This window comes from Flavobacterium sp. FG19 (genome assembly GCF_057809475.1).
On the sequence record NZ_JBMDKA010000002.1, the window covers coordinates 1 to 230686 of the forward strand.

The 230686-nt window shown below is 35.5% G+C and carries 217 protein-coding genes, 1 tRNA gene and 2 pseudogenes (1 of these 220 cut by a window edge); 84 read left to right on the forward strand and 136 right to left on the reverse strand.

Annotated elements, in window-relative coordinates; all coding sequences use genetic code 11:
* Positions 1-116: 116 nt before the first annotated feature.
* Positions 117-1148 carry a hypothetical protein gene (locus tag ACODST_RS01900; RefSeq protein ID WP_488930423.1) on the forward strand — a complete coding sequence of 344 codons (1032 nt, stop codon included), beginning with the start codon at positions 117-119 and terminating at the stop codon, positions 1146-1148.
* A 2-nt stretch (positions 1149-1150) separates the two neighbouring features.
* Here the strand turns inward: ACODST_RS01900 and ACODST_RS01905 are convergent, their stop codons facing one another.
* The gene (locus tag ACODST_RS01905) at positions 1151-2410 is read right to left on the reverse strand and encodes a DUF4419 domain-containing protein (RefSeq protein ID WP_488930424.1); all 1260 of its coding nucleotides are present in this window, start codon (positions 2408-2410) and stop codon (positions 1151-1153) included.
* 314 nt (positions 2411-2724) lie between these two features.
* Here ACODST_RS01905 and ACODST_RS01910 point away from each other — a divergent pair, with 314 nt between their 5' ends.
* On the forward strand, positions 2725-3255 hold the full coding sequence (locus ACODST_RS01910; protein WP_488930425.1) for a hypothetical protein: 531 nt from the start codon (positions 2725-2727) through the stop codon (positions 3253-3255).
* A 108-nt stretch (positions 3256-3363) separates the two neighbouring features.
* Positions 3364-4185: a hypothetical protein gene (locus tag ACODST_RS01915; protein WP_488930426.1), complete on the forward strand. Its 822-nt coding sequence runs from the start codon at positions 3364-3366 to the stop codon at positions 4183-4185.
* Between the two features lie 10 nt (positions 4186-4195).
* Here ACODST_RS01915 and ACODST_RS01920 read toward each other — a convergent pair whose 3' ends face one another.
* From ACODST_RS01920 to ACODST_RS01935, 4 genes are read right to left on the reverse strand one after another with little or no spacing between them, the layout of a single operon-like run.
* Complete coding sequence (locus tag ACODST_RS01920) at positions 4196-4771, reverse strand: hypothetical protein (protein ID WP_488930427.1); 576 nt, start codon at positions 4769-4771, stop codon at positions 4196-4198.
* A gap of 29 nt (positions 4772-4800) precedes the next feature.
* Entirely contained in the window at positions 4801-5604 is an 804-nt protein-coding gene (locus tag ACODST_RS01925; protein ID WP_488930428.1) for a hypothetical protein, read from the reverse strand.
* Between the two features lie 10 nt (positions 5605-5614).
* Positions 5615-6187, reverse strand: coding sequence for a hypothetical protein (locus ACODST_RS01930; RefSeq protein ID WP_488930429.1), 573 nt, complete (start codon positions 6185-6187; stop codon positions 5615-5617).
* 14 nt (positions 6188-6201) lie between these two features.
* Positions 6202-6729: a hypothetical protein gene (locus tag ACODST_RS01935; protein ID WP_488930430.1), complete on the reverse strand. Its 528-nt coding sequence runs from the start codon at positions 6727-6729 to the stop codon at positions 6202-6204.
* Positions 6730-6869: 140 nt separating this feature from the next.
* Between ACODST_RS01935 and ACODST_RS01940 the strand changes: the two genes are divergently transcribed.
* Positions 6870-7265: a VOC family protein gene (locus ACODST_RS01940; RefSeq protein WP_488930431.1), complete on the forward strand. Its 396-nt coding sequence runs from the start codon at positions 6870-6872 to the stop codon at positions 7263-7265.
* A 48-nt stretch (positions 7266-7313) separates the two neighbouring features.
* Here the strand turns inward: ACODST_RS01940 and ACODST_RS01945 are convergent, their stop codons facing one another.
* From ACODST_RS01945 to ACODST_RS02015, 15 genes are all read right to left on the reverse strand, one after another.
* Entirely contained in the window at positions 7314-8231 is a 918-nt protein-coding gene (locus ACODST_RS01945) for an AraC family transcriptional regulator (RefSeq protein WP_488930432.1), read from the reverse strand.
* 18 nt (positions 8232-8249) lie between these two features.
* Positions 8250-8876: a hypothetical protein gene (locus tag ACODST_RS01950; protein ID WP_488930433.1), complete on the reverse strand. Its 627-nt coding sequence runs from the start codon at positions 8874-8876 to the stop codon at positions 8250-8252.
* 133 nt (positions 8877-9009) lie between these two features.
* The gene (locus ACODST_RS01955) at positions 9010-9546 is read right to left on the reverse strand and encodes a hypothetical protein (RefSeq protein ID WP_488930434.1); all 537 of its coding nucleotides are present in this window, start codon (positions 9544-9546) and stop codon (positions 9010-9012) included.
* Positions 9547-9906 (reverse strand): nuclear transport factor 2 family protein, encoded by a 360-nt coding sequence (locus ACODST_RS01960; RefSeq protein ID WP_488930435.1) that lies wholly within the window; start codon positions 9904-9906, stop codon positions 9547-9549. It abuts the gene before it with no gap.
* 10 nt (positions 9907-9916) lie between these two features.
* Positions 9917-10192 (reverse strand): hypothetical protein, encoded by a 276-nt coding sequence (locus ACODST_RS01965; RefSeq protein ID WP_488930436.1) that lies wholly within the window; start codon positions 10190-10192, stop codon positions 9917-9919.
* A gap of 110 nt (positions 10193-10302) precedes the next feature.
* Positions 10303-11241, reverse strand: coding sequence for a hypothetical protein (locus ACODST_RS01970; RefSeq protein WP_488930437.1), 939 nt, complete (start codon positions 11239-11241; stop codon positions 10303-10305).
* 87 nt (positions 11242-11328) lie between these two features.
* Positions 11329-11871, reverse strand: a complete 543-nt coding sequence (locus tag ACODST_RS01975) for a helix-turn-helix domain-containing protein (RefSeq protein ID WP_488930438.1) — start codon at positions 11869-11871, stop codon at positions 11329-11331.
* 55 nt (positions 11872-11926) lie between these two features.
* A complete protein-coding gene (locus tag ACODST_RS01980; protein WP_488930439.1) occupies positions 11927-12511 on the reverse strand; it encodes a hypothetical protein in 585 nt (194 codons plus the stop codon).
* Positions 12512-12533: 22 nt separating this feature from the next.
* Positions 12534-13472 carry a hypothetical protein gene (locus tag ACODST_RS01985; RefSeq protein ID WP_488930440.1) on the reverse strand — a complete coding sequence of 313 codons (939 nt, stop codon included), beginning with the start codon at positions 13470-13472 and terminating at the stop codon, positions 12534-12536.
* Between the two features lie 6 nt (positions 13473-13478).
* Entirely contained in the window at positions 13479-14285 is an 807-nt protein-coding gene (locus ACODST_RS01990) for an alpha-ketoglutarate-dependent dioxygenase AlkB (protein WP_488930441.1), read from the reverse strand.
* Positions 14286-14294: 9 nt separating this feature from the next.
* Positions 14295-15521, reverse strand: coding sequence for a hypothetical protein (locus ACODST_RS01995; protein ID WP_488930442.1), 1227 nt, complete (start codon positions 15519-15521; stop codon positions 14295-14297).
* Positions 15522-15571: 50 nt separating this feature from the next.
* Complete coding sequence (locus ACODST_RS02000; RefSeq protein WP_488930443.1) at positions 15572-15982, reverse strand: VOC family protein; 411 nt, start codon at positions 15980-15982, stop codon at positions 15572-15574.
* 73 nt (positions 15983-16055) lie between these two features.
* The gene (locus ACODST_RS02005) at positions 16056-17174 is read right to left on the reverse strand and encodes an FAD-dependent oxidoreductase (RefSeq protein ID WP_488930444.1); all 1119 of its coding nucleotides are present in this window, start codon (positions 17172-17174) and stop codon (positions 16056-16058) included.
* A 60-nt stretch (positions 17175-17234) separates the two neighbouring features.
* Positions 17235-17999 (reverse strand): DUF6597 domain-containing transcriptional factor, encoded by a 765-nt coding sequence (locus ACODST_RS02010; RefSeq protein WP_488930445.1) that lies wholly within the window; start codon positions 17997-17999, stop codon positions 17235-17237.
* Between the two features lie 28 nt (positions 18000-18027).
* Positions 18028-18987, reverse strand: a complete 960-nt coding sequence (locus ACODST_RS02015; protein ID WP_488930446.1) for a helix-turn-helix transcriptional regulator — start codon at positions 18985-18987, stop codon at positions 18028-18030.
* A 94-nt stretch (positions 18988-19081) separates the two neighbouring features.
* Between ACODST_RS02015 and ACODST_RS02020 the strand changes: the two genes are divergently transcribed.
* Positions 19082-20251 (forward strand): FAD-dependent oxidoreductase, encoded by a 1170-nt coding sequence (locus ACODST_RS02020; protein WP_488930447.1) that lies wholly within the window; start codon positions 19082-19084, stop codon positions 20249-20251.
* Positions 20252-20386: 135 nt separating this feature from the next.
* On the opposite strand, the gene ACODST_RS02025 is transcribed toward ACODST_RS02020, so the two are convergent.
* From ACODST_RS02025 to ACODST_RS02035, 3 genes are read right to left on the reverse strand one after another with little or no spacing between them, the layout of a single operon-like run.
* Positions 20387-20758, reverse strand: coding sequence for a DoxX family protein (locus ACODST_RS02025; protein WP_488930448.1), 372 nt, complete (start codon positions 20756-20758; stop codon positions 20387-20389).
* 7 nt (positions 20759-20765) lie between these two features.
* Positions 20766-21233, reverse strand: coding sequence for an SRPBCC domain-containing protein (locus ACODST_RS02030; RefSeq protein WP_488930449.1), 468 nt, complete (start codon positions 21231-21233; stop codon positions 20766-20768).
* Between the two features lie 3 nt (positions 21234-21236).
* Complete coding sequence (locus ACODST_RS02035; RefSeq protein ID WP_488930450.1) at positions 21237-21563, reverse strand: ArsR/SmtB family transcription factor; 327 nt, start codon at positions 21561-21563, stop codon at positions 21237-21239.
* Positions 21564-21712: 149 nt separating this feature from the next.
* Between ACODST_RS02035 and ACODST_RS02040 the strand changes: the two genes are divergently transcribed.
* Positions 21713-22063, forward strand: coding sequence for a DUF2200 domain-containing protein (locus tag ACODST_RS02040; protein ID WP_488930451.1), 351 nt, complete (start codon positions 21713-21715; stop codon positions 22061-22063).
* Positions 22064-22118: 55 nt separating this feature from the next.
* Here the strand turns inward: ACODST_RS02040 and ACODST_RS02045 are convergent, their stop codons facing one another.
* The gene (locus ACODST_RS02045) at positions 22119-23174 is read right to left on the reverse strand and encodes a linear amide C-N hydrolase (protein WP_488930452.1); all 1056 of its coding nucleotides are present in this window, start codon (positions 23172-23174) and stop codon (positions 22119-22121) included.
* A gap of 215 nt (positions 23175-23389) precedes the next feature.
* On the opposite strand from ACODST_RS02045, the gene ACODST_RS02050 reads away from it, so the two are divergent.
* The gene (locus tag ACODST_RS02050) at positions 23390-24376 is read left to right on the forward strand and encodes an alpha/beta fold hydrolase (protein ID WP_488930453.1); all 987 of its coding nucleotides are present in this window, start codon (positions 23390-23392) and stop codon (positions 24374-24376) included.
* Between the two features lie 46 nt (positions 24377-24422).
* On the opposite strand, the gene ACODST_RS02055 is transcribed toward ACODST_RS02050, so the two are convergent.
* The 8 genes from ACODST_RS02055 to ACODST_RS02090 all read right to left on the reverse strand — a co-directional run bounded on the left by ACODST_RS02055 (position 24423) and on the right by ACODST_RS02090 (position 30101).
* Positions 24423-24848 (reverse strand): hypothetical protein, encoded by a 426-nt coding sequence (locus ACODST_RS02055; RefSeq protein WP_488930454.1) that lies wholly within the window; start codon positions 24846-24848, stop codon positions 24423-24425.
* A 96-nt stretch (positions 24849-24944) separates the two neighbouring features.
* The gene (locus ACODST_RS02060; RefSeq protein ID WP_488930455.1) at positions 24945-25877 is read right to left on the reverse strand and encodes a transglutaminase-like domain-containing protein; all 933 of its coding nucleotides are present in this window, start codon (positions 25875-25877) and stop codon (positions 24945-24947) included.
* 18 nt (positions 25878-25895) lie between these two features.
* Positions 25896-26747 (reverse strand): substrate-binding domain-containing protein, encoded by an 852-nt coding sequence (locus ACODST_RS02065; RefSeq protein WP_488930456.1) that lies wholly within the window; start codon positions 26745-26747, stop codon positions 25896-25898.
* Positions 26748-26802: 55 nt separating this feature from the next.
* The gene (locus ACODST_RS02070) at positions 26803-27276 is read right to left on the reverse strand and encodes a DUF4265 domain-containing protein (RefSeq protein ID WP_488930457.1); all 474 of its coding nucleotides are present in this window, start codon (positions 27274-27276) and stop codon (positions 26803-26805) included.
* On the reverse strand, positions 27276-27668 hold the full coding sequence (locus ACODST_RS02075; protein WP_488930458.1) for a VOC family protein: 393 nt from the start codon (positions 27666-27668) through the stop codon (positions 27276-27278). The genes ACODST_RS02070 and ACODST_RS02075 overlap by 1 nt, the downstream gene beginning before the upstream one ends.
* A gap of 53 nt (positions 27669-27721) precedes the next feature.
* Positions 27722-28591 carry a nucleoside phosphorylase gene (locus ACODST_RS02080; RefSeq protein ID WP_488930459.1) on the reverse strand — a complete coding sequence of 290 codons (870 nt, stop codon included), beginning with the start codon at positions 28589-28591 and terminating at the stop codon, positions 27722-27724.
* A 96-nt stretch (positions 28592-28687) separates the two neighbouring features.
* The gene (locus ACODST_RS02085) at positions 28688-29020 is read right to left on the reverse strand and encodes a translation initiation factor (RefSeq protein WP_488930460.1); all 333 of its coding nucleotides are present in this window, start codon (positions 29018-29020) and stop codon (positions 28688-28690) included.
* Positions 29021-29150: 130 nt separating this feature from the next.
* Entirely contained in the window at positions 29151-30101 is a 951-nt protein-coding gene (locus ACODST_RS02090) for an isopenicillin N synthase family dioxygenase (RefSeq protein WP_488930461.1), read from the reverse strand.
* A 370-nt stretch (positions 30102-30471) separates the two neighbouring features.
* Between ACODST_RS02090 and ACODST_RS02095 the strand changes: the two genes are divergently transcribed.
* Both ACODST_RS02095 and ACODST_RS02100 read left to right on the forward strand, forming a co-directional pair.
* Entirely contained in the window at positions 30472-32448 is a 1977-nt protein-coding gene (locus tag ACODST_RS02095) for an alpha-ketoacid dehydrogenase subunit alpha/beta (RefSeq protein WP_488930462.1), read from the forward strand.
* Positions 32449-32450: 2 nt separating this feature from the next.
* Positions 32451-34193, forward strand: a complete 1743-nt coding sequence (locus ACODST_RS02100) for a DUF885 domain-containing protein (RefSeq protein WP_488930463.1) — start codon at positions 32451-32453, stop codon at positions 34191-34193.
* Positions 34194-34254: 61 nt separating this feature from the next.
* Here ACODST_RS02100 and ACODST_RS02105 read toward each other — a convergent pair whose 3' ends face one another.
* From ACODST_RS02105 to ACODST_RS02120, 4 genes are all read right to left on the reverse strand, one after another.
* Positions 34255-35229 carry a quinone oxidoreductase family protein gene (locus ACODST_RS02105; RefSeq protein WP_488930464.1) on the reverse strand — a complete coding sequence of 325 codons (975 nt, stop codon included), beginning with the start codon at positions 35227-35229 and terminating at the stop codon, positions 34255-34257.
* An 87-nt stretch (positions 35230-35316) separates the two neighbouring features.
* Positions 35317-35892, reverse strand: coding sequence for a Crp/Fnr family transcriptional regulator (locus ACODST_RS02110; RefSeq protein WP_488930465.1), 576 nt, complete (start codon positions 35890-35892; stop codon positions 35317-35319).
* Complete coding sequence (locus tag ACODST_RS02115; protein WP_488930466.1) at positions 35885-36016, reverse strand: hypothetical protein; 132 nt, start codon at positions 36014-36016, stop codon at positions 35885-35887. Before ACODST_RS02115 ends, ACODST_RS02110 begins: the two co-directional genes overlap by 8 nt.
* Positions 36017-36358: 342 nt before the next feature.
* A complete protein-coding gene (locus ACODST_RS02120) occupies positions 36359-36760 on the reverse strand; it encodes a glyoxalase (RefSeq protein WP_488930467.1) in 402 nt (133 codons plus the stop codon).
* 146 nt (positions 36761-36906) lie between these two features.
* On the opposite strand from ACODST_RS02120, the gene ACODST_RS02125 reads away from it, so the two are divergent.
* Positions 36907-37332, forward strand: coding sequence for a hypothetical protein (locus ACODST_RS02125; protein WP_488930468.1), 426 nt, complete (start codon positions 36907-36909; stop codon positions 37330-37332).
* A gap of 95 nt (positions 37333-37427) precedes the next feature.
* Here the strand turns inward: ACODST_RS02125 and ACODST_RS02130 are convergent, their stop codons facing one another.
* Entirely contained in the window at positions 37428-38687 is a 1260-nt protein-coding gene (locus ACODST_RS02130; RefSeq protein ID WP_488930469.1) for a mechanosensitive ion channel family protein, read from the reverse strand.
* On the reverse strand, positions 38680-38973 hold the full coding sequence (locus ACODST_RS02135; protein ID WP_488930470.1) for a DUF3817 domain-containing protein: 294 nt from the start codon (positions 38971-38973) through the stop codon (positions 38680-38682). The genes ACODST_RS02130 and ACODST_RS02135 overlap by 8 nt, the downstream gene beginning before the upstream one ends.
* A 103-nt stretch (positions 38974-39076) precedes the next feature.
* Between ACODST_RS02135 and ACODST_RS02140 the strand changes: the two genes are divergently transcribed.
* The 4 genes from ACODST_RS02140 (at position 39077) to ACODST_RS02155 (ending at position 44144) form a co-directional block, all read left to right on the forward strand.
* Positions 39077-39610 (forward strand): DUF6155 family protein, encoded by a 534-nt coding sequence (locus ACODST_RS02140; RefSeq protein WP_488930471.1) that lies wholly within the window; start codon positions 39077-39079, stop codon positions 39608-39610.
* A gap of 109 nt (positions 39611-39719) precedes the next feature.
* Positions 39720-41258, forward strand: coding sequence for a DEAD/DEAH box helicase (locus ACODST_RS02145; protein ID WP_488930472.1), 1539 nt, complete (start codon positions 39720-39722; stop codon positions 41256-41258).
* A gap of 209 nt (positions 41259-41467) precedes the next feature.
* Positions 41468-42802, forward strand: coding sequence for a DEAD/DEAH box helicase (locus ACODST_RS02150; protein WP_488930473.1), 1335 nt, complete (start codon positions 41468-41470; stop codon positions 42800-42802).
* An 82-nt stretch (positions 42803-42884) separates the two neighbouring features.
* Positions 42885-44144 (forward strand): NAD(P)/FAD-dependent oxidoreductase, encoded by a 1260-nt coding sequence (locus ACODST_RS02155; protein ID WP_488930474.1) that lies wholly within the window; start codon positions 42885-42887, stop codon positions 44142-44144.
* A gap of 128 nt (positions 44145-44272) precedes the next feature.
* Here the strand turns inward: ACODST_RS02155 and ACODST_RS02160 are convergent, their stop codons facing one another.
* Positions 44273-45499, reverse strand: a complete 1227-nt coding sequence (locus ACODST_RS02160) for a multidrug effflux MFS transporter (protein ID WP_488930475.1) — start codon at positions 45497-45499, stop codon at positions 44273-44275.
* Positions 45500-45615: 116 nt separating this feature from the next.
* Here ACODST_RS02160 and ACODST_RS02165 point away from each other — a divergent pair, with 116 nt between their 5' ends.
* The gene (locus ACODST_RS02165; protein ID WP_488930476.1) at positions 45616-46035 is read left to right on the forward strand and encodes a hypothetical protein; all 420 of its coding nucleotides are present in this window, start codon (positions 45616-45618) and stop codon (positions 46033-46035) included.
* 93 nt (positions 46036-46128) lie between these two features.
* A complete protein-coding gene (locus tag ACODST_RS02170) occupies positions 46129-46512 on the forward strand; it encodes a hypothetical protein (protein ID WP_488930477.1) in 384 nt (127 codons plus the stop codon).
* 4 nt (positions 46513-46516) lie between these two features.
* Here ACODST_RS02170 and ACODST_RS02175 read toward each other — a convergent pair whose 3' ends face one another.
* Positions 46517-46927, reverse strand: coding sequence for a helix-turn-helix domain-containing protein (locus tag ACODST_RS02175; RefSeq protein ID WP_488930478.1), 411 nt, complete (start codon positions 46925-46927; stop codon positions 46517-46519).
* 150 nt (positions 46928-47077) lie between these two features.
* Here ACODST_RS02175 and ACODST_RS02180 point away from each other — a divergent pair, with 150 nt between their 5' ends.
* The gene (locus tag ACODST_RS02180) at positions 47078-47296 is read left to right on the forward strand and encodes a SymE family type I addiction module toxin (RefSeq protein WP_488930479.1); all 219 of its coding nucleotides are present in this window, start codon (positions 47078-47080) and stop codon (positions 47294-47296) included.
* Positions 47297-47310: 14 nt separating this feature from the next.
* On the opposite strand, the gene ACODST_RS02185 is transcribed toward ACODST_RS02180, so the two are convergent.
* Positions 47311-47568 (reverse strand): hypothetical protein, encoded by a 258-nt coding sequence (locus tag ACODST_RS02185; RefSeq protein WP_488930480.1) that lies wholly within the window; start codon positions 47566-47568, stop codon positions 47311-47313.
* A 248-nt stretch (positions 47569-47816) separates the two neighbouring features.
* Here ACODST_RS02185 and ACODST_RS02190 point away from each other — a divergent pair, with 248 nt between their 5' ends.
* The 4 genes from ACODST_RS02190 to ACODST_RS02205 all read left to right on the forward strand — a co-directional run bounded on the left by ACODST_RS02190 (position 47817) and on the right by ACODST_RS02205 (position 51810).
* Positions 47817-48443, forward strand: coding sequence for a hypothetical protein (locus ACODST_RS02190; protein ID WP_488930481.1), 627 nt, complete (start codon positions 47817-47819; stop codon positions 48441-48443).
* A gap of 435 nt (positions 48444-48878) precedes the next feature.
* The gene (locus ACODST_RS02195) at positions 48879-50792 is read left to right on the forward strand and encodes a DUF294 nucleotidyltransferase-like domain-containing protein (RefSeq protein WP_488930482.1); all 1914 of its coding nucleotides are present in this window, start codon (positions 48879-48881) and stop codon (positions 50790-50792) included.
* Between the two features lie 3 nt (positions 50793-50795).
* Positions 50796-51392, forward strand: coding sequence for a 3'-5' exonuclease (locus ACODST_RS02200; protein WP_488930483.1), 597 nt, complete (start codon positions 50796-50798; stop codon positions 51390-51392).
* A gap of 28 nt (positions 51393-51420) precedes the next feature.
* Positions 51421-51810 carry a hypothetical protein gene (locus ACODST_RS02205; RefSeq protein WP_488930484.1) on the forward strand — a complete coding sequence of 130 codons (390 nt, stop codon included), beginning with the start codon at positions 51421-51423 and terminating at the stop codon, positions 51808-51810.
* Between the two features lie 83 nt (positions 51811-51893).
* Here the strand turns inward: ACODST_RS02205 and acs are convergent, their stop codons facing one another.
* From acs to ACODST_RS02240, 7 genes are all read right to left on the reverse strand, one after another.
* Positions 51894-53804, reverse strand: a complete 1911-nt coding sequence (acs, locus tag ACODST_RS02210; protein ID WP_488930485.1) for an acetate--CoA ligase — start codon at positions 53802-53804, stop codon at positions 51894-51896.
* Between the two features lie 503 nt (positions 53805-54307).
* Positions 54308-55777: a ketol-acid reductoisomerase gene (gene ilvC, locus ACODST_RS02215; RefSeq protein ID WP_488930486.1), complete on the reverse strand. Its 1470-nt coding sequence runs from the start codon at positions 55775-55777 to the stop codon at positions 54308-54310.
* 86 nt (positions 55778-55863) lie between these two features.
* On the reverse strand, positions 55864-56385 hold the full coding sequence (gene ilvN, locus ACODST_RS02220; protein WP_488930487.1) for an acetolactate synthase small subunit: 522 nt from the start codon (positions 56383-56385) through the stop codon (positions 55864-55866).
* Positions 56386-56475: 90 nt separating this feature from the next.
* On the reverse strand, positions 56476-58164 hold the full coding sequence (gene ilvB / locus ACODST_RS02225) for a biosynthetic-type acetolactate synthase large subunit (RefSeq protein WP_488930488.1): 1689 nt from the start codon (positions 58162-58164) through the stop codon (positions 56476-56478).
* 127 nt (positions 58165-58291) lie between these two features.
* Positions 58292-59965 (reverse strand): dihydroxy-acid dehydratase, encoded by a 1674-nt coding sequence (gene ilvD, locus ACODST_RS02230; protein WP_488930489.1) that lies wholly within the window; start codon positions 59963-59965, stop codon positions 58292-58294.
* A 271-nt stretch (positions 59966-60236) separates the two neighbouring features.
* Positions 60237-61355 (reverse strand): 3-isopropylmalate dehydrogenase, encoded by a 1119-nt coding sequence (gene leuB, locus ACODST_RS02235; RefSeq protein ID WP_488930490.1) that lies wholly within the window; start codon positions 61353-61355, stop codon positions 60237-60239.
* Between the two features lie 47 nt (positions 61356-61402).
* A complete protein-coding gene (locus tag ACODST_RS02240; protein WP_488930491.1) occupies positions 61403-62578 on the reverse strand; it encodes a 2-isopropylmalate synthase in 1176 nt (391 codons plus the stop codon).
* Between the two features lie 155 nt (positions 62579-62733).
* On the opposite strand from ACODST_RS02240, the gene ACODST_RS02245 reads away from it, so the two are divergent.
* Positions 62734-64278 carry a hypothetical protein gene (locus tag ACODST_RS02245; protein ID WP_488930492.1) on the forward strand — a complete coding sequence of 515 codons (1545 nt, stop codon included), beginning with the start codon at positions 62734-62736 and terminating at the stop codon, positions 64276-64278.
* Between the two features lie 225 nt (positions 64279-64503).
* Here the strand turns inward: ACODST_RS02245 and ACODST_RS02250 are convergent, their stop codons facing one another.
* Positions 64504-66159: a M1 family metallopeptidase gene (locus tag ACODST_RS02250; RefSeq protein ID WP_488930493.1), complete on the reverse strand. Its 1656-nt coding sequence runs from the start codon at positions 66157-66159 to the stop codon at positions 64504-64506.
* Positions 66160-66321: 162 nt separating this feature from the next.
* Between ACODST_RS02250 and ACODST_RS02255 the strand changes: the two genes are divergently transcribed.
* Entirely contained in the window at positions 66322-67020 is a 699-nt protein-coding gene (locus ACODST_RS02255; RefSeq protein ID WP_488930494.1) for a carbohydrate-binding family 9-like protein, read from the forward strand.
* 21 nt (positions 67021-67041) lie between these two features.
* On the opposite strand, the gene ACODST_RS02260 is transcribed toward ACODST_RS02255, so the two are convergent.
* The 11 genes from ACODST_RS02260 to ACODST_RS02310 all read right to left on the reverse strand — a co-directional run bounded on the left by ACODST_RS02260 (position 67042) and on the right by ACODST_RS02310 (position 77851).
* On the reverse strand, positions 67042-67650 hold the full coding sequence (locus ACODST_RS02260) for a hypothetical protein (RefSeq protein WP_488930495.1): 609 nt from the start codon (positions 67648-67650) through the stop codon (positions 67042-67044).
* A gap of 132 nt (positions 67651-67782) precedes the next feature.
* The gene (gene hisIE, locus ACODST_RS02265; protein ID WP_488930496.1) at positions 67783-68379 is read right to left on the reverse strand and encodes a bifunctional phosphoribosyl-AMP cyclohydrolase/phosphoribosyl-ATP diphosphatase HisIE; all 597 of its coding nucleotides are present in this window, start codon (positions 68377-68379) and stop codon (positions 67783-67785) included.
* Positions 68380-68423: 44 nt separating this feature from the next.
* Positions 68424-69179, reverse strand: a complete 756-nt coding sequence (gene hisF / locus ACODST_RS02270) for an imidazole glycerol phosphate synthase subunit HisF (RefSeq protein ID WP_488930497.1) — start codon at positions 69177-69179, stop codon at positions 68424-68426.
* Positions 69180-69263: 84 nt separating this feature from the next.
* A complete protein-coding gene (gene hisA, locus ACODST_RS02275; protein WP_488930498.1) occupies positions 69264-69989 on the reverse strand; it encodes a 1-(5-phosphoribosyl)-5-[(5-phosphoribosylamino)methylideneamino]imidazole-4-carboxamide isomerase in 726 nt (241 codons plus the stop codon).
* 75 nt (positions 69990-70064) lie between these two features.
* Entirely contained in the window at positions 70065-70652 is a 588-nt protein-coding gene (gene hisH, locus ACODST_RS02280; protein WP_488930499.1) for an imidazole glycerol phosphate synthase subunit HisH, read from the reverse strand.
* An 88-nt stretch (positions 70653-70740) separates the two neighbouring features.
* Positions 70741-71877, reverse strand: coding sequence for a bifunctional histidinol-phosphatase/imidazoleglycerol-phosphate dehydratase HisB (gene hisB, locus ACODST_RS02285; protein ID WP_488930500.1), 1137 nt, complete (start codon positions 71875-71877; stop codon positions 70741-70743).
* Between the two features lie 132 nt (positions 71878-72009).
* Positions 72010-73059, reverse strand: coding sequence for a histidinol-phosphate transaminase (gene hisC, locus ACODST_RS02290; protein ID WP_488930501.1), 1050 nt, complete (start codon positions 73057-73059; stop codon positions 72010-72012).
* 82 nt (positions 73060-73141) lie between these two features.
* A complete protein-coding gene (hisD, locus tag ACODST_RS02295) occupies positions 73142-74440 on the reverse strand; it encodes a histidinol dehydrogenase (RefSeq protein ID WP_488930502.1) in 1299 nt (432 codons plus the stop codon).
* A 172-nt stretch (positions 74441-74612) separates the two neighbouring features.
* Positions 74613-75470 (reverse strand): ATP phosphoribosyltransferase, encoded by an 858-nt coding sequence (gene hisG / locus ACODST_RS02300; RefSeq protein WP_488930503.1) that lies wholly within the window; start codon positions 75468-75470, stop codon positions 74613-74615.
* A 308-nt stretch (positions 75471-75778) separates the two neighbouring features.
* The gene (locus ACODST_RS02305; RefSeq protein WP_488930504.1) at positions 75779-77185 is read right to left on the reverse strand and encodes a sensor histidine kinase; all 1407 of its coding nucleotides are present in this window, start codon (positions 77183-77185) and stop codon (positions 75779-75781) included.
* Complete coding sequence (locus tag ACODST_RS02310; protein ID WP_488930505.1) at positions 77186-77851, reverse strand: response regulator transcription factor; 666 nt, start codon at positions 77849-77851, stop codon at positions 77186-77188.
* Positions 77852-78057: 206 nt separating this feature from the next.
* Between ACODST_RS02310 and ACODST_RS02315 the strand changes: the two are divergent.
* A pseudogene (locus tag ACODST_RS02315) lies at positions 78058-80200 on the forward strand (LTA synthase family protein).
* Between the two features lie 75 nt (positions 80201-80275).
* Here the strand turns inward: ACODST_RS02315 and ACODST_RS02320 are convergent.
* Positions 80276-81274 carry a zinc dependent phospholipase C family protein gene (locus ACODST_RS02320; RefSeq protein ID WP_488930506.1) on the reverse strand — a complete coding sequence of 333 codons (999 nt, stop codon included), beginning with the start codon at positions 81272-81274 and terminating at the stop codon, positions 80276-80278.
* 171 nt (positions 81275-81445) lie between these two features.
* Between ACODST_RS02320 and ACODST_RS02325 the strand changes: the two genes are divergently transcribed.
* Positions 81446-82396 carry a hypothetical protein gene (locus ACODST_RS02325; protein WP_488930507.1) on the forward strand — a complete coding sequence of 317 codons (951 nt, stop codon included), beginning with the start codon at positions 81446-81448 and terminating at the stop codon, positions 82394-82396.
* Here the strand turns inward: ACODST_RS02325 and ACODST_RS02330 are convergent.
* The 20 genes from ACODST_RS02330 to ACODST_RS02425 all read right to left on the reverse strand — a co-directional run bounded on the left by ACODST_RS02330 (position 82389) and on the right by ACODST_RS02425 (position 106678).
* On the reverse strand, positions 82389-83363 hold the full coding sequence (locus tag ACODST_RS02330) for a YeiH family protein (RefSeq protein WP_488930508.1): 975 nt from the start codon (positions 83361-83363) through the stop codon (positions 82389-82391). The genes ACODST_RS02325 and ACODST_RS02330 overlap by 8 nt on opposite strands.
* A 74-nt stretch (positions 83364-83437) precedes the next feature.
* Positions 83438-84334 carry a LysR family transcriptional regulator gene (locus tag ACODST_RS02335; RefSeq protein WP_488930509.1) on the reverse strand — a complete coding sequence of 299 codons (897 nt, stop codon included), beginning with the start codon at positions 84332-84334 and terminating at the stop codon, positions 83438-83440.
* A complete protein-coding gene (locus tag ACODST_RS02340) occupies positions 84335-84892 on the reverse strand; it encodes a hypothetical protein (RefSeq protein ID WP_488930510.1) in 558 nt (185 codons plus the stop codon).
* A gap of 27 nt (positions 84893-84919) precedes the next feature.
* Positions 84920-86947, reverse strand: coding sequence for a hypothetical protein (locus tag ACODST_RS02345; protein ID WP_488930511.1), 2028 nt, complete (start codon positions 86945-86947; stop codon positions 84920-84922).
* Positions 86948-87072: 125 nt separating this feature from the next.
* The gene (gene fabG, locus ACODST_RS02350; RefSeq protein WP_488930512.1) at positions 87073-87819 is read right to left on the reverse strand and encodes a 3-oxoacyl-[acyl-carrier-protein] reductase; all 747 of its coding nucleotides are present in this window, start codon (positions 87817-87819) and stop codon (positions 87073-87075) included.
* A 694-nt stretch (positions 87820-88513) separates the two neighbouring features.
* Positions 88514-89854: a DUF4302 domain-containing protein gene (locus tag ACODST_RS02355; RefSeq protein ID WP_488930513.1), complete on the reverse strand. Its 1341-nt coding sequence runs from the start codon at positions 89852-89854 to the stop codon at positions 88514-88516.
* 44 nt (positions 89855-89898) lie between these two features.
* Complete coding sequence (locus ACODST_RS02360) at positions 89899-90759, reverse strand: zinc-binding metallopeptidase (RefSeq protein WP_488930514.1); 861 nt, start codon at positions 90757-90759, stop codon at positions 89899-89901.
* 17 nt (positions 90760-90776) lie between these two features.
* Positions 90777-92261, reverse strand: a complete 1485-nt coding sequence (locus tag ACODST_RS02365; protein WP_488930515.1) for a RagB/SusD family nutrient uptake outer membrane protein — start codon at positions 92259-92261, stop codon at positions 90777-90779.
* A gap of 11 nt (positions 92262-92272) precedes the next feature.
* On the reverse strand, positions 92273-95989 hold the full coding sequence (locus ACODST_RS02370; RefSeq protein ID WP_488930516.1) for a SusC/RagA family TonB-linked outer membrane protein: 3717 nt from the start codon (positions 95987-95989) through the stop codon (positions 92273-92275).
* Between the two features lie 309 nt (positions 95990-96298).
* Complete coding sequence (locus ACODST_RS02375) at positions 96299-97414, reverse strand: FecR family protein (RefSeq protein WP_488930517.1); 1116 nt, start codon at positions 97412-97414, stop codon at positions 96299-96301.
* A gap of 89 nt (positions 97415-97503) precedes the next feature.
* Positions 97504-98115, reverse strand: coding sequence for an RNA polymerase sigma factor (locus ACODST_RS02380; RefSeq protein ID WP_488930518.1), 612 nt, complete (start codon positions 98113-98115; stop codon positions 97504-97506).
* Positions 98116-98486: 371 nt separating this feature from the next.
* Positions 98487-98915, reverse strand: coding sequence for a hypothetical protein (locus ACODST_RS02385; protein ID WP_488930519.1), 429 nt, complete (start codon positions 98913-98915; stop codon positions 98487-98489).
* Between the two features lie 154 nt (positions 98916-99069).
* The gene (sucD, locus tag ACODST_RS02390; RefSeq protein WP_008464045.1) at positions 99070-99942 is read right to left on the reverse strand and encodes a succinate--CoA ligase subunit alpha; all 873 of its coding nucleotides are present in this window, start codon (positions 99940-99942) and stop codon (positions 99070-99072) included.
* Between the two features lie 86 nt (positions 99943-100028).
* A complete protein-coding gene (locus tag ACODST_RS02395) occupies positions 100029-100391 on the reverse strand; it encodes a nuclear transport factor 2 family protein (protein WP_488930520.1) in 363 nt (120 codons plus the stop codon).
* A 1-nt stretch (position 100392) separates the two neighbouring features.
* Positions 100393-101322, reverse strand: coding sequence for a UDP-3-O-(3-hydroxymyristoyl)glucosamine N-acyltransferase (locus ACODST_RS02400; protein WP_488930521.1), 930 nt, complete (start codon positions 101320-101322; stop codon positions 100393-100395).
* 135 nt (positions 101323-101457) lie between these two features.
* Positions 101458-102024 carry an elongation factor P gene (efp, locus tag ACODST_RS02405; RefSeq protein WP_095929274.1) on the reverse strand — a complete coding sequence of 189 codons (567 nt, stop codon included), beginning with the start codon at positions 102022-102024 and terminating at the stop codon, positions 101458-101460.
* Positions 102025-102123: 99 nt separating this feature from the next.
* Positions 102124-102909 carry an acyl-ACP--UDP-N-acetylglucosamine O-acyltransferase gene (gene lpxA / locus ACODST_RS02410; RefSeq protein ID WP_071637918.1) on the reverse strand — a complete coding sequence of 262 codons (786 nt, stop codon included), beginning with the start codon at positions 102907-102909 and terminating at the stop codon, positions 102124-102126.
* Positions 102910-102984: 75 nt separating this feature from the next.
* Positions 102985-104373 (reverse strand): bifunctional UDP-3-O-[3-hydroxymyristoyl] N-acetylglucosamine deacetylase/3-hydroxyacyl-ACP dehydratase, encoded by a 1389-nt coding sequence (locus ACODST_RS02415; protein ID WP_488930522.1) that lies wholly within the window; start codon positions 104371-104373, stop codon positions 102985-102987.
* Positions 104366-105409, reverse strand: a complete 1044-nt coding sequence (gene lpxD, locus ACODST_RS02420) for a UDP-3-O-(3-hydroxymyristoyl)glucosamine N-acyltransferase (protein ID WP_488930523.1) — start codon at positions 105407-105409, stop codon at positions 104366-104368. Before lpxD ends, ACODST_RS02415 begins: the two co-directional genes overlap by 8 nt.
* A gap of 39 nt (positions 105410-105448) precedes the next feature.
* A complete protein-coding gene (locus tag ACODST_RS02425; protein ID WP_488930524.1) occupies positions 105449-106678 on the reverse strand; it encodes an HD domain-containing protein in 1230 nt (409 codons plus the stop codon).
* Between the two features lie 222 nt (positions 106679-106900).
* Here ACODST_RS02425 and porX point away from each other — a divergent pair, with 222 nt between their 5' ends.
* The 6 genes from porX (at position 106901) to ACODST_RS02455 (ending at position 111915) form a co-directional block, all read left to right on the forward strand.
* Entirely contained in the window at positions 106901-108454 is a 1554-nt protein-coding gene (porX, locus tag ACODST_RS02430; RefSeq protein WP_488930525.1) for a T9SS response regulator signal transducer PorX, read from the forward strand.
* A 69-nt stretch (positions 108455-108523) separates the two neighbouring features.
* Entirely contained in the window at positions 108524-108931 is a 408-nt protein-coding gene (tsaE, locus tag ACODST_RS02435; protein ID WP_488930526.1) for a tRNA (adenosine(37)-N6)-threonylcarbamoyltransferase complex ATPase subunit type 1 TsaE, read from the forward strand.
* A gap of 18 nt (positions 108932-108949) precedes the next feature.
* A complete protein-coding gene (locus ACODST_RS02440) occupies positions 108950-109378 on the forward strand; it encodes a hypothetical protein (RefSeq protein WP_488930527.1) in 429 nt (142 codons plus the stop codon).
* Positions 109379-109389: 11 nt separating this feature from the next.
* Positions 109390-110151 (forward strand): DUF4262 domain-containing protein, encoded by a 762-nt coding sequence (locus ACODST_RS02445; RefSeq protein ID WP_488930528.1) that lies wholly within the window; start codon positions 109390-109392, stop codon positions 110149-110151.
* Positions 110152-110301: 150 nt separating this feature from the next.
* On the forward strand, positions 110302-111501 hold the full coding sequence (locus tag ACODST_RS02450; protein ID WP_488930529.1) for an alanine dehydrogenase: 1200 nt from the start codon (positions 110302-110304) through the stop codon (positions 111499-111501).
* 36 nt (positions 111502-111537) lie between these two features.
* Positions 111538-111915, forward strand: a complete 378-nt coding sequence (locus ACODST_RS02455; RefSeq protein WP_488930530.1) for a DUF4258 domain-containing protein — start codon at positions 111538-111540, stop codon at positions 111913-111915.
* 155 nt (positions 111916-112070) lie between these two features.
* Here ACODST_RS02455 and ACODST_RS02460 read toward each other — a convergent pair whose 3' ends face one another.
* A complete protein-coding gene (locus ACODST_RS02460; protein ID WP_488930531.1) occupies positions 112071-112736 on the reverse strand; it encodes a uracil-DNA glycosylase in 666 nt (221 codons plus the stop codon).
* 137 nt (positions 112737-112873) lie between these two features.
* Between ACODST_RS02460 and ACODST_RS02465 the strand changes: the two genes are divergently transcribed.
* Together ACODST_RS02465 and ACODST_RS02470 are read left to right on the forward strand one after the other, a co-directional pair.
* A complete protein-coding gene (locus tag ACODST_RS02465; RefSeq protein WP_488930532.1) occupies positions 112874-115039 on the forward strand; it encodes an endonuclease MutS2 in 2166 nt (721 codons plus the stop codon).
* Positions 115040-115312: 273 nt separating this feature from the next.
* Positions 115313-115726 (forward strand): thiol-disulfide oxidoreductase DCC family protein, encoded by a 414-nt coding sequence (locus tag ACODST_RS02470; RefSeq protein WP_488930533.1) that lies wholly within the window; start codon positions 115313-115315, stop codon positions 115724-115726.
* 145 nt (positions 115727-115871) lie between these two features.
* Here ACODST_RS02470 and ettA read toward each other — a convergent pair whose 3' ends face one another.
* From ettA to holA, 3 genes are all read right to left on the reverse strand, one after another.
* Complete coding sequence (gene ettA / locus ACODST_RS02475) at positions 115872-117563, reverse strand: energy-dependent translational throttle protein EttA (protein ID WP_488930534.1); 1692 nt, start codon at positions 117561-117563, stop codon at positions 115872-115874.
* A 65-nt stretch (positions 117564-117628) separates the two neighbouring features.
* Positions 117629-117811, reverse strand: a complete 183-nt coding sequence (locus ACODST_RS02480; RefSeq protein ID WP_071637907.1) for a CAL67264 family membrane protein — start codon at positions 117809-117811, stop codon at positions 117629-117631.
* Positions 117812-117876: 65 nt separating this feature from the next.
* Positions 117877-118881 carry a DNA polymerase III subunit delta gene (holA, locus tag ACODST_RS02485; RefSeq protein WP_488930535.1) on the reverse strand — a complete coding sequence of 335 codons (1005 nt, stop codon included), beginning with the start codon at positions 118879-118881 and terminating at the stop codon, positions 117877-117879.
* 101 nt (positions 118882-118982) lie between these two features.
* On the opposite strand from holA, the gene ACODST_RS02490 reads away from it, so the two are divergent.
* Genes ACODST_RS02490 through ACODST_RS02500 form a run of 3 tightly spaced genes read left to right on the forward strand, consistent with a single transcriptional unit; the run spans position 118983 to position 121331 of the window.
* Positions 118983-119435, forward strand: coding sequence for a type I restriction enzyme HsdR N-terminal domain-containing protein (locus ACODST_RS02490; RefSeq protein ID WP_488930536.1), 453 nt, complete (start codon positions 118983-118985; stop codon positions 119433-119435).
* 8 nt (positions 119436-119443) lie between these two features.
* Positions 119444-120463, forward strand: a complete 1020-nt coding sequence (locus tag ACODST_RS02495; protein ID WP_488930537.1) for a glycosyltransferase family 2 protein — start codon at positions 119444-119446, stop codon at positions 120461-120463.
* Between the two features lie 34 nt (positions 120464-120497).
* A complete protein-coding gene (locus ACODST_RS02500; RefSeq protein ID WP_488930538.1) occupies positions 120498-121331 on the forward strand; it encodes an OmpA/MotB family protein in 834 nt (277 codons plus the stop codon).
* A gap of 190 nt (positions 121332-121521) precedes the next feature.
* Here ACODST_RS02500 and ACODST_RS02505 read toward each other — a convergent pair whose 3' ends face one another.
* Together ACODST_RS02505 and ACODST_RS02510 are read right to left on the reverse strand one after the other, a co-directional pair.
* On the reverse strand, positions 121522-122142 hold the full coding sequence (locus tag ACODST_RS02505) for an L-threonylcarbamoyladenylate synthase (RefSeq protein ID WP_488930539.1): 621 nt from the start codon (positions 122140-122142) through the stop codon (positions 121522-121524).
* Positions 122143-122212: 70 nt separating this feature from the next.
* A complete protein-coding gene (locus ACODST_RS02510) occupies positions 122213-124549 on the reverse strand; it encodes an ATP-dependent helicase (protein WP_488930540.1) in 2337 nt (778 codons plus the stop codon).
* Between the two features lie 215 nt (positions 124550-124764).
* Here ACODST_RS02510 and ACODST_RS02515 point away from each other — a divergent pair, with 215 nt between their 5' ends.
* Complete coding sequence (locus ACODST_RS02515) at positions 124765-125115, forward strand: type II toxin-antitoxin system RelE/ParE family toxin (protein WP_488930541.1); 351 nt, start codon at positions 124765-124767, stop codon at positions 125113-125115.
* Here the strand turns inward: ACODST_RS02515 and ACODST_RS02520 are convergent.
* Both ACODST_RS02520 and ACODST_RS02525 read right to left on the reverse strand, forming a co-directional pair.
* Positions 125092-125391 carry a hypothetical protein gene (locus ACODST_RS02520; protein WP_488930542.1) on the reverse strand — a complete coding sequence of 100 codons (300 nt, stop codon included), beginning with the start codon at positions 125389-125391 and terminating at the stop codon, positions 125092-125094. The two genes, ACODST_RS02515 and ACODST_RS02520, sit on opposite strands and share 24 nt — an antisense overlap.
* A gap of 104 nt (positions 125392-125495) precedes the next feature.
* Entirely contained in the window at positions 125496-126263 is a 768-nt protein-coding gene (locus ACODST_RS02525; protein ID WP_488930543.1) for a sulfite exporter TauE/SafE family protein, read from the reverse strand.
* Between the two features lie 124 nt (positions 126264-126387).
* Here ACODST_RS02525 and ACODST_RS02530 point away from each other — a divergent pair, with 124 nt between their 5' ends.
* A complete protein-coding gene (locus tag ACODST_RS02530; protein ID WP_488930544.1) occupies positions 126388-126909 on the forward strand; it encodes a DUF7935 family protein in 522 nt (173 codons plus the stop codon).
* Positions 126910-126993: 84 nt separating this feature from the next.
* Here the strand turns inward: ACODST_RS02530 and ACODST_RS02535 are convergent, their stop codons facing one another.
* The 3 genes from ACODST_RS02535 to ACODST_RS02545 form a co-directional block, all read right to left on the reverse strand.
* Positions 126994-127902 carry a patatin-like phospholipase family protein gene (locus ACODST_RS02535; RefSeq protein WP_488930545.1) on the reverse strand — a complete coding sequence of 303 codons (909 nt, stop codon included), beginning with the start codon at positions 127900-127902 and terminating at the stop codon, positions 126994-126996.
* 109 nt (positions 127903-128011) lie between these two features.
* Positions 128012-130072, reverse strand: coding sequence for a M1 family metallopeptidase (locus ACODST_RS02540; protein WP_488930546.1), 2061 nt, complete (start codon positions 130070-130072; stop codon positions 128012-128014).
* Between the two features lie 8 nt (positions 130073-130080).
* A complete protein-coding gene (locus tag ACODST_RS02545; protein WP_488930547.1) occupies positions 130081-131091 on the reverse strand; it encodes a transposase in 1011 nt (336 codons plus the stop codon).
* Positions 131092-131221: 130 nt separating this feature from the next.
* On the opposite strand from ACODST_RS02545, the gene ACODST_RS02550 reads away from it, so the two are divergent.
* From ACODST_RS02550 to ACODST_RS02560, 3 genes are all read left to right on the forward strand, one after another.
* On the forward strand, positions 131222-131965 hold the full coding sequence (locus ACODST_RS02550; RefSeq protein ID WP_488930548.1) for a Dph6-related ATP pyrophosphatase: 744 nt from the start codon (positions 131222-131224) through the stop codon (positions 131963-131965).
* A gap of 89 nt (positions 131966-132054) precedes the next feature.
* Complete coding sequence (locus ACODST_RS02555; RefSeq protein ID WP_488930549.1) at positions 132055-132339, forward strand: hypothetical protein; 285 nt, start codon at positions 132055-132057, stop codon at positions 132337-132339.
* Position 132340: 1 nt separating this feature from the next.
* Entirely contained in the window at positions 132341-132844 is a 504-nt protein-coding gene (locus tag ACODST_RS02560) for a hypothetical protein (protein ID WP_488930550.1), read from the forward strand.
* 1 nt (position 132845) lies between these two features.
* Here ACODST_RS02560 and ACODST_RS02565 read toward each other — a convergent pair whose 3' ends face one another.
* The 4 genes from ACODST_RS02565 to ACODST_RS02580 form a co-directional block, all read right to left on the reverse strand.
* Positions 132846-133247, reverse strand: a complete 402-nt coding sequence (locus ACODST_RS02565) for a DUF4348 domain-containing protein (protein ID WP_488930551.1) — start codon at positions 133245-133247, stop codon at positions 132846-132848.
* Positions 133247-133786 carry a DUF1697 domain-containing protein gene (locus ACODST_RS02570; protein ID WP_488930552.1) on the reverse strand — a complete coding sequence of 180 codons (540 nt, stop codon included), beginning with the start codon at positions 133784-133786 and terminating at the stop codon, positions 133247-133249. The genes ACODST_RS02565 and ACODST_RS02570 overlap by 1 nt, the downstream gene beginning before the upstream one ends.
* 42 nt (positions 133787-133828) lie before the next feature.
* Positions 133829-135586, reverse strand: coding sequence for a hypothetical protein (locus ACODST_RS02575; RefSeq protein ID WP_488930553.1), 1758 nt, complete (start codon positions 135584-135586; stop codon positions 133829-133831).
* Positions 135587-135745: 159 nt separating this feature from the next.
* Entirely contained in the window at positions 135746-136174 is a 429-nt protein-coding gene (locus tag ACODST_RS02580) for a hypothetical protein (RefSeq protein ID WP_488930554.1), read from the reverse strand.
* Positions 136175-136385: 211 nt separating this feature from the next.
* Here ACODST_RS02580 and recG point away from each other — a divergent pair, with 211 nt between their 5' ends.
* Positions 136386-138494 (forward strand): ATP-dependent DNA helicase RecG, encoded by a 2109-nt coding sequence (gene recG / locus ACODST_RS02585; protein ID WP_488930555.1) that lies wholly within the window; start codon positions 136386-136388, stop codon positions 138492-138494.
* 202 nt (positions 138495-138696) lie between these two features.
* On the opposite strand, the gene ACODST_RS02590 is transcribed toward recG, so the two are convergent.
* The 3 genes from ACODST_RS02590 to ACODST_RS02600 form a co-directional block, all read right to left on the reverse strand.
* The gene (locus tag ACODST_RS02590; protein WP_488930556.1) at positions 138697-139296 is read right to left on the reverse strand and encodes a PAS domain-containing protein; all 600 of its coding nucleotides are present in this window, start codon (positions 139294-139296) and stop codon (positions 138697-138699) included.
* An 82-nt stretch (positions 139297-139378) separates the two neighbouring features.
* The gene (locus ACODST_RS02595) at positions 139379-140233 is read right to left on the reverse strand and encodes a hypothetical protein (protein WP_488930557.1); all 855 of its coding nucleotides are present in this window, start codon (positions 140231-140233) and stop codon (positions 139379-139381) included.
* A 29-nt stretch (positions 140234-140262) separates the two neighbouring features.
* Entirely contained in the window at positions 140263-140862 is a 600-nt protein-coding gene (locus tag ACODST_RS02600) for a peroxiredoxin family protein (RefSeq protein ID WP_488930558.1), read from the reverse strand.
* Positions 140863-141435: 573 nt separating this feature from the next.
* Between ACODST_RS02600 and ACODST_RS02605 the strand changes: the two genes are divergently transcribed.
* The 5 genes from ACODST_RS02605 (at position 141436) to ACODST_RS02625 (ending at position 148962) form a co-directional block, all read left to right on the forward strand.
* Entirely contained in the window at positions 141436-142494 is a 1059-nt protein-coding gene (locus tag ACODST_RS02605; RefSeq protein ID WP_488930559.1) for an efflux RND transporter periplasmic adaptor subunit, read from the forward strand.
* Between the two features lie 108 nt (positions 142495-142602).
* Positions 142603-145698: an efflux RND transporter permease subunit gene (locus tag ACODST_RS02610; RefSeq protein ID WP_488930560.1), complete on the forward strand. Its 3096-nt coding sequence runs from the start codon at positions 142603-142605 to the stop codon at positions 145696-145698.
* A 65-nt stretch (positions 145699-145763) separates the two neighbouring features.
* The gene (locus ACODST_RS02615; protein ID WP_488930561.1) at positions 145764-147074 is read left to right on the forward strand and encodes a TolC family protein; all 1311 of its coding nucleotides are present in this window, start codon (positions 145764-145766) and stop codon (positions 147072-147074) included.
* 27 nt (positions 147075-147101) lie between these two features.
* Positions 147102-147965, forward strand: a complete 864-nt coding sequence (locus tag ACODST_RS02620) for a bestrophin family protein (protein ID WP_488930562.1) — start codon at positions 147102-147104, stop codon at positions 147963-147965.
* A gap of 73 nt (positions 147966-148038) precedes the next feature.
* On the forward strand, positions 148039-148962 hold the full coding sequence (locus tag ACODST_RS02625; RefSeq protein WP_488930563.1) for an AraC family transcriptional regulator: 924 nt from the start codon (positions 148039-148041) through the stop codon (positions 148960-148962).
* 56 nt (positions 148963-149018) lie between these two features.
* Here the strand turns inward: ACODST_RS02625 and ACODST_RS02630 are convergent, their stop codons facing one another.
* The 3 genes from ACODST_RS02630 to ACODST_RS02640 all read right to left on the reverse strand — a co-directional run bounded on the left by ACODST_RS02630 (position 149019) and on the right by ACODST_RS02640 (position 152077).
* On the reverse strand, positions 149019-149393 hold the full coding sequence (locus ACODST_RS02630) for a DUF779 domain-containing protein (protein ID WP_488930564.1): 375 nt from the start codon (positions 149391-149393) through the stop codon (positions 149019-149021).
* A gap of 66 nt (positions 149394-149459) precedes the next feature.
* The gene (gene adhP / locus ACODST_RS02635; RefSeq protein ID WP_488930565.1) at positions 149460-150494 is read right to left on the reverse strand and encodes an alcohol dehydrogenase AdhP; all 1035 of its coding nucleotides are present in this window, start codon (positions 150492-150494) and stop codon (positions 149460-149462) included.
* A 77-nt stretch (positions 150495-150571) separates the two neighbouring features.
* Positions 150572-152077 carry an aldehyde dehydrogenase family protein gene (locus ACODST_RS02640; RefSeq protein WP_488930566.1) on the reverse strand — a complete coding sequence of 502 codons (1506 nt, stop codon included), beginning with the start codon at positions 152075-152077 and terminating at the stop codon, positions 150572-150574.
* Positions 152078-152349: 272 nt separating this feature from the next.
* Here ACODST_RS02640 and pheT point away from each other — a divergent pair, with 272 nt between their 5' ends.
* Positions 152350-154770 carry a phenylalanine--tRNA ligase subunit beta gene (gene pheT, locus ACODST_RS02645; protein ID WP_488930567.1) on the forward strand — a complete coding sequence of 807 codons (2421 nt, stop codon included), beginning with the start codon at positions 152350-152352 and terminating at the stop codon, positions 154768-154770.
* 223 nt (positions 154771-154993) lie between these two features.
* Here pheT and ACODST_RS02650 read toward each other — a convergent pair whose 3' ends face one another.
* A complete protein-coding gene (locus tag ACODST_RS02650; protein ID WP_488930568.1) occupies positions 154994-155368 on the reverse strand; it encodes a hypothetical protein in 375 nt (124 codons plus the stop codon).
* Positions 155369-155791: 423 nt separating this feature from the next.
* On the opposite strand from ACODST_RS02650, the gene ACODST_RS02655 reads away from it, so the two are divergent.
* The 3 genes from ACODST_RS02655 (at position 155792) to ACODST_RS02665 (ending at position 158274) form a co-directional block, all read left to right on the forward strand.
* Positions 155792-156226, forward strand: a complete 435-nt coding sequence (locus ACODST_RS02655) for a hypothetical protein (protein ID WP_488930569.1) — start codon at positions 155792-155794, stop codon at positions 156224-156226.
* Positions 156227-156851: 625 nt separating this feature from the next.
* Positions 156852-157634 (forward strand): sensor histidine kinase, encoded by a 783-nt coding sequence (locus ACODST_RS02660; RefSeq protein WP_488930570.1) that lies wholly within the window; start codon positions 156852-156854, stop codon positions 157632-157634.
* Positions 157624-158274: a response regulator transcription factor gene (locus ACODST_RS02665; RefSeq protein WP_488930571.1), complete on the forward strand. Its 651-nt coding sequence runs from the start codon at positions 157624-157626 to the stop codon at positions 158272-158274. Before ACODST_RS02660 ends, ACODST_RS02665 begins: the two co-directional genes overlap by 11 nt.
* 1 nt (position 158275) lies before the next feature.
* Here the strand turns inward: ACODST_RS02665 and ACODST_RS02670 are convergent, their stop codons facing one another.
* The gene (locus tag ACODST_RS02670) at positions 158276-158788 is read right to left on the reverse strand and encodes an adenine phosphoribosyltransferase (RefSeq protein ID WP_488930572.1); all 513 of its coding nucleotides are present in this window, start codon (positions 158786-158788) and stop codon (positions 158276-158278) included.
* A gap of 115 nt (positions 158789-158903) precedes the next feature.
* Here ACODST_RS02670 and ACODST_RS02675 point away from each other — a divergent pair.
* Positions 158904-158977 (forward strand) — tRNA-Arg (locus tag ACODST_RS02675).
* A gap of 372 nt (positions 158978-159349) precedes the next feature.
* Here the strand turns inward: ACODST_RS02675 and ACODST_RS02680 are convergent.
* Positions 159350-159862: a response regulator gene (locus ACODST_RS02680; protein WP_488930573.1), complete on the reverse strand. Its 513-nt coding sequence runs from the start codon at positions 159860-159862 to the stop codon at positions 159350-159352.
* Positions 159863-160111: 249 nt separating this feature from the next.
* Here ACODST_RS02680 and ACODST_RS02685 point away from each other — a divergent pair, with 249 nt between their 5' ends.
* Positions 160112-161620: a PAS domain-containing sensor histidine kinase gene (locus tag ACODST_RS02685; RefSeq protein ID WP_488930574.1), complete on the forward strand. Its 1509-nt coding sequence runs from the start codon at positions 160112-160114 to the stop codon at positions 161618-161620.
* A 136-nt stretch (positions 161621-161756) separates the two neighbouring features.
* Here ACODST_RS02685 and ACODST_RS02690 read toward each other — a convergent pair whose 3' ends face one another.
* Complete coding sequence (locus tag ACODST_RS02690; RefSeq protein ID WP_488930575.1) at positions 161757-162116, reverse strand: PKD domain-containing protein; 360 nt, start codon at positions 162114-162116, stop codon at positions 161757-161759.
* 662 nt (positions 162117-162778) lie between these two features.
* On the opposite strand from ACODST_RS02690, the gene ACODST_RS02695 reads away from it, so the two are divergent.
* The 9 genes from ACODST_RS02695 (at position 162779) to ACODST_RS02735 (ending at position 172065) form a co-directional block, all read left to right on the forward strand.
* The gene (locus ACODST_RS02695) at positions 162779-164251 is read left to right on the forward strand and encodes a DUF1254 domain-containing protein (protein WP_488930576.1); all 1473 of its coding nucleotides are present in this window, start codon (positions 162779-162781) and stop codon (positions 164249-164251) included.
* A 78-nt stretch (positions 164252-164329) separates the two neighbouring features.
* Positions 164330-165811 (forward strand): DUF1254 domain-containing protein, encoded by a 1482-nt coding sequence (locus tag ACODST_RS02700; RefSeq protein ID WP_488930577.1) that lies wholly within the window; start codon positions 164330-164332, stop codon positions 165809-165811.
* 815 nt (positions 165812-166626) lie between these two features.
* A complete protein-coding gene (locus ACODST_RS02705) occupies positions 166627-166776 on the forward strand; it encodes a hypothetical protein (protein ID WP_488930578.1) in 150 nt (49 codons plus the stop codon).
* A 349-nt stretch (positions 166777-167125) separates the two neighbouring features.
* Positions 167126-168778, forward strand: a complete 1653-nt coding sequence (locus tag ACODST_RS02710) for a GAF domain-containing hybrid sensor histidine kinase/response regulator (RefSeq protein WP_488930579.1) — start codon at positions 167126-167128, stop codon at positions 168776-168778.
* Between the two features lie 437 nt (positions 168779-169215).
* The gene (gene rbp / locus ACODST_RS02715) at positions 169216-169521 is read left to right on the forward strand and encodes an RNA-binding regulator (protein ID WP_433831401.1); all 306 of its coding nucleotides are present in this window, start codon (positions 169216-169218) and stop codon (positions 169519-169521) included.
* A gap of 327 nt (positions 169522-169848) precedes the next feature.
* Positions 169849-170343, forward strand: coding sequence for an LpxD N-terminal domain-containing protein (locus ACODST_RS02720; RefSeq protein ID WP_488930580.1), 495 nt, complete (start codon positions 169849-169851; stop codon positions 170341-170343).
* Entirely contained in the window at positions 170255-170842 is a 588-nt protein-coding gene (locus ACODST_RS02725; RefSeq protein ID WP_488930581.1) for a UDP-3-O-(3-hydroxymyristoyl)glucosamine N-acyltransferase, read from the forward strand. Before ACODST_RS02720 ends, ACODST_RS02725 begins: the two co-directional genes overlap by 89 nt.
* Before the next feature lie 24 nt (positions 170843-170866).
* Entirely contained in the window at positions 170867-171115 is a 249-nt protein-coding gene (locus ACODST_RS02730; protein ID WP_281233807.1) for a hypothetical protein, read from the forward strand.
* A gap of 500 nt (positions 171116-171615) precedes the next feature.
* Complete coding sequence (locus ACODST_RS02735; RefSeq protein ID WP_331139919.1) at positions 171616-172065, forward strand: response regulator; 450 nt, start codon at positions 171616-171618, stop codon at positions 172063-172065.
* Positions 172066-172420: 355 nt separating this feature from the next.
* Here the strand turns inward: ACODST_RS02735 and ACODST_RS02740 are convergent, their stop codons facing one another.
* The 4 genes from ACODST_RS02740 to ACODST_RS02755 all read right to left on the reverse strand — a co-directional run bounded on the left by ACODST_RS02740 (position 172421) and on the right by ACODST_RS02755 (position 176347).
* Positions 172421-172873, reverse strand: a complete 453-nt coding sequence (locus ACODST_RS02740; protein WP_488930582.1) for a response regulator — start codon at positions 172871-172873, stop codon at positions 172421-172423.
* 328 nt (positions 172874-173201) lie between these two features.
* The gene (locus ACODST_RS02745) at positions 173202-174770 is read right to left on the reverse strand and encodes a recombinase family protein (protein WP_488930583.1); all 1569 of its coding nucleotides are present in this window, start codon (positions 174768-174770) and stop codon (positions 173202-173204) included.
* 330 nt (positions 174771-175100) lie between these two features.
* Positions 175101-175280, reverse strand: coding sequence for a hypothetical protein (locus ACODST_RS02750; RefSeq protein ID WP_488930755.1), 180 nt, complete (start codon positions 175278-175280; stop codon positions 175101-175103).
* Positions 175281-175969: 689 nt separating this feature from the next.
* A complete protein-coding gene (locus tag ACODST_RS02755; RefSeq protein ID WP_488930584.1) occupies positions 175970-176347 on the reverse strand; it encodes a winged helix-turn-helix transcriptional regulator in 378 nt (125 codons plus the stop codon).
* Between the two features lie 150 nt (positions 176348-176497).
* Here ACODST_RS02755 and ACODST_RS02760 point away from each other — a divergent pair, with 150 nt between their 5' ends.
* From ACODST_RS02760 to ACODST_RS02780, 5 genes are all read left to right on the forward strand, one after another.
* Complete coding sequence (locus ACODST_RS02760; RefSeq protein WP_488930585.1) at positions 176498-176938, forward strand: nuclear transport factor 2 family protein; 441 nt, start codon at positions 176498-176500, stop codon at positions 176936-176938.
* Positions 176939-177052: 114 nt separating this feature from the next.
* Complete coding sequence (locus ACODST_RS02765) at positions 177053-177931, forward strand: helix-turn-helix domain-containing protein (protein ID WP_488930586.1); 879 nt, start codon at positions 177053-177055, stop codon at positions 177929-177931.
* An 87-nt stretch (positions 177932-178018) separates the two neighbouring features.
* Positions 178019-179071, forward strand: a complete 1053-nt coding sequence (locus tag ACODST_RS02770) for an alpha/beta hydrolase (protein ID WP_488930587.1) — start codon at positions 178019-178021, stop codon at positions 179069-179071.
* Positions 179072-179104: 33 nt separating this feature from the next.
* A complete protein-coding gene (locus ACODST_RS02775; RefSeq protein WP_488930588.1) occupies positions 179105-179683 on the forward strand; it encodes a sugar O-acetyltransferase in 579 nt (192 codons plus the stop codon).
* Complete coding sequence (locus ACODST_RS02780) at positions 179680-180159, forward strand: (R)-mandelonitrile lyase (protein ID WP_488930589.1); 480 nt, start codon at positions 179680-179682, stop codon at positions 180157-180159. The genes ACODST_RS02775 and ACODST_RS02780 overlap by 4 nt, the downstream gene beginning before the upstream one ends.
* 789 nt (positions 180160-180948) lie before the next feature.
* Here the strand turns inward: ACODST_RS02780 and ACODST_RS02785 are convergent.
* From ACODST_RS02785 to ACODST_RS02815, 7 genes are all read right to left on the reverse strand, one after another.
* Positions 180949-183081, reverse strand: coding sequence for a TonB-dependent siderophore receptor (locus ACODST_RS02785; RefSeq protein ID WP_488930590.1), 2133 nt, complete (start codon positions 183079-183081; stop codon positions 180949-180951).
* Between the two features lie 223 nt (positions 183082-183304).
* Complete coding sequence (locus tag ACODST_RS02790) at positions 183305-184324, reverse strand: cytochrome-c peroxidase (RefSeq protein WP_488930591.1); 1020 nt, start codon at positions 184322-184324, stop codon at positions 183305-183307.
* Positions 184325-184479: 155 nt separating this feature from the next.
* Positions 184480-185346 (reverse strand): MbnP family protein, encoded by an 867-nt coding sequence (locus tag ACODST_RS02795; RefSeq protein ID WP_488930592.1) that lies wholly within the window; start codon positions 185344-185346, stop codon positions 184480-184482.
* A gap of 252 nt (positions 185347-185598) precedes the next feature.
* The gene (locus tag ACODST_RS02800; protein WP_488930593.1) at positions 185599-185967 is read right to left on the reverse strand and encodes a hypothetical protein; all 369 of its coding nucleotides are present in this window, start codon (positions 185965-185967) and stop codon (positions 185599-185601) included.
* A 4-nt stretch (positions 185968-185971) separates the two neighbouring features.
* Positions 185972-187951 (reverse strand): TonB-dependent receptor plug domain-containing protein, encoded by a 1980-nt coding sequence (locus ACODST_RS02805; RefSeq protein WP_488930594.1) that lies wholly within the window; start codon positions 187949-187951, stop codon positions 185972-185974.
* A 4-nt stretch (positions 187952-187955) separates the two neighbouring features.
* On the reverse strand, positions 187956-188876 hold the full coding sequence (locus ACODST_RS02810; protein WP_488930595.1) for a hypothetical protein: 921 nt from the start codon (positions 188874-188876) through the stop codon (positions 187956-187958).
* Between the two features lie 283 nt (positions 188877-189159).
* Complete coding sequence (locus ACODST_RS02815; RefSeq protein WP_488930596.1) at positions 189160-189531, reverse strand: hypothetical protein; 372 nt, start codon at positions 189529-189531, stop codon at positions 189160-189162.
* 1299 nt (positions 189532-190830) lie between these two features.
* Here ACODST_RS02815 and ACODST_RS02820 point away from each other — a divergent pair.
* The 3 genes from ACODST_RS02820 to ACODST_RS02830 are packed head-to-tail and all read left to right on the forward strand — an operon-like array spanning position 190831 to position 196567.
* Positions 190831-191913: an efflux RND transporter periplasmic adaptor subunit gene (locus ACODST_RS02820; protein WP_488930597.1), complete on the forward strand. Its 1083-nt coding sequence runs from the start codon at positions 190831-190833 to the stop codon at positions 191911-191913.
* 21 nt (positions 191914-191934) lie between these two features.
* Entirely contained in the window at positions 191935-195141 is a 3207-nt protein-coding gene (locus ACODST_RS02825) for an efflux RND transporter permease subunit (RefSeq protein WP_488930598.1), read from the forward strand.
* On the forward strand, positions 195131-196567 hold the full coding sequence (locus ACODST_RS02830) for a TolC family protein (RefSeq protein ID WP_488930599.1): 1437 nt from the start codon (positions 195131-195133) through the stop codon (positions 196565-196567). The genes ACODST_RS02825 and ACODST_RS02830 overlap by 11 nt, the downstream gene beginning before the upstream one ends.
* A gap of 53 nt (positions 196568-196620) precedes the next feature.
* Here the strand turns inward: ACODST_RS02830 and ACODST_RS02835 are convergent, their stop codons facing one another.
* The 9 genes and pseudogenes from ACODST_RS02835 to ACODST_RS02875 form a co-directional block, all read right to left on the reverse strand.
* The gene (locus ACODST_RS02835; RefSeq protein ID WP_488930600.1) at positions 196621-197367 is read right to left on the reverse strand and encodes a DUF2490 domain-containing protein; all 747 of its coding nucleotides are present in this window, start codon (positions 197365-197367) and stop codon (positions 196621-196623) included.
* Position 197368: 1 nt separating this feature from the next.
* Positions 197369-197815 (reverse strand): PepSY-like domain-containing protein, encoded by a 447-nt coding sequence (locus ACODST_RS02840; protein ID WP_488930601.1) that lies wholly within the window; start codon positions 197813-197815, stop codon positions 197369-197371.
* A gap of 60 nt (positions 197816-197875) precedes the next feature.
* Complete coding sequence (locus tag ACODST_RS02845; RefSeq protein WP_488930602.1) at positions 197876-198679, reverse strand: HAEPLYID family protein; 804 nt, start codon at positions 198677-198679, stop codon at positions 197876-197878.
* 66 nt (positions 198680-198745) lie between these two features.
* Positions 198746-200029: a sensor histidine kinase gene (locus tag ACODST_RS02850; protein WP_488930603.1), complete on the reverse strand. Its 1284-nt coding sequence runs from the start codon at positions 200027-200029 to the stop codon at positions 198746-198748.
* The gene (locus ACODST_RS02855; protein WP_488930604.1) at positions 200026-200703 is read right to left on the reverse strand and encodes a response regulator transcription factor; all 678 of its coding nucleotides are present in this window, start codon (positions 200701-200703) and stop codon (positions 200026-200028) included. The genes ACODST_RS02850 and ACODST_RS02855 overlap by 4 nt, the downstream gene beginning before the upstream one ends.
* A 209-nt stretch (positions 200704-200912) precedes the next feature.
* Positions 200913-201014 (reverse strand): annotated as a pseudogene (locus ACODST_RS02860) (AsnC family transcriptional regulator); the annotation flags it as partial.
* 104 nt (positions 201015-201118) lie between these two features.
* Positions 201119-202111: a bile acid:sodium symporter family protein gene (locus tag ACODST_RS02865; RefSeq protein WP_488930605.1), complete on the reverse strand. Its 993-nt coding sequence runs from the start codon at positions 202109-202111 to the stop codon at positions 201119-201121.
* Between the two features lie 58 nt (positions 202112-202169).
* Positions 202170-203201, reverse strand: a complete 1032-nt coding sequence (locus tag ACODST_RS02870; protein WP_488930606.1) for a methionine synthase — start codon at positions 203199-203201, stop codon at positions 202170-202172.
* Positions 203202-203231: 30 nt separating this feature from the next.
* A complete protein-coding gene (locus tag ACODST_RS02875) occupies positions 203232-204281 on the reverse strand; it encodes a DUF1852 domain-containing protein (protein ID WP_488930607.1) in 1050 nt (349 codons plus the stop codon).
* Positions 204282-204549: 268 nt separating this feature from the next.
* Here ACODST_RS02875 and ACODST_RS02880 point away from each other — a divergent pair, with 268 nt between their 5' ends.
* A complete protein-coding gene (locus ACODST_RS02880) occupies positions 204550-205179 on the forward strand; it encodes a nitroreductase family protein (protein ID WP_488930608.1) in 630 nt (209 codons plus the stop codon).
* A 438-nt stretch (positions 205180-205617) separates the two neighbouring features.
* Here the strand turns inward: ACODST_RS02880 and ACODST_RS02885 are convergent, their stop codons facing one another.
* From ACODST_RS02885 to ACODST_RS02925, 9 genes are all read right to left on the reverse strand, one after another.
* On the reverse strand, positions 205618-206322 hold the full coding sequence (locus ACODST_RS02885) for a hypothetical protein (protein ID WP_488930609.1): 705 nt from the start codon (positions 206320-206322) through the stop codon (positions 205618-205620).
* Positions 206323-206751: 429 nt separating this feature from the next.
* A complete protein-coding gene (locus ACODST_RS02890) occupies positions 206752-207132 on the reverse strand; it encodes a putative quinol monooxygenase (RefSeq protein WP_488930610.1) in 381 nt (126 codons plus the stop codon).
* 240 nt (positions 207133-207372) lie between these two features.
* Positions 207373-208392: a VOC family protein gene (locus tag ACODST_RS02895; protein WP_488930611.1), complete on the reverse strand. Its 1020-nt coding sequence runs from the start codon at positions 208390-208392 to the stop codon at positions 207373-207375.
* A gap of 46 nt (positions 208393-208438) precedes the next feature.
* Entirely contained in the window at positions 208439-209296 is an 858-nt protein-coding gene (locus ACODST_RS02900) for an SDR family oxidoreductase (protein WP_488930612.1), read from the reverse strand.
* Between the two features lie 162 nt (positions 209297-209458).
* On the reverse strand, positions 209459-210037 hold the full coding sequence (locus ACODST_RS02905) for a Crp/Fnr family transcriptional regulator (protein ID WP_488930613.1): 579 nt from the start codon (positions 210035-210037) through the stop codon (positions 209459-209461).
* Positions 210038-210244: 207 nt separating this feature from the next.
* On the reverse strand, positions 210245-211357 hold the full coding sequence (locus ACODST_RS02910; RefSeq protein ID WP_488930614.1) for a dipeptidase: 1113 nt from the start codon (positions 211355-211357) through the stop codon (positions 210245-210247).
* A 58-nt stretch (positions 211358-211415) separates the two neighbouring features.
* Positions 211416-211934: an SRPBCC family protein gene (locus ACODST_RS02915; RefSeq protein WP_488930615.1), complete on the reverse strand. Its 519-nt coding sequence runs from the start codon at positions 211932-211934 to the stop codon at positions 211416-211418.
* 25 nt (positions 211935-211959) lie between these two features.
* Positions 211960-212982 (reverse strand): YncE family protein, encoded by a 1023-nt coding sequence (locus tag ACODST_RS02920; RefSeq protein ID WP_488930616.1) that lies wholly within the window; start codon positions 212980-212982, stop codon positions 211960-211962.
* A 36-nt stretch (positions 212983-213018) separates the two neighbouring features.
* Positions 213019-213618: an NAD(P)H-dependent oxidoreductase gene (locus tag ACODST_RS02925; protein ID WP_488930617.1), complete on the reverse strand. Its 600-nt coding sequence runs from the start codon at positions 213616-213618 to the stop codon at positions 213019-213021.
* Between the two features lie 86 nt (positions 213619-213704).
* On the opposite strand from ACODST_RS02925, the gene ACODST_RS02930 reads away from it, so the two are divergent.
* The 10 genes from ACODST_RS02930 to ACODST_RS02975 all read left to right on the forward strand — a co-directional run bounded on the left by ACODST_RS02930 (position 213705) and on the right by ACODST_RS02975 (position 224436).
* Positions 213705-214067, forward strand: a complete 363-nt coding sequence (locus tag ACODST_RS02930; protein WP_488930618.1) for a winged helix-turn-helix transcriptional regulator — start codon at positions 213705-213707, stop codon at positions 214065-214067.
* 671 nt (positions 214068-214738) lie between these two features.
* On the forward strand, positions 214739-215557 hold the full coding sequence (locus tag ACODST_RS02935) for an alpha/beta fold hydrolase (RefSeq protein ID WP_488930619.1): 819 nt from the start codon (positions 214739-214741) through the stop codon (positions 215555-215557).
* Between the two features lie 267 nt (positions 215558-215824).
* The gene (locus tag ACODST_RS02940; protein WP_488930620.1) at positions 215825-216457 is read left to right on the forward strand and encodes a hydrolase; all 633 of its coding nucleotides are present in this window, start codon (positions 215825-215827) and stop codon (positions 216455-216457) included.
* 91 nt (positions 216458-216548) lie between these two features.
* A complete protein-coding gene (locus ACODST_RS02945; RefSeq protein WP_488930621.1) occupies positions 216549-218435 on the forward strand; it encodes an amidohydrolase in 1887 nt (628 codons plus the stop codon).
* 10 nt (positions 218436-218445) lie between these two features.
* Positions 218446-218874 (forward strand): DoxX family protein, encoded by a 429-nt coding sequence (locus tag ACODST_RS02950; protein ID WP_488930622.1) that lies wholly within the window; start codon positions 218446-218448, stop codon positions 218872-218874.
* A gap of 1 nt (position 218875) precedes the next feature.
* Complete coding sequence (locus tag ACODST_RS02955; RefSeq protein ID WP_091498535.1) at positions 218876-219349, forward strand: Dps family protein; 474 nt, start codon at positions 218876-218878, stop codon at positions 219347-219349.
* A gap of 11 nt (positions 219350-219360) precedes the next feature.
* Complete coding sequence (locus ACODST_RS02960) at positions 219361-220026, forward strand: YoaK family protein (RefSeq protein ID WP_488930623.1); 666 nt, start codon at positions 219361-219363, stop codon at positions 220024-220026.
* 52 nt (positions 220027-220078) lie between these two features.
* On the forward strand, positions 220079-222355 hold the full coding sequence (locus tag ACODST_RS02965) for a tetratricopeptide repeat-containing sensor histidine kinase (RefSeq protein ID WP_488930624.1): 2277 nt from the start codon (positions 220079-220081) through the stop codon (positions 222353-222355).
* Positions 222356-222364: 9 nt separating this feature from the next.
* A complete protein-coding gene (locus tag ACODST_RS02970; RefSeq protein WP_488930625.1) occupies positions 222365-223723 on the forward strand; it encodes a sigma-54-dependent transcriptional regulator in 1359 nt (452 codons plus the stop codon).
* A 95-nt stretch (positions 223724-223818) separates the two neighbouring features.
* Positions 223819-224436 carry a TMEM175 family protein gene (locus ACODST_RS02975; RefSeq protein WP_488930626.1) on the forward strand — a complete coding sequence of 206 codons (618 nt, stop codon included), beginning with the start codon at positions 223819-223821 and terminating at the stop codon, positions 224434-224436.
* Position 224437: 1 nt separating this feature from the next.
* On the opposite strand, the gene ACODST_RS02980 is transcribed toward ACODST_RS02975, so the two are convergent.
* Complete coding sequence (locus tag ACODST_RS02980) at positions 224438-226027, reverse strand: sigma-54 interaction domain-containing protein (protein ID WP_488930627.1); 1590 nt, start codon at positions 226025-226027, stop codon at positions 224438-224440.
* 314 nt (positions 226028-226341) lie between these two features.
* Here ACODST_RS02980 and ACODST_RS02985 point away from each other — a divergent pair, with 314 nt between their 5' ends.
* The 3 genes from ACODST_RS02985 to ACODST_RS02995 all read left to right on the forward strand — a co-directional run.
* The gene (locus ACODST_RS02985) at positions 226342-227280 is read left to right on the forward strand and encodes a ring-cleaving dioxygenase (RefSeq protein WP_488930628.1); all 939 of its coding nucleotides are present in this window, start codon (positions 226342-226344) and stop codon (positions 227278-227280) included.
* 153 nt (positions 227281-227433) lie between these two features.
* Entirely contained in the window at positions 227434-230208 is a 2775-nt protein-coding gene (gene acnA / locus ACODST_RS02990) for an aconitate hydratase AcnA (RefSeq protein WP_488930629.1), read from the forward strand.
* A gap of 217 nt (positions 230209-230425) precedes the next feature.
* A protein-coding gene (locus ACODST_RS02995; RefSeq protein WP_488930630.1) for a helix-turn-helix domain-containing protein crosses the window boundary here: on the forward strand, positions 230426-230686 show its 5' portion. Its footprint extends 618 nt past the window's final position; 261 of the gene's 879 nt are visible here — the first part of the coding sequence; it begins with the start codon at positions 230426-230428; the stop codon falls past the right edge of the window.

A 230686-nucleotide genomic window follows, 5' to 3' on the forward strand; every position in this document is an offset into this window, starting at 1 on the left:
GCACCTCGTTTACACCGAGGGGGTCGGGGGTTCGAACCCCTCATCGCCCACAAAACTCCTTAAGAAATTAAGGAGTTTTTTTTTGCCATTTTTCTAATTTTTATTGATTCTGGGACATGAATGAAATAGTTGAAGTAAAATCAGGTCAGGATGTAATTGACATCGTTTTTGACAAACACGTTTTATTTTTAAAAATCTCAGAACCTGTCGCTGCAGACTGGTATGATAATCATGGTACTATGGGAAAGTATTATGCATTAAATTCTAATTTTGACAGAGATTTTCTTATTGGTGAATTTAATGATGTATTACTTAACGGAAATGATGAAGATGTCAGAAATAAAGTTATTTCTTTTTTAGATCTTTTTAAATCAGGAACGTATCAGGTTGGCTTTGGTGAAAATCTTCTTAAGGATGAAGACGTTCATTATCAATATGGAAATGTCGAAAATTCCTCATTTTATTATTATTCTTTCCTGAATCATAATGATGATTTTAATTATATGTTTACACAGCCATATTCGAAAATTTCCAAAGAAAGAATTCTGTTTTATAAAGAATTAATACAATCAGGAAAAAGACCAAAGGTACTTGTAATTGGTAATAACAATTGTAATGACAATGTCTACTTTATTTTAGACGGGCATCACAAAATTTTAGCTTATTTAGATTCCGGACTTCCTTGTAGTTTTGTATATATCGAAAAAATCAGTCCTGAAGAAGAACCTGTAAAGATTAATCTTTTTAATAAATATTCTTCTATACTTACGGATTATCACAAAGACAACATATTAGAACATAATCCCATAATAAGATTTGACGACACTGAAGAGGCTCACCAATATAATACAGAGTTTAACAGATATTTAAAGAGTTTTAATTACAGTATTTCTGGAGAGGTTTTCAGACTAATCTATAAAGCAGTCTCCTCTTTAGAACTAAATGAAAAGAAGTGGGGACTTTTAAAACTGCGTATAATTGAAGAACGTTTCTGTACTGAGAATGATTTATTCCTGTACCATATTAATAATGAACACCTTTCACTTACACAAAGAAAAGTAACATCTAAAAAGGACTTTAATGATTTCATAGTTGAAACTTTTGGAAAATCTTTGGATGAAATAGAAAGAAGTATCGGAGTGACTTAACCTCAATTTCTGTAATCTTTTTTTCTTTTAAGTTTGTAACATGCCAAAATTCCTAACAACAATATAACACCAAATCCCCATAATAAATATGCTGGCGAATTGAAGGTTTTATTCTTATTTAACTTATCTGGTTCTATTTCTCTGTTTTTAGATATTTCTGTTTTAACTGCTTCTTTTTTATCCTGAACTAACCAGCTAATTTCGGGTCTTAAAGTCAATGAATTTTTATCTTGTTTTACGGCAACAAATCCCGCCAAAAATTCCATCTCATATTTCTTTCCCAGATAATCCCAAACAAAATCAGTTTTAGAAAGACCATTGTTGAATTGATTAGTCTGCAATCCTTCCATAAATTTTTCGGGTTCTCTGTCCAGATATGGATTTTCGATCATTTCCTGATCATCATTAGTCACATAAGGGAAAAACTTAATAATCCATCCCGTAATATAGGGACCGCCGCTTTCATCTTTTCTTTTAAATATGTTTGCCCAAAAATTACGATCTATTTTATTATTGGCGGCATTAACAAACTGCTCCATAATGGGGTCAAGGGCGTTTATCCACTTATCTGCCTTATATCCCTTAAACTTTTTAAGATTTTGTCTGATTTTTTGCCAGTCTTCTTTTGTTCCTTCAATATTTATTTCAGGAATACCACAGGCTGTAGCATATTCATATTCAAAATAACCGCTCATTACGTTTAACAATGTGATTTCATAAGCTGCTTTTTCTGTGGCTGTGGTAGTGCTAAATGACTGAACATATAAAGAATGTATGTCCGATTTAACATATTTAGAAATCGAATCAGCCATCACAGGAAAAGCAAGCGGCCATGGAGAATCCATGCTTCCTTTTTTAAACTCAGTACTAATAGGCTGTGTATTGACTACTAATTTCTTTTTACCATCGAATGCAACAAGCTTAGTTCGTAGTTTCTCTTTATTCATACCAACATGTGTAGAAAATCCCTGGCAGATTAATAACCAGATCATATCCGGACTTATACTTATACGGCGGTGATCAGCATAAGCAATATATAGGGAAGCAACAAATGGATGAAAATCTGTCTGAACAAACAATTCATTTCTTAGTTTAAAATCACATGCTTCAAATTCTCTTCCTGTTCTTTTTTCTATCGCTTTCACATAAGAAACTTCAGGTAACGGATTACGGGCCGGTTTAACATCCTCGCAGACTATTTTAATCTGTGCATTTAGTTTTAAAAGAGTAAACAATAAAAACAGTACAGCTATTTTCTTCATTCGGTTTTAATTATATAATTGCTTTCTTTAATGTTTGTGTTTATAAAACAGCCAGTATAACATTACTAATCCTAACAAATGTTTCTTCAAACTTAATAAAAAATAGTTTACAGAATTTTTATAAAAAACTTCCTAAAACTAAGAAACTTTTCTTATTCCCTTTTCTAACAATAGTTTTAAGTATAGTTTTGTGATAGATAGCGCTTATTATTAAACAATTAATAGAATAGAGTGGGGATTCATAGGCAGTTAGTAAACAATCTGCGCTTTTTATGATTAAAAATAAATATCTAAATTGTATCAAAAAATAAAATATGTCAAGCAGTTTCATAAATATTGAAAAAAAAGGTTTTTGGGCAAAGGATGCTTTTGTAGAAGCAATGCAGCTCTGTTTAATACATGAAATTGAAAACCTGAATATAGATGATACAGAATGGATTCAGGAGTTTAAAACAGCTTTGGCATTTCAGTCTCTGCCTATGATTTATGGCGGAATGTCTATGGAACTGGAAGAGTTTCTTATTGATGATGAAAGAAAAGCAGTCATAATGGAACTGATTGAATTGATAATTGAAAAAATTGATGCTACAGATCAGTATATAACCGGATCAAATCTTCATAAAATGAGAGAGAGGGCTGTACATATACTTTCTGAAGCAGGCGAAATAGAATTCAATAATCCGGATGAAATGGAAAAAACTATAAATAGTTCCGGATGGGATTTATCAGATGGGATAGCAAGTGTTAAAAACAGATACCAGCATGCCTTCAAACTTCTAAAGATGTTAATAAATGGTGAAATGGAAACGACCGCTTCTTCGCCTGAAACGTATTGGAATTACTAATATTTAAAGCTGTTTATAGCCGGCACAATCAATTAAAAATAGTTTTTTAATCCTGCTTTTAATTTATGCATCTGCCTTCTTACATTTGAAAAAAAACATTATTTTATTATGATTCCCTTAAAAGAAACTTTTGAAAGCTTAAAATACTGCAGCACCACATTACAAAGAAATTTTGTTAAGTTTTTACTGAGAGAAACAGCGAATACACAGTATGATCCTCTGGATAGCGAACTAATTTCAGAAAGATTAGATTTTGTAAATAAAGTAATCCCTTTTTGCCTGGAAGTACTGGATCAAAATTTTGACGCCATAGAAAAGATAGAAGCTCTGTTTTTCCAGTTTTACACTAAATCTCCGGCATCCAAAAACTTTATTGAAATTTTGTATGCAAATTTATCTGCCGAGCTTTCAAAGGATCCTGTCTCATGGGATTATGAAATGGATATAGAACCAATAGACCGGTATGTGATAATCCGGGATCTGATACCGTTTACTTTTCCCGATAATGTTGATGCCTTAAGAAGAGAAAGGTATTCCAGTACACCTGATAAAAAATTCAATGCTATAAAACAGGAGTTTCATTCACTTGTTTTAGAGCGAAATAACCCAAATATCATTTCGGTTGGCGTTTCACGCAATTACGGAAATGTAAACCTTCCAAAAGTGTATGATATTATTTTCGACACCCACGATTTATCGAAATTTACAGAACAAAAAACTATAGTAAAATGGGCCATTAACTATCGTGATATTTTTCATACTGATTTATGGAGAGGACATCACTCTCACTGCTTAATTGAAATTATAGGTGATATTCCCGAAATATTTAATGAATTACCTTTAAACGGCGTAACAGAACATCACGGAATTGGACTTTGTACGAAATATGACTGGCAGTTTATACAAAAGAAATCGAATAAAAGGTACTAATTACCTGTTTTTATTCCAGTTTTACTTTTGCTGATATTTGGTTTACGACATCATAAATCATTCTTTCTTTTTCTTCAAAATTAGCTCCGCTCTCCCTGGACACACTTATTTCCCAGGAGTCACTTAACCAGTATTTTAATTTTCCGTTTTCATCAAATACAAATTTAGCCAGTTCTTCCCAGTCGCTGCACCATAATTTACCATTGATAAAATACAAACCAAACATTCCCGTAAATTCTCCTCCGTCATCCGTAACACCATATTTTACTTTAATAAGCTGTTTATGATCATCATACCAAACCATAACAGGAGTGTTTTCTATTTCATTTAATGTAATTTTGGTTTCTGTTTTATTGGAATGATCAGCTTTAGTATTTATTGCTATTATTCTTTGTCTGAATAGTTTGATTGTATCAGCATTGTAAAATCCGGATTCTTTATCAGTTGATACATTAACAACTGGAGCCGGAACACTGTCCTTTTTCAGATTAGTTACCGTTTCCTCTTTGATGGTTTCTTTTGTTTGATTTTTAGCGCATGAAACGATGAGAATACTGAGTGTGATTGCTATGAATATATTTTTCATGTAATGGTTTGATTTATACTTTATGTTTTTTATTTTAAATAACGGTCAATTTCGTCAGAATCATTATCACCAGGAATTAAATGTATTATAACAGGTGTTTTTCCCTTTTTATACAAGAGCGCACTTACAAGTGAAGAATTGTTTATTTTACCTTTGGTATCAACCAGAATAGTTTGGTTATTTTCAATTATAAACTCCAGACATCTCTTTTGGGGAGAATAGGTTTTTATACCTTTTTTTTCAAAATATGTTCTTAGTTCACTAGCGTAAAAACCCCAGTCGTCCATAGCCGTAAAATAACCTTCTGCTTCTTCTGAATTTTCATCCTCAAAGTTTTTTGTCTCAGGACTAAACAGAATTAATTGAGTAGTCTGAACTGCTTCAATAGTATTTGCTTTTCTGTCTTTCGGTGTTGTAAACGAAACCAGCTGCTGCCTGCTCTTTACAGGTTTTCCTTTTAAAATTATCCAGTCCGGATTGATAAATCCAAGATCATCAAAAAAATAAAGAGTGTCCTTGTTTTCAATAATATAATCATCAAAATCCTTGTATGTGCCATCAGGACCCGCTGCCTTAAGTAATTCTTCTACAAAATCACCATCGGTATCAAACCTGGCCTGTGACCTTCTTTCGCCGTTTTTCATATATAAAACCGAACCGCCGTTGGCCACAAATAAATGATTGATATTTTTCTTTTCGTCAGGGTAGTTCACTTTTTGTACAGCATTTGTCTCAGGCAGGGGAAGAGGTTTGTTCTCGTTAACCGGTTCCTCATTCTTTTTGCAGGACGACAACAGTAAAGTGCCAATAAACAGTAAAACTATTGGTTTCATTATTAGGATCTTATTTGGTTTCAATCTTTTTTAATTCAGTGTACATCTCATTCAAGAAGTGCTGCTGTTCTGCATTGTCTTTAAAATAACGCTGATACAACACACTACAGCTTTCCACATCAGCGATATTGTCTTTGTTAAAGGACCAGTCATCTTTATTTTTAATCGTGATTCCCAAACCATCGCTGCAGCTTTGCCACATTTTAGAAAATTTCGTTCTTTTATCCTCACTTAATTTACTAAAATCTGCATAAACTGTATAACCCCGCATTTCCGAATTAAAAAACTGATCGATAGAAGTCACAGGAACACCACCCCAGTTTATCGTTTGTTCCTGAGGCAGCTTTATACTGGTAAGCCGCTGTTCGCTCATTTTATGATCTTGTTTTCCCGATACAAAAAAGTGTTCATTATAAGTTAATCTTGTACCTTTTGGAACCATTATCTTTTTAATTATCATAGGTTCTGTCGTTATAAAATAAGGATAATCCGGAGCTGAATTTCCTCCTGTAGGATTCATATTTCCTATACATCCTGTTAAAACCAGGCCCAGCAGGGATGCAAAAGGGGTGAAGAGTTTCATACGTGTTTTTGCGTTTAGTTCTTTCCGCCGTAAGGAGCCGGCATTCTTTCTGTTTTGATATACCGGTCAGAAACAGTGTCCGTATCAATTCCTTTCATTTCATCTTTTACTTCACGAAGCCAGCCGTTTTTGTCAGGAACATAATAGTTTATCATTCTGCCGCCGTGATACGGATCATAATAATCAACAGTCACAACCAGGGTATCTCTTTTTACTTTGTAGATTCCTTCTCTTGCAATTTTGCCCTTTATGGTAGCATATTTTTGTGCCGTTCGGGCACCTGCAACAGACTTAGTGTTTTTAAATGTAAAATCGTACCAGATTAAAGTATCCTGTGGTGTTTGTTCAGACATCACTTTTTTCTCATATCTGAGATAAACATCATAGGTATGTCCTTTGATTTTAATAGTTTCAATCCGCTTTTCCTGTATTGGAACAGTAGTAGAAACAGCAGGTCTTACTATTGTTTTATTAGTTTTCTTTTGCTGTGAATAAACGGCAGTTATACTTAAAAAAAAGACTACTATAAAAGTGTTTTTCATAATTGAATCCTGTTCCTCTTTTAAACTTCTTTATTAATTGGGAATTCTGTTTAAGCTAATATAGAAAATATCTTTAAAACAAACTAAAAGATAAATTTCTTAATTTTAAGAAGCTGTTTATCCATTTAAAATTAAAGCTTATGAAAACCAGAATGATTTGGAGCAATCTTGTCTCTCATGATATACAAAAAACAATACAGTTTTATACTGCTTTAGGTTTTAGACAAAACGGAAAAGAAACTAATGAACTGGTTAGTTTTTCCTTCGCAGAGAGTAATTTTATCATTAACTTTTTTACTCCCGCAAGATTCGAGTGGGCATTAAAAGGAAATATCACCGATACCAGAACCGAAAATGAAACCATATTTTCTTTATCAGCAGACAGCAGGGAGGAAGTAGATCTTTGGTTCAAAAAAGTAAAAGAAGCCGGAGGTACTATTTTTTCTCAGCCGGAAAATTTTGAAGCGGGTTACACTTTTGGTTTTACCGATCCGGACGGACATAAATTTAATTTTTTATACTGGCCCGGAATGTAGCGCTTATAGCAAAAGCTCCAAAGTACATCTAACTTTGGAGCTTTTATTTTATTTAACCGGAATACAAAAATCCACAATACATCTTTTTTGAGGATGCTCCTGAAAGTTGTTATGATAAATCTCGTAAGGATTTAGATTTTCTTTTGTATATCCGTTTTCATTCATCCACATAAAAAGACCACTCCATGCTTTTTCAAACTCGTCGATTCCTATTTCAAAACGGCCAACTATACATTTTCCTTTTTTGACAACAGTTAATCCAATTTCTCCTGAAATTTCTGTGTTTTCGGGTACAGAAATACAGGCACTCATCCTGACTTTATCCGGATTGGTAATTTTAAAGCTGTCATGATAAATTGTAACAACTTTCAAATCTTTATTTTCCATAAAACCTTTTGGACCGGCCCATTTTATTAATTTAGAATAGGCTGTTTCCATTCCTTTATGACCAATCTGCGTGATAAAGGCCAGATTCAGTTCCGGCATTTCTCTGACTTCAATTTTTGCATTCATTTTAATCCAGTTTAAATGATTATTAATCCTGCAAATATATTCGTCATTCATTGCGCCGTCTTGTCCGTTCTTGCTTTCCGTTTGACCAATCTTGCTAAATTTATCGGGGTAAATTTCTCTGAATTCGGTAGGACTTATTCCGTAAAACTTTTTAAAAGTTCTGGTAAACGATGAATTGCTGTTGAAACCGTATTGCAATGAAAGCTCTGTTATCGTTGTTTCTCTTTTATGCAGAAGTATACCAGCTGTCTTCTCAACTCTTTTCCTTGTAATATAGCCGTTTACTGTTTCGTTTGTAATCGTTTTAAAAATGCGGTGCAGATGGAAAGTAGAATAAGAACCAATACTGGCAATGGCCTCTAAAGACAATTCCTTATCCAGATTTTCATCTATATATTTAAAAATCGCATTGATTCTTTTTATATAATCGTTCTTTATTTCCTGTTTTTCCATTTCATTACTATTAAAATATCAGCGATACTTTTTCCACCATAACAAAAAATAATCCCTGCTTGCGATAAACTTTCTCCGATCGATCATGTCCGGAAACATTTTCAGAAAATAATCCGGATTATACGATTGAATCTTTCTGCGGTTATTTGGAGTTATAATATCGAAAACATAGGTCGTCCCATCTGTGATGACAGCTTTCTTCCTGATAGTATCACCGTTTTCAATATACGTTTTTATAATCCTTGACTGGTTCAGAGAGTCATTTTCTAATTTCCAAAAATTATTTTCATTTAGTTCTGCCATTAAAAGTTTTACATGAGACCGTTTAACCTTCTTTTCACTTAGAAAAGTGCCCGTTTTTATAGTCTTCTCTTTTATTTCTCCTTTTTTAGTTTTGGTATACTGAGTAAAATAGTCTGAATACGTCCAGCTTTTCCATTTCCCTTTATTCATGCCCAGAATCCTGTATTGTTTTGAGCAGCACTGATCAGAATAAACCAGAACAAATTCATAATCTTTCAAAAAGGTTCTTAATAAAGGGGTATTAACAGAGTCCTTTTGCTTATAATTGCTTTTAAAATCAGGAATTTGACCATACATTTTTGCCACTATAAAAATCAAAATCCAATATCCTTTTTTCAGCATGCTTTATCCATATTTATTCTAAAAACTCAATTTTTATTTCAAAATTTTCATACGATCGCTGAAGGTTATCATCCGCACAATTTAAATCAGATAAATTATCCCCGATTTCCAGAGCAAGGAGTTTTCTTAGTTTTTAATCATTTATTTCCACTATTTCCCAGTCTGTTTCCCATGTTTTGATCATAATCAGATTTAAATCGATACAACCTTTTTCGCCTTTTACAATAAAATTATAATCCGCCTGACCTTCGCTTCCTTCTGAATTAGAGGATACTGATATTCCGCCGACAGGAGTTAAAACAACACTTTCGATTATCCCTACTTTATTCTTGATTGTCTTGTCTTTATAAATAAAATTTTCTGCTGTTTTGTATGAATCTGCCTTACTTAACAAAACATAACCCAGACATTGAACGAACAATATGAAAACCGAAAATCCAATTATGATTTTCTGCAAAATAGTCTTTTTATGCTCTGTTTTATTCCTTTTTATCTGAGCTGCCGAAATGCTGATCACAGTAACCAGCAGCATTATCCAGCCAATAGTTTTGCTTTCCCAGAAGAAATATAAGTGAAGTATTCTGGACAAATACCCATAAATTAACAAGGAGGCTGTAATAGCCGTTAATCCCTGATTAAACCTGCTTAAATTATTAAAAAATTTCTCCATTTAATTTTCAGTCAATTCGATATCCATCGTTTTGATCAGTCCGTCCTGAAACGTATAAATATGTTTTACGAATCCGTCAAACATAAGACCACCATTAAGGTCTTTTACAATTTGATGTACTTTAACTTCCAGTCTGTCGTTTTCTCTTTCTGTAAAACCAGCAGGTTCAACTTTAGGATTGATTTCTGTCCATTGTCTGGTCCAGTACTGTTTAATTTCATCATGTCCGCTGATATAACCGCCTTCCCAGGCTTTTGACCATTGTACGTCTGGCTGCATAGCCGATAAGGCTTTGTCTATATCTCTTTCGTTAAAAGCAGAGTAGGCTTTGTGAATTAAGTTTTCGTATGGATTTGCCATTTCTTAAAATTTAAAAGTAAGACGTGATTTTTAGTACAGATACCGCAATAATTGATGCTATAACCACAAGTATAATATAACTGCTGTTTTTGGTCTTATTATCGACATTCTTGTTTCTGATAATTTTAATAAAAGATCTTCCTAAAACAAAAGTTACAATTAAACCACATATACTTACAATGGTCTTATCTGCAGAAATATATACTCCTGCCATACAGAGAAGGTTTAGAATGGTAATATGAATTGCATATTTTTCTTCGAATGAAGCTTTTTTAATTTGTTCCATGGATCTGATTCGTCTTATTAAGTTTAATAAAGAGTATTTGGGTTTATAAAATCAAGACGAAAATAGGAAAAAGACAGCTAAATTCTATAGCATTATTGCTCTAAAAAAAATCATTCTATTTTAAACTTCCTGTTTTTACAGTCAATAATCAGTTTATGATCTATAAAGAGAGCATTTCCAATCATTCCCTGCATTCCGGATCGTTTCATTAAAAAAGTCTGCATTTTTGAAACCCCTTCAATATAAGTCACTTCTGAAATTTTTAGTCTGGTATTTCCCAGTTGAAGACTCTGACTGGCCGGAGCCGAAATTACTTTTAATACATTTCCCCATGAATTTCCTTTTTCAGTTTTTAGGGTACCTTTTATATCCCGATATTTATTCCATTCTTCTTTGTTTACAATCAGTTCATAACCGCTGGTACCGGAATCATAAAGCAGTTTTAAATTCTGATGGCCAATTTGGGCAGGAAACAGAAGTCTGCGCTTTTTAAACTCAAAATCAAAAGATCCGCTTGTAAGCTGCGTTTCAATAAAAGAACAGGTTTGGTTTCTAAAATCAAGTTCAGCGGTTCTTTTCTCCAGTAAATCAGTCCCAATCGTCCCCAGTATGTTTACAGCATCCGGTTTTTCCACGTTGATATTTTCACCGTAATTCAATGTTTCAAAACCTGCAGAAGAAACGGTCAGATTTCCAATACTGAATTCCAGAGCGACATTTCCTGATTCATCATCATTCGGAATTATTTCTGTAAAATGTTTCTGAAGAGATTCCAGCGTTTTTTTATAAAATACAGTTACAGGTGATCCAAAATCTAACTGCATATAAAAAGTCTTCTGAAAGCCTTTAACATGCATGGGCAGGAGCAGGGCCGAATACGCGCTGCCATTGTCCGAAATCCATTTCAAAGGGATTTCTTCAGCTTTTCCCGAAACCTGAAGGTAATTAGCGGGCGGACTGAATTTCTTATCGAAATAAAAATAACTTCCAATTAATAAAAAGGCAGCAACGGCTAAAAAAGCCCAGACGATTTTCTTTAGTGTTTTCATTACAATTTTTTATGCAATATTGCGAATTGTAATGCAGATAAGATTTAAAATGAATATGACATTTATACGTCAATTTAAATTCACATATTACAAAATACTGTATTTCAACTTTATAACTAAATCTGATTTCTGGGTTAAAGCTGCCGCATTCTTAAAAACAATAAAAAGATTGAGCACTTTCATAACTACCAAAAAAACGATAAATAAAGGAAAACTCATAGAAAATACTTTTTGAAGAAAAGGACTTACTATCATTAAAGTCCCCAGAATAAAGGTATACAGAAACTGAACGGTCACAATACTTTTTCCAAGCTCCTTTGCTTTAGCATCTTTAGATCTATAAGTGAGAACAGCAGGAAAGATGATATTGCCAAACGGAATCAACAGCGAAGACAAAATCGAAAAGTTAATTAGTTTGGCGCGTTTTATTTCGGGATCGAGTTCTGAACCTGAAATCAGGTTTTCGGGGGCTGTATCAAATGCTTTTGCCAATGCTTTAAGTGTAAAACCTTTGGGAATATTTCCGGCTTCGATTCGCTGTATCGTTCGCAGGGAAAGACCGGATTTCACAGCAAGTTCAGTCTGAGTAAGATGTTTTTCTTCTCTCCATATTTGAACTTTTGTTTTCATTTTTACTTTTGGTTATTTTGAATATCGTATTTTAATCTGTGGCTTTCTGTACTATTTATACATCCCATTTTAAATATTCCAAATGCAGGTATGTTTCGGCAAAACCCGATCTTTCTGCCCCGTTGTATCCCGCATCACTAAACAGGAAGTGCACATCTTCATAAAGATCCAGAAATTTATGATGCTCTGACAGTTTCTGCCCATTCTCCGGATAACTGAAGTTTTTCTCAGATGGAAACTTTTCACCATAATTGCGGTACATTATAATATCATTGTGTTCCAAAAATGATTTTTGATAAATCTCCCTGACAACAGCACCTTCTTTTAGAACCAATACTCTTACGTCGCCAGAGCTGGTCTGTTCATAGCCAAAAAGAACAGTAGTAGTAAAATCCTTCGAAATTTTAAGTAAAAAGTCATCATGCTCTACCACAGATTTTTGAAAATCCAGATCCATTTCGATCCAGCCTTCTATATAACTGTCAGACAAAATAAAAGCATAATTCATCTCATCCAGAAAAACTTCCCGGTATTCATAATCATATTCTGCAGTCCGGCCTATTGGATAATATTCTTTTATTCGCTTTACAAGGGTTTCCTTTTCAATGTTTTGTATTAAGACTGTTCTGCGTGTTGCCATGTTTTTATTGTGTCTTTTTCAATTATCTTTTAGATTTTCTCCACTGCTCCAGACTCATCAGTTTTTTGTTCTTCGGATTAAAAAATTTTATTTCAAAGGTTTCCAGATATACGTAGTAGTTAATGTCTTCTTTTTCTTTAAAATCAACCCTGACCCAGTAGTAATTTTGATCATTCATTTGAGGAGAATCTAAAATAGAAACACCGTACCAGTCTTTACTTTCAGGAAGATTTTGTATCAGATCAAATATTTTTGTCCTGTTTTTATTATCGGAGTCTGCTGTTTCAAAAGCTGGATTTCCTGTTGGAAAATAAATCTCATTTAAGAGCTTTGGATTGTCCTTACTAATTTCATTCAGCCTGTCTACAGCAAGTTTATAATAGGCGTAGTGTTTAACCGATTTATCTTTTTTGATTTCATCATAAATTTTGAGTGCATTCGTTTTATTTCCAACACATTCGTAATAATTAGCCAGTGCATAATCATATAAATACCAGCCTTTGCCAATACTGTCAATAAATGATTCTGCCTTTTTATACTCTTTTAGCTTAATATAGTTGGCGGCATAAGCAGCAGCCTGATCTCCCTGTCTGTATTCCTGGGTATTTAATTCTGCTAAAGAGTTTTTATACTGCTGCGTTTTATAGAATACTTCAGCTTTTAAATAATGAAGATCAGACTGCACATTCCTTATAATCTGTGCCTTATATTTATCTGTTTCATTTTCACTGGCCTTCAATAGACTATCTGCCTTTTTTATAACCTCCTGCGGATTTTTTTCTGATTCTTTGTATAAATGAACGAGCTCTTTATTAAACTTACTCAGTTCTGCAGAAATTTTATCCATTTCTTTATGAATTTCAGCATGGTCTGTGCTTAATTCCATTGGAATATCCTTATCACTTTTTTTACATGACAGGACAACAATTATGGTAAATACTAAGAGAGTAGTCTTTTTCATCCGGTTTTAATTATCAGAAACAAACTTTTTAGGAATCATCAGATCACTTTCGCTTAAAGTATACTGAATATCAGGATAAACAAAATCCATAGCATAATTTTCCTGTCCCCTTAAGGAGTAAAATTCCTTTTTCTGATTTTCATTAGCTAGTGTTAAGGTTTCACCATTAGAAAAACACGGCTTTCCGCTATCAAAGTTTATTAAGGTTCTGGACTTTCTAAACGTAATTCCAAGCCATTTACCGGATGTTGCCGCTTGTTTAGGAACAGATTCCAGTACAATCTTATGCAGAAAACGGGTATTGGACTCAACTGAAAATAAAATCACGGAATTATGTGTCAAAACAATATCAAATTCTTCATCGGTTGTTTTGTCTTTTATTTTGAGCTTTCGCAGGTGATGTTCTGATAATTCTTCGGGGTTTTCATAACAGCTAAAAAGAGCGATATAAGAATCTTTGTCCAGATCCAGTGCCTGATCTGAATGATACTTCATAGTGGCATAGCTCGAATCGTAAATTTCGATCAGGGCATTATTAAAATCAGGTTTGGGAAGATGATGTGCAGAACCTTCATCCTGAATAATGGTATTTAGACTTTCGATTATCTCACGATGTACGCTCAGGAAAGGATTGGCCGGAATGGTATAGATAGTCGTAGTCCTTACAATAGGAACGCCTTTATCACTTACATCCGTCAGATGATTTCCCAGTCTGCCTTTTCCGGTAACTTCAAAATCAGCCGACTGCTGTAATTCATCAAATAAATTATTTTCAAAAGGAAGTATAATTTTATAAAAATTAAGATCGCTCATTCTTAGATTCTAATAAATTGGTTTTTCATAATCACCTGCATTCATACTAAAATGTACTTTACCGTATTCGACCTGCTTTTCCGTCATGTTTTCTTCATAATAGGAATCCCTTAGAGTGCTCATCATTTCCGGTGTCATTTCTTCCAGTTTAATCAGACTGCCATTTTCTTTAATAAAAGTCTGATTGTCCATATAAACAGCCTCTACATTTGAACAGCGGGCTACATATCCCATTCTAATCGGGATTTGATCTACATTTAGAACAGACGGCCTGATTTCATGCGTATAAAGCCTGTTGGTTGATAACGGAATCAAAAAGGCAGAATTAGGATATAAAGTAACACTAAACTCCTTTGCTAAACCAGCATCGGTAACCGTGTTCTTTAATTTAAAATGCAATCTGGTCAATCCGCTCGTTTCTTTATAACACCAGTCATAACGGTCTTTTTTAGATGGTTTCAGCTGATCAAAATTAGATTTATCATAAAAGGTACAAAAGGCAATAAGCCCTTCTTTGGGCATATCTTTCGTTTTATCGGAATGTGCCTTTATTTTTGATTTTACTTCTTTCGAATTCTCTTCTGATTTTAGTTTGTTCTCATAAATCTGAACCAATACATGATTCAATTCGGTTTCTTTTTCAAAAGTTTCTGCAACCGCACTATTTAATGCATTCATGATATAATGGTCGGTTTCACGGAAATTATCCGTTGGGCCGGTAAAATTACTCGAACATCTTAAAAGATTGAAATGCAGTTTTTCTGTATCGGTTTCCTCTTTAATAACCTCACTCAGATAAATTCCTGTTCGTAAAGCCTGAGAACCTTTGTTCGATTCAGTCAGATTCTGAAACAAATGCTCTGATTTAATCGTGTTGAAATGATCTTCGCCTGTAAACATTTCTCTAAAATACACACCGGCATTGCTTATTATAACCGGAACCTGTCCCAGTCTAACAAGCTGCAGTTCTAAACCTGTACCATTTTCATAATTCACAGAAAGCTCTTCTATAACATGAAAAGTAAAACTATTGTCCTGAAGCAGCTCCAGATTACCGCAGACATATATTTTTTTATCCTTCAGCGGAATCTGAACTTCAGAAAGATTCTTAACTGTAATCCCGCAGAAATGAGATATCAGATACTCTAATTCTGAGCCTGTTTCAATGGTTTCCTGTAAAACAAGAAGTATGTTTTTATCTTTTGAAATGCTGTTTTCAGTAGGTTTTGAGGTCATTTTTATTTTTTAATTTAATAGTAATAGTAGAAAATCTCTTTTTGGAGTTCTTAATAAACGGGTTCCCAAAGCTCAATTTTATTGCCTTCGGTATCCATAATATGTACAAACTTACCATATTCATAGGTTTCAATATCGTCCAGAATCGTAACTCCGTTTGCTCTTAGTTTTTCCAACAGTGCTTCGATATTCTGAACCCGGTAATTAACCATAAACTCCTTTTTTGAAGGCGAAAAATATTCATCTCCTTTTTTAAACGGACACCATTGTGTAGATTCTATCTGTTCCGGATTGTCCAGATTTCTTGATTCAAAACTTGCCGAACCCCAGTCGTTGATTTCTAATCCTAAATTCTTAGCATACCAGTCTTTAGTTTCTTTTGGGTTTTCAAGAAAAAAGAATATCCCGCCAATTCCGGTTACCTTTGGCGTAACATCTGATTGATTTTGTGAATTTTCCATAAGTTTTTTTTAGTAAATCGGTTAGTTTTATGTCACTAAGATAGAATTATTTTCTTCATTCGCCACTAATTTTTCAGTCCATAAATCGTAAAAAAGAAAAATCCTCTTTCAGCATTTCTATTTCATTTTTTCGGGTCTCTTCCTGAGCTTGCTGAGCATAACCAAACATTCTTTGCTCATAATCCAGAATAGCGGCTTCAATAGTTTTAAAATCCCCGTCCGTCAGATTTTCAGATAAAATTAAAGCATCCAGAAGTCCAATATTTACGCCCTGTCCGGCAAAAGGAGGCATTAAATGTGCTGCATCGCCAATAAGCGTAATAGGTAAGGAGCGGTTATTTTTCCAGGGTTTCTCTACAGAAACCCCTTTTGTGGGTAATCCTGTAAAAAAAGAAGTGGCACAAAACAACTGCTTGTACAATTCGCCCCAGTTCGAAAGCTTCTTTAAAAGAAAATCTTGTATACTTTCTGTATTGGTAAAATCCAGTTTCATTACTTCGGGTGCCTTAAAAATAACATTATAACTTAGTGCTTTACGATTCTTAGGGTTTGCCACCAGTAAATTTCCACGGTATGAAGTCATTAAAATCTTATCATCGCATAGTCGATAAAAATCAGGACAATCTAATTCCGGTGCTGTAACTTCTCCCTGTATCATATAGGTTCCGCTGAGTTCTGTTTCTGCCGTCGTAAGATATTTTCTAATCGCTGTCATACCGCCATTAGCACCAATTACAAAATCGGCTGTTTCTCTTGTTCCGTTTTCAAAATAGAGAATCCATTTTCCATTTTCTTCCACAAGATCAGTTAGTTTACGATCCCAGATCACCGTATTCTCTTCTAAACTGTCAATTAATAATGTTCGCAGGTCATTTCGGTTAATTTCCGGTCCGTCGTATTGTTCTTCAGCCGTAATTTCTTTACTAAACAAAATAGTACCGGAATGATCCGCCAGAATCCTTCCCATAGGAATCGCTTTTTCATAGTAGGCTTCCAGCAAACCCGCTTTCTGCAGAGCATCCTGTCCCGAGCCTTTATGCAAATCGAGTGTGCCTCCCCAGATTCTGGCCTTCGGATTTTCATCCCTTTCATAAACCGTAACTTCAATATTCTTTTGCTGTAATAACCGCGCCATAGTCAAACCAACAGGTCCTGCACCAATGATGGCCGTTTTCTTATTCGTAAGTATCATAATATCGTCTTTTATTAGGGAACAAAATTGCAAAAGATGACAAAAGACAAATAGTAAAAATCAGTCGTTCTTGAGATTCAGTTTTTTAATAACTGTAATATCCATAAAACGATCATCCTTGTTTTTACTGAGTTCCTTAGGCGTAACCCCTGAATATTTTTTGATTTCCTTGATAAAATGATTCTGATCTGTAAAATTATGCTCCAGAAAAAGCCGGCCTTCACTGATATGTTTAAACGACGATCCAAAACGAAGGATATTGCAATAGGTTTTAAGAGAAATACCAAACTGCTGATTAAAGTAACGATTAATCTGGCGGCTGCTCCAGTACACATTATCAGAAAGTTCCTTTACTGTAACAGAACCTTCTGAAGCATAAATACGGTCAAATAATTTCTTTTTGCGACTGTCGATATTGTCAGCCGGAATGCTTTTGATAAGTCCTGCCGCTTTAGCAATAAAAGAATCGAAAGTGCGTAAATCCTCCTTATCAAAATGCCAGAAAGCAGTAGAAATGATTTTACCGTCATTTACAACTTCTTTTAAAGAATCACCAAATAAATATTCAACGGCCAGCAGTTTAAACCCAATCGAAAACATTTTTGCTCCGGCAGGAATCGCAACCTCAGTAGGAAGCGTGTCCAATCCTCTGATTGCCGTTTCCCAGGTCTCAGAATCCCTATTCATAACTGCGAGATCGACCATTCCGTTAGGCAGAACAGTTGACGGAATAGGCTTTCCGGTATTGTTCTCCAGTTTCCAGAAACTGTGTACAAAATGCGAAATGGAAGGATCCGGTAAAGCTGACTCAATAATAAGATTCATAATTTTTTATATAATTTTCCGCAGATAGCTATAAAACAGAATATTTTTTCGGCTTCAGTCCGATATGTTCTTCAAAAACCCTTGAAAAATGACTCAGATTGGTAAACCCTAACTGATAACCGGTTTCTGAAACGGACAAACGTTTTTCTTTCAGCAATCGGGCCGCTTCCTGCATTCTCCTGTATTGATAATATTCAAAAACGCCCTTTCCAAAGGTTTGTTTAAACAACTTCCGCAGTTTGGGTTCGCTCATTCTGGCCTCTTTTGCCAGCGAAGCGATGTCCGGAGCCTTATCCAGATGAGCTTGTAAATGATATTTAATAGCATAGAGCGCTTTAATATCCTTAATATGAATTCCCGCCGCCGGAGTTTCTTCGCGTTCTAACAATACCGCAAAAATATGGCATAACAATTCTTCACACTTGACTTTATGATATTGACTTTCTAAACTTTCCGGGACCGTCTGATGGATCATCTCACTTGCTGTTGTAATCATAGCAGGAGAAATTCCCGTTTCATAAACAAAGGCTTCTGCTGATGAAAGTATATTTGAAATTAAGGGATGTTTTAAATCTCCAAAAAAATGTTTTAAATAATTACGTGAAGCCGAAATGGTGATACTCCTGAAAAAAGTATTCTGCGGCATGGCAATTACAGAAGAAACAGACTGCATACCAATAAATACACTGGGCTGCTCAGAAATAATCATTTCCTGCTGTCCTGTCGAATCAAATATTCCGGTGAGAAAGAAAATAACGTTTTCCTGTCCTTCAGGCAGTTCATTTTTACGTTCGAGTACAATTTCTTCCTTCAGGTAATAATTCCGGATCATCATTCGCAAATCATTTCCCCAGGTAAATCCGGTCATATAGCCGTCACCCAGCGATTTGGGAATGTCTATAAAACGTCCCCGTACCGAAGCTCCAATAGCATCTGCAAATTTGTGCAGGATTCCAGCACCATTTTTATCAACGACCTCAATTTTCATTTACGACTATTTTACTATCAAAAAGAGATATTTTACCTATAAAGATACAGATAATTTTGTATTGAAAATAGAAACAAATTAAAAAGACTATATTATGTTAACAGATACTAAAAAAATAGCCATCATTGGAGGCGGACCAGGCGGATTAACACTTGCCCGTTTATTACAGGAAAAAGGAGCCGATGTAAAAGTATATGAGAGAGACGCAGACCAACTGGTACGCCAGCAGGGATCAACGCTTGATCTTCATGACGATACCGGTTTAAAAGCCATAACAACAGCGGGATTACTGGATGAATTTAAAAAATACTATCGTCCGGGAGCTGATAAAATGAAAATCGCTAATCGCGGCATGGAAATCGTTTATAACGATCATCCTGAAAAACCCGAAGAAGATTTTGGAAATGAACATTTTCGTCCTGAAATTGACCGCGGACCTTTACGTGATCTCCTGATTGCTTCTTTAAAAGAAGAAAATGTAATCTGGAATTCTAAATTCATCAAAATGGAGCCTACAGGAGAGGGCTGGGAGATTTCTTTTGAAAACGGAACTACTGCCTATGCAGATCTGGTAATTGCTTCAGACGGGGCTAATTCTCGTGTCAGAAAATATATTACAGATATTCAGCCTCTATTTTCAGGAGTAACTGCAGTTGAAATCAATGTTTACAATGCTGCAAAGAATGCACCTAAATTATGGAAACTGGTAAACGACGGGAAAATATTTGCCTTAGATCAGGGAAAAACACTTTTATTCAGTGCCAAAGGCGACGGAACCCTGACGGTTTTAATTGGATTGAAAACCGATGAAAACTGGATTACAGCATCCGAAATTGATTTTAAGAACAGGTTATCCGTTTTTCAGTGGTTTAAAGAGGAATTTGCCCAATGGAATACGGAATGGCAGGAATTATTTAACAGTAGTGAAATTTCAATAATTCCGCGTCCAATGTATCATTTTCCCTTAGATCAGTCCTGGAAACCATTACCTAATCTGACCATGATTGGCGATGCCGCACACCGTATGCCTCCGTATGCAGGAGAAGGAGCCAATCAGGCATTAGCCGATGCTCTTGAATTATATGAAGTACTGACTTCTAATTTGTTTGTAAAAATGGAAGATGCCATAGGTTTCTTTGAGAAGAAAATGTGTGCCAGAGCAGCTGAAATCACCGAAATCACCCTGCAGCAGACAGAGGCTATGCATGATGACAATAATCTGGAGTTACTGGTTAATTTCTTTGATGAAGCTTTTAATTCCTGAGCAGGGGGGGGCTTAGTGTTCAGTTTTTTAGTGTTCAGTCTCAGTATGCAGTCTCAGTATGCAGTCTCAGTATGCAGTCTCAGTATGCAGTTTGACAAGAACTGAATACTGAGAACTGTGACTGAACACTAAACACTAAAAACCCCGTCTGTCAGCAGGTCTGAAATACCAGGAAACGACTGTTAGAACCAATAGTAAAGAAGGACCAAAATAGGCTGTACCGGAATCTCCAACAGCAAAATGAGAAAAAAGGGCACCGCTCATCGCAAAAAAGAAACCGGCATAAGTCCATTCTTTCAATAAAGGAAATTTAGGGATCAAAATAGCAATCACTCCCAAAATCTTCCAGAGGCCCAATATCGTTAAAAAATAAAGCGGGTAACCTAAATGCGCCATCATATCAGCCTCCTCTTTTATTTGTAATAGTTGTACAATTCCGGTTGAAGCCATTCCTAAAGCCAGCCAAAGTGTAGCAATCCAGTAAATAATTTTGTTTCTTCTGTTCATAGTGGTTTTATTTTAATTGGTTTACGATTTCCTCTAAACGGTTGTGTGCCATGTTTAAACCTTGTGCAAAAGGAAGTTTTAACTGCTGATCACGATATTCAACCGATTTATATATAATCTGCATGGTTAATCTACTGGTTTCATCAGTAAGTTTTTCAAACTCCAGAAATTCCAGCTGAGGAGCAAAATTGGCATTTTCCATTTCAAATGTTCTGACAATCTTCTGTTCCGGAACAAAATCATGAATAACACCATTGGCACTAAATACCACATTTCCGTTAGGATCTCTGGTTTCATACTGCCAGCCCCCGTATTTTTTATTTTCTTGTTTGAGGACATTCGTTCCCATCCATTGTTCAACAATCTGCGGTTCAGAATAAGCTTTAAAAAGTAGTTCCAAAGGCAGATCAAATTCTCTTGTAATCAGAATTTCCTGCTGACCATTTTCAGCATTTATTTTGGTTTTACGTTCCATAAACTAATCATTTTTAGGTTTGTAGTTCTTCATTATACTTTCTAATTTATTAAAACGATCGTCCCACATCTGGCGGAAAGGTTCTATAAAATCAGCTACCTCTTTTATTTTTTCAGCGTTGATGTAGTAATAGATTTCCCTGCCATTCTGCTTTTGATCCAGCAGTTCACATTCTGTCAGGATTTTGATATGCTTTGAAATGGTCTGTCTGGACGAATCAAAATTTTCGGCAATAGTTCCCGGTGTCATTGCCTGCAGGGCTACCAGATTTAAAATCGCTCTTCGGGTTGGGTCGGCAATAGCCTGAAAAACATCTCTACGTATTTCCATTGTGCAGTTATTTGACTGCAAATATAGTGCAGTTATCTGACTGCGCAATATTTTTTTGATATTTTTTAATAGCAGATTTAAAAGAAAGAGTGCAAATCCCGGAAAAACAGCGTAATTTTCCTAATTTTAAACTTCTAAAAAAGAGAGACATGAACAATACAAAGGTTTTTCAGTATTCATTTGCGAGCATTTACCGTTTATATAAGGAAAAAGCAGAGAAAAAAGGACGAACAGCAGAAGAAGTAGACACCGTTATTCTTTGGTTAACTGGTTATACCGAGAAACAATTCAGGGACCAGATTGAAAAGAAAGCTGATCTGCAGACCTTTTTTGCCGAAGCTCCTGATCTAAACCCTAATGCTTCGAAAATCACAGGAGTTATCTGCGGTTATCGCATAGAAGATATTGAAGATCCGCTGATGCAGAAAATCCGCTATATGGATAAACTGGTTGACGAACTAGCGAAAGGCCGTAAAATGGAAAAGATTCTAAGGGAATAAAAAACAAAAACCTCCAGAATATATTTAGAGGTTTATTGTTCTGTTTTTTTAAGATTTAATCTAAACCGGCAAATTTAAAGGATGCCGTTATTTTAAAATTCATCGAGGATTCTCCTGAGTAGTTTTCATTATTGGCCAGACTTAATTTTTTGATTTTTCCTTTTTCACTAAAATCCAGTTTACTAAATTCTACCCAGACTACATTTGGATTCAGTACATTATCGAAATAATATACCAGATTCTTCTGATCGGCTACTGTTCTCCATCGGGTAGATGAAATATTAGGTTCCGTTTCAGAAGAAATTCCCAGCGGGACAGAACAGTTTCGGATGACCCCAAAAACACTCGAAAGTGCTGTTCTGATATTATCTGTTTTTGGAATAGCATCAATATAATAAGAAGCCCTTACAAAACGGTCTGCCGCACGATTAGTTCCCGGAAGCATGATCGTTCCCGGAATCCCTTTCCAATAGGTATTAATAGCCAATTGGTGGTCAAAAATAGGGGAGTTCGTCATTGCTGCATATTTTCGGTCGTGATGAATGACCAGATTTCCGTCTATATATTCAAAAATAGCATTATCTCCTGAAGAATCGGATAAAGACAAATGTACAGTAGCAAAAATATCGGTTCCCGGAATATGGGAAGACGTTACTACAAAATCCTTCTTTTCCAAAGCAGTTACAGCCTCGGCAACAGTAGCATAATTGTCTAAAACGTACTGCAGCCATAAAGAAACCGCAAGACCTTTCACCGGGCCGTTTTTCTCAAACTTGGGATATGTAGATTCTACCAGCCATAAAAGATTGCCTACCAGTCCTTTTTCGTTCATTCCGTCAGACGACGCAATATCCCAGGAACTGGTAACTACACTTCCGTATTTTGATTTCCATTTTACCGAATTGTTTCCGGCTTCACCAAATCGGTCAATTCCTCTGGGAAACAACCATAAGTTGGCCGGAATTTCACCACGCCAGTCCATAGATCGCGCTGTTATAATAGTACCATTTAAACCTTCATACACGATTCGGGTACACGAATTAACTTTTACTGGGAGCAGAATAATGCTTAGTACAATCAAAATTGCTATTAGTCTTTTTTTTAATTCCATAACGGGAGGTATTAAATTTTAAAATTAGCCTGTTTATCAGTCGATTAGCTAATTTAAGAATTAATCACTAGAAATAACTTACAAATGCTATGCGATTTTGCATTACAAAAACTTTATTTTTGAATTATTTATTTAGAATAATTACAAATAAGTTGTTTTTAGAATTTGTAAAAGTTATTTTTGAAGCGGTATAAACGCCAGCTAAAAAATATCTTATGAGAAAAAAGATCCTAAAAATATTCCAGTATTTCGTTCTGGTATTAATTCTGCTGTTCATTTCTGGTTATGTCTTCGAACAGATTTCCAGATCTTATTATGATAAAAAACGGCCTCCGGAAAATGAATTTATAAGTATTAATGACCGAAAAATCCATTTTAAGAAGATGGGAAATCACTTAAAAGGGACTATTGTTTTTGAGTCCGGTTTGGGCGGCGATTATCTGCATTGGCAGCAGCTTCAATCACAATTATCTACAGAATACACTACGATTTCTTATGACAAAGCCGGAATATTGTGGAGTGATCCCTCAAACGATGTTTCATTACAAAGATATTCAGAAGACCTGAATACGCTGCTTACGAAGACCAACTGCCCGAAACCTTATATTCTAGTTGGGCATTCTTTTGCCGGAATCACCTTGAGGTCTTTTATTAAGAACCATGCAGATGATATTGGAGGCATTGTCTGGGTCGATGTTTCTCATCCGCTTCAGCTGGAAAAATCCTCCGAAAACCTGAAAAAATCCGTTACACCGCCATCACATGCAATGTTGAGTTTTTTAAATGAAACTGGTGTAATCAGACTGCTTTATACTTTCGTTCCGTTTACGAAATCAGTTCCTAAAGAGCATATTTTTAATGAAAACGTACAAAACTATTTTTACAGGATTTTTGACGGTCTGATGCAGGAAATGGAAAGCGACAAAAAATTGATGAAAGAAGCAGAGCAGATTACCAGTTTTGGCAGTATTCCGTTAACCATTATTACAGCAAAATATCCAAACGGAGTAGAGAATCTTGCCGATTTAAATTTGACAAAAGAATATTTATCAATTCATAATTCACTTCAAAAAGATTTATTGCATTTATCTACAGACAGTAAACAAATCTTTGCAGAAAAAAGCGGCCATTATGTAACATTACAGGAACCGGATCTGATTATCGAAGCAGTAAAAGACATTTATGGTAAACAGAAACCATAAAACATAAAAAAAGCCACTTTGAAAGAGTGGCTTTTAAATGTTTATATTATTCTATCCTTTTGAGTGTAAGTTTTACTTCTTTACTATCCAGAATCAGTTCATCACTGGTAATAGTACTTTCGCATGGATAAGGGGTTCCAACTTCATCTTTAATCACTAAACTTTTTCCTCCTTTTGTCAATGCGTAAGTTCCGTCTGTTATCTCTCTTGTTAAATATCCGGTTACATGCCCGTCTTTTGTAAAAGTGAGAGTTCCATCAGTTAAAATCACAGTTTTAAGAGAGTCCGACATTGGAATTTTCGGTTCTACTGCTGTTATTTTCCAGGAGTTAATCAATTTATTTCTTCCCCTGGAACATGAAATCATTAATACTGCAGCCAATGCAAGTGCGAAGATAAGTAATTTAGAATTTTTCATGGTTATGTGATTAAAATTAGACAGGAAAAAGATACAAAAAAAAATAGTACCCATAACATTTTAATAACACAAATTAACTGATATCTAATATTTTAGAAACAATCCCAATAAACACAGGCTTTGTGCAGAACACGAAAAGAGGTTCCGTATTTAATTAAGAGTAAGCGCTCCCAGAATTTCTTCGTACATAAAAGGTCCGCCCGGATATTTGGCCGTATAATCTAAATTCATCCAGACCTGGCCGCGCTCATCGATATGATAATGCAGTTTTTTGCCATAACTTTCCTTTTGAAACAATACGTTCTTAATGAGATAATTGACTTTTTCCAGATCAATCATAGAACCTATTAATATTTCCGGATAAATATGACCTTTCGTATGAATAAGCCTCGGAGTTCCGCCAATAGAACGAATCGCTGCCGCCATCAAAATAGAATGATCATCACAGTCTCCTGAAAAATATTCCAGAGATTCGCTGGCAGTAGCAATGTAATCGCCGTCTTTAGGATCGTTTACGTAGTTCCACCGCCCGTTAATTTCCTTGAAAACGGCAAAACACTGAATAATAGTCCGGTAATCTGAATAGCCCTTAATACCTTTAAAATGTTTATTAGCAGACATGATCGCAAAGTTTCTTACTTTGGGATTTTGATATTCTATGGCACTGATAATTTTGGACCGGTTAGGAAACGGAAGCAGTTTGGCCACGATGATATCCTGCGGATACGGATTGTCTGACATCGTGTAAATCATCGAATTATAATCTTCCGAAATCTCGCTAAAACCATAATTACCTATAACCGACCCGTAGAAAAGAACAAGTAAATACAAGACGACACATAAAATGATGATAGTCCGCAGGTACATTAGCAAAAAGAAAATTGCGGCGAAAACAAAAATGAATATAAAAACCCGGTCCAGATTAAAAGCCCATTCTAAATCGATAAGGTTTTGATGCAGAATGATAAATATCGGAATCGTTATCAAAAGACTCAACAGCGAAATAATAATCCTGTCCCAGGGAGATTTCACCTGTAATCTGGATTTTAATTGCGGAAAGTCAATTTTAGGAAAATTTATCATAAGAATCAAAAGCAGTTTTTACAGCGCTTTTACCGTTTCAACAAAAGTACTTTTTTTATCAATAATTCCCAGATCAAATAACTGATTTTGAATTTTGACAAATGCTTTTTCATTTAAATGTTTCTGGGACCACTGCGTCAGTTTAAGCCATTCCTGAATGTCTTCTCTTTTCTGATTGAACAATTCGGCTAATGTCTTATCGATATTAGGAATCTGAGCAAAATCCTGAGTAGTTTTATTAATGATTTCCAGTATTTTTTCGATCACTTTTGGGTTCTTTTTCAGGAATTCATCACGAACCGCAATCACAAAAGACGGCCATGGAGTAGGACAGTCGCCCACACGTCTGAAAATACCTTTATCGACAAGCGGTTTGGTCATAAAACGTTCCCACATAAAATAATCGGCTGTTCCATTGGTCAGTGCTTTCACGGCTCCATCGATCGTATTGATAATTTCAAACTGCAGTGTATCGCTGTCCCAGCCTTGTTCATCAGCGTTTACATAAGCCATTAATTGTGAACCTGAGCCAATCCTTGAAATAGCTGCTTTTTTGTTTTTTAAATCTTTTATGGTCTCATAACCGGATTCTGCCGCTACATGAATCCCCCAGATCAAAGGCGACTGCACATAAATCTGTACAATTTTACTGGGATTGCCTGCTGTAATATCTTTGACAATCCCTTCCGTTAAAATAACAGCCATATCAGTCTCACCGTCACGCAGCATCTGACACATTTTTCCGGTGCCCTCCGGAATATCTTTCCATTGTAAATCGATATTTTCTGCCTCAAACTCACCATTTTCAATGCATAAATGCCATGGCAGATTGAAGTGTTCAGGAACACCTGCAATTTTTACAGTCTTCATTATAGTTTTAAGTTTAAGTTAAGTTGGGTTGAGTATGCGTATTAAGTATGTAAGTTTAGTTTTTTATTAAATCTGCCCGGTGTTTATCCGAAAGACAAGGTTCTGCATATTGAATAATATCCTGGGCTTCATATTCGTTTAAAACGCTTCTTACGATCGAATAATCAACATCCCGTACTACTTCTGCCGAAATAAAAGCATCGTTTAAAGCTTCGGATAAACAATTAATGGCTTTTAGTTTTTCTCTGATAATTTCTTTATCAAATCCTTTTTCCAGTATAATTACCTGAACAATTGAGTTTCCTGAATTTTCAATCGTTTCTCTGTAAACCAGTCTTTCTTCTTCTTTATCAAACTCGGCGTAAAATAAATCATCGGTCGCTATTAACGGCCCTAAAAATGGAATATTATCTAATTTAAAAAGCCCCTTTTCCAAATCTATGATTTCGGCCCACATCGTTTCTGAAACCGTTTCTTCTAAGTAATCGCTATAATATTTAAATAATATTTTTTTATGTGTTTCCTGCATTATTCTATTTCGTTTATTACTGCTTTTAAAGGTGATATTACAATACGATAACCATCGGGATCCTGAATCATTTTCCCGTTTTCATTCCAAAAAGGATTGACTGCTGCTATAGTTGTAATACCACTGTGTATTATTTTATGTATCAGATTATTATATTCTGAAATGCTTTTAGGATAAAGTACAATTACATCGTCTTCATCAAAAGAATGACTGGCTTCTTTATCTGATTTTGTAAATTCAAAATGCCAGTCCAGACCAGACTTTCCTATAAAAATCCCGTCATAATTATTGTGATTCTGAAATTCTCCCAGATGTTCAAAACCGAGAATATTAACATAAAAATCTTCTATTTTGTCTAAATCATTGGTATGCCGGGCTACTCTTAAAAACATAATTCAGGATTTTTTAATAATTATCAAATTCTCTAACAACGGGGCATTTTTCTTTAATTACCGGCCAGTTTATTCAGTGTATAGGCAATCAAAGCATCAACGGCCTTATACGGATCTTCGCTGAAAGTTCCTGAGGCACGATTCGCAATAATCGCATTTAAAGATAAGGCATTATGTCCTAAAAGAGAAGAAAGCCCGTAAATTGCTGCGGTTTCCATCTCTAAATTCGTAATACGATTATCATTGAAACTAAAATTATCCATTTTATTATTTAACTCTTCGTCCTGAATGTTTAAGCGCAGAACACGTCCCTGAGGTCCATAAAAACCTCCGGCTGTCGCGGTTATCCCTTTAAAAATGCTATCTGATTCAATTAGTTTTTCCAGTTTCTCTGAGCAGGCAATAGCATACGGTCTTCCTTTTTTACTGTCCCAGCCGGTATGGGAAATAAAAGCGTTTTCAATATCTGCATTTGAAACTTCATCAATTAAATAGGAGCGGAGCATATTATCAAGTCCTAACCCAAATTTTGACATTACAAAACTGTCTACCGGAATATCTTCCTGTAAAGAACCTGAGGTTCCTATTCGGATAATATTTAAAGATGTTAACTGTTCTTTTGGCTGTCGTGTTTTTAAATCGATATTTACCAATGCATCCAGTTCATTCAGAACAATATCAATATTGTCTGGTCCAATTCCGGTTGACATTACCGAAATTCTTTTGCCTTTATACCTTCCGGTCTGTGTTTTAAATTCTCTTTTTTGTGCCGAATATTCGATGGAATCGAAAAACTGGGTTATTTTTTCTACCCGGTTCTGGTCACCCACAAAAATAATGTCATGGGCAATATGTTCCGGCCGAAGGTTTAAATGGTAAACGCTCCCGTCCGGATTTAATATTAATTCTGATTGTTTTATCATTTTTTTTTACGGTTCTGAGTTGCTGAGATGATAAGATGCTGAATTTTTTCTTTTTTTTCAGGTTGCAGGAACCTGAAACTTTAAAACAGAAACTATTTAACCGCCGACTCTTTTAGTTTTAAATCCTTTTTCTTTTAAAATAGCCATAATTTTATCACGGTAATCCCCCTGAATAATAATCGAATCATCTTTAAAAGTACCGCCAACACTCAGTTTGGTTTTGATTTCTTTCGCCAGTACTTTAAAATCTTCATCACTTCCTTCATAACCTTCAATTATGGTAGTGGGTTTTCCTTTTCGCTTTTCAAATTTACAGATCATGGGCTCTTTTTGTACATACAGCACATGATCCTGTTCCTGAGTTTCTTCAGGTTCATTCGATTCTACGTGATCCGGAAATAAGTTTTTTAATTGATCTTTTAAATCCATATTTTTCTATTCTGTAAAAATAATTTTCCAACCATAAAGGTATTTAAAAATTAAATTCCAAACCCCATAACAGAGTTTGGAATTTGGAATTTTTTAACCGATAAAAACCGGATGGGAATTTATTTGTGTTTTACTTCTTGATTAAACCTAATTCCACTAAACGTTCGTGTAAAAACTCTCCCGCTGAAATGTCCTCAAACTTTTTAGGGTTTTCGGCATCAATACAATTTTCAAGACAGTCCAGACGCATATCGCTCACCGGGTGCATAAAAAACGGAATAGAATAACGGGATGTTCCCCATAATTCTCTTGGAGGGTTTACAACCTGATGAATCGTTGATTTTAATTTATTATTGGTATGTCTCGAAAGCATATCTCCAACATTAATTACCAATTCATCATCTGCCGCAATGGCATCGATCCAGTCACCATTATGATTCTGAACCTGAAGTCCTTTACCCTGAGCTCCCATTAATAAAGTAATCAGGTTAATATCTCCGTGTGCAGCTGCGCGAATAGCATTTTCCGGCTCAACCGTAATAGGAGGGTAGTGGATGGGTCTTAAAATAGAGTTTCCTTCTTTGGCATATTCATCAAAATAAAACTCATCAAGACCTAAATGTAAAGCCAAAGCTCTCAAAACATATACTCCCGTTTTTTCAAGCATCTGGTACGCTTCTTTACCCACTTCATTAAAACGCGGAAGTTCAGTAACTTCTACATTGTCCGGGTATTCTGCTGCCCATTTTGAATCTTTGTCAACATACTGGCCAAAATGCCAGAATTCTTTCAAATCTCCCTCTTTACGCCCTTTAGCATGTTCTTTTCCAAAAGAAACATAACCTCTTTGTCCGCCAATTCCGGGAATTTCATACTTATGCTTAGTTTCTATTGGCAGGGTGAAAAATTTTCTGATTTCACCATACAATTCGTCTACCAGTCTGTCATCTAAGAAATGACCTTTTAAGGCAACGAAGCCAATGTTTTCAAATGCACTGCCGATTTCATTTACAAATTTTTGTTTACGTTTCGGGTCGTCCGAAAGGAAATCACGTAAGTCTACACTAGGAATGTTTTGCATACTTTACATTTTTATTTAAGAAAAAAGGTACTAAACCTTTCCATAACAAAGGTAGATAATATTTTAGATTTCAATTTTATAATTTTCAATAAACTTTATTTTTATTTCCAATTCCTTACATTAATTTGTGAATAATAATTTTAAAGACTCTAAAATTGAGGGATATTTATTTTTGTAGCTAAAATAATACAGAAAAATTTTTATAATCTAAAAATCCGTTTATCTTTGCTTTTGGTAATAGTCAATGAAAATTATAATTATTTTTCTATTTTTATAAGCAGTCGGCAAAAAACACCTTTTAAAATTATTTAACAAATAATCTTAAAATTGTTATATTTTTATATTTTTGATTTTAAAAAACATTAGCACAATGATCTTTTACAGACAAAACCTTACTGATGAGAAATTACTGGATTTGTATAAAAAAATCCTTAAACCACGTTTGATCGAAGAAAAAATGCTCATTCTGATCCGACAGGGAAAAGTTTCAAAATGGTTTTCAGGAATCGGGCAGGAAGCCATTGCAGTAGGAGTTACCTCTGTTCTGGATGATTCTGAATACATTTTACCAATGCACAGAAATCTGGGCGTCTTCACCAGCAGAAACATTCCTTTAAACCGTCTTTTTTCACAATGGCAGGGAAAAGCAAACGGTTTTACAAAAGGACGCGACAGAAGTTTCCACTTTGGAACTCAGGAATACAATATTATAGGTATGATTTCCCATTTAGGACCACAGCTGGGAATTGCTGACGGAATTGCTTTGGCAGACAAACTTAAAGGAAATAAAAAAGTGACAGCTGTTTTTACAGGAGAAGGCGCTACCAGTGAAGGTGATTTTCATGAAGCACTCAATATTGCCGCTGTCTGGAAACTTCCGGTAATGTTTATTATCGAAAATAATGGCTACGGCCTTTCTACACCAACCAATGAGCAATATCTATGCGAAAATCTGGCTGATAAAGGAATTGGATATGGCATTGAAAGCTGGATTATAGACGGAAATAATATTGTGGAAGTTTATAATAAACTAACGAAGCTGAAAGAAGATATGATCGAAAACCCGCATCCCGTTTTATTGGAATTTAAAACCTTCAGAATGCGGGGTCATGAAGAAGCCAGTGGTACCAAATACGTTCCGCAGGAGTTAATGGCCGAATGGGAAGCAAAAGATCCTGTTACGAATTATCGCAAATACCTGACTGAAATTGGTATTCTGACTCCGGAACTTGACGAACAGTTTCATAGCGAAATAAAGAAAGAAATAGACGAAAACTGGACCCTGGCCAATGAAGAACCTGAAATAGAGGCTACTTACAGCGGAGAATTAGACGATGTATACAAACCGTATCATTTTGAAGAAGTTAACCCGGAATCAGGAAGTGCCAATATTCGCTTTATAGATGCCGTTAGAAACGGTTTAAGCGAATCGATGCAGCGCCATAAAAACCTTATTATTATGGGGCAGGATATTGCAGAATACGGTGGTGCTTTTAAAATAACAGACGGGTTCGTTGAATATTTCGGAAAAGACAGAATCCGAAACACACCTATCTGCGAAAGTGCCGTAGTATCGACCGCAATGGGATTATCAATTAACAGTTATAAAGCAATTGTAGAAATGCAGTTTGCTGATTTTGTATCTACCGGTTTTAACCCAATTGTAAATTTGCTGGCAAAATCCCATTACCGCTGGGGCGAAAATGCCGATGTAGTAGTCCGTATGCCTTGCGGGGGAGGAACTCAGGCAGGACCTTTCCATTCGCAGACCAATGAAGCCTGGTTTACCAAAACTCCCGGATTAAAAGTGGTATATCCGGCATTCCCGTATGACGCAAAAGGTTTATTAAACACTGCTATTAACGACCCTAATCCGGTATTATTTTTTGAACATAAATTATTATACAGAAGTATCTATCAGGATGTTCCAACCGATTATTACACCATTCCGTTTGGAAAAGCAGCCCACGTAAGAGAAGGTTCCGCTGTAACCATTATAGCTTTTGGAGCTCCGGTTCACTGGGCTTTAGATACTTTAGCCAAACATCCTGAAATTGATGCTGATTTAATTGATTTAAGAACCTTACAGCCGCTTGATATGGAAACTATTTTTGCTTCGGTTAAAAAGACAGGAAAAGCAGTTATTTATCAGGAAGACACAATGTTTGGCGGAATTGCCAGTGATATTTCCGCTTTAATTATGGAAAACTGTTTCGAATATCTTGATGCTCCGGTAAAAAGAGTTGCCAGTTTAGATTCCCCAATTCCGTTTACAAAAGCACTGGAAGACCAGTTTCTTCCAAGAGATCGTTTTGAAGAAACTTTACTAGAACTATTGAAATATTAAAAATGAAAAAGTTATTCATTTCAGTTTGTGCCGCCGGATTGCTTTTTTCCTGCGGCCAGAGTTCCAAAAACAAAACGGATAAAGTTTTAGATCAGAAATTTGATCGTTATAAAGACAACTTTGTAACTGGTTTATGGGAAACCTATCCGGGCTGGGCTTCTGCAGCAGGCTACCACAAACGGGACAGTATTTTAGTAGTTCCAAACGTCGAAGATGAAAAAAGACAACTGGACTTTGTAAATGACCAGTTAGATTCTTTGCAGAAATACAATGTTGAAAGTCTATCAGACAACAACAAAACAGATTTCCACATCATAAAAAACCAGCTTGAAGGCACCCTTTTTAGCATTAAAGAATTAAAATCGGCAGAATGGAATCCGGCTGAATATAATGTCTGTGGTGCTTTTGCAGAGATTCTAAACGGAAATTATGATTCATTAGAAGTCCGTCTCCGTGCTTTTAATTCAAAAATGAATAGTATTCCTGCGTATTACGAAGCTGCCAGGAAAAACATCAAAAACCCTACTATTGAACATACCGAACTTGCCATTGCCCAGAATACAGGAGGGTCTTCTATTTTTGAAGCCGATCTGAATGCTGCTCTGGAAAAAAGCAAATTGAGTGCCGTCGAAAAAAAAGCTATTCAGGACAAGGCTAAAATTTCGGTAAAAGCCATCCTGGATTACGCCGAATGGCTTAAAAAACTGCCGAATAAAACACCCCGTTCTTTTAGACTGGGAGCCGCTTTATATGATAAAAAATTCAATTTTGACATTCAGTCCGGTTATTCAGTTAAAGAAATTTACCAAATAGCGGTCGATCATAAAAAAGACCTGCATGACAAAATGTTTGTTCTGGCGGACAAACTTTGGACAAAATACAAAGGAAACCAGCCTAAACCGTCTAACAAACTGGAGCTGATTAAACAGGTTATTGATCAGATTTCGCTGCAGCATACCACCCCGGAAAAATTCCAATCGGAAATTGAAAAGCAAATTCCGGAACTTACAGCTTATGTCAAAGCCAAAGATTTACTGTATATAGATCCTTCTAAACCTTTGGTAGTCCGTAAAGAACCCGCTTATATGGCTGGAGTTGCCGGAGCCTCGATTTCTGCGCCAGGTCCTTATGATAAAAATGGCAACACCTATTACAATGTAGGAAGTATGTCGGGATGGACTGCTGAAAATGCCGAAAGTTACCTGCGCGAATACAACGACTATATCCTTCAGATTCTAAACATACACGAAGCCATTCCGGGACATTACACACAGCTGGTTTACAGTAATCAGTCTCCAAGTATCATCAAATCTATTTTAGGAAATGGGGCAATGGTAGAAGGCTGGGCTGTTTATGCTGAAAAAATGATGCTGGAAAGCGGTTATAAAAATTCAGATGAAATGTGGCTGATGTATTTTAAATGGAATTTAAGAACTACCTGCAACACCATTCTTGACATTAGTGTTCATACTAAAAACATGACGAAAGATGAAGCTTTGAACTTATTAATAAAAGAAGCATTTCAACAACAGGCAGAAGCAGAAGGAAAATGGAAAAGAGTTACTTTATCGCAAGTCCAGTTGTGTTCTTATTTCACAGGTTATACCGAAATTTACAATCTAAGGGAAGAACTTAAAAAGAAAGAAGGAGACCATTTTAATCTCAAAAAATTCCATGAAAAGTTCTTAAGCTTCGGAAGTGCTCCGGTTAAATACATCAAAGAGCTAATGCTTTCTAAAGAATAGATTTTAAATACGTTACCATAAAAAAGGTTTGACTTTTACATCAGAGTCAAACCTTTTTTATTTATTCTGTCACGACAACAAGCCGCTTACCATCAGAGACGGCTGCCTGCCATATTTTCTCTATATCCTGAAGACGAACCGTTTCAATATTGACTTTCAGTTTATCCTGCGAAGCCAGAAGAAACATTTCGGGAAGAATTTCTGAAAATAATAATTTCACTTCTTCTTTGGTCCAGCTTCCCAAACCTGATCCGGACAACTGCAGGTCAACACTTCGTAGAATCTGTGCTGACAACTGAATCGTATCGCCCGACATAGAACCTACCGAAACATAGCGGGTTCTGGGAGTAAAATTTCCGTTTCCTTTTAAAACAGAAAAAATAAGTTCAGCAGAGTGTCCCCATAAATAATCTATAACAATATCAATAGGGGAGTTTTGGTGAATTTCTTTTAATTGAGAAACAAACACAGTATCATCCTGTTTTAAAGAAAAAATTTCATCAGCACCTAATTCTAACAAACTTTGAAGCGTCTGTTCGTTTCTTCCTGTAACAATAATTTTTTGAGCGCCATAATGTTTCGCAATCTGAATTGCCATTTGTCCTGTAAACCCTGTTGCTCCGTTAATTAAAACTGTTTCTCCCGGCTGTATTGCGGCCCTGAAACGAAGTGCCATTGCCGAACCTGCCACAGCATTAGGCATTGAAGCCGCCGCCGCATAATCGATTCCCTCCGGTAACTTTACCATTCTGTTTTTCTCTACTAACGCTTTTTCGGCCATCGTACCCGAAACACCACGGGCATAAACCAGGGTTCCATCTTCTAACAAACCAACTCCGTCACTTCCCACTACAAATCCTTCCGGGTTATCATAGCCAGACGAATAATGATCTCCGCTGGCAATTCCTTTGTCCAGATTGGTAATCGCAACGGCTTTAACCGAAATTAAAATCTCATTTTGATTGGAAATAACCGGTTCTTTATATTCTGCGTATTTTGGCGATTCGCCTTTTTTATAAACTACAGCTGCTTTCATAATTCTATAAATATTAAAATTTTATGAAGCAAAATTATACTGTCGTTTTTCGACAGACGATAACATTTGTTATTAAATGAAATCTGTTTATTTTTTATGAACCAGTTTACTTTTTATACGGCTTAAATGAACTGTACTTACGCCCAGATAAGAAGCAATATAATGCTGCGGCACTCTCTGTACAATTTGAGGTTTCTCTTCAATTAAACTGCAATAACGTTCTGCAGGAGATTCTTTTATAAAAGAAAAAAAGTGTTTCATATAATCGAATGTTCTCTGAAAAAGCACATCAATCAGCCGATCACGCAATTCCGGAATCTCTTTGATTTCTTCAATAATAGTATCTACATCTTCTTTACGAATCCACCATAATACAGAAGGTTCTATAGTTTCAACAAATACCGGACTGGGAAATTGTTTTATAAAACTTTCGATAGAAGCTACGCTTTGATTTTCAAAAAAGAACTGCGAAGTCAGGTCTTTTCCGTTATTATTAAACCAGACTCTTATGCAGCCTTTTTCAATCACAAAGAGCTTTTTCGAAATTTCGCCTTCTTCCAAAAGAGTTGTTTTGGCTGGAACTTCTATACGATTAAAATATCCTGTATATTCAGCCCATTTTTCATCTGGTAAAGGAAATTTATCCCGGAATTGATCAAACATGATAGTAAATAATTTGAAGCTCTTCTGCTAATTTGTAATTAGTTGTAACCAGCAGATTATCACGCATTTTATAAACTTTATCGTCATCTCCTTTAAATTCCGAAGCACTTACAACCACTCGCATCTCATCTCATATGTTGTGTTAAACAAAAAAGTCTGTGGATATAAAATAGGCGTTTTACCTGCTTCATTCTGATTTAAAGAAATCACCTTTTCCCAGTTTATCTTAAAATCAGTAATCTGTTTTCCGAGTAATGGAATCCATTTTTCTTCATTAGAAACATCCCATTTCTGTTCATAATCATTAGGGGTTTCTTTTAGATCAATCTCTTTTGCATAAAGGCCGTAACTAAAAAACGTAATCCAGAATTACAATTTCACCATATATAACGCCCCGGATTGTTTCTCCCAAAAATAATTTTCTGCACATATCTTCAAAAACAATGTGTTCTTTGGTTAAAATCATTTAATTCGATTCTACCTCAAACAACTGCACCTGGCTTTTTAGACGGTCGATTAGCAAATTCATCATACGCTTGTTTAAACTGGAAGAATTTTTAATATAGGTTTCATATTCTTCAAGTGTAAAAAGCGCCATCACAATTCCTTTCAGGGAATTACGGAACTTAATATCTTTTTGAATGGAGTTCTCTATAGCCAGCAGCTTTTTCTCTACAGAATAAGAAAAAAAGTCCGGTTTGTTTTTGTTTACATAATTTACAAAAACTGCTATAAACAAATCATTCTGAAGTTTCAGTATTGGTCTAATCGTTTGATTCTGAAAGATCTCATCTGCTGAAGACTGAGCACTCACGGTTCCTAAAGTTTCGCCTCTGAATTCTTTTAAAAAAGTGTCCCTGTCTGCCATGTTTTTTATTTAAATTTAAGAAAAAATAAAATACAAAAAAATCTATTTTTGTCTTAAAGTTAATTAAATCCTATAAGAAATACGAGTTTGTTTTAGAAGAAAACTTATATTTCCTACCTAACTTACCTTATTCTAAAATTACAACTATGAACAAATTATCTTTTATTTTCCTTTTATCCGTTCTTATTTTGATTATTTCATGCAATTCCAAAGAGGAGAACCAATACAAAGAAGTATTCTATCAGGCGGTCAAAGACAAAGACACTGCTGTATTAGCCTTAAAGATTAGCGACAAACGTTTTTTCGGGCGTTACGAAATATCCTATTACGGAGTAGGGAAGGACTCCGGTGATGTGAGAGGTGACATAAAAGGAGACACTTTAAGAGGTGATTACCACTATATTTCAAATGGCGGAAGCTGGAAAAGAATCCCCTTGGCCTTACTCAAAAAAGATAAAAAACTAATCTCAGGAAACGGAGTAATCGGAACTTATATGAATCTTCCGTGTTTTATTCATGGTACATTAAGTTATAAAGATCCTAAGTTTGTTTTTGAAGAAGTTAAGAAGTAGTTTTTAGTATTCAGTTTTCAGTCGCAGTCACAGTTTTCAGTTATTAACTAAGGCTAAACACTGAGACTGAATACTGAGACTGAACACTAAAAAAACTACCTGTCCAGTCTTCCAATCTGCGACGGGAGTTCAAATATTTCAAGATCGAAATAAATCACAGAAGCCATTACATGATCGAAAATATCCGACATGATATATTCGTAATTTGCCCAGCGCTTATCACTCGAAAAAACATAAATTTCTAACGGAACACCATGCGCTGTAGACTGCAGCTGGCGGCACATGATATGCATGTTTTTATTCAGTCCGGGATGATCTAATAAATACTGCATAATGTATTTTCGGAACAAACCTAAATTAGTCATATTACGACCGTTAAGTAGAAGAGATTTATCAATTCCTCTAAGGTCATTGTATTTTTCAATTTCGGCCTGACGAGTTTCAATATAAGAAGTAATCAGCTGTATTCCCTTCATGTGATTTAAATCATCATTGTTTAAAAAACGAATACTGCTGCTTTTTATCAAAACATGTCTTTTAATACGTCTTCCGTCAGATTTCTGCATGCCGCGCCAGTTCTGAAACGAATCGGAACTTAGTGCATAAGTTGGAATCGTGGTAATCGTATTATCAAAATTTCGAACTTTAACCGTTGTCAGGTTAATTTCGATTACATCACCATCGGCACCAAATTTATCCATTGTTATCCAGTCGCCAATACGGACCATATCGTTAATAGCCACCTGAACACTAGAAACAAAACCTAAAATTGTATCCCTGAAAATCAGGATAATGATAGCCGAAAGTGTTCCTAAAATGGTTAATAATTCCCCTTTTTTGATTCCGAATAAAGTCGAAATAATCATCGCCACCCCAAAAATCCAGAGCACTATCATGATTACCTGTACAAAACTATCAATAGGTTTGTCACTGTATTCCGGTTTCTGCTTTAAATAATCGCGTAAAGCATTAAAAATCGTCCTGATAATCCATAAACTGATCAGAACGATATAAATACCCACAATTTTTCCAAAAAGCAGTTCCCAGTATTCGTATTTATCCAGAATAATGGGCACCGCTTTGTATATAAAGAAAAACGGGATTAAATAAGCGGTGTATTTGGTGGTTTTGTTGTGAATTAAATAGTCGTCAAATTTCGTTTTGGTTCGCTGGGCAAAAATCGCTGTCAGCGTAACCAGAACAAACTTCGCGGCATAATAGATAGCATATGCCAAAACCAGCATAAGAGCTATATTAATAATGAGACTGGTGTATGAAGCAAAATTGCGGCTCATTCCCCAGTCTCTGAAAAGCGGATATAAAAAATTAAATATTTTATCCAAAAGCTTATGCATTTGCTTTAGTTTCTAAATATTTTTTTTCTACATAAAAAGTTCCAAACGGAATTAAGGAAGCAATTAATATAATAGAGAACGTTTTTAAATCCCATTTTTGAGATTTTACTAATAAGAAAGCCAAAACAATGTAACCAATAAACAAAACGCCGTGTGTCATTCCCAGCGGTCGTAATAAAGTATGATAAAGTTCAGGATTATTAGTTTTGATAATAAGCATATTGGCAAATAAAACTAAATAGGAGATTCCCTCTAAAATTGCGGTAACTTTGAAAATCTTAAGCATGTAGATGTTTTTTGAGATTATACCCGCAAAATTAAGTATTATGGTTGGTTTTTAAGTTATGTCTCAGGAAAGTAATTTACTTTTGCATTCTTAAACTTTGATAATGAGCAAGCGCGATTTAAAAAAATATTTAGCCGATTTAACAAAAGAACAATTAGAAGAACAGCTGATAGAATTGTATGAAAAATTCAGTCCTGTAAAGGTGTATTACGATTTTGTTTTTAATCCGAAAGAAGACAAACTGCTGCAGGAATCTAAGGTTAAAATTTCACACGAATATTTTCCGGTTAAAAAGCCTAACGCTAAATGGCGTCCTAAAGCCAAAATGCGTCGTTCTGTAGCTCAGAAAATCATCAAACATTTTATTTCTTTAGGTGTTGACTCTTTTATTGTCGCCGATTTGATGTTTTATAATATCGAAATTGCGCAGACTTATTCTTCCGGTAATTTTATTAAACAGGAATTGTTTTACAAAAGCATATTTAATTCTTTTGAACAAGCGGTGAATTTTGTTATTTCTAACGGAATTCTGCCTGAATTTAAAGCAAGAATCCAGTCTATTTATCAAGAGATTTTGCAGCAAAAATGGAAAAACAAGTATGATTTTGAAGCAATTCTGGATAAAATTGACTTTTAAAAACACTTCCTATAAAAAATATTAGTTTAAAAAAAACATTTATTTTAGGTTAAAATAAGGTGAATAACTGTTTTTTAGATGTATTTTTGCAAAAATCCAAAAATAAACAATGTCTCAAAACACTTTAGAAATAGAAAGAGAAGAGAAAAAAGAACTTTATGCATACCAAAAAGGCGATATTGATGCCATTTTTGACCGCTTAGACAATGCTCCTCCAAAACATCATTTGTTATATCAACTGCCAACGGGAGGTGGAAAAACTGTGATTTTCTCAGAAATTGTACGTCGTTATTTATCCAACAATGACAAAAAAGTGGTGGTTTTAACACACCGAATCGAGCTTTGCAAACAGACTTCAAAAATGCTGAAAGGCTTTGGTGTCAGCAATAAAATAATCAACAGTAAGGTAAAAGAACTTCCGGATCAAAATGATTATTCCTGTTTCGTTGCGATGGTTGAAACCTTAAAAAACCGTATTAACGACGAAAAACTGCACCTGGACAATATTGGATTAGTAATTATTGACGAGGCGCATTATAATTCATTCCGAAAACTATTAAACTCATTTAAAAATGCTTTTATTCTGGGAGTTACAGCAACTCCTTTGAGTTCTAATATAAAACTGCCAATGCACCAGAGTTACGACGAACTTATCGTGGGTGACACTATTGGTTCATTAATTGACAAAGGATTTTTGGCCAGAGCCACAACATATAGCTATGATGTGGGACTGACTTCATTAAAAGTAGGTATTAACGGAGATTATACTGTAAAATCATCTGATGATTTATATACCAACTCTATGATGCAGGAAAAACTGCTTCATGCTTATACAGAACGTTCATTAGGTAAAAAGACTCTGATTTTCAATAATGGTATCCACACGTCATTATACGTGTACGATACTTTTAGAGAAGCAGGTTACGATATCAGACACCTGGACAACACCAGCAGTTCTGAAGAGCGTAAAGATATTCTACAATGGTTTAAGAAAACTCCGGATGCGATTTTAACTTCGGTAGGAATTTTAACTACCGGATTTGACGAACCAACCGTAGAAACCATCATTTTAAACAGAGCAACAAAATCATTAACGCTTTATTTCCAGATGATTGGGCGTGGATCCCGTAAACTGCCTGGTAAAGATGAATTTACAGTAATCGATTTAGGAAATAATGCCGCCCGTTTTGGTTTATGGAGCGATCCGGTTAACTGGCAGCACATTTTTAAATCTCCGGAATTCTATCTGGAAAATCTTAGAGATGATACCGAAATTGAAATGTATTTTAAATACAGCATGCCGGCTGAATTAAGAGCTAAATTTAGTAAAACAGCCGACGTATCGTTTGATGTAGATGAAGAACACAAACTGGCAATCAAACAAAACCTGCGTTCCAAAATTGTATTAGACAAATCACTGGAACAGCATGCTGCAATGTGTGTGGATAATACCGAATTGCTGCCGGAAGCCAAAGCACTTTCAAAAGAGCTGGAAGACGATATCGAAGACCGTATTAAACGTTTTGCCAAATGCTTAAGCCAGTGCAGTAAAAACTATCGTGAATGGCTTTTAGATGATTACAAGCAAAGATTAACGTTATTAATTGGTAAAAAATACCGTGAAAAAATAATGAACGAACCAGATTGATAATTTAAAGTTTTATTTGTTTCATGTTTCAAGTGGTTGGAACCTAAAATAATATTCTAAATTTAAAAAGGAGAAATAGCATTTCAAAGCAAATGTAGTTTCTCCTTTAAACTTATTAAGTTTTAGTGTAACTTGACACCTGAAACAAATAATAATCTGCAGCGAATCTAAAAATCTAATCCCGAAGTTTCGGGACTAAAATTAAAATCATGTCTAAACACTTCTCATCATTAGGACTTTCAGAACCAATTTTAAAAGCTTTAGGCGAATTAAATATTGTTGAACCAACTGAAATTCAGCAAAAAACAATTCCGCTAATAGTAGCAGAAAATCACGATGTTGTTGGTTTAGCCAAAACCGGAACCGGAAAAACGGCCGCTTTCGGACTGCCTTTGTTACAGCTGATTAACACAAAATCAACTGCTGTACAGGCTGTTGTTTTAGTTCCAACCAGAGAATTAGGACATCAGATTTTTAGAAATTTAAAAGATTTTTCAAAATACATCCCTGATATTTCCATTGCAGCTGTCTGCGGCGGAATCCCGATCAAACCTCAAATTGAGCGCCTTACATCGCCAACTCATATTATTGTAGCCACTCCGGGACGTTTAGTAGATCTGATTCAGAGAAAGGCTGTTGATTTAAAACAAACACAGTATTTGGTTTTAGACGAAGCAGATGAAATGGTTGCGATCCTGAAAGAAAGCCTGGATGAAATTTTAGCCGAAATTCCTAAAAAACACCGCACTTTATTATTCTCAGCAACACTGCCGGGAACTATCAAACAGCTGGTTCAGAACTACCTGAACAAAAATGCCATTCAGGTAAGTGCCAGTATGGAAACCACAGGAAATCAAGAAATTGACCATCAATATATTGTCGTTGATCCGATTGAAAAACTAGATGTTTTAATGCATTTTTTAAATTCAAGAGAAGGAGAAAGAGGAATTATTTTCTGTAAAACCAAAGCTGCCGTTAACAAACTGGCTAAAAATCTGGCTATAAACCGCTTTTCTTCAGGAGCCATACACGGAAGTCTTACACAGGGAATCCGCGACCGTATTATGGAACAGTTTCGCGAAGGACATATCAACATCTTAGTAGCCACTGATTTAGCAGCCAGAGGAATTGACGTTAAAGAAATCGCCTACGTGGTAAACTACCATTTGCCGGATACTTATGAAGCCTATATTCACAGAAGCGGAAGAACAGCCAGAGCCGGAGCAAAAGGACTTTCACTAACCGTTTTGCAGCAGGAAGAAGTTTTTGAAGTTGCTGATTTCGAAAGAGAACTAGGACTTACATTTACCAAATTCGAAAAACCTTCGGCTTTAAGTATCGAAGAAAACAATACCCTTTTATGGGCAAAACAAATCTTTAAAACAAAACCAAATCACGATATCTCTGCTGATCTAAAAGCTAAAGTAAAAACCGTTTTTCATCATTTAACGAAGGACGAACTAATCGAAAAATTAATGGCTAATTATATTTTGCAGAACAAAATCGATATAGTTGATAAATCAGTTAAAAAAAGCAAAAAGTAGCAAACATGACTTTTGTCATTGTTTATTAAAGTTGTACTTTTATAAGGAATTATTCTATAATCCTACTTAATAAACAACATATATGAACATAGTCATAATTGGAGGTGGTTTTGCCGGACTTAATCTGGCAAAAGAACTTGTAAACCACCCGGATATACAAGTAACCCTTGTAGACAAAAACAATTACAATTTTTTTCCTCCGCTTATATATCAGGTTGCCACTGCTTTTTTGGAACCATCCAGTATCAGTTATCCTTTCAGAAAGTTTTTTGCTGGTAAAAAGAACCTGCAGTTTCGTTTAGGGGAATTACTGTCTGTTGTTCCTGCCGAGAATAAAATCATCCTGAACAACGGTGAATTAGCCTACGACCATCTTGTTTTTGCCACTGGAGCCGAAACAAGTTATTTTGGTATGGAAAACGTGATGAAAAACGCCATTCCGATGAAAACCTTAAATGATGCCATCGAAATGCGAAACACACTTCTTAAAAACCTCGAAAAAGCTGCGATCTGTAAAGATATGCGTAAACGCCGCAAATTGTTAACGATTGTAGTAGCAGGGGGAGGCCCGACAGGAGTAGAAGTTTCCGGAATGTTTGCCGAAATGAGAAAAAGTATTCTGCTTAAAGAATATCCGGAATTAGACACCTCTGCCAGCAATGTGTATCTTGTAGACGGCGGCGACGCTCTTCTGGCACCTATGAGCAAAGAATCGCAAAAAGACACTTTAGAAGCACTGACCAAATTAGGCGTGGTTGTAAAATTAAACACTAAAGTGGTTGATTATGTAGACGATACTGTATTCTTTGAAAATGGAGAAACTATTAAAACCAAAAACTTAATCTGGGCAGCCGGAGTTTCGGCCAAAATTTTTGAAGGAATTCCAAAAGAAAGCTATGGCCGCGGCCGACGCATGGCTACAGATCAATATAACAAAGTAAACGGACTCGAAAACATATACGCTATTGGTGATACCGCAATTCTGGCCGGAGATAAAAATTTCCCGGACGGACACCCGCAGGTAGCGCAGGTAGCTATTCAGCAGGGAATAAACTTAGCCAAAAACTTTAAAGCAATAACTAAAAATAAAGCTCTTACACCGTTTACGTATAAAGACAAAGGTTCTATGGCTATTATCGGAAAAGCCAAAGCAGTAGTTGATTTACCTAGTCCAAAATGGCACTTTAAAGGTTTCTTTGCCTGGATCATCTGGCTGTTTATACACCTTATTTCTTTAATAACTTACAGAAACAGACTCAATACTTTCTGGAACTGGATGGTAGCATATTTTGCCAGAGATCAGTCTCTTAGAATGATCATCAGACCGGATAAAAGAAACTAAATATTAAATACTAAATTTCAATATTTTAAATTCCAAATCCAAAAAAAAGAGAATCTCCTTGAGATTCTTTTTTTTTTTTACTCCACAAAATTGGAATTTTAAAATATTGGAATTTAAATTACTTCATATTAATGTCCAATCGTTATATCATCACCCGATAATTCTACTTTGTTTTTAATAAATCGTTTCCCGATATTTAAAACAATAAAAGCGATAATTGTTGTAGTAGTCATAATTGCTACCATTGGCGCTATAGAATCTTTTACAAAAACACCAATCACAAACGAAGCCAGAGCTCCAATTCCTAACTGAATAGCTCCCATTAAAGCAGAAGCACTTCCGGTATTTTTGGCAAATGGCGCCAAAGTTAATCCTGCCGTATTGGGGTTTGAAATCCCGAGACAAGCCAAAAACAGAAATAACATTCCGATAGTTTCATACAATCCCAGCAGATCGTTTAAAGCCAAAATCAGGAAAATAATACTAATTACGGACTGTGAAATTAAAGCACCAAAAATCATCTGTTCGCTGGAAAATTTCTTTAAAAGCATCGAATTCAACTGACTCGAACCAATAAAACTAACCGACATCAGGGCAAAAATCCATCCATACGTTTTAGCATCTACCCTATAGATATCCATAAAAATGATAGGGGAGGCCGCCACATACGAAAATAAACCCGAAAAAGCGATGGCTCCCGTAAAAGGATACGTGTAAAACTGAGGTTCTTTAATAACACTCAAAAAGTTCGCAATAATAGGTTTTGGTTTTAATGAAATCGAAGAATCCGGTTTATAAGTATCCGGCAATCCAATTTGTGCCGAAACCATGATAAATAGTCCCATAAACATTAAGATCAGGAATACGGTATGCCAGCCAAAATCTGCCGTAACATAACCGCCAATTGTAGGCGCCAGCATAGGCGAAAGCCCAACCACAAGCATTAATAAGGAGAATACTTTTGGAATATCTTTTACAGGAAATAAATCACGAACCATAGCCACTGAAGCCACAGTAGCAGCACAGCTTCCGATAGCCTGAATAAAACGCAAAAATATAAACGAATCAATATCAGCCACATAAATACAGCCTAATGAAGCTAAAATATAAACAAGCAGTCCAATAAACAAAGGTTTTTTACGTCCAAAACGGTCCAGTAATGGTCCGTAAAGCAATTGTCCCGCTGAGATCCCGATAAAATAACTCGATAAACTCATAGAAACTTTAGCAACAGTAGTATTCAGGTCTTTAGCAATATCAGAGAAACCAGGCAGGTACATATCTATTGAAAACGGGCCAAGTGCCGTTAAAGAACCTAAAATCAGGATAAGGGTAATGTGTTTTTTTGTTGTCATTTTCTTAAAAAAAGGCTTATAATTTTCTGCAAAGGTAAAGATTTCATAACTTGTAGAGTATTGAATGCATTTAATATCTAAAACAGAACTTTATTAATCTTAAAAACTAAAAAATTATGAAGAAATACATTTTGTTATTAGCGATTATTTTTACGTCCGCTTCATTTGCGCAAACCATCACATCCAAAAAAGAAGATGTCGATGTAGGACAATACGATTTACTGCAAAAAGTAAATCAGTATTATCCGGATATTACCGTAAACAAAACGATTACCAATTTTTATGCAGATGGAAAAATCATCGATTCGCAGCAGGAATTTGATTTAGCGGGAACTAAATTTTCCAGTTACAAAATTGGAATTGAACCCGACAACAAAAAACTGCTCTATGAATATGTTTCCGATGAAACCGGCAAAGTGTATGGCGACGTTTCCATTTTTAAAGGAAATGCACTAAGAACGACCTTCTCAGAAAAAACAAATCAGATCGAAGTTTCTCTTAACGGAAAATCCGTTTATTTGAAAAAATTAAAATAAATTTTCAAATACGGGAAATATGAAGCATCACAATACTACGTGATGCTTTTTTTCGTTTATATTTGATCGATATTTTTACCGTATTTAAATTCTATGAAAAAAATTCTTTTATTACTGCTTCTGGTAAATTTCCAGTCTTACTCACAAACCAACAAATTTACCGGTACCTGGGGATCTCAAAAATGTAAAGATTGCAAAAAAGACTATTTTTTGACCATTACCATGGCGCAGTCCAATTATAAGATTTCCGGAACAGCAGAAGTTACAAGTGAACATAAAGAATTAAATTCCGGAGTTTTGGATATTTCAGGATATGTATATCCTTTAGGCGACAGAGCTCAAATAAAAATCATTGCAAAAGACGGATCAGCTTCGAGTGCTATTTTAATGATCGAAGACGGTGTAATACAGTTTACCAAACGAGGCGGTCAGGATTTAGTACCCGCAGAATTAATTTTGAAGAAATTATATGAATAGATAATTATTTTTTCTGAATCAGTCTCTCCAGCGTTTCAATCATTTCTTTCTGCTGCTGAAGCATACGCTCGTAAAGCTCCACCATTTTATCAAGAGGGTTGAAGGTAGGCTGGTTATTAAAAAAAGCTGGTTGTTGACAATTCTCAAAAGAAGCATTATTTGAGATGATATTTACCGCTTGTTCCTCATCAAAGTTTTCAATTGCTTCTGCAGGAACTTTTAAGATTTTAGCAACTTGCTCTAAAATATCTCTTTCTACAGATTCTTTTTGCTCCAAAAGAGAGATTTTCTTTTGGCTCCAGTCGTCACCCAATTCATAGGCCAGAGCTTCCTGTTTGATGCCCAGCATTTCACGGAAACGCTTTATATTTCTGCCTTGATGTATTTTCTTGTCTGTCATGCTGCTGTCTGTCATAAATGTCAAATATAGGATTTTTACTTTAAAATAATAAAGTCGTACTGATAAATGTTATTTCTAACTTATGCATTTTTCAGAATAAAACATCTAAATACAGAATTTATAAGTTTATAAGGTTTGTCTTGTTTAGCGCCATAAAAAAACAGCATGGAAAATATCAAGAAAAAGCAATTATTAGAAACACGCCGAATTACAGTCTGCAACAAAACACTAGATACCAAAAAGAATAATCCGATAATTACAATAACCGGAAAATGGCTTGGAGATTGCGGTTTTAAAGGCGGCGATAAACTTGCTTTGAAAATTTATAAAAAGAAAATTGTTATCGAAATTGAAATTCCAGGAGAGGAGTTTTATAAAAGATAAGCCTTCGTGCTGATTTACAAAGACTTATTATTCACTGAATGCATAAAATCTTCTATATCAATTTTAAAATCAAACACATCGTTACCAACTAATACAGCGTTAATTATACTTTTCTTCTCATCAAGTTCTATTCTATGTGCAAAATCGAACAACCAATCTTTATCAATACCTTTGTCTTTTTCGTATATAAAAATATTATTTCGTTTTAATTGTATTCCTTTTTCAGTAATATTCCAATTTTCAATAAAGTCGATATTTTTTATATTTCCCATTTTATATTTATTAGTTTTATTTTCTGAAATTTAATAAATTTTGTTCAGGGATAAAAAGAATAAATCATAAAATAATTTAACTTTCAACAAAACTTAAAAGGATTCTCATTCATTTTTAATTGTTTTAAGAAGTGATATTTACAAGGAATCAAACCTAAAGATTTTAAAGAAAAAGAGTTTACGGTTTTATGCAACGTTTTAAAATCGAAATACTTTATATTCGCAAAAAATAGAAATAAACTAAAATCATGATAATATTTATTGAAACAGTTGTTATATCAGCAGTTGAAGCTGTAAAAACACAATCAAATGATACTTTAGAAATTCTAAGTAAAATCAACGAATTTTACGACTCTTCCTGGAATAAATTACTATATCTTTTAACTGGAGCTTTTGGTGTACTTGGTATCATTGTGCCTCTTTATATTCAACATTTCCAGGCAAAAATTTTAAAAGCAAGTGAAAATGAAATTGCTAACAAAGTAAAAGAAACTTTAGAACAACAATTCAATAAAAAAATTGAGGAAAAAATAGCCGAATTTAAAGAAGAAACAGAAAGAAATCACAATTTATTCAGTGCATTATTTTTGCAATTTAATGCAGACAAACTGTTAGAAAAAGATGATTATTACCAAGCTATAATAGATTACAATGGATCCGTTGGTTATTATATATTATGTGAAGACTTAGGAGGTATAAGTATTGTTCTCGACAACTTATATAATTGTGTGAATAAATTATCAGAAATTGAATTACGAAAATTAAAAAATGACAAAGGTATAAGTTTATTAAAAAATCTAAAAGGCATCTATAATATAAATAATTCCTCAATTTTAAAAGATAAAATCATTTCAATAAAAAATTTACTAGAGTAAAAGTTAACAATCATTTGGTAATTTATATAGTAAGCCTGATTTTACGAATCCTACTATACAAGCACCGTTATATTATTTTGACCTATAATTTATATTATGTAAAATAGAAATTATAACAAATAGTTCTTCTGGAGTACTCTTTGCTACAGCTTTTGCAGTTTATCAAGCCCTTATACTTCTCGTATTTGAAAAATAAAAATAAATCAATTCAAAAATGAATAATTTGGTTTGATAAAATCTTAAAAACGAAAATGTAAACACTATAAAATCAAATGATTATTCAAATTTAAAATACTAAAAAAGCATTTTGAAGCCCTGAATTCAGTAATTCTTAACATTTCTTTAAAATAATCAGATTCTGATCCAGATGCTTTCATTGTAAGACTTTATTTTATTATTTTTACATGAATATTCTAAAAAAATATTATTACTTATATGAATACAATTGCTGAGCATATTGCAGATTTTTTAAAAGAATACCCGCCGTTTGATAATTTAACTTTTCAGGAATTATCAGATATTGCTACCAATATCCGTGTTATCAATTTAGAAAAACATGCCGTATTGTTTCAAAATAATGATCCTCTGCACGATAGTTTTTATGTTGTAGCTTCCGGAATTATCAATCTAACTACAATTGCCGATGCTGAGGAAACTATTATCAATAAATGCCATGAAGGAGATATTTTTGGTTTACGCCCGTTTTTTGCCAAAAATAACTATATGATGACCGCAAAAGCACGTGAAGAAAGTATTATTTATGCTATTCCTATCGCTGTGTTCAGACCTTTTGTAGCCAATAATTCGGATGTTTTAAACTTTTTACTCGAAAGTTTTGCCATAAATTCAAGACATACTAAGGATAATGCACGTTCTAACGGTAAATTAGATACTGATAATGTTTTTATTGACCAGCAGTCTGAAATACAATTTATTCAGTCTCTTACCTATAATAATTCGCCATTAACCACTGAATCTCATCATATTGTAAAAGATGTTGCCATTTTAATGACCGAATCGATGGTAGATAACATCATTGTTTGCGAAAAGAACCACCCAATTGGTATTGTAACCCATGCCGATCTGGCTTCTAAAATTGCAACCGGACGTTATCCTATTTCTGAAACTATTGATAAAATTATGTCTTCGCCGGTAGTTACCGTTATCGAAAATGTCTCTCTGGCCGAAGCTCAGTTATTAATGCTGAAACATAATGTTTCCCATCTTTGTGTAACCAAAGACGGTACCAGTAAATCTAGTGTAAAGGGAATTATTTCAGAACACGATCTTGTTGTAGCACAAGCCAGTAACCCTGGTGTCTTAATTAAAGAAATTAAGCGTTCGCAATTACCTAAAGACCTGAAACAGATTCGTGACCGCCTCTCAGATTTGATCCAGAATTCGATCCAGAAAAACATTCCTATTTCTCACGTGAGCAATATTGCCAGCGAAATTAATCTGGCTATTATTAAACGTGCTGTAGAATTATCTATTTTAGATCTCGGCTCCCCTCCTGCCAGATTTGCCTGGCTGAGTATTGGAAGTCAGGGGCGTAAGGAACAACTATTATTAACGGATCAGGACAGCATTTTGATTTTTGAAGATGTCGCTCCGGAGAAATACAGAGAGGTTAAAGATTACTTTTTAAGACTGGCCAAACGTACGACTGCTATTCTTGAAAAAGTAGGTTACGAATATTGTCCAAACGGTCATATGGGAAGCAACATGTTATGGTGTAAGTCATTGAGCGACTGGACAAAACAATACAACAGCTGGATGAATACTCCAGGTGAAAACAGCAATGACTTAAGCAGTATTTTCTTTGATTATGAGATCGTTATAGGAGAACCAAAAATTGAAGAAGTAATCGAAAATGTGGTTTTTAAAAATGCTGTAAACAATACACTGTTTTTTGATTTCTTAGGAAATGATGCTTTAAAGAGAAACTCCCCTTTAAGCTTTTTCAAGAAATTTATTGTTGAAGAAGAAGGTCCGCACAAAGGCAAATTTGATATTAAAACCCGTGCTTTAATGCCTTTAATAGACAGTGCTCGTTTGTTAATCCTGAGCGCTAACATAAAAGGAATAAAAAATACGTATCTAAGATTCAAACAATTAGCTATTACAGATTCTAAAAACGCTGAAATATATTTAAGTTGTGCCGAAGCATTTCTGACACTTTCTAAGTTTAGAACTATGGAAGGTTTTAAAAATGACGATTCAGGGCAATACATCAATTTAAGAGAAATGTCTAAAACCGACAGAGAAAAGTTAAAAAATGCTTTAACCCCGATGAAAGACCTGGAGGAGCTAATAAAGAGTAAATTTCAACTTACACAATTCTCGTAAAATATGCTAGACTGGCTTAAAAACATTAACAAGGATTATCCGGAATTCTGGAAAGACTACCTGACTAAACTAGAAGCAAAACCAAGCAAGTTTGTAGTTTTATCTACTGAAACTTCAGGCTTAAATCCTAACAAAGATGTTATTTTATCTTTGGGAGCTTTTTCGGTTATGGATGATGGTATTGTAATCAAAGAGAACTTTGAAGCGGTTTTACTGCAGTATAAATTTTTGGAAGAAAACGGAATATCCAATGAATTTATCATTGAAAGTAAAATGAACAAAATGCCGGAAGCAGAAGCCATGGAAGCCTTTGTGAATTTTATTGGAAATGCGGTTTTGGTAGGTCATCATATTAATTTTGATATTGAAATGCTCAATGCTGCCCTCGAAAGATTAGACTGCGGCCGTTTAAAGAACGAAGCACTTGATATTGATGTTATGTACCGAAAATTAACGGATATTAATGATAAACAGTTTTCATTAAACGATTTATGTGAAATTTATAAGATCCCAAAAAGCGACAGAAACTCCTCTGCCGAAGATGCTTATAAAATTGGACTTTTGTTTTTAAAATTAAAATCAAGACTGGGAATTAAATAATTGTTCCTGAATTTTCAAATTAAAGACTATGAAAAAGCTTTTATTTATACTGTCGTTGCTGTTTTTTGCATCCACAGTTTTTGCGCAAAATCAGGAACCCTCATCAAAACGTATTTTGGGAAATTGGTATTCTAATACCAACCGAAACCTTAAATGGTCTTTTACACAGGACGGAAAAACATATATTTACCAAAACACAACAACAGTAATGCATAAATACAGCATTTCACACAGTTGTCAGAATTTTTCAGACAACACTGCTGAATTTATAACATTAAGAGACAAAGATGGTAACGAATTTTGTTTTAAAATAAACGGAATCAATGAGAATAAAAACGGTATTCTGTCGCTTACTAATTTGAGCAATATGCAGACTCTCATTTTTGTTAATGATGTCAATTTAAAAATAGCCCCCTAACAACATTATATATTCAAATATACAGAATACAAAAACAGCCTCTTAAAATTAAGAGGCTGTTTTTGTATTTATAGATTAGCTGATTAAGCAATTCTTTCTTTCATAATCTGCTCTACAACTTCAGGATTTAATAAAGTGGTTGTATCTCCAAAGTTAGAGAAATCTCCTTCTGCGATCTTACGTAGAATTCTACGCATGATTTTTCCGGAACGGGTTTTTGGTAAACCAGATACAAACTGGATTTTATCCAACTTAGCAATTGGCCCAATATGATCGGCAATATACTGATTGATCTCTTTTGTCAAATTCTCTTTATTTCGAACTTCACCAGTTTCTTTCAAAATAACGAAACCATACAAAGCATTTCCTTTAATCTCATGTGGGAAACCAACAATTGCAGATTCTGCAACTGCCTGATGTTCGTTAATAGCATCTTCGATTGGTGCTGTTCCTAAGTTATGTCCTGAAACAATAACCACATCATCTACTCTACCTGTAATTCTGTAATAACCCACTTCATCTCTTAAAGCGCCATCACCTGTAAAGTATTTTCCAGGGAAAGCAGAGAAATAAGTTTCTTTATAACGGTCATGGTTCCCCCAGATTGTTCTGGCAATACCCGGCCATGGAAATTTAATACACAAACTTCCTACTACCTGATTCCCTTCAATCTCATTGCGTTTTTCATCCATTAAAACCGGCTGGATTCCCGGTAATGGTAAAGTTGCATAAGTTGGTTTGGTTGGTGTTACGAAAGCAATTGGCGAAATCATAATTCCACCTGTTTCGGTCTGCCACCAGGTATCTACCACCGGACATCTCTTATCTCCTACGTGGTCATTAAACCAGTGCCACGCTTCCTCGTTGATTGGCTCTCCAACAGATCCAATAACTTTAAGTGATTTAAGAGGATATTTTTGAATATAATCTAAACTTTCTTTGGCTAACGAACGAATAGCTGTTGGCGCTGTATAGAATTGTGTGATTTTATGTTTTTCGATAATTTCCCAAAAACGGCTGAAATCAGGATAAGACGGCACTCCTTCAAAAATTACGGTTGTTCCTCCATTTAATAATGGTCCGTATAAAATATAGGAATGTCCGGTAATCCAGCCAATATCAGCTGTACACCAGAAAATATCATTTTCTTCGTGACTGAAAACATTTTTAAATGTATAAGCTGTATAAACCATATATCCGGCTGTGGTATGTACCATTCCTTTTGGTTTTCCGGTTGATCCTGAAGTATATAAAATAAACAATGGATCTTCGGCATCCATGATTTCGGCTACACTGTTGTCAAGAGCAGCATCTAATAACGGCTGTAACCAGATATCACGACCTTCTTTCATTGCTACTTCAGTTTTAGTTCTTTTTACAACCAAAACTCTCGAAATAGACGGACAGGTTTCTAATGCTTCATCAACAATTCCTTTAAGGTCGATTGTCTTATTTCCTCTGTAACCTCCGTCAGAAGTAATTACCATTTTACATTCGCAATCATTAATTCTAGCCGAAACAGCAGAAGCAGAAAATCCGGCAAAAACTACAGAGTGAATAGCTCCAATTCTGGCGCAGGCCAATACTGCGACAGCCAGTTCGGGAATCATAGGCAGATAAATACAAACGCGATCTCCTTTACGAATTCCCTGCTCACGCAGTACATTCGCCATTTTTGAAACTCGTTCGTATAATTCGTTGTATGTTATATGTAATTCGCTTTCAGAAGGATCGTTTGGCTCAAAAATAATAGCCGTTTTATCTCCTCTTTTGCTTAAGTGTCTGTCAATACAGTTTTTGGTAATGTTAACTTTAGCATCCGTAAACCATTTTACTTCAGCTTCAGCCATATTAAAATCAACAACTTTTTCCCATTGCTGGTACCATGTAAAATTTTCTTCAGCTATTTTTCCCCAAAATTTCCTTGGTTCTCTTATTGACTTATTGTAATGTTTAAAATATTGTTCTAAATTTTCAATTTTATAATAACTCATAGTTTTGTTGATTTTTTTTATAAATGTATTAAATCTGCTTCTATTCTTAAAATTATTTAATTCATAAATTTTGTCAAATAAAAACATATAATAAATAAAATATACGTTTTTTTTGAAGTTATTCTAAAAAAAGACATTTCAAAGCAAAATGTAAATCACAAAAAAGGCATGACAAACAAATTATCACGCCTTTTTATTTAACAAATTTCAATAACAATTAATATTGTAATTCTGCATTACAATCTTCTGTCTATTTTGAAAATAGCAGCAGCTTTATTAATTTATACAGAAATTTCAACAAGTATATTTTTTGATCTGAAAAATATACCCCATTTTAGGGATCAGCTTCACTTAACTTGCTTGTATCACAGAAGTTAAGTGAATGCAAATATGCATCTATATCCATTTTCTTAATAAGTGCTTACTAATTCAAAATATTAATTCAAAACATTGATACAGAGCCAAATTCCACCACCTTTTAGATGTGGAAATTCCCAATTTTATTATCCAATTTTTTTCATTGCCGTCATAGACTCACGTAACCACGCTCCTACTTCTTCAATAGGGTGCTGACGAATTTCTTTGTTAACTGCAATTAAAACGGTATTATCAACTCCGTTTGCTGTTGAAAACGGTTTTCCAATAATATTAGTTTCTACTTTTTTCATGAATTCAGTTAATAACGGTTTGCAGGCGTGGTCGAATAAATAACACCCGTATTCCGCTGTATCTGAAATTACTCGGTTCATTTCAAATAATTTCTTTCTTGCAATTGTGTTAGCAATTAATGGTAATTCATGTAATGACTCGTAGTAAGCAGATTCTTCGATGATTCCTGCTTCTGTCATAGTTTCGAAAGCCAGCTCAACACCTGCTTTTACCATAGCAATCATTAAAACTCCATTATCAAAATATTCCTGCTCAGCGATTGGTGCTTCCTGTGGAGCTGTTTTTTCGAAATTAGTTTCTCCGGTTGCTGCTCTCCATTTCAATAAGTTAACATCATCATTAGCCCAGTCAATCATCATAGTTCTTGAGAATTCTCCTGAGATAATATCATCCTGGTGTTTTTGGAATAACGGACGCATGATGTCTTTTAATTCTTCAGCTAATTCGTAAGCTTCAATTTTTGAAGGATTATTCAAACGATCCATCATATTGGTAATACCACCGTGTTTTAAAGCCTCAGTGATCGTTTCCCATCCGTATTGAATTAATTTTGAAGCATAAGCTGCATCAATTCCTTTTTCAACCATTTTATCAAAACATAAAATAGATCCTGTTTGAAGTAAACCACAAAGAATAGTCTGCTCTCCCATTAAATCTGATTTTACTTCGGCTACGAAAGAAGATCTTAAAACACCTGCTTTATGACCTCCCGTTGCTACAGCGTAAGCTTTTGCCTGATCTAAACCAAATCCGTTTGGATCGTTTTCAGGGTGTACTGCAATAAGAGTCGGTACACCAAAACCTCTTTTATACTCTTCACGCACCTCAGAACCAGGACATTTAGGAGCACACATAATTACCGTGATATCTTTACGGATCTGCATTCCTTCTTCTACAATATTAAATCCGTGAGAATAAGACAAAGTAGATCCTTCTTTCATTAATGGCATAATAGCGTTAACCACAGAAGTATGCTGTTTATCCGGAGTAAGGTTACAAACTAAATCAGCAGTTGGAATCAACTCTTCATAAGTACCTACTTTAAATCCATTTTCAGTTGCATTTTTATAGGAAGCTCTTTTTTCAGCAATTGCATCTGCACGCAATGCATAAGAAATGTCTAAACCAGAATCTCTCATGTTTAAACCTTGATTCAAACCTTGTGCACCACAGCCTACAATAACAACTTTTTTTCCTGCTAAAGCCGAAATTCCGTCTGCAAACTCTGACTGCTCCATAAACTCGCAAACTCCAAGTTGCTCTAATTGTAATCTAAGTGGTAATGTGTTGAAATAATTTGCCATTTTGTTTTAAAATATTAATGAAATGAAATTTAATAATTAATTTATTTATAATTGGTTGTGATCACGTTATATCACATTTTATTTTATTATTTGAAGGTTTCTAACAATGATGAAATCTCCATTTTTTGTTTAGACACCGAAATTCTTCCGGAACGAACAAACTGCATTATTCCGTATGGCTTGAACTTTGCGTATAATTCTTCGATCTCTGAACGTCGTCCTGATTTTGAAATCACAAAGAAATCTCTCGAAACGGTCACGATGGTAGACTGGCTTTCTTTGATGATATTCTGAATCTGTTTTTCATCAAACAATAGACTTGAAGCAATTTTAAACAAAGCATTTTCCAGAAAAATCGTTTCTTCATCTGTATGATAAAAGGCTTTTATAACTTCAATTTGTTTTTCAATCTGGCCTACAATATTCTGAACCCATTTTTCTGTAGTATTTACTACAATGATAAATCTGGAAACATTTTCTATTTCTGATTCAGAAACATTTAGACTTAATATATTAATGTGACGCTTTAAGAATATTCCTGATATCCTGTTTAATAAACCCACGTTATTTTCTGAGTATACCGATATGGTGAATGTTTTATCTTCCATGTAATTTTTGTTTAAAGTTTTTTTTTGTTTCAGGTTTCACGTTCCAGCTTTAACTTGAAACTTTTAACCTGAAACATGAAACTTTTTTCTTTAGCTTAATCTAATTTCTGAAACACAGGCTCCTGTTGGAATCATTGGGAAAACATTGTTTTCTTTTTCAACAACAACTTCCAAAAAGTAAGAATCTTTTGAAGCCAGCATTTCTGCTACAGCTGCATCTAAATCTTCACGCTGTGTTACTTTTTTAGATTTGATATGATACCCTTCAGCAATTGCAATGAAATTTGGATTAATCATTTTGGTTGAAGCATATCGGTTATCAAAGAATAATTCCTGCCACTGACGAACCATTCCTAAGAATTCATTGTTTAAAACCACAATTTTTACCGGAACTTCTGTCTGAAAAATAGTTCCAAGCTCCTGAATTGTCATCTGGAAACCTCCATCACCAATAATCGCAACTACTTCACGCTCCGGTTTTCCCATTTTAGCACCAATAGCGGCAGGCAGAGCAAACCCCATAGTACCTAAACCTCCGGAAGTAATATTACTTTTGGTAGAATTGAATTTAGCATAACGGCAGGCAAACATCTGGTGCTGTCCCACATCTGAAACAATAATAGCATCTCCATTTGAATGTTTATTGATCATTTCAATAGTTTCTCCCATTGAAATACCCTTACCATTTGTTGGATTCAATTCTTCTTTTATTACTGAATCATACTCAATTTTACTTAATTCTTTAAATTCATTAAGCCATAAATCATGTGATTTTGCATCAAGCAGTGGTAATAAAGCTGTTAACGATTCTTTTACATCACCTAAAACAGCTATTTCTGTTTTCACGTTTTTATCAATTTCTGCCGGATCAATTTCGAAGTGAACTACTTTTGCCTGTTTGGCATAAGTATTCAGATTACCGGTCACACGGTCGTCAAAACGCATTCCGAAGGCAATTAAAACATCACATTCGTTAGTTAGTAAATTAGGAGCATAATTTCCGTGCATCCCAAGCATCCCCACATTCAAAGGATGATCTGTTGGTAATGCTGATAATCCTAAGATTGTCCAGGCAGCCGGAATTCCTGATTTTTCAAGTACCGCCTTAAACTCTTCTTCTGCCTGACCTAAGATAATTCCCTGGCCAAAAACGATCAATGGTTTTTTGGCACTATTAATTAAAGCAGCCGCTTCGGCCACTTTATCTAAATTTAATTTAGGTACCGGAACATAACTTCTGATTCCTGTACATTTTTCATAATTAAAATCAAACTCATCAAACTGAGCATTTTTAGTAATATCTACTAATACTGGCCCAGGACGGCCTGAACGGGCAATATAAAATGCTTTTGCCATGATTTCAGGAATTTGGGAAGCTTCAGTAACCTGAAAATTCCATTTGGTTACTGGAGTTGATATTCCGATAATATCTGTTTCCTGAAAGGCATCAGATCCCAGTAAATGTCTTCCAACCTGCCCGGTAATGCATACTAATGGAGTTGAATCGATTTGAGCATCCGCTATTCCGGTAACTAAATTAGTAGCTCCCGGTCCGGAAGTAGCAATAGCCACCCCTACTTTTCCTGTAGCTCTGGCATAACCCTGAGCTGCATGCGTTGCACCTTGTTCGTGGCGTACCAAAACGTGGTGTAATTGATCCTGAAATTTATATAATTCGTCGTAAACCGGCATTATAGCTCCACCCGGGTAACCATAAATTAAATCTACTCCTTCTGCTAATAAACATCTTATAACGGCTTCTGCCCCTGATATTTTCATAGTATATCTTTTTTTCAAAAATCAATATCAAAGTTCAATTTCAAAATTTATTGGTAATCTTTACTTCTAATCTTACTCAATCCTGATATTGTTATTGATATTGCAATTGATATTTTTATTTTTATAATTAATTATCGGTAACACATCCTGTTGATGCACTTGAAACCGATCTAGCGTATTTAAGCAAAACACCTCTGTCAACTTTTAATGGCGGCTTAACCCAAGCTGCTTTTCTGGCTGCAAATTCTTCGTCGGATATCTTCAGGTCGATTGTATTTTTCACAGCATCGATAGCGATTAAATCTCCATCTTTTACCAGTGCAATACCACCACCGTCATATGCTTCTGGTGTAACGTGACCTACCACGAAACCGTGCGAACCGCCCGAGAATCTGCCGTCTGTAATTAGTGCACAGCTGCTTCCCAGTCCTGCACCAATAATGGCAGATGTAGGCTTCAGCATTTCAGGCATTCCCGGACCACCTTTTGGCCCGCAACCTCTAATGACGACTACATTACCTGGTTTAATTTTTCCGGCCTGAAGACCTGGAATTACCTCGAATTCACCTTCAAATACTACAGCCGGTCCTTCGAAATACTCACCTTCTTTTCCGCTGATTTTTGCTACAGCACCTTCAGAAGCAAGATTTCCGTATAAAACCTGAATATTTCCTGTTGGTTTTAATGCTTTTTGAATTTCATGAATTACTTCTTGTCCGTCTTGTAAATCCGGAGTTGAAGCTAAATTTTCGGCTACTGTTTTTCCTGTTACAGTTAAACAATCTCCATGAATAAGTCCAACTTTTAATAAATACTTCATTACTCCCGGAATACCTCCCACTTCATGAATATCTTCCATCATGTATTTACCACTTGGCTTCATGTCTGCCAGTACAGGTGTTCTGTCGTTAATAGCCTGAAAATCATCAAGAGTAATAGTTATACCAACAGAATGTGCCATTGCTATTAAGTGCATAACCGCATTTGTAGAACCTCCTAAAACTGCTACAATTGTAATAGCATTTTCGAAAGCTTTGCGAGTCATGATATCTCTTGGTTTAATATCTTTTTCTAATAAAACTTTGATGGCAGCTCCGGCAGCAAGACATTCGTCTCTTTTTTCCTGACTTAAAGCAGGATTTGAAGAACTGTAAGGCATACTCATACCTAATGCTTCGATAGCAGAAGACATAGTGTTTGCAGTATACATACCGCCGCAGGCACCAGCTCCGGGACAGGCATTTTGAATAACACCTTTAAAATCTTCCGGGGTAATTTCGCCTTTTACTTTTTTACCTAATGCCTCAAAAGCAGAAACAATATTTAGAGATTCACCTTTCCATTTTCCTGAGTGAATAGACCCCCCGTAAACCATCATCGACGGACGGTTTAATCTTCCCATAGCGATTAATGCTCCGGGCATATTTTTATCGCAGCCAGGAATGGCAATAATACTGTCGTACCACTGTGCTCCCGCAACTGTTTCTATAGAATCTGCAATTACATCACGGGATACTAAAGAATAACGCATTCCTTCGGTACCGTTTGAAATACCGTCACTTACTCCAATGGTATTAAAAATAAGTCCGACCAGATCTGCGTCCCACACACCTTTTTTAACATCTTTTGCTAAATCATTTAAATGCATATTGCAGGTGTTACCATCGTAACCCATACTCACAATACCCACTTGTGCTTTTTTCAAATCTTCTTCAGTTAAACCAATTCCGTACAACATCGCTTGAGCCGCTGGCTGTGTTTGATCTTGCGTGATGGTTTTGCTGTACTTATTTAATTCCATTATTTGTATTATTTTTTCGTTTTAATTTTATTCAAAAAAAAACCTTCCAGTATTTGGAAGGTTTCAAATATAGTTTTTCAATTATATTTATACCATTCCCGATGCAGATGTGCTAAACACATTGACAACAACGACAGAAGTAATAATAATTGAGATTCGCATCATTTATTTTTTAGTGTTACAAAAGTATAAAAAACTTAAGAACTAAAAAAATAAAATCTCAACATTTTCAATACTTCTTGTTATTTAATTCATTATTTTAATAAAAATTTTAAACAATTGTCGATTGTCCAATATGAACATTGTCATTATTAAAATAAAGCAGGTCATCTTTGCTGAAAATGAAATTGGAAACAAACTCCCCTACTTCATTTGTACCAAATTTTGAATCCGGTTTTAAATCAACAGTAACCACTTGGTATTCAATTGCTTTTTTAACTGCCTGAAATACCATATTCGCCTCTTTAGTTAATCCAAAATGTTCTAACAAAAGTCCTGCTGCTAAAATCGACGCAATTGGATTGGCAATATTTTTTCCTTTTGCCTGTGGATAGGATCCATGAATTGGCTCAAACAAAGCATTTTTTTCTCCTAAAGATATGGATGGAAGTAAACCAATCGATCCTGTAATTACGCTGGCTTCATCAGACAAAATATCTCCAAATAAATTCTCTGTTAAAATCACATCAAATTGTTTCGGATTCAAAATCAGCTGCATTGCCGCATTATCTACAAACAGAAAGTCTAAAATTACATCCGGATAGCTTTCACCCACTTTCTGAACTACTTTTCTCCACAATCTTGAAGTTTCCAAAACATTTGCTTTATCTACCATAGTAAGCTTTTTGCGTCGGTTTTGTGCCGATTTAAAAGCTAAATGCGCGATTCTGGTAATTTCTTCTTCTGAATACTCACATAAATCAGAAGCGTGTGTACCTTCTTCATTTAAGGTTTTAGTTCCAAAATATGCACCGCCTGTTAACTCTCTGAAAATCGTAAAATCTGCTCCTTCTATAATTTCTCTTTTTAAAGGAGAAGCATCAATTAAGGCCTTAAATGGTTTAATAGGACGAATATTGGCAAACAATCCCAATTCTTTTCGAAGTTTTAACAATCCCTGCTCCGGACGAACTTTTGCATTTGGATTGTTATCATATTTTGGATCTCCAATAGCACCAAGCAAAACAGCATCAGTATTCAAACAAAGATTTAAAGTCTGCTCCGGGAGCGGGTTTCCGGTTTTGTCTATGGCAACGGCACCCATGAGTGCTTCTTCAAAAACAAATTCGTGATTGTACACTTCGCCAATCGCATATAATGCTTTTTTAGCTTGTGCAATAACTTCTGGTCCAATTCCGTCTCCTGGTAAAACTGCTATTTTCAAATTCATAATGCCTCGTTCTTTATGTATTTAAATCCTTGTTTTTTCTCTGATTATTAACTTCTTATTAATTCGCCTTCAATTTTAGAGGCTTCGATAATTTGATGAATATCTGCGTCTACTACTTCTTTTTTAATATCAGCAAACTTTAAAAATTCAATATATACGATGTCTAATTGCGTTTTAGTTAACTCGTAACCCACTTTTTTAGCACGGTAAGCCAATGCAGCTCTTCCGCTTCTGGCAGTCAAAATGATAGACGATTCGTTTACACCTACATCAAGCGGATCCATAATTTCGTAAGTCGCTCTGTTTTTAATCACACCATCCTGATGAATTCCGGAACTGTGTGCAAAAGCATTAGCTCCTACAATCGCTTTATTTGGCTGTACGATCATTCCCATACTTTCAGAAACTAAACGGCTCATTTCGTTTAATTCTCTGGTATTGATATTGGTATCTAAATTTAAATAAGGATGTTGTTTGAAAATCATAACCACTTCTTCAAGTGCTGTATTTCCGGCTCTTTCACCAATACCATTAATAGTACACTCAATTTGTCTTGCTCCATTAATTGCACCTGCGATTGAGTTTGCAGTTGCCATTCCTAAATCGTTATGACAGTGGCAGGAAAGAATTACGTTTTCGATTCCTTTTACGTTTTCTTTTAAATATTTAATTTTTGCGCCATATTCTTCCGGAAGACAATATCCTGTTGTGTCAGGAATATTTAATACGGTAGCCCCGGATTTAATCACTTCTTCGCAAACTTTTGCAAGGAAAGCATTATCAGTTCTACCAGCATCTTCTGCATAGAATTCAACATCTTCTACATACGTTTTTGCATGAGCTACTGCATATTTTGCTCTTGCAATAATGTCTTCAGGCGTAGTTTGTAATTTGTGGAGTATGTGAGATTCTGAAGTTCCGATTCCGGTATGGATTCTAGGTTTCTTCGCATGCTTTAAAGCAGCTGCAGCAACATCAATGTCATTTTTTACGGCTCTCGTTAGTCCGCAGACAGTTGCATTTTCTACAATTTTACAAATCTCAGAGACCGATAAAAAATCGCCCGGACTTGACACAGGAAAACCAGCTTCGATAATATCAACTCCCATTTTGTCAAGTCGTTCTGCGATAACTAATTTCTGTTTAGTATCTAACTTACAACCTGGAACTTGTTCACCGTCGCGTAAAGTGGTGTCAAAAATTTGAACTTTCTCTCTATTCATATTCATTTATTTAATGTAATTTCACATCTTGATAACAAATATATGTTGTACTTCTTCAGTACGAAATTCATTTTAATGAAATTATACTGTTCATAACACAATTTATAACGAGTTAAAGACCTAACAACCAATAAGTTATATTATTATTTTTTACAATGGCTAACCATCAAAAAGATTTCTTATTTGTTTTAATAAAATCACTTTCCAAATCTGAAAAAAGACAGTTTAAAATTTTTGCAAGCCGATTAGAGACAAGTTCGAACACTAAATTCATTGAGTTATTTAATATTTTAGATAAATCTGAAACTTACGATGAAAAGCTGATCCTAAAAAGCGGAAGCATCAAAAAAGTACAGCTATCTAACTTAAAATCATACTTATACAAACAAATTTTAGTAAGTATTCGCTTGAATATCCCAAGCCAGAATATTCGTTATCAGTTACGTGAACAAATTGATTTTGCCGTTATCTTATATAATAAAGGTCTTTACAAACAAAGTTTAAAGATTCTGGATAAGACTAAACAGCAGGCTTTGGAAAATGATGAAAAATACATGGCTTATGAAATCGTTGAGTTTGAAAAACTGATAGAATCACAGTACATCACCCGGAGTATTCAGGGACGTGCTGATGAACTGGTGGTTCAGGCCAAAGAATTAAACTACCGAAATACGATTTCAAGTAAATTATCAAACCTTTCGCTTCAGTTATACGGAATCATGCTGAAAACGGGTTATGTAAAAAGTGACGAAGAATATAAATATATCGACGATTATTTCAATAAACATATCGCCAAACTGGATGAAAGCAAATTTGGTTTCCGCGAAAAATACTGGTTTTACAATGCCAATTTATGGCGAAGTTTCCTGGTTCAGGACTTTTTAGCCAGTTATAAATTTGCCTACAAATGGGTAAAACTTTTTTATGACAATCCAAATATGATTTACCTGAATCCGGTATTTTTCTTAAAAGGAAATCATTATTTTCTGGAATCACTGTATATGCTCAAATATACATCAAACTTTAAAAAATACCTTTCGCTTTTAGAAGAGACAATTCAGGATCCGAGATTTCCGGCAAATGATAATCTGGCTTCGCTGGCCTTCTTGTATATTTATAACAACAAACTGAATCTGCATATTCTGGAAGGTACTTTTGCCGAGAGCGAATACCTGATTCCGGAGATCTTAGAAAAACTGAAATTACACAACGAACACCTTGATGAGCATCACGAGATGGTCTTTTTCTATAAAATCGCTTCTATCTATTTTGGAAACGAAAAGTACAATGAATGTATCAATTATCTCGACAAAATCATCAATAATAAAAACTTGTCTATGCGTGAGGATTTAATGTGTTTTGCAAGGCTTTTGTCTTTGATTGCGCATTATGAACTTGGAAAAGATTATTACTTAGAAAACCACCTTAAAAACACCTATAAGTTCTTATTGAAAATGAATGATTTACATGAAGTTCAAAAAGAAATTATCAAATTCTTAAGAAACTTAAACAATTTTTATCCTGCCGATATCAAAAAGGAATTCAAAAAAATGCATGCCCGTTTTGTTGAACTAGAAAAGAGTACGTATGAGAAAAGGGCTTTTCTGTATCTGGATATTATTTCGTGGCTGGAAAGTAAAATTGAAAACCGAAAAATTGCGGATATCATTAAGGAAAAAGCGAAGCTTAGTAACAGGTAGTTTTAAATTCCAAATATGTGAAATTCCAAATTCCAAATTCCAATACAATGGCCGGAAAAATTTTATTTTTCCGGCCATTGTATTTATTCTTACGGATGAAATAATATGCTTTATCTCTAATGCAACAAACCTGACAGGTTCGCTGTAAACATAAAAAATCCCAAACTCCTCACGATGTGTATCGTGTTGGAGTTTGGGATTTCAAATATTTGGAATTTATAACTTTTACTCTACAATATTAGAAGTCGTTACATAAAAGTCCTTATCTACTTCTATTGTTCTGTTTTCGTTAGTTGTTTTTTCTGACTGCCATTCCGTTGTTGGTTTCAGCCACATTTCAACACCATTAAGTTTCACTCTTACCGGCATGTCAAATTTGGCCACACAGTTTGTCCAGTGGTATCCGAAAGTTCCGTTTTTAAACATGTATTCAAAAACCGGAATCTGAGTTGTGGTCAGATATTGCGTATATACTCTGTTGAAATTAATTCCCGATTGTTCATTAATATAATCCTGAATTTGTTTTCCGGTAACTGTTTGGTGATAAAACGTTTTGTTCATCCCTCTTAAAATCGATTTCCATTTAGCGTCATCATTGATAACCTGACGAATCATATGAAGCATTGAAGCACCTTTTGGATACATATCTCCTGAACCTTCATTATTCACATCATAATGTCCGATAATGGGAGTGTCATTCTGAATGTTTTTTCTACAGCCGATAATATATTCGGCAGCAGCATCTTTTCCATAGTAATACTCTAAAAATAAACTTTCAGAATAATTGGTAAAACTTTCGTGAACCCACATATCCGCTATATCCTTATAGGTAATATTGTTTGCATACCATTCGTGGCCTGATTCGTGGATAATGATAAAATCAAACTTTAATCCCCAGCCGGTACCGCTTAAATCACGTCCTAAATAACCATTTTTATACTGATTACCGTAAGTTACAGAACTTTGGTGCTCCATTCCCAAATACGGAACTTCAACCAGCTTGTAGCTGTCTTCATAAAATGGATATGGTCCAAACCAGTTTTCAAAAGCTTTCAGCATTTTTGGCGCATCTTTAAACTGTTCTTTTGCTACTGCCAGATTATCTCTTAACACATAGTAATTACAATCTAAATTGCCTTTTTCACCTTTAAATACTTCCGAGAAATTAACATAATCCCCAATATTGATGTTTACGCCATAATTGTTAATTGGATTTGCAACGTACCAGTTAAAAGTTTTGGTTCCGTCTTTTTCTTTTTTAACGCTTTTTAATCTCCCATTTGAAACTTCAGTTAAATCTCCCGGAACGTTTACACTGATCAGCATGTTTTCAACTTCATCGTACATATGATCTTTGCACGGCCACCATACACTCGCGCCTAAACCCTGACAGGAGGTAGCAATAAAATCTTTGCCGTTTTTGTCTTTTTTCCATGAAAAACCTCCATCCCACGGAGCTCTTACTGCTTCTTTCGGGTTTCCTTCAAAATATACAATGATTTCTTTTGTATCACCAATTTTCTGTTTTTCATTTAAAGTAATGAAAAAAGCATTTCCGTCTCTTTCAAATTTTAACTCTTTCCCATTCTGTGTCACCTTAGTAATTTTCATAGGTTCCTGAAGATCAATCTGCATTTTGTTGTTTTCTGTTAAAACAGTATAACGCACCGTATTTGATCCGGAAATCGCTTTTTCTTTTGGATTCACTTTTACATCAAGATGATAATATTTTAAATCCCACCAGGCTCTTTCCTTGGTAATACTTCCGCGTAAAGTATCCTGATGTGTAAAAACGGTTTCTGACTTATTCAAAAGTCCCTGGGCATTGGCAGTAAAACCAATTAAAAAAGCAGTTAAAATGCTTCCAAAATAATTTTTCATTGGTTAGAATTATAAAATAAATAAAGTATTTGAACTAAATCTGTAACAAATGTAAACATTCGGATTAAACTTTTTAAAATTTTATGATTTCTATACAAAAGAAACACAATCAATATTCAATATTCTTCTCTATTTTAGCTTTTTAATTATACTCCCTTATTTATGAAACAGCTTTCTTTATTTATCTTTTCTTTTTTAATGTACCAGTTATCAATTCATTCACAAACATTTCCTGTATATAAAACAAAAGACAAAATAAAGATTGACGGTGATTTAACAGAATGGCACGTACCTTTTTCAGGTCCGTTTGTTATTCATGATTCCGGTGAAAAAGCGGCACAAAATACCATGGTTTCATTTTCGTGGGATGATGATAATCTGTATATCGCCTATCGCTCGGCAGATTCTCAAATAATTGGAAAACCGCGGAAAAAAGATGCTAAAATTTACGAAACGGATGATCTGGTTGAATTTTTTATTGATCCTGACGGGGATGGAAAAAATTATCTGGAAATTGGCGTAAATGCTTTTTCAGCAAATTATGACATCCTTGTAAAATGTATTTCAGCTGACTGCGGCGGCTGGAAAACGGATATGGATTTTAATATCACAGGATTAGAAGCTGTAAGTAAGATAACTGCTAAAGGCTATTGTACCGAAATAAAAATACCGTTTATTAGTTTAGAGAAGATACAAAATGCTCATTTTCTGAAGCCCAAAGCCGGTACAAAATGGAAAGCCAATGCTTTTAGAATTGATTATGGTGATACCACTGAATATCTTGCTTTACAGCCTTATAAAACTCAACAATACGGATTTCATCAGCCGGAGGAGTTTGCCGTATTTGAGTTTGCAGAGTAAATTATTTAACCATTTATGTGTTTAATAGTTTAATCGAAAATTTACTGATACTTCATTTGTTGCGTACGCTCCGACTTCATGATCAATTAAAAACCTAAAAAACGGATTATTTTCTGTCATTCTGTATACCTCAAAAATAGATTTATTAGAAACAAAATAAATATTTTGTAAAAACCTGTCATTTAAATCACCATAAACATTAAAAGTTTCAATAAACATTGTTATTCCTTTCTTAAGAATTGCAGGATTAGAAAATTGTTTGGGAAGAAATATATTTATAAATGAATCATTATCGATGTAAATTTCTCCTGTACTTTCATTAATTGGATAAAAATTACCATTTGGCAGTTTTTCCAGGAACAAAATTAGTCTCTGACCTGCTTTTAATTCTTTAATTCTTGGATCACACAGCCACTCTTTCCAGATCTCAACTTTAATTTTTAAACCTGTTTTACCTTTTACAAACTGGCTTATTGTAAATTCATATTCATTTTTAGAAACTTTTGAAACAGTTCCGTCAACAATTAAATCTGCTTTTGCAATAACTATTGAATAGGGTAATTCACGTTTCTTGAATCCGTAGTTTAAAATTGGGATTAAAAATAAAAACAGACAAGTGACAAATTTCATAATATCATTATTTTATCACTAAAATAAGATTTTTCGGTTAGACTGAGCGAAGTTAAAGTTCTTATTTTTTTTTACAAAGCAGACTTCAACTTCACTCATTCTTAAAAGATTACATAAAAATAATCCTTACCATTATTTCTGACGCTTCTTCAAAACTTCAACAACATCATTTAACTGATATCCTTTTGCCTGTAATAAAATTAAATAATGAAAAAGTAAGTCTGCGCTTTCGCTAAGGAACAGATCATCATTATCGTCTTTTGCTTCAATTACTACTTCAACCGCTTCTTCACCTACTTTCTGTGCAATTTTATTGATTCCTTTTTCGAATAAAGAAGCCACATAACTTTTCTCTGAATCAGCATTTTCTCTGCGGGTTCTGATGGTATTTTCTAATTGAGAAATAAAACCGTAGTTTGCTTCATTTGGTTCCTGCCAGCAAGTATAGGCACCAGTATGACAAGTTGGGCCTACAGGTTTTGCCTGAATCAAAAGAGTATCACCATCGCAGTCATTTTTGATGCTTACTAAATTCAAAAAATTACCACTCTCCTCACCTTTTGTCCAAAGTCTTTGTTTAGAACGGCTGAAAAAAGTTACTTTTTGTGTTTCTATTGTTTTTTGAAGTGATTCTTCGTTCATATATCCCAGCATCAGTACATTTTTTGTTTCTGAATCCTGGATTATGGCCGGAATTAATCCGTGTGCACTTTTGATGTCGATTTCCATAATTTTAGTCTAAAGTTGTAAAGTCCAAAGTCTTAAAGTCAAAACTATAATCGAACTTCTATATTATTATTTCTTAATTCTTGTTTTAGTGCTTTAATCTCAATTTCTTTAAAGTGAAAAACACTTGCCGCTAATGCCGCATCTGCTTTTCCTTCCTGAAACGAATCTACAAAATGTTGAATATTTCCGGCACCACCTGAAGCAATAATTGGAATATTTATTAATTGGGAAAGTTTTGCCAGAGCTTCGTTAGCAAATCCATTTTTTGTTCCGTCATTATCCATTGAAGTGAATAAAATTTCACCGGCGCCACGTTCAGCAACTTCAACTGCCCAATCGAATAAACTTAGTTCCGTTGGTACTTTTCCACCCACTAAATGGACAATCCATTGTCCGTCAATTTGTTTGGCATCTATAGCCACAACAACACACTGACTTCCAAATTTCTGCGCCAAATCGTTAATCAATTGTGGATTTTTCACTGCTGATGAATTAACAGAAACTTTATCAGCTCCATTATTCAACAGAATTTCAACATCTTCTACAGATGAAATTCCACCGCCAACTGTAAACGGAATATTAATTTTTTCCGCCACACTGCGCACCATATTCACCAATGTTTTACGACGTTCTTCTGTAGCCGAAATGTCCAGAAAAACCAGCTCATCAGCACCTTCAGCTGAGTAAATTGCTGCCAGTTCTACCGGATCTCCGGCATCACGCAGGTCAACGAAATTAACTCCTTTTACTGTTCTTCCATTTTTTATATCTAAACAGGGTATGATTCTTTTTGCTAACATTTATCTAATGTGTTAATTAGAAAATTAGTCAATTAGATAATTAATTTACATTCCGCAGAATAATTATCTAATTATCAAATTTTCTCATTTTCTAATTATAAAATCCTCTAGTTGTTTTAATGTAATTCGCCCTTCGTAAATTGCTTTTCCTATGATTGTTCCTTCACAGCCTAATTCAGCCAGTTTTGGTAATTCGTCAAAAGTTGAGATTCCCCCTGAAGCGATTAATTTTACGCCTTTAGCTTCAGCCAAAATTTTACTGTATAAATCAAAACTAGGACCCTGAAGCATTCCGTCTTTGGCGATATCCGTACAAATAACATAATCAATTCCTTTTGACTGATAGTCCTGAATAAACGGAATCAAATCTTCATTTGACTCTTCCAGCCAGCCTGAAACCGCAATTTTTTCGTCTTTTGCATCAGCTCCTAAAATAATTTTATCAGAACCGTATTCCGAAATCCATTTTTCGAAAATTGCTCTGTTTTTTACGGCAATACTTCCGCCGGTAATTTGATTTGCCCCGCTTTCAAAAGCAATTCTCAAATCATCATCTGATTTTAATCCGCCGCCAAAATCAATTTTCAAACTGGTTTGCGCTGCAATTTGTTCTAAGATCTTGTAATTGACAATTCTGCTTGATTTTGCACCGTCCAGATCTACTAAATGCAGACACTCAATTCCATGCGCTTCAAATGATTTCGCCACTTCAAGCGGGTTTTCATTGTAAATTATTTTGGTATCATAATCACCTTTGGACAAACGAACACATTTTCCTTCAATGATATCTATGGCTGGTATTATTCTCATTTATTTTTTATTTAAAGATTTAAAAATTAAATAATTTAAAAATTTATTGGACTGAATATTCAATCTTTAAATTTTTTAATCATTTAATTTTAAAAAGTTTCCAAGTATTTTCTCTCCAACATCACCACTTTTTTCCGGGTGAAATTGCGTTCCGTAAAAATTATCTTTTTGCAGAGCCGATGCGTATTCCACATCATAATTGGTTGTGGCAGCAGCTTCTTTACAATTTGGAGCGTAAAAACTATGAACCAGATACATGAATTCATTTTCTGAAACTCCTTTAAACAAATCCGATTTCAAATCATAAATCTGATTCCAGCCCATTTGCGGCACTTTTACGTTGTTTGAGAATTTCAAAACATCAACATCAAAGATTCCTAAACCTTCTGTATTTCCTTCTTCTGTCCTGTTGCACATCAACTGCATGCCCAGACAGATTCCTAAAACGGGTTGTTTCAATTCCGGAATCAAACTATCTAAACCGCTTTCGCGAAGTTTACCCATAGCCGAACTTGCTTCGCCTACTCCCGGAAAAATAACTTTATCAGCTGATTTTATTTCTTCACGGTCATTACTCAAAACGGCTTTAAAACCTAATCTTTCAATAGCAAACATAATGCTTTGAATATTTCCCGCCCCGTAATTTATAATTACTATTTTCATTAGTTTTTTGTTTCAGGTTTCAAGTCCCAAGTTTCAAGTTACTCTACGGAACCTGAAACTTGAAACTTGAAACATTTTTTAACCTTTTTTAAAGCATTCCCTTCGTTGAAGGAAGAATCATTTTTTCAGTATCTCTTTTTACGGCTACTTTTATGGCTTTCGCGAAAGCTTTAAAAATGGCTTCGATTTTATGATGTTCGTTTATTCCTTCTGCTTTGATATTTAAATTCGCTTTTGCGCCGTCTGTAAATGATTTAAAGAAATGATAGAACATTTCTGTTGGCATTTTACCTACCATTTCACGTTTGAATTCTGTTTCCCAGATCAGCCAGTTTCTTCCTCCGAAGTCAATCGCTGCCTGCGCCAAACAATCGTCCATTGGAAGACAGAATCCGTAGCGCTCGATTCCTAATTTGTTTCCTAACGCCTTCGCAAAAACTTCTCCTAATGCAATTGCTGTATCTTCGATGGTGTGGTGTTCATCGACTTCTAAATCGCCTTTTACAAGGATTTCTAGGTCCATTTGTCCGTGACGTGAGATTTGATCCAACATATGGTCGAAAAAGGCAATTCCGGTATCGATTTTGCTTTTTCCTGTTCCGTCAAGGTTTAGATTGATGTAAATATCTGTTTCATTAGTTTTACGTGTAATGGAAGCTGAACGTGCTTCTAATTTTAAAAACTCATAGATTTTCTTCCAATCCATTGTCTGCAAAACGATTGTTTCGTTCAGTTCTTCACGCTTTGCTGAAATTTCATTGCTTCCTGCTCCATCTGTATCGTTCATGAAAATAGCTTTAGCACCAAGGTTTTTAGCTAATTCAACATCTGTTAAACGATCTCCTAAAACAAAAGAATTTTGTAAATCATAGTCCGGATTATTCAGATATTTTGTCAGCATTCCGGTTCTTGGCTTGCGTGTTGGCGCATTTTCTTCCGGGAAAGTTCGGTCCACAAAAATTTCATCAAACAAAACACCTTCATTTTCAAAAGCTCTTAGAATAAAATTCTGTGTTGGCCAAAAGGTATCTTCCGGGAAACTGTCTGTTCCTAATCCGTCCTGATTGGTTACCATTGCTAATTCGTAATCTAATTCATTAGCAATTTTAGCCAGATATTGAAAAGCTTTTGGATAAAACTCCAGCTTATCTAAACTGTCTAACTGATAATTTTCAGGTTCTAAAACAATCGTTCCGTCACGATCGATAAAAAGTACTTTTTTCATAGTTTAATAATATTTTGGGCGTGTCCCGCCGAAAAAGGCGGGTCGGGCTTTCGGCTATATCTTTTGTTCCGTTTCTCTTCACAAAAGGATACCGCCTCTATCCCTCACGCAAAACGTTTTTTCGAGAGCTTTTTAGTTTAACAACTTCAATTCTTTAATTAAAACAGCATTTTCTTCTTCTGTTCCAATTGTGAAACGAAGACAATTTTCGCATAAAGGCTGTGTGGTTCTGTTACGAATTACAATTCCTTTTTCGATTAACTGATCGTATCTTTTGTTCGCATCATCCACTTTTACCAAAACAAAATTGGCTTCTGTTGGGTAGATATTTTCAACAAAACCAACTTCAAGTAAAACTTTAATTAGATCTTCTCTTTGTTTTATTATAGAAGCTATTTCCTGTCTTATTTTATCCGAATCTTTTAAACGTTCTTTAGCTCTTTGTTGCGTTAATTCGTTTACATTATACGGCGGTTTGATTTTATTTAAAACTGAAATTACAGCTTCAGAAGCATAACAAATTCCTAAACGAATTCCAGCCAGACCATACGCTTTTGAAAGTGTCTGGGTAATGACCAGATTCGGATATTCATCAATTTCTGTCAGCCAGCTTTCTTTTTCAGAAAAATCAATATAAGCTTCATCGATAACCACTAAACCTTTAAAGTTTTGAAGCAGTTTCACTACACTTTCGTCTGAAAATGAATTCCCGGTTGGGTTGTTTGGAGAACACAAAAAGATAATTTTTGTATTTTCATCTACCGCTTCCAGAATCTTTTCAACCTGCGGCTGAAAATCTGTTGTCAATAAAATTTCTCTGTTTTCTACTGCGTTAATATTCGCCAATACTCCATACATTCCATATGTAGGCGGTAAAGAAATAATATTATCTTTTTTAGGTTCACAGAACGCTCTGAAAAGTAAATCCAGAACTTCATCGCTTCCGTTTCCTAACAAAATCTGACTTTGTTTGGTGTTATTATTTTTAGCTAAAATCGCTTTAACCGAATTCTGCTGTGGATCCGGATAGCGGTTTACCCCATTTTGATACGGATTTTCATTGGCATCCAGAAAAATCATATCGGCTGTATCAAAATCCTCAAACTCATCTCTCGCAGAAGAATATGGTTTTAACGATTTTACGTTTTCACGTGTAATTGTATTTATATCGAACGTACTCATTTTATTTTCTTTATTCCTGCAAGGTTTTCAAAACCTTATAGGTATTATTTATTAAGCTTCTAAATCGGAAATCTACTTAGACCTACGAGGTTTTAGAAACCTCGCAGGACTGCAGACGTAAGGTAACAGCATTTTTATGCGCTTGCAATCCCTCGGCTTCCGCCATTAATTCTATTGCTTTTCCAATATTTTGGATTCCTTTCTCTGATATTTTCTGAAAAGTCATTGATTTCATAAAACTATCCAGATTAACGCCGCTGTAATTTTTAGCATAACCATTTGTTGGAAGTGTATGATTGGTTCCTGACGCATAATCCCCAGCACTTTCAGGTGTGTAATTACCAATAAAAACGGAACCTGCATTTACGATTCCGTTACAGTAGAAATCATCGAATTCTGAGCAGATAATAAAGTGTTCCGGTCCGTATTCATTAATTAAATCCAAAGCGATTTGATCGTTTTCAACGTAAATTAATTTTGAATTTTCGATCGCTTTTTCAGCAATTGCTTTTCTAGGCAACACTTCTAACTGTGACTGAACTTCTTTTTCTACTTCAGCAATCAGTTTTTTTGAAGTCGAAACCAAAATTACCTGACTATCTGTTCCGTGTTCTGCCTGAGATAATAAATCAGAAGCTACAAAAGCCGGAACGGCAGTGTCATCTGCCACAATTAATAATTCTGATGGTCCGGCCGGCATATCGATTGCTACGCCAAACTGAGTCGCTAATTGCTTAGCCACCGTCACAAACTGATTACCTGGCCCGAAAATTTTATATACTTTAGGAATGGATTGCGTCCCAAATGTCATTCCAGCAATCGCTTGAATTCCACCTACTTTTAGAATTTTGGTTACACCGCATAAATTCGCTGCGTATAGAATAGCCGGATTTATTTTTCCTTTTTTATCAGGAGGGGAACATAATACGATTTCTTTGCAGCCTGCAATTTCAGCAGGAACTGTCAGCATTAAAACCGTTGAAAATAAAGGAGCTGTTCCGCCAGGAATGTATAAACCGATTTTTTGAATTGGTCTTTTTTCCTGCCAGCAGTTTACGCCTTCAATCGTTTCAACTTCAACTCTATTCGTTTTCTGCGCTTTATGAAATTTATAAATATTGTTTTTTGCTAACTCTATCGCTTCTTTTAATTCACTTGGAATTAAATTAATTGCTTCTGTAATTTCCTCCGGAGTTACTTCGTAATTCTCCAATGAAATTCCGTCAAAAATTGAAGTGTATTTTGCTACAGCTTCATCTCCTTTTTTCTGAACTTCTTTGAAGATTTCTTTTACTGTAACCTCAATATCATCAATAGTCTGAGTTGGTCTTTTTAATATATCTGACCAGCTTTCTGGTTTTGGATTGTTGATTTTATTCATAATATTTTATATTAAATTCCAATCTTTTAAATTACAAATTCCAATTCTTTGTCTAAAATCTATACCGCAAAGCGCGCAAGTTTTTTTTTATTTGCTTTGTCAAAAAGTTCGCAAAGCTGTTGTCTAAAATTTGATTTTGGAATTTGGATTTTTAAAATTGGGATTTTTTTATTTATAGTACCATTTTCTCAATCGGACAAACTAAAATTCCTTCTGCGCCGGCTTCTTTAAGCTTATCGATTACATCCCAGAAAGTATCTTTGTCTATTACAGAGTGAACACTGCTCCATCCTTCCTGCGCCAATGGCAGAACGGTTAAACTTCTTAAAACAGGAAGAATTTTTCCTATTTCGTCAATTTTATCATTTGGTACGTTCATCAAAATATATTTTGAATTTCTTGCTCTTAAAACCGACTGGATTCTGAATTTTAAAGTATCGATGTGTTTTTGTATTTCCGGGGAAACTTTTGGGGAAACAGCCAGAACGGCTTCACTTTTCAGAATAACTTCAACTTCTTTCAGGTTGTTTTTAAATAAAGTGCTTCCGCTTGAAACAATATCGACAATAGCATCAGCAAGACCAATATTAGGGGCAATTTCCACAGAACCTGAAATCTGGTGAATATCTACCGTCAATCCAAAAGAACTGAAATATTCAGTAACCGTATTAGGATAAGAAGTCGCAATTCGAAGCCCTGCTAAATCCTGTATTGATTTGTATTCAAATGTTTTAGGAACGGCTACCGAAACTTTACATTTAGAAAAACCTAATCGCTGTACAACTTCGATATTTTTTCCTTTTTCTACCAAAAGGTTATCACCTACGATTGCTAAATCTACAACACCGTCAATTAGATACTGCGGAATATCTGAATTTCTAAGATATAGAACTTCAAGAGGGAAATTAGAAGCTTCAGCTTTTAACTGGTCGATTCCGTTGTTGATTGAGATTCCGCAGTCTTTCAGGATCTGAATACTGTCTTCGTTTAAACGACCGGATTTTTGAATTGCAATTTTTAAAGTACTCATTTTTTTTTTAGTTGTTTTGTTTGTTAGTAGTTTGAGTACAAAGAATTGGAATTAAAAAACCCGCTTGATGTACTCAAACGGGTTTTAAAATATGATGATTTACACGCATATCATTAACACATCGCCTGAGAGCAATAATGTAAATGATGATGATGTAATTGATTTGAAATCATTGTTGGGTTTGTTTTATAATTCTTTGATTCGGATGCAAATATAATAGTTAATTTCATAAAAAAGCAATTTTTAATATAACTTAACGATAGTTTATTGTTACAAAAAATCTCTGATGCTTTTTCTGTTGAAAATTTTTAATCTGCGATAACGTTTTCTGTATTTTCATCAAAAGACAAAATCACTGTTGTACCGGCTCCTATTTCACTTTCAATTTTAAACATAATATTTAGTTGTTCCGTTATTCTTTTAACAATAGACAAGCCTAAACCAACTCCTTTAATTTCAGGATGATCGGTATAATTAGATCTGAAAAACGGATTAAATACGGCTTCCAGATCTGCTTTGACAATCCCGATTCCGTTATCTGAAATTTGACAGATTATACGACTGCTTTCCTTAAATAACAAAACCGAAATTTCTCCTCCTGCATTTGTATACTTAACAGCATTGGAAATAATATTTCTGAGAATCGTAATAATTAAAAAGTTATCTGACTGAATATAAAAATCAGTTCCGGCATCAAATTTCACCTTCAGACTCTTGTTTTTTATTTTCTCTGAATTAAGTGTTAAAACGTCCAGAATAACTGAATTTAAGTAAACTGTTTCTGTCGCAACCTGCTGCTTTTGATTCTCAGAACGAGCCATTGTTAAAAGCTGATCAACGAGCATATTTAAATGATCAACTTCATTAATACAATAGTTTATCTTTTCTTCGTACTCTTTACTATCTCTGGGCTTACGAATCAATACTTCAAGTGTTCCTTTAATAACGGTCAAAGGTGTCCTTAACTCATGTGAAGCATCCGATGTAAATTGTTTTTCACGTTCAACTGCCTCTTCAATGCGGTCTAACAAATTGTTTATGGTTTTAGAAAGCGTGTATAATTCGTCACGGGTTTTAGGCAGCGAAATCCTCGTTTTCAGATTGTCTTTAGTAATAATTTCTGAAGTATTAATTATGGTATTTATAGGTTTTATACTGCGTCCTGCAAAAAAACGAGCAATAAAAAACAACAGGATCAGGATCCCTAAAAATGAGAGACTCATGATATCGAACAGGTTATTTAACACCATTTTTGAGTCCGAAAGTGACATGGCAATGATCAGATAACCAAACTTTTTATTCTGTACCTGCAGTTCCACCTGAATCTGTCGGATGGCATGATCCCCCATTCTGGTATCAAAAAGTTCATTATCGGCTGCTGAATCATGAAACACCAGGTTCTGTGTTTTTAAATTGGGGGCTTTTTCAATAATATTTTTATTCAGATCCAGAAACTCAACAAACACAGGGTTTACATCAATTGTATTATGCTCCCGTTCATCCCATTCTTCTTCATCTATAAGAATAACTTTTCCATTTTCAACTTTAATTTCGTCTAAATGATTCTGCACTTCTACTTTGATATTTTCATCTATATGACTGTAAACGGTATGTTTTACAATAGAATAAATAACCGAAAAGACAGCTAAAATCAACAGTCCGGTTGTTACAATATAGTTTAAGGCAATTCTGTTTTTAAAGGAAAGCGGACTCATTTACAATTCATTAGCGATATACCCTACGCTTCGGATAGTTTTTATATAATCTTCTTCTATTTTTAGTTTGAGTTTTTTACGAATGGCATTCATAAAAACATCAATAACTCCGGTATCGTATTCGAAATTAATCTCCCAGACGTCTTTTAAGATCTGGTTTCGGGTACATACTTTTCCCTTATTTCTTATAAGATAAGTCAAAAGCTCGAATTCTCTTTGTGTCAAACCGATTTCTTCATCATCTTTTAAAACAATATGTTTAGAAAGATCAACAGTAATCGCACCTAAAGTGAGTATTTCATTTCCGCCGCGATGACGAAAATGCACTTTAATTCTTTCTACCAGTTCTTCAAAACTAAAAGGTTTTTTGATATAGTCATTGGCTCCGGCTTTGAGACCTTCTATAGTTTCCTGCACGGTATCTTTAGCGGTCAAAAAAATAATTGGTGTTTTTTGATCTTTGATCCGAATGGCTTTACACAAATCCAAGCCATTGATTTTAGGCAGCATCCAGTCCAGTAATATCAGATCAAATTTATGATTCTGAATGAATTCAAAACCCTTTGAACCATCATTCGCGGTAGTTACTAAATATCCTTCTTCACGAAGTCCCTGTTCCAAAAACTGAACAATCCCCAATTCATCTTCTACAATTAAAATATGCATACTGAATTATTTTGATCCAAGATTAATTTGTCTCTTTTTATTTTTCAAAGATATATATTTTAAAGCTCAGAAATTACTTAAAATCATTACAATAGAACAAATCAAAGGATCTTAAGCAAACTTTAAGTTTTAGTTAAGAAAGGTAAAAGCATAACTTCATCTGTCGTTAATCAATCGGATTTAATTTTGCAAAAAATAAGAACATTATGACTTTTCGCAAAAAACTTTCGCCCTTTTATAATCTTGCCATTTTCTATTTCTCAGTAAGTTTTCTCCTTCGTATGGTATTACTTTTTCATCCTATAACACAGAGTTCTTTTACTATTCTGGAAAATTTGAAAATTTTTATTCTGGGACTTATTTCCGATTTTTTTGTTTTTGTGATTGCCGGAATTTTTTTGTGGCTTTACCTTATATTCCTTTCAGAATCCAAATACAGTAAGCCATCCGGTTATATTATACTTGGGCTGCTTACCACACTGGTTCTTTATATTGCTTCGGGGAAAAGTATTTTTGATGAATATGGAGGCGCACTGCCAAAAATTGTTCTGATCTTTGCAGGTTTAAAAACGGTTCTTTTTGCTATTTGTCTTTTCTTTCCAAAATGGAGAATCCAGTTTCGGTTCTGGCTATTTTCTTTTGTTATCTTTCTTTATGTTTTATTAATTCTTCAAAAACGGATTGAGTGAATATTTCTTCTGGAATGAGTTTGGTGTTAAATACAACTTTATCGCTGTAAATTATCTGATTTATACCAATGAAGTAATAGGAAACATTATGCAGTCCTATCCTGTAATCCCTATATTTTCTGTTTTATTTCTGGCGAGTGCCGGAGTTACCTACTTCATTGTAAAACGATCTCAGGATTATATAAACAACATTCCTTCTTTTACTGAAAAGATCAAAATTTCAGGCGTTTATATTACTTTATTTATAGTTTCACTTTTTGCAATTCCGGCTTTATCCGTAACCGAAAACTCTAAAAATGTATTTGTGAATGAACTGCAGTCAAATGGTTTGTACAAATTTTATCTGGCATTCCAAAACAGTAAATTAGATTACTTTAAGTTTTACAAAACACTGCCTAATCAGGAAGCATTTACTATCCTAAAAAAACAGTTTCCGGCTATTTCCGGAGAAAATACCATTCAGAAAATAACAAATGATTCCATAGAAAGTCACAAAAATGTGGTTCTCATTACTATTGAAAGCTTAAGCGCCGATTTCATGAAAACATACGGCAATACAGAAAACATAACTCCTTTTCTAGACAGTCTTTCACAGAAAAGCCTTCAGTTTACGAACTTGTATGCTGCCGGAAACCGAACGGTACGCGGACTCGAAGCTGTCACCCTGTGTCTTCCGCCGACTGCCGGGGAAAGTGTGGTAAAAAGAGAAGACAACAAGAACAAATTTTCAACCGGTGCTTTGTTTAAACAAAAAGGTTATACCGTAAAATTCATGTATGGCGGAGATGCTTTTTTTGATAATATGCAGGATTTCTATTCAGGAAACGGGTATGAAATTGTAGATAAATCCAAATTTTCACCGGAAGAAATAACTTTTTCAAATGTCTGGGGTGTCTGCGACGAAGACATGTATCATAAAGCGATTACAATAATGAATCGTGAAGCAAGACAAAACAAACCTTTCTTTAACCATATCATGACCGTGAGCAACCACAGACCGTTTACTTATCCGGACAATAAAATTGATATTCCCGGCAACATTAAGTCCCGTAACGGCGGAGTAAAATATACGGATTATGCGTTGAGAAAATTCTTTGATATGGCCCGTAAACAGCCTTGGTTTAACAATACTGTTTTTGTAATAGCAGCAGATCATTGTGCTTCAAGTGCCGGAAAAACAGAGCTTCCTCTTGACAAATACAGAATTCCGGCTTTTATATATATTCCCAATGAAAAACCTGAAAAATGCAGCAAACTCATGTCTCAGATTGATTTAATGCCCACTCTGTTCGGATTACTGCATTTTGATTATGACAGTAAGTTTTTTGGACAGGATGTTTTAAAAGCTTCCTATCAGCCAAGAGCTTTTATTGCTACTTATCAGGATCTGGGCCTTATAAAGGATAATATACTGACCATCTTATCTCCTAAAAAGCAGATAAAACAGTTTCAGCTGAAACTAAATCCGAAACCAAATGTTTCGACTGATTATCAAATATATTATGACCAGATTCCTTTACAATCTGAAAACAAACAATTAGCCGACGAAACCGTTTCTTATTATCAGTCAGCTTCGTATATATTAAAGAAAAAGGAATATCAGTTTCAGGATCCGGGAGTAATTGCCAAACACGATAAACTATACGCAAAAGTTCGTTAAGAGCTGTAAAAAAAGCCTTAAATTCAAATGAATTTAAGGCTTTTATGTTTAAAAGTTCCGTTTCAAACGAGGGGATTAATCGTTCTGATTTTTCATTCCGAATAAATCACCACTTTGAAACATTTTCAGGTCGTCTTTTAATGCCTGATTATTTCTTTGTGTAACTGCCGGTGCATCTAAATCACTTAAATCCGGTTTTCCTGCATTTACCCAGGCCGTATACCAGAAACTGGCTGTTGCCGAAATGGCTTTTTTCATCTGGCTTTCTACCATTCCGTTTAATTGTTCATGCAGTTTTTTAGCATATTCATCAGAGAAAACGGCTGTATTGTATTTACTTTTCAGCACTTTACCGTCAGCATCCATTTTAAAAACCTGATTTTCAGGAGTGGCAGTTCTTAATTTTTTATCTACTTCCAATAATGGTTTCACTAAACTGTGTGTATCATGTATCATATTCCAGACTGCTTTATGAACATCGTCATAATACTGTGCTTCCGGAACGTTAAGTTTGTAATTTTTCGCAAATAACTCCGGCAATCTGCTTTCCCAAAGCGAATGAATTCCTTTTTGTCCGCTTAACTGCCCGTCGTGATTAGCAGAAGTATGCAACGGCATATGCGCATCTCCTATATAATGCCCCAGATCAGCGGCCAAAAATAAGATTTCAGCCCTGTTTTTGTCCTTGAAAGCTTTAGTTAATTTAGCCATCATATCTTCAATATACCAGGGCAAAATTCCGTTATTATTCAGAAATTTAGCGTCGTACTTTTTCTTTGCTTCTTCCATAGTCTGCGGCAGACTGTCGAGAGAACCAAAGTTTTCCATATCAAAATAATGTCTTGGATTTTCGTCTTTATAATTTAAAGCGTATTTACGGATATCCGGTACCGAAGCTTCCTGAGTAATAAAATCAATGTGATTGTAAAAGAAAATCTGAATTGGTCTTGGTAAAGCCATCACAGCTGCCTTGTTGATTCTTTCATGGCCTACAATTCCCCATGATAAAGTAAAAAAACCAATGATTAATGCGAAGAGTGCTATTAATTTTGGTCTCATTCTGAAGTTTTTCATTTTGTTTTTGTATTTGGAAGACAAAGTTACCGTATTTAAAGATAATTTAAAACATAGGGACTTAAGTTTATCTCAATTTAACTTTTTAAAGTTTTTAAAGCTTATAACTGATATAAGTTCAACTAAATAATTTTCTTTGTATGTTTGTTAAAGTAATTAAATCTTACAAATATGCGCCTTAGATTACTTTTTCTAACTCTTTTTTTCGGTTTTGTCTGTTTGGCACAGGAAACAGATATAAAACTTAAAAACATTAGTGATACTATATTAAATCCGAAAAAAACATTAAAAATAAACGGAGCTTTTGACGCTGTAAAAACAATGCAGAAATTGTTTCCGGGAAAACTTTATAACCTTCCTGACCACAACACTTTTATAAGCTGGAAATGCAATACCTGTAAACCAGCTCCTTTTATTGACGTAAATGGTGTTGAAGGCGATCAGCTGTTTCCTTATACAGCTGGTGTCGCCACAAGGCTTCTGGCAAATATTGATTATTCTGATTCTAAAGGTAATCAGTTTAAAATTTTAGCTTTTAATCATTCTGTTCATGATGAAGACGGTTTGCAGACAGGGCGTTTTTCAGGAGGTCTTCTTGGCCTGGCTAAATTTGCAAAAAACGGAAGCCTCTGGGAAATGCGGTCGTTTCAGCCTGCTGTAGAGGCTTTTGGCGCATTTGCACAATGTCCAACCCCTAAACTGACTGAAATTGGAGAGGATCAATTTGCTTTTACATTAATCCACGCTAACGGCGGAGCTGGTGGTGCGTATGAAGGTTATCTTTACCTTGTTGCCGGTTTTGACGGAAAATACCAGCCTGTTATGGAAGTTAATAAATACCAGCTGACCAACTCTTCCTTCATCTCATGGACCGGATCTTATACGGTTGCAAATGACAATACCAAAAAACATTTTAGAGATATCATCATTAAAACAAAAGGTTCTTACAACATAACCGCCAGAGCTGAAGACGAATTTGATGTTGAATTTCCTGAAGAAATAATACAAATGACAAAAACTAAAAAATCATTTGATTTCGAAATCGAAAGACGTTTTTCTTTTAAGGGGAAATTTTATAAAATGATTGACAAACCTGTTGTTAAGTTTTCTAATGTTAAATGATCCGGCTTAAGTACATAATAGATAAAAGACTTAAGCCTGCAATAAATACCCATAGAAAAATGCCCTGAAGCAAAGGCTTTACTCCTACTGTTTTTAAGGTATTTACATTTAAAGTTGCACCAATTAAAAACAAGGTTATGGTTAAACCAATTTTAGCCAGGCTGACGATATGCGGTGAAAAAGAAGAAATTTGCGGAACATAAGAATTAAGAAGCATTGCCAGAATAAACAAACCTATAAAATAAGGGATTTTTATTCTGGAATTTTTATTTCTGAAAATCACTGCTGTTAGCAATGAAACAGGAATAATCCATAAGGCTCTGGCTAATTTTACGGTTGCAGCTACCTGTAAAGCTTCTGCACCATATTTATTGGCAGCACCTACTACCGAACTGGTATCGTGAATTGCAATAGCACACCATAAACCAAAATCTTTCTGAGACAAATCAAGCTGATGTCCGATATAAGGAAAAGCAAACAATGCCGCCGAATTTAGTATAAAAATAACTCCTAATGCAACCGAAGTCTGATTTTCGTTTGATTGTATTACCGGAGAAATAGCCGCAACAGCACTTCCGCCGCAGATTGCAGTTCCGCATGAGATTAAATGCGATGTTTTCTTTTCGGTTTTCAGCCATTTTCCAAGCAATAAGCCAAAAATAATTGTAGTAAAAATTGAAAATACAGTTAATACAAAACCTTCTTTTCCTGCTGAAAAAGCACTTGAAGCATTCATCCCGAAACCTAAACCAACTACGGAGAACTGTAATAAAAAAGTGATCGCTTTATGATTGAATCCAACAAAAGGGTTACCAAAAATATTCACCAGCATAACACCAAGTAATAATGCAAACGGAGGCGAAACAACCGAAAAAAGACATAAAAGAATTATACCAGCAAAAAGAGCCTGATGTACATAATGATTAATTTCAAATAGTTGTACTGTGGTATGTTGTTTTGTTTTCAAAATAGGATAATTGATAATTACCCTGCAAATTTCCGTTGTTTAAATGAGAAACACCAATCGTAAAATACAATTGACTATAACTTCAGGTTATAATGATTTGCTAAATTCCGGATAAATAACTCTGATAAAGGATCCGTTTTCCCTAACAATGTTATAATATAAAAATATCTTTCAATCGCTAAATTCTCAACATCTAAAACAATTAATTCTTTATTTTTCAACTCTTTACTAACAGCATGAACAGACATAAATGCATAGCAGTCTGAATTCAGTAAATACGATTTTATGCTTTCGGTACTTCCCAGCTGCATTTCAATCTGCAGGTCGATTAGTTTTAAACCGATATTCTTCAGGGCAAATTCTATAACTTCAAGTGTTCCCGAACCGCGTTCCCTGGTAATGAATTTCATTGATTTCAAATCTGTCACCGAAATCTCATTTTCTTTTATAAAGGCATTATGACTGCTGCAGACCAGTACCAGCTCATCTTTTAAAAACGGGATGTATTTTATGGATTGATTTTTTGACTGTCCTTCAACAATACCAATTTCAATTTCTTTATTGATTAAGGCATTTTCAATATGTTCGGTATTTCCGTTTAACAGATTTACTTTAATATCTTTTTGCTTTTGATGAAATCTCGCCAAAACGGGAGAAATGATATATTGCGAAATCGTGGTGCTTGCCCCTAATCGTAACGATCCTTGTCGTTCGCTGATAAATGAGCTCATTTCAAAATCAATTTCCCTGTAAATTTCAAAGATTTCTTTAGTATGTTTTAAAAGAATTTCACCCGCCGGAGTCAGTGCAATTTTTGAACCGTTTCGTTCAAAAAGCTTGGTTTTATAAGTTTCTTCAAGCTCTTGAATGTGTTTGGAAACAGCTGGCTGCGTAATATACAATTCACTAGCGGCCTTAGTAAAATTAAGACGGAGCGCAACGGTATAAAATACTTTTAGCCTGAAATCCATTTATTTAATTAATTCAATGTTTTCGAATTTTCTATTTAAAGGAACCAAAATACTATCTGACATTAGTACGTATTTATTAGTAAAACTCCCTCCTGTTTTTATATCTATCGTATCATCCTCAAGAATTAAAGTTTTCTTTTCAAAATGATACTTTCCTTTAAATGTACAACGATTTTCAATATAAAAGTTTGTTATTTCAAATGAATTGTCGTCAAATAAAATCATAGAAATCTGACTTGTATCTTCAGTTGTTCCTTTATATCTAATACTTTTCCAAAAATGATTCTCATTTGCCGTTATTGCCCCATAATTTAAAAAAAAGAAAGCAACAACTAATAGCAAAGGAACAAAATCAAATTTTTCCGTTTTCCTATACATTCTATAAAAATTCAGAATCAGAATAATTACGAGAGTGATTAAAATAAGTGCAAGTAAAAATAAAAATAACAAACCTTTGGCCATTCCTTCACAATAATCACCAAAATGTAAATTAACTTTTAAACTCAATAAAAGCAGAACTAATAAGAATATATATTTCGCTTTTATATAATTCTTCACAGATTGAAATTAAAAATTGGAACCTAATTACAAAAGACCGTTATACTTCCTTACAAACCATTCCGTAGTCAGTAAAGCCGCAATTAAAATCAATAACCAAACCCAGTCGATTATGGGAGTTTTGGTTGAAACTGTTTTCTCTATAGTTTTGTATTCTTTATTTTCTAAAAGAGCATTAATCAAATCCTCTTCCTGATCTTCAAAGAAAGCTTTCCCATTCGTCTGCAAGGCAAGTTGTTTTAATTTAACAACATCAGGATTTACAAACTGTTTTTCGATATCAAAATCGAGAATTTCAAAACGACCTGAATACGAAGTATTTGAATTTAATTCTTTAACCGTGAAACTATATTTTCCGGCAGTTAATCCGTCGAGATTTACAGAGAATGAATTATTCCCTTTTAATAAGTCATAGTTTTTAGTCTGTTTGGTGTCGGCATTAGTAACCGTAATTGTTAATCTTGCTTTTTCATCAAACTCATAGTTTTTATTGAAGTATTGCGCATTGATTACAATTTCTTCTCCAGAATTGTAAAAACTTTCATGTGTTACCACCAAAGATTTTTTCGATGCTGACGTGGCTAAAAACTGAATGATCTTGTCTATAAAAATATCATACTTTTCAAAAGACTGATTATCAATATGGCTCTGTAAACGCCATTTCCAGCTGTTTTCTCCTAAAAGAAAAGCAGTACGTTTTCCCTGGTTCTCAGCAAAAGCCAGTAACGGAGCATTGGTAGAAACATTTCTGATTCTGGAAGAAAGTAAAACCGAAACGTCTCCGTTTGTTGAAATAGTTCCGAACAAATTCTGTAACGGAGGAAAATTTTCGAAACCAATATTATCGATAGCAAATAAATTGAACTGGGACTGAAATTCTGATAAGTAATCCTCGACCTGTCCGCTCATTTTAAAAACCAGATTATTTTGCTGCTGGTTCAGAAAATTAAAATCGGTACTATTTCCGGTAATAATAAAGGTATTCCTTCCGGCTGCCTTATTAGTATCAAAAACTGCCTTAAAAGCAAAAGTCGGCTGATATAAAACTAAAACCGAAGCTTCCTGTAACTTATTAATTTCATTTGGTTTAACCAAAATCACTTTACGCTGTGCATTAACTTCAATAGAACGTTTTAGAGCCGCAATATCCGGGTGATTCATCGCTGAAACGATCGCAATAGTGGATTTTTGATCGATTACTTCAACTGCAAAATTTTTGACATTGTTGTAGCTGTTTTTTTCTTTTGCTCCGGAAGAAACAGCAGCCCTGAAAATCTGAAGCCCTACTTTATCAGCAGGAAGAAGCAAATTTAATGAGGCCGTTTTTTTAGACGGGGAAAAAGAAACTTTTTCTTTTGCCATGACTGAATTTCCCTGTGAAATTGTAAAATCGGCTGTTACGGCTTTGGTTCCCGCATATTGAAGAAAAACTTCTACCGGAAATTTATTTTTATGAAAGGCGTATTTATTTACATTAAGCTGATTGATTTTTAAATCAAAAAAGGTGGTTGTATCTCCCACAACCAAAGGATAAACTTTATTGGCAGGATCGAATCTGTATACGTAATCGTTTCCTGTTGTCTGATTCCCGTCTGTAATAATAACTGTTGGGAAAATCAGGTTTTTATTGATGCTTTTTAAGTTTTTGGCAGCTTCGTCCAGATTGGTTTGTTTTCCTTTAAAATCAAATTTATCCGAACTTTTAAACTCATCATCAAACTGATAAGACTGTATGTCAAACTTCTCTTTTAAAGCCGGATTTGAAATCAGTTTTTCATAGAGTTCAACTGTTTTTTTATCTGATTTTAAAGCAGTTATAGAGCTGGAGTTATCTACTGCTATTGCCAAAGGTGTTTTGGTTATTTCAAGCGAACTTTTAGAGATTACAGGATTTATGAGCAGTACCAATAATCCAAAAACAGCCAGAAAACGTAAAAAAGCCAGAAACCAAATCAGATTTGATTTGTTTCCGGCTTTATGAAAATATTGAAAGTACGACAAACCACCTGCTATTACTAAAGAAAGTAATATTAAAAAAATTGTGTTTGTAGTCATATTTATTTATTGTTCGGTAATCAGTTTTTTGATCAGAATTAATAATCGAATTATAACAAACGTGTTCTCTTTATTATTTTTCAGATTGCTTTACTGAATAGTCAAAAACTGAACACTGCCTGCTGTTACGTAAGCATTCCTCCGCAAACGTTCAGAACCTGTCCGGTTACGTAGGCACTCATATCAGAAGCTAAGAACAAACAGGCATTTGCTACATCTTCCGGAGTTCCGCCGCGTTTCAACGGAATACCTTCTCTCCAGCCTTTTACTACCTCTTCTGATAATTTTGCTGTCATCTCAGTTTCGATAAAACCAGGAGCAATAGCATTACAGCGGATATTACGCGAACCTAATTCTAAAGCTACCGATTTAGTAAAACCAATTGCACCGGCTTTTGAAGCGGCATAATTAGTCTGACCGGCATTTCCGGAAACCCCAACTACAGAACTAATATTGATAATAGAACCGGCACGTTGTTTTAGGAAAGTTTTCTGAATTGCTTTTGTCATATTAAAAACAGATTTCAAGTTAACATCAATAACCTGATCAAAATCGGCTTCAGACATACGCATAAGTAAATTATCCTTAGTGATTCCGGCATTGTTGATCAAAATATCAACGGTTCCAAAATCAGCTAAAACAGCATCAACGAAAGTCTGTGCTTCGTTAAAATCAGCTGCATTTGACTGATAACCTTTTGCTTTAACCCCTAAAGCATTCAATTCAGCTTCAAGAGCTTCTGCAGACGCAGCCGATGAACTATATGTAAACGCTACGTTTGCCCCGTGTTTAGCAAAAACTTCTGCAATTCCTTTACCAATTCCGCGGCTGGCGCCGGTAATGATTGCTACTTTTCCTTCTAGTAATTTCATATTAAGGTATTCGTTTTTATTTTTCGAATTACAAATATAGAGTATTTGGTCATTTAATAAAATCTGAAATATAAAAAAAAGGTCTATGCAACCTTTCATTTCTAAAAAAAGCGACTCCTTATGAAATCGCTTCATGTAAAATCTAAAATAAATATGCGTATCTAATTCTTATAGATAAAAAAGAACAAAATTCCTACTATTACAATCGAAATTACTGTATTAATAATTGAAATTTTAAAATTTTCTGTCCCATTAATTTTATCATTCTCTCTCTTTTTTAAAAGATCAAAAACAATAAAAGGTACTAAAACTATGACAGCACCAAACGTACAATACCTAATATATGTCGGTAATACTATTGAGACTAAAACAAGTATAATTAATAATAAAAAAGTAATAATACTGGGTAATTTAATATGCTTTTCCATATTGTTGAAAGGTTTATTTTAATCCATAACACATTCTTACTATTAAGCCATAGTTAATACTCAATATCTGGTATAGAGGGTATAAAACTGGTAAGCCGTTTTTTTCATATTTATTCTCTTTTCAACCGTACTTATAGGTAAAAAAAGAAAAAAAATAATAGATATGCCAAAATTTAGTTGATATACTAAATTATAAAAAAGCAGTCCAAAACAGGACTGCTTTTTTTCCAAAATAAAAATTAAAACTAAAACTAACTAAAATCATTTTAAATCTGCCAAGCTGACATTCTGAATGAACTTGAAGCGCTGGCAAACGTATAAACCGTGTTAGAATATCCAATTTTAAAACTTTCTTTCTTAACATAAATTCCGTTTGGATCTGTTAAATGACTGTCAAAAGCAGCTAAAAATGGCGGTGCAGCCACTACTGTATTTCCATTCCATGACTTATGTTTCAAAATAACTTTTTTACCTTCAGCATCTTCAACCACATCTACGTAATGGAAAATAGCTGATCTTCCTGCGAAAGTATAGTAAATGAAACTTCCAAGTGCATGGTTCATATAAATCTGAATTGAGGTTACATACTGGCCAGCAGGCAGCATTTCATCAATTTGCGCTAATTCCTGTTTGAATAATATAGAGTTAGTCGACGCATCTTCGATGTAATCACCAGGATAATAGCCAAATACTGCCGTTGGTCTTCCAGGTAATAGTAACTTGTAGTCATCTGTCAAGATTGGCGGTGTATTCGTAAATTTAATGGTAGCCGTAACCCCGTCTGTTCCTGTCGCTACAAAATTTGAAGTGACATTATCATACGTAAAGTTGGTTAATTTCTGTCCTTTAACTTCCACTGCCGGTTTAACCGTAGCTCCTGTAGACGTAAAAGCCAAAGCCACATTAAAACTGTCATTTGAATTAGGTATCACAGATGATGCCACCCCAAAACGTGCATTCGCATTAAAATCAAAACTGTACTGCTTTAATGAAGTTCCGTCGTTTATTTCAACTAATCTGTAAAGCGGACTTGTTGCTTCTCCAGTTATGTTTTTATCCATAATTGCATTTCCGGCTAAATCATCCCAGTCGTCCTCAGTTGCTTTTACAAATCGTACTACATGGCCATTTCTGTTAGTTTTAAAAATAATGTCCCCATTTTCCTGTCCATAGTAAAAAAACTGAAAATCACCCAGATAACCTTTACCTAATAAAGCAGCCGTTGGAAAATTAGCAGCGTCTGACAATAAATGAATTTTGTTTTTTGTCGTAAAAACAACACTCACGGCACTTCCTAACTGAATTTCGTACTGACTTGTATGTCTTGCTGTATCATCATCAAAATCAGAAGCCATTTCTACTTTTCCTTCCGGCAGAAATTTAAATACGTGTGTAAAACCTCCCAGCTGAGTACTGTCTGTATAATAAACGGCTTTCCATCCTTCTGCTGATGAAAGCAGCAGATCGTTTAATTCTTTTTTACGGGCATTTAATCGCTCTGTAGGTGTCTGATCAAATTTCGGATCGACTTCTGTACTGGTACATGCACCTAAAATTATTGCAGTCAGGGCAACAACTAAGTACTTATATATGCTTTTTATTTTCATAATATCCATTTTTGTTATGTATTACTCCTAAACTATTTATGCCTTTAATTGTTGATAACAGCATCTGTGTTTTTTTGTGCCTCGTCTCTTAAAGAATAAAAATTAATATTGTGAGCTTCTTTATAATAACGAACCACGATTTCTTCTTTCTTTTTGATATTGGCCACAGCCACAGGATCTGAGATACTTGCCAGCAATGCAGCATATTCTGCAGCTGAACTTGTTAAAATCATTGAGGCTGTTTCTGCAAAATCCTCATAAACATTTAATCTTGCGTAACTGGTAACAAAACCTAATTCTCTTGAATCTTCTTCGTCCTCAACATACCAGCTTGACGTATATCCTGAAGGAGTCAGTTTTGACCAGGCCTGTACATCAAATGGTTTGGTCTGATTAAGGATATGCACATACTCATGTTGTATCGTGTGAATAAATTCGGTTACATCAGCGCGGTTTGTTTTGTCCAGATCATCTACCTGAAACAAAGAAACTCTTTGTCCGCCTTCTGCCAACCCTAAGGTTCTGGTTCCGTTTGTATTTAAATTCATACCTCCTACCAAAACAAACTCTCTCGGAGCAATTTTCTTCACAAAATCAGTTCCTCCTATAGCGGTGTAACTGTCTATCCAGATTTGTTTCACCACTTCCATTGCCGGCTGTACTTTATCTACAGTTGGAGGAAATAAATAACGGCTGTTATCTACAAGGTTCTGATCCCATTCGTAATACACTTTAATATTATACGGATTTAAAAAACTGGCATCAATCCATTTATCCAAATCGGTTTTGATTGGCGTAGAGTAATCCAGCTGACTGTCTGTTGGCTGATCTTCCTGTTCGCAAGCCGTAAAAAGTAATACTCCTGCAAGTATTGTTATTGTTTTATATAGATTTACTATTTTCATGATACTTAAATTAAAGGTTACCTAGGATTTTTTTCAATTCCGTTATCTGATGCTCTCTGAGGTATCTGCAGCACTCTTCTTTTATCGTCTTTAGTCAATTTGTTATTATTAATTATTTGTCCAAACTGATAAGTATTGTGCTCAATTGCAAGATTAAAACGTCTGATATCAAACCATCTTAATCCTTCATGTAAAAATTCTCTTCTTCTTGCTTCTGCAATAGCTTTTATATAGGATGTCTGTACAGGAGTTAAAGAATAAAACGGTGTAAACTCATCTGCAACAACCGGATACATATCCACAATTAACTCTTCTGTTAATTTATCAGTAGCCGCATTATAAGCATTCGTTCTGGTGCCTAAGAAATACTCCAGTTCTGTATTGGCCTCTGCAATCTGATTTTTCATTACAAGCGCCTCAATTCGGTTTAAGTAAAATTCATCATTACTCAACAAAACAGTACCAGTATAGGCTTCACCAATACCAGCTGTAACGTTTGTATATTTAAAATACTCATAGAATTTAGGTACTAAAACAGTTATACCACCTCTATACTGACCTGAAGCTGTTATTAACCAGCGTTTTCCCCAAATATTGGTCTGAGGTCCTAAAATCTCATCTGATCTGTTTCCGGCAAGCGTAAATCTGTTTGTATAGCTTCGTCCCCAGATAGAATTAGGATATGCCACTAACAAGTTGGTTTCCTGCTCTACTTTAGAATATTCAAGTGGTCTGTCTGCAAAAGCTGTAGCATTAAAAGCGGCATAATTCCTTAAGCCTGTTGGTTTAGATCCTAAACTCTGAGAAACTTCAAGTACTTTGTCCCAGTCTCCTTTTACCAAATAGAAACGGCTTGCAAACGCTCTTGCGGCTTGAATATTGAAGTGATATTTAGGTTCTTTATACTCATTGGTCAAGTATTTCATTCCTTCAGTTATATCTTTTTCGATAAGTTCAAATACTTCTTGTACCGTGTTTCTTTTGTATTGTTCCAAAAGGGCCCCTTCTGGTTTTGTTACATAAGGCACACCAAGGTCTGTCCCTGCCGTTGCCGGGTTATAGGTTTTTCCCCAAAACTGAACCAGCATGAAGTGAGAGTACGCTCTTGCCAGTAATGCTTCTCCTTTTTGCGGATTCAAACTGGCCGGACTGCCTAATTTATCAATTGACACCAAAGCCTGGTTAGCCGCTGCAATTGCCGCATAGGAAGCATTCCAGAATGATCCCTCGGTATCGATACCAATCTGTGTCTGCATTTCCCAGTTATAACTTTGCCTGTTATCGATATCTGAACTGGTGAGTTCGCTATCAAATACGTTATCAGACATCGTTTCCGCAATACCCATATAGGTGTTGCTTGGGTATGCTGTTACTAAAAGTTCTGAAATTTTCTCAGGTGTATCGATCTGCGTTCTGTTATCCGGCACTTCTGAAAGAAAGTCATCACAGCTGGTAAGACTAATTATTAATAATAATGAAAGTGTTATTTTTATATTTTTCATGATTAATTTAATTAAAATGAAACATTTACAGTAAATGTGTACTGAGAAGTAATTGGGAAAGCAACTCCTCCCGTATTACGAAACTCCGGATCCTGACCATTTAATCTCTTGTCTGAATAGATCAGCCAAGGGTTCACTGCTGAACCTTTTAAAGTAAATGTAGACAACCCCAGTTTTCTCTTGTAATCTTTTGGGAATTCCCAGCTAAGAGAAACATTTTTCAATCTCACAAAATCACCATCTGCAATTCGTACATCAGAGAAATTATAGGTATTGTAAGCAATCTGTAAATCTCTGTCGCCATAATTTCTGTTTAACAGTCTGTCTGCAATTACAGGAACGTTGGTATAATTCTCATCTCCCGGATTGATCCATCTGTTAGTATATTCTTTTGTAAATACCGTTAAATCGTTGTATTCGTTACTGTAAATAGGATTTAAACGAACTTTGTTACCTCCTGATCCTACAACAAATACATATAAAGACCAGTTTTTGTAAGTAAACGTATTGGCTAAACCTACTGATTTATTCGGCTCAATTGATCCTTCATATTTAAGGTAACCGGTTACGTCTTTAGTGTCCTGGAAATCAGCTCCGGTAATATTGCTGGTAGCTCCGTCCTGTAAATTAAAGGTTGGAAGTCCCTGATTGTTTAATCCTGTAAACTGATAAGAATAAATAGAGTTTCTTGGATGTCCAACTGCGTTTCCTCCATTCGAATCAACTAAATCAAATGCTGAAGGTCTGTTTTGTAATTTTGTAATTTCCTGATCAAATACAGAGAAATTCAAAGTGGTTGACCATTTAAAATTATCCGTTTTGATGTTTTGCGTTGTGATACCAAGCTCAATACCTTTTGTTTCCATGTCGGCATTGTTACCTTGCTTAACTGACTGTCCTCCAACACCTGAAGTAATTACATAATCAATAAGGTCAAATGCTTTACGTCTGTACACATCTGTTGTTAAGGAAACTCGGTTATTAAACATTCCTAAATCTAAACCAATGTTAGTTTCAAATTGTTTTTCCCAGGTAAGATCTTTGTTTTGAAGATCTTCAATTCTAATAGCATTTTCTCTGTCTGAAAGGTTAAAACGGTCTGTAATAAAACTTTTATAAATAGCTAAAGAGTTCGTTGCAGGACCAGCTGTAGCCGTAAGACCATAAGAAGCTCTTAAAGCCAGGGTATTGATTGTTTCATTGTCTTTCATGAAGCTTTCTTCGGCAACGTTCCATTTACCACTAACCGTATAAGTTGGAAGCCATCTTGAAGAACCTGTATCACCTTGTCTGTTAGAACCATCATAACGACCGGTAACCGATGCTGTATAACGACGATCGTAAGTATATCCTACTTTTCCAAAGAAACCAACCGTTCTTTCTCTTTCTTCACCAAATTCATAGTAAGAATCACCACCGTTAACGATTTTTTCAATGATTTTAGGGTCTATAAAAGAAGTAAAACCTTTATCGTACTGCAATCCAACTGCTGTGAAATTATCATTTGTTCTGTCTAAAGATCTAAGCTCTGTACCGAAGAAACCTTCCAATTCGTGTTTCTCATTGAATGTATTTCTGTAAGTAATACTGTTTCTTACATTGTAAGAAGTCATATCGTTTGTAAACTTTCTTAAGAATCCACCGCTTGGTAAAACAGAAACTTTTGGTGCTGTTAAATCATTTGGATCCTGATATAAAAACACATTGGCTTCCTGAATCTGAGCGTTTTCATTATCACCAACTCCTGCATTATAAGCACCTACTACGTTAGATCCTTCATAAATTTTATGCTCTCTTGATGTATTGGCATAACGGGCCGAAGCAGTAAGATTATAACTTAAATTTTTATTGATTTTATAATCTAAATCCATTTGGAAACGAATGTCTTTTACATCAATTTCTAAAGTATTGTTTTCAAGCTCATTAATAATATTCATTGGAGCCCAGTTATTCTGATAATACTCCAGATTTCCATTATCATCATAAGGACGTAAAGTTCTGCTCGTACTTAAAACATAGTTGAACGGGTTAATATCAAAATCTCTTGTTGTTTTTCCAAAAACCACATCTTGTTTACTTTCATACGCTCCCGGTGCTCCCTGTTTACGGATAGAGCCTAATGTAGAAAGTGTAATGTTTAATCTGTCGTTTATGAAGAACGTACCTTTAATATTAGATGATAATTGTTTTACATTATCAGCAATAGTCCATCCCGGATCTGTATAATATCCTAACGAAGCATAGAATGTATTGTTTTTACCACCACCTGAGAAACTTAATGAGTGATTCTGCGTGATAGAAGGTCTGAACAAAACATTAAACCAGTCTGTATTAGCTAATTCATATTTTCTTAAAAACTGGTTGATATAAGGCTGGTCATTCTTAACTCCAAACTGACCATTTGTTTCGTTATAACGGTTGATTTCTTTTGCCAGAATATTATAAGCACCTCCAAATCGTCCTGTATAAGAAGAGCTCAGATCCAGATATCCTTTCTGTTTCATTTCCTGAAAAATACTCATAGATTCCTGAGAATTCAGGATATCATACTGTGTATAACTTGGAACTGTTCTTACTGTATTTTCAACAGAGTAGCTTACTTTTAAAGGTGAATCACGACGACCTTGTTTAGTCGTTACCACCACTACCCCGTTTAAAGATCTTGAACCGTAAATAGAAGTTGCTGATGCATCTTTTAAAACTTCAATACTCTGAATATCGTTTGCATTTAAACCGGCAATAGCTGAGCTTAATAAAGTAGAAGAGTTTCCTGAAGCCAAATCTGCAAAAGTAACATTGATGATGTCTTCCTGAACTACACCATCAATTACCCAAAGCGGTTTTGTATCACCAAAAATAGAAGAAGATCCACGAACGGTAATTTTAGGAGCAGTACCAAACGTTCCTGTTACGTTTTGTACGGTAACCCCTGCGGCTTTACCTTCGATCATTCTGCTGATATCTACAACACCGTCTACTTTCAGCTCAGAACCTGAAATCCTGCTGATTGCTCCGGTAAATGTTCTTTTTGATGTTTTTTCATAACCTGTTGTTACCACAACTTCTTTTAAGTTTTGACCTAACTCACTTAAAACTACTGTTGGCGTAAGATTTTCGATTCCTATTTCTTTTGTCTCCATACCTACATAAGAAATAACTAATCGATCTGTATTAGCAGGCATTTCGATTGTAAAATTACCATCAAAATCTGTTAATACTGCCATTTTGGTTCCTTTGGCCAATACTGTTGCACCAGGCAGAGGACTTCCTCCCTGATCCGTTACCTTTCCCTTGATAATGGGACCGGCAGTTAGTGCTTCAAATAATGAATCATGACTATCTAAACTTGCAAACGGATCTGCGGCTGCTGATTTTTGCAGAATAATCTGATTGCTCACTTCAGAAAAAGTGATATTAAACGGCACTAAAATGCGGCTCAGTATGCTTGCCAGGGTTTCCTGTCTTGCTTCGATACTCACTTTGTTACTCAATTGAGGAAGCCGCGAATTATAAGAGAATTTTACATGCGCAGATTTTTCAATTTTTGACAAAGCGTTATCAAGAGTCAAATTTTCAACTGTAATTGTAACTTTGGTATCTAGTTTCTTTTGTCCATTTACATTATTTGCCACAGCAAAGCTTGAAAACACAAGTGCCAAGACAAACTGAAATAGTGTTATTTTCATGATTCTATGGAGTAATCGTTGTTTAACAACTGGTTTTTTCATAATTTTGATTTGTTTTGATTAATACTAATTTGAGTGTATTTTAAGAAACAGATGAATTACCCTTTACAGAGAGTAATCCAAATTCATAAGTGTCGGTAATGTTACAGCATTTCGACACTTTTTTTATGCATTCTTTTTTTACATAGGCATTTAAGAGTTTTTACTGGTTAGTTTTTAGTTTTATTATTTTTGAAATTTATAAAGGAAATAAATTACATTTCTTCAATATAAAGAAAGATTTTACCCCATTTTTTGAAATACTGAAAACAAATCATCCTTTTAGTGCAATTACAGTTACACTAAAAAAAATTAATTACAGCCTTCTGAATTTATAATAATCTGATTACCATTCATTTCAAAACTGGTGTTGCCGCCTATGCTTTTGCATACTATTCTTAATTTTTCAGTTAAAGGCTGATCACTTAGTGAAGTGGTTAAATGGCAGTCTTTTAATTTATCTTTTGGATAATCAATATCTATCAGATAAGCCTGTTCAATAGTTTCGAAAATTTGAGAAACGGGAATATCCGTAAACTCAAAACTCAGCTGCTCAATGTTACCGGCACTCTGAGTCAGAACAGCATCCTGCGTAATATTGGTTATTTTATTGAATTTTAAATCACTGCGCAGAAACCTAAGGGCCTGATTAGGAAGCAGTACAATTTCTTCTTTATCTAATTCCGAAATTATTTTATTGGACTTAACCTTAACTTTACCGGTGCGAACCAAAATTTCAACATCAGGCTGATTAGAATAAGCTTTAACTCTAAAACTGGTTCCAACCACTTTGGTTACAATTTCGTTTGCGTAAACGTAAAAAGGTTTCTGGGGATTTTTACTAATTTCAAAGAAACCTTCGCCGGATAAATAAACCTTTCTTTCGTTCCCGGTAAAGATTTTAGGATAACTTAATTTACTGTCTGGCTGAAGTAAAACAGAACTTCCGTCTGATAATGTAATAATTTGAGGTTTGTTGGAATTGTTAGTCTGTTCTACTAATCCCTCACTGTCTTCCTCTATAAGCTCTTCGTAAGTAACAACTTCTTTGCCTGAAACTTTAAAATAACTGTTATACAGCCATGCCGACATTAAACAGAACAAGACTGCCGCAGCGGCTCCATTTAAAAACGGTCTTCTGAAAAATACTACGTTTGATTTTTGCTGTGACTTCAGACTTTCTTTTTCACGTATTCTCTGCCAGGTGCTTTCTAACGCCCTGTGAATATCAGATTTACTTAATTCCTCATTTGGCACTTTCATAGCCAGAAGCATTAATCTTGCGTCTTCAACTAATTTGGCACGTTCACGGCTTTCAAGAGTCCACTCCTCCCATCCCTCCTGATCTTCTTTATATAAAACCCAGGACTGAAATGACTCATCAGATAAAAAGTCTTCTATTTCGGTATATTTGTTACGTTTTTGCATTTAAAAATAAGGTTACAAAAACATAGAGGACACTTTTCTTATTATATACTCACCAAATTAAGATTTTTTTTAAACTTTTTTAACTTTTTCTAAAAAGTGCTTGAAAATAGTAAAGTTATAAGCGATAAACTTCCTTTCCACTCTTTTCGAAGTGTAAGCAGTCCTCTGTGAAGTAAGTTACTGGCAGACTGATAATTTACATCCAGCATATCAGCTATCTGCTCTACCGAAAGCCCCTGATGATAACGTAAATACAAGGCCTCTTTTTGTCTTGCCGGAAGTTCATTAAGAAGTTTATTAAGATAATTTACTTTTTCTTTTGTAGCGTAATCATCGTCTAAAAGCTCATTCTCGACTGAAAATTCGAGTAAAAAAGCAATATCATCTGTACTGGCCGTTTTTCTAAAAATGTGGTCACGTTCATACAAACGCGCAATTCTCTTTCTTACGCTGGAAAGCAAATAAGCCTTGACCACAACTGAATTCTGCAGGGAGTTTCGATACACCCAGATATCTGTAAATACATCCTGAATACAATCCTGGACTTTTTCGGCAAATGGAGAAAGCGAATTTCCATAACTTACAAGATCACTATAATATCTTTCAAATAACAGTGAAAATGATTTTTCATCTCCAAGTATTAAATTATTCCAAAGTGTATTATCGTCAACAGAATTGAGTGGCAGAATTCGGGTCTTCATATTTTGTGGTATTATTCGAAAAGGAAACAGGGTATTTAATGCAAAGAATACACTATTTTAACATTATCACTTTCTTTTGTTCGATAAATATATAAAAGCTAAAATTCAAAACCAATTAATTTACACTAGGGAAATGATTTTATAAACTTGAAAAATCCTGTATTCAGCTGGTATCAGTGGGTTCTTAAGGAAATGTTAAAATTATACAGGAATAATAAATAAGTATAATTTATAAGATTTTACTTTCTTTATCAAAACCTGCAGTAAAACATATAAATTCCGTCGTCTTCTCAATTCTGTGATCAGAAGAAAGCAATAAAAAAGCCCCGCCATAGCGGAGCTTCTTAATTTTTAAGACTACAAACATTCCCTTAAAAGGCAACATTCCATCTAGGCAGTTTAGCGTTTTCGTCTAAGAAATTCTGCAAAACCTGTCCTTCTACTGCTGTTGGGATTGCCTTTACTTCTTTAGTAAAAGTTTCGTACCAGACTACTTCAAGAGCCGAAATATTCTCTAATTTCATTTGTGCCGGCCATGAATATTTTCTTCCTGTTTTTGCAAACTGATGTCCGTTTACGATTTTATCGTACAAGCCTCCGTTTTTACTTTTTAAAGTTCCGTCATTCTGAACTGTTCCTGTAGAACCCACCATGATTAATTCTTTCGAATCTCCGTCAATTTCATAAACTACAAAAATTCCGGCACTTCCTTCAGGAGCGTTGCAAACTTCTTCTAAACTATCGTTTACGGTAAAAGTAAAACTCTTAGTTGATTTAAATTTCTCTAATTCTTTATACATATTTCTTTTTTATGCTTCTATCCCGATAGCTATCGGGACTGAGGTTCTGTGATACAAAGTTTTTATCGACAAATGCCTCGATTTTTAAAATGTAAAAAAGTCTCAACAAATATTGAGACTTTTTTGGGGATTTTTTTATTTTGAAACCTGAAGATTATCCAAGTACTTCTTTTACTTTTTTACCAATTTCAGCTGGTGAATCAACAACGTGAATTCCGTTTTCTCTCATGATTTGTTTTTTAGCAGCAGCTGTATCATCAGAACCACCTACAATAGCACCGGCGTGCCCCATTGTTCTACCTGCAGGAGCAGTTTCTCCGGCGATAAATCCAATAACTGGTTTACGGTTACCATCAGCTTTTACCCATCTTGCAGCATCCGCTTCTAACTGACCACCGATTTCACCAATCATGATGATTGCTTCTGTTTCAGGATCGTTCATTAATAATTCAACAGCTTCTTTAGTTGTAGTTCCAATAATTGGATCTCCACCAATTCCGATAGCAGTAGTAATTCCTAAACCTTGTTTTACAACCTGATCAGCAGCTTCGTAAGTTAAAGTTCCTGATTTAGAAACGATACCAACAGTTCCTTTTTTGAAAACGAAACCTGGCATAATACCAACTTTAGCTTCACCCGGAGTAATTACACCCGGACAGTTTGGACCAATTAATCTTGAATTTCTTTCTTTAACATAATTATTGGCTTTAATCATGTCTGCTACAGGAATTCCTTCTGTAATAGCAATAATTACTTTAATTCCGGCATCAGCAGCTTCCATAATTGCATCAGCAGCAAAAGCTGGCGGTACGAAAATGATAGAAGTATCTGCTCCGGCCTGATCAACAGCATCTTTTACTGTATTAAAAACCGGACGGTCTAAGTGGCTTGTTCCGCCTTTTCCCGGAGTAACACCTCCCACAACATTAGTACCGTACTCAATCATTTGAGAAGCGTGGAAAGTTCCTTCGCTTCCTGTAAATCCCTGAACAATTATTTTGGAATCTTTATTAACTAAAACACTCATGATATATATTTTATGTAGTTTTTAAATTTGTGTTGCAAAAATAAGGTTTTGTAATGTATTTTGCCTCTTTTATTGTCAAAAAAATATTAAGAAAATTGACTCATCTGATAACCTCTGTAAAGTTTATCATCTTTGATCTGCCAAATTACAGCAAAATGCGCCAAAAGCATTTCTTCGCGAGGATTCTCAATGGTTTTTACGTAATGAGAATAACGTACTGATACTAAATCATCTTCGGCCAGAATATGACTTATTCTGACTTTAGAGCGTACATATGCTTTGTTGAGTTCATTGGCCATTTCTATAATCGAATCGTAATTCATCCGGATAAAACCTTTACTGCTGTTCCAGTCAATAATAACATCGGGATGCAGATACGTTTTAAGCACTTCACTGTCGATTAAGGCATCTGACTTATAAAATTTCTGAACAAACTCTTTTGTAGACATATTACTTTAATTTACTTAGAATTTCAGGAATCTTTTTGATATGGGCTAATTGTTTTAACTTCTCTCTCGATTCTTCGATTGGGGTTCCAAAATAGGATTTTCCTCCTTCAACCGATTTGGTAACACCAGTCTGTCCCATAATAACAGCTTTTGCTCCTATGGTTATACCGCTGGTTGTCCCTACCTGTCCCCAAATGGTAACTTCGTCTTCAATAACCACACAACCTGCAATACCGGTTTGTGACGCAATTAAACATTTCTTTCCAATAATGGTATCATGACCAACATGCACCTGATTATCCAGCTTGGTACCTTCTTTAATTGTAGTATCGCCTGTAACTCCTTTGTCAATTGTACAAAGAGCTCCAATGCCTACATTATCTTCAATCACTACTCTTCCTCCTGAAATCAGCTGATCGAAACCTTCCGGACGTTTTTTATAATAAAAAGCATCAGCTCCCAAAATGGTTCCGGCATGAATGATTACATTGTCTCCAATGACAGTATGATCATAAATAGAAACATTAGAGTGAATAAGACAGTTCTTCCCTATTTTTACATGGTTACCAATAAAAGTGTTGGGCTGTATAACCGTACCTTCTCCAATTTCTGCTGTGGCCGAAATCGCTGTATTAGCAAACTGGAATGGCTTAAAATGTCGGGTTAAAACATTGAAATCCCTAAATGGATCGTCTGAAATTAAAAGAGCTTTACCTTCCGGACAGTCTACTTTTTTATTAATTAAAACAATGGTAGCAGCCGATTGTAAAGCTTTGTCATAATATTTGGGATGGTCAACAAATACAATATCTCCCGGTTCAACCACATGAATTTCGTTCATGCCTAAAACGGGAAAGTCTTTATCACCAGTAAATTCGCAGTTAAGCAAATTTGCAATTTCTTCTAAAGAGTGAACTTTTGAAAATTTCATATTCTGTAATTAGAAAATTTGTCAATTAGAAAATGTGTCAATTAGAAAATGAGTCAGCTAGAAAATGAATATACAAAATATGCCTATTCAACATTTATCTAATTGACTCATTGACAAATTATCTTAATTAATAATCTACTCTTTTACACGCTCCATGTAAGAACCTGAAGCGGTATCGATTTTAATTTTATCGCCTTCATTAATAAACAAAGGAACGTTTATGTTAGCACCTGTTTCTACCGTAGCATTTTTAGTAGCATTGGTAGCTGTATTTCCTTTTACTCCCGGCTCAGCGTAAGTAACTTCAAGAATTACTGATGCCGGCATATCTACAGATAATGGTAAATCTGTTTCTGTATTGATCTGAACCATTACGTTTGTTCCTTCTTTTAACAAATCCGGAGCATCCAAAATGTTTTTGTTTAATGAAATCTGCTCAAATGTTTCAGCATTCATAAAGTGAAATTCATCACCTTCCGGATATAAATACTGGAATGTATGCGTTTCAACACGAATAACGTCAATTTTATGACCTGCTGAAAAAGTATTGTCCAATACTTTTCCTGAAGTTAAACTTTTTAATTTCGTTCTTACGAAAGCAGGCCCTTTACCTGGCTTAACGTGAAGAAATTCGATAATTTTATAAATGTCGTGATTAAATTTAATACACAATCCGTTTCTAATATCTGATGTAGATGCCATTGTAATTTGTTTTTATTTTATTTCTTGTTTAATCGCTTAATCGTTTAACTGTTTTTTTTCGATTAAACGATTAAACAAATAAACTATCAAACTTTTATTTTAATAGTTTCCTGAATATCCTTTCATAATTCCTCGTGATGAATTTCGAATAAAGTCCAAAATCTCATCTCTTTCGGGAGTTGCCTCCATTTCAGCTTCAATAATACTTAAAGCCTGAGTGGTATTATAATTCTTTTGGTATAAAATTCTGTAAATTTCCTGAATTTCTCTAATTTTTTCAGTACTAAATCCTCTTCTTCTTAAACCAACTGAATTGATCCCTACATACGACAATGGTTCTTTTGCCGCTTTGGTATAAGGAGGCACATCTTTTCTAACCAAAGATCCTCCGGAAATCATAGCATGATCTCCAATATGAATAAACTGGTGAATCGCTGCCAAACCTCCAATTACAGCGTGGTTTCCAACCACAACGTGACCAGCAAGCGCAACTCCGTTTACAATAATAGCGTTATTCCCAATCTCACAATCGTGTGCAATGTGAGCATAAGCCATTACCAAACAGTTATTCCCAAGAATAGTCTGTCCGGAAGCTATTGTTCCTCTGTTAATCGTAACACATTCTCTGATTGTACAGTTATCTCCAATGATTGCCAAAGATTCTTCTCCGCCAAACTTTAAATCCTGTGGTACAGCAGAAATTACTGCCCCTGGAAAAATATTACAATTTTTACCAATTCGGGCACCTTCCATAATGGTTACATTTGAACCAATCCAAGTACCATCACCAATAACAACATTATTGTGAATTGTTGTAAAAGGTTCAATTACAACGTTTTTAGCGATTTTAGCGCCAGGATGAACATATGCTAATGGTTGATTCATCTATGTTTTCTATTTTAAAATTAAAATAATCTAATTTGAAGGCAGCAAACCTAAACAATAAATTTGATTAATTTATTATTGTTTTCTGGCAATTTGCGCCATTAATTCCGCCTCGGTCACTAATTTTCCATTTGCGTATGCATTTGCCTGCATATGGCAGATTCCTCTTCTGATAGGAGAAATCAATTCACACTTGAAAATTAAAGTATCTCCGGGCAGTACTTTATGTTTGAACTTAACATTATCGATTTTCATGAAATACGTTAAGTAATTTTCAGGATCCGGTACTGTACTCAAAACTAAAATACCTCCTGTCTGTGCCATTGCTTCTACAATTAACACTCCCGGCATTACCGGAGCTTCGGGGAAATGTCCTACGAAGAAATTTTCATTCATCGTTACATTCTTTAAACCAACCACATGACGATCAGACATTTCAATAATTCTGTCAATCAATAAAAATGGCGGTCTGTGAGGCAGCATTGACATGATTTTATGAATATCCATCAATGGTTCCTGATTTAAATCATAAACCGGAACATGGTTTCTCTGCTCTATCTTAATAATTTTGGCCAGTTTTTTGGCAAACTGTGTATTTACATAATGCCCTGGTTTATTAGCAATAATTTTTCCCTGGATACGAACTCCGATAAGGGATAAATCACCAATAACATCAAGCAGTTTGTGTCTTGCTGCTTCGTTTGGATAGTGTAAAGTAAGGTTGTCTAAAACACCGTTTGGTTTAACAGAAATCTGATCTTTACCAAAAGCTTTCTTTAAATTCTCCATAGTAGACTCCGAAATTTCTTTGTCTACATACACAATAGCATTATTTAAATCTCCTCCTTTAATTAATCCGTTTTCTAACAATGATTCTAATTCATGTAAAAAACTAAACGTTCTGGAGTTTGCAATTTCATCTTTAAAATCGGCAATACTCTTAAGTGTAGCATTTTGTGTACCTAATACTTTTGTACCAAAATCTACCATTGTAGTTACCTGATAATCGTCGCTTGGCATTACAAGAATTTCGCTTCCGGTTGCTTCATCTGTAAATGAAATAACTTCTTTTACTACATAAACATTGCGGTTAGCATCCTGTTCTTCAATTCCGGCTTTTTCAATAGCTTCAACAAAATATTTTGATGAACCATCCATAATAGGAAGTTCAGAGGCATTCAGTTCAATAATGATGTTATCCAAATCGCAGCCTACAACTGCCGCTAACACGTGCTCAGGAGTTTGTATCTTAACACCTAATTTTTCTAAATTAGTTCCTCTTTGCGTATTAACAACATAATTAGCATCAGCTTCAATAACTGGCTGGCCTTGCAAATCTACTCTTACAAAAGTGAAACCATTGTTAATTGGAGCCGGTTTAAAAGTCATTGTAACCTCTTTTCCGGTATGTAATCCAACTCCTGTTAGTGAAATTTCATTTTTGATGGTCTTCTGTTTAACCATTATTTCCATTTTTTGGGTTTATTATTTGTTTCTTTAATTCTTCAACTTCGGCAACAATCTTAGGAAAGTTTTTAAAATGAACATAGGATTTATTAAAATCACTGTATCCAAGTGATGGCGAACCCTGTAAAACTTCGTCATCTTTAATATTTCTTGCAACTCCGGACTGTGCCTGAAGTCTTACATTGTTTCCTATAGTTAAGTGGCCTGCAATACCAACCTGCCCTCCAATCATACAGTTTTCACCAATTTTTGTTGAACCCGCTACCCCGCTTTGTGCGGCAATGACCGTATTTTTTCCAATTTCAACATTATGGGCAATCATGATCTGATTGTCTAATTTAACTCCCTTTCTGATAATCGTAGAACCAAGAGTTGCTCTGTCTATTGTAGTATTGGCTCCAATATCTACATTATCTTCAATAATTACATTACCAATCTGCGGTACTTTACTGTAACTTCCTTCTTCATTTGGTGCAAAACCAAAGCCGTCTGCCCCAATAATAACTCCCGAGTGAACCGTGCAATTATTACCTATAACAGTTTCAGAATAAATTTTGGCACCGGCAAAAATATAAGTATTATCCCCAATAACCACATTGTCGCCAATGAAACTATTCGGGTAAATTTTAACATTATCCCCCAAAACCACGTTCTGTCCAATATAACTAAAACTGCCTAAATACAGATTTTCGCCATATTTCGTCCCTTCAGACATAAAGGACTGAGGTTCGATTCCGGTTTTGTTTAATTTAACCTGATTGTAAAAATGTAATAGTTTAGAAAAAGCGGCGTAAGCATCTTCCACCTTAATTAAAGTAGTGGTAATGTCCTGCTCAGGTATGAAGCTGTCGTTAACAATGGTAACGGTCGCTTTTGTGGTATATATATAATTGATATACTTTGGATTAGCTAAAAAAGTAAGAGATCCTTCCTCACCTTCTTCTATCTTAGAAAGCCTAGAAACTTCTGCGTTGGGATTACCAACAACTTCTCCTTCTAAAATTCCTGCTATTTGTTCTGCTGTAAATTTCATCGCGACAAAAATATAAAAAATAGAATTTAAATGTTAATTTTAGATAAGTTGTTTTGGAAAACAGATATAATATTTTGTCACCAGTTTAGATAACGATTTCAAATTCAACTGATCAGATGCTTCTACAACATCCTCAATTGTTTTATCTTTTTTCAAAATTCGTATCGGTTCAGCGGCTTTATTATAGGCCTGATTCTTAATTTTCCCTCTAAAAATAAAATAACCGGCGTCTAATGCTGAAATATTATGTGCCTCTGCAAACTCTTCTTTTAAAGACTGGGATTCTTCCATAGGAATTTTATCGGCGCTTAATTTTATCTTAAGCAAATCCCTGTTGATAATCATTTTGCTCAAAGTAGACAATATAAAATCACTGTGTCGCTGCCAGGCTTTTAGGGCACTGATAATATCAAAATCATCCAGCTGAGAGAATAAATCCAGTTTTTCTGTATCAAAGTTCTCAAGTGTAATTTTATTCTGCATGAAATAGTTCAGTGGTTCACTGCAGGGCAGTTTAACTCCTTTTAAAGTCAGTTCTTTAGCCCTTTTCAATACTTTCATCAAAATTAATTCGGCTACCAGGCTGGTTTTGTGCAAATAAGCCTGCCAGTACATTAATCTTCTCGAAAGCAGAAACTTTTCTACAGAGTAAATCCCTTTTTCTTCAATCACCAAAACATCATCCACTACATTCATCATCTGAATCAAACGTTCAGAATTTACATTTCCTTCAGCAACTCCGGTATAAAAACTGTCTCTCTTCAAATAATCCATCCTATCCATATCCAGCTGGCTTGAAATAAGCTGCAGCATGAACTTTCTGTGATATTCACCTTTAAAAACCTGAATAGCAAGGCTTAATTTTCCATCAAACTCATCGTTCAGTCTGTTCATAAACAATAACGAAATAGCTTCATGATTGACATCTTCAACTATACTTCTTTCCATGGCATGAGAAAAAGGCCCATGCCCTATATCATGCAGTAAAATAGCAATCAGTAAAGCACATTCTTCCTCACTTGAAATGGCAACTCCTTTAAAACGAAGAGTTTCAACCGCTTTCTGCATCAAATGCATACAGCCCAGTGCATGATGAAAACGTGTATGATTTGCCCCCGGATATACAACATACGACAAACCCATTTGCGAAATACGACGCAGACGCTGAAAATAAGGATGCTGGATTAAATCGTAGATTAGCTCATTCGGTATTGTGATAAACCCGTAAATAGGGTCATTAAATATTTTTAACTTATTAATTTGAGTCACTAGCTGGTTATTTTTTTGGTCAACAAATATAAGTAAATAAGTATAAATTCATTTTAGTTTTTAACTTAAAAAGTTGATATTTACTATAAGTAATTTCTTAAATAGTAAAAAGCAGTTAAAATTCATTAAAAATAAATTTCAATTCTGACTTTCTAATTTTATACTATTTTTAATACTTTTTAAGTTCTATACTTTTAAATTGCATTAAAATTAAAATTGTTTATGGATAAGATTAAAATACTTTGGGTCGATGACGAAATCGACTTGTTAAAGCCACATATATTATTTCTCGAAAAAAAGAATTATGCTGTAACAACCTGCAACAATGGCCTTGACGCTATTGCTTTATTTGAAGAAGAAAATTTTGACATCGTTTTTCTGGATGAAAACATGCCGGGAATGAGCGGACTGGAAACTCTTTCTGAAATGAAAGAAAAAAAATCAGCTATTCCGATGATTATGATTACCAAAAGTGAAGAAGAATACATAATGGAAGAAGCCATTGGTTCTAAAATCGCTGATTACCTTATTAAGCCTGTTAATCCAAACCAGATCCTGCTGAGTTTAAAGAAAAACCTGGACGATTCCAGATTAATTACGGAAAAAACAACATTAGATTACCAAAAGGAGTTTCGTAAAATTTCGATGGAACTGGCTATGGTTAATTCTTATGAAGACTGGGTTGAATTGTACAAAAAACTGCTTTTCTGGGAGTTAAAACTGGAAGACATTAACGATCAGGCCATGATTGAGATCCTGGAATCTCAAAAAGTGGAAGCCAATTCCCAGTTTGGAAAATATATTGAACGAAATTATGAAGACTGGTTTGCTCCCAAAGCTGACAAGCCTATTCAGTCTCATAATCTATTTAAAGAGCTGGTTGTTCCTGAACTTAAAAAGAAAGACAAACCTATATTATTTGTCGTAATTGACAACCTGCGTTATGATCAGTGGAAATCTTTTGAAACTGTGATTTCAAATTACTATAAACTAGAAAAAGAAGTTCCTTATTTTTCAATACTTCCAACCGCTACGCAATATGCCCGAAATGCTATTTTCTCAGGTTTAATGCCTTTGGACATGGAAAAACAATTCCCGCAGTACTGGAAAAATGATGTCGAAGACGGAGGAAAAAACCTTTATGAAGCCGAATTCCTTTCGGCACAAATAAAACGTCTTGGACTAAATATTAAGGAAGATTATTTTAAAATTACCAATTATGCCGGCGGTAAAAAACTGGCTGAAAACTTCAAAGCTTTAAAAGGCAATGATTTAGTAACTGTAGTTTACAACTTTGTAGACATGCTTTCACATGCCAAAACTGAAATGGAAGTGGTTAAAGAACTTGCTTCAGACGACAAAGCGTATCGTTCACTGACATTAAGCTGGTTTAAAAACTCACCTTTGTTAGAATTAATCCAGCAGGCACAACTTTTAGGCTTCAAACTAATCCTGACAACTGACCACGGAACGATTAATGTAAAAAATCCGTCGAAAGTTGTGGGAGATAAAAATACAAGTCTAAATTTGCGTTACAAAACCGGCCGTAGTTTAACCTATGAACAAAAAGACGTGTATGTAGTCAAAGAACCTAAAACAATTGGACTTCCGGCTATCAACATGAGCAGTTCTTTTATTTTTGCCAAAAATGATTTTTTTCTGGCGTATGTTAACAACTACAACCATTATGTAAGTTATTATAAAAACACGTACCAGCATGGCGGAATTTCGTTAGAAGAAATGATTATTCCGTTTTTGGTATTTAATCCGAAATAAAATTTTCAGTCTCAGTCTCAGTTTACAGTTCTAAACTGAGACTAAGACTAAATAAATTAAACAATAAAAATGAACATCGTTTTTTCATTAGATCAAATTCAGGAAACTGCTCAGCAGATTTTAGATTCAAACCCTAAAAAAATCATTCTTTTCAACGGAGAAATGGGCGTTGGAAAAACCACTTTAATTAAGCAGTTATGCAAAAGTTTAGGAGTTCAGGATGCTACGAGCAGTCCTACTTTTTCCTTAGTAAATGAATACCATACTTCTGATAATCAAACCGTTTATCATTTTGATTTCTATCGTTTAAACAAAGAAACCGAAGCACTCGATATGGGAGTTGATGATTATCTCTATTCCGGAAGCTGGTGTTTTATTGAATGGTCTGAAAAAATTGCCAGTTTACTTCCTGAAGAGTATTCAACCATTACTATTACTCTGCTGGCTGACGGAAAAAGGGAGTTGGAATTAGTTTAATTCTGACAACAATCCTTTATGAAAAAGATTTTATCATTATCTGTGCTTTTCCTTTTAATTATAAGCTGTAATACATCAGAGTTTAAAACAATAAAATTTGGTTCAACTCTGACCGAAAATCAAAATTATTCGCAGAACACAAGGTTTTGTCATTTAGTACAAGAAGTTTTGCAATATAATAATAAAGCACTTCCGGAATTAATCAACTTTGACTGCGGCGGCGCTTCCGGATGTTATGATTTAGGCTCTGTTCTGGCTCAATTAGTTAATAAAACCGGAGAAGACCGCTTTATAATTATGACTAAATCTTTAGACCCTAAGGACAAACAATCTCTTTATTCACTTATCGAAGCTGGTTTAGAATATGGATATCAGCTGAACAATTTACTTCCGAATAAAAATGTCCAACAGCAGTTCCCTAAACTTCATAAAGAACTAACGCAATAACATAAATGGAGATGGAGAACAAACACAATTGCCCTGATACTGATGAATTAATCCGGGACATTAACAGCAGCATTGAAAAATACGGACTTCAGGTTATTATCATCGAAGCAACTGATTATCTGCCTTCATTTGCTTATAGCATTGGACTTTGGCAAAAATACAATCATCCTGAAATTATTTGTTTTGGATTATCAAATTCTCTTTTGCATACCCTCATAAATGATGTCGCAGAAATAATAAAACAAAATGAAATAATTGCAGACGCAAAAAATTATTCAAATATTTTTGAAAACAGCAGGGCTCAATTTTTAAAAGTTCATCGGGATAATATTCCGGACTATTTTGGAACTGCTATTAATTTTTATGAAGAAAAAGATTTTCCTGCCCTTCAGTTAATCTGGACAGACAGAAATGATAAATTTCCGTGGGAAGAAAATTTTGAAGAAGAGTTTCGTTATAAACAACCTCTTTTGGACAGAAACACAGACTTCAAATTTAATGAACCCAAAAACCTTACCTCCTTTACTACTAAACAATGGTTAACTAATGAAAAACCTATAGTAAGAGTAATTCATGACGAAGAAGGTGACTGGATGTTTTTTACAGATGATGAAACATCAACAGAAAATATTATTATAGTTGCCTTAGAACAATTAATTTTAAAGGACAAAACCTTAAACGAATTATTTGATCTTGACTATGGAGAAGAAGCTGAAAGAGAATTTGCCGGCGCTAAATGGATCAGAAATAAAATAGAACATGATAAGGAATAATTTTCCCGTTTTACAGACATCATTGAATAAAAAAAAGCGTTTTAAAACAGACCAAAAATATCTTAAGCAAAGACATTAGTATTAGCAGAATTTTTACACTAATTTTAAAACTTTTTACGTAATTTGTACTCTTAATTTTTTGCACAATCCATGTCAATTACCTTAACTCCATTTACCAAACAACAATTGCTTCCACAGGAAGAAAAACTTGAGGTTGGTCGTTTTAAAAGAGAACTTTTCATTGGAATTCCTAAAGAAACAAGCTATCAGGAACGTCGTATCTGTCTGACTCCCGATGCAGTAAACTCCCTGACCTATGAAGGCCACAGGGTGATGATAGAATCCGGTGCGGGAGAAAGTTCGAGTTACACGGATAAAGAATATGCAGATGCAGGTGCCGAAATTACAAAAGACACCAAAAGAGTTTTCAGTTGTCCACTTTTATTAAAAGTCGAACCGCCTACTCTGGCTGAAATTGAAATGATAAATCCCGAAACCACTATTATTTCGGCCATTCAGTTAAAAACTAAAAAGAAAGCTTACTTTGAAGCTTTAGCGCAAAAAAAGATTACGGCCTTAGCTTTTGAATATATCAAAGATGAAGACGGCTCTTACCCAGCTGTAAAATCGTTAAGCGAAATTGCCGGAACAGCTTCTATCCTTATCGCGGCTGAACTAATGATTACAGACGAATTTGGAAAAGGACTTTTATTTGGAAATATTACCGGCGTACCGCCTACTGAAGTTGTCATTCTGGGAGCCGGAACTGTAGGTGAATTTGCAGCAAAAACAGCTATTGGTCTTGGTGCTAACGTTAAAGTATTTGATAATTCAATTACCAAATTACGCCGTTTACAAAACAATCTGAGCCAGCGAATTTTTACTTCTACTATTCAGCAAAAAGCACTTTTAAAAGCTTTACGCCGCTGCGATGTCGCAATTGGTGCCATGCGAGGAAAAGAGCGCTGCCCTATTGTTGTAACCGAAACTATGGTAGAACACATGAAAAAAGGAGCTGTTATAGTAGATGTCAGCATCGATACCGGAGGATGTTTTGAAACTTCGGAAGTGACCACACACGAAAAGCCTACTTTTATAAAAAGCAACGTATTACACTACTGTGTGCCTAATATTCCTTCGCGCTATTCCAAAACAGCCTCATTATCAATTAGTAATATCCTAACACCTTACCTGCATCAGATAGCCGAAGATGGTGGTTTAGAAAGTGCTATCCGCTGCAATAAAGGTCTGAAAAACGGAATCTATCTGTATCACGGAATCTTAACAAACAAAGCTATTGGCGACTGGTTTGACCTTCCGGACAACGATATTAATTTACTTGTATTTTAAAGGAACTTTAATGTACCTTTGCAAAAATTTTATTTCATGAAGTTCGCACATCGTTTTGCCTATTATTTGATTGGTTTAGTAATGGGATGCTTTTTCGTAGCCCTTGTATTTAGCGGTAAAGATACCCGTTGCAACTATTTTCCAAATGCCAGGGTTTTAAACAATTTAAAAACAAAACCTTCTTTTGAATATTCAGAACAGGCAAATAAAGCCCTAAACGAAAAATGGATCACAAAAGAAGATATAAAAAACACACTAACTTATGGTGATGTAGATTTCGATCAGAGTAATGTTCCTTACAAAAAAGGGAAATTATATGTAATTGAAGGAAAAACAGTTAAAAATCAGGAAATCATTTTAAAAATAGTGAATTACGAGAATAAAGCTGTTTTAGAAGAAATCATAAAAAAATAATGTCTATTAAATCTTTTGCCTCCCGCTCCCGATAACTATCGGGATTGCAGATTCAGAAGATTTTTTACATTAATAATGTTTTCAACAAAGCAGCAAAGATGCAAAATTTTTATCCCTTGCATTTTTGCTACTCTTAAAGTTTGTCACTTAAAAGATTACCATTCAATTTCCTTAAGTCCTTTTGATTTTAGAAAAGTATTGGTCTGGCTGAAATGTTTATTTCCAAACCAAAAACCTCTGTTAGCACTTAAAGGAGACGGATGTCCTGATTTTAGAATATGATGTTTAGACGAGTCAATTAATGCGGCTTTCTTTTGGGCAAAACCACCCCAAAGTAAAAAAACAACATTTTCTTTTTCTGCTGAAATCTGTTTAATTACAGCATCTGTGAATTTTTCCCAGCCTTTTCCCTGATGGCTTCCTGCTTCGGACTGTCTAACGGTTAAAGTGGCATTTAAAAGAAATACCCCCTGATCTGCCCAGCGTTCCAGATTACCTGTCTGCGGTACAGGTTTGTTTAAATCAGTTTCAATTTCTTTAAAGATGTTATACAAAGAAGGTGGAAACGGAATTCCGTCGTTTACAGAAAAACATAAACCATTTGCCTGATTAGGCCCGTGATACGGATCCTGTCCAATTATAACCACTTTTACCTGGTCAAAATGACAATGATCAAAAGCTGAAAATATCTGGCTGCCTTTAGGATAACAAACCTTAGAAGTATATTCTGATTTTACAAAATCGATTAACTCGTTGAAATAGGATTTTTCAAATTCCTCATTCAGAACCGGCTTCCAGGAAGAATGCATTTTAACGTCCATAATTACTTTTTTTTGCGAATTTCAGGATTTTTAAAGTCAAATCCTACTTTTAAAAACAATAAAAATTAGACTTAAACTTTACAGCGTTCAATTGTACTATTTTCGTATTTTTGCCTGTACTTTCTTAAAGAAATTAAATGATTAGTATTACCGAAAAAACATTACAAGACTTACAATTCCCAACTGTTCTCGAAACCATTTCAGATGGCTGCAACACCGACATTGGAAAAGAAAAAGCTTTACAAATAAAACCATTCAGAGATAAAGAAGAACTGATGTCTGCCTTACTGCAGACTTCAGAATATGTCTCGTCGTTCCAGAATAACAACGCAATTCCGAATCACGGATTTGACGCTATAACTCATGAAATCAAGTTTCTGGCCATCGAAGACAGTTTTCTTGAAGTAGGAAGTTTTAGAAAAATCGCAACACTTTCTTCTACAACAAATGTCCTGCTGACTTTCCTTAAAAAGTTTGACGACTATTACCCAAAATTAAACGCCAGAGCATCAAGAGTTGAATACACTAAAGAGATTGTTACTCTGGTAGATGCCATTGTAGACAAATACGGAGAAATCAAAGACAATGCTTCTCCTGCTTTATCTGCCATCCGCCAGAATATGAACCTGGTACGAGGTAAAGTAAACCAAAGTTTTGGTGTAGCTCTTACCCAGTATAACAGCTTAGGTTATCTTGATGATATAAAAGAAAGCTTTGTACAGAATCGTCGTGTACTGGCTGTACTTGCTATGTACCGACGAAAAGTAAAAGGCTCTATTTTAGGAAGTTCCAAAACAGGAAGCATTGCTTACATCGAACCTGAAGCAACTTTAAAATATTCAAGGGAACTGGCCAATCTCGAATACGAGGAAAAAGAAGAAATTACCCGAATTCTAAAACAACTGTCCAATTCGATCCGTCCTTTCCTGCCTTTACTAATTGAATATCAGGATTTTTTAAGTGATATTGATGTCGTAGCCGGAAAAGCAAAATATGCCAATCGCATTAATGGTATTTTACCAGCCATTACAGAGGAACGCAGATTATTTTTCAGAGAAGCTTATCATCCTATTTTGTATTTGAACAATAAACAAAAAAAGGAAGTTACGCATCCGCAGACCATTGAATTAAAACAGGAAAATCGAATTATCGTAATTTCCGGACCTAATGCCGGAGGAAAAACCATATCCTTAAAAACGGTTGGTTTATTACAATTAATGCTGCAATCCGGAATATTAATCCCGGTTCACGAACGTAGTGAAACTTTTCTTTTTGACAGAATCCTTACAGATATTGGTGACAATCAGTCGATTGAAAACCATCTTAGTACCTATAGTTACCGATTAAAAAACATGAATTATTTCTTAAAAAAATGCAATAAGAAAACTATGTTTTTAATTGACGAATTTGGTACCGGTTCTGATCCTGAACTGGGAGGGGCATTGGCTGAAATATTTCTTGAAGAATTCTACCACCGTGAAGCATTTGGAATTATCACTACGCATTATGCCAATCTGAAAATCCTGGCTAACGAATTACCATACGCCACCAATGCCAATATGATGTTTGACGAAAAATCGCTCGAACCTATGTATAAACTGGCTTTGGGTCAGGCAGGAAGTTCTTTTACTTTTGAAGTTGCTCAAAAAAATGGTATTCCGTTTGGATTGATCAATCGAGCCAAAAAGAAAATCGAAGTGGGTAAAGTTCGTTTTGACAAAACCATTGCCAATCTTCAGAAAGAAAGATCAAAACTTGAAAAAACTTCCCTAAATTTAAAGGAAGAAGAAACACGTGCCCGTGAAGAAAGTAAAAAAATGGAAAATATCAATTCCAGAATCCAGCAAAAACTGGAAAGCTATCAGGAATTGTACGACAGCAATCAAAAGATTATATATATAGGTCAGAAAATTGATGACATCGCTGAGAAATATTTCAATAACAAAAATAAAAAGGAACTTATTGGCGAATTTTTAAAAATCGTTGAAATTGAAAATTCAAAACGTAAAAAGGCAACTCCTAAAGAAGTTAAAGCTAAAGCCGAAAAACAAAAAGAAGTTTTAGCTGAAGTAAAAGTAAAAGTTGAAGAAATACGTCAGGAGAAAAAAGAGAAAAAACTTAAACCTGTAGTTGAAAAGCCCAAACCGATTTTAAAAGTTGGCGACAGAGTCAGAATGCTTGACGGAAGATCAGTTGGAAGTATCGATGCTATCGAAAAAAACAAAGCTACAGTAAACTATGGAATCTTTACTTCAAAAGTAAATCTAGAAGAACTGGAACTCGTTGAAGCTGTAAAAAAATAAGTTTTAGCATTAAAAAAGTCCAAAAATTCATTCAAAATCAAAATAAAGAGTTTTAAGAGTTAATTAAAAAAAATACAGCTCTAAATATATTTAAAAAATAAAAATTACTTAGAATCAATATATGAAAGTCGTTTTTAATTTACAAAAACTATAGGATTCAATATTAAAATAAATTATACCTATACAATATTTAAACACAATTCTATATCATTTTGAAGTACAACATTGTCAAAATCTCGAAATTTGACAATGTTTCATCTTAAATCACTAATAATGCAGGATTTACCAAAGCAAAAAAAAATAATTCTCTTTGACGGTGTTTGCAATTTATGCGACAACACCGTACAGTTTATCATAAAAAACGATAAAAAAGATATATTTCGGTTTACTCCGCTGCAATCGGATTTAGGAAAAGAAATTTGTGCCTATATTGGAATTGACCAAACTAAAATCGACAGCATTATTCTATACCACCCAGGTACAGCGTATTATTACAAATCATCTGCCGCGATAGAGATTGCAAACGATCTTGGTGGAATTTACAGTTTTCTTTCTGTTTTTAAAATTCTACCGGAAAAGTTTCGAAATTACCTATACGACTACGTTGCTAAAAACCGATATAAATGGTATGGCAAAAAAGAAAGCTGCATGATGCCGACACCGGAATTAAAAGCTAAGTTTCTTTAAAAATTCTGAATTTCAATTTAGCACAACAGCGTCATTCCGGACTATAAGAAATTCCAGAACCAGGAAAAACAACAATAAAATAAAAAATCCCAAACTCCGATAATTTTGGAATTTGGGATTTTTTTATTGAAAATTAAGATTTTTATTATCGGATCAATTTTCTGTATTTAATACGTTTTGGCGTTAAGTCTCCACCCAGACGTTTCTTTTTATTTTCTTCGTATTCGGTAAAACTTCCTTCAAAGAAATACACTTCAGAATCTCCTTCGAAAGCTAAGATGTGTGTACAGATTCTATCTAAAAACCATCTGTCGTGAGAAATAATTACAGCACAGCCAGCGAAATTTTCCAAACCTTCTTCCAATGCACGAAGTGTATTAACATCAAGGTCATTCGTAGGCTCATCCAGTAAAAGTACATTTCCTTCTTCTTTCAAAGTCATTGCCAAGTGCAAACGGTTACGCTCACCTCCTGATAACATAGATACTTTTTTGTTCTGCTCTCCACCACCAAAATTGAAACGTGATAAATAAGCTCTTGAGTTTACCTGCTTTCCTCCCATCATAATCAATTCCTGACCATCCGCAAAGTTTTCCCAAATCGATTTGTTCGGATCAATATTAGCATGAGACTGGTCTACGTAGGCAATTTTTACTGTTTCACCTACTGTAAATTCACCGCTGTCAGTAGCCTGCTCACCCATAATCATTTTGAAAATAGTAGATTTACCAGCACCGTTTGGCCCGATAATTCCAACAATACCAGCTTGTGGCAAAGTAAAATTCAAATTATCGTATAATAATTTATCACCAAAAGCTTTGGCAACATTTTTGGCTTCAATAACATTTGTTCCTAAACGAGGACCATTTGGAATATAGATTTCTAATTTCTCATCCAATTGTTTTTGGTCTTCATTTAATAATTTGTCGTAGTTCTGCAAACGAGCTTTTTGTTTTGTCTGACGGCCTTTTGCTCCCTGACGAACCCATTCCAGCTCACGCTCTAAAGTTTTTCTACGCTTAGAAGCTACTTTTTCTTCCTGCGCTAAACGATTCGATTTTTGATCCAGCCACGAAGAATAGTTTCCTTTCCACGGAATACCTTCTCCTCTGTCCAGCTCTAAAATCCATCCTGCAACGTTATCTAAGAAATAACGGTCGTGTGTTACTGCAATTACAGTTCCGGAATATTGTGCCAAATGCTGCTCTAACCATAGAACTGACTCAGCATCAAGGTGGTTGGTAGGCTCATCCAGAAGTAATACATCCGGCTGTTGTAATAACAAACGGCATAAAGCCACACGACGACGCTCACCACCAGAAAGGTTTTTAATTGGTGTATCACCATCCGGAGTACGTAATGCATCCATGGCAATTTCCAGTTTGGTATCGATTTCCCAGGCTCCAAGAGCATCAATTTTATCTTGCAAAGCTGCCTGACGATCCATCAATTTATCCATCTTGTCCTGATCCTCGTAATATTCCGGAAGACCAAACAAATCATTTATCTGATTATACTCTTCTAAAACAGCCATAGTTTCAGCAGCACCTTCACGAACAATTTCGATAACCGTTTTAGAATCGTCCAGAATTGGCTCCTGCTCTAAATACCCAACAGTATAACCCGGCTGGAAAACCACGTCACCCTGGTAATTTTTATCAACTCCCGCAATAATTTTTAACAAAGAGGACTTTCCGGAACCGTTAAGTCCCAAAATACCAATCTTAGCTCCGTAAAAGAAACTCAAATAAATATTTTTAAGTACCGGTTTGTCTGCTCCCTGATAGGTTTTACTCAATTTTTGCATTGAGAAAATAACTTTCTTATCGTCTGACATTCTATTTATTTTTAATTTTAATTGTTTTTACTAACTTTTTTTTTGTTCAATCGCTTCTAAAAAGATTAAACTCTTCCTTTTAACGCATTAAAAACCCAGGCATTTGCAAAAAAGCCCACACCTGCAGCCGCAAATCCCCAGCCCGATACATCTCTGTATCTAAAAGCACCAAGACCAATAAGCAGCAATCCCATAAGTACCATTATAAAAGTAGCCCATCCTAAAACGGTATTTTTATTCATTCCCATAATTGTGTAATTATTTTTTAATGTGATTTATTTTCAGAAAGGCAAATATCGTGAATTTTAACGGCTTAATTAAATATTTTATAAAGCATTTCTTTTAGAAGATCTGATTGTGGTAAAGCATTAGCTCCCACTCCTTTACTTTTAACATCAATATCACGTAAGGCTCCGACAATCTGACTTACTTTTCGCATTGGGTAATTCTTTAAAGCCAAATCATATTCTTTCAAAAAATAAGGGTTAACCCCAATTGCCGATGCGACATTTTTCGGGTTTTTATCCTTAAGTCCATGGTATTTCAAAAGCTGCACAAAAAATCCAAAAACCAGTCCGGTAGTCATAACCAGTGGGTATTCTTTAGGATTATGTGCAAAATTCTCGGCAATCTTATAAGCCTTTAGCTGATTTCGTTCACCAATTGCTTTTCTGAGTTCAAAAACATTATAGTCTTTACTAAAACCAATATTCTCTTCAATATGCTGCGGACTTATCATAGTTCCCTGCGGCAGGATAATCTGAAGTTTTTCCAGTTCGTTGTTAATTTTACTTAAATCTGTTCCTAAAAACTCAACCAGCATGGCGTTTGCTTTTGGGTCAATCGTATACTTTTTACCAGCCAGAACGCGTTTAATCCAATCACCAACCTGGTTTTCGTACAGCTTTTTACTTTCATAAACCACTCCTTTTTGCGCCAGAAGTTTGGTTACTTTTTTACGTTTATCAAGTGTTTTGTATTTATAACAAAAAACCAAAACCGTGGTCTGCATCGGATTGTCTACATAGGACTCAATCTTATCTATTGTCCTTGATAAATCCTGAGCTTCTTTCACAATAACAACCTGACGTTCAGCCATCATAGGATAGCGCTTGGCCGTTGAAACAATTTCGTCTACTGAAACATCTCTTCCATAAAGTACCGTCTGATTAAATCCTTTTTCTTCTTCTGCCAGTACATTTTGTTCTATATATTCAGACAGCTTATCTATATAATAAGGTTCTTCTCCCATTAAAAAATAAATAGGTTTAATATTCCCTGCCTTAATATCGTTAACAATCTTAATTACTTCGTCCATTCAATTTAATTTTCAGTATTCTGTATCCGTTTTCAGTTTAGCCGACACAAATAATATAAGTAATTTTCAAAATTGACTAATTTTCAAATTATATTTGCTTTATGTTAAAACTAAATTTCCCAACCTATACTTTCCGATTCAAAAATAGCGAAAATAAAGTGTCTATTTTTGATGAAATCAGGAAAAAATTTATCATTCTTACGCCAGAAGAATGGGTGCGCCAGCACGTGGTGCATTATTTAATTCATGAAAAAAAATATCCCAAATCACTAATAAACGTTGAGAAAGTTTTAAATGTCAACGGATTACGAAAACGATACGATGTTGTAGTTTTCAATTCAGATGGTTCTATACACATCCTGGTCGAATGCAAAGCACCCGAAGTTAAAATCTCTCAGGCTACTTTTGATCAGATTGCCCGCTACAATCTTACCATGCAGGCACGGTTTTTGAATGTCACAAACGGATTGAATCATTATTACTGTCAAATGGACTTTGAGAATGAAAAATACCAATTTTTACCCGGTCTTCCGGATTATAACCTTATTAAATAAATTTACTTTTGAATAAAATAGCAGTTGTCATTTTAAATTGGAACGGAGTTAAATTGCTGGAGCAGTTTCTGCCGTCTGTTATACAATATTCAGAAGGAGCTGCTGTCTATGTAGCAGATAATGCCTCTACTGATGATTCTGTTAAGTATGTAAAACAAAATTTCCCTACTGTCAGGATCATACAGAATACCGGAAATCATGGCTTCGCCAAAGGATATAACGACGCTCTTCAACAGGTTGAAGAAGAAATCTACGCTTTAGTTAATTCTGATATAGAAGTTACTGAAAACTGGTTACTGCCTATCGCAGAAACTTTTGACAGAGAAGAACAGACTGCCATTATCCAGCCCAAAATACTTGACTTTAAAAACAAAGAATATTTTGAATATGCCGGAGCCGCCGGAGGATTTATAGACAAATATGGTTTCCCGTTCTGCAGGGGCCGAATTTTTGATACTATCGAAAAAGACAATGGCCAGTACAATGATAATTACGAATTATTCTGGGCATCAGGAGCCTGTTTTTTTATCCGAAAAGCCGTATATCATAAACTGGGAGGATTTGATGAAGGTTTCTTTGCTCATCAGGAAGAAATTGATCTATGCTGGCGTGCTTTAAACGAAGGACATCGTATAAAATACAATTCAGAAACAGTCGTTTATCATGTTGGAGGCGCTACTTTACAGCAGGGAAATCCGAAGAAAACATATTTAAATTTTAGAAACTCCTTATTAATGATGGTTAAAAACCTTCCTGAAAAAGGAATGTTTTTTATTCTTTTCTTCCGAATGGTTCTGGATGGAATTGCCGGTATCCGTTTTCTTACACAAGGAAAATTTGGCCATACTTTTGCTATTTTAAAGGCCCATTTTTCATTTTATTGCCTATCTTTAAAGTACCTAAAAAAACGTAAAGATTTTCAATTACAGCAATACTATACTGTAAAAAGTATCGTTTTCCTTTATTACATAAAGAAATTACGGGTTTTTAAAGAAATCTTTAACAGTAATCAAAATATTAAAAACTAAATTTGTAATCAACGTTTAATTAAATATAATACCTATGAGAAAAATAGTTATCGCACTATCAGTATTAATGGCTTTAACTTCGTGTGTATCGAAAAAGGAATATGCTGCACTTGAAGCTAAACAAAAAGAGACACAAGATTTATTAAACTCTTGCACAGTTAAATTAAATTCTTGTCTGGAAGAAAAAGCAGGATTAGCAGCTACAGCTGAAAGCTATAAACAACACAATCAGGACTTAATTAACAGCTCTAAAGACTTAACAGTTTTAACTACCAAAGGTGCTGAAAATCTTGAGAAATCTTTAGAAAGTTTAAAAGAGAAAGATTTAAAAATCTCAAGACTTCAGGATGCACTTACTAAAAAAGACAGTGTAACTTTAGCATTAGTTACCAGCTTAAAAGGAGCAGTTGGAATCAACGATCCGGATATCGAAGTAAATGTTGAAAAAGGAGTAGTATTTATCTCTATTGCTGATAAATTATTATTTAAAAGCGGAAGTTACGATGTAAGTGACAAAGCTAAAACTGTTTTAGCTAAAGTTGCTAAAGTAGTAAACGATAAACCTGATTTTGAGTGTATGGTTGAAGGACATACAGATGATGTTCCATACAAAAGCAATGGTATTATCTTAGACAACTGGGATTTAAGTGTTAAACGTTCTACTTCTATCGTACGTGTCTTAACAAATGACCTTGGTGTTAACCCTGCAAAATTAATCGCTGCCGGTAGAAGTTCATACGTACCATTAGTTGCTAATGATTCTGCAGAAAACAAAGCCCGTAACAGAAGAACACGTATCGTTGTTATGCCAAAAATCGATCAATTCTACGATATGATTGAAAAAGAAATGAAAAAACAAGCTAAATAATTAAAAAGCTTAATTTTTATACAACAAAAAAGCAGGTCAATTGACCTGCTTTTTTATGCATCTTTGATTCTGTAAACAAGTGATTTATCACAAAATCAGGGATCACATTTTTATTTTGTTAACTAACTAAATTTTAACTATACTAAAGTTAGTTATTATTTTTTAACTTTTATACGATTCTTGTATTTATTTACAAAATATCAATATCACCTTTTCCTTCTCTAACCACAACTGGCTCATACTCTGATAAATCTATAATAGTAGATCCTACATTATCACCGTACCCGCCGTCGATTACCATATCTACCAGATTCTGCCACTTTTCAAATATTAATTCGGGATCTGTTGTATATTCAATTACATCATCTTCATCACGAATAGAAGTAGAAACAACCGGATTACCTAACTGGCGTACAATTTCTAAAATGATATTATTATCCGGTACACGAATCCCCACCGTGGTTTTCTTTTTAAATTCTTTTGGAAGATTATTATTTCCCGGCAGAATAAAAGTATACGGTCCCGGAAGGGCTCTTTTTAATATCTTAAAAGTAGAGGTATCAATCTGACGAACATAATCAGATAAATTACTCAAATCATGACAAATAAATGAGAAATTAGCTTTTTCTAATTTTACTCCCTTAATTTTTGCAATTTTTTCTAATGCCCTGGAATTGGTAATATCACATCCTAAACCATAAACAGTATCGGTTGGATAAATTACCAAACCGCCGTTCTGAAGCACTTTTACTACTTTAGCAATTGCAGCTTCGCTTGGTTTATCAGGGTATATCTTTATGAATTCTGCCATTTTGTTCTTGTTTCAAATTTTTATTTGTTTCCGGTTTTTGTTTTGGTAAACTAAAGCCTAAAAACACTATTTATCCTACAACATCTAATTTAGCAAATCTTAGCAGAAGTTTCTTAATTCCTCCCACTTCAAATTTAATTTCTGCTTTTTTATCAGCTCCAAAACCCTCTAAATTGATTACTTCACCTTTTCCAAAACGCTCATGCATCACCACATTTCCAACGGTTAGTTTGTTGTCAAATAAATTAGGATTTGAACTTTCAGGGGCATTTCCTGAAACTGGCTTCAGCTTACGGATATTCAGGTCCGGTTTTGGACTGTTATCATTACTATTTCTTGGCGGTGTTCCGCTCACTGGTTTGGACAATCGCAATTTTGATTTGTCGATATCTCCAAAAATATCCCCGTCAATTGGCGATTTATAACGATAATTCGTTTCGGCAGGGGTTAAATACTCTAAGTACTGCCCATCAATCTCTTCAATAAAACGGGAAGGTTCACTATCTGTAAGTTTTCCCCAGCGATAACGAGATTGTGCATAAGTCAGATATGCCTGATGTTCTGCACGTGTCAAAGCCACATAAAATAAGCGGCGCTCTTCTTCCAGTTCACTGCGGGTACTCATACTCATGGCACTCGGAAACAAATCTTCCTCCATTCCCACCACAAAAACATGCGGAAACTCCAGTCCTTTTGCCAGGTGAATGGTCATTAATGCCACACGGTCTTCATCTGTAGTATCTTTATCCAAATCTGTCGCCAGTGCAACGTCTTCCATAAATTCAGAAAGTGCTCCTCTTGCTCCGTCAATTTCTCTCTGTCCTTCTGTAAAATCTTTAATACCGTTTAAAAGCTCTTCGATATTCTGGATTTTTGCCATTCCTTCCGGAGTCGCATCTTTTTTTAATTCCTGAACCAAACCTGTTTTTTTGGCTACATGATCCGTTATGTAAAAAGCATCCTGATTTTGATCGATTACCTGAAAGCTCTGAATCATGGTTACAAAATCTTTTAATTTATTCTTTGTACCAGCATTTAGCTTCAGATCAATTTTATCAATATTTACCATCACTTCCCAAATGGAACGTTTGTAGTGATTGGCTGCAATAGTTAGTTTTTCAACCGTTGTATCCCCTATTCCTCGTGCCGGATAATTAATAACACGCATCAAAGCTTCTTCATCTTTTGGATTTAAAACCAGACGGAGATAACATAAAACATCTTTTATCTCTTTACGCTGATAGAACGAAAGTCCTCCATAAATTCGATACGGAATATCTCTTTTTCTCAGAGCGTCTTCCATCGCACGTGATTGTGCATTGGTACGATACAAAATAGCAAAAGAACCATTATGAAGCTGGTTCTGCATTTTCTGCTCAAAAATGGTACCAGCCACAAAACGTCCTTCTTCTGCATCGGTTAAACTTCTGTGGACTTTTATTTTTGGTCCAAATTCATTTGCTGTCCAGACTACTTTATCCAGTTTTGTTTTGTTATGATCCATAACCGTATTGGCGGCTTCCACAATATTTCGCGTTGAACGGTAATTTTGTTCCAGACGAAACATCACTACTCCTTCATAATCCTTCTGGAAGTTCAAAATATTATTGATATTCGCACCACGGAAAGCATAAATACTCTGTGCATCATCCCCTACCACACAAATATTCTGGAATCGGTCAGACAAAGCTCTTACAATCAGATACTGGGAATGGTTCGTATCCTGATACTCATCCACCAGGATGTAACGAAAACGATCCTGATATTTGGCAAGAACCTCTGGAAAACGAGTCAGTAATTCGTTTGTTTTCAACAACAAATCATCAAAATCCATTGCTCCTGCCTTAAAACAGCGTTCTACATACTGCTGGTAAATCTCTCCCAATCTCGGTCTTTTTGCCATAGCATCAGCCTCAACCAATTCAGGATTATTAAAGTAAGCTTTCACCGTAATCAGACTGTTTTTATAACTGGATATACGTCCCAGAATTTGTTTTGGTTTGTATATATCACGGTCTAACTGCATTTCCTTGATGATTCCGGAAATAAGTCTGGCAGAATCCTGTGAATCATATATCGTAAAATTAGAAGGATAGCCCAAATGATCTGATTCCGCTCTTAGAATACGCGCAAAAATAGAGTGAAAAGTTCCCATCCACAGATTTTTTGCTTCACTCGCCCCTACAATATCGGAGATTCTGTGTTTCATCTCGCGGGCTGCTTTATTGGTAAAAGTCAGCGACAAAATATTGAAAGAATCAATACCCTGCGCCATCAAATAGGCAATTCTAATGGTTAAAACACGGGTTTTTCCCGAACCTGCACCAGCAATAATAATCATTGGCCCATCTTTCTTTAAAACAGGCGCTCTTTGTGCTTCGTTGAGCTGGTCAATATATTTCTGCATGTACTTTTTCTCCTTTTATGCAAAATTAAGAATTAAAAAAGAAAGTTCCTAAGATAGTGAGACGCTATCCCGAAACCTTGGGACTAAGATTTTTGAGAAGCCACAGAATTGGTGTTTTTTAAAGGCATGCGTTCCTGCTTTTATGTTGTCTGTCTGCTTTCACTAAAGTACATCAACTCTGCCAATTTTCAAACAATTGTTTCTTTTAAAACATTTTGAAAGAAAAATCCTTAAAAACTAAAAATAATTTTATATTTACTTCATCTATCAAACTGACAATGAAAATAGTACTTACAGAAAATGCTGAAAAAACTTTCTTCGAAATCATCAGTAAATATTCTGAAACAAAAGCTACATCTTTTTCTAAAAAAACTTACAGCTTTCTAGAAACGTTAGAACAAAACAATTATATAGGCTCAAAGCATAAAAAAACCTGCTGCCGAAAGTTTTTAATTTCTGAGCAAGTTTATGTCTTTTATAAAATAGAAGTACAAACTATCTATATAGTTTTATTTTGGGATAACAGGAGAAATCCTTTGAATTTAGATGTTATACTTAGTTCTTAATTTTTCTTTAAAATCAGAAAGATCAACAATTCTTCCCGCCTTTATATCTTCCTCGCTCTTTTGTAATTCCTGCATCAAAATTTCTTCTGGAAATAATAAACTTGTAATTAACTTAACTTCCTGATGTGTGAAGCTTTTTGATTTAAGTTTTCTGTAATACGTAGCGTGTTTTAAGCCTAATTTCTGCATAAAAAACTCCGCTTTGTAAAAGGATTTACCAATTAAATCAGGTAAACTATTTACGTAATTCTCGTAATTCTCGACTATTTCTATCATTTTTTGATACTTTAATTATCAATTTACAATACAAAAATAACCTTTTTTTGATACAAAATTATTTATAATAATGTAAAAACCTACCATCTCAATATATTAACAATTTACTTAAAGAAAACATCATAAGCAAATCGAATCAGGGTACCGACTACCACTACCAAAAAGAAAATTCGAATAAAACCATTCCCTTTGTTTATAGCCAGTTTAGCGCCAAGCCATCCTCCAAGTCCGTTACTGACAGCCATTGGGATTGCAATGGTCCAAATGATTTTCCCTTTTATCATAAATAAACAAATCGAACCAAAGTTCGTTGCCAGATTCACCATTTTTGCATTAGCAGAAGCCTGCAGAAAATCAAATCCCAGAAGAGCTATAAAAGCAACAACAAAGAAACTCCCTGTTCCCGGTCCAATAAATCCATCATAAAAACCAACAATAATACTAATCACAACAGCATAAATTATCTGAGTCAATTCTGAATGATCCTTAGCAGCATGCTGCCCAAAGTTCTTTTTCGCATAGGTATAAATAAACAATAACGACAAAACCACTAATAAAAGCGGTTTCATAAAATCGTTGCTCACCAGTGTTAAAATCGTTGAACCCAAAAAAGCCGAGGGAACAGCCAGACACATCATAATAATCAACAGCTTCCACTGAATCACTACTTTTTTCAAATATTGAAAAGCAGCGAATGCTGTTCCGCTGAAAGCAGGAATTTTAAGTGTCCCAATAACTGTAGAAACCGGAAGACTGGGCAATAAAATTAATCCCATAGGAGTTTGAATTAACCCGCCGCCACCGACAATCGCATCAATAAATCCTGCAGCAAAAGCTGCTAAACAAAGGAAAAGTATTATGTATGAATCCATTAAAAATATATTTCAGTCACATTAAAAAACAAGTCGCAAAAGTACAGCTTCCTTTTTGTTTATTACCATAAAATTAAAATGGATTTCTCCTCAAAAAGTATATTTTTGCTTAAAAATTATACCAATGGATTTTAATAAAATAATAGAACTGGCAAGTTATACACTGCCTGCAATAGTTACAGGAATTGTGGCTTATCGTTTTTTTGAACTGCATATAAAGAACACCGACAAAAAACGGGCTTTTTTGTTAAATAAACAGGCTCACAAAGAATCGCTGCCAAATCGTCTGCAGGCTTTTGAGCGTATGACTTTATTTTTGGAACGTATCAATCTGACTAAACTTTTAATCAGACTTGCTCCTGTTTCGCAAAACAAACATGATTATGAAAATTATCTGATTGACCAAATCGAATTTGAATTTGAACACAATCTTGCACAACAGATTTATATGTCTGAAGAATGCTGGACCATTATTACTACTGCGAAAAACACAACAATCCAAATAATCCGCAAAACGGCCATGAGTGACCGTGTAGACAGTGCTGATAAATTACGTGAAGTAATTTTACACGATTTACTTGAAAAACAATCCCCAAGCAGTACCGCTTTGAGCTTTATTAAAAGTGAAGTTGCTGAACTTTGGTAAAACCATTTTAGATTTTAGATTGCAGTGTTCAGATTTTGAGCAGTCAATCTAAAATCTAAAATCTAAAATCTAAAATCATCCATCTTAAATCAATATTTTATTATCGCTCATAACCTCTGATTTATTCTGAGCGTATTCATAGCCTTGTTCCCACCATTCTTTCATAACATCTTTATTGAAAATCAAAGCGTTGTCAGTTAACTTTATAGGTGTGTAATATAAATTAAGTTTTACATTTTTATTGGTTGCCATAAGTTTTCCTATAGCAATATCGTGTTTTTCAACCTGATCCAATGCAATTCGAAACAAGTCAATCATGAGTGAGAAAGGATTTTTACCAATAACTGTTTTGGTTGTATTTACCTCTGTTTCCAAAACAATTACATCAATTTCGGTAGCGCCTCTGTTGATTGCTTCACGTATCGGGACCAAACTTGAAAATCCGCCATCACCATATTCGCAGTTGTTCTTTTCAACCAGACTCATAAAGGGAACATAATTACTCGAAATCCAGGACCACTCACAAAATTCTTCATAAGTACAGTCTTTAACTGATTTGTATTCTGATTCGTTTCTGGTAAAATTGGTTACCGTTACAATAACATCAGTTTTCAGTTTTTTAAGTTTATTAAAGTCCGAAAGCGAAAAGTTATTCTGAATATACTTCCTTAAACCTTTGCTTTCACCAAAAGTCCGTTTTCCTTTAAAAAACTGGCGCAGAACATTAAAGTGATTAATGGTAACAATGTCGACTCCGTCTTTATTTTTAACCACAAACGGACAAATATTGAAAATGCTTGACATCGTAACATTGGTATAAACGGAATGTATTTTTTTAATATGTCCGAGAGCTAAATGCGGAATAAGCAGACTTCCTGTCGAAGTTCCTATAAATAAATCGTATTCCTGTTTTTTTTCTTCTATTAAATACTGTGCAACTCCTCCGGCGAATGCGCCTTTACTTCCGCCGCCAGAAATAACTAATGCTCTCATAAAATGTATTGTAGGTTTTATTTTTGGATTTTATTTAAGAGGAAAGAAAAAGAAATTATAGAGTAAAGACTTCCACTTAATCTATATACTATATTCTTTTATCTATTCTCTACTCTCTCAACAAACGATCTAATTGAAATTTTTCATCGGGGTTTAAATTAGGTAAAATTCTGTTAAACGAAGCACGCATTTCTGAATTTTTCAATAACATTCTTATCGAATCTCTTCCAAACTTTGAAAACTGCCACATATGATGCGTAGTCGCATTTACCAGATTAGCCAGAACATCATCACTTATGATTTTAAACGCAATCAGCTTTTCCAGTGCATTTTGGCGCGTAGTCGCTTCGTATTTTGTAGTTGAAAAAGAAATCAACTCTTCAATAAGGCTCTGCGGATTATCAGTGTAATCGGGTGTTGATAAAGCCAGAGAAAGCCATAAAGTACGCAGGTTAAAATCATTAAAACCAATCCAGTTTTTAGACTTGTCGAGATACTCGTTTCTGTGACCCGGAAAGTTTTTCCATAAATAAAACAAGGCCGCTTCCTGAGTTTGATACGATTTATCATCAAGCAAAGTTTCATATTCAGCCCTGAAATCCTCTGGAATAACCGTCAGCGTTTCCGCTAAAGTCTGACGAACGTATATATTGCCCTGCTGCAGTGCCTTACCTAATAATTCTTTTTTATCTGCATATTTTTCAGCCTTTAATTGCGAAATAACAGCTTCTTTAACCGAATAATGGATATCTGAATCTAAAGTCTGTCTTAAAAAAACAATCTTTTCGTTTAAAGGTGTTTTCTTTAGCTTGTCTACTTCCAGACGAACTTGTATCGCTTTGTTTTTGCTTAACAGGGCATTAGCCATTGGTGTATCAAAAGCGGTAGATTCCAGCCATGTTTTTTGAAATGAAACAAGGTCAAAATCGGAAACCTTTTTAATCTCGTCAAAGAAATTTTGTGTATTTACATTCTTAAATGCATATTTTTTAAGATAATTTCTAACTGCTTTTTTAAATGCTTTATCACCTATTGATTCATGCAGTACAAAAAGTGTCCAGGCTCCTTTTTCGTAAAAAGTTAACGAACTGGCTTTTGCATTAAGAACCGGAATAGTATCGCTCCTGGAAGCAAATTTAATCTGCTGTGCCGTATCGTACAATTTTGCATAAAAATAGTCATCTCCAAAAATGTCCCTTTCAGCCAGCAATGCATAATAAGTGGCAAACCCTTCCTGAAGCCAGTGATGTGTACTGCTTTCGGCGGTAATTAAATCTCCAAACCAATGATGTGCCAGTTCATGAGCATCAACATTGGTATAATTCCGATCTGTAAAAGCAATATCATCAACCACATATCTGGTAGCAAAAAGTGTAGTCGTTGTATTCTCCATCCCGGCATATAAAAAATCACGAACCGGGATCTGTCTGAAAACTTTCCAGGGGTATTTAACGCCTATTTCTTTTTCGAGAAAATCAAAAATACGCTTAGAATAACGATAAGTTGGTTCAAAACGCGCCGTATCTTTATTTTCAAGATAGTATTCAAGGGGAATTTTGGATTTAGAAACAAAATCCCTTCTGTCGTATTTTCCAACGGAAAGCACAAGCAAATACGAACTCATAGGATTTTCCATCTGATACTGCCAGTAAACCTGATCGTCTTTTTCTGTTTTGCTTTTTAAAACTCCGTTCGAAACCACCTGATAGCCTTTTTTATAAGTAATTCCTAGATTAAAAATGACTTTTTCATTCACATCATCGAAACTGGGAAACCAGTTACTCGTATACCTTCCCTGCCCTTGTGTCCAGATTTGAACATCATCGTTCTCAATATCTACAAAATACAAAGCCTGTTTTGGTTTTGTTTTATAATGAAAAGTCAAATGATTTTGGCCTTTTGTAAAGTGAGAGATTAGTTTTAATTGTTTGGTATCATTAAGAAAAATCACCTCTTGATCGTTGATTTTTACATTGGAAAATTCCATGTTTTTAGCGTCAAGCGAAATGGTATCGCATTCCTTTAAAACATCAAATTGAAAATCAACAGCACCGGAAACCGTTTTTTCTATTGGATTTAAAGACAATTGCCCCGAAACGGATTTGAAATCAACATTTTGGGTCTGCTGTGCGAAAATAAATCCGGTAAATAATAGGAAAATGTATTTCATTGAAAATTTTATTTTAAAGAATCTGTATCCCAAGACATTGGGTTATGTTTTATGTAATCGTAGATCTTTTCAAACGTCTTGTAATTTCTAACAATATGATCATGGTAATTAGCCTGCCAAATTGATTCTGTACCGTTTATTTTTTTAGTGGTAATTGATTTAAAAATTGCCACAAACGATGAAATTGAATTGGATTTTCTAGAAAAATTAGATTTAGATTCATTGCATTTTGTTGTCGATATACCGGGTACAGACGCACTGCAGTGCGTCTGTACAATATTCGTTGCGGATAAATTGGAATCTGCTATAGCATCAGATTGGTATTGTAGAGGCGCACTGCAGTGCGTCTCCGTATCGTTTGTCGACAAAGATTCGTTGCATTCTTTTGCGGATATAACGGACGCAGACGCACTGCTGTGCGTCTCTACGATATCCGTTGTGGATAATGCGGAATCCGTGATTGCGTCAGATTGGTATTGTAGAGGCGCACTGCAGTGCGTCTTCGCAACGTTTATCGACAAAGATTCGTTGCTTTTCGTTGTGGATGTGCTGAACGTAGACGCACTGCGGTGCGTCTCTACGATATTCGTTGTGGATAAATTGGAATCTGCTATGGCATCAGATCGGGATTGTAGAGGCGCACTGCAGTGCGTCTCCGTAACGTTTGTCGAAAAAGATTCGTTGCATTCTTTTGCGGATATACCGTACGTAGACGCACTGCTGTGCGTCTCTACGATATTCGTTGTGGATGAATTGGAAACTTTGGTATTCATTTCTGTCGGAATATTTTCTTCCTGAATTTCGATTAATAAATGTATATGATTTGGCATAATGATCCAGTTATGGAAAAACCAATTTTTTCGGATCGTAATCGATCTCAAAAGTTCAATCTCAATTATCTTTCCATTTTCATTTAAAACCATTTTTTCACCATCAACAGTTCCAAAAATAGATGCTCTGTTTTTGGTTACAATGGTAATAAAATAAACAGCTTCACTAGAATAGTCCCAATTTTTCAATCGGTTTGAGTCGGTTTTAAATTTTTCATTAAACAACACCATCTTTTTGACCTGTAAAATCCCAAAGTTACAAAGGTTTCATTTACAAATCGAATGAAATTTGTAAGTTTACGTTATAAAATGCAAAATCGTGTCTACACCACAAAAAGCCTTGTTTAACTGGAGCAGCGGAAAAGATTCTGCTTTGGCTCTTTATAAAATACTACAAAATCCGGATTACAACATTGAATATTTGCTAACTAGTGTAAACCAGCAGTATCAGCGTATTTCCATGCATGGTGTTCGTGTAGAATTATTGCAGGCACAGGCTGAAAGCATCGGAATTCCTTTAAAGATCATGGAAACTCCAGAAATGCCATCAATGGAAGTTTACGAAAATGTAATGATTAAAACGCTGACAGAATTGAAAAATGAAGGCGTAAAATATTCTGTTTTTGGAGATATCTTTTTAGAAGATTTACGACTATATCGGGAAAAACAATTAGAGAAGATTGGTTTTAAAGGTGTTTTTCCTATTTGGAGAATCCCAACCAAAGATTTAATTCAGGAATTTATTACTTTAGGTTTTAAAACAATAGTGGTTTGTGTAAACGAAAAATATCTGGATAAAAGTTTTGTTGGAAGAATTATAGATCAGGATTTTATAAATGATTTACCTGAAAATGTAGATGTTTGCGGAGAAAATGGCGAGTTTCATACTTTTGCTTTTGACGGCCCTGTTTTTTCTAAGCCTGTAGATTTTGAAGTTGGTGAAATTGTTTATCGAAAATACGAAAAACCTGAAAGTGAGAATTCATCAAATGAAGCGTGTGATACAGAGGATCAAAGTGCTTTTGATTTTGGATTCTGGTATTGTGATTTAATTAAAAAATAATGAAGACTCTCTGCAAAGTTATTTTTCTTGTTCTTGTTGTTTTTTCATTACAAAGCTGTTTGGTCAGTAGATGTAAACGACCTCAAATTGTGGGTTATATTTATGATGCAGACAACAAGCAGCCTGTTGAAAATTGTAAAGTTGGTGAGACTTTGAGTCTGTCTAATGGTTATTTTTCATTAAAAGAGAAACGTTATCATGAATTTACTATTTGGGGTTTTGAAGCTCCAATGTTAGGCGTAAACGAACCAATTAAAAAAGAAGGTTATGAACTGCAGCAAATTCAATTTATACAGCCTTTTGGAGGTGGGATGAAAAAGGGTGCTTTGCGTAATTTAGATACTATTTACATTAAAAAAGTAAAAACAAATTAATATGGCTTTAAAAGAAACAGAAGAAGTAAAAAAAGTAATATTCTTTTTGAAAGAAATTGGCATTGAGATTATTGAAAAAGAGCTTGAAAACACCTTTTTGCCTGGATTAGATTTAGGAGCAAACTGCATTTATATAGATTACACTAAATTATTATATCCCGGAGATCTTTTACATGAAGCTGGTCATCTTGCCGTTACAGTTCCTGAAGAAAGAAAATTAGTAGGTACACCAGAAATCTCTAAAGACTGGCCAACGCAAGGCGACGAAATTGCTGCCATTTTATGGTCTTATGCTGCATTACATCATTTACAACTTCCTTTAGAATTTGTATTTCATCCGGACGGATATAAAGGCAGTTCCGGGTGGTTCATTTCAAATTTTAATGCAGGAACCTACATGGGACTTCCCTTGCTTGAATGGATGGGATTATGTCTTGGAAAGGAAAGAGCAGAAAAAGAGCAAAAAAAGCCTTTCCCTGCTATGCAGAAATGGATGCGGGATTAATTTAAGTAGATTGATCAGTCCAGGTTTTTAGAAACCATTTATTGTCTTTTAATTCAAAAATATAATCTACATAAATTCCATTATCCAGACCGCGATGTTGAAGCACAGCTATATGCTTTTTTATGGATAGTGTTCGTTTTAAATACTTTTCATCGGCCTTATTATTCAATTTCAGGATTTTATACTTATCCTTTGTCATTGTATAATCAGTCAATTCAAAATCATCATTATTCATCTTATATTTCAAAGGAAAAACCACGCGGCTAACCTGAAACTTTGGATCTTCATTGAATTTCTTAAAAAAAGTATTGAAATCTTCGGGTGCAGTTTTTGTCTCTTGAGCATAAATAGCAGTATTTAAACTCATTGTAAAAACAAAAAACATTAAAAAGTACTTTCTCATTATTCTGAATACATATTAAGCAAGTTCGTCACCGTATTCCAGTTTCTGATGGTTGCTGTTACATTTAATTTTTTCTCTATATATTTCTGATCAAAACGTGTTTTTCCTGCGCCTACAGCATATTTTATAAAAATTCTGTTTTCATCAATACTGGCTTCATCGGGTTTAAACTGACTAATTTTTAAGTCATTTATATTTTCTTGTTTTAGGGAAGCTGAAACAAAAGCCACATACAGTCTTTTTGTATCGATATCTTTTTCTTTAAAAAACGGATTATTAGCGAAACAAGATTCCAGATTTTCTTTGGTAATCATTACAACAGGAACTTCATGTCCAAAAACTTTAAAAATTTCCTGCTTAATGATAAATCCTACTTTAGATGCATCATCTTCACTGTCTACAAAAACATTTCCGGATTGCAGATACGTTCTGATATTTTGAAAACCCAGATTTTCCAGCATTGTTTTCAAAGCATCCATTTTCATCATATTATGCCCCGAAACGTTGATTCCGCGTAAAAGTGCTAAATGTGTTGTCATTTTCTTTTTAATTTATTCAAAGATAAAAATTCCTTTTTAGGATTATTCCTCTTCTTCTCCTATTTCAATATCAAAATTTACCAGAAAATCATTCAACTTTTTCTTGTACTTTTCTTTTGCTTCATTTACAATGACTTCCGTTTCTTCATTTGATTCTAAAGCATCAAGATTAAACTCTCTTTTTACCCACTTGTGAAATTCTTCCTTATTTTCATTTTCCTGATAATATTCCTCGTCTTTGTAAAAATAGCAATAATCAAAATCAACTGAAATTTCGGTATCTAAAGTCAGTAAATGAATGAGCTTACGAATGTTTCCTGCCACAACATGAATTCCGCCTTCATCACCAAAAACAACTATCGGACAATTATTCAAATCATCATCAATAAGCCAGTAAGCATAGGAACTTCCTGAACCGTTTGCGCCCGCAAATTCGATGAAACTATTATAAAACTCCTCTTCCTCAGACCAGGTTTTTATTCCGGTTTTATCGTTCATTACAAGTAATCCGAAACATTCCGAATAGGTTTCTGAACCGTATTCCTGCTGAAATTCATACAATTTTACCAAATCTTCCGGCATAGTATAATCACCAAACTGAACCGCAAAATCTTCTAATGAAAAAGTGCTGTCGTATTCCGCATATTCTGTTTCATCATCATCATCATCCTCGTTATTGGTTTCTGACGAAAGCACTTCAAAGGCATTTACAGCTGCCGCTTTTACAGCGTAAAATTCGATTCCCTGAGCAGTTTCATTATTAATCCATTGGTATTTTGGATTTCCTTCTTCATCCTGATATTCTAAAACCAGCATAATTTCTTCGTTATCGTGACACCATAAGGCGCGCATCTGAATATTGAAACCATTCTGTATATCTTCAGAAATCTGAGTGTAATTCATTCCTTCATAAACAAAAGAAGCATACAAATATTCGGTATTAGAAATCGTTTTACTGGTTCTTTCTGGATATTTTTCGGATAAAACCTCAATCATTTCAATAAACTGATTACGGAAACTACTGTACAGATACTTTTCTTCTTTAGTGTGATCGATAATTGAAAGTCCGGCTTTAAAAGCATTTTCAAAATAGTTGTTCCCCAATATTTCTGAACCATAATCAGACAATTCTATAAAATCGTCAGCAACAATATCAGACAATTTATGGGTAGACGGAAAATAATTTTCAATTATAAGTAAAGATCCGTCAGCATCTGTAAGCCTGCTGCAAATCATTATATCTGGCCTGTTCGCATTAATTACAGCCTGAACATTGGTAAATTGCTCAAAATGCATTCGCATATCATCGCTGTAGATTAACCATGCTGTAACCTCTCCTTTGACAAAAAGTTCTCCATGATTGTATTCACCTGTCAGGACATCACATTTTAAACCACCTCCCAAATAATGAACACTGCCAAACAAAGTGATATTAAGTGCCCTTGTTTCTCCTAATACGATTAAAGCCGGAGAATTATCGGTATCAAAAGAACTTATTAATTTAGTTACGTTTAGATTTCCTTTAAAAATAAAACCTAAAATAAAGATATCCGGATGTTCTTCTGTACTGAAATCCATTTCAAAAGATTCCATTTGTACATCTTCTTCTGCTAAAAGAAATATCGGATTTTCTTCGTAATCCGGAAAACGCCAGGAATCTTCAAAAACATCGTATATTTTTTCATTATTGAAATTCGTAAGGTCTCCAATAATAGTATGAGCTTCGTCTCGGTTAATTACTTTGAATGTAACTCCGGAAAACACCATAGTTTCAAAAGGAACTTTTTCTTCTTTATTCATATTTGGGGCTTATACTTTTAAAATCCTTTAACAAATCTAAGGATTATCTTTATTTATTAAAATAGTACCGGCTTTAAAATAAAAAAGGCTCCTGAAAGAACACAGAAAGCCTTTTAATCCAATTAAAACATGATGTATTTCATTCCGCAAAGAATAAACTTATTTTACTTTTTTATATTCCATTTCCGGGCCGTCACAATTTCGCCAGGTGTTCAATAATATACCGGTATTACTAATCAGTTCTTCTTTTAAATTACCTGTACAGCTTCCAATAATATCATTTGAAGCCGTGTAAGTCAGCTCAAGATAGGTTTGGTTCTGCCTATTTTCTACAGAAAAAGTTCCCGATGCTGTCACTGTCTCTCCCTGATGTATTCTTGTTTTTATAAAAGTGTTGTCTTTTTTAAACTCATAATATTCTTCCCACAAAGGTTCTCCCTGAACATAAATAGCCTCAATAAAAGTACCTGAATATTTCGTTAGTTCCCATTTTCCGTAATAACCGGGTGTGTTTCCTGAATCTGCATCCTCTTTTGAACAGGAAGCCACACTAAACAGCAGCATAAAAAGAATTGTCACTTTCTTCATTTCGGTTTATTTTTTTAAGGTTAGTTTATTTAATAGATAAGAATAACAATAAAAGGTTGCGTAAACAATTCCGGAGTTTTTAGAAACTATCGTATTTTTTAATTTCCCAATTTAAATTTATCTTCGCTTTTTAATTAAATCCCACAGGAAAAAATCTAAAATCCAATTTTTTCCAGTCCGGAATCAGCAGTCTAAAATTTAAAACAACTAAATGTCTAATAACCTCCTTGAAACCCCCATTGAATACCTAAAAGGTGTAGGTCCGAGCCGCGGTCAGCTGCTGCGCAAAGAACTGGGAATTCATAAATATGGGGATTTAGTAAACTTTTACCCTAACCGGTATATCGACAGAACGCGTTATTATAAGATAAATGAACTGCAGAATACCGGCAGTGAAGTCCAGATTATTGGAAAAATCATCAATATAAAAACGGTTGAATTTGCTAAAAACAAAAAACGTTTAGTCGCTTCCTTCGTAGATGAAACCGGACAGATTGAACTCAACTGGTTTCAGGGACACAAATGGATCCGTGAAACGCTGAAACTGAATGAACAGCTTGTTATTTTTGGAAAATGTTCCTTATACGGAAGTCAGTTTAGTATGGCCCATCCCGAAATTGAACTGCTGAGTGAACATGAAAAAAGCCTTCGTTCTGCCATGCAGCCTGTTTACCCCTCTACTGAAACCCTGACCAGCCGCGGGATTTCAAACCGAACGATAAACAAGATGATGGAACAGCTGTTTATTGAAACCCAGGCGCTGTTTACAGAAACTTTTCCTCCCTATTTACTAGAAGAAATAAAACTGATTTCAAAAAGGGCTGCCCTCTTTAATATCCATTTTCCTAAAAGCGCCGACGCACTGGCAAAAGCTCAGTTTCGTTTAAAATTTGAAGAATTATTCTTTATTCAGTTACAGCTAATAACGAAAAACTTAATCCGTAAACATAAAATAAAAGGCCATCCTTTTACAAAAGTAGGGGAATTGTTCAATGAATTCTACCAGAAACACCTGCCTTTTGACCTGACCAATGCGCAAAAAAGGGTAATAAAAGAAATCCGTTCAGACATGGGAAGCAATGCCCAGATGAACCGACTGCTTCAGGGTGATGTAGGATCAGGAAAAACCATTGTAGGTTTTATGAGCATGCTTTTGGCCATCGACAACGGTTTTCAGGCCTGTCTGATGGCTCCTACTGAAATTCTTGCCAACCAGCATTTTATCGGGCTTTCTGAATTTGCACGTACCTTAAATATCAACATAAAAATACTGACAGGCTCTACCAAAACGTCTGAAAGGAAGATTATTCATGAAGAACTTGAAAACGGAAGTCTTCAGATATTGATTGGAACCCATGCTTTACTGGAAGATAAAGTAAAGTTTCTAAACTTAGGGCTTGCCATTATTGATGAACAGCATCGTTTTGGGGTAGAACAAAGATCAAAATTGTGGAAAAAAAATGATATTCCGCCCCATGTTTTGGTTATGACAGCCACACCAATTCCCCGAACTCTGGCTATGAGTTTGTACGGCGATCTGGATGTTTCGGTTATTGATGAATTACCACCGGGAAGAAAACCAATTCAGACCGTTCACCGATACGATACCAATCGCTTAAAAGTCTGGAAATTCCTGCGTGATGAAATTGCCAAAGGAAGACAAATTTATATTGTATACCCTCTGATTCAGGAATCTGAAAAAATGGATTACAAAGATCTGATGGACGGTTACGAAAGCATCTCCAGAGATTTTCCGCTGCCGCAATATTCGATTTCGATTGTACACGGTAAAATGAAACCAGCTGATAAAGATGCCGAAATGAAGCGTTTCTCTGAAGGCAAAACCAATATAATGGTAGCCACAACGGTTATCGAAGTAGGTGTAAATGTACCCAATGCCAGTGTAATGATTATCGAAAGTGCAGAACGTTTTGGATTGTCACAGCTGCACCAGCTGCGCGGACGTGTTGGTCGCGGGGCCGAACAGAGTTATTGTATTTTAATGACCGGACATAAATTAAGCACTGACAGCAAAACCCGAATGGAAACAATGGTTCAGACTAATGATGGCTTTGAAATTGCCGAGGTAGACTTAAAGCTGCGCGGTCCGGGAGATTTAATGGGAACACAACAAAGCGGTGTGCTGAATCTGCAGATTGCCGATATTGTTAAAGACCGTGAAATACTATCTTTTGCCCGAAACTATGCCCTCAAAATACTAAAAGAAGACCCTCCGCTGCAAAAACCGGAACATGCTATTTTAAAAGCCGTTTTTATCGAACTGACCAAAAAGAAGAATATCTGGAATTATATTTCATAAAGGGCCAAAAATTCAAAGTGTCTGTTTAAGTAACTTTATACTATGTTGTCACTTTGCATCTTTGTCACTTTGAACCTCAAAAAAAATATACTTCACTGCATCAGACTTAAGATAAGTTATAAATATTCAGGTGATAGATTTGTTGGGGGCAAATTTTTGTTGAATATTTCCCTGACACAATGAAGCATATATTTACTGCTGGTTATTTCTTAGGCGGGCTTTTCTCAAAAAAACCACTAAATAAACCTTTACTTATTTTGTTTTTATCATCTTTTCCGGTAGCAATTAAATGATCTACATATTCCATATATGTTTTCTTGCGTTCTTCTAAAAAACCTACCAGATATTCTTCAGAAGCAATTATACCGCTTGCTTCTTCAATCTGCAGCAGTTTTTTATACAAAGGTTCAATGAATTTGGTGATAATAGGTTCCGGAACTGATTTTCGGGTTCCAAAATAACCTACTATATCGCCATTATCATCCGCAATAATTTTAAAATCAGTTACAACCCAGTAATAACGGCCGGTTTTAGCCATATTTTTGATGATTACGTGAATGTTTTCACTGGATTTTATACTGTCCCATAAGAATTTAAAAATTACCTTAGGCATATCCGGATGCCTGACTATATTATGCGGCTGCCCCACAAGTTCAAATTCATCATAACCGGAAACATCTATAAAATCTTCATTCGCATACAAAATCGTTCCATTTTTATCAGTTTTACTAAGCAGTACTTTATTCTTATTCCAGTCAACTTCACGATCTGACGGAGTTGGGCGGTTAAATCGGGTATCCATAAATTTTCTATTAAAAATTAATAAATGGTGATTCTGCGTGTACTTATTTTTTGGAAGCTGGTTTTGAACATTTTAAATTTCCCTAAGTCTTACCATTGGTAGATTTAACATGAATATCGTTTACGAGATCGTCAATTTTTTTAGCACTTTCCCTCATCATATCCAGATACGTTAACAACTTATCATTGTCTGTATGTCCTTTTGAAACATCAATCAGTTTCAAAACAGAATTAACCGGAAGTTTTAAATCAAGGGTAGTACGATGAATGTAATCGTTATATTCTTTTGTGGCCGACATAGAACTGAATTTAGCCGAAGCCAGTTTCATATTTTCCAGTTCATATTCATCAGAAATCTTAGAAATATGATTATAACTGTGTTCTTTAAAATAATAAGCCCAGTAGCCATTCATAAAGAACACAACAGCGGCCAGAACGGTATGAATAATAAGGGTTTCCAAATCGAAATTTACCTGCGAAAAATATACCTGAAAACCATTGGCATCATTATAAATATAGTTTTGCAGATACGCCAGTCCGGCATGATGCAGCACAACTAAAAGAGTCAACGGAATCTGCAGTTTCCAGTTTTGGTAAATAATTAAAATAGTACTGGCAATAAAAACCGTGAAATGCATTTCAAACAAACCGTGCATCTGATAAATATACTGTGCCATAAAAACAGCCAGTACTACAGATAAAACGTATTGGTAAAACTTTGAGTTTTTAAGAAAAAATTTGGCTGAATAATACGCTAAAAGATTAAGGGTTCCTACACCTACTCCAATTTCAAACGTATCGTATTTAAAAGATAATCCAATTCCTAAAAGAAAATAAACAACAAGAACATAATTAATGATCGTATCCGATTTTTGTGTCATTGTTGACATAAAGCTATGCAGATAATCCTGCTCATTCAAACTGGCTTTTGTTTTCATAGTTTTAAAAATTTAAGTTAGTGACAGATTTATTTAGTGCAATTTGGTAATGAACATCCGTAAGCTCTGAGAGCTAAAGCATTAAATGAAGGCGGATTATGCTGTTTTAAAAGCGAGTCTATTGCCATTTGAGCATAATTACTATCAGCATCAGTACAATATCTCGTTTTATTGTAATTCCCCCTGAAATATAAATTGTGTAAAGGATCCAGAAGAACGGCCTGCGGAGTTGAAATTACACCGCATTTTTGGGCAATACCTTCATCAAAGTAAACCGGAATCTCCGCTCCAAACTTTTCCTGAATTTCTGCTATGGAAAAAGTTTTCTTTTTATTTAAGACCACAATTTTAAAATTGACTTTATCCCCGTATTTTTTAATCAGGTCACGCACATGAGGGACATTAAAACGGGAACACGGACAGTCAGGATTAAAAAAATGAAAAAATACAGGTTTGTTATCGAATGCACAGCACTGTGATAAATTGATCTTACTTCCCATGGCTATATCATGATGATTTTTGGGAATGGGTGTAGGCAGACTGTATTTAAACTCGTTCTGCCAAAAAAGAAAACCGATCGAAAAAAGTAATAATGTAAACCATAAAGTCAAGAGTATTTTTTTCTGCATAAATATTTTTTTTTAGTTATTAAGAACAAAAAACATAAACACTTGTTAACGCAATTATTAATTAAATTCCTCAAAAACCCCAAAAAACTACACCTAACTCACTTTTTTAACATTTTATTTTATAGTATTTCATCGAAAACACTACAAAAACCTTCTTTTTGTTTAACATATCAATAATACAAATTAAATCGATAGAGTGCAAAAAAAATCAGACAAATAAGAAAAAAATTTTATTCTTCACAGCGCAGCTCCTGTTCCAACTAGTAAAATCTCTTTTTTTTATAAAAAATAAACACTTCAACGTAAAACATAATACACTGACAAAGTAACACTTACATAAAAAGCATTATAAAAAAGCTAACTTTATTCAAAAAAAACAAAACCAGCTTTAAACCTTTTTATAAAAACCGCATCTAACCGCAAACTTTTTTAACCGAAAGCTGTCAGAATGCAATTTGAAACTACTGTAACCTAAGTGTTAAATAAAAGCTAACGTATTTCGGTTTCAGTACAAAAAGTTAAATTTGTCAGTTACAAAAAACATACACCAAAAAACACATTCACCTCAATTTTATGAAATTAAAACATCTCATCTACGCCTTGATTATCATCGTTTTGGGAGGATTTATTACGTACAGAATAGTATCCAACAAAAACAAAAATGAAGAATCAAAAAAATTTGGAGACAAGGATAAACCTACCACAGTAACAGGTCTTGTCGTAAAAACTTCTACTTTTGATAACAATTTATCATTATCCGGTTCGATAGAAGCCAATGAACAAATTGAAATTCACAGTGAAGTTTCCGGAATCGTAGAAGGAATTTATTTTAATGAAGGAACATACGTAAATAAAGGTCAGGTACTTTTTAAAGTAAATGACATTGAATTAAAAGCACAATTAAGACAAGCCGTAACCAAAGAAGGTTTAGCGGCCGAAAACGAAAGAAGAGCCAAATTATTACTTCAAAAAGAAGCTATAAGCCAGGAAGAAGCAGACGTAGCAAGGGCTGATCATGCTTCTGCACAGGCACAAAGCCAGCTGATAAGAGCCCAGATATCCAAAACTTCTGTAAAAGCCCCTTTTTCAGGGAAAATTGGTCTTCGTTCTATTTCACCCGGAACTTATATTACACCAACAGTACTGGTTGCAAAACTTGTAAATACAGGAAAACTAAAAATTACTTTTTCTATTCCTGAAAAATATGCAGCTCAGGTTCAAAACGGTTCTTCAATCGATTTTACAGTTTCCGGTTCTGATAAAACTTATACTGCCAAAATCTATGCAATTGAACCGGAAGTTGCCGTTGCAACACGCACCTTACAAATCAGGGCTATTGCAGACAATACAGACGGAAAACTTTTCCCGGGAACTTTTGCTGATATCAAACTGCCTTTAAACATTATCAAAGATGCGATTGTAGTTCCATCTCAGGCAATTGTACCGGTTCAGAATGGTAAAAAGGTATATATTGCCAATATGGGCAAAGCCAAAGAAGTTATGGTGGATGCTACAACAAGAACCGACGCTTCTATATTGATTTTATCCGGATTAAAAGCCGGAGACACTTTAATTACAAGTGGTGTTATGTCTTTAAAGAACGAAGCACCTATAAAAGTTAAAGTTCAATAATAACCTTTAAGTTATGAGTTCCGGTTATCTCCTTTAGTTCTGAATCGTGAAGTGTAAAAATCTCATTCAAAATATAAAATCGGGAACCTGAACTCTAAAATCATAATTATGAGTTTATCAACTACAAGTATAAGAAGACCTGTTTTAACCATTGTACTGAATTTATTAATTATTTTATTCGGTTTTATTGGTTATACTTTCCTGGGCGTTCGTGAATTCCCGTCGATCGACCCGGCACAGGTTTCCATCAGAACCAATTATACCGGAGCCAACGCCGATATTATTGAATCGCAGATTACAGAACCTCTTGAAAAAGCCGTTAATGCTATAGACGGAATTAGAAATATCACTTCTTCGAGTAATCAGGGAAGCAGCAATATTACCATTGAGTTTAATCTGGACAAAGATCTGGAAGAAGCAGCCAACGACGTTCGTGATAAAGTTTCGCAGGCGATCAGAAGCTTACCGCAGGATATTGATGCCGCTCCGGTAGTATCAAAGGCGGATGCTGACAGTGACGCTATTATTTCGATGACAGTTCAGAGTGACACCCGAAGTTCTTTAGAATTAAGTGATTATGCTGAAAATGTTATTTCACAAAGACTGGAAACAATTCCGGGAGTGAGCGGTGTTCAGATTTGGGGACAAAAACGATACGCCATGCGTTTATGGATTGACCCCGCAAAACTTACCGCTTACGGTTGTACCGTATCAGATGTTCGTGATGCACTGAATGCCCAAAACGTCGAACTCCCGTCCGGTAAACTTACCGGAAACAATACCGAATTAACCGTAAAAACAGTTGGAAATCTCTCTAAACCGGAAGAATTCAATAATATTATTATCCGTACAGACGGAGACAAAATTGTACGTTTAAGTGATGTGGGCGGAGCCGAACTGGGACCGGAGAATATCGAAACCAAACTAAGCCAGTCAGGACTCCCAATGATTGGTCTGGCTATTGTTCCGATGCCGGGAGCCAATTATTTAGATATCTCAGCTGAGTTTTACAAAAAATACGAAGCGTTAAAAAAAGACCTTCCTAAAGATATCAAACTGAATATTGCGCTGGACAACACTATTTTCGTAAAAAAATCGGTACTTGAGGTTGCCGAGACTTTACTGATTTCGGTTATACTGGTTATCATTATCATTTACCTGTTCTTTAGAGACTGGGCCATTGCTTTCAGACCGTTAATTGATATTCCGGTTTCGTTAATTGCGACCTTCTTTATAATGTGGCTTTTCGGATTCTCCATCAACGTACTGACCTTACTGGCTATCGTTTTAGCCACCGGACTGGTAGTGGATGACGGAATTGTGGTAACTGAAAATATCTTTAAAAAGGTAGAAGAAGGAATGACACCAATTGAAGCCGCCATTAAAGGATCTAATGAAATTTTCTATGCCGTAATTTCAATCTCTGTAACACTTGCAGCGGTGTTTTTACCTGTAATTTTCCTGGAAGGATTCGTAGGAAGGCTGTTTAGGGAATTTGGCGTTGTTATTGGCGCTGCAGTATTAATTTCTGCTTTTGTGTCCCTGACCTTGACTCCAATGTTAAATGCGTATTTAATGAAAGGCGGTGAACAGAAAAAATCAAAATTCTATATCAAAACGGAGCCTTTTTTCGAGAAAATGAACAGCAGTTACGCTGAAGCACTTACGAAGTTCATGGACAGAAAATGGATCAGTTTCCCTATTTTGATTGTTTGTTTTGGACTTATCTATCTCTTTTTCACTATTCTTCCCAAAGAAACAGCTCCGTACGACGACCGAAGTTCGGTAACCATGCGTATGACCACTCCGGAAGGTTCATCATATGAATACACGGACCGCTTTATGCAGGAAATCTCAAAACTGGTAGATGATTCTATTCCGGAGAAAAAAGTAAGCCTTGTAATTACAGCACCGGGATTTGGAGCTTCGGCTACGAACAGCGGTTTTATCAGACTTTCTTTAAAAGAACCTGATGAAAGAGAAAGATCGCAGAAAGACATTGCCGATAAATTAACAAAATGGACCAAACAATATCCTGATGCCAAAACATCGGTTATTCAGCAGCCGACTATTGCAGTAAACCGACGAGGAGGATTACCAATTCAGTATATCATTCAGGCACCTAATTTTGAAAAATTAAGAGAAAAAATCCCTGCTTTTATGGAAGAAGTAGGTAAAAGTGATGTTTTCTCGATTACCGATGTAAACTTAAAATTCAACAAACCGGAAATTAACGTAAGTATCGACCGTGCCAAAGCCGAAAGTTTAGGAATTTCGATTATTGATATTGCGCAGACTTTACAACTTTCTTTAAGCGGACAGCGTTTTGGTTACTTTATTAAAAACGGAAAACAATATCAGGTTATCGGGCAGTTTGACCAGAAAGACCGATCAAAACCTTTGGATCTGACGTCGATGTTTGTAAAAAACAAAAACGGCGAACTCATCCAGATGGACAACGTTGTAAAAGTTGACGAGCAGAGTAATCCGCCGCAGCTTTACCACAATAACCGATACATGTCGGCAACCGTTTCTGCAGGTCTGGCTCCCGGAAAAAGTATCAGCGATGGTATTGAAGAAATGGATAAAATTAAAGCCAAAGTTCTGGATCAGAGTTTTACTACCGACTTAAGCGGTGAATCCCGTGATTTCGTAGAAAGCAGCTCCAATACTTCGTTTGCATTTGGACTGGCTTTACTGCTGATTTTCTTAATCCTTGCCGCACAGTTTGAAAGTTTTATCGATCCGTTTATTATTATCTTAACGGTTCCTATGGCAGTTGCCGGAGCTTTATTTTCATTATGGCTGTTCAATCAGACCTGGAACATTTTTAGTCAGATTGGAACTGTAATGCTTATTGGTCTGGTAACAAAAAATGGTATTTTGATTGTCGAATTTGCCAATCAGTTACGGGAACAGGGCAAACCTAAAATGGAAGCGATTCTGGAAGCATCAGAAGCACGTTTACGTCCTATTTTAATGACCAGTTTAGCTATTGCGTTAGGAGCGCTGCCGATTGCTATGTCGCTTGGAGCAGCTTCAACAAGCAGAATTGGTATGGGAGTTGTAATTGTTGGCGGAACTATTTTCTCGCTGGCGCTGACCCTTTTTGTTATTCCGGCTATTTACTTTATGTGGTCAAAAGCCAGAAAACATTATCCTGAATTTGATCGTATCGACGAATACGAAAGAGAAAGTAAATAAATAGCATCCCTGATACACAAATTAGTTTAAGACAATTTGTGTATTCAGGGCAAAAGAAAAAAAATATGAATATCAAACATGTATATTATACTTTATTAGCGGTACTCTTCTGTGTTATTAAAACCAATGCACAAGAAGTTCTGACTATTGAAGAAGCAATGAAAATCGCCCTGGAAAACAATTTCGAGATTAAAATTGCAAAAAACAATTCGGTGATAAGTGAAACAAATGTAACTGTAGGAAATGCCGGAATGCTGCCGACAGCAACCGCTTCGGTTACTGACAATAATAGTGTAACCAATTCTTCGCAGACTCGTCAGGACGGAACTTCCACTTCATTAAACAATGCCAAAAACAATAGTTTGAACTATGGTGTAAGTCTTGGCTGGACAGTGTTTGACGGAATGAAAATGTTTGCCAGATTAGACCAGCTGAAAGAATTGCAAAAATTAGGCGATGCCCAGCTCAAACAAACTATTCTGGTAAAAATAGGACAGGTAAATTCTGCTTATTACGATCTGGTACAGCAGCAGCAGCAATTAGCGGCTCTGGATACTACTATTGTAATTTCTAAACAGCGTCTTGAACTGGCACAAAACCGTTTTACGATTGGTAAAGCTTCAAAACTGGAAGTTTTAAATGCACAGGTCGATTTAAACTCAGATCAGGTGGCTTTATTAAGACAAAAAGAATCGTATGCAAATGCTAAAATTTTACTGAACCAGTATCTGGCCCGTGATCCTAAAATTGATTTCAAAGTAACTGATGAAGTCAAAGTCGACAATAAACTGGTTTTTGCAGACTTACTGGATTTAGCACAAAAACAAAATCCGGGTCTCGAATCTCAGATCATCAACAAACGAATTGCCGAATTACAGCTTAAACAGGTCAAAGCAGACCGCTATCCTACACTCAGGCTGACCTCAGGTTATAATTTTGCCGAAAGCCAGTCCAGTTTAGGATTTACCAGCGAGACCTCTTCAAGAGGTTTTAATTATGGTTTTAATGCCAGTATGAACATTTTTGATGGTTTCAATCAGCACAGAAATGAAAAAGTAGCCAAACTGCAAATTCAGAATTCGCAAATTGCCATCGAACAGCAAAACATGATCCTGAACACGCAATTGAGTACGGCTTACCAAACATATTTGACCAATCTTGAACTTATTGACCTCGAAGAAGACAACGAAGCTATTGCCAAGCAGAACCTTGAAATTACGCTGGATAAATTCAGAATCGGGACTATAACCACCATTGATTTCAGGACCGCACAGCTTAACTATGTCAATGCTAAAGTACGTTACAGCAATGCACAATACGAAGCCAAATTATCTGAAATTGCCTTAAAAGAATTAGCAGGAAATATTAATTTTTAAATTAAATTTGTTTCAAAACAAACTTAGATGATATCCTACAATACAAAAGACTGGTTTACTTTTATTTTTCATTTTCACAAGTCAGATACAGTTAGAAAATTATTCCCGATTATGATTGCCATTGGTATTTATTCGGGTTTGGTAGGATATCTTGAAATTCATTATTTTAAAGTCAGCAAAAGCGATTACATCCACAATATCCCTATTATGCATGGAATGCTGGGTTTTGTAATTTCGTTATTGCTTGTCTTTAGGACTAATACCGCTTATGACCGCTGGTGGGAAGGCCGTAAACTCTGGGGCGGCCTTGTAAACAACAGCCGAAATCTGGCTATCAAACTTTCGGCAATCCTGAAAGACGAAAACGACCGCAGATTTTTCAGGAAATTTATTCCGCTTTATGCAGATATACTTCATAAACATTTAAAAGATACCGATACGAGCAAACAGCTTTTTGAAGACGTTGAACTGGAAATAGACCAGCACAAACACAAACCCAATCAGCTTAAAAGAATCATGTATCATAAAATCAATGATTTGTATGATGATCAAAAAATTACCGGCGACCAGCTGATTATCCTGAATGACGAATTACAGTCGTTTACCGATATCTGCGGTGCCTGCGAACGTATTAAAAACACCCCTATTCCCTACTCTTACAGTGCTTTTATCAAGAAGTTTATTTTCTTTTATACGATGACGCTTCCTTTTGGTTATTCTGTAAGTTTAGGTTATCTGGTGGCTCCCGTAGTTGTTTTTATATTTTACGTACTGGCGAGTCTCGAACTTATTGCCGAAGAAATCGAAGATCCTTTTGGCGATGACGAAAACGACCTGCCGACAAAAAAGATCTCAGAAAACATCAAAAAACATATCGAGGAACTGATTTAATTAAACGTTAAATCCGGAGCAGTTCAACATTTTTTTATTAAATTTAGACTTTCCACTTCTAAATTTAACCGCAATGCAGCATCAACGTGTTTTACTTCATCCTCCGCATTTATCCAATGAAAAATCATTAAAAACACTGGTTGAGAACAGAAGTGTTTACACGCTCAGCAATTGCGAACTAAATCTTTTTGAAACCTACGAAACTACGAATCTTGTTCCGTTAAAATTTAATGATTTTGTAGTAACCAGCATGCTGCGCGGCAAAAAAGTCATGCATCTTTTTGATGAACCCGGTTTTGATTATCTTCCGGGCGAAACAGTAGTGGTTCCTTCGAATATTGAAATGAAAATTGATTTTCCGGAAGCCTCCAAAGAAAACCCTACTCAATGTCTGGCACTGGCTATTGACAATAGTAAAATCAATGAAACTTTAAATTTCCTGAACGAACGTTATCCAAAAGAGGGCAGCGATATTTACTGGCAGCTGAACTATCAGAATTATTTCTTTTATAACAATGTAGATCTGGCTGCAACGATCAACAAACTTATAAAAGAATGTATGGGTACTTCTATCACCAAAGATGCCCTGGCTGATTTAACGCTTCAGGAATTGCTGATACGAATTATTCAGACCCAAACCGTCAAATCTGTAGAAGAAGGTCTCGTTTTTCAGTCTAACAATCCTATTTTTGAAGTAACCGAATTTATCAGGCTTAATTTAAAAGAAAACATCAACCTGAAAAGCCTGAGCGATAAAGCCTGTATGAGTACCACTTCCTTCTATCGTTTTTTTAAAAGGGAGCTTGGCATGAGCCCGATTGAATATATTTTAAACGAAAAAATCAAACACGCTAAAAAACTACTGAAAAACCCCGGAATTCAAATTAACGAAGTCTGTTACCTGTCCGGTTTTGAAGATGCCAACTACTTTACCCGTTTGTTTAAAAAACACGAAGGCATTACTCCTAAACAGTATCAGCAGCTATACATTAATTAAAAAATACTAAGATGCTAAAAATCTTATTTTTCCCGGCATCTTTAAAACTTACTCTTTTACTCAAAAAACTTTACAGGTTCTAAATCCTTTTCCTCTTCTTCGGTAAAAATCCGGTATTCGATCTGAAAAGTCTTTTTTAGAGGGGTTTCCAGCGAAAAACCTCCCACACCAAAAGCATCAATTACTTTAAGTGTAAAGTGGGCATGTTTCCAGTATTCAAATAAATCTTTGTCTACCCAAAACTCTGTTTCTTCAATTGTTCCTATACACACATCTCCCATTCTCTGGTAATAACCGCCTTTTTCAAAACACTGCGGCTGCGTTCCTTCACAGCACCCTCCGGCCTGATAAAACATCAGATCACCGTGTTTTTCCTTTAGTATATGTATCAGTTCTATTGCTTCCTGTGCTGCATCCAATCTTTTTACCATAATTTTATACCTTTAAAAAAAGCAGTAAATTCATTGTTATAAACTTACTGCTTTTTATGATTATTACTAAGAACCGGCAATATCAAGAACAACTCGTCCTTCGATCTGACCTTTTCTCATCCTGTCAAAAACTTCATTTACATCTTCCAGCTTAGCCGGATTAACGGTTGCTTTTACTTTGCCGTCTGCAGCAAATTCAATCGCTTCTTTCATATCCTTACGGGTTCCTACTATTGAACCTCTAATCGTAATTCGGTTTAAAACCGTATCAAAAATCGACAAATCAAAATGACCTGGAGGAAGTCCGTTGAGTGCCATTGTACCTTTTCTCCTTAAAGTTTCAAGCCCTTGTTTGAAAGCTATGGGAGAAACTGCGGTAACCAATGCCCCATGCATTCCACCAACTTCTTTCTTTAAGAATTCTCCAGGATTTTGATTTTTAGCATTCACTACCAAATCGGCACCCAGTTTTTTCGCTAAATTAAGCTTGTCATCTGCCACATCAATAGCCGCCACGTTCATTCCCATTGCTTTTGCATATTGTACGGCAACATGTCCCAAACCTCCAATTCCGGAAATAGCCACCCATTCTCCGGGTTTTACTTCTGTTTCTTTGAGTCCTTTGTAAACAGTCACTCCGGCACAAAGTATAGGCGCCATTTCCATAAAATTGACATTAGAAGGCAAAATCCCTACATAACGTGCATCGGCAATTACAAATTCGGCAAAACCACCGTCAACACTGTATCCCCCGTTCTGCTGGCTTTCACATAAAGTTTCCCAGCCTGTAATACAGTGATCACAGCCGCCGCAGGCACTGTAAAGCCAGGGTACACCAACAGCATCCCCTTCTTTTACATTTTTTACATCCTGCCCTACAGCAGCCACATACCCCACAGCTTCATGTCCCGGAATTAATGGCATTTTGGGCTTAACCGGCCAGTCGCCTTCTACGGCATGTAAATCGGTATGACAAACACCGCTCGCCACTACTTTTACAAGGATTTCATTTCTTCCCGGTCGTTTTACTTCGACTTCTTCAATTTTTAAAAGAGAGCCAAATTCTCTCACGACCGCAGCTTTCATCGTTTTTGGTAACATAACAAGAATGATTTAGCGGACACAACAAGTCCGCCGACTCATTATGTCCTGGTTATAGTATAAGGGATTTTACAGTCTTAAAAGAATCCCAGTTTCTTTTTGTCATAGGAAATCAGCATGTTTTTGGTCTGACGGTACTGACTCAGCATCATTTTGTGATTTTCGCGGCCAATTCCTGATTGTTTATAACCTCCAAAAGGAGCTCCTGCCGGATAAGAATGATATTGATTGATCCAGACACGACCTGACTGAATAGCTCTTGGCACCTGATAAATTTCGTGCGCATCACGTGTCCATACTCCGGCTCCTAATCCGTACATGGTATCATTGGCAATTTCAATAGCTTCCTCGGTAGTTTTAAAAGTGGTTACTGCCAGCACCGGCCCGAAAATTTCTTCCTGAAAAATTCTCATCTTGTTGTGTCCCTTAAATAAAGTAGGTTTAATGTAATACCCGCCTTCAAGGTCCCCGCCTAAATGATTTGCATCTCCTCCGGTCAGTAATTCAGCACCCTCTTCTTTTCCTAATTTAATATAGGACATGATTTTTTCTTTCTGTACCAGTGAAGTCTGTGCGCCAATCATCGTGTTTTTATCCAGCGGATTTCCGGCTATAATGGCTTCTGTCCTTTCAATAACTTTAGTAATAAACTTTTCATAAATATCTTCATGAATTAATAATCTCGACGGACAGGTACAAATTTCTCCCTGATTTAAAGCAAATAATACCGCACCTTCAACCGCTTTATCAAAGAAATCGTCATCATGGTCTGCTACAGAAGGAAAGAAAATGTTAGGTGATTTTCCGCCTAACTCTAAAGTAACCGGAATAATATTTTCGGTTGCATACTGCATAACCATACGTCCGGTAGTAGTAGAACCAGTAAAAGCGGCTTTGGCTACTTTTTTATTAGTCACCAGCGGACGGCCCAGTTCTGCTCCAAATCCGTTCACGACATTCAGAACGCCCGGCGGAAGTATATCGCCAATTAGTTCCATTAAAACCATAATAGAAACCGGAGTACTTTCGGCCGGTTTTAAAACAATCGTATTTCCTGCCGCAAGTGCCGGGGCGATTTTCCATACCGCCATTAAAATAGGGAAATTCCAGGGAATAATCTGGGCCACAACGCCTATAGGTTCGCTTAAAGCAATAGAAACGGTCTGTGAATCCAGTTCGGCAATAGAACTTTCTTCTGCACGGATTACACCGGCAAAATACCGAAAGTGATCAATTGCCAGCGGAATATCGGCAGCAAGTGTTTCACGAATGGGTTTTCCGTTATCAACGGTTTCCACAGCCGCTATGTATTCCAGATTGTCCTCTATTTTCTGTGCAATCTTATTTAAAAGAATACTGCGTTCTGTAACAGAAGTCTTTCCCCATGTTTTAAAAGCTTCGTAAGCAGCGTTTACGGCATTTTCAAGGTCTTGTTTTCCGGAATGTGCCGCCTGCGTAAATACTTTTCCATCGATTGGAGAGATAACATCAAAATAGTCTCCCGTTACCGGAGCTGTAAATTTTCCGTTGATGTAATTGTCGTATTTTGACTTGAATTCAGGTCTTTGTGTGGTTGTGCTCATAATTAGTAAATTTTTTGATTCACTCAAAATTAGCTTCCTCTTCTAAAACAGAATAGCATTTTTCGTTCATCTAATAGCACAAAAATTACAGATTTGATTTAATAAGGTTTTTTAAATGCTTTATTAGTAATTTTTTAATACTAAAAATACCAAATACCCATTTTTACGGCCATTTTGAGCTTCAAAAAGTGCCCTGAAAAAACCAAATAAAATCTTTCTTACTACAATTCTCAATCCTTATATTTGTATCCTCATAAAAGAATAAAACTAACATGAAAATATCTTACAACTGGTTAAAACAATTCATTAAAACTGACTGGTCTTCTGAACAGACTTCTGAACTACTTACTGATTTAGGTCTGGAAGTTGAAGTTGTTGAAAAATACCAGTCCATTAAAGGCGGATTAGAAGGGGTTGTTGTAGGACATGTACTTACTTGTGAAAAACACCCTGATGCCGACAGATTAAAAGTTACAACCGTTAATATTGGCTCTGAAGCTCCCGTGCAGATTGTATGCGGTGCCTCGAATGTAGCGGCAGGACAAAAGGTACCGGTAGCTACTATCGGAACTGTTTTATATGATAAAGAAGGAGCCGAATTTACTATTAAAAAAGGAAAAATCCGAGGACAGGAAAGCCACGGGATGATCTGCGCCGAGGATGAATTAGGTCTTGGAACAGGCCATGACGGAATTATGGTTCTGGATGAAAATCTGGTTCCGGGAACTCCGGCTTCCGAGGTTTTCCAGATTACCAATGACGAAGTATTTGAAATTGGACTTACTCCTAACCGTGCCGATGCTATGAGTCATTTTGGTACGGCACGTGATCTAAGAGCCGGAATGCTGCAGCGTGGTGTAAACATCGAATTAATTACACCTTCTGTAAGCAATTTCAGAGTAGACATGCGTACCCTTAAAATTGATGTAAATGTTGAAGAACCTGCTTTAGCACCAAGATACTGTGGTCTTACAATTTCAGGAATTACAGTTCAGGAATCTCCAAGATGGCTGCAGGACCGTTTAAAAGCGATCGGCCTGACTCCTAAAAATAATATTGTCGACGTTACTAATTATGTTTTACACGAATTAGGACAGCCGCTTCATGCTTTCGATGCTGCTAAAATCAATGGAAAAGTAATTGTTAAAACACTTCCTGCCGGCACGAAATTCGTAACGCTGGATGATGTTGAAAGAACACTTCATGCTGAGGATTTAATGATCTGTGACGAAAAAGGACCGCTTTGTATTGCCGGTGTTTTTGGAGGAAAAAAATCTGGTGTTTCTGAAGGAACTACGACTATTTTCTTAGAAAGTGCTTATTTCGATGCGGTAAGCGTTCGTAAAACAGCGAAAAGACATCAATTGAATACAGATGCTTCTTTTAGATTTGAAAGAGGAATTGACCCAACTATTACAGAATATGCTTTAAAACGTGCTGCCCTTTTAATTCAGGAAGTGGCAGGAGGAAAAGTAACCTCGGATGTTGTAGAAGTGTATCCTAAAAAAGTAGAAGACTTTTCAGTTCTTTTGAATTTCAGCCATGTTTATAAAATTATCGGACAGGAAATTCCTAAAGACACTATCAAAAAAATCCTGGTTTCCCTGGATATTAAAGTAAACAGTGTTTCGGATACCGGTTTAGGTTTAACTATTCCGGCTTATCGTGTAGATGTACAGCGTGAAATTGATGTAATAGAAGAAATTCTAAGAGTATACGGTTACAACAATATCGAGTTTTCTAAAAAATTTAATGCTACGGTAGCTAATTCTCCAAGAACTGAAGATTATAAAGTACAAAATGTTATTGCTTCTCAGTTAAACTCGCAGGGTTTTCATGAGATGATGGCGAACTCTCTAACAACAGCTGCTTATGCCAAATTATCAACTGTTTTAAAAGAAGAGCATAACGTTACGATGTTAAATCCTTTAAGCAGTGATTTATCAACTATGCGTCAGTCTTTATTATTTTCTGCCCTGGAAGCAGTTTCTTACAATATTAACCGAAGAAATTCCGATTTAAAATTATTTGAATTCGGAAAATCCTACCATAAATATCTAAACGGTTACGAAGAGCACAAACACCTGACTTTATCTATTTCAGGAGACCGTAATAAAGAAAGCTGGACAACTCCTCAGAAAGGAACGGATTTCTTTTTATTAAAAGGATATGTAAAAGCGGTTTTAAACCGTTTGGGAATTGAAAAGGTTACGAATGCTCCTGCCCGTTCTGATATTTTTTCTGAAGGTACTTCTATCTCTTACAACAACGATACTTTAGTTGAAATGGGAGTGGTAAAGAAATCGATTTTGAAACATTTCGGAATCAAGCAGGACGTTTATTTTGCTGATTTTAACTGGGATCTGGTTTTAAAGATCATTACCGGAAAAATCAAATACACAGAAATTCCTAAATATCCTGAAGTTCGCAGGGATTTAGCTTTATTGATTGACAAAAACACTACTTACGAAAGTATTTACAATCTGGCAAAACAAAGTGAAAAAGCGCTTTTAAAAGACGTTAATCTATTTGATGTTTATGAAGGCAGTAAGCTTCCGGAGGGCAAAAAATCGTATGCATTGAGCTTTACAATTCAGGACAATACCAAAACTCTTACAGACGCTCAAATTGACAAAATTATGTCTAAACTGCAGCAGACTTTTGAAACGGAACTGGGTGCCAGTTTAAGATAAATTCTAAAAGTATTACAAACCTAAAACCCGACAGTGCTTACTGTCGGGTTTTTCTTTTGGGTTTCAGACCCTTTCGGGCATTTAATCAGCTGTAAAATTCGCTAAGGTTTACGCAGAGAACAGAAGGTTTTTACCCCTTAAGAGCCCCCTGCGTAGACCCTGGCGGACTTTCGCTTACAATTAATGCCCAAAGTGACGCAGTCTAAAACCTGAAACTAAAAAACTAACTAATCAAATATCGCTTCCAGATCTGCCCCCCAAGCATCTGGACTCCTGTTCCCATGTTTTCTGTTTCTAATTTTTGTCTCGAACCATCGTCGAAAATCATTTCAAGATAAATTTTCCCATTTTCTTCACATACATCCCATTTTCCAACTTCTTTTTCAGAAGACTGATTCGGAAGGTACAAACCTCCTCCGGAAACACTTCTAAAGGATTCTTTTAGATAGACTGCACTAAAATCCGGATACAGATAAATGGCCCACTTCATCTCTTCGTACCATCCACCGCCGGAATAATCCCTGTCACTATTAGCTTTTTCCAGACGAAGCTCTCGGTTCGATAAGGTGTTTATCATTTGACTGACTAAATAACTCATGGTTCTTTATTCTTTATTTTTAATGCCTGCCGATCCTATTACAAATAAGCATAACTCTGATTTTTTATATTTAAAAACCACAGCCCTGAACGTTATAAAGTTCTTCAAATCTGCACAGTTTTTATTTCTTAAAATACGGATCAGGCCAGCTTCTTCAGGATATACTTTTTCTATTAACCCATACCTAACAGTCTGATTGTATAGTTATTCGTTTTTCTGTAAATACTAACGGTGTAAAATTGCTTAAATATAAAATAGGAATAAGCCGTAATTTGACCCCTTTTTTTGAATAATTTTACCTGTAAAAAAAGGGTATATTTCCCCTTGACACGTTTGAAAGCTTTGCTCTATTTTTGTCGTTTTCAATAATCAAAAAAAACTGTAAACTAAACCCATTAACCAATTTAAAATCTTTTAATAATCATGAAAAATCCACCTGCAAAACCAAGTCAGCTAATAACAAAAGAATTTGCTAAACAGTTAAATGCTAATTACAATACTAAAAAAGCAGCATCATTAACCGGAAAGGCAGCAAAAAAAGAAGATGCCAATGCCATCTGGTATTCACTGGAAGCATTAGAAAGTTACATACACTATATTAAAACCCACGGCGCTAAAGACGGATATAACGTAGATGGTATACGTTTTTATTTTGGGGTATATCCGGAAGATGAGCAGCATGGCGAAAAAGCCGGACTGACTACTTTATTTCTGGTTCCCACAGGTAATAAAATCGAAAATGATACCGCCAAAATCCAGAGTTTCGCATTAGCAAAAGAAGCTGCATCGGCAGACATTCAAAGTCTTGACCCAATGAACTACGGAAATATCGGAAGACCGCCTAGCTTAACTTATTAATACTTATGTTTGAATTTTTAAGATCGTACATCATTTATTTAGCTTTATTATCAGGATGCATTGGATTAATTTCAATGCATAAATTACCTGGTAAGAAAGCTAAATTTTTAGTAATTTTAATCTGGTTTTCTGTACTAATAGAAATAGTGGGATACTATTTTACGTATTGGACGGGCTTATTGAACTATTATGTATATAATTTCTATATGTTCGTCAGTTTTTCAGCCTATATACTGCTGCTGCGGAGTCTTCTGTCAAAAATATACCACAGGATGACCTCAGTGTATTGTCTTATTCTCTTTATTGTGTCTTTCTTTTTAAATATAATTTACTTCCAGGAAGACACCAACCGGTCTTTTACCTATAGTTTTGCCATTGGCGTTATACTGGTATTAATATTATCCTGCCTATATTTGATAGAGATTTTCAATTCAGACAAAATTTTAAATTTTAAACGATCTGTTTTTTTCTGGTATATACTGGGAATTTTGGTTTTCCATGTCCCTTTTACGCCTTTTATGCTGGCTATTAACTGGTTTCTAATAAAACAGGACGAATCCATATTTAGCCTTGTTTTATTTATCTTAAATTTACTGGCACACAGCTGTTACATTGTTGGATTTATATGGAGCGAAAAGAAATACAATTATTAGTCATTTCATTAGGCATTGTTTTTTTTACTTTAATAGTTATTCTGCTGATTATTTTCTTTTATTTCTTAAAGAAAAAGAACAACTATCTAGTAGAAAAAATGGAGGCTGAATTGTATTTTCAGTCTGAGCTTGTAAAAACCAGAATTGAGATAAAGGACCAGACCCTTTCGGAAATCAGTAAAGAGCTTCATGATAATATCGGTCAGATCATATCGGTAGCCATTATGCAGCTTAATATTGGTATAAGTAACAAAACCATCGAAATTTCCGAATTAAAAGACCTGAAATCCGTACTTGCCAAAGCACTGGATGAACTGAGAATTTTATCGCGAATCATTAACAAAGACAATTTACTGCAGCATAACTTTGTAGACGCTATAAAACTGGATTTAGAAAGGATAAAAAAACTTAAGAAAATAAAGTACAATTTTAACCTTATTGGCGAAATTCCGGTTATTAATGAAGAACACGATCTTATTATTTACAGAATATTTCAGGAAGCCCTGCACAACAGTTTAAAACATTCCCACAGTGATCTGTTTGATGTTTCTATTGAAGCTACTCCGGTTATTTTCAGGCTTACACTGAAAGATTACGGAATTGGATATAACCATGAAAACTCCAATCCCGGATTGGGCGTAAATAATATGAAACTTCGTGCCAAGTTAATTGGAGCCAGGTTCATGATCGAATCCGATCCGTCCGGAACAAGCGTAACCCTCGAATACCCCTTAACCCAATGTGATGAAAACTAACTCAAAAAGCAAACTCATAATCGTCGACGATCATCTTCTTTTCTCGCAATCGCTGGAACTGCTTATTAAAAGTTTTGGTGATTACGAAGTCATAGAACGTTTTGAAAACGGAAAAGTATTTACTTCCTATTTACAGGAAAACACCGGCACCGATATTGATCTGGTTCTTTTAGATGTTAATATGCCTGTTTTAGACGGCGTAAGTACCATGAAATGGATCAAGGAAAACCGGCCAAATTTAAAAGTGATCGCACTTTCGGTTAACGATGATGATGAAATCATTATTAAAATGATCACCAATGGCGCAAAAGGCTATCTATTGAAAGATACTTCACCTGAAATTTTCAGAGAAGCTATCGAATGTGTTATCGAAAAAGGATTTTACTTTACCGAGCTTGTTTCAGGCATGCTGGTCAATAAAGTAAACAGTGATAATAAAAAAGTGAGCTTAAAAGAAAAAGAATTGCTATTTATCAAACATGCCTGTACCGAAATGACATATAAAGAAATCGCCTCAGAAATGTGCCTGAGTCCTAAAACCATCGACGGTTACAGGGAATGTTTGTTTGATAAATTAGAAATAAAAACAAGAATTGGCTTAGTTCTTTATGCAGTCAAAAACAAAATTGTTCTTGTTTGATTTAATAGGTTACTGCTGCAAAAAACGGATACTTATTGATTTTATCACGTCCGTTCAGGAAAGTCAGTTCCATCAGGAAATTACACTGCACAATTTCGCCGCCTAGTTTTTCTACCAGTTCGCAGACTGCTTTTGCCGTTCCGCCGGTAGCCAGCACATCATCGTGAATCAAAACACGATCTCCTTTTTGTATAGCATCGGTATGCATTTCGAGACTATCTGTTCCGTATTCCAGTTCATATGAAGCCGAAATCGTTTCGTACGGCAGTTTTTTAGGTTTCCTGACCGGAACAAAACCGGCATTGAGTTCCTGTGCCAGTAAAATTCCGAAGAAAAAACCACGGCTTTCTGCTCCTACTACCTTATCAATCTTCTGTCCTTTTAAAGAATCGACCAAAAGAGACAGGCATTTTTTCCTTGCTTCGGCATTATTTAGCAGTGGAGTGACATCTTTAAACAAAATTCCTTCTTTAGGAAATCCCTGAATATCACGTATATAATTTTCTACCTTCATTTTTTTTTATTTTTATCTTATTTTATGTTTGTATATCTCACATTTATGTCTAACTTTGCACCCGCAATAAGCAATCAACAAAGCTACTAAAAAAACAGCTAAGTTATAATAAAAAGGCCTCGTGGCGCAACTGAATAGCGCATCTGATTACGGCTCAGAAGGTTACAGGTTTGAATCCTGTCGAGGTCACTCAGCCAGATGGCGCCAATTGTCTTCAATTGGCGCCATTTTTTATTTACACTACTAAATACGCTGGCTTTAAATCATTTTGCTTTTATTTTCTTTCTTTAAAACTAACAGCCGGTTGCACCAAGGTATATATTTACAAGAGAAACAATACAATTTGTTGATTTATCATTCGATAAGTTAACAGGATTCAAACACCAAGAATGAAGAAAAATATGACTTTATAATATCTTATTTTTTTCTAAATGCTGTTCATTCAGAAAATGAAATCTCATTCTAAAATGGTCTTATATTTCAAGATTATTTGAATTTCACGCTCTCATTTTTTCCAATTATAATTATTGCTAGACTGAAGCAAAAAAATGGTATATTTAATTAGGAGTCTCCTTGCGATATATTCCTTTCTGAAACAAAAAACAGTTTTCTAACCGGTGAAAGCAGGGCTTTTGCCCAGTGAAGAAAGAACACTTTTTTGAGGATGAGTACAAAGCCGGCAAAAGAATTTGGCTTCTGCACATAAAGGTCCGCCCCCTTCTCAAAAGTTTCCTCAACATCCTGGAGATGGTCCCAGGTAGAGAGCATCACGGCCGGTATATCCCGCAGCCCTTCATCGCTCTTTATTTCTTCCAGCGCCTTGATCCCACCTTTAACGGGCATGCTGACATCGATAAAAATCATATCGGGATTGGGCTGGGACTCATCTCTCAAGTTATCCAGAAGCTCTTGCCCGTTCTCCACGGTCCTTACCTCAGAGGGAACCTCTGCCTCATCTAGGGCATCGAGGAACAATTCCTGGTCCTCTTTATCGTCTTCGGCCAGTATAATTTTCAGCGGCTCCTGCTGATTTAAGTCTTCACTAGCAGGGCGGGTATTCTCAGAACTGATCATATCGAAGGGGTTTTACAATATCCAAATGTAGCACATAAATGCATAAAAGATTTTGCTGCATCCATAAATTTAAAGTCTGTTATAAATGCAGCCTCTAGGCATTAACCTGCAAGACGGCATTGGTAAATTTTGAGGATGGAATTTACAATATTCCCACATCAAATATGGGAATTATGAAACATCCTCTTAAAGTGCAGTAATATAATTGAAATCCCAGGGAATAACTTTACAGCACCAAAATCATAATCCATGGATCCAGACACTGTTCTTCTGCAGGATATAGCAGACAATACCCTATTGCCTACTGCGGTCTATGCCGGCAGTAATCTTGAAATTGTGTTTGCAAATCCCGCCATGGCCCAGATATGGGGAAAAGGAGATCAGGTAACAGGGAAAACGTTTTCCAAAGTACTTTCAGATTCTAAAAAAGAACACTTACTGAGCCAGGCGCTCAGCGTTTTGAAAACCGGAATACCTATTCATATCAAGGATGAAAAAATAGATATTGATAGAAACGGCATAGTGCTCTGCTGTTATTTTAATTACAGTTTCACTCCCCTTTTTGATCCCGAGGGAAATTGTTACGGGGTTCTGAATACCATTTCAGATGCAACCGAACTCCATGAGTCCAGACAGCAGACCCTTGATTCGGACCAGAGGCTTAAAATGGCCGTTGAGGCTTCAGGAATTGGAACATACGAAATAGATTTATCTACCAGAAAAATTACTGCCTGCAAAAACTTCAATCATATTTTATCCATTGATGAGCTGACATCTGCTGATGCATTAATTTCAAAAACACATCCTGGAGATCTCCCAGTGCGCGAGAAGGCGCATAAAGAAGCCGAAACGACGGGACTGATTTCCTATGAAACAAGAATAATTACTAATGACCTTTCTGAGAAATGGGTAAAGGTTACCGGAAAAATTCTTCGGGATCCAGATGGGAAACCTAGAACAATTATTGGAACGTTTTTGGATATCAGCGAGCATAAGCACTTTGAGCAGGAACTGAAAAAACAGGTTGCGGCGCATACCCAAGAGCTTCGACGCTCCAATGATGATCTTCTGCACTTTGCCCATATAGTAAGTCATGATCTTAAAGAGCCTGTTAGGAAAATCAAGTTTTTTAATCATCTTTTGAAAAATGAGCTGCAAGGTTTTATAAAGGAAAAATCTAAAAAGTATTTTGACAAAATCGACCAGAGCGCACAGCGGATGCAGAATATTATTGAAGGGATTTTGGCCTACTCCACCATCAACAAATCAGTACAGAGCGTTGAGAAAATAAACCTCAATGAGATTATTGAAAATATAAAAACCGATCTCGAGCTTATAATACAGGAAAAAGAAGCAATACTTATTATCCGAGAGCTTCCCTGTATAGAAGGAGCGCTGATTCTCATCCACCAGCTCTTTTACAACCTTATCCAGAATGCCCTTAAGTTTTCAAAACCCGATAAACCTCCTCGCGTGACCATAAAGTCATCAGTTGTAAAGCATAAGGATTCTGATTTTCTAAAGATCATCATTAAAGATAATGGAATCGGGCTGGATCCCCTCTACACTGATAGAATCTTCAATGACTTTGAAAGGCTGCATTCCAAAGATCAGTATGAAGGAAACGGACTGGGTCTTTCTTTATGCAGAAAAATAACAGAAAGGCATAATGGAACCATCAGCGCATCAGGGAAAAAAGATAACGGCGCAGCATTTACAGTAACTCTTCCCCTAAAGCAGAAGAGCTCTGTCATTTAATTCTATTGATAAAAACTGGTCTAAAATAAAGCATACTACCTGCGGCAATAGGTTTGAGTTTTGAGGCAAAAAAACGCCCCTGTAATTTCATTCAGGTAAAATCACAAGGCCGTTCCTAGAATCTTTTTATTTTGTTTTATTCCACCGTTATGGTTTTACTTTTAGTATGGCTGCACGATGAGGAATTTCCCTTTTTGGTGGTCACTTCCGCTTTTACGGCATAAGTGCCGGCCGCCGCATAAGTATGTGAAACTGTTATGCCCTCAGCAGTCTGCCCGTCCCCGAATGTCCATTTAACAGTTCCAAGGGTTCTTTCGCTCCCTGCATAATGAATTGAAAAATTGATTTTCCTTGCATTGGCCGGATCCGCTTCATGATTTAAGGTCATTAAAAGATCATCCCCCAGACAATCCACAATTTCTTCTTCGGTTTTGCTGCAGGAAACTGCGATAAAAAATGACGTGATAAACATTAAAATTGCTGTACTTTTTCTCATAATATTATTTTAATAGTTCATTCAATAAAAATAATCATTTTTATGAATTCACTCTAACATAATGAAAGAATTTTCCTTATATGGAAATCTAAAAATCACCCGGGCGGCAGCATCAAATGCTTAAACAAACAGGCAGAAAGGCTACAGAAGCAATTAAATAACCAATATTCTCCTGCAGGAGAACAGCAGCGATGCCTGGCTGCCGGTACCAACAGCTATGCCACTAAACCTTTTAAGCATCATGAACTTTTAGAAGCTGTAAGATCAGTTCTCAAAAACAACACAAATAAATATGCGCTCGATACCTTTCTGCCAGAGAAAGCTGCACTAAATTTTCAAATAATCCGCTATTTCAATTTTTGTGGCAAAATCGTGGCTCAAAAAACCCCAAATACTCCTTAAGCCACTTAAAATCAAACTATTATACACTAATATTCGAATCATTACTAAATTTATCAAGCTCTCAAAAAATATCTTTTCCCAAGTAAGCACAGCACGAATGGTCTTTGCAGAAAGTGAGAAATGCAAATTCTTACATCTACTCTAGGCATTATCCGTTTTAAAAAACTTGGTTGCAGATTATAAATTGCAACATCTTATTTACCTTATTTTATTTCAGAGCACTGTAAATTTATACGATTAAATTAAAAAATCGTAATCCTATGAAAACAGCCAAACCGCATTTTTCACTTCTAATGCTCATTGTCTTTTTTATAAATTTTTCTATGGCTCAGACAACATCACCTCTGGTTCAGAAAATGTATAATGGAGAGTGGCCGTCAAAAGATGAAATTCAGAAAAACTACGACTATTATTTTGAACAGGCTGCCATACAGGCCTACATGGCATCTTTGCCGGCATTAAATACCATCGGAATCCGGGATGCATCTGAAGCTAAATTTGGAAAAGGCTACAACATACTGCCTATCTGGAAAGACAGAATGAACGCTAAAACACTGATTCCGACGCCAAACTGCGATGTAATCTATTCTATGAATTATCTAGATCTTAAGGAGACAGGACCTCTGGTGATTTACGCTCCGCCGGGCGTTATTGGAATGTTTACCGATTTTTTTCAGCGCACATTGACCGATGTAGGAGCTGCAGGCCCGGACAGAAATTCAGGAGGACTTTATTTACTGCTTCCTCCCGATTATGACGGACATGTGCCTGGAGGATATTTCGCTTTTAAATCAAGAACTTACAACGTCTTTCTTTTCTTCCGCACCGTGCTTATAGCGGGTCCAAACGGACCAGACACAAAGAAACCTGTAGCAACCGCAGAAATGACTAGAATTTATCCATTAGGCGTTACTGAGTCAAACCGACCTGCCATGAAGTTTCCAAATGCTTCGCCCGAAAGGATCAATATGATGTATCCTACAGACTTCACTTTTTGGGAAAAACTAAAAAAATTCATTGATTACGAACCTGTCGGCTGTTTAGATCCTGTTTCTCGAGGACAGCTTGCTTCCATAGGAATTATTAAAGGACAGCCATTTAATCCAGATGTGCACCAGAAACAGATTCTTATCGATGCCGTAACCAAGGCAGAAAAAATGATTCTTGGTTTCCGCCTTCATCCGGACGGTTTAAACATGAATCCCTATTATAAAGACCGAAAATATGTGAATGTATGGGGCGGTGTTGATGCGGACTGGCAGACAGCTTCTTATCAGTCTTTAAAAACGCAGGCCGCTTATTTCCAAATTGCGTTTTCTTCTGCTCCGGCAATGGTGGTAGATGCCATTGGTATGGGATCAAAATATCCTAATACTTTCATGGATTCTGAAGGCAATTTCTTAAATGGAAGCAATAGCTATAAACTGCATCTTCCGCCAAATATTCCGGCAAGTTTATATTGGGCTGTAACAGCTTACAATCCGCAGGACGGGACCATGCCTGAAACCTCACAGCCTTTCCCATCCAGAAATCAGTTCGATAAAGTGAAAACCAATTCTGATGGTTCGGTAGATCTGTATTTCGGACCTTCGAAACCATCCGCTTCACCTGCTGAAAATTGGATACAGACACTTCCTAACAGGGCTTTGCTTATAGCAGTAAGATTATACGGAACAGGAAGCGCTTTCTACGACCAGACTTGGAAACCTGATGATGTTGTAAAAATAAAATAAGGATAATCGTTTGGGGGATTAAATGTCCTTTAAATCAAAATAGCCATTGCTTTTCATTAAAAACTAAAAACAATACCTATGAAAAAATTCCTCATTACTCTGCTTGCGATTACAGCCTTAACCGCCTGCAAAAAAAACACAGATACTTCGGAAAATACTAATGCTGCAGCAACTGAAGCTGGAACCGAGAAAAAAGACAGTCTTACTCTAGCTGCGGCAAGCACCGAAGTAAAACTGCATCCCGAATATGCAAAGACGCTTGCTCGTATGGCCTATGTGTGGGGTTATCCGATGGTAAATATGCTTAACAGAAAAAACACTCTTGCAAAGGCGCCAGAGCCTGGGCGTATGGACGGTGTACTGCCTGTAGCACCTACAGGACGTATCGGAATGCTGTACGACTATATTAATCCCGCGCAGACTTTTATTGCCTGTCCTAATCAAGACGTAGTATACGGACTAGGCTTTTTTTCTTTAGACGAGCAGCCGGTTGTGATACAGGTTCCAGATTTTGGAAAACGTTTTTTTGTATATGCGATCTATGACGCAAGAACAGACCAGGTGGGCCAATTAGGACAGCCATATGGATCAAAGCCAGGCTTTTATTTATTGAAAGGACCAAAATGGAACGGAAAAGTGCCGGACGGCATAACCGGAGTTCTTACCAGCCCTACCACTTTAGCAAACTGTATTCCGCGTATTTTTCAGGACGATACTCCGGAAGACAAAGCTGCTATACAGCCGCTTATCAATCAGGTTGTGGTTTATCCTCTTTCAGAATTTGACGGTAAGATGAAAACAACAGTCTGGAAAAATGCTCCAATTATTCCAAATCCAAATCCTAGTACTGGCGGGGCAGAAACCAAATGGGTAAAACCTGAGGTTTATTTTGACCAGTTCTCTACTGTACTTGAAACTGTTCCGCCGCTTCCAGGTGAAGAATCATTATACGGACAGTTTAAATCTTTAGTAGCTGCCGCGAAAAAAGATACTGCTTTTAAAAAATTAATCACCGATGAAGTAATTGCTTTAGACAAAACATTAGTTAAAGATTTTATTCGCTGGGAATACAATGGAAAACCTGCAGGAAATGGCTGGAACCGTTCGCAGAATAATGCGCAGTGGGGACTTGATTATTACAATCGTGCAGGAACTTCAAAATCGAATATGTTTGACAATCGTCCAAATGAAACGCAGTATTTCTATACCGATAAGACAACGGACGGACAAGAGCTGTCAGGAACGAACAATTACAAAATTACCTTTAAGGTGCTTCCTCCTGTAAAAGGTTTCTGGTCTTTGACTTTATACAACAAAGAGCATTTCTTTTATCCTAATGCATTAAAAAGATATTCGCTGGGAACAAAGAACAAAACTCTTAAGAAAAATACCGACGGAACATTAACTCTATACGCAGGAAATAAAAATCCAGGTGCAGATAAAGAAAGTAACTGGCTCCCTGCCCCTTCAGAACATTTTTCATTGTACATACGCGCTTACTGGGGAGACACGGCAATTATAGATGGCAGCTGGACACCGCCTGTGGTTGAAAAATATTAATTAATTCCATGCCATAAAAATCGAATTAATAATTTTAATACTCAACGCCTAGACACATACAAACTGCCATCGAATAAAAAAATAAAACAATTATCTTATAAATTCACACAAAGCCCAAATGACGTCAATTGAAGAGAATTGACGTCATTTTATTATTTACTAAATGATACTTGGTATCTTTTTTTTAATATAATTTAAAGTTGTCCATTTAAACAAATGATTGTCTGAGATTATTTTTTACAAATTATTTGAGAAATCAAGTAGATTTTTACATCTATCCCCAACAGGACATCTAAACCAAATTTACAAAGCCAATGAAAGACAGAAGCTACATATAGTAAGCCAATTTCTTCAAATCATCCAAAAATGATGTTGTAATTTGTCCTGTCCCCGTCACTCAGCCAGATGGCGCCAATGGAAGACAATTGGCGCCATTTTTTTATTTATGCTACTAAACACGATGCCTTTGAGTCATTTTTTCTTTTATTTTCTTTCTTTAAAATAATAGCAAATTGCTTCAGTGTATATATTTATATAAAAAACAGTACAAATAGTTAATTTATCATTCAATAACTTAACAGGATTCGAACACCAAAAATTGATAGAATATAAAGCTTTTACATTTCTTTAAGTTTTTTTTACTATTGTTCATATGGTAAATACTGCAGTCTAATTTTAAAAATGTTTTAACTTTTTACTTCAATTTTTCGCTCTAATAACTTCAATTATTAATTATTGTTCAACTGAGGCAAAAAATTGCTTTGCTCCAGAATTAATAAATAACAAAAGTTGCTTGAGTAAAAACTGAAGCATGAATGAGCTGTTCTTTGGAAGAGCTTACAGAGCAGCTGCATAATACTGCCAGAAGGTCAAAAACTTCGGAAAATTATACGGGTTCTGAAAAAGAAAACCAGACAGTCATATTGGAAACGCTGCTGCTGAATGAGCACGGACTCATTTTTTAGATCCCGATACTGACAGGAATGTTATTACTATAAAGGCCTTATTATTAAAACATATAGCAGAATTTTGTGTAACTTATATTCGTAAAATCCTCCTCTGTCTCAAATTATTATTCTTTTGTCTTTAACTTTTTCAAAAACCGCTAAAAGCTGTCTCAGATTAGAAAGCAGCTCCATAACAGAAGCATAGTCACCAGTATCAGAATTATCTTCCAATGACAGCGTGTACTGCCTGTAAAATACGCAAAACCTAAAAATTCAGCTCCAATCCCACCGATGCTGAAATTATTATATACTTTTGTTTCCAAACGTTCTGAAACTCCCCTTATTCGCAATACATTTATTTTTTATCATGACTGTTTCCCCAACTCCGGTTCCGCACAATGAAACTGAACGCCTTAATGCCTTAAAACGCTATAATATACTCGATACACTTCCTGACCAGGTTTTTGACGATGCCACAGCACTTGTTTCCTACATCTGCGGCACTCCGATAGCTTATATCTCCTTTATAGATGAAAACCGCCAGTGGTTCAAATCCAAAATTGGGTTCGACATTTCTGAAATCCCGAGAGAAATCACTTTCTCCCGCTACACGATCATGGATTCCAAAATGGTAGAGATTCCCGACACCCTGCTTCATGAACGATTCAAAGATGACCCCAATGTAAAAGGAGGCCATAATATTAGATTTTATGTCGGAATGCCCATCACAACTCCCGACGGATATGTCATCGGGGTTTTATGTGCCGTGGACCACGAGCCCAGAACATTAAATGAAAATCAGCGCAATGCACTGAATATTGTAGCGCGCCACGTAATCAACACGCTGGAATTAGGCACTAAAAACAGCGAGCTTACACAGCAGAAAAAGATAGCTGACCGTGCCGTAGCGGCTAAAGAGAATTTTCTGGCCAATATGAGCCATGAGATCCGCACGCCCCTAAATGCAGTGATCGGTTTTACCGAACTTTTGGCTGCAACCAATCTGGATGAGCAGCAGCTGGATTTTGTAAAAGATGTAAAGATTGCGGGAGACAATCTTATGATCATTGTCAACGACATCCTGGATCTGTCTAAAATTGAGTCAGGTAGCCTGACCCTCGAGCAGCGACCGTTTGATCTAAAGAAAACACTCAAACATGTCTATGACCTCTTAAGGGTCAAAGTCCATGATGGCGTGGAGTTTAACCTGTATCTCGATGCCGGGCTTCCTGAAATAATTTCCGGAGATCCGGGCAGGCTTAACCAGATACTGGTAAATCTGGCCGGCAATGCCCTTAAGTTCACCATGGAAGGGGAAGTGACCATCTCTGTAAAAAAAACAGCAGAAACAGACGACAGCTGCCAGATCCGCTTTGTGGTGAAAGATACCGGAATCGGCATATCTCAGAAGCATCTTGATACCATTTTCGGACGGTTTACCCAAGCCGAGCAGAGCACAACCAGAAAGTTCGGAGGCACAGGACTCGGGCTTAACATTGTAAAACAGCTTGTTGAACTGCATGATTCAAATATTCAGGTAAAAAGCATAGAAGGAAGCGGGTCGGAGTTTTACTTCACATTATCTTATAAAAAAGCAGTCTTGGAAACCAGCCCGCCTGAAGCGAAACTCTTCAATGATCTTGGCAGGCTCAGCATACTGCTTTGTGAGGACAACTACCTCAACCAGAAACTGGCACAGAACGTAATTGAAGGATTCGGATTTAAAATAGATATAGCCGAAAACGGAAGCCAGGGCATAGAAATGCTAGCGCACGGAGAATATGACCTGATGCTTATGGATCTGCAGATGCCTATTCAGGACGGCTACCAGACGACTAAATATATAAGAAAAGAAATGAATAACCCTATCCCTATTATCGCCATGACTGCACATTCCCTGGCAGGAGAACTGCACCGATGCCTGGATGCTGGCATGAACGGCTATGTGCCTAAACCTTTTAAGCAGCATGAACTTTTGGAAGCAATAAAATCAGTTCTAAAAAAAGACATAATCTTTTAAAGCAACCACTATAAGTATGGAAAAATAATCTGTTTTTAAGCAACTTCAGAAAATAAAATTTTATTTTTAAATGGTTTAATAATTCATAATCATTTGAATCTCCCTTCTCATTTTTTCAAATATTATCATTCCTTGACGGAGGCAAAAAATTGGTTTATTCATAAAGCGGATAATAACGTAATACAGCTGTAAAGATTAAAGTAAATACATCGTAAAACTTAGGATCACAGAATTAAATTATTGATTTTCAGTTTTTTTTACCAAACTTTTTTTTTTAATAACATGCCTGCGATAAATATATAATGCTATCTTTGCTGTAATTGGTATTCTGCCAATGCTCACTCTGATAAGCAGATCTGTCCATCTTGTAAAATTTGTCCTTCCTTACTCTTCAGTTTAGGCATACAGCCACCTTAATTTTTAAAACATTTTACATTATGAATATCTTTGTAGCAAAACTGGGGTTTGGAACCTCGGAGGATCAGGTACGCGACGCTTTCGCAGCTTATGGAACAGTAACCTCTGTAAAAATAATTATGGATCCGTTTACAGGTCGCTCAAAATGCTTCGGTTTTGTTGAAATGCCTGACCAATCTGATGCTGAAAAAGCAATAAAAGGCCTGAACAACTCTAAACTGGACAGCCAGACTTTAGTGGTAAACGAAGCCCGACCTAAGCCTGATGTTTTGGACTACAGCTCCAGCAGAGGCGCATCAAATTATTCTAAGGACAGAAGAAGATAGCTGCAGTCTCTGGCAATGCTCTGATCAGACCAGCGGCCAAATCTACATAGAGCTGATGCGTAATGGCTCGTTATTATTATAATAAATTTCTTTGCTTCAGACACTAATCTGAAACCAATAAATCATAATGCTTCTAGCAGGCATGGAATTAAACTTTACCTTTTTTTTATAACGGAAATTATCTTTTTTTTAAAATCAGAGCTGAAAACCTACCTGCGAAAGGCATCAGGTACAACTGTTGCTGCTTTTTTATAATCATCAATTGTATGGCGGTTGCCAGCTAAATTATAAATTTAAGATACTGCCATACATAATAATCATATTTACATGAAAAAATTTTCAGTACATGAGATCTGCACACATCTTCATGGCATAACTGACGGCAAAACGTCGGCAATGGTATCCTCTGCGGGGAGCCCTGAAACCGCCCAGCCACATCAGATTACTTTTCTCGGAAACAAAAAATTTGAAAGGCTTTGGCCGAAATCCAAAGCTCTTGTTGCTGTTGTGGATAAGAATAGCGTCCTAGATCCCGGCCCCGGCAGGGCACTGATCAAAGTAGACAGTGTTGAGCTGGCTATGTGCCGAGTGCTTGAACTTTTCAGACCTGTGGCTGTTAGGTTTGAAAACAACATCCATCACTCTGCAGTAATTCATAAGTCCGCTGAAATAGGCGATCAAACAAAAATAGGAGCCGGCGTCTACGTAGGCGTAGGATGCAAACTGGAACATAATGTCACTATTTACCCTAACGTTACCGTGCTTGACGGCTGTTTTTATCGGTTCTGGAACTGTTATATGGCCTGGGACTGTCATACGTGAAAACTGTCGCATCGGCCTAAGGACAATCATACATTCCAATGCTGTTATCGGTGCCGACGGGTTTGGTTTTGTGAAGTGTCCTGTTGAAGGACTCGTAAAGGTCCCCCATATCGGAAATGTTGTTATCGGTGATGATGTAGAAATCGGTGCGGGAGTCTGCATAGACCGCGCAAAATTCGCCTCAACTGTTATTGGAAATGGCTGTAAAATCGATAATCTGGTACAGATCGGGCATAACTGCATTGTAGGCGAACACTGCATCATCGCAGGAAATAGCGGACTGGCGGGTTCTGTGAAACTTGGCAGAGGCGTGGTCATCGGAGGGGGAAGCAGCATTAAGGATCATGTCACACTTGGAGACGGAGCTACCGTCGGCGGAGGATCGGGAGTAATCTCCGATGTCTGCGCAGGTGATACCGTATTAGGATATCCTGCTCTTAAAGCTGCTGTTACTTTGAAACACTGGGCATCGATCAAAGAAAAAAAAGTAATCCAATAGTTTAATTTAATACTGAAGCGAAATATGGCCGACTCATTTTTTAAAAAAGAAAATAACAAGAAAAAAGCTCTTCTTAAAAAGCAGAAAGCACTCAGGAAGCTTGAAAGAAAAACTAACAACCTCAAGGGCAAAGGCTTTCAGAGCATGATTATCTACGTGGATGAACATGGACATTTCACATCTATGGCTGCTGAAAGCCGCACGGTCAAAGAAAGCCACAAGAGAATGCTGTCCAAAGAACCAAAAACACCATCTGCTACGGGAAAGAACTAGATGCGTTATACTGCCGGCATGGTTGATGTACTGAGCACTGAGCTCTAAAAATTGACAGATACTCTATCATCAATAAAACCAAAGCGCTGAAATATGAAGCCAACGAGGATTTGATTATCTACCTGCAGAGCACCTCACCACGAAAGGATAAAGAAAGCAATTGACTTCCCTCTCCAAAAATGAAAATTCATGTTTGTTACCCGAATTTATGGTCCAAAGCCTGATGTCATTCACGATATCTGGAGTAAGTATTTTTATTACTAGCCTCTTTTTATAGCAGACTACTCTTAAAAATATATAATTTAACAAAAGCTTACATAATTCCCATGTTTGACATGGGAATTATGTAAAAAATTAAATTTTATTTTGTTACAAATCCTGCATTTCCGCTCCTTAGGGTATATTGCAGTTAGAAACATGCACGGCATCAGCAAACCCTTAATTTGGAATTGAAATTGAAAAGCTGTACATTTGATTTATGTTGAATTAACGCAAAAAATATGACCAAAAGGTTATTTAATCACATTTTGCTGGCAGACGACGATATCGATGACTGCGACTTTTTTGCCGAAGCCGTCAGGGACCACTTTCCTGATCTGAAACTCTCCATTTTGCATGATGGAGCCAAATTGATCAGTCTTCTTGAAAATCCCCAAACTCCTAAATCAGAACTGGTCTTCCTAGATCTTAATATGCCTATTATGTCTGGAGAGGAATGTCTTATAAAAATCAGAAATTCGGATGCCTTAAAAAAGCATATCATTATTGTTTTCAGCACCAGCAGCAATGCTGCGGATATCGAAAAAATGTATTCCCTTGGGGCAAATTATTTTATCACAAAACCAGTTGTATACAGCCATCTTCCTATTCTTATAAAAAAAGCATTATCTTTAGTGTCGCAGCCCGATAATCTCCAGCCAGCTTTTGAAAACTTCCACGTCAAGATATAAAGACTCCTTTGGGTCACTAAAAAATGGCGGAAAAATTAATTAGGCACTGCAAATATCATACTGTGTGCTATTCAATTTTCACGTTAATCCAAGAAAAGTCGAATCCATTCATCATAAAAAAATAATGGATTTTAAACATTTCCGCCACAAAAGCCAAGACAGGTTTACACAAAATCTGCCAGTCAAAATTTTATGAAAGTATGAAAGAATGTTGCCTCATAATTTTCTTCCGTGCATCTATCTGCCTGCAAATTTTCTGCAGATATTCAAAATCGTCTGCAAAGCCAAGCACAATATAACATTAAAAGACCAAAGAAGCGTGGCTGCAATAGAAATAAGACAGCATGCCTAAATATTAAAATCCAATGTGAAATATCCTGCCGCCATCTTCAGAAGTCTCCCATTCCATTTCTATTACAGTTCCTGCCAGCTTTTTAAGATCTTTATAATTACTCGGCTTGACAGCATAAAAATCTGCTCCTTGTTCAAATGCTTTTTCGACGCTAGATCTCTCGCTGTCAGTGGAATAAACAATTATATTCACTTTCATGCCTGATCTGGTTTCCTTTCTGATAGTTTCAATGCAATGAACCATCTCTATGCCAGGCATACTGGTATTGATAAAAATAAAATCAGGAAAAATATCAGACAATTTAGATAACTGGTCTATAAGCTGGTCTCTTGTGCTGATCTCTAGAATCTCAAATGGCTGATTTAGGGTCAGTAATGCCTCATGGAGCAGCATTCGGTCGTCCTCATCATGGTCAGCAATACATATAATCTTTTTGGAATTTTCAGGCTCGGTCATTATATTTAGTTTGTCAGGCAAACATAAAACTATAATCTAAGAATCCGCAGCCGCTTATATTTCTATAGTCCTTTGTAAATTTTTAAAAAATGGAATTACATCCGTTAATCCGGTTAATAATGTTTAAAGATAGTTCTACCATCATTACGAAACAATTAAAAGTAAAATAGTTTGACAATTTCCATGCTAAAAATGGGAATTATGTAATTTACTAGTAAGAATTTACGTTTAAAAGAATCAAATACTGATTTGATACCATTTCTGCCACCAAATTTTACGGCCTCCTTTTTAAATCAAATATTTTGTTCTCCTCATTATATACATTCTCTTAATTTGTTTTCAACTGCTGCTCAAAGGCTAACAATGCAATCTCATTTAGAAAATTATTTATCATCTCATCATTATTAAAATCCGGCTCTTTCATTGGACTATTTTTAACTAATTCTAACCCGAATATTTTCTTTATAAATTCTGGAAGCATATTGAGAATATTTTCGTCAGCAATTACTTTTTCAGGAAAAAAAAGCCTCGCGATTCTTTGTTTCATTAACACATCTGACAGCTTATAAACCTCCGCTAAGCGATAGAATATACTATCTCCTGTATTCTTTCCATAAAGCCCTGCCCCTGCATTTAAGGCCAGCTCACGCAATTCCGAAGCATATTTTTTCGAATAAGCTTTACAGTTTTCCTTTATCAGAAAATAATCATCATAATCAATTTTTCCTTCTGAAAAAAGCTTATGCGCATTTAAGCTTCTATCAATTGATCCATCCATTGCTTTTCCAATCTCACGCTTTTTTATTTGATAGTCCTGCTGTCTTCCCTTATCAATATCTTTCAATAAATCATTAGCTCTTTTGCAGAAAGAAACATCAATCTTGATATCCTGTAGAAACATCTGAAAGCCCGCATTAATATAGTCAGCCTTGATTCTATATTTGCATTTTCCGGTACAATGATAGTAATAGTATTTCCTGTTCCTTCCCTGTGAAGAACTTCCTGTTAGTGTTTTTCCGCAATCAGGACACAGCAGAATTCCCCTTAATAAATAGTTTTCATTAAGAACTCTTTTCTTTTTAACAAGTCTTGAGTTTCTCATATTTCCCAAAATTTTTTGTACTTGTTCAAAAAGTGCCACAGATACAATTCCTGCATGCAGTCCGTCAATAATCCTGCTCTTTTCATTTCCAGTTTCAGGGATTTTGATCTGACCGCAATAAATAGGATTTCGCACTAGAATGTAAAAGGCACTTCTACTGCATTTTAATCCTTTGGCCACAGCCTCTTTATATATTTCTGACAGCGTAACTCTTTTTGCCTTAACTATTTCTTCAAATACTTCCCTAATTATAAAAGCTTCAGGGGTATAAGCTGCAATATACTTTTTTCCATCTGCTGTTATTTTATTCCTATAACCTAAAGGAGCCTTATTAATCCAGCGGCCTTCAAGCCTCGCTTTCTGAAGACCTAAACTTACGTTCCGGCTTTTCTTATCATTTTCAACTTCAGATGTGGCCAGATACACGGCAAGTATGATCTTGCTTTCGGGTATGGAAAAATCAATAGGCTGATCTATGGCTTGAAGCGATACTCCTAATTTTTGAAGTTTCTCAAGCATTATGTAGGCATCTGTGATATTACGGCTGAATCTGTCCCAGTATGTAAAAAGAATAGTTGCAGGAGAATTTTTAAGATATTTGATCTTTGCCATTAATTTATTCCACGCCGGACGGTTAAATGTTTTAGCCGAAAAATCCTCAAATATCGTTTCAGCAATAACCAGACTGTTATATTTACAGTAATGCACAAGCCGTTCTAACTGGCTGCGCTGGGAATATCCTTTTACAGCCTGCTCATCGGTACTAACTCGTATGTACAGATAAACCACAGGCATAAGCAGGTAGATTTTACGGCGAAATCATTATTATTTAAAACGTAAAATTTAGGAAATTATTAGATACGCAACATGCTAAATGTAAACTGCATATACTTACAAGTTTATCAGTAAATTGTATTTTGAACAATAAAAATCTACCAGCCAGCATTAAAATAATCTTATATTTTAATCTGTGATTCTTGAAAAACTGCTAAATATACTACGTAGCATTGTTTCGTACAATACAGGAAACATCCTTGCAGAGGATCGGTACTTATACCTCAGATTTTGTCATAAATACAACCCTCTAAACCGACTACACGGTTTAGAGGGCTACAGTCACCCCTTTTAAGCCCCTGGCTTATGCTTATGTGGCTTAAGCTCCGGATGCTTTTCCTTATTGGGTGGATTAACACGCGGTCTTCTATCGGGAGTACCGTCCTCTTTTTTAGGTTTCGGTCCCGGCTTAATGGCTTGAATTTCCATAGCAAACTGTTTTAGATTATTAAATAATTTGTTTGTACTCATCACAAATATTCTTAATAACTTTCATTCCATACTACGGAAAACCATAATTCGAGAAAGAAATAAACCAATTTTTAACTCCAATAGAACAACAAATCAATTAATTCATAGAGCCAAAGAAAGATAATTCCGTCTTAACTTAAAAACATTCTTTTCAAATCCTCGATGATAGTTGTAGAATTGTATATTAGTTTATTGCTATAAACCACTTTAGTTTTTATAATTTTTGCATCAATCCCCAACAGGACATCTAAACCAAATTTACAAAGCCAATGGAAGACAGACCATTACATATAGAAAGCCAATCTCTTCAAATCATCTAAAAATGATGTTGTAATTTGTCCTGTCGAGTCACTTAAGGAGACAACTAGCAAATAGTTGTCTCTTTTTTTATGCCCAAACATATTGATTTTACAGGCCTTCACAGCCTAATATTTGTGGTTCGATTTTTTCACAGGAAATTCTTAGTCTGTTTGAAATAAACAGTCTTATCAGAGATTTAATCGAAGCTGAACGATGGTTCGAAATCCCGTTAAGGATATAGGATTTTTTTCTCTTTTGGTTTATTGTAATTATTTGATATTAAATATTGTTGTTCAACTGACGTTATAAATTGATTTTATTTCTCTATTCCCGTTATCTAATTTCTATTAACGAGTTCCATCTATTTTGCATAAGTTTAGAGTACGATCTTAACTTCTTTCCTTTTTTATTTTTTCACGATGCTGCATTCCCCATTTCGTCATAGCACCAACCACTTCTTCTAAAGTATTGCTGTACGGCAAAAGTTGATATTCTATACTTACAGGGTATCCAACATCGACTTTTTTAATGATAAAACCATTCATCTCAAGTTCTTTGAGCTCACTCGAAAGAACTCTTGCAGAAATTCCCGTTACCTGTCTCTGAATTTCCGTAAATCGATTATTACCTCTAGCTATAGCAATGATTATCATAAGTTTCCACTTTCCTCCTATTGCATAAAGCGCATCACTTACCGCCAGCAATACTTTATGGCATTCATCTGTAAATTCTTTATTTACTTCTGTATTTTCATTTTGATTTTTCATTCGCAAACATTTAGATTAGTCACTAACCTTTGAGTAACTACTAACAAATTGTAAGCGAATATACAATAATTTTGAAAATAGATAAAAGCAGTATTAATCTGAAACCGCGGCAGAATAATATTGCAGTTAAACATTTAAACATAGAAAATTATGACACTAGAATTTTTAGAAAAAAAAGAAAAACTAAGAAAATTAATAGATGATTACGCTGTTTTAGGAGATGATAAGAAAATTACGGAACAAATGGAATTATTTACACCGAACATAACCTATAAAGCCTTTATAGGCGGGATCGTTGTATCAGAAGTTTCGGGAAAAACCAACATGGAGAACGAATTTATGGGGCATGCATCACTGGTAAAAACCTACTTCACCCTTAATGGGCAGCATGAAGTACAAATTGACAATGATACTGCCTCTGGCGTATCATTCGCCCAAATAAAAATGATACGAGAAGTTGACGGAAAAAATGTATTAACAGACTACAGCGTTAGATATGATGATAAATACGTATTCCAAAACGACAAATGGCTTATAAACTATCGTGAGGGCCATTTTATTATTATTGAGGAAAAGCTATTAACTTCGTAATATGTAATCGAGGCTTGTAATTTATGCAAGCCTCAATTTTTCTTAAAAACTGGAAAGTAGTTTAAGTCTTTCATAAGCACACGTAATAGATTTGAATTTATTAATTTTGCTCTTATGAAAAAGAAAACAGTACGCAGTATTTCTGAGTTTAATAATGAACTTAAACTAAAAGGTTTTAAAGCCTTTCAGATTGAAGACGACAGTAATGCAACCCGCACTTACAGCCGAAAAGAGTTTTTTAAAATCTGCCTTACTACCGGCCATAGTAAAATACATTATGCGGATAAAAGTTTTGATCAAGACGGAACTATTTTATTTTTTGGCAACCCTAATATTCCTTATTCATGGGAAACGATTTCTACAAAGTACATCGGTTATACCATACTTTTTTCTGAAAATTTTTTGAAAAACTCCGAACGATCAGAAAGCCTTCATCAATCTCCTTTCTTTAAAATTGGTGGTACTCCCGTACTCCAAATCTCTGAAGAACAAAGACTTTTTCTAAATGGTCTTTTTCAGAAAATGATTGATGAACAGCAAAGCGACTATGTATACAAAGATGAATTAATACGTAATTATATTAATTTAATAATCCATGAATCACTGAAACTGCAGCCTTCAGAAAATTATAACGTAGGTAAAAACGGAACTGCCCGGATTGCTTCGATATTTTTGGAACTGCTCGAAAGACAATTTCCAATTGAAAACGCTGATAATCCGCTAAAACTGACAACTGCACAGCATTATGCACAAAGCCTGCATATTCATGTCAATTATTTAAATCGTGCAGTTAAAGAAATTACTGGAAAATCGACAACAACCCATATAACAGAAAGAATTACAACAGAGGCAAAAGCGCTTTTACAGCATACTGATTGGAATATTGCCGAAATAGGATATGCATTAGGTTTTGCCTACCCTACGTATTTTAATAATTTCTTCAAAAAACAAACAGGAACCAATCCTAAATCAATAAGAAACACCGAAGTTTGAAATTCTTATTTTTTGGTTTGATATTCTTTAACGGCACCACTTGGTGCCGTTTTACTTTTGTATCTGTAATTCAAAATATAATTTGATATGAAAATAACAGCATTTATTGCAATGACTTTCCTATTCATCGGACAGACATTCGCACAGAAAAAAGAAACGATTCAAAACAAAAAGAACATGAAAACAGAACAAGAACATTATACATTTCAACTAAGTGATAAAGTAACACGTCAAAAAGTGAGTTTTAACAATCGATATGGAATTACGCTGTCAGGCGATCTATATCTTCCAAAAAAACCGCAGACAAAATTATTACCCGCTTTAGCTGTAAGCGGCCCTTTTGGTGCGGTTAAAGAACAATCTTCAGGATTGTACGCCAATCAAATGGCAGAACGCGGCTATGCAGTTTTAGCATTTGATCCTTCGTATACAGGAGAAAGCAGCGGAGAACCTCGTAATATCGCCTCATCAGATATCAATACAGAAGATTTCAGCGCAGCTGTAGATTTTTTAGGACTGCAGAAAAATGTAGATAGAAACAAAATTGGTGTCATAGGGATATGCGGATTTGGAGGCTTTGCTCTGAACGCTGTTTCAATTGACAAACGTATAAAAGCGGTAGTTACGACAAGTATGTATGATATTCCACGAGCAGCATCAAAGGGATATTACGACAAAGTAACTTTGGAACAGCGTACCAAAACATTAGAAGAAATGAGTTTACAGCGTTGGAAAGATGCTGAAACTGGTAAACCAGAATATGGAAATTGTCCAAATCCAGATGCTATAAAAGGTGATGAACCACAATTTGTAAAAGATTATTATGACTACTATAAAACAGAACGAGGTTTTCATAAACGTTCCATCAACTCAAATGCTGCTTGGACAAAGACAAATGGTTTCTCAATAATGAATATACCAATATTGGCATACATTAAAGAAATAGCTCCAAGACCTATCTTGATTATTGCCGGCGAAAATGCCCATTCCAGATACTTCAGCGAAGATGTTTACAAAGCTGCTGCTGAACCAAAAGAGCTTTTGATTATAGCAGATACTGTTCACGTTGATTTGTATGACAGATTGGATAAAATTCCATTTGATAAACTAGATGCTTTTTTTAAGAATAATCTAAAATAGTTTGTCCAACTATTTTAAAAACTTGTAACTAAAATGGATACAAAAGCAACAAAAGAAGATGTTTTTGAACAGCTTTTGAATGGCGAAATTATCTCTTCCTCAAACGCTCAGGCTCATAGACTGCTTGAAGAATCTTTCATTACCAAAAAAACACTTCTTCGTTTAAATAATACAGCCGATCCTTCGGAAATCCGTTCTCTTTTAAGCGAAATTATTACTAGTACAATTGATCCGAGTACTACTATATTTACGCCCATTCATATTAATTATGGAAAGAATATCAAAATAGGAAAAAACGTCTTTATCAATTTTGACTGTACTCTTTTGGATTTAGGCGGTATTACAATAGATGATAATGTACTGATTGCACCAAGAGTAAATATCATTTCGGAAGGACATCCTATTTCCAGTCAAAATAGACAATCACTTGTGCCTGGTGCTGTACATATCAAAAAAAATGCTTGGATCGGAACTGCGGCAACTATTCTGTCGGGTGTAACTGTTGGAGAAAATTCAATAGTTGCTGCGGGAGCAGTAGTTGCAAAAGATGTGCCTGATAATACAATAGTTGGCGGTATTCCAGCAAAAATTATTAAAGCTATTCAAGAATGAAAATAAAAAAATTAATTCTTACATTTATAACAACTTCAATTTTAACTGCATGCAGTTCTAAATCAGAAAACAAAATGAGTACAACAGAAATTTTTCCTCAGGGAGAACCTCTACCAAACGAATGGTTTACAGGCAATGCATTTTTAAAGTCTTTAGTTGCTCGTGATAAAAACAATGAATTTTCAGCTGGAAGCGTAACATTTGAACCAGGAGCAAGAACCAACTGGCATACGCACCCAAAAGGACAAGTTTTACTAGTTACTGAGGGAATTGGATTTTACCAAGAAGAAGGGAAACAAGCTCAAAAGATTAGCAAAGGAGACGTGATAAACATCCCTGAAAATATAAAGCACTGGCACGGGGCATCTGCTGATTCAAAAATGGTGCATATTGCTATTACAAATTTTAAAGATGACAGTCAGGTCACATGGCTTGAAGCTGTTAGTGACGAAGACTATGAATCTGCAAATAAATAGCAGGGAGAAATAAAGCCAGAAAATAAATCTGGCTTTTCTAGTTTTTATTAATTCCTTAAAAATATTAAACACCAAATTTCTGCATAAAAATAATGACATCATCTGTGCTTGATAACTTTTTGTCTCCCAAATAACTAATAAAAGATAAAATATAAAAAGAGTACTTGCAACAAATTTAAGTATACATCTGTTTTAACGATTTTTAAAGTTTTACCCCTTACTGTAAATACAAACCGCACTAGAATTAAAACTTAAAATAATTATCTTACAAATTCATTTGAAAATAAGCTAATTTCTTTAAATCATTCATAAAATGCTTTGTAAATTGTTCAGTAAGTATCACAAAAAGAGATAACTAGGAAATAGTTGTCTCTTTTTTTATGCCCTAATGTACAGATTTTTGAACCCTTTACGGGATCAATCACAAAATCTGGGGAGAAATAAAATATAAATTCTAATCTTTAAAAAAAATAAAGAATTGGAATCCTATATAGAACTTCTAAAATTGATTTTTCCCAAGTTTTTGATAGAAAACTTTATGCTGCATGATCTGCTTTGCCTGCAAATACCGTTCTGAGACTATATGATACATCGCGTTTAAAGAAATGGTTTTAGCGCCCCGGAGAGTAATGCATTGCTGGATTATTGCAATACTCTATTTCTTTTTGAAAAACTAGTAGGGCGCCCGAAATTCCAAAAAAACAGATACAGCGGCCCGAAAAATAATCCGAGGTAACTGTGCAGTTTAAATGGGGTCTTTGTAATCTTTTTCACTTCTAAATTACAGTATCACAATTTTAGTTTTAGAGATAAAACCACCTGACGAAGGGTTCCCGGAGTAATCATACCACGTCCGCCGTACCAATAGTGTTCATTGAGCAGGTTATTGGCTGAAAGCGAAAATACATAACCTGTTTTCTCAAAACTTAGAACCGAATTGATTAAGGTATAAGGATTATTATAAAAAGAACCATTGGTGTTATTAATTATCAAATCTCTGCCATAATGACTGCCGCCTAAACCTAAAGAAAAGCCATTTAATGCTTTTGACTGCGGAGCGTAATTAACGTACCAGGTTCCTGATAGCTTAGGACCGGCATCTACAGGTCTTAAACCTTGGGTAAGGGCATCGGAAACAATAAGTTTACTATCATTATAAGCAAAACCTGCATGCAGAAACAGTTCTTTCATCGGATTTGATTCTAAATCGGCTTCAAAACCTTTACTGCGCTGCTCTCCATCCTGCAGATAGGAAGCTGTATCATTCGGGTTCTGTCTTACCACATTGGTTACATCAATATTATAATAACTCAAAACTGCATCCAACAAATTTTTCCTTAGAGAAACTTTAACGCCCGATTCCCACTGATTTCCAAAAACGGGCTGGAAATTTGTCATCTGTCCGTTTACCGATTGCGGTGCCTGAGGCTGAAAACCATTCATATAATTAGCAAACAATGCTATTCTGTCAGGAATAATCTGGTAATTGATTCCCAATTTCGGAGAAACAGCCGTCTGCGTATAATCGCCGGTTGTTGTTGCTGTTAATAAATCCTCCGTGCCTTTGTTATTGATGTAATTGATTCGGGCACTAAGCATGACACTTAAATTCTCCAGCGGGTTAATAACATCTGAAACATATACTGAATAATGATCCTGAATTGCCTTATAATTCTCTCCATAGGGTTTTGAAACCAATTGATCAGTAATATATTCATTATTGAAATAATCATTTTGAGGATCTGCAGCCGTGGCAGACACTTTGGTAAAATTCACAGATTTACTGGCAATGCCATACAGGTAATGGTAATATTCAACCCCTGCAACGAGCCTGTTCTTCATATTTCCGATTCTGAAATTCCCGACAAAGTCCTGCTGAATCTGCTGGCTGGTGATGTTTTCCGGATACATTCTATACACCCGTCGCGTCACATTCTGGCTGTCATCATCCAGTCTCAGCCGTATGTAGTCCCCGGGAGTTTTATTATTCACTGAGATTAAATTGGTTTCCGATTTCCAGTTTTCTGAAAGCCTGTAGCTGATTTTTCCGTAAATATTGACCGCCTTGTTGTTAAGCGTAACCGAGTTGTCATTGAAAGAACGGTAATAATCCAGATTAAGCCCGTCAGCTGATTTGGCAGTTCCCAAAGCCACCTGATACAGCGGATTATTGGTTGCCGTCTTGTTTAAAATTTCGGCATCAAGCTGAATATTTAAATCATCGCTCAGCTTATAAGAAATGCCGGGAGCTAAAAAAAATGTTTTTGAAAAACCCTGATCCTGAAAAGTGCCATTGTAGGTATAAGCGCCGGTCAATCGTGCCAGAACCTTTCCTTCCTTGTCAAGAGGCCTGTTGATATCAAGGGTCAAGCGCTGCAGATTATAAGATCCGCCCGCTGCAGTAATGTCAGCAAAAGCGGTATTCTGGGGTTTTACGGTAACACGGTTAATGAGTCCCCCGAAAGTAACCATAGTAGCACCGCCTCCTCCAAAAATTACCCCGCTCGGACCTTTAATCACTTCCAGCTGGGCAATATTGACCGGATCCATATCTGAGGCCGCATAACCGTTTACGCCATTTCTGAAACTGGAGCGGGTACGAAATCCCCTGATGGAATAATAAGGTGAAATTCCAGCCCAGCTCGGAGCAACACCGGCCGCATTGAGCAGCATAGCGCCCTGGGTGAAAAAATTCCTGTTTTTAATAAGCTGTGGTGAAACCGAAGCGGTCACCTGAGGATTTTCCAGGTTTCTCAGCGGCAGTTTAGAAGCCAGTTCACTGGAAACATCCCTGGACTTTCTGACCCCTTCAATAATCACCTCGTCCATCAAGGTATACTTGGCGGCTGTGCTGTCTTTTATTTGTGCATATAGTGGCAGTGCAGCCAACAGAGCCACTGCAAAAAATATCTGTTTTTTCATTCTAAATAATGATTTTAATGTGCTGCCGATGAGTCAAATACAGCAGTGGTAAATCAGGAAAACAGGAAATGTTCCTTTCTTCTCTGGCATAATTTTAATTCGTCTAAGTTTTGCGGCAGAATCATAACGAAATTTTGCTTCTTTTAATCATGGCAGAATACTGCCTATAAAAAACAGCATCCCGAACTTTTAAGAAATGCCGTATTGCAAAACCAAAAAGCATCTAATTATTCCCTAAAAATTTAGTATCGCTCAGCGTTTTCATAAATGCGATAAGATTTGTTTTTTCTTCCTCTGTCAGCGGAATCTTTTTATCATTATTTCTAAAAACAGGATCAAGGTTATCAGCGTCTAAAACGCCATTATTGAAATAATCCAAAACCGATCTCAAAGTAGCAAACTGTCCAAAGCTTCCGTATGGAGCCGTATATTCTATGTTTCGAAGAGTTGGAACCCTAAAACTCATAAAATCTTCGGCAGCTCCCGTAACTCTCGCACGTCCGGCTTCATTGGTATCCATATTTAAAGGAAAACCAATATTTCTAAAACTCTGATCGGTAAATAACTCTCCTGCATGACAGCTTGCACATTTCTGCTGAAAAGTTTGATAACCTTTTAATTCGCTTTCTGTAAAAGAAACTTCTTTGCGTTTTACTTTATCGTATTTACTGTTGGCAGAAATCAGCGTGTATTCAAACTGTGCAATGCTTTTATAGATTCTTTCAGGTGTAATATTTTCATCTCCAAAAGTTTTTCTGAACAAATCTTTATAAACAGCATCATCTTTAATTTTTCCGATTACTTCTAAAATTGACGAATCCATTTCTTCATGCGTGATAATGGGTACTAAAGGCTGATTTTCCAACTGTAATTTACTTCCGTCCCAATTGTAAAACTTCATAAAAGCCAAATTCTGAATCGACGGTGTATTTCGAAGTCCGATTCTGCCTTCAATTCCGACTGCTTGTGTTTTCTGATCTGTAAAAGCATTTTCCTGAATATGACAGCTGGAACACGAAATCGTATTGTCTGCACTGAATCGTTTATCCGAAAACAATTTTTCTCCTAATTCTACACCATACTGCGTCGGTTTGTTCTGACTTACAAAAGTGTTTAGTTCTGGAAAACCAGCTGGAATCTTTAAATTAAATTCAGGATTATCAATAGCCAGCATTTCCGAATCTTCACTATTACAAGAAGTCAGAAACAATATCGCTATTACGAAACCTAGTATTTTTTTCATTTTAAATGAATTTTAAAAATTGAGCCGTTTAAACAGCTCTGGAAATAGTACACGGATGAAACGGATTCGCTATCGCGAAGACGCCTATTTTAACGGATTTTTTTAAATCTATCTTTACTTTACGAAGTAAATCTGTTTCATCCGCGTACCCTTTTTTAGTTTTCTACAGCAGTCACAGAAAACATTCCTGTAATATCGCTTGATCCGTTTCCACCTAAATTATCCACAAATTTTACCATTTGAGCCGCTGTATGAATATTTGGAGTGGCATTATCATTCATCCCGGAACCTGTAGATAAAGTAATGGTATTGGTTTTTCCGCTTAACAGTTTATCAAAATCAGCTTTAATTTTGATTTTTGGTGCTTTGCTTCCCACCACCGCATTTGCAGTCAGGTTTAAAGTAATATCTCTGTACGCATTTACACCTTGCGTGTAATTTGGAGCAGTTCCTTCAACAGTACTTCCGGTATGGATAGACATAGTTTTGTTGTCAGTATCATAAAAACCTTCAATTTTCGTAAAACGATATCCTGAACCCCATTCCCACATCATTTCAGTATCGTTGGCTCCTGCGGCTGCGTAGAAATTTGGAAATCTAGCCTGGTCTAAAGTATTTTGTTCTTGTTTAATTCCTAAACCAAATTTTATCTGTTTGTAGGTCGCAGAAGGCACATTGCTTAAAATATAACTCAAAGAAGCTGCCTTTGCCTGATCAATAACTGCCGCTCCTTTATCCAAATCGTTTACATTATAAGGAACTTCGTCTCCGTTATCTTTTACCAGACGAATATTGCTGATTACATATTTCAATTCTGAGAAATGGTGTACTTGTCCTGCCGCAGAAGTATTGGCTGCAGCCGAAGTCGAAGCCGCATTTCCTAAAACAATAGTGGTATTTTTAAAAGTATTATTGAATTCTAATGTTACATTATTGGCAGCCGGGTTATCATCGTCGCTTGAACAAGAGACGAAAGCTAAAGAAGCAAGGGATAATAAAAGGTATTTTTTAAAATTTTGCATTTTGTGATATTTAAATTTTTGTAATTAATTATGCCAAAAAAGATGCTTTTGTTACATCTTTTTAGATTCTAACTGTAAATAATTTTAAACACATAGAAACATAGATTTTACTTGACCTGATAAAGATTAAATAAAAATGACAAGTCATTTAACACATAGATATGTGTATTGATGCAAGTGAAACGCCTTTTTCTAAACTCCGAAAAACTATGTTTCTATGTGTTTAAATTAATTTTAATTGAGGAAAATTAATCAGCAGATGGGCGGCGGTACAAAAATCTCGAGACAAGGTTCTGTTTGGCCAGTCTCTTTATATATCAATACTTTTCTGGAATTTATTTCTTTTACGATATTGATTGTAAATTCAATTTCCGAATTCAAAATAATATCAATGTTTTTACTGATACTCGTTAGTTCTAAATCACTGTTATTATCCGATTTTTCGAGTTCTTTCTTCAAATGACATTTACCATGACATTGTAATTCTGGTTTTGCTTTATTGACGCAGAATTCCTTTTCTATACTTTTCTGATTCAGTTTAAAGTGCACAATAATCAATGCCTGCTGGAAAGAAATCAGCAGTAAGAGCATTATCATTGTGAAACTAAAAACCTTTTTCATTTTCTTAGAAATTCAATTTTAAAGAAGTAAAAATATTACGTCCCATTCTTGGAATATTTCCCCAGTCGGCATAAGTGCTGTAATATTCATTTAATAAATTCTCTGCTCCAGCCTGAACAACGGCTTTTACTTTATCGATTTTAAAAGTATAATTGGCTGAAAGATTCCAGATTACATACGCCGGAGTTTGGTCTTCTCCGTATTCCGGACTGTAATTAAGCTGTTCGAAATCGCCATTTACAGAAGTTTGGATTCCGAAATTCTTATGCATAAAATGAAGTGAAGTCAGATAACTTAACGGACGAATAAAAGGCAGATTTCCTCCGTTATTATCCATTCCGCGAGCATATGTTACCGTTCCGTTCCAATGTAAATGTTCTAAAATATCGTAACTCACATTTATAGACATATTTAAAAGCGTCGCATAATCTAACGAAGTATATCCTTTTACACCAACCGACTGATAATTCATCGGACTTCCCATGCTTAGGATTCTACCAATAATGTAGTTTTCTATATAGAAGTAATTCAGTTTTCCCTGAATACTTAATCTTTCGTTTTTAAAACCAGCCGATGCATTTCCTTCATACGAAATTTCATTTTTCAAATCAGGATTTCCAATGTAATCATAACGGTCAAAACTATTGTAGATATAATAACCGTAACCTTCAGAAACAGAAGGTGCTCTGTGTCCGTAACCTGTTCCAACAGAAAAATTAAACTGATCGATGTTCAGATTATAACCAGCGTGTAAACTTGGCAGAAATCTTGTTTTTTCCTGCGGCGCTCCGGGATGAAAAATCCAGTTGAATTCGACATATTTGGAATAATTATAATTCACTCCCAAAGAACCGCTTAAATTCACCTGACTTTTCTCTGAAAGATCCCAGGAATTATTCATCGAAAGTCCGGCAAAACGAGTCGTAACCCACGGCCAACTGTAAGCAAACATGGTTCTTTCGCTTCTATCCTGCGGATACATTCTCATTTCAGCAATAGACAAATTATCATAAGCATTCAATTGTATTTCAGACGAATAACTATTCTTTTTCAGATTGGCTTTCGAAACCAGTCCATAAGTCGTACTCCAACCCGGCATATCCATGTGAACTAGGTTTTCCGGACGCGTCGTATCGTCCATATAATGTTCGATTGCATTGAAATAAATCTTAGAATCAATCACTTTTACCAATCCGTCTTCGAATAATTGTTTGTACGAAGCTGAAGTAATAAGCGCACGAGAAAGCGACAAATCCATTGGAAGCGCTGGATAACCCACATCTTTTGCCATATCAAAAATCGCGTCTACTCTTACGGCAGATAAATCACTTGTTTTATAAGCAAACCCTAATGATGTATTGAACTTTTTATATTGCGAATGTTTTACTTCGTCATTGTTTCCGTCATAATAATCATCTGCTTTTCGGTATGAAATACTTCCTTCGGCAACAAATTTTTCGCCTGAATAGGCTATGTTTCCAAGATTAAAAAATTGTTTGTTATTGAATTCAAATCCGCTTTGGTAAGCGCCGTTCCATTTTTTGGCAAGACCAAAGGGTGTACTTTTTCTTTTTAAATCGATGCTTCCGGCAATAGTAGAACCGTGCAAACTTCCTTCCTGTCCTGATTTTATATCAATTGCCGAAAGGTTATTGCTTTCTACATAAGACGTAATTGGATCCATTTTATCGGTACAAGCGCCAAAAATGTGCATTCCGTCGATGGTCACTGTTGAACGTTCTGTGCTCATATTATTCAACAGCGGTTCCCATGCATACGCACCGCGCTTGATAAAACTGATATTATCAGCCGAAGACAAAAATTCATCAACTGAAACTGCCATTTTCATTTCGGTTTCAATTTTCTTTTTGGCAGCGTTTTTTACTTGTACTTCTTCTAAATTTTTAATGCTGTCGTGATGTGCATGAGGATTTTGAGCCATTGCCGACATTCCTAAAAAAAGAAATAATATACTATATTTCATGCTGTTAGAATAAAGTATCAATAAATAATTCGCTCTTTACTCCTTCTACTCCAGGGGTAAAATCGGTTGGAACAACAGTTCCCTTTACAATCAATCCGTTTTGGTTCATTAGGATCAAATTCAAAGTCCAATTTCCTGTCATGGTATAATTGACAACACCATGGTACAAACCGTCATTTTGCTGTGTCAAATCCTGATTGTTTGGCGAAGAATGATTTCCCATTGAAGGTTCCGGCATTCTTGGATCTAATTTCAAAGTATAACCGCTTACTTCTGAATATGAAAATTGTGTTGGATCCGGAAAAGTTCCGGCTGGAGTGGTTGGTTTATTGTATTTGTAAATACCTGCAGCCAATGGATTTTCGGCCACTTTTGGTTTCTGCGGAGAAATTAACGCAATTACATATTGTTCGTTGTCTTTTCCTGTAAAAGAGGTCATATTAAGGTTTTTATTGCTCTGCTTTTCAACCGAAATATCTTTATTGATTTCATATTTCTGATTGTCAGCTTTAAAACTTACATATAATTTCCAGTTGTTTGAAACTGCTGTTTCACTCGTAAAAACAGCATATCCAGCGAAATATTTATTTGTCGCATCATACGATACATTGTATTCGTGCGGACAAGAACTTGAAGTTCCGTTAGTACTTAGAACTGGCAAAAAAGTCACCTCGGAGGCATTTACAGTTTGATTGTTCTGCGTATTGACCACTTTTAGATGAAGTTCGTTGTAGCCTTTATAAAAGGTTCCGTTTAAGGCTTCGATGCTAATTTTATAGTTGCCACTGGTTAACGAAACGGCTTCTTTAAACTCATAATATTCTGGAACTTGTGAACCGATTTCAGCTTCATAATCTGTTTTATCGATGGTACAGGAAGTAATTACACTTAATAGTGCAATGACTAAAATTTTAAAAGATTTCATTGGTAATGAATGTTTGAAAAACGTTTTAAAATGCAGCATAAAACCCTCCTTTTAGGAAAGTCCAAATGCCGTGAAATTTTAATGGTGTTTTGAATTGAAAATGGATTTAAAGTATTTTCAATTGAAGGGATAAGATCAATTCTTTTTGTATAAAAACCAACGCAGATTCAAACTGAATTCCTTGAATATTCAAATATTTAGGAAATACAAAATATTGCCTCTTTTTACATCATTCCAAAAAGAACAATGCCATTAGATTTAAAAACAGAAAATGATCCCGAAGTTATCCGAGCGGAGGATGAAAAGTAAGATTAGAAGCCCCGATTGGTTTCTTTTCAAATAAAACAGAAGTATTTTCTTTTGATTCGATAACTGGAACTGCATTAATAACAACTTCAGCAGTATTCTGCAGATAAACAATCTCTAATTTTTCTTTTAGACTGTCCTGCATTTTTCTTTCGTTATCTGAGTATTTTTTGATGCTTTTTTGAAGTTCGCATCGGCCGTTACAGCTGTTGAAGACCATTTTTCGCTGCACACATATAGTTTTAGCTATTTCAGACTGATTTAACTTAAATGCAGTATATATAAACAGGCTGCCAAAAGATGGTGACAAAATTAAAATGGAGAGTGTTATGATTACTAGTCTTTTCAACTGCTTGTTTATTTGCGCACAAAAATACACTATTTATGCTATTATTTGCAGTCATGCTCGTCTTTTATTGCAAAAAAAATCATTTTTAAACCATTAAAATCCTTCTGATCATTTCAAATCGGCTTGATTTAGGATTATTTCCAAATTAAAAAACCCTCCCTCTTACTATGAAAACCTAAAATCTGCAGCCATAAACTAAAGATAAAGATTTTTTCGCATTGCTAAAGTACTGCAACAAATTGCAGAGTTTTAAACCCGAATCTGAAACCAATAAAAAACAGCCCGAAGACTGTTTTACTTTTATATGATACTACTATAAATCGTTGCTAATCTGTAAATGTATCAAGCAACAATTAACAACAAACACATCTGGTGCCAAAAAAAACATTAAAAAAAACAATCATAGATGACAACGATTGGATTTACTTTGATCGCTCCATGACTAAAGTAAAAAATTCTTCAATTTCTATAATCCATTTATTTCCGTTTTGGATTCAATGAACCAGAAAAGAATTCTTACCAGAAAACGAAAAATGAAATTATAACACAAAAAAATATAGAACTGTAACCTATTTTAAAGAATAGTACTTCGAATAATTTTTAACTAATTCTCTTTATATTCAATAAAAAAAAATAAAGTTGCTAATTAGAGAATACGTTGATTGATAAAACAATATTATGTCCATTTAATAGTATTACAGCATTGTTTTTATGACATTGATTATTTAAATTTGTGAATCTTATGAAAAATTGGTGCACAAAACTTTTACTTTCAATTGTCATTCTCCTAAACGGATATGGTAATGTTTATGCACATGCAAATATTGTAACTTATAAAAAATTCTCTTTCTGTTCGGTTGTAAATAATATTCAAAATAATCAACACAAGCTCAATCGAGGACGATCATCTGAGACTTTTAAAAGAAAGATATGTCTTTTTGATAATGAGGAAAACGAAGAAAATTTTTCTTCAGCCGAAAAACAGCTTCTTAAAAGCAATTACTTTTTAATTTTTCACTGCAGCAATCTATTTACAGTCGCTGCAACTGCTTTTACCCAAAAAGTAGATGACTGCAAAATTTTCAGTTTACTTTATAACAAAGTATACCTGTTATTTCAGGTTTTCAGAATTTGATTTTTAAACCCTGCTGTCTTTTATAAGCAGCTGGTTCCTTATTGTTTTTATCCTCTGTGTTCTACTTGTTAGAAAATAGACGGATATAAACTTCTATGGTCTGTTCTCAAAGGCCTTTCATTTAAAAAATCAAAAATAAATTACATTTTAACGCTGAAATAATTATGAAAAGAATTTTCATGATCATGAGTTTGTGCGCCTTAGTTTTTGCAGGCTGCAATTCCAAAAAAGAAGAAGAAAAAGAGGAAAAAACCAAATTTGTGGTTACTACTCCAATTGAAAGAGATACTACCATTACAAAAGATTACGTATCACAGATACATTCTATCCAACATATTGAGATAAGAGCTCAAGAACGCGGTTATCTTGAAAAAATCTATGTTGACGAAGGACAAATGGTAAAAAAAGGTCAGCTATTATTTAAAATTATGCCTGCACTTTACGAAGCAGAAATGAAAAAATCTAAAGCAGAAGTAAGTTACAGCGCCATTGAATATCAAAATGCCAAAAAACTAGCCGATGAAAAAGTGGTTTCTCCAAACGAATTGGCAATGGCAAAAGCAAAACTGGAAAAAGCAGACGCCGAACTGGCTTTAAGCAAAGTACATCTTCAGTTTACAGAAATCAGAGCACCTTTTGACGGTATTATAGACAAGTTTCATGTTCGTCAGGGAAGTTTGGTAGATGAAGGAGAATTGCTGACAGAACTGGCAGACAATAGTTCTATGTGGGTTTATTATAATGTACCGGAATCTGAATATCTGGATTATCAGGAAAAGGCTGAAAAAAGCGGTAAAATGAAAGTTAATCTTTTGATGGCTAATAACAAAAAATTCCCTTATTCCGGAGTGGTAGAAACTATCGAAGCTGATTTTGATAATGAAACCGGAAATATTCCATTCAGAGCCGTTTTTCCTAATCCAAAAAGATTGTTAAGACATGGCGAAACCGGAAGTATTCAAATGCCGATTGAACTGAAAAAAGCCATGCTGATTCCTCAGAAAGCAACTTTCGAGGTTTTGGATAAAAAATATGTTTACGTAATTGACAAAAACAATACTGTAAAATCCAGAGAGGTAGTTATTGCTGCCGAAATGCCGCACTTATTTGTTATTAAAGAAGGTTTATCAATCAATGATAAAATACTTTTAGAGGGACTTCGTCTTGTAAAAGAAAATGACAAAATAAACTACGAAGTACTAAAACCTCAATCGGTTATGTCCAATTTAGAGCTATACGCAGAATAACCGAATCTAAAAAAAGAAGAAATGTTTAATAAATTTATACATAGACCCGTATTTGCGATTATAATTTCGATTATAATTGTCTTTCTAGGTACGCTGTCCATCAAACAGCTTCCTATATCGCAATTTCCACAAATTGCGCCCACCACTGTAAATATCTTTATTGCCTATCCCGGAGCAAGTGCCGATGTATTGGTAAAATCAACTTTAATTACCTTAGAAAACTCTCTTAATGGTACCGAAGGTGTCCGCTACATGGCAACAGACGCTACAAGTGCCGGAGAAGCAACACTGAGAATAATATTTGAACCGGGAACCGATCCTAATGAAGCCGTAATCAGGGTGAAAACAAGAGTCGATCAGGTAATGCCATTATTACCTGAACTAGTTCAGCGTGAAGGAGTTGTAATTACTCCTATTCAGCCTAGTATGTTGATGTATGTCAACCTTTATTCTAAAAGCAAAAGCATGGATGAGAAATTTCTCTACAACTATGCTGATGTCAAGATGATTCCCGAAATCAGCCGTGTAAAAGGGGTTGCGAGAACTCAGATATTAGGAAGCCGTAAATATGCCATGCGTGTATGGCTGAATCCTGACAGAATGAGAGCTTATAAAATTTCTGTTGAAGAAGTAATGGAAGCGCTTCAGGAACAAAGTATTATTGGTCGTCCCGGACGATTAGGTCAGAGTTCGGGAATTGCTGCACAATCCTTAGAATATGTACTGACTTACAAAGGAAGATATGACGAACCCAAACAATATGAAAATGTTATTGTACGTGCTAATTCTGAAGGAGAAAGCATTCGCTTAAAAGATATTGCAAAAGTAGAATTAGGAAGTGAATTCTTTGATATTTATTCGAATCTGGACGGACATCCTTCTGCTGCTATTGTATTGAAACAAAACTACGGAAGTAATGCCAGCGATGTAATTAATGCCGTTAAAGCAAAACTGGAAGAAATGAAAGGCAGCTTTCCTCCGGGAATGGATTATAAAATCAGTTATGACGTTTCGCAATTCTTAGATGCTTCTATCGATCAGGTAGTGCATACTTTGAGAGATGCCTTTATTCTGGTTGCTTTAGTGGTTTTTATATTTTTAGGAGACTGGCGTTCGACTTTAATCCCGATTATTGCTGTTCCGGTTTCTTTGGTCGGGGCTTTCTTTGTGATTCAGCTTTTTGGAATGTCAATCAATTTGGTGACATTATTCTCTTTGGTATTAGCGATCGGAATTGTGGTGGATAATGCCATTGTCGTCGTCGAGGCCGTCCATGCCAAGTTTGAAGAATTTCCGCATATTACACCTTATCATGCCGTTAAATTAGTATTGGGTGAAATTGGAGGCGCAATTATCGCTATTACCGCCGTAATGGTATCTGTATTTATTCCTGTTTCGTTTATGTCGGGACCAGTTGGAACTTTTTACAGACAGTTCTCGGTCACCATGTCAAGTTCGATTATCATCTCTGCCATTGTAGCTTTAACCCTTACTCCTGTTCTTTGTGCGATACTTTTGAAAAATAATCACGGAAAAGAGAAAAAAGGAAATATCCTGACCAAATCACTGGATGCTTTTAACAGATGGTTTGAACGACTTACCGGAAAATACGTAACAGTTCTAAAATCAATTGTAAGCAGACGTGTATTGACTTTTGGAATCCTGATTGCGTTCTGTGCTTTTATTTTTGTAGAAAACCAGGTGTTGCCTTCCGGATTTATTCCAAGTGAAGATCAGGGAACTATTTACGGAATTATTCAGACACCACCGGGAGCTACTTTGGAAAGAACCAATCAGGTAGCACAAAAATTACAGAAAATCTGCGAAAGTGTTGAAGGAGTTGAATCGGTTTCATCATTAGCAGGTTATGAAATTATGACCGAAGGTCGAGGATCTAATGCCGGAACCTGTCTGATCAACCTAAAATCATGGTCTGATAGAAAACATTCTGTAACAGAAATCATGGAAGAACTGGAAAAGAAATCAAAAGATCTGGGAGCTGTTGTAGAGTTTTTTGAACCGCCTGCGATTCCGGGATTTGGTTCTTCAGGAGGCTTTTCGATGCGTTTATTAGATAAAACGACGAGTACCAATTATCAGGAATTTGATAAAATCAACAAACAGTTTATGACTGAATTAGGGAAACGTAAAGAGCTTTCAGGTCTGTTTACTTTCTTCGCCGCCAATTATCCACAGTATGAACTGGAAATTAATAATGATTTGGCAATGCAAAAAGGAGTTTCTATTGGTAAAGCCATGGAAAACCTTAATATTTTAATCGGAAGTACTTACGAACAGGGATTCATCAAATTTGGGCGTTTCTTTAAATTGTATGTACAGTCTGATCCAAAATTCAGAAGACTTCCTTCAGATGTCCTGAATCTTTTTGTGAAAAATGATCACGGCGAAATGGTTCCCTACTCTGCTTTTATGACGCTTAGAAAAACGCAGGGACCAAATGAGGTAACACGCTATAATATGTACAATTCTGCAGCCATTCAGGGACAACCTGCAAAAGGATATACAACTGCTGACGCTATTAAAGCCGTACAGGAAACCGCTCTTAAAACACTTCCAAAAGGCTATGATATTGCCTGGGAAGGTTTATCTTATGATGAAGCCGCAAAAGGAAATGAATCGCTTTACATCTTCCTTGTTGTATTGGCATTTGTGTATTTTGTTCTTGCTGCACAGTACGAAAGCTTTATTATTCCGCTGTCTGTAATTTTATCTATTCCTGTTGGAATTTTAGGTTCTTTTGTAATTCTTCAAATGATGGGATTACAAAACGATATTTATGCCCAAATCGGATTGATCATGCTCGTCGGACTGCTTGGAAAAAATGCCGTACTGATAGTCGAATTCGCGGTGCTCAAACATCAACAAGGCGCTACAATATTGGAGGCTGCTATTGAAGGTGCAAAAGTACGTTTTAGACCAATCTTAATGACATCCTTTGCCTTTATTGCCGGTCTAATCCCTTTGATTTTTGCTTCAGGTGCCGGTGCAATTGGTAACAGAACTATTGGAGGTTCTGCCCTTGGAGGAATGCTTTTCGGAACTATTTTCGGTGTAATTATCGTTCCGGGACTTTACTACATATTTGGTTCAATGGCCGAAGGCAGAAAACTAATTAAAGGTGAAGAAGAAAGTTCATTGTCTGATGAATTTATGCATCATGTAGATGATTTTTCGAAAAACAATCAAACAGAGGAAAATGAAGAATAACAGAAATATAAAATACGCAGGTATCGCCTGCGTATTACTTTCTATCGCTGGCTGTAAAACTCCTGCCATAGTAGAAAAAAATGAAAACAAAACGGTACCCGAAACTTACGCCAATAATGGTTTAGATACACTCAACACCGGAAAAGTAAAATGGAAAAGTTATTTTACAGATGAAAACTTAAACAACCTGATTGATATTGCTCTGAAAAATAATCAGGAGTTAAATATTACGCTTCAGGAAATCGAAATTGCAAAAAGTGAGGTAAAAGCCCGAAAAGGAGAATACCTGCCATTTGTAGGTTTTAGTGCCGGTGCCGATGTAACTAAATCCGGAAGATATACAAGCACGGGATCCGGTGAAGCTACAACTGAAATTATGCCTGGCAAAGAAACTCCGGATCCGTTGCCAAATTTTCGTTTTGCACTTACATCAAGCTGGGAAATAGACATTTGGAACAAACTTCATAATGCTAAAAAAGCAGCTTTGAATCGTTATTTAGGTTCTATTGAAGGGAAGAATTTTGTAGTTACCAATCTGATTGCAGAAATAGCAGATTCGTATTATGAACTTTTGGCTTTGGACAATCAGCTGGAAATTATCAAACAAAATATTGATATTCAGTCTAATGCTTTAAAAGTTGTAAAAATTCAAAAAGAAGCTGCCAGAGTCAACGAACTGGCGGTGCGCAGATTTGAAGCTCAGATTTTAAGCACACAAAGTCTGCAGTTTGATATTCAGCAGCAGATTACGGAAACTGAAAATAAGATCAATTTTTTATTGGGTCGTTTCCCTCAGAAAATTGCAAGGAACAGCGATACTTTCAGTACTATAACTCCTGCGGATGTTCATGCCGGAATACCCTCTCAGCTTCTGGAAAATCGTCCGGATATTAAAAAAGCAGAAATGGAATTAATCGCTGCAAAACTGGATATAAAATCAGCTAAAGCGCAGTTTTATCCTTCGCTTGGGATTTCAGCGGGAATTGGATATGAGGCTTTTAATACTAAATATTTGTTGACTTCACCAGAGTCTTTATTGTATTCAATAGCAGGTGATTTGGTAGCGCCTTTAATTAACAGAAATGCAATAAAAGCTAGTTATCTAACTGCAAGTGCCAAACAGATTCAGGCAGTTTACAATTATGAAAGAACTTTGGTCAATGCTTATGTTGAAGTTGCTAATCAATTGTCTAAAATTGAGAACACAAAACAAAGTTATGATTTGAAAGCCAAACAAGTTCAGGCATTAAACGAGTCTGTGCAAATATCCAATAACCTTTTCAGTTCTGCCAGAGCTGATTATATGGAAGTTTTACTGACCCAAAAAGACGCTTTAGAATCTAAGTTTGAACTTATAGAAACCAAAAAACAGCAGATGAATGCTTTCGTTAATGTTTACAGAGCATTAGGAGGCGGCTGGAACTAATAGTTTTTATTTTTGGAAAGGAGATTAGTTAAAAAACTAGTCTCCTTTTTTTATTAAAGATTAAAAACTACATCAAAAGCCAGATAACTTACATCGTATGGATGCTCACCTCCCACCCAATCATTCATATAGCCTATATCGTAAGTTAGAACAGAATCTTTTGGACTTATCGAATAATAGGCTGAAAAGCGGCTTTCTTTATAATGCAGATCGCTCCATTCCTTTTCTGTATGATTTAGACCTGCTGAAAAAAGCTGCTCTGAACTCAGTATTATTTTTTCTGAATGCTCCTCATTCACATAAAAACTCATCTGTAAACGAAAACGGCTCCGCAAAGCAAAAGATTCCTGCTCCGTCAAATCATCTGATGTAAAAAACTTTCTGAATTCCTGTCTGAATGTGGGAGTAAATTTCAAAACCGAAGTTTTAAAATCATACGAAACTCTACTGTAAAACCTTAACTCCTGTACATTGAAATCTCTATTCAGTTCTTCTGCATTTTCAAGCTGATTTCGAAAACTTAAAGCAAACGAGTATTTCCAGCTGCTTTGAAACTGATGATAAAATTCCTGATTCAAAACGATAATCGAAGCTTTTTCCATTGGATTTAAGGTACTTTCCGAACTTTTTCTCCCCAAACCAAAGTAAGTCATTGACTTCCATTTTTTACTTAAATCATATCTTACTCCAGCTGCAGCCCAGCCTGCCGTTTTAGCTCTTCCTAAACCCGGCGGGCTGATTTGTGCCGAAAGCACTGAAAAATAAAATAATGCGATTAAAAGACAAAAGATTCTTTTCATCTTAATCTTCTCTTTTTTGGAGAATTCTTCCCTGAGCATCAAAAACTACTTTCCACTCATTGCTCAGACTTTTTAATTCAGTTTTATAAATTACTTCTCCTTGTTCTGAAATTCTTTTTACATCATCTATTCTATAACCTGAATAATATTTGGTAATAGATGTTCTGACAGGTTTTGGCAGACTGCTTTTAGATATTTCTTCTTCATGTCTTACCAGTTTTCCATCTCTGGAATATTGAGCCTTATGGTCGTCTCCCAACAAGCCGGTTTCAAATTCGACTTCATAAAGATTACCTTTTATTTCCCAATCGATGTCTGAAGCTTTGGGAAATGTTTTTTGAAAATTATTTCTAATAACTGATGGAACTTCACTTGCATGAACATCCTGCGCCGAAACACCGCTATAACTAAAAGTTAAAATACTGAGACTTAAAATCAATTTTTTCATGTTCTTAAAATTTTATACTGCTAAATTCTGAAACGATTCTGGAAACTTTTGGGAATTAAATTAAGGTTCATAGATTAATCTAATGAAAGAAGAATTATTGTCGGTTTTATTCAGGGCAATTCCCGTTACAATACCCACTGCAAAATGCGAGTCCAGTTTAAGCTTTACCTGTGGACGAAGTGTCGTGATCATTTTACTGCCGTTAATTTCCTTGTTCACTTCAATACCTATGAAATGCTTCGTACCGGGAAGTGTATAAAGTAATGAAGTATTAATCTGCCAGTACGCCAGATTTGCAGCTTTACCCATTTCTTGTTCAATCATCGGATAGGCATAAACTAAGGTGTGAAAATTTGATCCCCATTTTTTTGCTGCTGCAAAAAACGGACTGTATCCCAGACCTGTAATTAATTTTCTCTCTCCGAAATTTTGGAATTCGTTGAATTCCAAAACCTGTGTATATCCGACTGCAAGAGATAGCTGCACCTTTTTAGAAACCAAAAATGTATATTGGGCAGATAGTCTGAGCCCTTCCAGTTTATTTCCAGGAATTGACTCTTCAGTTTTATTTCCATGATTATAAAACGAAAAATCAGTTTCTATTTCTAAGCCTAATCTGTTAATTGGAGCAAACTCATATTCGGCTAAAAAAACATTTTTCTTATAATTTTCGGCACTCGAAAAATCGGCTCCGAAATTAAATTCTTTTTCTCCTTTTCTGGCTCCTAAATCTCTAACCAAATCCTGAAAAAGCGGTTCGGCATGAGAAATTTTAACAGGTTCCGGTTGTGATTGTGCGTACGTAAAACAGCATCCCGCTGTACTGCACATTAGTATTGTCAGGATTAATTTTATTTTCTTCATACAGCAAAACAACTGTAGGAATCAGGAAAAAATTTGGAAACAATCTGGAAAGAATTGGGAATATGTCTAAAACTGAAAATCTACATTAAATTGATGCATTTCATTTTTATATTCATACGCAATCGAAAAACCATACAATTCTGCAATCGCTTTTACAATGGCAAGTCCCAGACCAGTTCCTGACTGATTCTGCTTGTTTTTCTGAAAACGCGTAAATATTTTTTCCTTCTCTAATGCTTCTGAAGGACCAGTGTTTTTAACACTTAGCATATTGTTGGAAATTTCTATAACAACTTTCCCATTTTTTATATTATGGAAGATGGCGTTTCGCATAAGATTCGAAACTACAATAGCAATCAAAGCGGAATCTGCATTGACTGTCAGCTCTGATTTTTCATTAAAAGAAATCTCAACTTCTTTAAATTCTGCAATATCCTGAAGATCGCTTAAGTTTTTGGCAGCAATGTCATTAACCGAAACTGCACGATTATCAAAAAACTGCTTATTTTCAATTTTAGTGAGAAGCAATAATGATTTATTAAGCCGAACCAGCCTTTCTGTTATATCCATGATTTCAGCTATTTTACCCGCCTGATCTGCTGTAAAATTTTCACTTTCAATCATTAATTCAAGCTTGCTTATGGCAATAGCCAGCGGTGTCTGCAGTTCATGAGAAGCATTTCCGATAAATTCTCTCTGCTGCTGATACGTTCTTTCGCTGTACTGAACGAGCGTTTTTATAGAAAGTAATAAATCTGAGAATTCTTTTGTTTTTGTTTCAACCTGCGGAAAGCTTTCACCTCTGCCAAGACGGTAGTGGTTTAAATAGTGAAGTAATTCGTAAAAAGGCTTCCATAATTTTTGAAGAACAAAATTATTAATAACCAGAATACTAAAAATCAAAACGGTATACAGCCCAAACGCATCCCAGAGCAATTCTTTAACCAAGTCGTCCTCCTCGACCATGTTATTGAATATCTTCAGCTTATAGAATTGTCCATTTTGTTCAAAAACTGTAGTCAGAATTCTGACTGGTTCTAATTCAGGAGCTTCATCATCTGCATCCTGGGCATAAATTTCAGTATCTTCGTAAGTATCCTTAAAATCAAGTGCCTCTTTTCTGCTTATTGGGTTTATTGAAAAAAAACCTTCATCAAATGTTTTCTGCTGTAATATAGAAGCATCTTTACCCGCTTTATATACAATCTGTCTTTTATAGTTTTCCAGTTCCTCGTCTACGCTTCCTTTAATTTCATTAAGCATATTGAAATAAAAAACAACAGACCACAAACTTACAACCAGCAGCAGCCAGCCCATCAGATGAAGAAGCGAACGGTTGAGCAGTTTCATTTTTCTCTTAGTTTGTAACCTATTCCGTAGACGGCCTCGATTTCTATCTCTGCATCACTTTGCTGCAGTTTCTTTCTTAAATTTTTTATCTGATAATAAATAAAATCAAAATTGTCTGCCTGATCAATATTATCGCCCCAGACATGTTCTGCCAAAGCAGTCTTGCTTACGAGCCTATTTTTATTCATCAGAAAATAATTGAGAATATCAAATTCTTTTCTGTTCAGTGACTGATTAATTCCATTAACCGTTAAAGTTCTTTCTGTCAGATCTAACTCTGCATTTCCAATTATAATAGAATTTTTTCCATCGAGGTTTTTCCTGCGCAGAACAGCTTTTATTCTCGCATTAAGTTCTGCATTATGAAATGGTTTAGTTAAATAATCATCGGCTCCAAGCTCTAATCCCTTTAATTTGTCTTCAAGTGAATCTTTTGCGGAAATAATAATAACATTTTCAGATTTACCGAGATTCTTCAACTCTTGCAAAAGCAGTAATCCACTTCCCCCGGGCAGCATCACATCAAGAAGAATGCAATCATAAGTATACATATTTATTTTCTCATCTGCAATTTGATAATCTTCCGCAATTTCAATCAGATACTGTTCCTGAAGTAATGAATCACAAATGGATTTCAGCAGTTCTTTTTCGTCTTCAACAATTAGGATTTTCATACTGCAAAGATATGTAATCAAATCTGGAAAGAATTGGGAATCTCACAATTCTGGCTAGTGGAATTATTACTATTTCACACACAAAATGCTATGCTGAATAAGTATTAAATAACTTTTAACCAGTTGTTTAACTATCACATTTTTTTTGTAAAAATTGGAAAAGACTTATAACCATACAGATTTTTTATCTCCAACCTAACAAAGTTGCTTTAGGTACAGCCTGTGCTTTCAACTGATCCCAATTTATTAAACACAAAATCCTGATAATACTTCCTATCTTTAGCAGAAACTTTCATTAAAAAATCGTAATCTCGTGGCATCTGTCTTCTTCAGAAAAAAATTTAATCTAAATGATTTTAGTTAATTTCCAAATCAGAATAAAATTGTTCAAATACAATCAAAAACAATATAAAAATTATACGTCTTTTCTTCGGGCCATACCCTGAGCAATGATGCTGGCGGCAATCAATTGCAAGGCATGATACAGCATGAGCGGCAGCAATACAATCCCGGTCATGGTACTGTGCTGAAAGAGGACTTTTGACATGACAGTTCCGTGCACCAATGACTTCTTAGACCCGCAGAATAAAACAGTAATACGATCTTCATCTGAAAAACCAAGCAGACGGCTGAATAGTCCGACACAAAAGAATACAGCAAAAAACAGTGCCATCATCCCTGCAGCTAGTCCGGCAAGTTCAAGAGCGGTGAAGCCTTCAAAAAGATGTTCGGAGAATGATTTGCAAAACGACGTGTAAATAATGGTCAGGATGACTGCCTGATCGAAATATTTGAGCTGTTTTTTATATTTTTCGGCAATGGCTCCAAAACGGGAGTTGAGGCAGATACCAATGATGACAGGCAGCAAAACTTGAAGAACCAGCTTTATGACGATATCGGTAACATCAAAATTACCTGTTGCAGAAGCTATGAACAATCCAACCCAAAGCGGCGTAACCACTACTCCAATCAAACTTGAAATACTCGCATTGAAAATGGCGGCAGGAATATTTCCTTTGGCAATAGAAACCATGACCACAGAAGAAGATACTGTAGACGGTAAAGCTGCCAGGAAAAATACGCCCAGCCAAAGCAGCTCGAAGCCGTTATTGACAAACAATGGGCGAAATGCCAAAACAAGAAGCGGAAAAAACAAAAAGGTCGTCAACTGCACGATAATGTGCATTCTCCAATTGGCAAGCCCGGCTTTTAGTTTCTCAACACTCAGTCGCATTCCGTAAAACAAGAAAATCAACGATACGCCTGCATTAGCAATTTCCTCCAGCGAAACAGGTTCTTTGATCATACCTGGCTTTGGCAAAAAATAAGCCATCAGAATCATGGTGGCTATCATTAACAGGAAACCGTCGAAACCTGCTTTTTTTAATACTTCTAATAATTTCTTCAATGTTTTTTAATATTATTCCTGCTTGGAGATATAGACTCCATTATTAATATATTTACGACTAAATCCCAAGTTCTTTGCGTATAATTTCTGCTCCTGCGCTTAAAGCATTTAACTTACCGCTGGCTACGTTTCGGGACAAAGGAGCCATACCGCAGTTTGTAGAAGGGTAAAGATTTTCGGCATCTACAAACTCAAGAGCTTTACGCAGGGTATTGGCTACTTCTTCGGGTGTTTCGATAGTGTTGGTTGCCACATCAATAGCGCCAACCATTACTTTTTTACCGCGAACCAATTCCATTAAATCTAAAGGCACATTGGAGTTGTGGCATTCTAGTGACACCACATCAATTTTAGATTTTTGAATTTTCGGAAAAATTTCTTCGTATTGGCGCCACTCTGAACCTAATGTCTTTTTCCAATCCGTATTGGCCTGTATTCCATAACCGTAACAAATATGTACCGCAGTCTGGCAGTGTAAACCTTCAATGGCTCTTTCTAAGGCTGCCATTCCCCAATCGTTTACTTCATCAAAAAACACATTAAACGCAGGTTCATCAAACTGAATAATATCTACTCCTGCATCCTGAAGTTCTCTTGCTTCTTCATTAAGTGCTTTTGCAAATTCCCACGCCAGTTTTTCACGGCTTTTATAATGGTCATCGTACAAGGTATCTACCATAGTCAGCGGACCTGGCAATGCCCATTTTATAGGTTTATTTGTCTGTTTGCGTAAAAATTCAGCATCTTCCACAAAAACTGCTTTTTGGCGTGCAACATCACCTACAACCATAGGAACACTCGCATCATAACGGTCACGGATTCTCACAGTTTTGCGATTTTCAAAATCTACCCCGGTTAAATGCTCGATAAAAGTCGTTACAAAATGCTGGCGTGTCTGCTCGCCATCACAAATGATATCCAGACCAGCCAATTGCTGTTCCTGCAGAGAAATGCGCAACGCATCCTGTTTTCCTTCAATTAACTGCTCTCCTTCTAATTTCCAGGGTGACCAAAGTTTTTCTGGCGGCGCAAGCCAGGCAGGTTTGGGTAAACTTCCAACAATCGAGGTGGGTAATAGTAACTTCTTCATAATAGTATAATTTTAATGCGTTGTAATCAATTAAAGGGTAAAATTAGCAGACCACTGCTCCAGAACATTTTTATAAGGTTTAATGAAATGCTCTTCTGCATATTTACCCTGTTCAACAGCCAGTCGGCTGCGTTCTTCGCGGTCATATTCGACGCGGGTAAGCGAATAATCTTCGTGTTTAAGACTAGGCTGGTAGATTTTCCCAGCCACTGAATTGGCATTGTAAATTTCAGGACGGTAAATTTTCTGGAAAGTCTCCATTGTACTGATTGAGCTGATTAGTCCAAGATCTGTATAATCTGCAAGCAGATCTCCGGAATGATAAAAAGCCATTGGTGCCACACTGTTCGCAGGCATGAAAAAACGAACTTTTAAACCCATTTTAGAAAAATATTCATCAGTGAGAGAATACTCGCTCTGCAGATATTCAAAGCCCAGAACCGGATGCTGATACTCCATACGGGTATACGTTTTGTTGCCCGATACACTTAGACAAATGATTGGTGACATCTTAAAGTACTCTTTATAAGTGACTGAATTCACAAAGCATTTATAAAGTTTTCCGTGCAAATCACCAAAATTTTCAGGAACAGAAAAAGCAGTTTTATTTTTATTGTGTTCGATCAATAAAATACTGAAATCATAATCCCGAACATAAGAAGAATAATTATTTCCGGCAACCCCTTCGATTTGCTGGCCAGTCTTATGGTCAAAAATATTCGTTTTTAAAACTTCAATCATCGGCAGATCATTATTGCCATTCTGATCATCAATACTCATCGTCACTGTGAGGATTTCAAGTTCCACATGGTAACGGTCCCCTTTTGGATTATCCAAATGAGCCAATGCATTGAACCGATTGTTAATCATATTTAAGGCATTACGCAAGTTTTGCTGGCGACTAGCTCCTCTGGCCAGGTTGGCAAAATTGGTTGTCAGACGCGTTTTACTTGAGGGGTGATAATTTTCATCTAAACAAGTGCTTTTTAGCGTGAAAACAAAATCATTCTTGATTGTATTCTGGGTAATTTCAATATCCTGATTTTTGTTTCTTAAATCTTCTTGTATGTTCGCTTTCATCTGATGACAAGGTTTAGTTTATTTACCCTGCAAATTTGAAAATAAAAGATTTAATATTTTACAAAATAAAAAAAATCAGTTAATTAATCTTTTTTTAAACACTTTTAAAGATTATTAATCTTTTTACAAATGCAATAATGAAGAAAAACAGATAATTATTCTTTAGAGAACCGGAATAGGACTGATTTGGAGTTTTCCATAGCCATTCAAGCCTCGAAAAAGAAAACAATATACTCTATCTTTGCCAAAAATTAAGATAGATACAGTAATGAATTTAATAGAAAATTTAAAATGGCGCTACGCCGTCAAAGCTTATTCCAGCATTAAAGTAGCAGAAGAAAAGATTGATCAGATATTAGAGGCTATAAATCTCTCAGCGTCTTCCTGCGGACTGCAATCTTACCGTGTTTTTGTTATAAGCAATCCGGAAATTCAAAACAAATTAGGTGCTGATTCGTATAATAAACAAATTAGTTCCTGCTCTCATTTGCTGGTCTTTGCTGCCTTCAATGACATGACTCCGGCTTACATTGACAATTACATGGCAATGACAGAAAAACAAAGAGGTCTTGATGCTGGTGCCTTATCAGGATTTAGAAATGGATTGCATTCCTATTTTGGAGCTATTGATACAGAACAAAAAGCTATTTGGGCGTCTAAACAGGCTTATATTGCACTAGGAACTGCATTAATTGCCGCAGCAGAATTGAAAGTGGACGCTACCCCTATCGAAGGATTTAATGCCGATATTGTCGATGAAGTTTTGGGTTTGAAAGAGAAAGGGCTGCATGCTGCAGTTATCCTCGCTTTAGGATATCGTGATTTGGAAAAAGACTATATGGCAGCTATGAAAAAAGTGCGTCTGCCTATAGATGAAATGATAACTAAAGTTTATTAAATACGGTTAACTATTACGGCAAAAGTATACCTAAATTAATTTTTAAGTTCAGTTAAAAGTCATTAATGAGTTAAGTTATTTTTTTAATTTACACAGAAAATCAGCAAATTAAATGTAGAGCACAATTCCTTTCTGATTAGATTAGAGTCAAATGAAAATTCTAAAAATCCTTACCAAATTTTGATTTGAATAATCTCCGAATTATTATATAATTTCACTAAAAACTAACTTGTTTTCTTTTGAGACTGTTATATTTTATTATCAGGAATTTATCAAAAGGATTTCTTAACCTGTTTTGAAAAATAGTCTTAAAGTCACTTTATTAGAGATTTAACCGAAGCTCGACAATGGTTTGAAACCCCGTTAAGAACATAGGATATTTTTCTTTTGATGTATCGTAATTTTTTATACTGAATACAGCAATTTCAAATAATTTAACTAAAGATACCTCACAAACTCTTCCCTTTTATCATAAGGAATATCATTATGAGGTGATTCTACTACCATGGTATTCCAAGGTTTCCAGTCATCAGCCAGCTCATTATGCGTTTCTTTATGATGTTCCAGAATTGACTGAATAAAGTAGTCTTTCAAAGGCATGTCCAACATTCTTTTTTCTCCATCTTTTACCAGCTCAATGCTATGCTTCAGCTCCTCTTTATCGTTGATGTGAAAAATAAACTTACCGCTGTCCCAGGAACTTAAGTACTCTAAATCCCCATCTTCATCATACTGCACTGGCAGAAGACCATTATCTTTTTCATATTCAAATATCATAGACATTATACGGCCATTTACCCACTGGTAAAATATATTGGCATAATCCAGTAGATTTTTCTTTGCCTCATCACTTTCCCATCTATACTCACTTGAATAAAGTCCATTATTCTGAATCTGGAATACCAGATGATTAAACTGAGTATCTGTTCCTAATCTGTTCTTAAAAATTTCATAAATATGACGCTCATAAACAAACAGTTCCCTTCCATCCAAAGCTGTTTCTTTTTTAGTTCCATTATTAAAATAACAAACTTCAACATCATAACTTCCGCCAAGAGTAAAAGAAAATTTAATTTCGATCATATCATAGGGGAATTCTGTATAGTAATCATGAAAAGCCTTAATCGAATTCTGTTCTGTCATTGTTTTTTTATTTACTACTATTCTCAGTAAATTATTAAATTAATTTCAACTATTCCGTAAATCCTGTATTTGTATTTAGTAATAGCTGATGTCTGTCTGCCAAAATAAAAATAAAAAATAACACTGCACAAAATATCAAAGTATATAATATCCTTTAAAGCGGTTTATTCAATGTTCCTAAATTATTTATGGAAATAATGTCACTGTTCAATTTCAGAAAATGAAATCTCTTTTTAAAATGATTTAAAATTTCATAACTATTTGAATTTCCATCTCTTATTTTTTAATATAATTGCTGCCTGACTGTAGCAAACAATTGGTTTATTCTCCTATCTTTATCCAATAAAAAGGCACCCATATAAAAATTGGTGCCTTTTGTGCATTTACTGTATTAATACTCTTAGTTTCTTTTTTAAGGTTTTTCCCTGATTAATAAACTTTTCCTCTTGGATCGTCAATGTGCATTTTCAGAATATCATAACGCACACCTTCCCTATCCAATATTCTTACGTTTTTTACTACTGTACTTAGAGCATCCAAAAATGTTTGGGAATTTTCATGACGTTCATACGCATCTTCATCCCTCCATCCTTCCAAAAGATGAAACGTATTTTCATCTGTCAGATCCTGTGAGAAAGCGTAGTAAATACAGCCTTCCAATTTGTTTGCGGCAATCATTTCAGGAATAACCGCATCTATGAAAATCTGTCTATCCTCAGGATGAACCTTGTAATAAGCACTTACAGTGATTCCGGTTGTCTGCGTTTTGTCGTGGCTGGTGGAAGTTCCAATTTTGATACTATTTTCCATTTGTTTTATTTTAGTTATTATAATAATTTATACTATAATTATAGGCAAGTCACAAAATCTTCAAAAGGTTTGCTGACTTTTTATTCTTACGATTCCAGTTATTTTCTGAGTTTAGATTAACTAGTAAAGCTTTCATCATTGTTTTTTTTAATGTTAATTACCTGAATCAAACTGCGGTTACTCCAAAACACTTCTGAATACAAAACATTAGGACTAACCAGCAATTCAATAAATTTTACCTTATTTCTTACTATCAACAAAAACATATAGTTTGACAGCTTTACCGTTCTCAAAAACGAAAAGATCCATTCCTGTAACAGCATCAGGTTTTTCTGCGGGACCGTGCTGCCAATAAAGTCTTGCGGTATTATGATTGACGTCAATTGATTTAACAGGTAAAAATTTAGAATTCAAACCTTTTTTCTGAAGATCATCAATAAATCCATTAATTTCCTGGTGTCCAAAGGCAAGAAAATGACTATCGATCATCTCTATGTTGTCTGCATATACTTTCTTCATCAATTCTTTACGTTTTTTAACATCTCGTTCATTCCATATTAAAAGATGCGATTCTACTAAAGATTTGATTTCAGATTCGGGCATTATTTTCACATTTGAATTATCAGACAGATTTTCAGCTGTATTTTTTGGTGACCAAAGAATTGTAACAGGTTTCTTTTTTTCATATCCTTTTCCGTCCGGATAAGAAACCAGCTCCATTTTAGAACCCCATGGCGTTTCAAAATAAACCCAGGATTCGCCAGCTGTATCACCGGAAGGCATTGTAAAAGGTTCTCCTAATATTTTTACGTCTTTGCTTTTTAAATACTGCACTGCAGCATAAATGTCATTTACATAAAAAGCGATGTGTGATGCTCCGATATCATCTGTGTCAGGATGCGTTTTGCTTCCTTTGTTATCTGCATATTCGAATACTTCGATGCTTGCTCCGGTTCCTGCATTAATCATTTTTATGGTAACCGCTCCAGTATCAGGATTAATATGATTTAACTTTTTCCAGTCGGCATCAAGCGGAATGGGTCCTAATTGCGTTACAGGTGTAAAACCAAGTACATCGTCAAAAAATCCAACGGCTTTATTAAGATCCGGTACATTAATGCCGACATGATCAATCCCAACGATTCCTACGCTGGTTTGTGCTGCGGTTTTTTCTGAAGCAGAAAAAAGAATTAATAAATTAAGCATTGCCGCTGCTGAAGTCTGTACTTTTTTATTTGATTGTTTGTGAATTGTTTTCATGATTATTTAAATTCTTGTAAATTATTAAATGTGTTTAAAAGGAAAATTAATTCGTGTACGCTGCCACCCATTTTGCCTTAATAGCAGCACGGGCTTCTATAAATTCTTTATCAGTTCCCTGAGCAATGGCATCAAGCGGAAAACGAAGCGGTCTCTCTCCTTTTTTCATACTTACCAATTCCAGAATACCATCAGCAATAGTCTGCGGATTCATATCGAACTGTGCCATTTTGCCAAATAATGCTGTGCCTAATGCGTTGAATTTTTCTGTTGCAGCTTCGCCGTATTGTTCTGTAATTTCTGTTTTATCAGCATGAATTCCGGCTTTCGATCCGTTATTCATTTCTGTTGGATAAACACCCGGCTGGATACTTACGTTTTCAATTCCGTAATCAGCAAGTTCATCCTGCAATCCTTCTGTAAAACTTTCTACTACTAGTTTTGATGCGATATACGGAACCATAAAAGGAAGTGTGTGTCCACTTGCTCCGGTTGTAATATTGATGATTAGTCCATTTTTTTCTTTTCTCATTGAAGGCAGAACCGCCTGATACATACGCAACACACTGTAAACGTTTACATCAAACATTTTACGAACCTGATCAATGGAATAGCCTTCAAGCAAACCAAAACCGCTGACTGCCGCATTGTTGATTAAGACATCGATTTTTCCGTATTTAGTGATAACTCTTCCGACAGCCTGAGAAACTGATGAATCATCTGTGACATCGATATCCACTACTTCAATGTTTTCGATTGCTCCTAATTCTTTTGCGGCAGCAGCATTTTTATCCTTTGTATTGCGCATTCCTGCAATTACGGAATGACCTGCATTAGCTAATGTTACAGCTGTTAATTTTCCAAAGCCTGTACTTGTTCCTGTAATGAAAATTGTTTTTGACATGATTTCTAATATTTAAATGTTTATAATGTTTGTTTCTTTTGAACATTACAAAGTTGCGACGAATGCAAAACCTGTACATTGATTAGAAATAAGTAAAAACTTGATTTAGATCAAGAGTTTTAAGAAGGCATAAAAAAAGGAGCTTTAAAAGCTCCTCGTACATTATTTCTTTGCCGTTTGTTTCCGGATACGGCTTAGTGTTTCTGGTGTCATGCCCAAATAAGAGGCAATCATGGTTTGCGGAATTCTCGAAGCAAAACCCGGATATTTATTTACAAAGTTTAAATACTTTTCTTCGGCCGTTAAAGTCAGTGACGCCTGAATTCTGTTTTGAGCGGCGATAAAACTTCTTTGCAGAATGATATTGACCATATTATTAAATGCTGGTATTTCTCTGCAAAGCAATTCAAAATTCTCATGTGTAAAAAGAACAAGCTCGGTATCTTCAATTGCATCGATATTAAAACGGGAAGGCTGCTGCAGCATCAAGCTTTCGCGATCTCCTGTCCACCAATTTTCAATACTGAAACTATTTACGTGCTCGCCTCCTTTTTCATCGACTGTGTATGTTCTTACACAGCCCTGAGTGATAAAAGCATCATATTTCCAAACATCTCCTTCCTGAAGAAGATATTGCCTTTTACGAAGTTTTTTAATAATAGCAAATGATTGTATACGTTCTGATTCAGCCTGAGTGAATTCAGCTTTTTCTTCAATATACTTTTGGAATATTTCATACATAGATTGTAAAATTATACAAAATGCATCTGAAGTACAAATTTTATCTCGACCAGCAAAATGTGTGTCTCTGAGTTTTTTTTCCCATCAAAATAAAAGCTGTCTAAAAACAAAAACAGCATTTGAAAAATTTTAAACGCTGTTCTGAATCAAATTTTATGAGGTACTATTTAAAATAGACTCATTGCCGCATTATGTACTAAATCCTTCTTATACAGAAGTAGACTTCTCAAAAACACGCCAATAGTTTCCTCCTGTTATCTCAATTATTTCTTTCTCAGAAAAACCATTTTTCTGCATTGCTTCTACCACTCTGTACAAAAACCCCTCTGAGCTTTCTCCCCAACTGTAATTAGTTTTTTTACCAAATCGCTCCTTTACATTATTTGGGAGTGCCATTTTTGTATCTGTTCCTATACATACATGCTCAGTTCCGACAACATCAGCCATGGCTTTCAAATTTTCGGCAAACTCCAACGGGGTGTCTGCAAGATGCGTCCAGACACCTATTACACCTCCTGCCGAAGCAAAAGCTTTGGCCTGTTCTTTACTGATAAGTCTCGGCATCATCATTTTCGCCATTTTTTCATCTTTGCCTAAACGAGTATTGAGCCCCGTATGAGAAATAATCATTGGTTTCGAAGAAACTTCTACAGCCCTGTTTATAGCTTCATTGTTACAATGCGCAAGATCAACCAGCATTCCCAGTCTGTTACATTCTTTAATTGTCTCAATTCCAAGCTGAGTTAATCCATTAAATTGTGGTTTATCTGTATAGATATCTCCCATCGGAGGTGATGTCTGCCCATCGTGCATAAGTCCCAGATGTCGTATACCACGTTTGTGAGCTGTTTCCAGACGTTCCGGCTTTCCTTCAATGAAATGTCCTCCTTCAACAGACTGGATTACAAATTTCTTATTTTGCCGGACGGAATTTTTCACATCCTTGTAGTTTAAAGCGCGGGTAAGATTGTTCTCAATCAGCAGCTGATCCATTTCATCAAGGCTGGTAATAAAACGCTCGTAAGCTTCACCTTCATAATTCAGCTTTGGACGGTCTACCTGAAAGGTCATACAAATTGCAGATAGTCCTGAACTATTTAATTCACTGGCTAAAGCATAATGCTGTAATTTAAATTCTTCCCTGTTAAAAGGCACATCCATATGGTTATGTGTATCAATTCCGATACATCTCGCCACAATCTTTTTTATACTGTCGTCCTGCTCTTTTTCTATCCATGAAGCAAGCGGATTAAACCCAAGTGCTGCACCAGCCACTGCGCTGGTTATTAAAAATTTACGTCTTGACCAATTATTGTCCATGCTTTATTACGGTTTATTCAGTTTATAATTCTGGTAATTAATAGCTTAATCTTTTTGCTTAGATTTTTAAATCGTTCTTAGCAGCATTTACAAGTCCTTCCAGCCAGTCCTGATGACCGTTAATCATGGGATTGGGTTTTGCTATTGCCAGTTCCTGAGCCGGTTTTCCAATCTGGCTTTCCTGTGTCAGAATCCTTACCCTTCCACCAGGTAGGTCCTCAATCAGCCATGCGTGAATAACATCCAGTCTGGTTTCTGCATCACCTTCTGCCCAGCCATGCCACGCAAGCCTTGCTGGTTCATTTGCTGCAGGCGGCACAAATTCTGTGATTTCTGCTTCAATCGGAAAACCAAATGTTTTGAATCTGAATCTGGAATCTTTAGTGAATTCCGGTCCTCCCTTATGATCAAATTCGATGTCGGATGAGTTTGCATAATAAACAGGCCATGCGAAGGGATTGTTTAAATAAGGCCAAACCTTATCGGTCGTTAATCCTGAAACTATAACTTCATTTGAGCAGTAATTATCTGTAGTACCCGGAAGGTATTCTTCGGGCCAAAATATTTCATTTGCCATTTTTAAACTGTTTGATATTAATATATTATTTAACGATGACCGATGTCATACCATCAGGTCTGCCTGTTTCGAGGCGTTTAATTTCTTTTCGGGTATTAAGGTCAATCACAACTACATAATTATCCGGTGTACAGGAAACAAACATTCTATTGCTTTCTCTATCCATATAAATACCGGCTCCTCTACCAATATTTACTTGCTTTTCAAGCTTATGTGTTCTACGATTATAATAAAGAAGATCACCCGTTTTTACACTTACAATACATACCGTCTGACCGTTGGGAGTAATTTTTAAACGATGCAGTCCCAATATTTTCGAATCAAAATCAGAAGTAACTTTTTTAGTCTCAAGGTCAACTGTTACAACATGACCATCGGGTCTTGCCGTCCATAATTCTTTTCCGTCGGGTGATACATCAAAACCTTCCGCTCCTATTCCAACATTTACTAATGTCTGCCGCCACTCTTGTCTGTTTTTGGCATTAGCAGGCAGTACACCAGTTGGCGGCATATAAGGTGGAATTTCCAAATACTCATAAATACTAAGCGTACCGGACTCTACGTTGGTAGTGTAAAATCTTTTACCATCGGGAGTAACATAAAGCAAATGGGTAAAATTCTCACCGGTTCCATAAACTTCTGTAACGGCATTTTGTTTTATATCAAAAACACCAACAACTTTAGAACCTTGTGCCGTAAACCATAACTGATCATTAAGATAAACAAGTCCATGCGGAATAAGGAAAGGTTTTGTATCTATAATTTTTTCAGACTGTAACGTTTTTAGGTTTAAAACTGCAATTTCATGGCCTTTATCATTCATGAGTGGTTTTGAAATATAGGCAAATGATCCGTCGGGACTGGTTACAACTTCATGCGGGTCGTCTCCCACGGGGATTTTTGCAATAGTATCCAGCGTTTTATAATCATAAACAATTACTTTTTTCTCGCCTTTAGAAAGTACTAAAATATATTTTTTGCTTTGACTGAAGCTTATACCTGATACTGCCAGTACTACAACTAAAAAGAGTTTTTTATATATAGTCATATTTTAAGTTATAAGATTTGAAAATTACACACGTAATTATCTTAAGACATTCTCTAAATGTGTCAGATACTGCCATTTTAAATTGTTTAATCTATTGTTGTCCATATTCTTTTCAACATCGTGGAAATGAAAACTATCCAAAGGCTGTAATCCGCAAAAGGCATTCATTCTGTGAAAGGGAAAAAGAACTCCGTCATCGACACTTCTTCCCATAAAAAATTCTTCGGGAATTGTAAATGCTGTTTCAGGTGCATTCCAAGTTGTAGTAATAAGATATTTTTTATCGCTCATTAATCCGCCCGTTCCATAATTTCTGTCCGGATTATCTGCTTTTCTGCCGTCACTGTAATACATTCCTTTCCTATGTCCGGCAGTAAGTACTTTATCCAGATACTCTTTAAGTGTAAAAGGAATATACATCCACCATATTGGAAAATGGTAAATGATTATATCCGCCCAAAGAAACTTATCAATTTCACTTTCCACATCATAAGAATCTGATATTTTGGTTATTTTATATTCAAAAGCGTCAGCTGTAGTAAAAAATTCCGTATCCCAAAAAGTTATCTCATCATTCAGTTTTCCTCCGGAATGAGCAAAATGCTGTCCCGCATTTATTATAAATATATTTTTCACTCTTTATACTATAAAAATTATAGTTGCAAAAATACTTATAGTGAATTACCTTTGCAATAACTATCAAAAGCGATAGGTTTACTTTTATGGGAAAAAATGTAATAGTTAATGGTAAAATGTATGCCTGCACCATAAGTCTCGCTATGGATATCGTGGGAGGCAAATGGAAAACAGTTATTCTTCATCACTTGAAAAGCGGTGAGAAAAGATACAATGAATTGAGAAAGGAAATCCCCGCTATAACTGAAATGACCTTAAGCCTGCAATTGAAACAGCTTGAAGAAAACGGACTGGTTAACAGGGTTGTATATGGAGATAAACCTCCGATAAAAGTGGTTTATAACCTGACTGAATTTGGGAGAACTTTTATTCCCGCTCTGGAAGCAATTGACCAATGGGGAATTCTTGTAGCGGATAAGATTGGAGAACCTGTTCGGGAAAATATTTGATTTTACTATACATCAATTGATTATTGAATTTCAAAATCACGTCAAAATAGGCCAGTTTCATTAAATCCTGCATAAAATAGTTTGAAATTTGCCCTGTTCCTTTCACTTAAAGAGATAACTATACATAGTTGTCTCTTTTTTTATGTACAAATATGTAGATTTTTCAAGTATCGGGTTAAAAAGGTATCATTGGGAATTATGCAAAATGATCAGGTACTGTAGATCAAGATTCTGCTGCATCTGTAGGAATTAAATATTAAGAATTTAATTAATTTAAAAAGTTAGTCACAGATACGGCAAAACCAAAAATGTCGTTTAATACACTTTTTTTACAAAAGCAGCTAATAAATTTACGAAATACCGTAAATCAAAAAAGACATCAAAAACCGTCATTTCCTTATAAATAAAGTCCTTAACTCAGACGGCATATTCTTTGAAAATACTGTATCGAAAATATCATTAATCTAAAAATATGAAAACAGTACTTCGAAAAAAACCGCAAAAAAACAGTTTCTTTTTTTCTTAATCTACATTAATCAACAAACTTTCATTCCTGCTGTAGGTTTGTAAAAAAAAATCAACAACATCAATTGAATCAAAAACAGATATAATTACGATCAGAATTTTAAACAATTATATATAAACATTTATTAATCCAAAACCACATTAAGATGAGCACTATTAAAGCACAAGACGGAACAGAAATTTTTTACAAAGATTGGGGAACAGGTCAGCCAATTGTTTTTCACCACGGATGGCCATTATCATCAGACGACTGGGATGCGCAAATGATGTTTTTCCTAAAACAAGGATATAGAGTTATTGCGCATGATCGTCGCGGACACGGTCGCTCTGGTCAAAGTTCTGAAGGAAATAATATGGAAACTTACGCATCAGATGTAGCAGCATTAACAGAAGCGCTTGACTTAAAAAATGCTATCCACGTAGGACATTCAACTGGAGGTGGCGAAGTAATCCGTTACGCTGCAAAATATGGAAAAGGACGTATTGCAAAAGCAGTAATCATTAGCGCCGTAACTCCTATTATGATTCAAAACGAAAACAATCCAGAAGGTGTTCCTTTGGCTGTTTTTGATGAAATCAGACAAGGAACTGGGTTCAACAGAGCACAATATTTCTACGACTTCCCTATTCCTTTTTACGGATGGAACCGCGAAGGACAAACTATTAAAGAAGGTATTAGACACAACTGGTGGCGTCAAGGAATGATGGGATCTGTTTATGCTCATTATGAAGGAATCAAAGCTTTCTCTGAATCAGATTTTACAGAAGATCTTAAAAGTCTAGACATTCCTGTTTTAGTACTTCATGGAGAAGACGACCAAATTGTTCCTTGGGAACAGGCGCCAAGAGCAACTGAACTTTTGAAAAACGGAAAGCTTATTACTTATCCTGGTTTTTCTCACGGTATGCCGACAACTGAAGCAGAAACAATCAATAACGATATTTTGGCTTTTATTAAAGAATAAACCGCTATTCTTATAAATCTACTGAAACTGTCTGCTGAAGGACGCTTTTAAAGACAGTTTTTTAATCTTCAAAACGGTTTCCGTTTGAACCGGAATAAAACGGAAACTTTCTACTTTTTATCATATATAACGAATAAGGCTTCATAAAATTACGAAATATCGTAAGGTTTTTTGGTACCCAAAAAACACAAAGTCTTACTATACAACAAACTAAGAGTTTGGCACTTCATTGGCTTAACTAATTATAAATCTTTAAAATAAAAAATCATGAAACCATCACAAAACTTATTGTCTCCAGATAACCACGCATTAGTATTAATTGATTTTGAAGGACAAATGGCATTTGCTACCAACAACATTGCCATAAGCGAACTACGTAATAATGTTGCCATTATCTGCGGAGCTTCAAAAATATTTAATGTCCCAACAATTGTAACCACTGTTTTTGAGGAAAGTTTCGCGGGTCCTGTTTTCCCAGAAATCGAAGAATATTATCCAATCACTACTTCAGGTTATATTGATCGTACAACAATGAATACTTGGGAAGATGAAAATGCTTATAAAGCCATTACTGGAACTAAAAAACAAAAAATAGTTTTAGCGGGATTATGGACAGGTGTTTGCATCGTTGGACCTGCCTTATCAGCAATTGAAGAAGGTTACGAAGTCTATGTCATTACAGATGCCTGCGGCGATGTGAGTGACGAAGCCCACGAACGTGCTATCCAGAGAATGATTCAGGCAGGTGCACAGCCTGTGACTTCTATTCAGTATATTTTAGAACTTCAAAGAGACTGGGCGCGTCAGGAAACTTATGTTCCTGTAACGAATCTAATGAAAAAACACGGCGGATCTTATGGTTTAGGAATCCACTACGCTCACAATATGCTAAAACACTAATATTTATTTTGTCTGTCGGGAATCTAATAGATAGCATTTCCGACAGCATTAATTAAGCATTCTTAAAGCTTAAAACCTAAACAATTGAATTATGAAAGCAGATCTAATTTTATTTAACGGTAAAATTCATAGTTTCAACGCCGAAACACCAAACGTAACCGCAGTTGCCATAAAAGATGGAAAATTTATTGCTGTGGGAAATGACAGCAGTGTTATGGAATTGGCATCTGAAGAAACTAAAATAATCGATCTTCAAAATAAAAGAGTGGTTCCTGGAATTAACGATTCTCACATTCACCTGATTCGAGGTGGTTTGAATTACAATTTAGAATTACGCTGGGACGGCGTTCCTTCACTTGCTGATGCACTCCGAATGCTAAAAGAACAAGTGGACCGCACACCAAATCCGCAATGGGTTCGTGTAGTTGGTGGCTGGTCTGAATTTCAGTTTGCCGAACGCAGAATGCCAACTCTTGAAGAAATCAATGCGATAGCTCCTGAAACCCCTGTTTTTATTCTGCATTTGTACGATAGAGCGATTATGAACAGAGCAGCGCTAAAAGCAGTTGGCTATACTAAAAATACACCTGCTCCGCCGGGAGGACATATTGAGAGAGATGCAAAAGGCGAACCAACCGGATTGATCATTGCAACACCGAATGCCATGATTTTGTATTCTACTTTGGCTAAAGGTCCTACTCTTTCGTATGAACATCAAATCAATTCAACGCGTCATTTTATGAAGGAACTGAATCGCTTTGGAATAACGAGTGTTATTGATGCCGGAGGCGGATTCCAGAATTTTCCAGATGATTATAAAGTGGTAAATGAACTGAACGAAAAGAAACAATTAACGGTTCGAATTGCCTATAATCTTTTCACTCAAAAACCGAAACACGAATTTGAAGATTTTGAAGATTGGATTGATACCGTAAAATTATATCAAGGCGATGATATGTATCGTCATAACGGAGCGGGCGAAATGTTGGTTTTTTCTGCAGCCGATTTTGAAGACTTTTTGCAGCCAAGACCTGATCTTCCTGAAAACATGGAAGCCGAATTGGAAAAAGTGGTTCGTCTTTTGGTTGAAAACCGCTGGCCGTTCAGACTTCATGCTACGTATAACGAAAGTATTACGCGCTTTTTAAATGTCTTTGAAAAAATCAACAGAGAAATTCCTTTTAACGGACTTCCTTGGATTTTTGACCATGCCGAAACTATTGATGAAAGAAATATCGAACGTGTAAAAGCGCTTGGAGGCGGTATTGCGGTTCAAAGCAGAATGGCGTATCAAGGAGAATATTTCACGGATCGATACGGGGCAAAAGCAGCTGAAAACACACCGCCAATCAAAAAAATGATTGAAATGGAAGTTCCTGTTGGTGCAGGATCAGATGCTACAAGAGTAAGCAGTTACAATCCGTGGGTTTCAATGTATTGGATGACGGTTGGAAAAACGGTTGGAGGTTTACAATTGTACAACGAAACGAGATTGAACAGACAAACCGCTTTGGAACTTTATACCAGAGGAAGCGCTTGGTTTTCTCAGGAACAGACTAAAAAAGGAGATATTAAAGTAGGAATGTTTGCCGATTTAGTAGTCCTAGACCGTGACTATTTTACTATTGACGATGAAGACATCAAAAAAATCGAATCGGATTTAACGATTGTCGATGGAAAAATTGTGTATGCTAATGGTGATTTTTCTTCATTCTCACCGCCTCACATTCCGATTTTACCAGATTGGTCACCAACCAATATCTACAACGGATATCCGGTTAGAAGCAGTTTACAGAGCGAGATAGAAAAAAACTCAAAAACTACTGCAAAACCAGCTCTTACATCTCAGATACATAGTTGCACCGGCAGCTGTGATGTTCATGCTCATAATCATGATGTTGCCAGAATGAGCAATGTTCCTGTAAATAATTATAACGCATTTTGGGGCGCTCTAGGCTGTTCCTGTTTTGCATTTTAAACTGAACAAAATGATGGAAATTATAAAACAAATCCTGTACTCCGATTTAGGATCAGCACTGAATAATACAGCAATTTTAGTTTTTAGAATATTGCTGGCGGTTGAACTATTCAGAGTACACGGAATGAAAAAATTCAGATTGGAAAACGGACAAAAGGAACATGTTCCGAATCCGCTGCATTTACCAGAAAAACTAAACGGATTAATGGCTACGCTTTCAGATACCGTAGTGCCTGTTTTTATTATTCTCGGCTTAGGAACTCGTCTGGCTGTCCTTCCCACAATTGGGGTTACTGCAATTGGTTATTTTGTAGTACACCGAAAAGATTCGTTGGAAGTCCGCGATGTTCCATATATGTACACTTTATCTTTATTACTGCTACTTGCGCTTGGAGCAGGAACCTATTCACTTGATTATTACTTATTAAATCTTATTTAAAATGAAAGCAAACATCGGAATCAAACAAGAAAGCATCACAACAGTGGTGGATGTATTAACAAAAGTTTTAGCTGACGAATTTGTATTGTATACCAAAACAAAAAAAGCACACTGGAATGTTGAAGGCCCAGATTTCTATAACAAACACCTTTTCTTTGAACAGCAATACGAAGCACTTGATGAAATTGTTGATGCAGTTGCCGAAAGAATCAGAACTCTAGGACACTATGCTCCCGGAACTTTAAAAGAATATCTGGCACTGACTCATTTAACAGAAGAATTAAAAGGTCAAAACGACAGCATCAGTTATATTAAAGAGTTATTGGTGGATCATGAAAGTATTTTGATTCACTTACGTGAAAACATCAATAATTTTGCTTCAGAACTTCAAGATGCTGGAACAAGCGATTATATCACTGGGCTTTTAGAAACTCACGAAAAAATGGCTTGGATGCTTAGAGCTCACTTAAGCTAAAAAATAATTTTATGGAAATACAAAAAAATATTTGGTACGTAACCCTGCTTCTCACCATGATAGCAGGGTATTGCGATACCGTAACCTTTGTCGCGGCAGATTCTATATTTTCCGCGCATGTTACGGGTAACTTCATTGTCTTTGCTTATCAGATTATCAAGGGCTCAGACATTCATGCATGGGTAAAACTGCTTACTTTTCCTGTTTTTATTTTAGCTGTAATTATTGGTGGCAGAATTGCTTTAAAAAGCACGAACCGATATACCATTTTATGTTGGGAAGGTGTTATACTGGTTCTAAGCGGCATCGCTTCTTATGCTTTTGCTTATTTTGAAAATACTGCTCAATGGACAGTATATACAATAGCAATGACAACTGTATTTGCAATGGGACTTCAGAATGCTTTTGGAAAGCTTTACGCCAAAGAAACGCACGGTCCGACAACCATGATGACTGGAAATGTAACGCAAGCTTCTCTGGACTTAGGAAATTTGCTGAAAAATGGATTAAAAGATACTGATACCTTGTTAAGTTTTAGAAAACAATTTGTTACAATTATTGGTTTTCTTATAGGTTGTTTTTTAGGAGCAGTTGCAGGAAAGTTTTTTGGTTTATGGACTTTAATTATTCCTGGTGCTTCGATGATCATTTGTTATTGGTATCACCGTGAAAGCTAGAAAAACATAGGCATCAGGTTGTATTTTTCTGATAATAGAGTATCTTTAAAAAATGAAATTTAATCCCCGAAACCACTTGAAAAACCTTGTGAAATTTGTCTCTTTTATTGGCTTCTTATTTCTTGTAACGATACAGGGAAATGCACAATCTGTCGAAAATCCTGAAGAATTAAATAAGGAAATAGCCGAAGCCAAAAATGATTCTAAAAAAGTCGAACTGCTTTTAAGGTTAAGCGGTTATTATCTCAATAAAACAGGAGAAATTAAGGCCGATTTGGATCAAGCAGATCTTATCAATACACAGGCCAATTTACTAAGTGATCGTTTACAATATAAAATCGGAAAAGGGAAATCTATTCTTTTAGGAGCTCAGATTTACAGGGAGAAAGGCGATATCGAAAACGCATTGGAAAAGACCAAAAATGCCATTGCCTATTCTCAAAAAAACAATCTTACAGAACAGCAAGCAGCAAGTTACGCAGAACTTTCCATCTATGATGCAGATGTTGAACAAAAAGCCAAATACAAAAAACTGGCAATTCAACTGTATAAAAAATCTGGAGCCAAAGAAAAACAAGCCACGACTTTAAAAGAACTTGGTGAATTATACAGCATAAACGAGCAGCCGGATAAAGCTGAACCGTTTTTACTTGAATCTCTTGCACTTTATAAAACAATAAAATACAAAAAGCTGCAAGGTGTTTACAATCTGCTTTCGGAAGTAAATACCCAAAAAGGCAATTATCCAGAGTCTTTAAAATATGCGCTTTTAGCAGAAAAAACAGCCATTGCCGTAAATGATACGTCACTGCAATTAAGCTCTATTTATAATCATGTTGGACTTGTTTATTATTACCTGCGTCAAAATGATGATGCAGAAGAATATTGGTATAAAGCTTTTGAAATTGCTAAAAAACATAATGATACAGAATATGTCAGAACCATTGGGGAAAATCTTTGTTCACTGCTTATTCGTCAGAAAAAAGAAAAAGATGCTCTTAAACTGATTAAAGAAATGCAGGTAAAATTTCCAAGCTCTAACATGGAACGAATCATGAAAGAGAATTACCTGCTTTTCAATATTTATAGAATCTTAAATGATAATGCTACCGCTGGAATTTATTACAAAAGACTAGCCGATTATTATGGTGCCAATGCAGATCGAAACGGAAACAGCATTGCAATTTTAAGAAGTTTTGCGTCTTATCATTATCAAATAAAAAAATATGATGATTTCTATAGAACGGTAAAACGATTGGATACTCTCGCGGCAGGCGCAGGAAACAATTTGATTCGTTCTGAAAGTAATTTAATCTGGTTCAAAGCGGATTCTTCCAGAGGTGATTATCTGAATGCCATCAAACATTATCAACTGTATAAAAGTCTTTCGGATTCTGTTTTCAAAGGCGAAAAAAGCAAACAGATTAATAGCCTCCAAATTGAATTTGAAAGCGAGAAAAAAGACAAAAATATTGATTTACTGCAACAGCAGGCCAAAGTACAGCAGATTCAAATTCAAAAAGATACTGTTGTCCGATACGTCTTTATTGGAAGTGTTATCGTTCTTATACTTTTTTTAGCCCTTTTATATAATGGCTTCCGATTAAAAAAGAAAAAGAATGAAGAGCTGGAGATACAAAGACAACAAATTAATGAACAAAACGAGCTGAACAAAAAAATGCTCATTGAAAAGGAATGGCTTTTAAAAGAAATCCATCACCGTGTAAAAAATAATCTACAGATTGTGATTAGTTTATTAAACACACAATCGGCTTATTTGGATAATGAAGATGCATTAATGGCGATACAAAACAGTCAGCACAGAATGCACGCCATGTCTCTGATTCATCAAAAACTATATCAGTCTGATAATCTGGCTAATATTGATATGTCCTGGTATATCTATGAGCTCATCAATTATATGAGAGAATGTTTTGATACCGATACCAAAATCAACTTTGTATTGGATACCGAAAAAGTATATCTTGATGTTGCTCAAGCTGTTCCGCTTGGATTAATTATCAATGAAGCTATTAATAACGCCATTAAATATGCTTTCCCTTCAGATCGAAAAGGAGAAGTAATCATTAGTCTGAAAAATATAGAAAACAGCGATTACAAACTTATTGTAGCAGACAATGGTGTTGGACTTCCAGAAGATTTTGAAGATACAGAAAGAGATTCTCTTGGCATGAATTTGATGATGGGACTGACCGATCAGATTGATGGAAATTTTGAGATGAAAAATGATAACGGACTGAAAATTACAATTACGTTTACAAGAAATACAGAATTTGAAGTTACAGCCGAAAGTTCTGAAACTATATAAATCAAGGTAATGAAGGAGAAAATTCTAATTGTTGAAGATGAATTTATTGTAGCAAATGATTTAAAAATCATGCTGATCAAAGCAGGCTATCAAATAGTCGGTATTGCTTCTTCGGTTGTTCAGGCGAGAAAGTTAATCGAAGATAAAAAACCGGATTGGGTATTGCTTGATATTATGCTGAAAGGCAATTTGACTGGAATTGATCTCGCATGGGAACTTCGTGAGAAACAACTACCATTTCTTTATATTTCTGCCAATACGAATCAAAGTACTTTGGAAGCGGTTAAAGCAACACATCCGTATGGTTTTATGGTAAAACCTTTCCGCGAAAAAGATCTAATTGTAATGCTCGATATTGCGAAATACAGATTTGATCAGGAAAGAGGAACATTAGCAGAAAACCATACCGACGAAGAAAATGAGGCAATTGAAGGAATTATTGGAAGCAGTCCGCTTTTAAAAGAAGTCATTGAAAAAATAAAAATTGTAGCCCCAGCTGAAACTTCTGTTTTGATTTTAGGCGAAAGCGGTACTGGAAAAGAAAGAGCCGCACATTCGATACACGAACTCTCAGGCCGTAAATCCAGTCCGATTGTGGTAGTAAACTGCGCCGCTTTACCAAATTCTTTGATAGAATCGGAACTCTTCGGACATGAAAAAGGCGCTTTTACGGGCGCTAATTCGATGCGAATCGGGAAATTTGAACAAGCACACGAAGGCACTATTTTTCTGGATGAAATTGGGGAATTACCATTGGATTCTCAGGTAAAGTTATTACGTGTTTTACAGGAAAAAGAAATTCAGCGTCTTGGTGGCAATAAAACCATTAAAGTCAATGTTCGAATTGTTGCCGCAACCAACAGAACCTTAGAAAAAGAAGTAGCCGAAGGTCGTTTTAGACTTGATTTGTATTATCGTTTAAATGTATTTCCAATACAACTTCCAACGCTTAAGGAGCGCAAAGAAGACATTGAAGCTCTCGCCTATTATTTTGTAAAAAAATATGCGGTAAGTTCCCGTAAAAATGTAACTGGAATTAGTCCAATTGCTTTAGAACAATTAATGCAGTACGACTGGCCAGGTAATATTCGCGAATTAGAACATTTAATAGAAAGAAATGTACTGCTCGCCAAAACCAGTGAAATTGAAAAATTTGATCTTCCATCCAACATTCAACAGCCTTTGGAACTGAAACTTGGAGGACTAAAATCAATGGAAGAAATGGAAAAAGAGCATATCATGAGTGCTCTTCAACTCTGCAATGGTAAAGTTTCAGGGCCTGGCGGAGCAGCAGAATTACTTAAAATGCAGCCACAAACGCTGTTTTCAAAAATGAAGAAATTAGGTATCAAACAAGGGTACAATTAGCAAACACTGAAGTTACATTACTTGAATTCGTAAGCGCATAGAAAACTATGGGCTGGAAAAGTAATGCCTCTTCGGATTTAAAAAAATCAAAAAAAATGGAAAAAGAAACGGTTAGAATAGAAAATTTCAGCGATGCTGTTTTTGCCATCGCTATAACGCTTTTAGTACTGGATCTTCATGCTCCAGACATAGAAGCTGTAAAAAATGGCACTGAATTATTAGCGTATTTAAAAAACGAATGGACAGCTTATCTTGCTTTTACGCTATCGTTTTGCAGCATATTTATTATGTGGGTCAATCATCACAAGATTTTCAAACAAATTTACAGTCGCAATACAGCCATTATGTTTTCGAACGGATTAATTCTTTTTCTTGTGACTGCAGTATCTTATCCTACAGCGCTGTTATCGCGATTTTTCGAAGGAGAGGCTTCCAGTATTTCGGTTGCTATTTATACCGGAATCTTTGTTCTTATCAATATTTCGTATAATCTGCTTTGGTTTATTGCCAGCAATAATAAAAAACTTTTACGTCCTGGCATTACCAATTCTGCCATCAAAAAAATCAGAAACAATTATTTATACGGATTTCCAACTTATTTAATTGCTTTCGGAATTTCGTTTCAATATCCTGCTGCTGCTTTAGCAATCAGTATGCTTTTGTTGATTTATTGGGCTGTTTCATCAGGAAAAATCAATATGATTGAAGAATAAATCAGTCTAAAAAATGTTCTTTTTTAATCCCTAATTTTTGCATTCTGGAAATTAAAGTTGTACTTGGAAGTCCTAATATCACTGCAGCGCCTTGAGCACCCGAAATTCTTCCGTTGCATTTTTTTACTACTTTCAAAATATGTTCTTTCTCTACTTCCTGTAAAGTTTTTATATAAAAATCAGTTTCTACAGTTTCCGATTCTGGTTTATAGATTTCAGGAAAAATCATATCTTTTATTACTTCGTCTTTCGCAAACAAAATACTTCTTTCAATCATATTTTCAAGTTCTCGCACATTTCCCGGCCAGTCATACGCCATCATGCTGTTCAATGCTTTTTTAGAAAAACCTTTTATCTTCTTCCCTATTTTCAAACTGTGTCTTTGCAGAAAAAATTCTCCTAAAACTGGAATATCTTCTTTACGTTCGCGAAGTGCGGGAAGTGAAATTGGAAACACATTTAAACGATAATACAAATCACTTCTGAATCTTTCGGCAGCGACTTCTTTTTCCAATGAACGGTTCGTTGCCGCAATTACTCTTGCGTTCACTTTTATCGTTTCTTTTCCTCCAATTCTTTCAATCTGTTTTTCCTGAAGCACACGAAGCAGTTTTCCTTGAAGTTCCAAAGGCAGCTCTCCTATTTCATCCAGAAAAATAGTACCTTCATTTGCCTGTTCAAATTTTCCAATTCTTTGTTCGGTTGCTCCTGTAAAAGCGCCTTTTTCATGTCCGAACAATTCACTTTCAATAAGATTTGCTGGAATCGAAGCGCAGTTTACTTTTACGATTCTGTTTTTAGAAACTGTTGATAAGCGATGTACAGCATCGGCAACCAATTCTTTTCCAGTTCCTGTTTCTCCATAAATCAAAACAGTAGATTGTGAAGATGCCACTTGGGCAATTAATTCAGAAACCTGTTTCATTACCGCACTTTCCCCCACAATTCCTACTGAATCGGTTTCATTTAAAGTTTCTGGTTGTTCTTCTTTTGGAACAGCATTTTGTTTGAGTTTTTTCAGTTCAAGGATTTCACTTTCATATTTCTCAGTAAGTGCAATGTTTCGGATTGTAATGGATAACTGTCTCGCAATTCCTCTTATAATTCGGTTGGATTCTCTGCTGAAAGTCTGAGCACTTTTAAAAAACATAAAAAGAACATTTCTGTTTCCTTTTGTGTAAGGCAACGAAATACCAATTCCATTTTTAAAACCGCTGGTATTAGCAATCTGTATAAAATCAGGAAAAGGATTCTTTTTATCGTCAAGATTTTTTAAATCAAAAACAACGGCATCGGCTGAATCAAGACAAACATCGAAAAAGCCATCATTTAAGAGATATTTCTTCACATCTTTATCTTTCTGAAGAAACTGACAGAAAACGGAATATTCCTTTTCATTTTCATTGGAAGAAGCCAAAATAAAATCATCAAACAGAAATTGCTCTTTTAATTGGCCAATCACCACATTTAATTCTCCTTTAGTTAAAGCCTGTCCAATTTCCGAACAAATTGACATAATCAGCATTTGTTCTCTATCTCTTTCCTGTAATCGGTTTATCATCATTGCAGTTTGGTCTTTCGGCTTTTCCATAAACAAAAAATTCTCGTGGCATTTAACAGTAAAACCGTAAATTTAAGAAACAGCCCGTATTAAATTACTATTCATTTTCTAAATATGCAGACTCGAATCATAAAATTACGATATATCGTATAAGCCAAAAATCAAAACAAACACCAAACTCCTCATAAACAAGACCTTTCTCTAAGTGGAATATTATTTGGATACTATCATTGCAAAGTATTAAAACACTTTCTATTTCTTAATCTATGTTAATCGATGAAGAACGATATCGGAAGTAAACTTGCATTACCAAAATCAATAAAACCATTTTAATATAAAACACCATGGAAAACACAATTTTAGGCTTACATCACATTACTGCAATTGCAGGCGACGCAAAACAAAACTTCGATTTTTATTCTAAAATATTAGGTTTACGTTTCATCAAAAAAACAGTAAACTTTGACGATCCGGGAACCTACCACTTTTACTTTGGAGATGAAACTGGCAGCGCCGGAACAATCTTAACTTTTTTCCCTTGGGGAGCAGGAATCCAACAAGGCAAAAAAGGTTCTGGAATGGCAACAGAAATTGGATATTCTGTACCAAAAGGAAGTCTCGCTTTTTGGAAGAAACGTTTTGAGAAAAACAACGTAATCCATGATAAACCAGCTGAAAAATTCGGAGAAAAATATATTACTTTCTTTGATCCAGACGGTTTAAAATTAGAGTTAATCGAATCTAAAACAGAGGATAACAGAAAAGCTTGGGAAACCGATGAAATAACAGCTGATGTAGCTACAAAAGGCTTTCATAATGTTACACTGACTTTAAATGATATTAAACCAACAGCTGCCATCTTAACCGAAATCTTTGGTTACAAACTAATCGGCCAAGAGGAAAACCGTTACCGTTATGCAACAGCTGCAGTAGAAAACGCTGCCATTGTCGACTTGGTAGAATTGGCTGATGAAAAAAGAGGTTTAAATGCGAATGGTACTGTTCATCACGTAGCTTTCCGCGTAAAAAACGATGAAATTTTAATGCACTTCCGTGAAAAAATCGAAGCTTACGGATTATCCATTACACCGCAGATTGACAGACAATATTTTCACTCTTTATATTTCAGAGAACCAGGAGGCGTTTTGTTCGAAATTGCTACCGATAATCCTGGATTTACAGTAGATGAACCTTTAGAAGAATTGGGCAAAAACTTAAAACTTCCTGCTCAATACGAAGCACATCGAAAAACCATTGAAAATCATTTGGTTAAAATCAATTAATCCAAAGAAATAGGCTTATAAAAGCAGAAAAAAGATTATTTTTATTATAAAAACAAACACAAAACAAATTAAAACAAGGAGAACTTTAAAAGTCTACGCTCGAAAAGTACCACTCTCTAATCGTATATTTTTAATTTTAAAAAGAACCACAACATGCAGAACGACATTTACCAGATTAAAAAAGTATTAAAAACTTCGGGCAAGGAGTTTTCTTATTACAGTCTTGCTGCAATGCAGCAACAAGGATTTGAAATCGAAAAAATGCCTTTTTCAATCCGAATTCTTTTGGAGAATGCCTTGCGCAATTTCGATGATTTTGCCATCACTAGAGAAAACGTTGAAACCTTATTAAACTGGAAACCAGAAGCATCAGACAAAGATATTCCGTTTAAACCTGCGCGAGTTTTAATGCAGGATTTTACAGGTGTTCCCGCTGTAGTTGATATTGCTTCATTACGTGCCGAAGCGGCAAGAAGAGGCAAAAATCCAGATGCGATTAATCCGCTGATTCCTGTTGATCTTGTGGTCGATCATTCTGTTCAAGTAGACTACTTTGGAACCGAATATTCGTATCTGCGCAATATGGACGAAGAATACAAACGTAATGGCGAAAGATACCAGTTTTTAAAATGGGCACAGGAATCGTTTACCAATTTCAGCGTTGTACCGCCGGGAATGGGAATCTGCCACCAAGTTAATCTTGAATATTTATCGAAAGGCGTTATAGAACGTAACGGAGAAGTTTTTCCAGATACACTTGTTGGAACCGACAGTCATACACCAATGGTCAACGGAATTGGGGTTATCGCTTGGGGTGTCGGTGGTATCGAAGCCGAAGCCGCTATTTTGGGACAGCCTATTTATTTTATTATGCCAGAAGTAATCGGATTGAAATTGACGGGGAAAATTCCCCTTGGTTCCACTTCAACCGATATGGTATTGACGATTGCAGAACTCCTTAGAAAATTTGGCGTAGTAGGTAAATTTGTGGAAGTATTTGGCCCAGGTCTTGACAATTTAAGTGTTCCAGATCGTGCTACAATTGGAAATATGTCTCCAGAATTCGGTTGTACGGTTACCTTCTTCCCTACTGATGAAAAAACATTGGAATATATGAAACTCAGCGGCAGATCGGAGGAGCAGATTCATTTGGTTGAAGATTACTGCAAAGCAAATCTGTTGTGGAGAAAAGGCGACGAAAATATTAGCTATACTCATGTTTTAGAATTGGATCTTTCTACTATAGAACCTGTAATTGCTGGCCCAAAAAGACCGCAGGACAAAATTCTGCTTAAAAATCTTGAACCTTCTTTTATTGATGCTTTAGATAAAAACTTTGGCAGAAAATATCTAAAACCAGAAAAACAAATCAAAACCTGGCTGGCAGAAGGCGGTTCTCAGCCTTTAAACGAAAGTAAACCTGTTCCTGAAGAAATTCAGATTGATCCCAAAATAGAAAACGGCAGTAAAAGCGTTGAAGTTACTATTGGTTCAGAACGTTTTACTTTATCTGACGGATCTGTGGCGATTGCGGCTATCACTTCCTGCACCAACACTTCGAATCCTTTTCTTATGATTGGTGCTGGATTAATTGCAAAAAAAGCACGAGAAAGAGGCGTAAATACAAAACCTTGGGTAAAAACATCATTGGCGCCAGGATCAAAAGTCGTAACCGATTATTTGATAAAAGCCGATTTACTTAAAGACCTTGAAGCCTTGAAATTTCATGTCGTGGGTTATGGCTGTACTTCTTGTATTGGAAACTCAGGCCCGCTTCCTCCGCATGTGGCTAAAGCAGCAGACGAACATGATCTTGTATTGGCTTCTGTACTTTCGGGGAATAGAAATTTTGAAGCCAGAATTCATCCGCAAATCAAAATGAATTTCCTGATGTCTCCTATGCTTGTTGTAATTTTTGCCATAGCAGGAAGAGTGGATATTGACATTATAAACGAACCGCTTGCCTATGATTCTAATCTACAGCCTGTTTATCTAAAAGATTTATGGCCTGCTGAAGATGAAATCAGTCAAATGCTCAGCAATGTTCTGACTCCAGAGCAATTCGAGTCGAGCTATGCAACCATATTTGAGGGGAATGAAATTTGGCAGCAATTGCAGATTCCGAAAGAGAAAATTTACCAATGGGACGATAACTCAACTTACATCAAAGAAGCGCCCTTTTTTAAAGATCTTCCCGACCATCCTAAAGCGTTGCAAAATATTGTAAATGCCCGTACTTTATTGGTTTTAGGAGACAGTGTTACTACGGATCATATTTCGCCGGCTGGATCGTTTAAAGAGAATTCTGCAGCAGGAAGTTATTTGTTAAGCCGAGGTGTTGAAAAAAATGATTTCAATTCCTATGGTTCTCGTCGTGGTCATGATGAAGTAATGATCAGAGGGACTTTTGCCAATGTTCGTATCAAAAATGCTTTAGCGAAACAAGAAGGTGGTTTTACGACTTTTCTTCCAACAGGAGAAGAATTGAGTATTTATGAGGCTTCTAAAAAATATAAAGAAGCAACAACACCTTTAATCATTCTGGCTGGAAAAGAATACGGAAGTGGTTCTTCGAGAGACTGGGCAGCGAAAGGAACTTTTCTACTTGGCGTAAAAGCAGTTCTGGCAGAAAGTTACGAAAGAATCCACCGCAGCAACTTAGTTGGAATGGGCGTTTTACCAATGCAATATAAAAACGGAGAAAACGCAGCAAGCCTTGGACTTACTGGAACAGAAACCTTCACGATTACAGGAATTGCAGAAGATATTACACCTTTGAAAGAATTGGCCATTACCGCTGTTAAAGAAAATGGTGAAGTTTTTAATTTCACAGCAATAGCGAGATTAGATTCGCAGATTGAAATTGAATACTACAAAAACGACGGTATTCTGCAATATGTTTTAAGACAGTTTCTTCATAAATCATAAAGAAAAAAACAGCTTAAAAAATTAAGTTAAACATAAAATTCCTGACTTCACAGTTAGGAATTTTATGTTTTAAATCATTAAACAAATAATAGGTTTTCTTAAATTTGTAGCTTTTTCTTCTTTTACGTTTACTTAAAATACCACTTTTAAAACTTCTAGATGGATATTTTTTAGAAAAAAAAATAGTAAAATACAATACAAAAACATTTCTCATCAGATGGATTTAAAAAGATTTAAGCTCAAACAAAACATTCAAAAAACAGAAGACAAAAATTTGTCTTTCAGAGTATTTGATATAGAAGATTTAAATATTAGCGACTATCTGATGCCGCACAAAAACGATCACTTTTTCATTTTAATTGTGGAAAAAGGAAAAATTGACATTCAGATTGAGGATAAAGTTTTTAATTTAAAATCAGAAAAAATTTCAATTGTATTTCCAGATCAAATTAACTTCATTTCCAATCCAAGCAGTGAT

Excerpts from the sequence above, each read along its gene's own strand:
- ACODST_RS01900 (WP_488930423.1), top strand. The coding sequence starts at position 117 with ATGAATGAAATAGTTGAAGTAAAATCAGGTCAGGATGTAATTGACATC.
- ACODST_RS01905 (WP_488930424.1), bottom strand. The coding sequence starts at position 2,410 with ATGAAGAAAATAGCTGTACTGTTTTTATTGTTTACTCTTTTAAAACTA.
- ACODST_RS01910 (WP_488930425.1), top strand. The coding sequence starts at position 2,725 with ATGTCAAGCAGTTTCATAAATATTGAAAAAAAAGGTTTTTGGGCAAAG.
- ACODST_RS01915 (WP_488930426.1), top strand. The coding sequence starts at position 3,364 with ATGATTCCCTTAAAAGAAACTTTTGAAAGCTTAAAATACTGCAGCACC.
- ACODST_RS01920 (WP_488930427.1), bottom strand. The coding sequence starts at position 4,771 with ATGAAAAATATATTCATAGCAATCACACTCAGTATTCTCATCGTTTCA.
- ACODST_RS01925 (WP_488930428.1), bottom strand. The coding sequence starts at position 5,604 with ATGAAACCAATAGTTTTACTGTTTATTGGCACTTTACTGTTGTCGTCC.
- ACODST_RS01930 (WP_488930429.1), bottom strand. The coding sequence starts at position 6,187 with ATGAAACTCTTCACCCCTTTTGCATCCCTGCTGGGCCTGGTTTTAACA.
- ACODST_RS01935 (WP_488930430.1), bottom strand. The coding sequence starts at position 6,729 with ATGAAAAACACTTTTATAGTAGTCTTTTTTTTAAGTATAACTGCCGTT.
- ACODST_RS01940 (WP_488930431.1), top strand. The coding sequence starts at position 6,870 with ATGAAAACCAGAATGATTTGGAGCAATCTTGTCTCTCATGATATACAA.
- ACODST_RS01945 (WP_488930432.1), bottom strand. The coding sequence starts at position 8,231 with ATGGAAAAACAGGAAATAAAGAACGATTATATAAAAAGAATCAATGCG.
- ACODST_RS01950 (WP_488930433.1), bottom strand. The coding sequence starts at position 8,876 with ATGCTGAAAAAAGGATATTGGATTTTGATTTTTATAGTGGCAAAAATG.
- ACODST_RS01955 (WP_488930434.1), bottom strand. The coding sequence starts at position 9,546 with ATGGAGAAATTTTTTAATAATTTAAGCAGGTTTAATCAGGGATTAACG.
- ACODST_RS01960 (WP_488930435.1), bottom strand. The coding sequence starts at position 9,906 with ATGGCAAATCCATACGAAAACTTAATTCACAAAGCCTACTCTGCTTTT.
- ACODST_RS01965 (WP_488930436.1), bottom strand. The coding sequence starts at position 10,192 with ATGGAACAAATTAAAAAAGCTTCATTCGAAGAAAAATATGCAATTCAT.
- ACODST_RS01970 (WP_488930437.1), bottom strand. The coding sequence starts at position 11,241 with ATGAAAACACTAAAGAAAATCGTCTGGGCTTTTTTAGCCGTTGCTGCC.
- ACODST_RS01975 (WP_488930438.1), bottom strand. The coding sequence starts at position 11,871 with ATGAAAACAAAAGTTCAAATATGGAGAGAAGAAAAACATCTTACTCAG.
- ACODST_RS01980 (WP_488930439.1), bottom strand. The coding sequence starts at position 12,511 with ATGGCAACACGCAGAACAGTCTTAATACAAAACATTGAAAAGGAAACC.
- ACODST_RS01985 (WP_488930440.1), bottom strand. The coding sequence starts at position 13,472 with ATGAAAAAGACTACTCTCTTAGTATTTACCATAATTGTTGTCCTGTCA.
- ACODST_RS01990 (WP_488930441.1), bottom strand. The coding sequence starts at position 14,285 with ATGAGCGATCTTAATTTTTATAAAATTATACTTCCTTTTGAAAATAAT.
- ACODST_RS01995 (WP_488930442.1), bottom strand. The coding sequence starts at position 15,521 with ATGACCTCAAAACCTACTGAAAACAGCATTTCAAAAGATAAAAACATA.
- ACODST_RS02000 (WP_488930443.1), bottom strand. The coding sequence starts at position 15,982 with ATGGAAAATTCACAAAATCAATCAGATGTTACGCCAAAGGTAACCGGA.
- ACODST_RS02005 (WP_488930444.1), bottom strand. The coding sequence starts at position 17,174 with ATGATACTTACGAATAAGAAAACGGCCATCATTGGTGCAGGACCTGTT.
- ACODST_RS02010 (WP_488930445.1), bottom strand. The coding sequence starts at position 17,999 with ATGAATCTTATTATTGAGTCAGCTTTACCGGATCCTTCCATTTCGCAT.
- ACODST_RS02015 (WP_488930446.1), bottom strand. The coding sequence starts at position 18,987 with ATGAAAATTGAGGTCGTTGATAAAAATGGTGCTGGAATCCTGCACAAA.
- ACODST_RS02020 (WP_488930447.1), top strand. The coding sequence starts at position 19,082 with ATGTTAACAGATACTAAAAAAATAGCCATCATTGGAGGCGGACCAGGC.
- ACODST_RS02025 (WP_488930448.1), bottom strand. The coding sequence starts at position 20,758 with ATGAACAGAAGAAACAAAATTATTTACTGGATTGCTACACTTTGGCTG.
- ACODST_RS02030 (WP_488930449.1), bottom strand. The coding sequence starts at position 21,233 with ATGGAACGTAAAACCAAAATAAATGCTGAAAATGGTCAGCAGGAAATT.
- ACODST_RS02035 (WP_488930450.1), bottom strand. The coding sequence starts at position 21,563 with ATGGAAATACGTAGAGATGTTTTTCAGGCTATTGCCGACCCAACCCGA.
- ACODST_RS02040 (WP_488930451.1), top strand. The coding sequence starts at position 21,713 with ATGAACAATACAAAGGTTTTTCAGTATTCATTTGCGAGCATTTACCGT.
- ACODST_RS02045 (WP_488930452.1), bottom strand. The coding sequence starts at position 23,174 with ATGGAATTAAAAAAAAGACTAATAGCAATTTTGATTGTACTAAGCATT.
- ACODST_RS02050 (WP_488930453.1), top strand. The coding sequence starts at position 23,390 with ATGAGAAAAAAGATCCTAAAAATATTCCAGTATTTCGTTCTGGTATTA.
- ACODST_RS02055 (WP_488930454.1), bottom strand. The coding sequence starts at position 24,848 with ATGGGTACTATTTTTTTTTGTATCTTTTTCCTGTCTAATTTTAATCAC.
- ACODST_RS02060 (WP_488930455.1), bottom strand. The coding sequence starts at position 25,877 with ATGATAAATTTTCCTAAAATTGACTTTCCGCAATTAAAATCCAGATTA.
- ACODST_RS02065 (WP_488930456.1), bottom strand. The coding sequence starts at position 26,747 with ATGAAGACTGTAAAAATTGCAGGTGTTCCTGAACACTTCAATCTGCCA.
- ACODST_RS02070 (WP_488930457.1), bottom strand. The coding sequence starts at position 27,276 with ATGCAGGAAACACATAAAAAAATATTATTTAAATATTATAGCGATTAC.
- ACODST_RS02075 (WP_488930458.1), bottom strand. The coding sequence starts at position 27,668 with ATGTTTTTAAGAGTAGCCCGGCATACCAATGATTTAGACAAAATAGAA.
- ACODST_RS02080 (WP_488930459.1), bottom strand. The coding sequence starts at position 28,591 with ATGATAAAACAATCAGAATTAATATTAAATCCGGACGGGAGCGTTTAC.
- ACODST_RS02085 (WP_488930460.1), bottom strand. The coding sequence starts at position 29,020 with ATGGATTTAAAAGATCAATTAAAAAACTTATTTCCGGATCACGTAGAA.
- ACODST_RS02090 (WP_488930461.1), bottom strand. The coding sequence starts at position 30,101 with ATGCAAAACATTCCTAGTGTAGACTTACGTGATTTCCTTTCGGACGAC.
- ACODST_RS02095 (WP_488930462.1), top strand. The coding sequence starts at position 30,472 with ATGATCTTTTACAGACAAAACCTTACTGATGAGAAATTACTGGATTTG.
- ACODST_RS02100 (WP_488930463.1), top strand. The coding sequence starts at position 32,451 with ATGAAAAAGTTATTCATTTCAGTTTGTGCCGCCGGATTGCTTTTTTCC.
- ACODST_RS02105 (WP_488930464.1), bottom strand. The coding sequence starts at position 35,229 with ATGAAAGCAGCTGTAGTTTATAAAAAAGGCGAATCGCCAAAATACGCA.
- ACODST_RS02110 (WP_488930465.1), bottom strand. The coding sequence starts at position 35,892 with ATGTTTGATCAATTCCGGGATAAATTTCCTTTACCAGATGAAAAATGG.
- ACODST_RS02115 (WP_488930466.1), bottom strand. The coding sequence starts at position 36,016 with ATGCGAGTGGTTGTAAGTGCTTCGGAATTTAAAGGAGATGACGATAAA.
- ACODST_RS02120 (WP_488930467.1), bottom strand. The coding sequence starts at position 36,760 with ATGGCAGACAGGGACACTTTTTTAAAAGAATTCAGAGGCGAAACTTTA.
- ACODST_RS02125 (WP_488930468.1), top strand. The coding sequence starts at position 36,907 with ATGAACAAATTATCTTTTATTTTCCTTTTATCCGTTCTTATTTTGATT.
- ACODST_RS02130 (WP_488930469.1), bottom strand. The coding sequence starts at position 38,687 with ATGCATAAGCTTTTGGATAAAATATTTAATTTTTTATATCCGCTTTTC.
- ACODST_RS02135 (WP_488930470.1), bottom strand. The coding sequence starts at position 38,973 with ATGCTTAAGATTTTCAAAGTTACCGCAATTTTAGAGGGAATCTCCTAT.
- ACODST_RS02140 (WP_488930471.1), top strand. The coding sequence starts at position 39,077 with ATGAGCAAGCGCGATTTAAAAAAATATTTAGCCGATTTAACAAAAGAA.
- ACODST_RS02145 (WP_488930472.1), top strand. The coding sequence starts at position 39,720 with ATGTCTCAAAACACTTTAGAAATAGAAAGAGAAGAGAAAAAAGAACTT.
- ACODST_RS02150 (WP_488930473.1), top strand. The coding sequence starts at position 41,468 with ATGTCTAAACACTTCTCATCATTAGGACTTTCAGAACCAATTTTAAAA.
- ACODST_RS02155 (WP_488930474.1), top strand. The coding sequence starts at position 42,885 with ATGAACATAGTCATAATTGGAGGTGGTTTTGCCGGACTTAATCTGGCA.
- ACODST_RS02160 (WP_488930475.1), bottom strand. The coding sequence starts at position 45,499 with ATGACAACAAAAAAACACATTACCCTTATCCTGATTTTAGGTTCTTTA.
- ACODST_RS02165 (WP_488930476.1), top strand. The coding sequence starts at position 45,616 with ATGAAGAAATACATTTTGTTATTAGCGATTATTTTTACGTCCGCTTCA.
- ACODST_RS02170 (WP_488930477.1), top strand. The coding sequence starts at position 46,129 with ATGAAAAAAATTCTTTTATTACTGCTTCTGGTAAATTTCCAGTCTTAC.
- ACODST_RS02175 (WP_488930478.1), bottom strand. The coding sequence starts at position 46,927 with ATGACAGACAGCAGCATGACAGACAAGAAAATACATCAAGGCAGAAAT.
- ACODST_RS02180 (WP_488930479.1), top strand. The coding sequence starts at position 47,078 with ATGGAAAATATCAAGAAAAAGCAATTATTAGAAACACGCCGAATTACA.
- ACODST_RS02185 (WP_488930480.1), bottom strand. The coding sequence starts at position 47,568 with ATGGGAAATATAAAAAATATCGACTTTATTGAAAATTGGAATATTACT.
- ACODST_RS02190 (WP_488930481.1), top strand. The coding sequence starts at position 47,817 with ATGATAATATTTATTGAAACAGTTGTTATATCAGCAGTTGAAGCTGTA.
- ACODST_RS02195 (WP_488930482.1), top strand. The coding sequence starts at position 48,879 with ATGAATACAATTGCTGAGCATATTGCAGATTTTTTAAAAGAATACCCG.
- ACODST_RS02200 (WP_488930483.1), top strand. The coding sequence starts at position 50,796 with ATGCTAGACTGGCTTAAAAACATTAACAAGGATTATCCGGAATTCTGG.
- ACODST_RS02205 (WP_488930484.1), top strand. The coding sequence starts at position 51,421 with ATGAAAAAGCTTTTATTTATACTGTCGTTGCTGTTTTTTGCATCCACA.
- acs (WP_488930485.1), bottom strand. The coding sequence starts at position 53,804 with ATGAGTTATTATAAAATTGAAAATTTAGAACAATATTTTAAACATTAC.
- ilvC (WP_488930486.1), bottom strand. The coding sequence starts at position 55,777 with ATGGCAAATTATTTCAACACATTACCACTTAGATTACAATTAGAGCAA.
- ilvN (WP_488930487.1), bottom strand. The coding sequence starts at position 56,385 with ATGGAAGATAAAACATTCACCATATCGGTATACTCAGAAAATAACGTG.
- ilvB (WP_488930488.1), bottom strand. The coding sequence starts at position 58,164 with ATGAAAATATCAGGGGCAGAAGCCGTTATAAGATGTTTATTAGCAGAA.
- ilvD (WP_488930489.1), bottom strand. The coding sequence starts at position 59,965 with ATGGAATTAAATAAGTACAGCAAAACCATCACGCAAGATCAAACACAG.
- leuB (WP_488930490.1), bottom strand. The coding sequence starts at position 61,355 with ATGAATTTGAAAATAGCAGTTTTACCAGGAGACGGAATTGGACCAGAA.
- ACODST_RS02240 (WP_488930491.1), bottom strand. The coding sequence starts at position 62,578 with ATGAATAGAGAGAAAGTTCAAATTTTTGACACCACTTTACGCGACGGT.
- ACODST_RS02245 (WP_488930492.1), top strand. The coding sequence starts at position 62,734 with ATGGCTAACCATCAAAAAGATTTCTTATTTGTTTTAATAAAATCACTT.
- ACODST_RS02250 (WP_488930493.1), bottom strand. The coding sequence starts at position 66,159 with ATGAAAAATTATTTTGGAAGCATTTTAACTGCTTTTTTAATTGGTTTT.
- ACODST_RS02255 (WP_488930494.1), top strand. The coding sequence starts at position 66,322 with ATGAAACAGCTTTCTTTATTTATCTTTTCTTTTTTAATGTACCAGTTA.
- ACODST_RS02260 (WP_488930495.1), bottom strand. The coding sequence starts at position 67,650 with ATGAAATTTGTCACTTGTCTGTTTTTATTTTTAATCCCAATTTTAAAC.
- hisIE (WP_488930496.1), bottom strand. The coding sequence starts at position 68,379 with ATGGAAATCGACATCAAAAGTGCACACGGATTAATTCCGGCCATAATC.
- hisF (WP_488930497.1), bottom strand. The coding sequence starts at position 69,179 with ATGTTAGCAAAAAGAATCATACCCTGTTTAGATATAAAAAATGGAAGA.
- hisA (WP_488930498.1), bottom strand. The coding sequence starts at position 69,989 with ATGAGAATAATACCAGCCATAGATATCATTGAAGGAAAATGTGTTCGT.
- hisH (WP_488930499.1), bottom strand. The coding sequence starts at position 70,652 with ATGAAAATAGTAATTATAAATTACGGGGCGGGAAATATTCAAAGCATT.
- hisB (WP_488930500.1), bottom strand. The coding sequence starts at position 71,877 with ATGAAAAAAGTACTTTTTATCGATCGTGACGGAACGATTGTTTTAGAA.
- hisC (WP_488930501.1), bottom strand. The coding sequence starts at position 73,059 with ATGAGTACGTTCGATATAAATACAATTACACGTGAAAACGTAAAATCG.
- hisD (WP_488930502.1), bottom strand. The coding sequence starts at position 74,440 with ATGAATAAAATCAACAATCCAAAACCAGAAAGCTGGTCAGATATATTA.
- hisG (WP_488930503.1), bottom strand. The coding sequence starts at position 75,470 with ATGAGTACTTTAAAAATTGCAATTCAAAAATCCGGTCGTTTAAACGAA.
- ACODST_RS02305 (WP_488930504.1), bottom strand. The coding sequence starts at position 77,185 with ATGAGTCCGCTTTCCTTTAAAAACAGAATTGCCTTAAACTATATTGTA.
- ACODST_RS02310 (WP_488930505.1), bottom strand. The coding sequence starts at position 77,851 with ATGCATATTTTAATTGTAGAAGATGAATTGGGGATTGTTCAGTTTTTG.
- ACODST_RS02320 (WP_488930506.1), bottom strand. The coding sequence starts at position 81,274 with ATGAAAAACTTCAGAATGAGACCAAAATTAATAGCACTCTTCGCATTA.
- ACODST_RS02325 (WP_488930507.1), top strand. The coding sequence starts at position 81,446 with ATGCGCCTTAGATTACTTTTTCTAACTCTTTTTTTCGGTTTTGTCTGT.
- ACODST_RS02335 (WP_488930509.1), bottom strand. The coding sequence starts at position 84,334 with ATGGATTTCAGGCTAAAAGTATTTTATACCGTTGCGCTCCGTCTTAAT.
- ACODST_RS02345 (WP_488930511.1), bottom strand. The coding sequence starts at position 86,947 with ATGACTACAAACACAATTTTTTTAATATTACTTTCTTTAGTAATAGCA.
- fabG (WP_488930512.1), bottom strand. The coding sequence starts at position 87,819 with ATGAAATTACTAGAAGGAAAAGTAGCAATCATTACCGGCGCCAGCCGC.
- ACODST_RS02355 (WP_488930513.1), bottom strand. The coding sequence starts at position 89,854 with ATGAAAATAAAAAGCATATATAAGTACTTAGTTGTTGCCCTGACTGCA.
- ACODST_RS02360 (WP_488930514.1), bottom strand. The coding sequence starts at position 90,759 with ATGAAAATAGTAAATCTATATAAAACAATAACAATACTTGCAGGAGTA.
- ACODST_RS02365 (WP_488930515.1), bottom strand. The coding sequence starts at position 92,261 with ATGAAAAATATAAAAATAACACTTTCATTATTATTAATAATTAGTCTT.
- ACODST_RS02370 (WP_488930516.1), bottom strand. The coding sequence starts at position 95,989 with ATGAAAAAACCAGTTGTTAAACAACGATTACTCCATAGAATCATGAAA.
- ACODST_RS02375 (WP_488930517.1), bottom strand. The coding sequence starts at position 97,414 with ATGCAAAAACGTAACAAATATACCGAAATAGAAGACTTTTTATCTGAT.
- ACODST_RS02380 (WP_488930518.1), bottom strand. The coding sequence starts at position 98,115 with ATGAAGACCCGAATTCTGCCACTCAATTCTGTTGACGATAATACACTT.
- ACODST_RS02385 (WP_488930519.1), bottom strand. The coding sequence starts at position 98,915 with ATGTATAAAGAATTAGAGAAATTTAAATCAACTAAGAGTTTTACTTTT.
- sucD (WP_008464045.1), bottom strand. The coding sequence starts at position 99,942 with ATGAGTGTTTTAGTTAATAAAGATTCCAAAATAATTGTTCAGGGATTT.
- ACODST_RS02395 (WP_488930520.1), bottom strand. The coding sequence starts at position 100,391 with ATGTCTACAAAAGAGTTTGTTCAGAAATTTTATAAGTCAGATGCCTTA.
- ACODST_RS02400 (WP_488930521.1), bottom strand. The coding sequence starts at position 101,322 with ATGAAATTTTCAAAAGTTCACTCTTTAGAAGAAATTGCAAATTTGCTT.
- efp (WP_095929274.1), bottom strand. The coding sequence starts at position 102,024 with ATGGCATCTACATCAGATATTAGAAACGGATTGTGTATTAAATTTAAT.
- lpxA (WP_071637918.1), bottom strand. The coding sequence starts at position 102,909 with ATGAATCAACCATTAGCATATGTTCATCCTGGCGCTAAAATCGCTAAA.
- ACODST_RS02415 (WP_488930522.1), bottom strand. The coding sequence starts at position 104,373 with ATGGTTAAACAGAAGACCATCAAAAATGAAATTTCACTAACAGGAGTT.
- lpxD (WP_488930523.1), bottom strand. The coding sequence starts at position 105,409 with ATGAAATTTACAGCAGAACAAATAGCAGGAATTTTAGAAGGAGAAGTT.
- porX (WP_488930525.1), top strand. The coding sequence starts at position 106,901 with ATGGATAAGATTAAAATACTTTGGGTCGATGACGAAATCGACTTGTTA.
- tsaE (WP_488930526.1), top strand. The coding sequence starts at position 108,524 with ATGAACATCGTTTTTTCATTAGATCAAATTCAGGAAACTGCTCAGCAG.
- ACODST_RS02440 (WP_488930527.1), top strand. The coding sequence starts at position 108,950 with ATGAAAAAGATTTTATCATTATCTGTGCTTTTCCTTTTAATTATAAGC.
- ACODST_RS02445 (WP_488930528.1), top strand. The coding sequence starts at position 109,390 with ATGGAGAACAAACACAATTGCCCTGATACTGATGAATTAATCCGGGAC.
- ACODST_RS02450 (WP_488930529.1), top strand. The coding sequence starts at position 110,302 with ATGTCAATTACCTTAACTCCATTTACCAAACAACAATTGCTTCCACAG.
- ACODST_RS02455 (WP_488930530.1), top strand. The coding sequence starts at position 111,538 with ATGAAGTTCGCACATCGTTTTGCCTATTATTTGATTGGTTTAGTAATG.
- ACODST_RS02460 (WP_488930531.1), bottom strand. The coding sequence starts at position 112,736 with ATGGACGTTAAAATGCATTCTTCCTGGAAGCCGGTTCTGAATGAGGAA.
- ACODST_RS02465 (WP_488930532.1), top strand. The coding sequence starts at position 112,874 with ATGATTAGTATTACCGAAAAAACATTACAAGACTTACAATTCCCAACT.
- ACODST_RS02470 (WP_488930533.1), top strand. The coding sequence starts at position 115,313 with ATGCAGGATTTACCAAAGCAAAAAAAAATAATTCTCTTTGACGGTGTT.
- ettA (WP_488930534.1), bottom strand. The coding sequence starts at position 117,563 with ATGTCAGACGATAAGAAAGTTATTTTCTCAATGCAAAAATTGAGTAAA.
- ACODST_RS02480 (WP_071637907.1), bottom strand. The coding sequence starts at position 117,811 with ATGGGAATGAATAAAAATACCGTTTTAGGATGGGCTACTTTTATAATG.
- holA (WP_488930535.1), bottom strand. The coding sequence starts at position 118,881 with ATGGACGAAGTAATTAAGATTGTTAACGATATTAAGGCAGGGAATATT.
- ACODST_RS02490 (WP_488930536.1), top strand. The coding sequence starts at position 118,983 with ATGTTAAAACTAAATTTCCCAACCTATACTTTCCGATTCAAAAATAGC.
- ACODST_RS02500 (WP_488930538.1), top strand. The coding sequence starts at position 120,498 with ATGAGAAAAATAGTTATCGCACTATCAGTATTAATGGCTTTAACTTCG.
- ACODST_RS02505 (WP_488930539.1), bottom strand. The coding sequence starts at position 122,142 with ATGGCAGAATTCATAAAGATATACCCTGATAAACCAAGCGAAGCTGCA.
- ACODST_RS02510 (WP_488930540.1), bottom strand. The coding sequence starts at position 124,549 with ATGCAGAAATATATTGACCAGCTCAACGAAGCACAAAGAGCGCCTGTT.
- ACODST_RS02520 (WP_488930542.1), bottom strand. The coding sequence starts at position 125,391 with ATGATAGAAATAGTCGAGAATTACGAGAATTACGTAAATAGTTTACCT.
- ACODST_RS02525 (WP_488930543.1), bottom strand. The coding sequence starts at position 126,263 with ATGGATTCATACATAATACTTTTCCTTTGTTTAGCAGCTTTTGCTGCA.
- ACODST_RS02530 (WP_488930544.1), top strand. The coding sequence starts at position 126,388 with ATGGATTTTAATAAAATAATAGAACTGGCAAGTTATACACTGCCTGCA.
- ACODST_RS02535 (WP_488930545.1), bottom strand. The coding sequence starts at position 127,902 with ATGAGAGCATTAGTTATTTCTGGCGGCGGAAGTAAAGGCGCATTCGCC.
- ACODST_RS02540 (WP_488930546.1), bottom strand. The coding sequence starts at position 130,072 with ATGAAATACATTTTCCTATTATTTACCGGATTTATTTTCGCACAGCAG.
- ACODST_RS02560 (WP_488930550.1), top strand. The coding sequence starts at position 132,341 with ATGGCTTTAAAAGAAACAGAAGAAGTAAAAAAAGTAATATTCTTTTTG.
- ACODST_RS02565 (WP_488930551.1), bottom strand. The coding sequence starts at position 133,247 with ATGAGAAAGTACTTTTTAATGTTTTTTGTTTTTACAATGAGTTTAAAT.
- ACODST_RS02570 (WP_488930552.1), bottom strand. The coding sequence starts at position 133,786 with ATGACAACACATTTAGCACTTTTACGCGGAATCAACGTTTCGGGGCAT.
- ACODST_RS02575 (WP_488930553.1), bottom strand. The coding sequence starts at position 135,586 with ATGAATAAAGAAGAAAAAGTTCCTTTTGAAACTATGGTGTTTTCCGGA.
- ACODST_RS02580 (WP_488930554.1), bottom strand. The coding sequence starts at position 136,174 with ATGAAGAAAGTGACAATTCTTTTTATGCTGCTGTTTAGTGTGGCTTCC.
- recG (WP_488930555.1), top strand. The coding sequence starts at position 136,386 with ATGTCTAATAACCTCCTTGAAACCCCCATTGAATACCTAAAAGGTGTA.
- ACODST_RS02590 (WP_488930556.1), bottom strand. The coding sequence starts at position 139,296 with ATGGATACCCGATTTAACCGCCCAACTCCGTCAGATCGTGAAGTTGAC.
- ACODST_RS02595 (WP_488930557.1), bottom strand. The coding sequence starts at position 140,233 with ATGAAAACAAAAGCCAGTTTGAATGAGCAGGATTATCTGCATAGCTTT.
- ACODST_RS02600 (WP_488930558.1), bottom strand. The coding sequence starts at position 140,862 with ATGCAGAAAAAAATACTCTTGACTTTATGGTTTACATTATTACTTTTT.
- ACODST_RS02605 (WP_488930559.1), top strand. The coding sequence starts at position 141,436 with ATGAAATTAAAACATCTCATCTACGCCTTGATTATCATCGTTTTGGGA.
- ACODST_RS02610 (WP_488930560.1), top strand. The coding sequence starts at position 142,603 with ATGAGTTTATCAACTACAAGTATAAGAAGACCTGTTTTAACCATTGTA.
- ACODST_RS02615 (WP_488930561.1), top strand. The coding sequence starts at position 145,764 with ATGAATATCAAACATGTATATTATACTTTATTAGCGGTACTCTTCTGT.
- ACODST_RS02620 (WP_488930562.1), top strand. The coding sequence starts at position 147,102 with ATGATATCCTACAATACAAAAGACTGGTTTACTTTTATTTTTCATTTT.
- ACODST_RS02625 (WP_488930563.1), top strand. The coding sequence starts at position 148,039 with ATGCAGCATCAACGTGTTTTACTTCATCCTCCGCATTTATCCAATGAA.
- ACODST_RS02630 (WP_488930564.1), bottom strand. The coding sequence starts at position 149,393 with ATGGTAAAAAGATTGGATGCAGCACAGGAAGCAATAGAACTGATACAT.
- adhP (WP_488930565.1), bottom strand. The coding sequence starts at position 150,494 with ATGTTACCAAAAACGATGAAAGCTGCGGTCGTGAGAGAATTTGGCTCT.
- ACODST_RS02640 (WP_488930566.1), bottom strand. The coding sequence starts at position 152,077 with ATGAGCACAACCACACAAAGACCTGAATTCAAGTCAAAATACGACAAT.
- pheT (WP_488930567.1), top strand. The coding sequence starts at position 152,350 with ATGAAAATATCTTACAACTGGTTAAAACAATTCATTAAAACTGACTGG.
- ACODST_RS02650 (WP_488930568.1), bottom strand. The coding sequence starts at position 155,368 with ATGAGTTATTTAGTCAGTCAAATGATAAACACCTTATCGAACCGAGAG.
- ACODST_RS02655 (WP_488930569.1), top strand. The coding sequence starts at position 155,792 with ATGAAAAATCCACCTGCAAAACCAAGTCAGCTAATAACAAAAGAATTT.
- ACODST_RS02660 (WP_488930570.1), top strand. The coding sequence starts at position 156,852 with ATGGAGCGAAAAGAAATACAATTATTAGTCATTTCATTAGGCATTGTT.
- ACODST_RS02665 (WP_488930571.1), top strand. The coding sequence starts at position 157,624 with ATGAAAACTAACTCAAAAAGCAAACTCATAATCGTCGACGATCATCTT.
- ACODST_RS02670 (WP_488930572.1), bottom strand. The coding sequence starts at position 158,788 with ATGAAGGTAGAAAATTATATACGTGATATTCAGGGATTTCCTAAAGAA.
- ACODST_RS02680 (WP_488930573.1), bottom strand. The coding sequence starts at position 159,862 with ATGATCAGTTCTGAGAATACCCGCCCTGCTAGTGAAGACTTAAATCAG.
- ACODST_RS02685 (WP_488930574.1), top strand. The coding sequence starts at position 160,112 with ATGGATCCAGACACTGTTCTTCTGCAGGATATAGCAGACAATACCCTA.
- ACODST_RS02690 (WP_488930575.1), bottom strand. The coding sequence starts at position 162,116 with ATGAGAAAAAGTACAGCAATTTTAATGTTTATCACGTCATTTTTTATC.
- ACODST_RS02695 (WP_488930576.1), top strand. The coding sequence starts at position 162,779 with ATGAAAACAGCCAAACCGCATTTTTCACTTCTAATGCTCATTGTCTTT.
- ACODST_RS02700 (WP_488930577.1), top strand. The coding sequence starts at position 164,330 with ATGAAAAAATTCCTCATTACTCTGCTTGCGATTACAGCCTTAACCGCC.
- ACODST_RS02705 (WP_488930578.1), top strand. The coding sequence starts at position 166,627 with ATGAGCTGTTCTTTGGAAGAGCTTACAGAGCAGCTGCATAATACTGCC.
- ACODST_RS02710 (WP_488930579.1), top strand. The coding sequence starts at position 167,126 with ATGACTGTTTCCCCAACTCCGGTTCCGCACAATGAAACTGAACGCCTT.
- rbp (WP_433831401.1), top strand. The coding sequence starts at position 169,216 with ATGAATATCTTTGTAGCAAAACTGGGGTTTGGAACCTCGGAGGATCAG.
- ACODST_RS02720 (WP_488930580.1), top strand. The coding sequence starts at position 169,849 with ATGAAAAAATTTTCAGTACATGAGATCTGCACACATCTTCATGGCATA.
- ACODST_RS02725 (WP_488930581.1), top strand. The coding sequence starts at position 170,255 with ATGTCACTATTTACCCTAACGTTACCGTGCTTGACGGCTGTTTTTATC.
- ACODST_RS02730 (WP_281233807.1), top strand. The coding sequence starts at position 170,867 with ATGGCCGACTCATTTTTTAAAAAAGAAAATAACAAGAAAAAAGCTCTT.
- ACODST_RS02735 (WP_331139919.1), top strand. The coding sequence starts at position 171,616 with ATGACCAAAAGGTTATTTAATCACATTTTGCTGGCAGACGACGATATC.
- ACODST_RS02740 (WP_488930582.1), bottom strand. The coding sequence starts at position 172,873 with ATGACCGAGCCTGAAAATTCCAAAAAGATTATATGTATTGCTGACCAT.
- ACODST_RS02745 (WP_488930583.1), bottom strand. The coding sequence starts at position 174,770 with ATGCCTGTGGTTTATCTGTACATACGAGTTAGTACCGATGAGCAGGCT.
- ACODST_RS02750 (WP_488930755.1), bottom strand. The coding sequence starts at position 175,280 with ATGAGTACAAACAAATTATTTAATAATCTAAAACAGTTTGCTATGGAA.
- ACODST_RS02755 (WP_488930584.1), bottom strand. The coding sequence starts at position 176,347 with ATGAAAAATCAAAATGAAAATACAGAAGTAAATAAAGAATTTACAGAT.
- ACODST_RS02760 (WP_488930585.1), top strand. The coding sequence starts at position 176,498 with ATGACACTAGAATTTTTAGAAAAAAAAGAAAAACTAAGAAAATTAATA.
- ACODST_RS02765 (WP_488930586.1), top strand. The coding sequence starts at position 177,053 with ATGAAAAAGAAAACAGTACGCAGTATTTCTGAGTTTAATAATGAACTT.
- ACODST_RS02770 (WP_488930587.1), top strand. The coding sequence starts at position 178,019 with ATGAAAATAACAGCATTTATTGCAATGACTTTCCTATTCATCGGACAG.
- ACODST_RS02775 (WP_488930588.1), top strand. The coding sequence starts at position 179,105 with ATGGATACAAAAGCAACAAAAGAAGATGTTTTTGAACAGCTTTTGAAT.
- ACODST_RS02780 (WP_488930589.1), top strand. The coding sequence starts at position 179,680 with ATGAAAATAAAAAAATTAATTCTTACATTTATAACAACTTCAATTTTA.
- ACODST_RS02785 (WP_488930590.1), bottom strand. The coding sequence starts at position 183,081 with ATGAAAAAACAGATATTTTTTGCAGTGGCTCTGTTGGCTGCACTGCCA.
- ACODST_RS02790 (WP_488930591.1), bottom strand. The coding sequence starts at position 184,324 with ATGAAAAAAATACTAGGTTTCGTAATAGCGATATTGTTTCTGACTTCT.
- ACODST_RS02795 (WP_488930592.1), bottom strand. The coding sequence starts at position 185,346 with ATGCAAAATTTTAAAAAATACCTTTTATTATCCCTTGCTTCTTTAGCT.
- ACODST_RS02800 (WP_488930593.1), bottom strand. The coding sequence starts at position 185,967 with ATGAAAAAGGTTTTTAGTTTCACAATGATAATGCTCTTACTGCTGATT.
- ACODST_RS02805 (WP_488930594.1), bottom strand. The coding sequence starts at position 187,951 with ATGAAATATAGTATATTATTTCTTTTTTTAGGAATGTCGGCAATGGCT.
- ACODST_RS02810 (WP_488930595.1), bottom strand. The coding sequence starts at position 188,876 with ATGAAATCTTTTAAAATTTTAGTCATTGCACTATTAAGTGTAATTACT.
- ACODST_RS02820 (WP_488930597.1), top strand. The coding sequence starts at position 190,831 with ATGAAAAGAATTTTCATGATCATGAGTTTGTGCGCCTTAGTTTTTGCA.
- ACODST_RS02825 (WP_488930598.1), top strand. The coding sequence starts at position 191,935 with ATGTTTAATAAATTTATACATAGACCCGTATTTGCGATTATAATTTCG.
- ACODST_RS02830 (WP_488930599.1), top strand. The coding sequence starts at position 195,131 with ATGAAGAATAACAGAAATATAAAATACGCAGGTATCGCCTGCGTATTA.
- ACODST_RS02835 (WP_488930600.1), bottom strand. The coding sequence starts at position 197,367 with ATGAAAAGAATCTTTTGTCTTTTAATCGCATTATTTTATTTTTCAGTG.
- ACODST_RS02840 (WP_488930601.1), bottom strand. The coding sequence starts at position 197,815 with ATGAAAAAATTGATTTTAAGTCTCAGTATTTTAACTTTTAGTTATAGC.
- ACODST_RS02845 (WP_488930602.1), bottom strand. The coding sequence starts at position 198,679 with ATGAAGAAAATAAAATTAATCCTGACAATACTAATGTGCAGTACAGCG.
- ACODST_RS02850 (WP_488930603.1), bottom strand. The coding sequence starts at position 200,029 with ATGAAACTGCTCAACCGTTCGCTTCTTCATCTGATGGGCTGGCTGCTG.
- ACODST_RS02855 (WP_488930604.1), bottom strand. The coding sequence starts at position 200,703 with ATGAAAATCCTAATTGTTGAAGACGAAAAAGAACTGCTGAAATCCATT.
- ACODST_RS02870 (WP_488930606.1), bottom strand. The coding sequence starts at position 203,201 with ATGAAGAAGTTACTATTACCCACCTCGATTGTTGGAAGTTTACCCAAA.
- ACODST_RS02875 (WP_488930607.1), bottom strand. The coding sequence starts at position 204,281 with ATGAAAGCGAACATACAAGAAGATTTAAGAAACAAAAATCAGGATATT.
- ACODST_RS02880 (WP_488930608.1), top strand. The coding sequence starts at position 204,550 with ATGAATTTAATAGAAAATTTAAAATGGCGCTACGCCGTCAAAGCTTAT.
- ACODST_RS02885 (WP_488930609.1), bottom strand. The coding sequence starts at position 206,322 with ATGACAGAACAGAATTCGATTAAGGCTTTTCATGATTACTATACAGAA.
- ACODST_RS02890 (WP_488930610.1), bottom strand. The coding sequence starts at position 207,132 with ATGGAAAATAGTATCAAAATTGGAACTTCCACCAGCCACGACAAAACG.
- ACODST_RS02895 (WP_488930611.1), bottom strand. The coding sequence starts at position 208,392 with ATGAAAACAATTCACAAACAATCAAATAAAAAAGTACAGACTTCAGCA.
- ACODST_RS02900 (WP_488930612.1), bottom strand. The coding sequence starts at position 209,296 with ATGTCAAAAACAATTTTCATTACAGGAACAAGTACAGGCTTTGGAAAA.
- ACODST_RS02905 (WP_488930613.1), bottom strand. The coding sequence starts at position 210,037 with ATGTATGAAATATTCCAAAAGTATATTGAAGAAAAAGCTGAATTCACT.
- ACODST_RS02910 (WP_488930614.1), bottom strand. The coding sequence starts at position 211,357 with ATGGACAATAATTGGTCAAGACGTAAATTTTTAATAACCAGCGCAGTG.
- ACODST_RS02915 (WP_488930615.1), bottom strand. The coding sequence starts at position 211,934 with ATGGCAAATGAAATATTTTGGCCCGAAGAATACCTTCCGGGTACTACA.
- ACODST_RS02920 (WP_488930616.1), bottom strand. The coding sequence starts at position 212,982 with ATGACTATATATAAAAAACTCTTTTTAGTTGTAGTACTGGCAGTATCA.
- ACODST_RS02930 (WP_488930618.1), top strand. The coding sequence starts at position 213,705 with ATGGGAAAAAATGTAATAGTTAATGGTAAAATGTATGCCTGCACCATA.
- ACODST_RS02935 (WP_488930619.1), top strand. The coding sequence starts at position 214,739 with ATGAGCACTATTAAAGCACAAGACGGAACAGAAATTTTTTACAAAGAT.
- ACODST_RS02940 (WP_488930620.1), top strand. The coding sequence starts at position 215,825 with ATGAAACCATCACAAAACTTATTGTCTCCAGATAACCACGCATTAGTA.
- ACODST_RS02945 (WP_488930621.1), top strand. The coding sequence starts at position 216,549 with ATGAAAGCAGATCTAATTTTATTTAACGGTAAAATTCATAGTTTCAAC.
- ACODST_RS02950 (WP_488930622.1), top strand. The coding sequence starts at position 218,446 with ATGATGGAAATTATAAAACAAATCCTGTACTCCGATTTAGGATCAGCA.
- ACODST_RS02955 (WP_091498535.1), top strand. The coding sequence starts at position 218,876 with ATGAAAGCAAACATCGGAATCAAACAAGAAAGCATCACAACAGTGGTG.
- ACODST_RS02960 (WP_488930623.1), top strand. The coding sequence starts at position 219,361 with ATGGAAATACAAAAAAATATTTGGTACGTAACCCTGCTTCTCACCATG.
- ACODST_RS02965 (WP_488930624.1), top strand. The coding sequence starts at position 220,079 with ATGAAATTTAATCCCCGAAACCACTTGAAAAACCTTGTGAAATTTGTC.
- ACODST_RS02970 (WP_488930625.1), top strand. The coding sequence starts at position 222,365 with ATGAAGGAGAAAATTCTAATTGTTGAAGATGAATTTATTGTAGCAAAT.
- ACODST_RS02975 (WP_488930626.1), top strand. The coding sequence starts at position 223,819 with ATGGAAAAAGAAACGGTTAGAATAGAAAATTTCAGCGATGCTGTTTTT.
- ACODST_RS02980 (WP_488930627.1), bottom strand. The coding sequence starts at position 226,027 with ATGGAAAAGCCGAAAGACCAAACTGCAATGATGATAAACCGATTACAG.
- ACODST_RS02985 (WP_488930628.1), top strand. The coding sequence starts at position 226,342 with ATGGAAAACACAATTTTAGGCTTACATCACATTACTGCAATTGCAGGC.
- acnA (WP_488930629.1), top strand. The coding sequence starts at position 227,434 with ATGCAGAACGACATTTACCAGATTAAAAAAGTATTAAAAACTTCGGGC.